This is a genomic window from Microbacterium sp. AC145 (assembly GCF_979258505.1).
Genome location: NZ_OZ409859.1, coordinates 620,092 through 846,634 on the forward strand (window position 1 = coordinate 620,092; position 226,543 = coordinate 846,634).

The window sequence follows — 226,543 nt, forward strand, 5'->3', positions numbered from 1 at the left end:
GGAGGCAGCCGGCATCCCCTCGCTCGTCGCGCTCGTCGCCGAGAACAGGGCGGACGTCAACGCGTGGCTCGACACGTTCCCGCTGATGCCGAGAAACATCCAGCACTCGGGCGAGCAGCACGAGCGCATCGTGACGGCGATCCTCGCCGGACGCCCCGACGTCGCCGAGGCCGCGATGCGCGATCACCTCGCAGGTTCCGAAGCGCTGCTGCGCGGATTCCTGATCTGACGAGCCATGTATTCTTGGCCGCAGCAACGGTCGTTGTGAGTCGCCGAAGGGAGCAGCTGATGACTACGTCTCGCCGTTCCCGACACACTCACTAGAGGCCACCTGTCGTGGCCTCCGCACCAAGGAGCCACCTTTGCGCACTCCAGAATCTCGATCCAGTCCGGTATGAATGGCGCGGATCGTTCCACAACCACGAAGTCAACACGCTGCACGCAGAGGCGTTCAAACATCGACTCGTCGATGACGACTGGAGCGACCGACTCGGCCGTCTGAGCCTCGGCTGGGTCACCGCCCGCGACGATGAGGGACTCGTCGGCTTCGTCAACATCGTCTGGGACGGTCTCGTACACGCATTCGTCGAAGACACCATCGTCGCGATTCGCGCACGGCGACACGGAGTTGGTGTCCGTCTGATCGACGTGGCGCGCGCATCCTCCGCAGCCGCAGGATGCGAGTGGCTGCACGTCGACTTCGAAGACCATCTCAAGAGCTTTTACTTCGACGCCTGTGGTTTTGCGCCAACGAATGCAGGGCTCATCAAGCTCCGCTGACGGATCGCGCTCGGCGGCTCGATGTGTCCCTAGCGAGGTCAGGCACCAGCTGCCTCGTCGGCGACGGCCAGGGCCTCGTCGAGCACGGTGAGACCGCGCACCAGGTCGTCTTCGCTGATCACGAGCGGCGGTGCGACGTGCATGCGGTTGAAGTGCGTGAACGGCCAGACGCCGGCCTTCTTCGCGGCGGCGGCGAAGGCGGCGACCGGCGCAGCATCCGCTCCGCTCGCGTTGAACGGCACGAGCGGCTCGCGTGTCTCTTTGTCGCGCACGAGCTCGACGGCCCAGAAGAGGCCGCGTCCGCGCACCTCGCCGACGCTCGGGTGCGTGTCGACCCAGCGGCGCAGGGTCGGCTCGACGATGCGCTCGCCGAGATCGCGCACACGCTCGAGGATGCCGTCGCGGCGGAACACCTCGAAGGTCGCGACACCCGCGGCGCACGCGAGCGGGTGGCCCGAGTACGTCAATCCGCCGGCGAAGGGCGTGGTGTCGAACGCCTTCGCGATGCGCTCGGAGATCACGACGCCGCCGAGCGGCACGTAGCCCGAGTTCACACCCTTGGCGAAGGTGATCAGGTCGGGGCGACCGTCGTACGCGTCGAAGCCGAACCACTCGCCGAGACGGCCGAAGCCGACCATGACCTCGTCGGCGATGTAGATGATGCCGTAGCGGTCGCACAGCTCGCGCACGCCCTGCAGGTAGCCGGGCGGCGGCACGAGCACGCCGTTCGTGCCGACCACGGTCTCGATGATGATCGCGGCGATGGTTTGCGGGCCCTCGAGCTGGATCGTCTGCTCGAGGTGGGCGAGTGCGCGCTCGGACTCCTGTTCGGGGGTCTCGGCGTGGAACGGCGAGCGGTAGAGGTACGGGCCGAAGAAGCGCACGGCTCCCGAGTCGGGAGTGCCGTTGGCCCAGCGCCGCGGGTCACCCGTCAGCGAGATCGCGGTCGAGGTCGACCCGTGATAGCTCCGGTACATCGAGAGCACCTTGTGCCGACCTGTCGACTGACGCGCCATGCGCACCGCGTACTCGTTGGCCTCGGCGCCGCCGTTCGTGAAGAAGACCTTCTCGAACCCCTCGGGCGCGACCTCGACGATGAGCCGGGCGAGCTCGCCCCGCACGTCGTTCGCCATCGCGGGCTGGATCGTCGAGAGGCGCCCGGCCTGCTGCTGGATCGCGGCGACCAGATCGGGATGCTGGTGCCCGAGGTTCAGGTTCACCAGCTGGCTCGAGAAGTCGAGGTAGGCGTTGCCGGCGTAGTCCCAGAACGTCGAGCCCTCGCCCGCGGCGACGGGGAGCGGATCGATCAGGCCCTGGGCGCTCCAGGAGTGGAAGACGTGGCCGCGGTCGTCCGCGCGCACCTGCGCCTCGGCCTCGGGGGCAGGCAGCGTGTGGGATGCGCCATGCCGGTCGGTGTAGTTCGTCATGTCTCGTGTCTCAGCTCTCGGAGTCTCAGTGGTTGCTCGGGAAGCCCAGGTCGATCTGCGAGGGCGTGTGGTCGGGCCAGCGAGTGGTGACCACCTTCGACCGAGTGTAGAAGTGCACCGACTCGGGGCCGTAGATGTGCGAGTCGCCGAACAGCGAGTCCTTCCAGCCGCCGAACGAGTAGGCGCCGATCGGCACGGGGATCGGCACGTTGACGCCGACCATGCCGACCTCGATGTCGAACTCGTACTGGCGGGCGGTGCCTCCGTCTCGCGTGAAGATCGCCGTGCCGTTGCCGTACGGGTTCGCGTTGACGAGCTCGACGGCCTCGGCATACGTCTCGACCCGCACGACCGAGAGCACCGGCCCGAAGATCTCGTCGTCGTACACCTTCATGCCGGGGGCGACCTGGTCGATCAGGCTGACTCCGATGAAGAAGCCCTCCGAGTCGAACTGCGTCGTCGTGCCGTCGACCACGACCGTCGCGCCCTCGGCGGCGGCGCCCGTCACGTACGACGCGACGCGGTCGCGGTGCTCGCGGGTGATGAGCGGACCCATCTCGCTCGCGGCATCCGTGCCCGCACCGATCGAGAGGCCGTCGATGCGCGAGGCGATGGCGGCCACCAGGTCGTCGGCGATGTCGCCCACGGCGACCAGAACCGACACAGCCATGCAGCGCTCGCCGGCCGAGCCGTAGGCGGCAGAGATCGCGGCATCGGCTGCGGCGTCGATGTCGGCATCCGGCATCACGACCATGTGGTTCTTGGCGCCGCCGAGCGCCTGGACGCGCTTGCCGGCGTTCGCCGCGCGCTGGTAGATCGAGCGGGCGATGGGGGTTGAGCCGACGAAGCTGATCGCGTTCACGCGCGGCGATTCGAGCAGAGCGTCGACGGCCTCCTTGTCGCCGTGCACGACGTTGAGCACGCCGTCGGGAAGACCTGCTTCCCGGAAGAGCTTCGCGATCCAGACGGCAGCCGAAGGGTCTTTCTCGCTCGGCTTGAGCACGACCGTGTTGCCGCAGGCGATCGCTGAGGCGACCATCCACAGGGGCACCATCACGGGGAAGTTGAACGGGGTGATCGCCGCGACGACGCCGACCGGCTGCTTGACCGAGTGCACGTCGACCCCGCGAGAGACCTGCTCGCTGCGCTCGCCCTTCAGCAGATGCACGAGACCGGCGGCGAATTCGACGTTCTCGATGCCGCGCGAGACCTCGCCCGCGGCATCCGAGAGCACCTTGCCATGCTCCGAGGTGACGATCGCGGCGAGTTCGGGCGTGCGCTCCTTGAGCAGCTGACGCAGACGGAAGAACACGTCGGCGCGCTTGATGAGGCTCGTCTCGCGCCAGGCGGGCAGAGCGGATGCCGCGGCGGCGATCGCCTGGTCGACCTCGGCGGTCGACGCGAAGGCGACCTGCCTCGTGACCTGACCCGTGGCAGGGTCGAAGACCTGACCCGTGCGTGCCGCGTCGGCGGTCTCTGCTCCATTGATGAGGTGACGGACGATGTCCACGGGGCTCCTTCGTGCTGTCGATGCTGCATCGAACACTCTGACCGGGGTTCGATACGCTGGCTTCCTCCCATGATCACAGAGCACAAGGAGTCGAGCGGGTGTCAGACCGTAGCGAGATCGGGGGCGATCGGACAGATCGTCCGACGGGCGCCGTCTTCCTGACGGTGGCTGATGTGCTCGCAGAGGCTGCGGTGCAGCAGGGCGAACCCGACGTGATCGTCGGCGGTGCCGCACTCGGGGCCGCCGTGCGCTGGGTGCACGTCTCCGACAGCGTCGGGGTCGCCCGACTTCTCGACGGCGGAGAGCTGCTGCTGACGACGGGGGCCGGGTGGCCCGATGGCGACGACGAACTGCGCTCCTTCGCGTCGAGCCTGCACAGGGCGGGCATCGCCGGCATCGTCTTCGAGGTCGGCACGGCTCGCGAGGCCGTTCCGCAGCCGGTCGTCGATGTCTGCGCCACCGTGGGGCTCGCTCTCATCGCCCTGACGCACGAGGTCAAGTTCGTCGCCGTCACCGAAGCGGTCCACCATGCGCTGATCGCGGCCCAGACCCAGGCGCTGCGCGAACGGCAGCACCTGCACGAGCTCTTCACCGCGCTGAGCCTGCAGGGTGCTCCGGCTGACGTCGTGGTCGCCGAGACCGCTCGTGCGCTTCGAGCCCCGGTCGTGCTCGAGAACCTCGCGCGCGAGGTGATCGCGACCGAAGGCCTCGAGATGTCGATCGCCGAGGTGCTCGAGAATCGCAGCGCTGCTGAGGCGATGCCCGTGCAGCCGCGCGGGGTGCGCTGGGGTACACTGCTCGCGCTACCGGGCCCTGCGCATCCCGCCGGTCGGGTCACGGTGCTCGAGCAGGGCGCGACGGCTCTCGCGTTCGGATGCATCGCCGACGGCGGTGACGCCGAATGGTCGCTGCTCGCTCAGCGCGGAGTGATCGACGACCTGCTCGGCGCGCGCTTCGCGAAAGCCGAGGACATCGATGCCCGTCTGCGCGCCGGAGGCTTCGCGCTCCGGGGCCGACACTGCCACGGGATCGTGGCGCGGGGCCGCGGCTCGATCAGCGAGCTCGCCTACCGCGCGCGACAGGCAGGATTCGCCGTGATGGCTGCCCGCGTCGACGGTGACGATGTGGCGCTGCTGTCGGTGCCCGCATCCGCCGGGCTGCCCGACGAGGTGCTGTTGCGCATCGCCGGCCCCGATCGGGCGGTCTTCGTGGGGCCTGCCGCTGACGACGTGATCGGTCTGCTCGGCTCACTGCGCGCGGCGCGGGATCTGGCCGACAGCGACCGCGCTGGGGCCGGCGCCCGAGTGCGCCGGGTCGACGACCGCCCCCTCGAGCGGCTCGTCGCCACGCTACGAGACGACCACCGACTGCACGAGCACAGCGAACGGATGCTGGCGCCGCTCATCCGCCACGATCAGGAGCGCCGCGGTGACCTGCTCGATGTGCTCGCGGCCCTCGTCGCGCACCCCGGCAACCGTTCGGCCGCAGCGGCGGCCAGCCACCTGTCGCGGTCGGTGTTCTACCAGCGCCTCACGCTGATCGGCGACCTGCTGGGCGTCGACCTCGACGACGGCGAGACGATCGCGGCGCTCCACCTAGCCCTGCTCGCGAGGCGGCGCACCGCGGCATCCGCCTGAGCCGTCGCCGGGCATCGCGACACTTCGGGGGCCGACACACCACGTGCAGGACGCGCGTGCGCGGCGCGTGCGACGTCTGGTGTGTCGGCCCCCGAAGCGGGGAGCGACTAGAGCACCGACTGGGCGTCGGTGAGGACGCTCCGCAGGATCTGCCCGATCTCGCGGAACTCGGCAGGGCCCACCGTGAGAGGCGGAGCGAGCTGGATCACGGGATCGCCGCGGTCGTCCGCCCGGCAGTAGAGCCCGGCCTCGAACAGCGCGGGAGAGAGGAAGCCCCGCAGCAGCCGCTCGGACTCGTCGTCGTCGAACGTCTCACGCGTCGCCTTGTCCTTCACGAGCTCGATGCCGAAGAAGTAGCCGTCGCCTCGCACGTCGCCGACGATGGGCAGGTCGAGCAGAGTCTCGAGCTCGGCACGGAACAGCGGCGAGTTCTCGCGCACGTGCTCGTTGAGTGCTTCCTCATCGAAGATGGCGAGGTTCTCGAGCGCGACCGCGGCCGACACCGGATGTCCGCCGAACGTGTAGCCGTGCGGGAACGACACGTCGCCCTTCGAGAAGGGCTCGTAGATCCGGTCGCTGATGATCGTGGCGCCGATCGGTGAGTAGCCGCTCGTCATGCCCTTGGCGCACGTGATCATGTCGGGCACGTAGCCGAGTCCTGTGCACGCGAACGTGTGACCCAGGCGGCCGAACGCGCAGATGACCTCGTCGGAGACGAGGAGCACGTCGTGGCGGTCGCAGATCTCACGCACGCGGGCGAAGTAGCCGGGAGGGGGAGGGAAGCATCCGCCCGAGTTCTGCACCGGCTCGAGGAAGACAGCGGCGACGGTGTCCGCACCCTCGAACAGGATCATCTCTTCGATGCGGTCGGCTGCCCAGCGTCCGAAGGCCTCGAGGTCGTCGCTCGGGCCGCCCATCTCGGCCGCGCGGTAGAAGTTGGTGTTCGGCACGCGGAAGCCGCCGGGGGTGACCGGCTCGAACATCGACTTCATCGCCGGGATGCCGGTGATCGCGAGCGCGCCCTGCGGGGTGCCGTGATAGGCGACCGAGCGTGAGATGACCTTGTGCTTGGTGGGCTTGCCCTGAAGCTTCCAGTAGTGCTTCGCGAGTTTGAACGCGGTCTCGACGGCCTCGCCGCCGCCGGTCGAGAAGAAGACGCGGTTGAGGTCTCCCGGTGCCTCGTCGGCCAGTCGGTCGGCGAGTTCGATCGCTGCGGGGTGCGCGTACGACCAGAGCGGGAAGAAGGAGAGCTCGGATGCCTGCTTCGCTGCGGCCTCGGCGAGACGACGGCGTCCGTGCCCGGCGTTGACGACGAACAGGCCCGAGAGGCCGTCGAAGTACTCCTTGCCCTTCGAGTCCCAGATGCGGTGGCCGTCACCCTTGACGATGATCGGCACGCCGCTCTTCTCCATCGTGGACTGCCGCGTGAAGTGCATCCACAGGTGATCCTTGGCCATCGACTGGAGTTCGGCCTCAGACGGTGTCGTGCGGTGCGTGCTCATCTGGTCCCCCAGTTGTAGAGCTGCTTCTGCAGCTTGGCGTAGATGAAGGTCTCGGTCGACAGCACCCCGTCGATCGGTCGGATGCTGTCGTTGATCAGCGCGAGGAGGTCTTCGTCGTCTTCGCAGACGACCTCGGCGAGGATGTCGAAGGATCCGACCGTGATCACGACGTAGTCGATCGCGGGGATCTCGGCGATGGCCTCGGCGACGACCCGGGTGTCACCGGAGACGCGGATGCCGATCATCGCCTGCCGGGGGAAACCCAACTGCATCGGGTCGGTGACCGCGACGATCTGCATCACACCGGATTCGGTGAGGCGCTGCACGCGCTGACGCACGGCGGCTTCGCTGAGACCGACCTCGCGTCCGATATCGGAGTACGAGCGTCGGCCGTCCTCCTGGAGCAGCTCGATGATCGTCTTGGCGACATCATCCAACGGGGGATGCTTCTTCGAGGACGGCATGATGCGATCCTCGCACCGGAACGGCCATCCTTCAACCGATTCCGCAGGAGCGGCGTGTCCTCAAGCCTGAAACCGCAGAATGCGGACCCTCAGGAGTCGAGCGGCCCGAGCCACGCGCTCGCCGCGGTGGCGTGCGCCGACTCGGGGTCGGAGGGGTGGAAAGCGCCCGCGAGCACATCGCGATAGAGACGGGAGAGCTCGTTCGACGAGAAGTACGACCCTCCGCCGGCCACGAGCATCGCCTGATCGACGACATGCTTCGACATCGTGATGGCGCGGTGCTTGACCCCTGAGAGCAGGGTGAACCAGCGGGCGCCGTTGTCGACCCTCTCGTCGACGTCCCGCGCGAGCGTGGCGATCTGCGGGGGCAGTGCGTCGTAGGCCAGTCCCATGTCGGCGATGCGCCAGCGGATGTCGGGGTCCTGGCTGTAGGCGGTGCCCGTCTTCTTCGAGCGGCGCTTCTGCGCGGTGAGCACCGCGAGGTCGAGCGCCCGCCGCGCGATGCCGGTGTAGACCGAGGCGAGTAGGATCTCGAAGACCGAGAAGATGCCGAAGACGATCGGGTCGGGGTTGGGGCCGGGATCGATGCGGCGCACCACGTGCGCGGCATCCGCGACAGCACCGTTCAGCCGCGTCGTGCGGCTCTGCGTGCCCCGCATGCCGAGGGTGTCCCAGTCGTCACCGGTCGTGACCGCGTCGGTGCGCTCGACGAAGGCGAAGACGAGCTTCGGGGCATCGTCGCTCGTGGTGTCGAGGCCGTGCAGCCCGAGCTTCGTCCATACCGGAGCGAGGGAGGTGAAGATCTTGGTGCCGGTGAAGGCGTAGCCGCCGTCGGCTGCGGGCACGGCATCCGTATCGCTGCCGAACAGGACGAGGTCGTTGCCGCCCTCGCTGATGCCGAATGCGAAGACCTCGCCGGCGACCGCGCCGTCCTGCACGAACTCGAGGCCCGTGACTCCGCGATCGGAGAAGACCTTGGCGACGCCCGTCCAGACGAGGTGCATGTTGATCGCGAGGGCCGTGGCCGGGGCAGCCGTGGCGAGGCGCTGCTGCAGGATCGCCGCTTCGGCGAGTCCGAGGCCCGCGCCCCCGCGCTCGGTCGGCACGAGGATCGAGAGGTATCCCGCATCGCGCAGCTCTGCGAGGTCCTGCTCGGGGAACGTGTTCTCGCGGTCGTGGATCGGCGCGCGTTCGCGGATGCGCTCGATCAGGTCGTCGGGAAGGTATGCGGTGGGGTCGAACGTGCTCACGCGAGTGCCTCCGTCAGCTGTCGTATCGTCTCTTCCGGCTTGTCGCGGTGCAGCGAATGTCCCGCGCCCTCGACGACCGACATCGTGATGAGGGGATTGGATGCGAGGACGTCGGCGGCGACGGTGCCGGTGAAGATGCTGTAGACCGCGGGGTCGGAGGCGATCACGTGTGTGGGGACGGTCAGTCGTGCGGCATCCGCAGTGACGTCCCACGGGGTGTTCTGCCGGCTCGTCTCCTCGACCGCCCAGGCGCTCGTGCGGTGCACAGCGTCGACCTTCAGCTCCCAGTCCTGCGGATGCCAGTGCGGATGCTCCTGTTGCACCAGCTCGACCCTGTTGTCGGCGAACGCGCGCTCCTGACTGCGGCGCACGATCGCGGCGTCGCGGCCTCCGACGAGGATCGCCGGGTCGAGCAGCACGAGACGACGGGTCCATTCGGGAGCGGATGCCGCGGCCGCTGTGCTGGCAGCGCCGCCGAGAGAGTGGCCGACGACGGCATCCCAGCGTCCGCCGCTGTCGGGCGCTGTCGCGACGAGGTCGGCCCCGTATGCGGCGACCGAGTAGTCGAGAGACCGTGGAGCGTCGCCGTGGCCGCGCAGGTCGATCGCGGTCGCGTGCCATCCGGCATCGGCCAGCGCGGCGCCGATACGCCACATGAGCGCGCCGGAGGAACCGAGTCCGTGCACGAGGAGGGCGCGGCGAGCCGATGCGGGATCGCCCCAGGAGATGCGAGGCAGCGTGAGCGGTGCAGGCATGCAGCAAGCCTACGACCGGTGCGCGCGGGTGGGGCCCTCGGGCTCAGGCCAGCGGCGGCATGTCGCCGTGCGTGGTCAGCACACGTGCTGCTGCGGCGTGGCCCGCGGTGAGTCGTGCCGCCAGCTCGTCGCCCTCGAGCGTCGCGGCGAGGAACCCGGCGGCGAAGGCATCGCCGGCCCCGACAGGCTCGACGACCTCGACCCGCGGAGCGGGCACGAAGACGGGCTCATGATCGCCAGGGAAGGCAGTGGCCCCGATGTCACCGTCCTTCACGACGAGGAGGGCACAGTGAGGGAGGTGCGCGCGGATCTCGGCGGGGGTCACGGTGCCCCAGATGCGCTCGGCTTCGTCGCGCCCTACGAAAGCGATGTCGGCGGCATCCGCCAGGCGGGTCAACGTCTCGGACGCATCCTGCATGGTCCAGAGCGCGCGGCGGTCGTTGACGTCGAACGAGACGAGGGCACCGGCAGCGCGCGCGTCGACGAACAGCTGGTCGACCATCGCGCGGCATGACGGTGAGAGCGCGGGGGTGATGCCGGTCGTGTGCACGATGCGGACGCCCGCGAGCTGCGCGGCGTCGAGGAATCCCGGTCCCATCAGCGAGGCGGCCGATCCGCGCCGGTAGTAGTAGACGGAGGAGGACTCGACGCCGGGGTCCTTGAACATGACGCCGGTCGGAGCGTCCGCATCGGTCGCCACCCACAGGTCGACGCCTCGTCGGGTGAGCTCGGTCGATATGCGTGCGCCGATCGGGTCGTCGCCCAGACGTGACGCCCAGGCGGCCCGGTGCCCTGCCGAGACGAGTCCGACGGCGACGTTGCCCTCTGCGCCGGCGAGCCCCAGGGCTGCCGTCTCGGTCTCGGCGAGCGAGGCCCCGAGTGCTGTGACGAGTCCCATGGACTCGCCGACGCAGACGACCTCGGGGGCGGTGGTCGCGTCGACGGATGCGGGGGAGAGGGCAGAGCTCATGAGGGGGTGACCGCCAGGGGTTCGGTGTCGGGGTGTGGGCTCGCGTCGCGATGCCGCAGGTCGGGGAAGGCGCGGACGAAGACGATGGAGACGACGAGTCCGGCGGCGGCGAAGAGTGTGGCGGCCAGATAGGCGCCGCGCGGATCGGTCGCGTCGACGAGGAACCCGGCGACCGCCGAGCCCGCGGCGGCGCCGATCAACTGGCCGGTGCCCGCCCAGCCGAACGCTTCTGCGGTCTCGCTGAACTTGACGCTCGCGGTCGTGATGGCGAACAGCACGGCGAGTGCCGGGGCGATGCCGATGCCGGCGACGATCAGCGTGCCGCCGAGCCAGAACTCGTTGAGGGAGAACATGGTGAGTGCGAGACCCACCGTGACGATGGTGAGGCGACGCGCCATCGCCCACGGGCCGATCGGGATGTGACCGAACGAGAGACCGCCGGCGAGGCTTCCGACCGCGAACACCGCGAGCACGAGACCGGCGGCGAGGCTGCCGTGCTCGAACGTCGCGACGACGCCGACCTCGACGGCCGAGCACGCGCCGATGAGCAGGAAACCGATGACGGTGGCGAGCAGCACCGGGGGCTTGAGCACGACCTTGCCGAGCGCGCTGCGACTGCGCGGGATGCGCACGCGGCCGACCTCGGGCGAGAGGATGAACCACGCGCCACCGCCGACGAGCACCACCGCCACGAGCAGCAGCCCCTCGGCCGTGCCGACCTGCGTCGACACGAGAGTGATCACGACGGGGGCGAGCACCCAGATGATCTCCTGCAGCGATGCGTCGAGTGAGAAGAGGGGCGTCAGCTGCTTCGAGTTGACGAGTTTCGGGTAGATGGTGCGCACAGCGGCCTGCACGGGCGGCGTCGAGAGACCGGCGATCATGCCCAGCACCATGTAGCCGGGCACGTTCAGGGGGAGGAGGGCGAGTCCGAGCACGGCGACGACGCAGACGCTCAGAGTGAGGGTGAGCACTCGACGCATGCCCCAGGCGCCCATCCAGCGGCTCGTGATCGGACCGGCGACGGCCTGGCCCACACTGGTCGCGGCGAGCACGAGGCCTGCCGACCCATAGGAGCCCGTCTGCTGCTCGACGTGCAGAAGGATCGCCAGCGAGGTCATCCCGTTGGGGAAGCGAGCCGTCAGCTGTGCAGCGATCATGCGCGCCACTCCGGGCGTGCGAAGAAGGTCACCGTATCCCGCCACGGGTCAACGCTACCGGGAGCCGCAGACACCCGTCGAAGCGTGGTCGGCACGACACGCCGCGACACGCCGTCGACGACTTTCCACAGGAATCCGAATGTCCGAGGCGGTGCATATGGTCGCCCCTGTGGATGGATTCTCGGCGGGCGTTCGAGAGGCGCGATTTCTCGCGGTTCGCGACCCCTCCGCAGGGGCTCCCACCTGTGGAAGAAACGGTGGAGAACCTGTGTTGTACCAGTGGAGAGCGGTGGAAAACTACACGGATGTAACTACTAGCCCTTGTGGTCACTCCGAATGTCCGTACCTATATGTAGTATTGAGATCCCGGCGAGGCTCTGCCGGACAAACCACAGATTTGAGGGGATCAGATGTCGATCACGGTCTACACGAAGCCGTCCTGCGTCCAGTGCAACGCGACCTACCGCGCGCTCGACGCGAAGGGTATCGAGTACGAGATCCACGACCTGTCGGAGGACCCGGCAGCGCTCGAGCAGGTCAAGGCGCTCGGCTACATGCAGGCGCCCGTCGTCGTGACCGACGGCGACCACTGGTCGGGCTTCCGTCCCGACAAGATCGACGAGCTCGCCTCGCGTCTGGCGTAGTTCGACAAGCTCACTGACCCAAGTAGTTCGACAAACTCACTAACCCAAGGAGAGATCTATGAGCGCCGTCGCGACCGCCGCGCCGCTCCTGGTCTACTTCTCGAGCGCCTCGGGTAACACCGCGCGCTTCGTCGAGAAGCTCGGGCTTCCGGCCCGACGCATCCCACTCCTCCGGCACGAAGAAGAACTCGTCGTCGACGAGCCCTTCGTGCTGGTCACCCCCACCTATGGCGGGGGTGAGGGGCGGGGCGTCGAAAAAGGTGCCGTGCCCAAGCAGGTGGTCCGGTTCCTCAACGACGAGCGAAACCGGCGCCACATCCGCGGAGTGATCTCGGCGGGCAACACCAACTTCGGCGAGTCCTTCTGTCTCGCCGGTGACATCATCAGCCGCAAGTGCCACGTGCCTCACTTGTATCGGCTCGAGATCTTCGGCACACAGGACGATGTTGATCGCGTGAGCGACGGATTGGAAAGACAGTGGGAACTGCAGTCGAAGAGCATGACGCCGTGACCGAGACGGTGGCGTTCAAGATGAACCCGAGCTACGAGGGTCTCGATTATCACGCCCTCAACGCGATGCTGAACCTCTACGACGCGAACGGGAAGATCCAGTTCGACGCGGACAAGCGGGCAGCACGCGAGTACTTCCTGCAGCACGTCAACCAGAACACCGTGTTCTTCCACTCGCTCAAGGAGCGTCTCGACTACCTCGTCGAGAAGGAGTACTACGAGCCGGCCGTCATCGAGCAGTACTCGCTCGAGTTCATCCAGGAGCTCAACGACCTCGCGTACGGAAAGAAGTTCCGCTTCGAGACCTTCCTCGGCGCCTTCAAGTACTACACGAGCTACACGCTGAAGACCTTCGACGGCAAGCGCTACCTCGAGCGCTTCGAAGACCGCGTCGTCATGACCGCCCTCGGCCTCGCCGGCGGCGACGAGAAGCTCGCTGTCGCGCTGGTCGAGGAGATCATCTCCGGACGCTTCCAGCCCGCCACCCCGACCTTCCTCAACTCGGGCAAGGCGCAGCGTGGCGAGCTCGTCAGCTGCTTCCTGCTGCGCATCGAAGACAACATGGAGTCGATCGCCCGCGGCATCAACTCCGCCCTGCAGCTCTCGAAGCGCGGCGGCGGCGTGGCCCTGCTGCTGTCGAACATCCGCGAGGCCGGCGCACCGATCAAGCAGATCGAGAACCAGTCGTCGGGCATCATCCCCGTGATGAAGCTCCTCGAAGACAGTTTCAGCTACGCCAACCAGCTCGGTGCGCGTCAGGGTGCGGGTGCGGTCTACCTCAACGCGCACCACCCCGACATCATGCGCTTCCTCGACACCAAGCGTGAGAACGCCGACGAGAAGATCCGCATCAAGACGCTGTCGCTCGGTGTCGTCGTTCCCGACATCACGTTCGAGCTCGCCAAGAACGGCGAGGACATGTACCTCTTCTCGCCCTACGACGTCGAGAAGGTCTACGGCGTTCCCTTCGGCGACATCTCGGTCACCGAGAAGTACCGCGAGATGGTCGACAACCCGCGCATCAAGAAGACCAAGATCAACGCGCGCGAGTTCTTCCAGACCATCGCCGAGATCCAGTTCGAGTCGGGCTACCCGTACATCATGTTCGAGGACACGGTGAACAAGGCCAACCCGATCAAGGGCCGCATCAACATGTCGAACCTCTGCAGCGAGATCCTGCAGGTGAACACGCCGACCACGTACAACGACGATCTGTCGTACGACCAGATCGGCAAGGACATCTCGTGCAACCTCGGCTCGATGAACATCGCGCTGTCGATGGATGCCGATGACCTCGGCCAGACCGTCGAGACCGCGATCCGTGCGCTGAGCGCGGTCAGCGACCAGAGCCACATCCGCTCGGTCCGTTCGATCGAAGACGGCAACGACCGCTCGCACGCCATCGGCCTCGGCCAGATGAACCTGCACGGCTTCCTCGCTCGCGAGCACGTGCACTACGGCTCCGAAGAGGGCATCGACTTCACGAACATCTACTTCTACACGGTGCTGTTCCACGCGCTGCGCGCCTCGAACAACATCGCGATCGAGCGCAAGCAGGCCTTCGACGGCTTCGAGGACTCGACGTACGCGTCGGGGGAGTTCTTCGACAAGTACATCGAGCGCGCCTGGGTGCCCGAGACCGAGAAGGTCACCGAGCTCTTCGCGGGCAAGCACATCCCGACGCAGGAGGACTGGGTGGCGCTGAAGGCGTCGATCCAGGAGCACGGCATCTACAACCAGAACCTGCAGGCGGTGCCGCCGACCGGCTCGATCTCGTACATCAACAACTCGACGTCGTCGATCCACCCGATCGCGTCGAAGATCGAGATCCGCAAGGAAGGCAAGCTCGGCCGCGTCTACTACCCGGCGCCGTTCATGACGAACGACAACCTGGAGTACTACCAGGACGCATACGAGATCGGCTACGAGAAGGTCATCGACACCTACGCCGCCGCCACCCAGCACGTCGACCAGGGCCTGTCGCTGACGCTGTTCTTCAAGGACACAGCCACCACGCGTGACATCAACAAGGCTCAGATCTACGCATGGCGCAAGGGCATCAAGACGATCTACTACATCCGTCTGCGTCAGCTGGCGCTCGAGGGCACCGACATGACCGAGTGCGTCTCGTGCATGCTCTGACACTTCGACAGGCTCAGTGACCCAGGTATCGAGAAACGACGAATCATGACTCCCCACCCCCCGATCAAGCTGGTCGACAGCGTTCAGGCGATCAACTGGAACCGCATCATCGACGACAAGGACCTCGAGGTCTGGAACCGTCTGGTGAACAACTTCTGGCTGCCCGAGAAGGTGCCGCTGTCGAACGACATCCAGTCGTGGAACACGCTGACGCCTGACGAGCAGCTGCTCACCATGCGCGTCTTCACCGGTCTGACGCTGCTCGACACGATCCAGGGCACCGTCGGCGCCGTGTCGCTGATCCCCGACGCGATCACCCCTCACGAAGAGGCCGTGTACACGAACATCGCGTTCATGGAGTCGGTGCACGCGAAGAGCTACTCCTCGATCTTCTCGACGCTCGCGTCGACGAAGGAGATCGACGAGGCGTTCCGCTGGTCGACCGAGAATCCGAACCTTCAGAAGAAGGCTCAGATCATCATGGATTACTACCAGGGTGACGATCCGCTCAAGCGCAAGGTCGCCTCGACGCTTCTCGAGTCGTTCCTGTTCTACTCGGGCTTCTACCTGCCGATCTACTGGTCGTCGAAGGCGAAGCTGACGAACACGGCCGACCTGATCCGCCTCATCATCCGTGACGAGGCCGTGCACGGGTACTACATCGGCTACAAGTTCCAGAAGGGTCTCGAGAACGAGACCGAAGAGCGTCGTCAGGAGCTGAAGGACTACACCTTCAACCTGCTGTTCGAGCTCTACGACAACGAGGTGCAGTACACGCAGGACCTCTACGACGGTGTCGGCCTGACCGAAGACGTCAAGAAGTTCCTGCACTACAACGCCAACAAGGCGCTGATGAACCTCGGCTACGAAGCGATGTTCCCCTCGACCGTCACGAACGTGAACCCGGCGATCCTGTCGGCGCTCTCACCGAACGCCGACGAGAACCACGACTTCTTCAGTGGTTCGGGTTCGTCCTACGTCATCGGCAAGGCCGAGGCCACGGAAGACGACGACTGGGACTTCTGAGAGCTTCTCTCTGGACTCACTGAAAGGGGTCCGAATCCGCGAATCTCGCAGGTTCGGGCCCCTTTCAGTGTGCTCTTCGCAGTGCCCCTGCTTGCTGCGATCCGTGCCGGTTCTCACGACTGCGCACCGCGGCCGATACCGCGGTGCGCAGAAGAGGCGGCCCCGCGACCGCGCGCCTAGGGAGCAGTCGAGCGCTCGGAAGAATCCGCGAAGTCCTCGACGGCTGTTCCCTCGTGCTGTGCCGGCCGGGATGCGATTCCGGGGGTCAGGACGGTCCCTGTATGCCGTGTGCGAATCGCGACCACGATGACGGCCCCGATGATGAGCGGAATCGGGATGAGCACGGTCAGGTCGATCGCACCGGCTGAGCGGTCGGCCGCGACAGTGGGATCCACGTCCAGTGCGGCGTCGATGACGAACTGCGTGGCATTGAACACGGCATGAAGCACCACGGCGATCTCGAGGCCGCCGGTGCGCCAGGTGATCCAGGCCGTTCCGACGGCGAACACGAGGTACCACACGTTGAGCAGTCCACTCGTGGACACGTGGACCAGCGCGAACAGAACGCTCGAGATGGCGATCGCGAGGATGAGTCCGAGACGGGCGTTGCGAGTCCAGCTGCCGACGACACGGAAGATGAGACCACGGAATCCGTACTCCTCACCCGCTGCCTGGAACGGCGTGATGGCCAGTGCAGTGGCCACGAGAAGGAGCCCGTCGTGCCACCCCCAGCTCGTCTGAGGCAAAGGGGTCCAGTAGTACACGATCTGGAACACCACGGTCACCGGGAGAAGGATCATCAGGGCGCGGCCGAACAGGTCGAAGCGGAAATGAGACAGCACCGACGACAGTGACCCTCCGCGCACGCCGTAGAGCCAGCGCTGGATGAGCATGCTCCATGGGATCAGCAGGGCGATGGAGAATGCGCCGGCGGCGTTGACGAGCGGCGTGTACCCCGCCCTGGTCTCGGTGCCGATCATCAGATCGACGACCGCCGCCGCTGCTGTGAAAGCGAAGGCGAAGGCCTGCATACCCGCGATGAGGAGGATGATCGCGAGGATGCCTCGACCGATTCGGCGTTTGTCGCTTGTCAGCCCGCGATGATACTCGACAGGCGTCTTCGGATGTTCCATGATGTTCTGCTTTCCACTCTGCGGTTCTGCTGCTTCGAGACGTCGGGTGTGTGCGGCGACTACCTGGCTCCGGTCGAGATGCCCGCAGCACGGAGCTCGATGAGATATTCGCTGTCAGCCGGGTGGAGGTAGAACGCTTCCGAGCGATCGTCCTCCGACGCATGCCTTCTGATCGGCGTTCCCCCTGCCCCGATCACGGCGTCCAGCGCCGCCGTCGTGAGAGCGGAACCGGGGTTGTGCAGAAGCCACTCCTGCGCGGCCTTTCCGCAACGCTGGAACCAGTGTGTGTCGTCGCTTGTCGTCATGAGACGACTCCACACCATGTGGCTGGCACATGGTCAACACGCGCTGTCGAGGGCAACGTCGACGGCCTCCGGGCCGGTCTCTCAGCGGGTTTCGGTGGGGGAGGGCACCCGGTCGATCGGGCGAAAGTCGGCGAGCAGTTCGCGTACGCGAGGAACCACCTCGCGGCCGTACAGCTCGATCGACCTGTTGCCGAGCTCCCACGCCAATGGGGCGAGGGCGTACTTGAAGTCGAATCTGCTCAGGTTCAGCGCGCGCACGCACTCAGCGATCTTCACTGCCACCGATTCGGGTGAGCCGATCATCAGAGCGCCGTCCTCCACCTCGCGCATGTATGACTCGCGGGTCGGAGCGCGGGTTCCCCGCTCGCCGGCGGCACGTGTCATCGTGGTCTGCCAGGCGGGCCAGAACTCCTCTGCGGCTTGGTCGTCCGTCGCCGCGATGTGTCCGATCGCGTGTTGTCCCACTGGGAGCTGAGCGCGTCCGAACTCGGTGAGAGCCCGGTAGTACAGGTCGACGAGCGGGGCGAAACGCTTCGGATCTCCGCCGATGATCGCGATCATCAACGGAAGACCGTGACGTGCAGCCCGGACGACGGAGTCCGGGCTGCCGCCGACGCCGACCCACGTAGGGAGGGAACCGCCCTCGACGCGAGGATAGAGAGTCTGCTCATTCAGATCGGTCCGAGTCGTTCCTGACCAGGTCACCGGCTGTTCGCGCATCAGTTTGACCCAGAGCTCGAGGTTCTGCTCGAACAGATTCTCGTAGTCCGTGAGGTCGAAGCCGAAGAGTGGGAACGAGTCGATGGTCGAGGCCCTGCCGACGACCAGTTCGACGCGTCCGCCTGACACGGCGTCGAGCGTGGAGTACTGGTGGAATATCCGCACAGGGTCCTGGGTCGACAAGACGGTGACGCTGGTCCCGAGCAGGATGCGCGACGTTCTGCTGGCGATCGCCGCCAGGATGACGGGAGGAGCGGAGTCGAGCATGTCCGACCGGTAGTGCTCACCCACGCTGAAGAAGTCGAGTTCGACCTGTTCCGCCAGGACACCCTGATCCACGGTGCGGCGCAGCGTCTCCGCATCGGAGAGCGTGCGCCCCGACAGATCTGTCATCGCATCCGCGAACGTGTCGACCCCGAACTGTACGGGCGCTGTCTGCATGCCGGTCTCCATCTCTCACTGCCGAGTGATTCTCGGGTCATGGTCAGCGCACACTATGTGGTCACGACCGGGTCAACCCTGGCGGCCGAACCGCGAAGAATCGCCTTCAGGTCGGCACGCGCGCGCTGCATGCGAGCGATGCTCAGGCCGAGCTCGGCATCGATCACGTGCAGAGCCGCCACGGAGGACTCGGGATTGCTGGCGTGCTCGATGCGGTCGAGCGGCACGCCGAGATCACGCAGGCGTCGGATCAGTATCAGCCGGGTGAGATGTCGGACCTCGTAGTGCTTGTAGCCGTTGCTCGCACGATCCGGCTCGTCGAGAAGTCCCACGCGGTGATAGTGACGCACGGTGTTCAGTGTTGTTCCGGCGAGTTCAGCCAGCTCTCTCGTGCTCCACGCCATCTCTCGTACCGTCCTTCCCGCGGTCGTTCCAGAGTGCGCGGCTCAGAGCAGGAGCTGCGTGAGGGGATAGACGAGGTAGCGCAGCGAATACGCTTCCCAGACGGCGCCGATGATGAGCAGCGCGAGTGCCGGGAGCGAGAGGAGACCCAGCTGACGCAGACCGCGCACATAGCCCTGGCGCCGATTCTTCGCCCGAGCGGTGCGAGGGAACAGCCAGTACTTGCCGACGAGGAAAGCGCCCAGCAGGAACAGCACATACGCCTGCAGCTCGATCAGGAAGGTCAGCGAGTGCGGGATGAGTGCGACCCAGCCCGTGCTCGAGGTCTGCACGAGAGTGATCCCGGTGGTCACCGCCCAGTATGCGAAGAACGCGAGCCCGGCGAACGGCACGACGAGTGACGGCAGCACGATGGTCAGTGCGCTGAGTCCGAAGAGATTGACCCCGAGGATCGCGAGTGCGAACAGGGGCGGGATGTTGACGAGCCAGCGCACGAGCCCCCCGGTGCCGTCTTCTTCGAGCCCGGCCGCCTCTGCGGCGACGAGATCCGGGAAGACGAGTCCGAGGGCGAAGCCCGCCAAGGCGAGTCCGTAGGCCGCCGCGTTGAGAATCAGATAGACGCGCATGTTCTCGCGCACGACCTGGAAGGGTCGCCGCCAGAATCGCACGCGCGTTGGACGAGGATCGGTGGAGGTGTGAGAATCTGTCATCCCTCCATCGCAGCCCATCCTCGAAGGCGGAGGTAGTGTCGCCATGTCACGAGAAGACGTGACACCGTGTCACATGCCCGGCGGCCCACCGGCTCGGCTGTGCCGTGCGCTTGACCGTGTCCTCAGCACAGGGTGTTCCATGTCGCACATGGGCCGATCGATCGAACGTTCTCTGTCTGACAAGCGCCGAGAAGGGCACAGCGGTCGCGAACGCCGTCACGCCGTGCGCCTGAGCGCGCTCGCGGCAGCACTCGTCGCCGTGCTCGCGGCCTGTTCGCCCTCGGGGGGCATCCGAGCCGACGATCCGGACAATCAGGAAGTCCTCGCGCTCGATGAGTACGAGAATCAGGAACTGCGATGGGGGGATTGCCAGGACTTCGCCATCACCGCGGTGGACGAGGAGTACTTCCCACTGGTTCCCGACGCCGAGTGCTCTCGGCTCACGGTGCCGCTGGACTACGCCGACCCGACCGGAGCGACCGCATCCGTTGCGGTGGTGCGGATCCCGGCGCGAGGCGAGTCGCTGGGGCCGCTGCTCTTCAACCCGGGCGGTCCGGGGGGAGCAGGGCTGATCGGCACGATGGGTGCGTCGGCCTTGATGGCGGACAGCGCCATTCCGGAGCGCTTCGACCTGGTGGGGTTCGACCCTCGAGGGGTGGGCGCGACCGAGCCTTCCGCCGATTGCGGGCTGAGCGACGGCTCGCCTGAGGCAGCGACACTCCTCGCCAAGATGGGCAGCGTTTTCACTCCGTTGACCGCAGAGGAGACCACCCAGCTGGCCACTCGCTGTGCCGACGGCTCGGGGGGAGTCGAGGCACTCGCGAACATGGGCACACGCACCACCGCGAAGGATATGGACATCCTGCGGGCGGCGCTCGGAGAGGATCAGCTCAACTTCCTCGGACAGAGCTACGGCACCAGGCTCGGAACCGTGTACGCCGAGGAGTTCCCCCAGAACGTGAGGGCCATGATCCTCGATGGCGCATTCGATCCGAGCCTCGGCTCGGAGGAACGGCTGCTCGCGTCGTATGTCGGATTCCAGAATGCCTTCGAATCGATGGCCGAGTTCTGCGCGACCGAGGCGGACTGCCCTCTCGGAGTGGATCCTGACGGGTGGACTGCGGCGCTGCAGGACCTCATCCAGCCGCTCGGCGAGCATCCTCTGCCCGCTGGCGATGCTGAACTGGACTTCGCTTCGGGTCTGGGTGGCGTGATGGCCGGGCTCTACGCCCCCGAACTGTGGCCGCTCGTGATCGCCGGTCTTCACGAGGTGAAGGAAGGACGCGGCGATCAGCTGCTCCAGCTGGCGAACGGCATCGGCGGAGTCTCGGAGGAGGGCGTGAGCTCGAACCAGGTGGATGCATCGATCGCGATCAACTGCGTCGACGAGACTCTCCTGCGGGCCGACGACCTGGTCGACCTCCGTGAGGACACGTATGCTCAGGCGCCCATGATGGACCCGGGTACGACATCGGACGAGGAGCTGCGAGACCGGTGCGCGGACTTTCCCGCGACCGGCGAGCTGGAGATACCGTATGGCCAAGACATCGACGGACTCCCTCCGACGCTGGTCGTGTCGATCACCGGTGATGCGACGACTCCGCACACCAACGCGATCGTGCTCGCCGAAACGCTCGGAAGCACGCTTCTGACCGTCGAGGGCGAGGGGCATACCGTGATCGCGAAGGGAGCGAGCGCCTGCGCCGACGCGATCGCCGCCGACTACCTCATCGACCTCGAGCTTCCCGACGAGGCACCGACCTGCCCGGCTGGGCAGTGACGCCCGATGTGCGGCTAGGAGCCCATGCCGTCGAGCAACCGGTTGTTCCGGTCGCGCGGGCCGAGGGTCGCCGGCGCACGGGGGCGCAGTGCCACGTTCGGCAACACGGGCGCGGGCAGGCGCGGAGCGATGTCGTCGATGTCTCCGAAACGGCGGTCTCCCGACTGCCAGTCCGCCCGGTAACGCTCGATCTCTTCGTGGCTGCGCCCGATGAAGTTCCACCACATCACGATCGGCTCGGTGAACGGCGCTCCACCGATGAGGATCGCGCGCGCTGCCGTCACGCCGACGGACTCTATCCGGGCTGACTCCCGTCCGACGGGCACGTAGGCGAGTGCATTGCGAGGCACAGACACACCGTCGATGAGGATCTCTCCGGCATCCACCAGCACTCCGTGCTCGAACGACGGGTCGAGCGGCACATCCGCCGCCTTTCCCGGGTGAAGGTCGAGCTGGGCGGCGACGAGCGGTGAATGCACGGCAGTGGGTATCGACACCCCGGCGAGCGCCCCCACGAACACGAGCGCTGTCGCATCGCCGATGACCACGCGCTCCGCCGAGTGGTGCTCGAACGTCGACGGCATGTCGCGGACCTCATCGGGCAGGGCCACCCACAGCTGTACGCCATGTATCCGTCGTGTGTTCGGAGTCGAGTACTCAGAGTGCTGGACGCCGGATCCTGCGGTCATCAGGTTGATCTCGCCGGGGCGAACCAGCCGGTGAGCGCCGGTGGAGTCGCGGTGCTCCACCTCGCCTTCGAACAGCCAGGAGACGGTCTGAAGACCGGTGTGAGGATGCGGCGGCATGTGCATGGCCCGGTCTTCGGTGAGTTCATCGGGTCCGAAATGGTCGAGGAAACACCAGGCCCCGATCAGACTTCGGCTCCGCTGGGGGAGGGTGCGGCGCACGTCCAATGCCCGCACTCCGCCGAGCGGCACCTCGCGGGGCTCGAGAATCTGCGGCGAGCCTTCGTGAACATCGAGCGCGCGGGTCATCATGAGCGATGCACCGCCCGACCTACGAGAGCGAGGTCGGCCGGTCGCGGTGCGCGGTAGTGCCCGCCGTCGGCGACGTACGCATCTCCATGCTTGCGAAGATGCGCCGCAAAGAGCGGACAGACAGGCACGACCATGACGTTCTCGGTGATCGCATCCTCGAGAGCAGAGCGCACCAACTGTCCAGCCAGACCTCTCCCGCTGAACTCGGGATCGACCTCGGTGTGGAAGAAGATGCGATCGCGCTCCGCGGCGGCGGAATCGAGGTAATCGGCGCGTCCCGCGTGCGCAGACCCTCCTTCGATGCGGATCGAGTACGAACGGATCGGGTCGCCATCGACCCGGTCGACGACGACGGTCTGCGCGGCAGCGCCAGTCGGCTCTTCACTCATGAGGTTCTCTCTCCCACTTAGTAATTGACATGTGAAGTATCGGCTTCGGCTGCACTGCTGTCAAGCAGCACGAGGCTGTGTCGTGACGACAGTCGACGACCGCTCGCGGGCGCGCGGCCGGGCGATGATCCGCGCAGAATGGCGCCGATCGCGGCTCGGGACAACTGCAGTCGCTCGATGTTCGTCTCGAGTTCCTCGTCGACCGCGCTCAGGACGGCGACCATCGATCGCTGCGCGGCGCCGGCCTGCGGGATCCGGTCGAGAGGGACGCCGAGATCACGGAGACGCCGGATGAACAGGAGTCGCACGAGGTGGCGCACTTCGTACTGCTTGTAGCCGTTGTGGGATCGTGACGGCTGGTCGAGGAGTCCACCGTGATGGTAGTGACGGACGGCATTCAGCGTGGTCCCTGCCAGCTCCGCGAGTTCTCGCGTGCTCCAAGTCATGCAGTGCCGCCCTTCGCGAGTGTGCGGGACGTCGAGGTCCGTGCGCGCGTGTCTGAGTCCACTGAAGACTGTGTTCCCAGCACGCAGTCAAGTTGTTCGGGGGCAGGTCTTGACTGTGTTCTTAGGCCACAGGTTTCACTGGCGACTGGACGATCGTTCGGAGGAGGGACGTGAGATGTCGCAGCGGCTATCTCGACGCGCTGCCGGTGGTCGGTGGGAGATCGAGGTGGGTGCGGAGAGACGCGGTCGTGTCGCCGATCATGGTGAGCTGCGCGTCGGTGAAGGCGTCGATGAAATGCGTCTTGATCGCCCTCAAGTGAGGCATCATGCTCTGGCGGAACGCGAGCGCGCCGTCACTCGTGAGGATCACGTGGGAGCCTCGGGCGTCGTCGGCACTCGGTTCCCGGCGGATGAGCCCTCGCCTCTCCATACGGCCCAGATGGCCGGACAGCCGGCTGCGCTCCCATTCCATGCGGTTCGCGAGCTCGGAGGAGCGAAGCGACCTCGCTTCCGCCTCACTGAGCTCGAGGAGCACCTTGTAGTCCCCTTCGGACAGCTGCGAGTCCGACTGCAGCTTGGCTTGGACTCGTGCGCGGAGGATCTCGACGGTCTGGATGTAAGACCTCCAGATCGCGAACTCCTCACTGGTGGGCAGGTCGTTGCCGCGCCGGGATGCGCTCATCGTTGCTCCTCTCGCTCGACAGAAAGTTGACATGTGAACCACTTCTGCCATCATCATGTTGAGATATCAATTAGACACCCGTTCGCGAGCCTGCAAGTGAGAAGAGAGACACCGTGAAGGATCCACAGCACATCGAGTTCGGGATCGACACCTTCGGCGATCTGCCCCGCGACGACCGAGGCACGATCATGTCGCATGCGCAAGCGATCAGAGCGGTGGTCGACGAAGCCGTTCTCGCCGATCACGTGGGTATCGACGCCATCACCGTCGGGGAGCATCACCGGGCGGAGTATGCGATCTCGAGTCCCGACACCGTGCTTGCCGGGATCGCGACTGCGACCACACGCATACGTCTGGGATCGGGTGTGACGGTGCTGTCGTCTGACGATCCTGTGCGAGTGTTCCAGCGCTTCGCGACCGTCGACGCGCTGTCCCGCGGTCGCGCGGAGGTGATCCTCGGTCGCGGCTCCTTCACCGAATCCTTCCCCCTGTTCGGCTATGACCTCAAGGACTACGAGCTGCTGTTCGAGGAGAAGATCGACCTGTTCCATCGCCTTCTCGATGAGAAGCCCGTCACGTGGGAAGGCACCACTCGCGCCGCACTCCATGATGCGGATGTGTACCCGAAGACGGAGTCGGGGCGGTTGACCACATGGGTGGGTGTCGGCGGCTCGCCGCAATCCGTGCTGCGCACAGCGCACTACGGATTCGGACTGATGCTCGCGATCATCGGCGGCACGCCCGATCGATTCGTGCCGTACGTCGACCTGTATCGCAAGGCGACGGAACAGCTCGGCACGACAGCCCTGCCGGTCGGGATGCACTCGCCGGGGTTCATCGCATCGACGGACGAGGAGGCGAAGGAGCTCTTCTATCCGGGATACCGAGAGATTCGTGACCGTATCGGTGTGCAGCGCGGGTGGCCGCCTCTCCGGAGGCACGAGTTCGATGCGGATGTCGAGAGTGGCTCGCTCTACGTCGGCTCCGTAGACACTGTCGCACGCAGGATCGCGAGAGCGATCAGCACACTCGATGTCGGGAGATTCGACATGATCTATTCGGCGGCCGGGACAGTCTCGGCTTCGGCACGACTTCGATCTGTGGAGCTCTTCGGGACCCAGGTGATACCCCGAGTGCGTGAGCTGCTTGCTGAGAGTCGAGTGGCCGAGGTGAAGCGATGATCGCGACCGTCGGGATCCTCGGCGCCGGCAAGGTCGGCACGACCGTAGCGCGGCTGGCGCTTCTCGCCGACTACCGCGTGCTCATCGCGGGCTCGGGCGATCCGGCGAAGATCGCGCTCTCCACCGAGGTGCTCACACCCGGGGCGATCGCCCTCACTGCGGCGGAGGTGGTCGAACGCTCGGACATCGTGATCCTCGCTCTTCCTCTCAGCAGATACTGGGCGCTGCCCGTGGGTGAGTTGGTGGGAAAGCTGGTCATCGATGCGATGAACCACTGGTGGGAGGTGGACGGTCCTCGAGACAACGTGCTGGAATCCGGGATCTCGTCGAGCGAAGCCGTGCAGCAGTTCCTCCTCGGGGCGAGGGTGGTGAAGGCTCTCAACCACATGGGCTATCACGACCTGGAGCGCGAGGCCCGCCCGCGCGGGGAACCGGGTCGCAAGGCCATCGCGATCGCCGGCGACAGGGGTGATGACGTCGTCGCCGTGTCGCATCTGATCGATCGTCTCGGATTCGATCCGCTGACCGTGGGCCCGCTCGGTGCGGGTGCTCGTCTCGAGCCCGGTACGCCGGCGTTCGGTGCGAACGTCGAGGTGCAGGAGCTGATCGCACTGACGGCGGATGCGAACGCGGACTCGGACAGCGTGCCCGCCGACACACGGATCGACGCGGATCGTCGGGAGATCGCATGATCGGTTCGGTCGTCTCGGACTATCTGGACGACGCGCTCCGACACGTCGAAGCCGACACATCGGGATCCCTCGCGGAGTACATTCCCGAGCTCGCGGATGCTGAACCTGAGCGCCTGGGCGCGGTGTTCGCCATGACTGACGGCACGATCTACGGCGCAGGCGACATCGACTCGCCCTTCACTATCCAGTCGATCTCGAAGCCGTTCGTGTATGCGCTCGCCCTGGCGGAGCGCGGCTTCGACGAGGTGCTCGCGAAGGTCGGCGTGGAACCCTCGGGGGAGGCATTCAACCAGATCTCCCTCGAGATCGGCACAGGCCGTCCGTTCAACCCGATGATCAACGCCGGGGCGTTGGCCTCGCATGCCCTGGTCGGACCGCGCGGCGGCGACCCGGAGGAACGCACCCGACGGGTGATCGACGGCCTGTCGGCCTTCGCCGGTCGGAAGCTGTCCATCGACGAGTCGGTGTGCTCTTCGGAGATGGAGAGTGCGCACAGGAACCTCGCGATCGCTCACATGCTTCGCAGTTACGACATCCTCGAAGAAGATCCGCGTGCTGTCGTCGACGGGTACATCCGGCAGTGCTCGGTTCTCGTCACGACCACAGATCTCGCCGTGATGGCTGCGACGCTGGCGAACCACGGACTCAATCCTCGCACCGGCGAGCGGGTCGTCGACGAAGCGGTGATCCGCCAGGTGCTCAGCGTCATGGCGACCTGCGGGATGTACGACGCGGCCGGGGACTGGGCGACACAGGTCGGTATCCCCGCGAAGAGCGGCGTGGCGGGCGGCCTCATCGGCGCCCTCCCCGGGCAGGTCGGCATCGCGACGCTCTCGCCGCGCCTCGACAGGCATGGCAACAGCGCGCGTGGAGTGAGGCTCTTCGAGCAGTTCTCGTCTGACATGGGGCTGCATGTGATGTCGGTGCCTCCTGCCTCCCGTGCCGTCGTGCGCTCGCACCGCATCATCGGTGACGGTGTGGACGTACTGCGAGTCGTGGAGCTGCAGGGCGGGATCAGATTCGCCGGGGCGGAGCGAATCGTGCGTGAGATCGTCGACGTGTCGCCGACGGAGCACACCGTGGCGATCGACGTGACGCACGTCTCCTCGATCGACGACGTGGCCCAACGGATGCTCATAGAACTCGCTCGCAGGTTGACCGTCGACGGGCATCACGTGATCCTGGTGGATCCCGAAAGCGTCGTCGCCGCTGCACGTCTGGCCGATGCGGGCACGATGTTCGTGGTTCCCACGCTGTCCGCGGCATGAATGCCCCGACGCAGAGCGGTCGCGGACCCTTCCTCGAGTTGACGGGGGCCGGGGTCGCGCTCATCGCCGTCAGCTACGGGCTGGCGCGCTTCGGATACGGGCTCTTCGTGCCGGCGTTCCGGGAGGAGTTCGCGCTCGATGCCACCATGGCGGGAACGGTCGCTGCCGGTTCGTACGTCTCATACTGTGTCGCCGTCGTCATCGCCACCCTGCTGACACCACGTCTCGGCGCGCGTGCGCTCGGCGTCGGAGCGGGCGTCGTCGCCACCAGCGGCGTTGCTCTGATCGCCACGGCTCCCACGGGCACCGTTTTGGCGGTCGGGGTCATTCTGGCGGGTGCGAGCGCAGGGGTGGCTTCTCCCGCTCTCGCGCACGCGGTCGCCGAGACGATTCCAGCCAGCCGACAGGACCGAACGCAGACCGTGATCAACGCCGGTACGGGAATCGGCGTCGCCGTCGCGGGGCCCATCGCACTGCTCACTCAGCATGAGTGGCGAGTCGCGTGGGGCGTTTTCGCGGGATGCTGTGCGGCGGCCACTCTGTGGGCGGCGCGAGCAATCCCTGCGCCTGGCAGGAATGAGCCGGATTCGACCGCGTCGACGCCCCTGGCTCGTCTGCTGCCGAGACCGCTGTTTCCTCCCGGTAGCGCACGGTTGATCACCGGGGCTGCGCTCGTCGGCGCCGCCAGCGCAGGAATATGGACGTTCGGACGGGATGTGCTGGTCACCGACGGGGGGCTGAGTCCGCAGATCTCGACGATCGCGTGGATCCTGCTCGGGGTGTTCGGGTCGCTCGGCGCCGTCGCGGGGGATGTCGTGCGGCGTGTGGGGATCCGCACAGGATGGAGCGTCACAGTCACCCTGATGGCGACGTCGATCATGCTCTTCGCGGCGTTCCCTGCACGCGCAGCTGTCGCGTCGCTCGCGGCTGCCGGGTTCGGTGCGACGTACATCGCGCTGTCCGGCCTCTTGCTCATCTGGGGGACCCGCGTGTATCCCGCTCAGGCCGCCGCGGGAGTCGGGCTCGCTTTTCTCGTGATCGCACTGGGGCAGGCAGCAGGTGCTCCCATCATCGGGATGCTGACGGGGTGGCTCGGAGCGCAGGGCGCTCTGGCCGCAGCGGCTGTCCTCGCTTTTGTCGCAGCGTTCATCCGTCCGACGAACCGGAACGCGGCAGATCGGCGCTGAGCCGAGACAGCCGTGCTGATACAGGGGGAATCATGTCGCATACCCAGTCGTTCTCACTCTCATGAGTGACTTCATCTCCGCAGCCGAGCATCTCGCGGCCGACACTGCCATGGGGGCAGTCACGTTACTCGTCCGCGATCTCGACGAGATGACCCGGTTCTATCGCGACGTCGTCACGTTGACGGTGATCGGTGCCGAGGGAGACACGGTCACCCTCGGACGCGCTGGACGCGCGATCGTGGTGCTCGTCCATTCGCCCGCGTTGCGTCACGCGCCGACAGGATCAGCCGGCCTCTTCCACACGGCCATCGTGTTCGAATCGCAAGCGGCGCTGGCCGCTGCCGTGTATTCGGTGGCGAGTCGGTCGCCTCAGGCTTTCGCCGGGAGTGCCGACCATCTCGTCAGCCAAGCCTTCTATTTCACCGACCCTGAAGGCAACGGTGTGGAGTTGTACTGGGACCGTCTGCGCACCGAGTGGTCGTGGACCCACGGTCGGATCGAGATGGATTCGCTGTTCCTCGATCCCACAGCGTTCCTCCAGGAACACCTCACCGAAGAGGTCGCTGCCGGGGCGACGCAGTACGAGGCCGCGTCCGTCGGGCACGTCCATCTCTCAGTAGGCGACCTCGATAGTGCTCGCGCGTTCTACGTCGACGCCTTGGGGTTCGACGAGACTGCCGACTACCGCGGATCGGCGCTCTTCGTCAGCGCCGGCGGGTATCACCATCACATGGCGATGAATGTCTGGCAATCGCGCGGTGCAGGACCGCGGACTCCGGCGCTCGGCCTGGGGCAGGTCACGCTCGTGCTCCCCGCGGCGGATGATCTGGGAGACCTGGGGGAGCGGCTCCGACACCACGGCGTCGCTGTGCGAGATGACGGACGAGGACTCGCTTTCGATGACCCATGGCGGAATGCCGTTCTCGCGACCGCTGATGAGGTGCAGTCGCTCGCTGCGCGTCGCTGATCATCCGCCCGTAGCGGTCTTCGCGCACACCATGTGGTCGTGAGCAGGGCACAGGAGCTTCTCGTCGCGGGTTCGTCAGAGCCAGCCGCGCTCGCGCGCGTTCCGCGCCGCGTCCTGACGCGAAGAGGTCGCTGTCTTCTGCATCGCGTTCGAGAGGTAGTTGCGCACCGTTCCGGGCGCCAGGTGGAGGCGCGCAGCGATCTGCTTGATCGAGTAGCCCTCCTGCGTCTCTCGAAGAGCGTCGAGTTCGCGCTCCGTGAGCGGGGAATCGTCGATCATCGAGGCCTGCAGGATGTCGTGGTCGATCCATCGACCTCCATCGTGCAACCGGTGGATGACCTCGCCGATGAGTTCGGGGTCTGCGGATTTGCTCATGAATCCGCGCACGCCCGCTTTGAGGGCTCGCCGCAGGACTCCCGGTCGCGCGTGTCGTGTGAGCATCAGAACGATCTGCTCCGGATCATCGCGCAAGATGTGCTCGACTGCACGGATACCGTCCATCTCGGGCATCTCCAGGTCGATGACGAGCAGGTCTGGACGGTGACTCACGACCGCTTTCACAGCATCCGCTCCGTCGGCTGCCTCGCCGACGATCGCGATCGCCCCGTCGAGCGAGAGCAGCGTGCCGAGCGCGGAACGGAGAAGATGTTCATCGTCCGCGAGCACCACTCGAATCGCCGAGCCGGCGGTCATCGTCGCCCCGGCAGCTGGTCGAGTCGAGGAGACGCCGAGGGGTGAATCCGGGCGCTCGTGGTGAACACGTCGCCATCTTGGCGGAAGACGAGATCTCCGCCGGCATCGGCTATGCGTGTTCTCAGCCGAGCGAGGCCGCGCGGGCGAAGCTCGACTCCGACGGGGGCGCCGTCGTTGGTCACCGCGACGCCGTCACGGTCCGCAGTGATCGAGACCCACGTCGGCTCCGCATGGCGGAGGAGATTGGTCGTCGCCTCGCGGAGGGTGTGGGCGAGGAGCGGGTGTGGCTCGACGGAGGGATCGAGGTCCTGTCGGACGTCGATCCGCATGCCGGTTGCTTCGCCGAGCGCCCTGGTGTTCTCGAGTTCAGCGGCGAGATCGATCCTGTACTGCGCGTAGGTGAGCTCGCGCGTCTCGGCGACGGTGTCATCGATGAGCTGACGGATCTCCACGAGCTCCGCGGCCGCGCGCGTCGGATCGTCGTGCAGGAGGCGATGGGCGAGCGCGGCTTTCAGCTTGATCACGTGAAGGGACTGGCCCTGGATGTCGTGCAGATCCCCGGCGAAGCGAGCTCGTTCCTCCGCCACGGCCAGCGCGGACTCGATCTCCTTCGCGCGTTCAGCGTCGCGTACGACCTTCCACGCCAATTCACCGGCGAAGACCACAGCGGCGATGTACGCGGTTCCCAGGGCCGGCACGACGATGAACCCGATCACCAGCCTGCTGGTGATCGGGTTCATCGCGAGCGCTGTGGCTCCCAGGGCGGCCACGCCCGCAGAGAAGAGCAGCACGGCGACCATCCGCCGTCTTCTCACCTGCATCAAGAGCAGCGAGCCGATGAGCGCCAAAGGCATGAAGCTGATGGGGCTGTTCGCCATGAACGCGCCGTAGACATAGCCTGCGCCGGTGAACAGCATCAGGAACACGACTCGGGGTGTGTAGCCGTCGAGGCGCCACTCCTTGAGCAGAGTCGTCGCGAAGACGAGCGTGAGGGCGATGAAGAGCGCCTCCCACCACGATGTCGAAGTGAGGACGACGCCTACCACCGACAGCGGGGCGATCGCCAGGATCGCCGACCCCATGACGACTCGATGCATGCGTGGAACGCTGCGCGTGCCGGGTGAACTGTACCTGACGATGACTACCCTTCCTTCGCTGGATCGTGCTTTCTGATGGCTCTTCGCACTGGCACCTTCGCGATCAACGCTCCGACGGTGAGCGCCAGCGCCACGTACTGCAACACCGGACGGTCGAGGAAGAATTCCGTGATCCACACGGGAAGCGTGGTGAACAGTCCGAAATCGTAGAGCAACCCCACGTAGGCGAGGAACACGGTCGCGAAGAAGATGATCGCAGCGTTGAGGAACATGTCTAGTGCTTTCACCGGCACAAGCATTCGCGAAGAGCGCGTGCCGCGGTAGTGACATCGTGTCACCAGCTTTCATGACGATCGAGCACTGACGTCGATTCCGGCGAGGTGCTTCGGTGGAATCACGCCTTGCTGAGCTGACGGTTTGACAGTGTTCCCGCAACATCGTGTCCACTGTGGCTGTCGCCTTCCGAGGCGTCCCGATGCAGAAGATGCCCGTCGAAGAGAAGGAAGTCCTGTGATTCACGCTCGTTCGCTGACCAAACGCTACGGAGACAAGATCGCGGTCGACGGTATCGACTTCTCGGTGGCGGCTGGGCGCGTGACCGGCTTCCTCGGCCCCAACGGGGCGGGTAAATCGACGACGATGCGCATGATCGTCGGATTGGATCGTCCGACCGAGGGAGCCGTGACGGTCAACGGGCGCTCATATGCGACCGCACACGCACCCATGCACGAGGTCGGGGTGTTGCTCGATGCGAAGTCCGTGCATCGCGGGCGCAGCGCTCGTAATCATCTTCGCGCAATGGCTGCGACCCACCGGATCGGTCTGGCTCGGGTCGATGAGGTCATCGGCCTCACAGGTCTGGACTCCGTCGCGGACAAGCGAGTGAACACGTTCTCCCTCGGCATGGGGCAGCGTCTCGGACTCGCGGCGGCGCTGCTCGGCGACCCGGCGACGCTCATTCTCGATGAGCCTGTCAACGGACTCGACCCCGATGGGGTCGCATGGGTGCGCCGACTCGCACGCAGCCTCGCTGCAGAAGGACGCACCGTGTTCCTGTCGTCGCACCTGATGAGCGAGATGGCACAGACGGCCGAGCACCTGATCGTCCTCGCCCGCGGACGGGTCGTGGCCGATGCGCCGGTGAGCCAGATCCTCGCCGAGGCTTCCGATGACTCGGTGCTCGTGCGCGTGAGCGAGGCTGATTTTCTCGCCCGTCTGGTCGCAGGTGAGGGCGGACGCGTCTCACACATCGATGCAGATCAGCTGTCGGTCCGCGGCGTCGCCTCGCCGCGCATCGCGGAGATCGCCGCCGGCGCGGGGCTCGTGGTCTATGAACTGACCCCGGTGTCGACCTCACTCGAGGAGGCATACATGCAACTCACCCGCGACGGCGTCGAGTACTCGGCCCGCCAGACTCGAACGGAGAGCTCCTGATGGGCACCAGCAGAACCTCTGTCTCCACGGCTACGCCCCGGGGCCTCAGCGCCGGCGGAGTCATGCACTCAGAATGGATCAAACTCCGTAGTATCCGATCGACCTGGTTGACCTATTGCGTGTTGCTCGTGGTCACCGTCGGTGTGGGTGCGCAGATGTCCTCGTCCACGAGCTTCGCGTGGCTCGACGGCGGGATCACACAGCTCGGCATGCAGGCCGCCGGCGTGAATGCGGTCATCATCAGCACTGACGTCAACGTGCTGGTCGTCAGCGTGCTGGGCGTGCTCGTGATCGCCGGCGAGTACAGCACCGGCATGATCCGGTCGACTTTCATCGCCGTCCCCCGCCGTGTTCCCGCTCTTCTCGCCAAGTCCTTCGTGTTCGCCGTCGTCACCCTTCTCGTCGCGACGCTGGCAGTGGCGATCACGATACCGATCTCCATCGCCCTACTCGCGGCCAACGACATCGACATCCGCCTGGACGACCCTCACTACTGGCGCGCGATGATCGGCAGCATCGGTTACATCGTGCTGATCGGACTGATCGCGTTCGGCATAGGCGCGATCCTCCGCAACATCGTCGGTGGCGTCGCGGTGGCGCTCGGTCTCGTGTTCGTCGCTCCGCTCGCGCTCGGCCTTGTCTCGGGCAGTTCGACGCCTCAGGTGTGGCTGCAGAACGTCACGGCGCTCCTGCCTTTCAACCTCGGCCGTGCCTTGAACACTCATCCGGGTTACGCCGACTTCGCCTCGCCGGGGGTGCCGTTGCAGCGTCCGGAGGGACTCTGGGTACTCGAGCCATGGCAGGGAGCACTCGGCCTCGTGGCATGGGCGATCGTGCTGTTGACCGCGGCGATCGTGCTCGTGAAGCGTCGCGATGCCTGACACCGCGTCCCAGGGCGCGATCACTTGACCGTGTTCCGGCCACATCGTTTCTACTGAGCGGTGGAGCAGGTCCGACTATCTCTGCGGGACCGCCTCACTCGAAGGAGAACCATGAAGCACCGCGCGATCTTGGGCGTTTTCGCGGTCTCCGCGCTCATTGCGGGCGCGGGAGTCATGACAGGTCCGCCGCGACCGACTGCGCTTCCGGTGTCTGAGGTGAAAGCGGCGCTCGCCGAGACGATGGAACTCGACGGTTGGCCTGCCGCTCTCGTCGCCGTCCGGGACGGGGCGAAGATCCGCGCCCTCGCCGCCGGAACCCTGGAGCTCGGCGAGGCGAAGAAAGCGCGTCCCGGCGACCAGATCCGCGTCGGCAGCAACACGAAGACGTTCACGGCTGTCCTGATCATGCAGCTGGTCGACGAAGGCTTCGTCGAGCTCGACCGATCCGTCGAGACGTACGTGCCTGGTGTCATCCGACATCCGGAGGTGTCGGGTGCAGACATCACGGTCCGCCAGCTGCTGCAGCACACGAGTGGACTTCCCGACATGTCCGGCGATGTCGGGCAGAACCTCATCCCGTGGCAGTACCGCTACATATCGCCGCGCGCGTCCCTTGATCTCGCCCTGACTCATCCGGTCACGAACGCTCCGGGAGCGGCGTTCCACTACAGCAACGCGAACTACATCGTGGCGGGGCTGCTGATCGAGGCTGTCACCGGTCGACCGTACGCTGAGGAACTGGAGCGTCGTCTTCTGGCGCCGCTCGGACTGGAAGACACCTACTTCCCGGATCATGGTGAGATCGTGATCCGCGAGAAGCACCCGCACAGTTACATCCCTCTGAGCGAAGGGGCGACCGACTACACCGATTTCGATCCGTCGTGGGGATTCTCCGCCGGATCGTTGGTGTCCACCACCGACGACATGACGTCTTTCTTCTCGTCGCTGGCAGCAGGGGAGATCCTTCCGCCGGCACTCCTCAGCGAGATGCAGAAGACCGTGCCGGCTGACTCCGTCTGGGCCGGTGCGGAGTACGGGCTCGGCCTCATCGCCTTCGACCTCAGTTGCGGCGTCACCGCATGGGGGCACGGCGGCGACGTGCCGGGAACCATGAGCCGTGTGGCCGCAACCGATGATGGCAGATCAGCTGCTGTCGTCGTCACCCAGAACGCCACCGCCGCGCCGGCCGAGCTGCGACTGCGCGAGCTCGTCGACACGGCGATCTGCGCGCTCTAGACCCCCACGCCCCGGTTCCGCGCGGGCGCACGACACAGAGAAGGGTTCCATCATGGGCATCGACAGACCGCGAGTCGCCATCGTCACCGGGGCGGGAAGCGCGCAGGGCATCGGGTTCGCAACAGCGCGACGTCTCGGAGCGGCCGGGTGTCACATTGTGATCGCATCCACGACCGACCGCATCTTCACGCGGGTGGCAGAGCTGAGGGCGGACGGCATACGAGCAGAGGGCGCGATCGCTGACCTCACGGATCAAGCCGGTGTGGATGCCGTCATGACGTGTGCGTCGGACTCCTTCGACAGCGTGGACATCCTCGTCAACAACGCCGGAATGACCGCCGTGTCCGATCGGTACGCCTCGGGTGCGGTGGACGGGCTGTCCGTCGATCACTGGCACGCTTCGCTCGAACGGAACCTCACCACCACCTTTCTGATGACACGTGCCGTAGCGGGGCATATGCAAGCGGCCGGCTACGGTCGCATCGTCAATGTCTCCTCGGTCTCCGGGCCCGTCGCAGCGTACGGGGGCGATGTCGCCTATCACGCGGCGAAGGCCGGCATCGTGGGATTGACGCGCTCGACGGCGATCGATCTGGCGGCGTCGGGAATCACCGTGAACGCGGTCGCGCCGGGGTGGATCGACACGGCCTCGGCCTCGGATCACGAGCGGAGGATGGGCGCGGCGACTCCCGTCGGGCGCTCCGGCACCGCAGACGAGGTGGCCTATGTGATCGCGTGTCTCGCCGGCGACGGTGCGGCATACATCTCGGGTCAGCTGATAACGATCGACGGAGCGAACTCGATCGCCGAGGAGCGCGGGCGGTGACTGCGGGGCGGCAGCTGTCGCGCCCGCGCTCGGAACTGAGCGGGGGATGCGCCGACCACGCGTCGGAAGGCGGTGCTGAAGGCGCTTTCGGAGAGATACCCCGTCTCTCGTGCGAGTTCGGAGATCGAGAGCGAGTCTCGTGCGAGCGCATCCTGCGCGAGGTTCATCCGCCACTTGATCACGTATTCGAGCGGAGGCACTCCCACGTGGCTCTTGAACGACTGCGCGAAGGCGGAGCGCGACATGTGGCTGATCGCGGCCAACTCCTCGAGTCTCCAGGAATGCGAGGCATCCGCGTGAATGGCTCGCAGGGCGGCCCCGATCGCGTCATCGTTCAGGGCGCCCAGCCAGCCGGTCGGCCGGTCGGTGCGACCGGCATGCGCTCGCAGCATATGGACGAGCAGGATCTGAGCGAGATGGTTCTCCACCAAGGCGCTCCCCTGAGCGGCGAGACCCACTTCGCTGGCGAGGAGATCGATCAGCTGCGCCAACCGCGCGCCGTGCGGGTCGTCTGCGCGAACGACGAGGAGCGGGGGGAGCAGATCGGTGAGGAGAGCCGCGTTCCTCTCGTCGAACGCGATGTGTCCGACGCAGAGGTACGCGTCCTCTTCGGATTCGAGGCCGATGCGCACGAGTCCGTGCTCAGCCTCGGCGAACACGGGAGCAGCCGGGCTGGCCATCGCCTCTGGGGAGCTGGCCAGCACATACGGCGGCGGGTTGCCCAGGAGAAAGGTGTCTCCGGCCTCGAGAAGCACGGGTTCGTGGCCCTCCAGGATGAGCCAGCATCTGCCGTCGATGACCCCGCCCGTACGCACGTGGGGGAACTGGTCGAACTGCAGCGCCCATTCTCCCGCCGCTCTCAGACTGGGCCCGACCACGGTGGTCGGGTGGAGAAGTCCGATCGCATCGGCTACGGGATCGTGAAATCCGAGCATGCCTCACCTCTTCCTGGACGATGTGTAAATGATTGCGGACCCCTGTTTATGGATCATACGTCCTTGCCGCAGCAGGATGGGTGATGAGCACAGTTCAAGACAAGTGACGAAGGAGCAGAGATGAATCAGTTCGCGGGTAAGACGGCGGTCATCACCGGAGGAAGCAGCGGCATCGGACTCGCAAGTGCCGTGCGGCTGGCAGATGAGGGGGCCTACGTCTTCATCACCGGCAGGCGTGAGGCCGAGCTGACGGCGGCCGTCGAGACCATCGGCGCTGACCGAAGCGCTGCGGTCGCGGGAGACATCTCAGAGCCTCGTGATCTGGACCGGCTGTATGACGCTGTCCGAGCGCGAGGGAAAGGACTGGACATCCTCGTGGCGAATGCTGCGGTCGGCTCGTTCGTCCCGTTGGACCAGACCACTGAGGAGCACATCGACCAGACCTTCGCGGTCAACGTCACGGGCACCTTGTTCACGGTGCAGAAGGCGCTGCCCCTGCTTCACGACGGGGCGTCGATCGTCCTGATCGGATCCACCGCTGCTGACCGGGGGATGGAGGCGTTCGGCGCGTACGCGGCGTCGAAGGCCGCCGTTCGTTCCTTCGCGCGCACGTGGTCCACGGAACTCAAGGGCAGGGGAATCCGAGTGAATGTGGTCTCGCCCGCGTGGATCGAGACCCCCGGAGGAACCGCAGCCTTCAGCGATGAGGAGACGGCCCGAGCGGTCACGCAGACGGTCGTCGCGACCGTGCCCAAGGGGAGAATGGGCCAGCCTGAGGAAGCCGCAGCTGTCGTCGCCTTCCTGGCGTCCGAGCAGAGCAGCTACGTGGTCGGCTCGAACATCTACGTCGACGGGGGCACGAACCAGGTGTAACCGGATCGTCGGCCGGTCGCCTCGGAGAGTGTGGATGCGGCAGCTGCCGCATCCACACCACCGCCAGCGATGGCGGAAAGATTCCCTTGACCATGTGGCGGCCACACGGAGTGTGCTGTTCGAAGAGGTCGGCCACCGGGTCTGCCTTCGTGTCGAAAGGGTCAGGAACATGGGCTACATCACCGTCGGTGACGAGAACAGCACGCCGATCGAGCTGTACTACGAGGATCAGGGCGCCGGGCAGCCGATCGTGCTCATCCACGGGTACCCATTGAGTGGTCATAGTTGGGAGAAGCAGACGCGCGAGCTTCTCGCGTCGGGATACCGGGTGATCGCTTATGACCGTCGTGGTTTCGGGCAGTCGTCGAAGGTCGGTGCGGGGTACGACTACGACACCTTCGCGGCCGATCTGAACGCGCTGCTGGAGACCTTGGATCTGCAGGACGTGGTCTTGATCGGGTTCTCGATGGGGACTGGAGAGCTGGCTCGGTACGTATCGCGCTACGGCCACGATCGTGTCGCGAAGCTCGCGTTCCTGGCGTCGCTGGAACCGTTCCTGCTGCAGCGCGAGGACAACCACGACGGATTGCCCCGGGCCGGGTTCGATGAGATTGCTGCCGCGGCGAAGGCTGACAGGTATGCGTGGTTCGCCCAGTTCTTCCAGAACTTCTACAACCTCGACGACAACCTCGGGTCCCGAATCAGCGAAGAGGCTGTCAGCGGAAGCTGGAGCGTCGCGATCGCCAGCGCCCCGGTCGCTGCCTACGCGGTCGTCCCCTCCTGGCTGGAGGACTTTCGGAGCGACGTCGCCGCGGTGCGTGCCGCCGGTAAGCCGACGCTGATCCTGCACGGCACGAAGGACAACATCCTGCCCATCGACGTCACCGCCCGCCGCTTTCGCCAGGCGATCCCGGAGGCTGATTACGTGGAGATCGACGACGCTCCCCACGGGCTGTTGTGGACACATGCCGACGAGGTCAACGGCGCCCTGAAGGACTTCCTCTCCCAGTGAGGAAGTCAGTCGTGAACGCCACGAGTGCGGACGTGACGCCACATCAGGAAAGAGGTGGTGCAGTCATCGCCGGACATGTCCCCGGCGGTGACCCCGAAGTGCTGCGGCGTGCGAGTGCACTGGCAGAGGCGACGGGCGTGCCGCTCATCATCGCCCACGTCGATACGACGCGCGCGATCGATGCGAGTGATCCTGACGGCTACGCTCCGACGCGAGCTGTGAGCGCGGCCCTGCGGCGTGGGACGAGGGACCTCGCCGTCGTTCGGGCCGAAGCGGGAGCGAGTCTGAGCGGCTCGACGGCCGCGTGGACGGTTGTTCAGGTGGTGGGTGACCCGGCGATCGCCCTGCACCACCTCGCAGAGCGAACAGCTGCGTCGATGTTCGTCGTCGGCACCCGGCGTGCTGAGATCGGCGAAGCGGTTCGAGAACTGCTCGACGGCTCCGTCGCCCATCGGCTCGTCCGCCATCAGCGCCGACCGGTCGTGATAGTGCCCACCGGCGTCGCGCATCCGTGGCGTTCCGCGATCCGTCGATGAGAGAGGGAGCGTCCTCAGCCGGCGGTGTCTGCGCCGTCGACGAGAACCGCTCGGTAGGTCGCGCCCTTCAGCCGATCCTGTCTCACTCGCTGGTACTCCTCGCTGAAGTACCAGTCTTTCGCTGCAGCCGCGTCGGGGAACTGCAAGACGACCACTCCCTCGATCGGGGGACCCTCGAGCACCTCATGACTGCCGTAGTCGACCAGCACCCGGACGTCGTGTCCGGAGAACGTGTCGTCGGCTTTCTCGGCATAGCGGTCGAGAGCGCTCTGATCGTCGGTCGTGTCGCGCTGGAAGAGAATGTAGGCGGTCAAGATCTGTCCTCCGGTTGCCTGGGCGGTAGCTCATCGGCAAGTCTCCCTCGTTCTCCCACGCTTTCCCAGTGGCGGCGTTGCCAGTATTCGCAAGGATTTCGCCACTCGGCGATTCCCTCGCGCCGCGATCACCCCGTCCCGGCCCTGCCTGCGAAGGTCGAGCGATATTCCGAAGGAGACACATCCAGGATTCTGCGGAAGTGCAGACGCAGGTTCGATCCGGTCCCCAGGCCCACTCGGTCTGCGATCTGGTCTACGGACAGCCGCGTACTCTCCAAGAGCTCCCTCGCGGCATCCACCCGGGCGCGCAGAATCCATTGCAGTGGCGTGCTGCCGGTCTCTTCGGCGAAGCGGCGCAGGAAAGTGCGCGGTGACATCCTTGCGTGCGAGGCCAGGTCTGCAACCGTGAGCGGCTGGCCCAACCGGGTCAGGGCCCACTCGCGGGTCGCGGCCAGCGCGCCACCGCGAGGCGCGGCATTGCTCTTGGGGAGGTATTGGGCCTGGCCTCCGTTGCGGTAGGGGGCTGTCACCAGCCCGCGGGCGATCTCATTCGCGGCGCTCACGCCGAGGTCGCAGCGCACGAGGTGCAGACACAGGTCGAGGCCGGCGGCGGCGCCGGCCGATGTGAGCACGGCACCCTCATCGATGAAGAGGACATTGGGCTCGACGGCGATCTTCGGGTGGCGTGCGGCAAGCAGATCCGCCGCGTCCCAATGCGTGGTCGCGCGCAGGCCATCGAGCAGCCCGGCATCTGCCAGCGCGAAGGCGCCGTAACAGATCGAGGCGATACGCACACCGCGGGATGCCGCTCTCTGCAGTGCGTCGTGCACCGCGGTCGCGATGGGTCGACCGGGTGGGGCGTATCCCGGAACGACGATCGTGTCTGCGGCTTCGAGGGCGGCCAACCCGTGCTGCACGGCAAAGCCGAAACCCTCGTGCGCCGGAACGATGCCGGCATCCACGCCGCAGAGCACCACCTCATACGGGAATCCCGTATCGGGGTGGAACACCTCAGCGGGTATGCCCACGTCGAGGGGGAGCGCTCCCTCCAGCACCAGAACCGCGACTCTGTGAGTTCGTTTCACCGTGCACCGCCTCTCTGTCAGTATTCTCGCGCATATTGGCAATCCCGCCACTGGTGCGCTCCTGCAGGCTGCCCCACACTGTGAGAAGACCAGTGCGGGCGCCTCGGCGTCGGAAAAGAGGGATCGTGATCGTTGCTGACACCATGAAGGCCGTCGTTCTCACGAAGTTCGGCGGCATCGATTCGTTCGAAGTGCAAGACGTCCCCGTGCCGACGGTGGGACCACGCCAGGTGCGGGTGCGAGTGCACGCGACAGCCGTGAATCCACTCGACTTCCAGATCCGCCGTGGTGACTACCCGGAGCATGTTCCGCTTCCCGCCATCACCGGACACGACGTTTCGGGCGTGATCGAAGAGATCGGGTCGCACGTGACCGAGTTCAGTGTCGGCGACGAGGTGTACTACACGCCGAAGATCTTCGAGGGCCACGGCTCCTACGCAGAGCAGCACGTCGCCGATGTCGACATCGTCGGGAGGAAGCCTGAGAACATCACCCACCTCGAAGCGGCGAGTCTGACGCTCGTCGGGGGGACGGTGTGGGAAGCCCTCGTGACCCGTGCTCAGCTCACGGTGGGGGAGACGATCCTCATCCACGGAGGTGCGGGCGGTGTCGGAACGATCGCCATCCAGGTCGCGAAGTCGATCGGGGCCCGAGTGATCACCACCGCGAGAGCCGCCGACCACGATTTCGTACGCTCTCTCGGTGCAGACGCCGCGATCGACTACGGGTCGGCCGACTACGTCGATGCCGTGGCAGAGATCACGCAGGGTCGAGGTGCGGATGTCGTCTTCGACACGATCGGGGGAGATGCGCTGACGAGAAGCCCGCTCGCGCTCGCCGACTACGGACGGGTCGTCAGCATCGTCGACATCGCGCAGCCACAAGAGCTCATCGAGGCCTGGGGTAAGAACGCCGCATATCACTTCGTGTTCACACGACAGAGCCGGGGCAAGCTCGATGCCCTCACCACTCTGGTCGAGCGGGGGCTCGTGAAACCTGTCATCGGTGCGGTCCTGCCCCTCGAACGAGCCGGCGAGGCGCATGCGATCCTGGAGAACCGGCAGGACTACGTGCTCCACGGAAAAGTGGCGATCGACGTGGTGGGCGACTCCGTCGAACTGCCCGCGCGCCGCGCGTAGGGGTGCTGTCTCAGGTCGGTGGGCGGGTCACCGAATGAGCTTCTCCTCTTTGTCTCGGGGACGAACGGGATGTTCGCTGAGGATCGAGAGCCGATTGAAGGCGTTGATGGTGATCGCCACCCATTCTGCCGCTACGAAGGTGCTCTCGCCCAAGACGGCGAGGGCGCCCGAGAGCTCGGCGGCCCTCTCCTCCGAGAGAGGGAGCTCGGTCGCGGCTTCGGTCACCGCGAGGACTGCTCGTTCGCGATCTTCGAACAGCGCGCTGTCACGCCACGCGGGCAACAGGTCGAGCTTCTGCTGAGTGATCCCCGCCTGTCGTGCCTCCCGCGAGTGCAAGTCCAGGCAGAACGCGCAGCCGTTGATCTGTGAGGCGCGAACCTTGATCAACTCCGATTCCTGGGGCAAGAGCCCCCGTTGTGCTGAGGCCTCGCGGATGGCGGATGAGAACGCGCGAGCCGCCTTCCATGCCTCTGGCGCGACCTTGTCCATGTACGGACGCATGCGGCTCCTCCTGCTCGCTTGTTCCTCGACGATCTTCGATGTTCATCACACCCCATGTGGCAGGCACCGGGTCAAGTCATCCGTGCGCCTAACCGGGGAGGAGTTCTTTCAGCTGACGGCGAGAGGTGATGCCGAGCTTGCGGAAGATGCTTCGAAGGTGCGCCTCGATCGTGCGCGTGCTGAGGAAGAGCGATGTGCCGACCTCGCGTGATGTCGCTCCTGTGGCCACCATGCGGGCTATCTGCAGCTCGTGCGCTGTCAGCGTGTCGGTCGGCTCGCCAGATCCTCTTCGGGGGCTCTCCCCGGTGGCGACCAACTCGCGAGCCGCACGTGCTGCGAAAGCCTCGGCGCCCATGCCGGCCAGCGAGTCGTGTGCGATCCGGAGCTGTTCGCGGGCTTCCTGGCGCCGTCCCCTGCGCCGCAGCCACTCCCCGTAGAGCAGGTGTGTTCGAAAGAGGTCGCCTTTCACACTGCAGGCGGACAGCAGATCGATCGACTCCCGGTAGAGTTCGTCGGCGCTGTCGTCTCTGGCGACCAGTGCTCGGGACCGCGCGGCGAGTCCGAGTGCCCAGGGCGTGCGGCTCGCCTCCGCGCGCGTGCAGAACTCAGCGAGAGCCGAGTCTGCGAGTTCCCGTTCGTCTGCGCGGACGGCTGCTTCCACAAGCTCGGGAAGAGCGATGCCGCTGTTCGAGAACTCGTGGGGCCGTGTGGCTCGCACGGCCGCCGCCACCGCCGCAGGGTAGTTCCCCCGGCCGTTGTGGAGGACCGCCAGCGCATAGTTGGCGGTCGCGGTCAGAGTTCCCCCTTTTCGCATCCGCGCTCTTCGGCCGGTGGCGGCGAAGAGCCGGGTGGTCTCCTGCTCCTCTCCGCGCCACGCGGCCACGATGAGGCGTGCGTACGGTTGGGCGACCGCGCCTGTCGCATGCGAGATCTCGGCACCCTCCTCAGCCAGTTCGGCCGCCTGTCGAAGGTCACCGCACAGTGCCAGGGTGGCAGACAGGGCCGCGAGTGCCCCGGGGAGCGTCGCCAAGTCGCCAGCCTCCCTCGCGAGGCGGACGTTGCGCTCGACGAGCACGCGTACGGTCTCGTCGTCGAAGAGCCCCGCCGCCGCTCGGGCCGCCGACCACATCCATCGACGACTCCCCATCTGACCGATCGCTTCGCCGTCGAAACCGTGCTCGCGAAAAGCCTCCAGGGCCCGACGAACCACCGGCACACCGACGGCATACCCCTCGGTGAACGCGACGACGAGCCCGTCGAGCAGCTCATCCGCCGGCGAGGGCGCACGGGGAGGCGGCGGTGCGGCGAGAGCTGCCGAGGCCACTTCCTTCACTCCTCGCTTCTCGCCGGACCCGCCGATGATCATCGCCGCATCCAATGCATGCAGGTACGTCTCACGGGCGAGCGAACCATTCAACGGCGCCAGCGTCAGAGCGGCGTCGAGCAGCATCCCCGGCGCATCGCTTCCCTCCCTCCGGTGGAAGGCAAGTCGTGCCTGGAGAAGTTCGAGCCGTGCACGTTGCAGAGCGTCCAGCGGTCCCACCGCGGCGATCGCCGCCAGATCGAGAGCCGCATCGAACGCCCCCGCGTCATGCTTGGCGTGCGCTGCGTCGAGGGCCCGGCCCGCGCGGGACGCGGCGTCGGGGGAGATCTCCGCCGAACGTTGCAAAAAAGCAGCCGCGGCCGCCGCGCCGCCCCTGGCGAGTGTGCGCGCGGCCGAGCGCTCGAGCTCGCTCGCCGCGTCTTCGTCGACGTCGGCCACGGCCTGCGCACGATGCCAGGCGTGCCGGTCGGGATCGACCTGCGCGTCGGTCGCGACCGCCAACGCAGCGTGCGCGCGGCGCCTTTCCGCGGGCGAGGCCGCCCGGTAGACGGCCGAACGCACGAGCGGGTGACGAAACCTCACCTGGGTGTCGATCTCCAGGAGTCCTGATGCTTCGGCGGCCTCGCTCGCCGCGTGATCGGCGCCGATCACGTCGAGCGCCCGCCAGAGAAGTCGCGCATCTCCGGTGGGATCGGCGGCCGCCGTCAACAGAAGCGTCTGCGCGTCGGCCGTCAGACCGGCCGACCTCTCTCGAAAAGTCTCTTCGACGCGTCGCGGCACGCTGGCCACCCCCGGCGACTCGAACCCTCCGGCCCATTCCTCGGCTTTCGTGCTGCGCGGGAGTTCGAGCAACGCCAGGGGGTTCCCCCGAGCCTCGGCGAGGATGCGATCGCGCACAGCGTCATCGAGAGGTGCGTGAACGCCCTCGGCCAGCAGCATCCGCGCGTCGCGCTCACCGAGGCTGTCGAGCCGCAACTCCGGCTCCAGATCGGTGAAGACGTCGATCTGGGCGTGGCCCACGTCGCGGAGCGCGAAGATGGCCCCGACACGTTCCTCCGCCAATCGTCGAGCCACGAATCCCAGGACGAGCACCGACGCCTGATCCAGCCATTGCGCGTCGTCGATGAGACAGAGAAGCGGATCGTCCTCCGCCACCTCCGTCAGCAGGTTCAGCGTTGCGAGTCCCACGAGGAAGTGATCCGGGGCGGCACCCTCGCGCAGACCCAGCGCGACGCCGAGAGCTTCCTGCTGGGGTGTGGGGAGTGTGCCGATGTGGTTGAGCATGGGGGAGCAGAGCTGATGCAGGCCGGCGAAAGCGAAGGGGGTTTCGGACTCGACTCCGACGCAGCTCTCCACACGGAAGCCCGACGACCGTGCCGACTCGCGAGCGTGGGCCAGCAACGCGCTCTTGCCGATCCCGGCTTCGCCGCGCAGCACGAGCGACCTGCTGCGTCCGCCTCTCGCTGACTCCAGCAGGTGCTCGATGGCCTCGCGCTCGGCGCGACGCCCCAGGAGTTCCCTCAGCTCTGCCTCCGCAGGACTCTCGTCGATGCATGTTCTGACCACAGAATACCGGCGCGCTCGCGCGCACATCACCTAGCCCGCCCAGGTCTGTCCCGACAGAACTAGGTAGTGACCACCGATGCGGGCCGGCGCCCAGCGGTGCGAATCTGGCACGAGGGGCACGGCATGGGGCCGGGCATCCGGAGAAGGTCAGGTGACACCGTGACGTGGAGCACACGCGAACTCGCAGACCTGGCAGGGACGACCCTCAACACGGTTCGGCACTATCACTCGCTGGGTCTTCTGGATCTGCCCGAGCGCAGGTACAACGGCTACAAGCAGTATCAGGTGAAGCACCTGGTCAGGCTCCTGCAGGTGCGGCGCATCGCCGAACTGGGTGTTCCGCTGGCGCAGGTCGAAACGGCCGGAAACGACAGCGACGCATTGCTGGAAGAGCTTCGGCAGGTCGATGCGAACGTCGCGGCTCAGATTCAGCGTCTCCATCGAGCGCGGTCGGATATCGCGGCCATATTGCGCGGCCACGCCCCCGTCGACACGCCGCGGGGCTTCGAGACGGTAGCGGCGGAACTGTCGGAGGCCGACCTCGCACTCATTCACATCTGCAGCCGGTTGTGCAGCACAGACGGATCATCCCGGCTGAAAGAGATGGTCGCCGAAGAGCCCGACACGCTGCGAAGAGAATTCGACGCCCTGGCCGTCGATGCAGACGAATTGACGCGGCTGCATGTCATCGGCCGCATCGCCGCCGAGACCTCCAATTGGCGATGGGCCGAGTCCCTCTCGTCATCGGATGAGCTGCCGCCCCCGGGATGCGCTCACGACCAGGCTCGGAAGACGGTCGTCGAAGCCGTCCGCGAGCTCTACAACGCCGCACAACTCGACGTCCTCCGCCGCGCTGCCCTGGCACTGCGCTACGGCGTCGTGGCCTGACTCGCGGCGTAGGAGGAGACGACAGCGACCGGCCGGTGTCACTCGTCCCTGGTCGAGTCGAACTGCGCCATCACGAGTGCAGCCGTGCTGGCGAATCCGGAACCGAGGATGAGAAGCAGCGAGGGTGTGAACGCGGCCGGTTCGGGCACCCAACCGCCGAGGGCCCAGGGCAGGATCATCGCCGCAAGCAGCGCCGCGCTTGTCATCCACTCGTTGACCCAGAGTGCGCGCGACACCCCGGATCTGGCGCCGACCAGAATCCGCCGCCCCGTCCCGACAGTCAGCAGAGTCAGCAGGATGCCGAGGGCGGCGAAGACGAGCGCGCCCCAGAACGGATCCATCGCAACCAGGACGAGAGGCACGAACAGAGGTATGGAGTATGCGGTGAAGACCCATCGCGTCGCGGAGCGAAGGTAGAGGTCGGTCGCTTCTGAGCCTGCCAATCGGCGATGCGCGGTGGAGTCGATGTAGAAGAACACTCCGACGATGAAGGTGCCCAGGAGCGTCGCCGACACCCCTGCAAGACCCAGCAGGATCTCCTGGCCGCTGCCGTTCATCCGGCTCTCACTCTCTCCCGACACTTTTCACGCCCATCCAAGAAGCTGTTCCCACCACACGGTCAAGAGGCTCATCGGGTGACGTGGCCCCCTGCGCACCCGATCGCGCCGACTGCTCCCCGTGAGCCCCAGAATGGGACACGAGAACAAAGCGGAAGGTGGCGCTCGTCATGGTGTGGAGTACGAGAGAGGTCGCTGACCTCGCCGGGACCACGGTGAACACCGTGCGGCACTACCACCGGGTCGGCTTGCTCGAGCAGCCGGAGCGATCATCCAACGGCTACAAGAGCTACGAGGTGCGACACCTCGTGGAGCTGCTCCGCATTCGTCGCCTGCGCGAGCTCGGGGTGCCCGTCGATCAGGTCGACCGCGTCGCGGCCGGCGACGAGCGTGCGATCGCGGCGCTCGACGATATCGACGGTCAGCTCGCCGTGACGATCGCGCGGCTGCAGGAGGCGAGAGCGCAGATCCGTACGATCACCGACGGCGCGACGACCGCCGACATGCCTCCGGGCTTCGAGAACATGGGTTCGCGGCTCACCGCCACCGATCGGTCCCTGATGCTCATCTACGCCCAGGTCTACGACGATGAGGCGATGCGCGACATCCGGGCGATGCTCGAATCCGATCCGGAGGACGTGCGTCTCGATTTCGATGCTCTTCCTCCTGATGCCGACGAGGAGGCGAGGAGCGCCCTGGCGGTGAGGTACGCGGTCGGACTGGCCCACGATCTGAAGGCCTACCCCTGGCTCCGGGACCCGCTCGCTCATCACAAGAGGCGACCGCAGATCACGTGGGAGATGGTCGCGGAATCGATCGCCGCGCTCTACAACCCGGCCCAGCTCGATGTGATCGCCCGAGGTACCGCGATCGCGATGGCGGCGATCGCGGCATCCGAGGGGTGAGCGTTTCCCCGCCTCACAGCCGGGGGAGCACCGTCGCTGCGATCACCGTGTTCATGATCACGGCGTTCATGGTGCGCGCCACCGCGGTCGAGGCGGCCGCGGCTTCCCACTCGCCGCTCTCGAGCTCCTTCGCCCTGGTATAGACATCGGTCCCCCAGGGGATCTCAGGGTGGAACTGGGGCAGCGTGCCGCTCGCCGAGAGCAGAGCGATGCTCGCAGCGGTCCGCGCGCTGGGCTCGTCGCCGTCGATGAGCGCGGCCCGCACATCGCGGATCAGGGCGGCACGGCGATCGCTCGCCAGTGCGATCTTCGTCGTCGGGAAGAGCCCGAGGACCTTGCCCTCCGTGCGGTGCAGATCGCCGCGAGCGACCACGCGGTCGAGAACCGGTCCCCGCAGGAGGGGGCCGACACCGGCGAGCACCGCTTGCACATCCTGAGGTGTGCGCGACAGCGACGTCAGTGCCGGCTCGAGGAGCGGGTCGGGGGCTTCTCCGGCGCCGACCGCACGCACCCTTGTGAATGCCCCCTGCTCCTCCGCCTCGACCCGACCCGCGAGCGCCAGGTCTGCCAGTACGGCTCCGCCGAGCACGTAGAAGAGGATGTTCTCTGCCGCGATGGTGCCGGAGTCGGGCTGGAAGAGCAGCAGCAACGTGTCTTCGACGATCAGCGGCTCTTCCGACATCACTTCATCTGTCATGGGTGCAGTGAAGACCCTGTTCCCAGGACCGGGTCAAGCAGGGTGCCCGTGCGGAGCACTTGACTCTGTTCCCGGAACAGGGTCTTGACTGCGTGCAGAGAGCGACCGGCGATCGTCCGGTCGCCGCATCCGACATGAGGAAAGAACGGCCCATGGACAACCCCTATCCCTGGCTTCAGGACTTCATCGACCAGGTTCCCGACCTGCTTCAGCCGGTCTTGGTCGCCCTCGCAGCGGCCATTCCCTATTTCGAAGGCGAGGGTGCGTCCGTGCTGGGCATCGTCGCCGGGATGAACCCTGTGGTCGCCGCCCTCGCCGCCATCGCGGGCAACTTCCTCTGCGTGCTGGTCGTGGTTCTGCTCGGAGCACGCATCCGCGGCCACGTCGTCGCACGTCGCGCGGCCGGTTCGGCCTCGTCCGCCTCCGTCCCGCCCGGGGCGACGACGACGACGGGCGCCGCCGGCACCGAGACGTCGTCGACCGTCACGGCGACCTCGACCGACGCTGACGACGAGGACGAGACGACGCGGCGAGGTAAGGGTCGCACGAAGCTCCGGCGCTGGTTGGTCCGGTTCGGTGTGCCGGGTGCCAGCCTGCTCGCGCCGCTCGCGCTGCCGACGATGCTGACCGCCGCGTTCTTCGTGGCCGCCGGGGTAGGCAAGGAGCGGGTCCTGTTCTGGCAGTTCATCGCCATCGTCCTGTGGACCGGGGCATCCGCACTCGCGGCATCCGGCGTGCTCGCTCTCTTGGGGTGGTGAGGCGCCCGCTCTCCGGCGCATGCACGGCGGACCCGCGCGGCCTCTGACGCACGCTCCCCGCCGTCGAGAAGCGCGTTCGTGCATCTACTTATGCGCTTAAGGTACGCTGTCGAGCATCCGACCAATCCGATCGAGGAGCTCTCATGCGCACGACGCTCGACCTGCAAGGACCATGGACCTGGACGATCGACGCCGACGGACCCACCGATCTTCCCGACGAGGCGCGGTCCCTCTTCGACGTGTCCGTTCCCGCGCGGGTGCCTGGCGCGGTGCACCCCGATCTTCAGGCGGCGGGGATCATCGCGGATCCGCTGGTCGACCGCAATGAACTCGGTGTCGCGTGGGTGTCGCGCACCGATTGGCGCCTCACGCGGCAATTCGGGCCGGTGCGCGCGGGCGAGCGTGTCGATCTCGTCCTGGACGGCGTGGACACCGTCGCCTCGGCCGTCCTCAACGGCTCCGAGGTGGGGGTGACGAGGAACATGCACCGTTCCTATCGGTTCGACATCACCTCCGCCGTTCGCGACGACAACACGCTCGATCTGCGCTTCACGTCTCCGTATACGGAGGCCGAGCGCTGGGAGCGCGAACTCGGTGCTCGTCCGAGCGCCTATCCCGAGCCCTTCGCCTTCATCCGCAAGATGGCCAGCAGCTTCGGGTGGGACTGGGGCCCCACCCTGCCATCGTGCGGGTTGTGGCGCGGCGTGCGTGTGGAGTCGTGGAGCACGGCGCGCATCGCCACCGTCCGCCCCCTCGTGGATGTGGTGGAAGGCACGGGCATACTCACGATCCACATCGAGCTCGAGCGTGCGGAGTCGGGACGGGATCGCGCGTTGCAGGTGGAGGTGACGATCGACGGTCAGGCCGTCCGTGCGGAGGTGCCGCACGGCGAGGATGCGGTGAGCGTCGTCGTCGCGGTCCCCGAGGTGCGCCGATGGCAGCCGCAGGGGTCTGGCGATGCCCACCTGTACGGAGTCGATGTCACGGTGTCAACCGGCGCGGAGATCATCGACGAGCACCGCACCCGGGTGGGGTTCCGTACCGTCGCCGTCGACCGCACCCCGGATGCCGAGGGGACTCCCTTCGTGCTGTCCGTGAACGGGCGACGTCGATTCGTCAAAGGTGTGAACTGGATCCCCGAGAGCGTCTTCCCCGGAACGATCCAGCCGGGACGCGTGCGGGAGCGCCTCGAGCAGGCCGTCGCCGCGAATGTCGACCTGATTCGCGTCTGGGGTGGCGGCGTGTACGAGAGCGAGGAGTTCTACGACGCCTGCGACGAGCTGGGTCTGCTCGTCTGGCAGGACTTCCTCTTCGCGTGCGCCGCATATCCCGAGGAGGAGCCGATCAGGGCGGAGGTGATCGCCGAAGCCCGCGAGAACGTCGTCCGCCTCAGCGCGCACCCGAGTCTCGCGCTCTGGAACGGGAACAACGAGAACCTCTGGATGCGTCTCGACAAGGACTGGGCGACGCAGCCCGGAGGAGAACTCTCCTGGGGGGAGCGGTACTACCTGGAGTGGCTGCCCGAAGTCGTTCGCGAGCTCGATCCGACTCGGCCCTATACGGAGGGGAGCCCGTGGTCCGGCAGTTGGGCGCACGACCCCAATGACGCCGATCATCAGACCTTCCATTCGTGGGACGCCTGGAACGAAGACGACTACGCCGTCTACCGCGACAGCTCGCCGCGCTTCGTCTCCGAGTTCGGCTGGCAGGGGGCCGCGGCGTGGCGGACGCTTCGCGACGCGGTCAGCGACCCTGAGCTTCGTGTCGAGTCCGAGAACGTCCGTCATCACCAGAAGGCCATCGACGGGCACGCGAAACTCGCACGCAATCTCGCCCGCCACCTCCCGGCGACGGAGGACTTCGATCGGTGGCACCTGCAGACGCAGTGGATGCAGGTCGAGGCGGTCCGCACCGGTGTGCTGCACTGGCGAGCGAGTTGGCCACGCACAGCGGGCACCATCCTGTGGCAGCTCAACGATCTCTGGCCCGTCACATCATGGTCGGCGATCGACAGTGCCGGCCGCTGCAAGCCCCTCTACTTCGCACTTCGGGACATGTATCAGCCACGAGTGCTCACCATCGAGCCGCGTGATGGTGCCCTGGAGCTGTGCGTCATCAACGACGAGGACCACGCGTGGGAAGGGCCGGTGCAGCTGGCGCGGCGCCGCGCAGACGGAGCGTCGACGGCGGAGCGGTCGTACGCGGTCTCGGTTCCGCCACGATCGGTCACCCGCACCACAGTGCCCTCGGTCATCGCCGATTCACCGGATCCGGCGGGCGAGTTCATCGTCGCGACGCTCGGTGACGAGCGCGCGCTCTGGCATCTCGCCTCGCCGCGAGACTCTCGGCCTCCCGCGACACCGCTGGAGATCACGGTCGCCGTCGTGAGCGGTGGACTCGACATCAGCGTGCGCTCACGGGATCTCGCCCGCGACGTGCTTGTCCAGCCCGACCGCATCCATCCTGACGCGACGGTCGATCGTGGCTTCACCACCGTGCTGCCGGGGGAGGAGGAGGTGTTCCGCGTCCGCGCTCCGGAGGCGCTCGACCCCGACTCGGCCTCGGTGCCGTTCGTCGTCGCGTCGCTGCGGGATATCATCGATCCCGACTGACGGGAGTCGCACCGGTGATGATGAGTGCTGCGCGGGCCCGGCGGGTCACCATCGCAGACGTCGCGCGAGAGGCACAGACGTCGACAGCGAGTGTCTCTTACGCGCTCAACGGCCGCCCCGGGATCTCCGAGGCCACGCGAGTGCGCGTTCTCGAGGTCGCGGGCCGGCTCGGCTGGTCGCCGGCGAACGCCGCACGAGCGCTGGCCGGCGCCGGAGCAGACACGATCGGCCTCGTGATCGCGAAGGATCCTCGCGATCTCTCCGTCGAGCCGTTCTACATGCAGTTCATCGCCGGCGTGGAGACCGTTCTCGCGGACCGCTCGATGGGACTCCTGCTCGAGGTCGTCTCGGATCCGGATGCCGAGGTCGAGGCGATCCGGCGTTGGCACGGCTCCGGCCGCGTGGACGGCGTGCTGCTCACCGACGTGATGGTCGATGACCAGCGGATCGCCGTCGTGTCGGAGACCGGCATCCCGGCGGTCGTCGTCGGCGATCCCAGCGTCGCGGCGGGAATGACGACCGTGTGGACCGACGACGCCGTCGGGATGCGTCAGGCCGTCGAGCATCTCGCAGCTCTCGGCCATCGGCGTGTCACCCGCGTCGCGGCGCCGCGACGCTACGCATACACGGCGATCCGGGACGAAGCCTTCGAGCGCTCCGCTCGCGCGGCGGGCATCGAGCACGCCATCGTTCACACCGACCTCTCGCAGGACTCCGGGGCGACGGCCGCGCACGCGGTGTTGTCATCGGCTCGAGCGCCGAGCGGCCTGATCTTCGACAACGACATCATGGCCGTCGCCGCTCTGACCGCCGCACACGGCCGGGGGCTCTCGGTCCCCGACGATGTCTCCATCGTGGCGTGGGACGACTCGCTTCTCTGCCGTCTGGTGGCTCCGGCGCTGACGGCACTCGGCCACGATGTCGTCGCCCTCGGGGCGCACGCTGCGCGTCGGCTCCTCGACGTCATCGACGGGGCGCAGCAGTCAGTCCATCAGGACGCGGTGCCGAGGCTGCAGGTCAGAGCCTCGACCGGTCGGGCGCCGACCGGGGTCTGACCTGCAGCCGGGGTCGTCTACCAGCGAAGAGCGGGATCCCACCGCAGCTGCACGCCGCCGCGTTCGAGATCGCGCTGGAAGTCATCGAGGTGCCGGGCGTTCGCCCGCACCGTCGACGGCTCGATGTCGTGGTCGAGGCAGTACGACGCGAGTGCCCCCACTGCCTCGCCGATCGACCATTCGACGGGCTGGAGGCGGTAGCTGCCGTTCGAGATATGCGTCGTGCCGATGTTCTTGGCTGCGGGGAGGAGGTTGCGCACCCGCTGAGGCAGGAGGGCTCCGAGGGGAATCTCGAACGGCTCCGGAAGGCCGCCGCCACCGGAGCTCCCGCCGGTCGTGGCGTGCCGGTCGATCCAGTAGTAGTGGCCGACCCCCACGGTGTCCGGGTAGCGCTCGGCGCCACGTCCGTCACGGAGGTCGCGGTCGAAGTCCTGCTCGAGGATCGTCCGCTCCGCCCGGATGCGGCGTGACTCGCGGAAGTACGGCATCATGGCGAACCCGTCGGCGGTGCCGGTGACCTGCGGCGCGACCCGGAGTCCCGGCCAGCCGGTGCCGCCGTCTGATCGAGGTGCCTCCGTCTGCAGCCAGTACAGCAGAGCGCGACTCAGCGCCTTCGAGCGACCCCAGTGCACGTCCGCGTCGTCGACGCCGAAGAGTGGGCCGCCGACGTAGTCGTTCATCGGCCAGTTCACGATGACGATATCGCTGTCATAGGCGCCGTCCTCGAACTGGCGCCGTGCGGCGATCCGTCGGTAGTTCCACAGTTCCGGGGCCTCGCCCATGTTGCGGTGGTCGACGTCGATGGCGAAGGGATCGTCGTCGTCGTTCACCCGCAGTGTGTAGTCGCGGGCGATGGAGCCGTCGTGGGCGGCCCGTCGGAAGCCGAGCATCTTCTCGCCGTCGAGCTGCGGTGGACGCCATTCGCGGAACTCGTCGTAGTCGTCAGGGCGATCGATGGTGTGATCCTGCCCCGCGAGGTGTTCGACCGCGAAGCACCAGGTCACGCTCTGCATGTCGAGCGGATCGCCGGATTCGGGCGCACCGGGCTCACCCGTCTCGCTCTGCGACTCGCGGCCGGTGACGTACTCCACCCCGCCGAGGTCGAGCAGGTCGCCGAGCTCGGTCGCATCCAGCACGAACGGCGCGGAGAGCTCACGTGAGTCGCCCTCGCGATCGCGCACCGTGACTGCCGTGATTCGATCGCCGTCGGCGTGGACCGCGACGGGCGTGGTCTCGAGCATCAGAGTGAGTCGTCCGGAGGCCTCGTGCGGCCGGAGCATGTCGTGGATCACGGAGACGATGACCTTCGGCTCGACGCTGAGCGGGCTCACCCAGGCCGCCCCAGGGTTGAGATGGCGGTCGGCCCTCGCGGCGGCGGTGAGCGGATAGTACGTCCGGTAGTGCTCTCGGACGAGGTCGCGGAACTGGGCGTAGCTGCGGTTGCGTCCCGTCGCCTCGATGCGTCGGTGCTCGTCGCTGGGTACGAGCTGGCTCGTCAGTTGGCCCCCGAGCCACGCGGTCTGCTCGGTCATGATGACCGATCTGCCGCGGCGTAGAGCGGCGAGGGCGGCGGAGACGCCGCCGACGCCTCCGCCGATGATGAGAAGGTCGGCCTGCTGTCGTGTCACGGAAGAACACCTTTCTTTCCCGAGAACTCTAGGTAATTTTCTCGAACATGTCCAAGTAAAATCTCAAGGGACGCCGTGTGCGCCATAGAATTCCAGAACGCTGACTGAGTGAAGGGGTGCCCATGCGCGCGAAGGAGCGTCGACCGTCGCTTGCCGAGGTGGCGGGCGAGGCGGGGGTCTCGATCTCCACCGTGTCGAAGGTCGTGAACGGGGCGCCTGACGTCGCTCCCGACACCCGTGTTCGGGTGGAGTCGGTGCTGCGCGACAAGCAGTACCTCTCGCCGAAGCAGCGCTCGCGGAGCGATCTGGCCACGGTGGTGGTCGTGCTCGCGAGTTCGAGCATGTCGTCACCGCTGACGGTCGAGATCCTGCGCGGCACCATGCGTGCAGCTCACGAGGCGGGGCTCGAGCTCGTGCTGCTCGATCTGCCGGACGGCGTGCCCGCCGCCGGCTGGATCGAGCGGACCAAGCGCAGTGGTCCGACTGCGGTCATCGCACTGAAATCGCGGCTGAGGACGCAGGAGCGGGCCAAGCTGGCAAAGAACGGCGTTCCCCTCGTCGAGGTCGACACGTACCAGCTCCCCGACAGCGACTCGTATTCGGTGGGCGCCACGAACTTCGCAGGCGGAATGGCTGCGACGCAGCATCTGCTCTCGCTCGGGCACCGTCGAATCGGGTTCCTCGGCGGGGTCTCCGACACGCAGGCGTCGATCGCCCGCAAGCACGGGCATCTGGCCGCTCTCGCCTCGGCCGGTATCGAGCCCGGAGGCGACATCATCGAAGAGGGTGACTTCACCTACGAATCCGGGCTGCAGGCCGCAGAGACCCTTCTGGGTCGAAAGGGCCGTGTCACAGCGATCTTCGCGGCGAGCGATGCGCAGGCCGCCGGGGTTCTGGAGGCTGCCCGACGCGCCCGCGTGTCCGTCCCGGATGAGCTGAGCGTCATCGGGTTCGACGACCAGCTCGTCGCGCGGATGACCGCTCCTCAGCTGACGACCATCCGACAGCCCTCTGAGGCGATGGGGTCCTACGCGGTGGAGGTCGCCCACAAACTGCTGCTCGGCTCGGCACCGCCGGCCTTCCACACCGATCTTGCGACGGAGCTCGTCGTCCGAGGGTCGACAGCCCCGGTGAGCGCTACCGAAAATATTGCTTGATATTCTCGATAGTTCTGGTACTTTTTCTTTCAGCGCGCTACGAGGCGCGTCAATGAGTCCGAAGGAGTACTTCATGCGAGCTACCCGATCCCGAGGGGCTGCCATCGCGCTCACCGGAGTTCTGGCGGTGTCCCTCAGCGCCTGCGCCGGTACCGAGAGCGGCGCGTCAGGGCCTGTCGACCTGACCATGGCACTCTGGTCCTCCAACGAAGGTCACCTGGCGCTGTTGCAGGAGATCGGGGACGCCTACGTCGAAGAGCACGGCGACGAGGTCTCGTCGATCACATTCGAACCCGTGACGAACCCGGACTACATCGCGGGGCTCACGACGCAGATCGCCGGAGGCGATGTTCCCGACCTCGCCTGGATCCCGGAGGCGAGCGGTCCCGAGTTCGTCGATTCCGGGATCCTGCACGACGTACGCGAGACGCTGGAGAGCGCCGACGGCTACGACCTCGACGACATCCTGCCTGCCGCGCTCGCACCGTGGCAGGACGACGACGGCGGTGTCTACGCGTATCCGTTCTCGAACTCCCCATTCGCGCTCTACGTCAACAACGACCTCGTCGCCTCGGCGGGTCAGTCGGATGTCGAGTCGCTCGTGGGCACCCCCGATTACACCTGGCAGACGGTCGCGGACATCGCCGCGGCGGTCAACAGCGAGACGGGAGCGACCGGACTGAACGTTCCCACCTTCAACCCGACGAACTGGAGCGCGGTGACCATGCTCGGAAACGCGTGGGGGGCAGCGCCGTGGTCCGACGACGGCGCGACCTGCGAGTTCGCCTCTCCCGAGATGATCGACTACCTCACGTGGTACCAGGAGCAGATGGGCAGGGGAGCGATTCCCGCCGTCTCCGGCAACGCGGCCCCCGCCGCGTTCGCGAGTGGTGACGTCGCCTTCAGCGTCGCTCAGCTCAGCCAGTCGGGGAGCCTCGACGACAGCTTCGAGTGGTCGTTCCTCCCGTTGCCCGCAGGGCCCGAGGGCTACCACCCGATCGTCGGACAGGCCGGGGTGAGCGTGCTCGAGCGCAGCGAGAACCAGGATCAGGCGGCAGGCTTCCTCGCTTACCTGACCAACCCGACGAATGCCGAGCTTCTCGCGCAGTTCTTCCCGCCGCCCCGCGAGTCGCTCCTCAACGTGGAGACGCTCTCCCAGGCAGCTCCGAAGCTCTCGCCCGAAGAGATCCAGTCCGCGATCATCGACGTGGTTCCCGATGCCACAGTGAAGCCGCAGCATCCGGTTCTCTCCCAGTTCTCCGACAAGGTCCGCGCGGGGCTCGACCCGGTGTGGTCGGGCGGCGACGTCGAGACCGCGGTCACCGGCATCTGCGAGCAGATCTCGCCGACGCTCGAGGGCTGACCCGCGTGCCCGCACGCACTGTCGCGGCGAGCGCACGAAGCGCCCTGCCGAGCCGGCGTCCCCGTCCTGACGGGGACCGCTGGCTCGGCGTGGCCTTCGTCGCGCCCCAGGTCCTCGGCGTCATCGTCCTCGGCGTCGTCCCGTTCCTCTTCGTCATCTGGTACAGCTTCAACGAATGGCGGCCGCTCACCGGCGGCATGGAGTTCATCGGCCTCGACAACTACTCACGTCTCATCGCGGACCCGACCTTCTCCGCCTCGGTCGTCGCGAGCCTGCTGTTCAGTGCCGGAGTCCTCGTACTGAACCTCGTGATCGCCATCAGCCTCGCTGTCCTCCTCAACCGACGGATGAAGGGCATCACGGGATTCCGCACGATCTTCTTCTCGCCGGTCGTGGTGTCGGTCGTCGCCTGGTCGGTCACCTGGGGTTTTCTTCTCGCTCCAGACGGAGGCATCAACGGAGCGCTGCGGATGCTCGGAATCGACGGTCCCAACTGGCTGGCAGACCCGTCGACGTCTCTGATCTCCCTCGTCGTGGTGCAGGTGTTCAAGGGGGTGGGCATGAACATGGTGCTCTTCCTCGCCGCCCTGCAGAGCGTGCCGGAGGAGATCCGCGAGGCCGCGCAGCTCGACGGCGCGACGCCGTGGCGGTCGTTCTGGGCGATCACCGTGCCGATGATCGCCCCCACGATCCTGCTCACCGGCATCCTCACCACGATCGGATCGCTCGAAGTGTTCGCTCCCGTGCAGCTGCTCACCGGAGGCGGTCCAGGGGACTCGACCAACGTCCTGCCGTTCCTCCTCTACCGCACCGCCTTCGTCAGCCAGCAGTTCGGCTACGCCAGCGCGATCGGCGTCGTCCTGTTCGGCATCATCCTGGCGCTGACGATGCTGCAGTGGACCACGCGACGCAAGTGGGTGCACGATGAGGTCTGAGGCATCGAAGGCGGCACGCAGCCGCGCCAGGATCAACACCGTCGTGCTCTACGTGCTGCTCGTCGTGGTGTCGGTGCCGTTCCTGTACCCGACGCTGTGGATGTTCTTCTCTTCGTTCAAACCGGCGAACGAGATCTTCCTCCAGCCGCCCACCCTGCTGCCCAGGGAATGGACCCTCGACGGCTTCGTCCAGGTGTTCACCGCGCAGCCGTTCCTGCAGCAGTACGGCAATTCGATGTACATCGCGGCGATCGTCACCGTGTCGTCGATCCTGCTCTCCGCGATGGCCGGCTACGCCTTCGCGCGCATCAGCTTCCCGCTGCGCAATGCGGCCTTCACCCTGCTGCTCGCCGCGATGATGGTGCCGACCGAGGTGACGATCATCCCGATCTTCACGGCGGTCAACGCGATGGGGCTCAACGACACCCACTGGCCTCTCATCATCCTGCCGATCTTCGGCCCCACTGCGGTCGTCTCGGTGTTCATCTTCCGCCAGCACTTCCTCAGCTTCCCCAAGGATTACGAAGAAGCGGCTCGGCTGGACGGCGTCACTCGGGCGGGGGTGTTCTTCCGGATCGCGCTCCCATTGGCGACGCCGGCGATCGCGGCGGTGGGGATCATGGCGTTCCTGCGCTCGTTCAACATGTACTTCGAGGCGCTCATCTTCCTGCGCACGCCGGAGAAGTTCACGCTCGGTCTCGCGATCACCCGCTACCAGGACTTCTACGGCGAGCAGATGTGGAACACGCAGCTCGGTGCCGCTTCTCTCACCGTCGTCCCGATCCTCGTGGTGTTCCTCATCGCGCAGAAGCAGTTCGTTCAGGGCCTCGCCCAGACAGGGCTCAAAGGATGAGTTGACCCCCCCCGAGCGACGACGCGGACCGGGCGTCGTCGCAGCCCCACCATGCCCGGTCAGAGACGAAGGAGTCGAGATATGCATGAGGATGAGACCCGCCTGCAGATGCTGCCGGCGCTCAGCCGAAGGAACTTCCTGGTCGGTGCCGGCGCTGCCGCGGCGCTGCTCGCGATCGGGAACGCGGGAGCATCGCCCGCGATGGCGACATCGGCCGGTACGGTGCTGCCGCTCGTCGCGCCGCTCCCTGCCGGGCAGCCGGTGCGCGCCCAGTTCGCCCCGAACGAGCAGGTTCTCGCGGCATACCTGATGATCGTGGCGCCGCTCGCCAACAGCGTCCGCGACGTCGCACCGAACTACGGGTGGATGGAGGACGGCTGGTGGCGCACACCGAACCAGCCGTACAACACCCGGATCATGGAGCATGTCGCGACGCTGTCGTGGTTCTATGCCAACGATCGGCCGTGGAACCCGTACTACCGCGACCCGGCACTGCTCGGGCGGCTCGACGCGGCGCTCGGTCACTACCTCTCGCTGCAGCATGCCGACGGGTCGTACCCGGAGTACTCGCCGACCGAGCATCACCTGTCGCCGACCGGATTCGGAACCGTCGCGCTCGCTGCGGTCCTCCGCGACCTTCGCGCCGCCGGCGAGCTCTACGACCGCCGCGTGCAGATCCGCGACGCCATCCGCAAGAGCTCGGCGTGGCTCGTCGACACCTCTCGTCCGCACTGGAATCGGCCGGTGCAGTTCGCCAACCAGGTCGTCGCAGGCCTCTCCGGCGTGGTCGAAGCCGCGCACGTCCTCGGGGAGCCGGCGGTGAGCGCCTCCGTTCCGAACCGGCTGCAGATCATTCTGAAGGACGGCCAGGCTCCGGCCGGGTTCTTCCACGAGCCGGTCGCTCCGGATGCCGGATACAACTTCGATGTGATGCTGCCCGATCTCGGTGCCCTCTACAAACGGCTGCCGGACCCGTCGATCATCCAGCTGGCGGAGCGGTTCGCGGCCTGGTGGGGGTACGTCGTCGTCCTGGAACCCGGGCGGAACGAGGGCTTCATCCTCTCGGGGACCAGCGCACGCAACATCGTCGCGACGTTCGTGCCCACCCCGGTGGACGACGTCGACCGCAGCGCCCTCGCGCGCACGTTGCTCCCGCATGTGCCGGCATTGCGGGCGTTCTTCGCGAGTTCGGAGGAGAAGACGCAGGCACGCACCGACTGGGCCGCGTCGACCGCGCCCGTGGCGCCGCGGCAGAAGCAGGACTCGTCGCCACGCCTGCACATGCACGTGCCGCAGGCCCCGATCGGAGTGTCGGCGGCACAGCGCGATGCCCAAGCCGCGGCGCTGCGCTACCGGCAGGAGAGCACGTTCACAGAGCTTCGCAGAGGCACTCTCGATCAGCAGTACGTCTTCGTCCGCCGACCCGGGTACTACACCGCCGCCCTCTACGGGGTGAGGCAGAATTCACTGCAGCGGGCGGGCACCAATGCCTTCTGGCATCCGGTCGCCGGGATGCTCGCTCTCACCGTGAACAGCACCGGACCCGATGACTGGACGACGATCAACGACACGGCCGGTACGGCGTCGTCGCGGGGGCCGGTGACCGCGACGCACCATGCGGGGGAGACGGCCGCCGGTGCCGCCATCTCCGCCGACGGCCTCACCGGCTACACCGGGGTGTTCACGACGCGCTACACCACCGCCGACGGATCTGTGCGCACCGATGTGACGCACCGCGCCGACGGCATACGGCGGATGCTCTCGACAGCGGGTCCGTCGCGCGAGCGTATCCCGCTGATCATCGGTCAGGACGACGTCGTCGCGTTCGCGAACGGCACGGCGGCGCCCTACGGCCAGGAGACGATCACGACGACCCGCGGCCTCACGGTCACTCGGGGCGCTCTGCGGTTCGTCATCGACTGGGGCGTCGACCGGGAGGCCAAGTACGCGCCGATGGATCGCGCTTATCTGGGAAACCGAACGCACAGGATCCTCACGATCAGCTTCGCGAACTCGCTCACCGTCGATCTGAAGGTCGTTCCCGCGGTCTAGCCAGGGTCGCGCTCATGCCCGCGGCGTCGCATGCTGCGCCGCGGGCATGTGGCGTCCGAACCGGCCGAGCGGTCGGGCCCCTCGCCGGACGGGAACGGCTCCGGACTCTACTTCCGGTTCGCCGCGTAGTACGCGAGCAGCGCCTTGGTCGACGCGTCCTGCCCCTCGATGGCCGACTCGTCTCCGCCGATGGCGGGCGCGATCTGCATCGCGAGCTGCTTGCCGAGTTCCACGCCCCACTGGTCGAAGGAGTTGATGCCCCAGATCGTGCCCTGGGTGAAGGTGATGTGCTCGTAGAGCGCGATCAGCTGGCCGAGCACCTGCGGGGTGAGTGCGGGCGCGAAGATCGACGTCGTCGGGCGGTTGCCCGCGAACGTGCGTGCGGCGACCAGCGCACCGGTCGTGCCTTCGGCCTCGACCTCTTCCGTCGTCTTGCCGAATGCGAGCGCCTTGGTCTGGGCGAGGAAGTTCGCGAGGAACAGCTCGTGCACGTCCTGCCCGCCGTCGGTCAGCGGGTACGCCGGGTTCACGAAGGCGATGAAGTCGGCCGGGATCAGCCGGGTGCCCTGGTGGATCAGCTGGTAGAAGGCGTGCTGTCCGTTGGTGCCCGGCTCGCCCCAGAACACCTCTCCGGTGTCGGTCGTGACGGGGGTGCCGTCCCAGCGCACCGACTTGCCGTTGGACTCCATGGTGAGTTGCTGCAGGTAGGCGGGGAACCGGCTGAGCTGCTGCGCATAGGGCAGCACGGCGTGCGACTGCGCACCGAAGAAGTTGACGTACCAGACATTCAGCAGGCCCATCAGCACGGGCACGTTGCGCTCGAGCGGGGTCGTGCGCACGTGCTCGTCGACGGCGTGGAAGCCCGCGAGCAGGTCGCGGAACGTGTCGGGCCCGAGAGCGATGGCGAGTGACAGTCCGATCGCGGAGTCGACCGAGTAGCGTCCGCCCACCCAGTCCCAGAAGCCGAACGCATTGGCGGGGTCGATGCCGAACGCGGCGACCTTGTCGAGCGCGGTCGACACGGCCACGAAGTGGTGTGCGACCGCGTCGGTGCGTGCATCGTCGGCATCCGCGATGGCCCCGGATGCCTCGAGGCCCGCCCACAGCCAGTCGCGTGCGAGGCGCGCGTTCGTGAGCGTCTCGAGCGTGGTGAAGGTCTTCGACGCGACGATGAAGAGCGTGGTCTCGGGGTCGAGGTCCGCGGTCTTCTGCGCGAGATCGGTGGGATCGATGTTCGACACGAAGCGGGCTTCGATGCCGGCATCCGCGTAGGGCTTCAGTGCCTCGTAGACCATGACGGGGCCGAGGTCGGAGCCGCCGATGCCGATGTTGACGACGTGGGTGACCTTCTTTCCGGTCACGCCCAGCCACTCACTCGCGCGCACACGCGACGCGAAGGCGCTCAGCGCGTCGAGAACGGCCTGCACATCGGTATCGACATCCTGTCCGTCGACGACGAGCGCGGGAGAGGCACCCGCCGGGCGACGCAGTGCAGTGTGCAGCACGGCTCGGTCTTCGGAGGTGTTGAGGTGCGTGCCCGCGAGCATCGCGGCGTAGCGATCGGCGACGCCGGTCTGCTCGGCCAGGCGCAGAAGAGCGGCGAGAACCTCGTCGGTGACGAGGTTCTTCGAGAGATCGACATGCAGGTCTGCCAGAGGGAACGACAGGGACTGAGCACGGTCGCCGTCTGCGGCGAACCAGCCGCGGAGATCGGGGGTGAACGCACCGTGCAGGGCGGTGAGCTCGGACCAGGCGGGCGTGGCTGTCGGATCAACGGGAGCGGTCATGATCCCACGGTACTGCGATTCAATAGGATGACGGAGATGACCGAGCTGAGCCCTCACGAGACCCGGGTGCGGTCGAGCATCTCACGTCTCCTGATCGTCACCCCGCTGCTGGTGGGGATGGCGCTGCTCGCCGGAGCCGTCGGCTGGACGCTGGCAAGCGATGACCTCGGCTTCTTCGGCTTCCTGCTGATGCTGATCGGCGGATGGGCCGTGGCCTTCGCGTTCGTGAATGCGACGCTCGAGATGCGGCCTCCCGCGCTCGGCGCAGTCGTGCACGGGGGCGTCGCCGCCGCGCTGACCGTGCTGATGTACTGGCTGATCGAGCACGGGAAGGAGCCCATCGGGGCGCTGCCCGAGACCGCGCGCGCGGTGGCTGTGGTGCTGCAGATCGCCGCGGGGCCCGCGATCGGCTGGATCTGGCTCGGTCTCCTCTCTCGGATCACGAGCGTCTTCCAACGCCGCGATTCCGCGCGAAGGCCCGCGCGGGTGGCGCCTGTCTGGGAGCGAGACGACAGTGGCGACGGCTCGGTCGTCGAGGTCGCAGCCGTCGAGGCGCGGCTGCGGGTGATCACGACGTGGATCGTCGCGACCGTGCTGGTCGGCGGCCTCGGCTGCGTCGTTCTCCTCATCGCCGTGGGCGATGTGGCACTGCAGGCAGGGCCCAAGATCGCCGTCATCGTCGTCGGGGCGGTGATCGCTCTCCCCGCGTACCTGCTGTTCCTCGCCGTGGTGCGTCGGCGCACCGTCTCGTGCTCCGTGGCGTTCGGCAACGACGAGCTGCGCATCCGCACGGACTCGGTCGTCCACACCATCCCCTTCCCGCAGATCGAACGACTCGTCTGGCGCACTGCGAGCGACTACGCGCGGATCGAGGTCGTCGGCGCGGGCGTCGACCTCTCGCTCATCGTCGGCCTTGCGAAGGCGGATGCCGGGCGCACTGCCGAGCTCCCCGCGCTTCCGCGACGGGTGTTCCGCCGATTCGAGCGCGAGGGGTTGATCGTCGAGCGGGGACGCCGCGACGATATCGTGACCTTCCGGCGACCATGACGACCGGCTGTCGAGTGCGCGTCAGGGCGCCGATCGGGGTACGGTTCACTCATGGGAAGACTGCGATACGACGGCACCTCGGAGCCGATCATCATCGAAGACGAGACGCTTGCACACCTCAAGGTGATCATCGGCACGAAGCTGCGCCGGCAGGAGAGCTTCATGATGACGTGGCACCCGACCGAGGGTGGGGATCCCGGCCGGGTCACGGTCTGGATCCATCCCGCGATCCCTCTGCAGTTCCTGTTCACCGCCGCCGAGCCGCAGCAGATCGAGAAGTCGCGCATCGAAGACATGATGCACGCGCTCAACGCGACCGGTGAACTCGTGATCGACGAGTTCGTGCAGCCCAAGGTGCTGACCGCCGGCGCACCTGCCGCTTGAACTCAGCACCTATTCGGCGGGGTAGCCACCTTCTCTGAGGCTGTGGGCGAGGTGCGCGGCATTGCGTGCCGCCGTCGCCGTGGCCTGTGCGACCTTCTCCGGGGTCTCGGGAAGGTCCTTGTAGTCGACGGTGTGCATCGCCTCGCCGTTCCAATACACGGATCCCTGGGCAGGCACGGTGAAGCCCACGTCGTTGAGGGACTGGAACAGGATCGCCGCGATGTGGTGCGCGCCATCCTCGTTGCCGACCACCGCGGCGATCGCCACCTTGTCGAACAGGATCGGCCGGCCCTGGTCGTCGGTCTCCGCCAGCTCGGCGTCGAGGCGCTCGAGAACACGCTGGGCGATGCTCGAATGCTGGCCCATCCAGGTCGGCGTCACGAAGACGAGGATGTCGGCGTCGAGGACTCGCTGTCGCAACGCGGGCCACTCGTCGTCCCCGCCCATGTCGGCTTCGACGCCGGGACTGATCACGTGATCGACCGCGCGCACCAGACTCCCGGTGACGCCGTGATCGGCGAGCGCCTCGAGGATCTGCGAGCCGAGCAGATCGGAACTCGACTCGGCGGGGGACGGCTTGAGGCTGCAGGTGATGGCGAGGGCGGTCAGCGTGGTTGTCATGCAGGGAAGGCAACCATGCCGTGCTCTTCGCGGGCAGGGGCTTTCGTGCGGGGGATCTCTGCGCTAAAGGTATCCTTGATGCTGGCCGGTTGTTCAGACAGGAGACCCCGTGATCCTCAGCTTCATCTTCTTCATGATCCTCTTCCTCGGAGGCATCTGGCTCATGGGGCTCGCGCAGTCGCTTGAAGACTTCCAGGCGATCGTCTTCATCGCCGGCATCCTCATCGTCAGCCTGTCGCTGGCGTTCATGATGCGTCAGCGCGGCTCGGCCACTCGCCGCAAGGACAACTGGTCGGGCAACGCGACCGAGTGACGCTCAGCGTCGCCTCGTGAGCCTCATCTCGAGGTTCGCCCGCACCGCGGGCCACTCGGGCTCGATGATCGAGAACTCCACGCTGTCGCGCAGTGCTCCGTTGCGGTAGCGGCTGATCGCCCGCATCACGCCGTCCTGCTTCGCGCCGAGGCGCTCGATCGCCGCGCGCGACTGGAAGTTCACCCACTGCGTCGTGAGGCCGACGCGGAACACTCCCAGTTCGTCGAACGCGTGGCGCAGCAGGAGCAGCTTCGACTCGGCGTTCGTCCCCGTGCCGTGCGCGGAGGGCCTGTTCCATGTGTACCCGATGTGCAGGCGCGGGACGTCTTCGACCATGTCGTAGTACGACGTCAGACCGAGAATGCGTCCGGACGCGTCGAACGCCGTGAACGGGATCATCCCGCCCGTCTCGACCAGGCCGATGCGTCGGTCGATCTCTGCGGCGAGCCCGTCGGGGGAGGGCACCGAGGTGTACCAGGCGTTCTTCCACAGGTCGCCCTCGAGAAGCGCGTCGAGGAGGCCGTCGTGATGCGACGTCTCGAGCGGGCGAAGCTCGACGAGGCGTCCGGTCAGGGTGGTCGGTGCCGGCGTGGTGCGGAAGCTCATGCTCTCATTCAACCAGCGCGACGGCACTGCGCCGGAGCAGACGTTGATAGGCGAGCACGATCTCGACGGTGACACCGAGCTCGAACGCGAGGCTGGCAGCATGAGGGCCCCTCAGTTGTTCGGCGTCGGCGTAGGAGCGAGGGCTGATGAGCAGGCGCGCGGCCCACTCGTCGGCTCGCTGCTCTTGGCGGCCACGCACCGACCGATCCGATGTGGGGACATGGCCCAGCACGGCGTGCCCCAGCTCATGGGCGAGAACGCTGCATGTCGCGCGGGTGCTCATGCCCGGCTCGATGCGGATCGTCGAGGTCGACGGTTCGAACCCGCCTCGCGAGGCTCCATGACGCTCGACGAGACGAAGGCCGTGCTGCTCGATCAGCAGGAGGAGCAGTTCCATGCGGACCCCCTCGGTCGATGACGGTCGGTCGCGACCCTCAGTCGTAGAGGTCGTCGGTGTCGCGGCCGTGCGGCAGATCGGAGTCGAACGCCACTTCGGCGTCATTCTCTCGTCGACCGCGGACATCGGTGCGGGGATGCAGGCGAGTGATGATGGCATCGGCGCCCGAACCGTCGGTGCGGAACCGATCCTCTGCCCGCTCGAGGATGACGTGCGGCTGCACGCCGACCACGGCGCTCACCTGATAGAGCACGGGGACGGGGATGTCGCGCTTGCCCGTCGTGTAGTTGTCGAGAGCGCTCCGCGAGACGCCGATGTCGCGCGCCATGCGCGCGATGCTGCTGCCGGCGGCGGCGATCTCGGCCTTGAGCTGCCGCCCGACGGCGCGGTTGTAATCCTCGGCCGGTGTCGTCACGTGAGTCACGATAGCACCGGGATGCATCCAGGATGCTGTCATGCTGGAGCGTCTGATCTTGTCGCTCTTCGGTGCTGGCGATAGTGTCGTCGAGTGACGACACATATGCGACGGGTGATCGCAGAATCAGTGCTTCGCGAGCTTGCCGACGCCGGCGAGACGGTGCCCTGGCTGGCGGAGAGATCGGGGATCGCGGTCGGCGCCCTGCAGGCGAAGCTGTCGTCGCGCCGCGACTTCACGATCACGGATCTCGCGTCCATCGCCGGGACCCTCGGCATCCCGGTCGCACGTCTCGTGCCGCCGTCCTCCGATCGGTGAACCCGGCGACGCCGGGCACCGGATCGGGGGAGAGGTGACGGCCGTGACTCCGGGGAGAGTCGCGCGCCGCGGGATGCGGTCGGAGGCGTCGTGGGGTCGTGCTCCGACCGCATCCGTGTGCGAGGGGCTAGCGTGGACGGCATGAAGAACGTGCCCTTCGGCTCCACATCGGCCCCCGCCCTCATCGCCGGAATGATGCGCATCGACGACAAGGACGATGCGCAGATCCGCGAGCTCTACGACGCCGCTCGGGACAGTGGCATCGACTTCTTCGACCACGCCGACATCTACGGCGGCAGCATGCACTTCTGCGAATCGCGATTCGCCGACGCGCTGCAGCTTTCCCCCGCGGATCGCGACGAGATCGTGCTGCAGACGAAGTGCGGCATCGACCCTGCTCAGCAGGCGTTCGACTTCTCGTACGACCACATCATGCGCCAGGTGGAAGGCTCGCTGCGCGCGCTTCGCACCGACCGCATCGACGTGCTGCTGCTGCACCGCCCCGATGCGCTCGTCGAGCCCGAAGAGGTCGCCCGAGCCTTCGACGAGCTCGAGGCCGCCGGAAAGGTGCGAGCGTTCGGTGTCTCGAACCACACGCCGAGGCAGATCGATCTGCTGCGCACCGCGGTGACCCAGCCGTTGGTCGCGAATCAGCTGCAGCTGTCGATCACGCACGCCCCGATCATCTCCCAGCCGATCGCCGCGAACATGCTCGCCGAGCAGCAGAGCATCGTCCGCGACGGGGGCGGCATCGTGGAGTACTGCCGTATCAACGGCATCACGATCCAGGCATGGTCGCCGTTCCAGGGCGGATTCTTCACCGGCGTCTTCCTCGGCAACCCCGAGTATGCAGAGCTCAATGCGGTGATCGATCGGCTCGCCGCGTCGTACCGCGTCGAACCGATCGCGATCGCGACGGCGTGGATCACCAGGCATCCTGCGCACATGCAGGTGGTGCTGGGAACAACGACGCCCGCGCGGGTGCGAGACGCCGCAGCCGGCGCGGACATCGAGCTCACACGAGCCGAATGGTACGAGCTCTTCCGCGCCGGTGGTCATCTGCTCCCGTAGACGCTCACGCGCGACGGCGGTGGGTCGTCTACCCTGAACACATGCCGTTCCTGTTCTCGATCCTCGTCATCGTGCTGATGGTCGGCGCGCTCGTCGACATCATCAAGCGCGAGGACTCGCAGGTGCGCTTTCTTCCGAAGATGGCGTGGATCGTCATCGTGATCCTGTTGCCGTTGATCGGCGGTCTGCTGTGGTTCGCGATCGGCCGCGAGTACTCGGAGGCGGGACTGCGGATCCCGCGCATGCGCCCAGCCGGCCGACCGAGCAAGCGGCCCGCTCCTCAGCCCGCGCCGCCGCCCTCGGCACCTGTCGACACCCGAACGACCGAGCAGCAGATCGCAGATCTCGATCGCGAGATCGAGGAGTGGCGTCTGCGCGCCGAGCTCGAGAAGCGGCGGCGAGAGACCGACGGCGACGGGTCCGCGACGCTCTAGGCGACCGCGGCAGCGTCGAAGGACTCGCGCACCGCCTCGTCGAGATCGGGGTAGGCGAACTCGAACCCCGCAGCGATGAGCTTCTCGGGGAGCACCCAGCGGCTCTTGAGGATCAGCTCGGTCTCGGTGCGGATGCCGATGGCGCCGAATTCGAGCATCCACCGCGGCATCGGCGGCCCTATGACGGCGCCGGCCTCGCGTCGGACCGTCGCCATGAACTCGCGGTTGTCGACCGGGTTCGGAGCCGCGGCGTTGACCGGACCTTGGAGTTCGGGGTGCCGCTCGACGAAGTCGATGATCCGGGCGACGTCCTCGACGTGCACCCAGCTGAATCGCTGTCGGCCGCCGCGCGCACCCGGATCATGCGCTGTTCCTGCAGCCCGGCGTGAGCGGCTGATCGGCCACCGTCCATCGAGCTGCGTGCCGCCGAGCCCCACCCGCGCGAGAGACCGGAGAGGGCCGAGCACACCGCCGTGGCCGAGCACGATCGCACTGCGCAGCGCGACGCGTCGCGTGTGCGGGAGCTCGTCGGCGAACAGCGCGCGTTCCCATGCCTTCGCGACCTCGACCGAGAAACCACGGCCGATCTCACCGGTCGACTCCGTCATGGGACGGTCCTCGGCGTGGCGGTAGATCGTCGCGGTCGACGAGTTGATCCACAGCGCGGGCGGAGCATCGGCTCGTGCGATCGCGGTGCTCAGCGATGCCGTGGTGTCGAGGCGGGAGCGGAAGATGGCCGCGCGGTTCTCGGGTGTGTACCGGCAGTTGACACTCTTGCCCGCGAGACCGATCACGAGGGATGCTCCGTCGACAGCACGATCGATGGCCGCCTGGTCGCCCCAGGAGATGTCGGCCCCCGTGCGCGAGATGGTCACGACCTCGCGGCCTGCGGCGTGCAGTCTCGGCTCCAGGTAGGTGCCCATGAAACCAGTCGATCCGCCGATGACGACCCTGCCGCCGGGCTCCGGGGTGGCGTCGCTCATGCGGGCTCGCTCTCGATCGAGTACTCGAAGAAGCCGGTGTACTCGTACACGCGTCCGAGCAGCGGGGCGTCGATGGTCATGTTCACGTGATGACGCTCGCGCTCGTCGTCCCACCGTTCGACCAGGGCGATCGTCGGTCGCAGGAACGCGGGGGCGGCGAGACGCAGTCGGCCGAGTCGTAGCCCGACCCGGCGGATCGACAGCACGACGGCGCCGTCGCGCACGTCGATGTCGAACGTCGTCACCACGGTGCGGCGGGGACCGATCTCATTGCGGAGGATGCCGGCGGGGGTCAGCTCGACCACATCGGGCATGATCCAGGTGCGCCCGGGCAGGTCGAAATGGCGAACGGCGAGCGCGCGCCCGTCGACGGTGCGGTTCTCGATGCGGAACGGGACGTCGGTCTCCCAGCCGGAGAAGGCGACGCCCAGCGCCTCAGCGATGCGGAAGACCGGCCACAGCCAGCGATGCCGCGATCCGGCGGTCGTGAAGGTGCCGCGTCCGATGCCGACGTGCCCGTCGGGAATGGTGCGGAAGTACCATCCGGTCTTCGGATGCAGTTCGGCGATGCGGTCGCCGAGCGCACGCTCGTAGGGGGACTCGTGAGGATTCTCCGCGGCAGTCACGGGGCAAGCCTAGGCGCTGTCCCCTGACGGCGGAGCGGGTGCAGCCAGGCGTCGGTCGATGCTGGTCGGCGAGAGCACGTCGCGAGCGACCATGATCGCGGCACCGAGCACTGCTGCTCGATCGCCCGCTTGGGACTGCACGATCGCGAGGTGCTGGGTGGCGAGAGGGATCGAGCGCCGGTAGACGACTTCGCGGACGCCTGCCAGCAGATGCTCGCCGGCTCGCGCGATGCTGCCGCCCAGCACGATGATCGACGGGTTGAGCAGGTTGACGACAGAGGCGAGGACTTCCCCCACATCGCGTCCGGCCTGGCGCGTGGCGGCGATGGCCGCCGTGTCGCCGGAGCGGACGAGGTCGATCACGTCGGCCGGCCCGTGCGCCTCGCGACCCTGTGCGCGAAGGGTGGCAGCGAGAGCGGACCCGCTCGCGAGGGCTTCGAGGTCTCGCTCGTCATCCGCATCGAGCGACGCCGCCGCACGGCCGGGCACCTGCACGTGGCCCATGTCGCCGGCGGAGCCCTGTGCGCCCCGCTGCAGTTGGCCGCCCGCGATGATGCCCGCGCCGATCCCGGTGGACACCTTGACGAAGACGAGGTCGTCGACGTGCGGCCAGATCGTGGCGTGTTCGCCGAGCGCGAGGATGTTGACGTCGTTGTCGACGAGCACGGGGACATCGAACGTGCGTTGCACGTAGCCGGGCACGTCGAAGCGATCCCACCCCGGCATGATCGGCGGATTCGTCGGACGCCCGCTGGAATGCTCGACGGGCCCGGGGACTCCGAGGCCGATACCCAGGAGCGGGGTCCCCGCGGCGGCGGGGGAGTCGAGCAGGGTTGCGCCGTCGTGCAGGATCAGGTCGAGCAGCTTCTCGGGTCCGTCGCCGATGTCGATCGTGCGGGTGTGCGAATCGAGGAAGACTCCGGCGAGATCTGTCAGAGCCACAGTCGCGTGCGTGGCGCCGAGGTCGACGGCGAGCACGAGTCCGGCGCGGGCGTTGAAGCCGACGCGCGCAGGGGGACGTCCTCCCGTCGACGCGGCTTCGCCTGCGGGGATGAGCAGCCCGGCGGCGAGGAGCGCGTCGACGCGGACCGACACGGTGGATCGCGCGAGTCCGGTGATCGCGGCGAGCTCGGCCTTGGTGCGCGCCGTTCCGTCACGCAGTATCTGGAAGATCTCTCCCGCGCCGGGACTGGGAGGCGCGGACGGCCGCGAAGCGTCAACCATTGCGTCAGTAAACCACAGCACTTCGATGCATCCGCGACGAACTTCCGATTCGTTACAAATGACTTTTGACGAATGTCTAGCAAAAGGCGGACCCTCATGTCAGACTCACCGGCATGACAACGGATGTCACTGGCACCGATCTCGGAACGATCCGGATCGGCATCCTCGGCGCAGGGTTCATGGCCCGCGTTCACCGCACTGCGGCCAGGGACGCCGGCGGCGAACTCCGTGCGGTCGCCACCCGTTCGGCATCGAGCGGTCGCCGGGCCGCAGACGACCTCGGTGCAGCGCGCGCGGAGACCGACGCCGCTGCGCTGCTCGCCGCAGACGACATCGATGTCGTGCACATCTGCACACCCAACGCCACGCATGCCGATCTGGCGCTGCGTGCGCTCGAGGGCGGCAAGCACGTGATCTGCGAGAAGCCGCTGGCCACGACCTCGGCAGACGCCCGTGAGCTCGTGCAGGCCGCAGCATCCCACGGCCGGGTGGCGGCGGTGCCGTTCGTCTACCGCTACCACCCGATGGTGCGCGAGGCTCGAGCCCGAGTCGCCCAGGGCGACACCGGTGAGCTGCTCACACTCGACTGCTCGTACCTGCAGGACTGGATGCTTCTCTCCACCGACGACGACTGGCGCGTGCGATCGATCTCGGGTGGGCGGTCCCGCGCATTCGCCGACATCGGCTCACATCTGTGCGACCTCATCGAGTTCGTGATCGGCCAGCGCATCCGCTCGCTGAGCGCTCGTACCCGCAGGGTCTTCGCAGAGCGTGCCGGACAGAGCGTCGACACCGAGGACATCGTCGCGATCCTCATCGAGACCGACTCCGGGGCACTGGGCACGCTGCTGATCTCGCAGATGGCGGCGGGGCGCAAGAACGCGCTGACGCTCGAGCTGCACGGCTCGCGTCAGACCCTCCGCTTCGAGCAGGAACGGCCGGAGGAGCTGTGGATCGGGATGCGCGACGAGTCCCGACTGCTGCTGCGGGACCCTGCCACTGCGGCGCCGGACTCGGCCCGACTGCAGCGGGTGCCGTCGGGACACGCCATGGGCTATCAGGACGCATTCAACGGATTCATCGCCGACGTGTACGCGGCGATCAGGGGCGAGAGGCCGGACGGACTGCCGACCTTCGAGGACGGGTTGCGTTCGACGGTGCTGACCGAGGCGGTTCTTGCCTCGGCTGCGGCGGACGGACGATGGACGGAGGTGGCGGCATGACCGCGACGATCACACAGCCGGTGCTCGAAGTCTCGGGCATCCGCAAGTCGTTCTTCGGCGTCGAGGTGCTCACGGGCATCGACTTCGACGTGCGCCCCGGCGAGGTGCACGGGCTCGTCGGCGAGAACGGTGCGGGCAAGTCCACTCTGATGAAGATCATCGCCGGTGTGCAGCCCGCAGACGAAGGGGTGGTGCGGTATCGGGGAGAAGAGGTGCGGCACGCGCACCCTCGGCAGGCGATGGACGACGGCATCGTCACCGTCTTCCAGGAGTTCACGCTGCTGCCCGAGCGCACCGTCGCCCAGAACGTCTACCTCGGTCGAGAGCCCCGCCGAGGCGGGTTCGTCGATCAGAGGGCCATGATCCGCCGCACGGCCGATCTGCTCGCCGACCTCGGCGTCTCGTTCATCGAGCCGCAGGCCCGCGTCGGCTCGCTGACGGTCGCCGAGCAGCAGATCGTCGAGATCGTGAAGGCGCTGTCGTTCGACGCGCAGGTCATCTCGATGGACGAGCCGACCGCGGCGCTCAGCGACCGCGAGGTCGAGCTGCTCTACGCGATCATCCGCCGACTCACCTCGCGCGGAGTCGCCGTGATCTACGTCTCGCACCGGTTGAAGGAGATCTTCGATCTCTGCGACCGCATCACGATCCTCAAGGACGGCGCTCTCGTGTCGACCGATGAGACGGGCGCGTTGACGACCGACGAGCTCGTGCGCCGCATGGTCGGCCGCTCGATCCAGTCGTACTACCCCGACGCCGTCGAGGGCACCGTGGTGGGGAAGCCGCGGCTCGAGCTCGACGGCTGCGGCAACGCGTTCGTCGACGGGGTCTCGCTCACCCTGCGTGCCGGAGAGATCGTCGGGATCGCCGGGCTCCAGGGCTCAGGTCGCACCGAGCTGGTCGAGGGCGTCTTCGGGATCGACCCGTTCGTGCGCGGCGCCATGCGGATCGACGGCTCGCCGACGCGCATCACCAGCGCCAGGGCCGCCGTGCGCGCAGGCCTCGCCCTCGTCTCGGAGGATCGCAAGGCGCAGGGACTCGCGCTGGGTCAGTCGGTGCTCGACAACACCCTGCTCGTCATCCGCAGCGTCTTCGCCGGTCGCACGGCTGCGTCCAGACGCGAGGTGCCGGGAGTGCTCAGCTCTCTCGAGATCAGCTCGCGCGGCCTCGACCAGGAGGTGCGCTTTCTCTCCGGCGGCAACCAGCAGAAGGTCGTGCTCGCGAAGTGGCTGCTCACCCAGCCGCAGATCGTGCTCTTCGACGAGCCGACCCGCGGCATCGACGTCGGCGCGAAGTACGCCGTGTACCAGCTGATGCGCGATCTTGCGGCTCAGGGCAAGGCGGTGCTCATGGTGTCGAGCGAACTCCCGGAGGTCATCGGCATGAGCGATCGGATCCTCGTGATGCACGACGGCGAGCTCGTCGCCGAGCTGCCGGCAGGATCCGCCGAGCATGAGATCCTCGGCGCGGCCACGGGCGCCATCGTCGACGGAGGTGCACGATGAAGCGGTTGCGGATCGACTCGACGGTCATCGTGCTCGGCATCCTGGTCCTGACGCTCATCGTCGGTGCCATCCTCGTCGGCACCGTGGGGCGGAACTTCTTCAGCCCCGGCAACATCCGCGACATCCTCACCGGCATGAGCGTGCTCGGACTCGTCGCGATCGGCCAGACCCTCGTGGTGCTCGGCGCGTCGCTCGACCTGTCGGTCACCTACGTCATCAGCCTGTCGAGTCTGCTCGCCGCGACCACCATGAACGGCGATCCTGCGAACATCCCCGCGGCGATCGCCGTGACGCTGGTCGTCTGCGCCGCCATCGGCCTGGTCAACGGACTGATCGTGACGGTGCTCAAGGTCAACGGATTCATCGCCACCCTGGGCGTGGGCCTGATCCTGCAGGGCATCCTCAACACGAACTTCGAGGGTTCCGCGGGCATGGTGCCGTGGGAGTTCCAGCTCATCGGCGCCACGGGCGTCGGGCCGGTGCCCGTCTCGACCATCATCATGATCGTGCTCGCCGTGGTCGTCTGGTTCCTGCTGAACCGCACACGCACCGGCGCCCACCTCTTCGCCGTCGGCGGGGACCCCGAGATCGCCCGCCTGTCGGGGGTCCGCACCCGCCCGCCGCTGATCGCGGCGCACGTGCTCTGCTCTGTCTTCGCCGGACTCGCCGGCCTGCTGCTCGCGAGCCGTCTCGGCGTCGGCAGCCCCACCGTCGGCCAGCAGGGCGGCTACGCGCTGCTCTCGATCGCCGCGGTCGTGCTCGGCGGCACGCTGCTGCTCGGCGGCCGAGGGTCGGTGTGGGGGGCGCTCGGCGGTGTCGCGATCCTCGCGGTGGTCGACAACGTGATGAGCGTCATGCAGGTGAACCCGTTCCTGAAGGACGTCGTCCGCGGTGTCGTGATCGTCGCCGCGGTCGCCGTCTACAGCCGCCGGGCGATCGTCCGTCGCCGACCGCGCTTCGGCGCCGGGGGCACGAGAACAGGCGGGGACGACGCCGCCAAGGCCGCCGAGGCAGAGATGGCAGCCGCGGCCTCGGAGCTCGCGGATACCACCGCCGCTGCGGAAGGAGGTCGCGCATGAACGCGCTGCGCACACTCGTCAGCCCGCGCGGGGCGGTGTTCCTGCTGCTCGTGATCCTGCTCGTGGCCGTCATGATCCTGAATCCGAGCTTCGCGGAGCCCGGTCAGTTCATGCGGTTCATCCAGCGGGTCGCCCCGATCGCGATCGTCGCGATCGGCCAGTACTTCGTCATCATCGCGGGGGAGTTCGACCTGTCGCAGGGATCGCTGATCACCGCGCAGGTGATCATCGCCGGCAACCTCGTCGGGCAGGACGACTCCCGCACGATCCCCGTGCTGCTGCTCATGATCGTCTTCGGGGCGGTGATCGGGCTCGTCAACGGCGTCATCACGACGCTCCTCAAGGTGCCGTCGTTCATCGTCACGCTCGGCATGATGCTCGCGCTTCTCGGCGGCGTCATGTGGTGGACGGGAGGAGCCGCCACCGGCAACCCCGCCGACAGCTTCCGAGAGATCGGCCGCGGCGGCATCCGCGACGTACCGCTCGTCGAGTTCATCCCCTGGGCCGTGTTCATCCTCATCGGCTGGCTCGCCCTCGGCATCTGGATCACCAAGCGGCCGCTGGGCAAGCTGCTCATCGCGGTGGGCGACAACGCCACGGCGGTCGACTTCGCCGGAGCCCGCAGCGCGTGGGTCACCACCCGTGCGTTCATGATCTCGTCGCTCTCCGCGACGCTCTCGGCAGTGCTGCTCGTGGGGTACGCCGGAGTGCACCCCTCGGTCGGCCGTGGCTACGAGTTCGTGGCGATCACCGCAGTCGTCCTCGGTGGCGTGGTGCTGGGCGGTGGCCGAGGCTGGATCGTCGCGGCGGCGGCAGGCGCGTTCGCCCTCGAGGCGCTGTTCATGCTGCTGAACATCGCCGGGGTCCCCTCGACGCTGCGTGACGCCGTGCAGGGTGTCATCATCATCGCCGCCGTCGCCTACTCGGCTGTCGCCTTCCGAGCGCGGCGCAAGCGGGGTCCCCAGACCTCTCCCGATCTCACGACCGCAGAACCTGCAGAACCCGTAATAACCAGCACCATCCACACAGAAACCAGAGGAGATTAGCAATGCGACGATCAATGAAGATCGCCACCGCAGGGGTGGCTCTCTTCGGACTCATCGCGCTCGCCGGGTGCACGACCGACCCGTCCGTGGCGCCCGCAGAGTCCGACAGCCCCGAGGAGTCGGCGGAGACGACCGAATGGTTCGACCAGGAGCTCTTCGACAAGCAGATGGAAGAGCGGGATGTCGAGCCCCAGGGCCCGGCAGATGAGCCGTATCTGCAGCACATCAACGCCGAGATGATCGATACGTCCGAGTTCGTGAGCGAGGGGGCCAAGAAGGCCTGCTTCGCGAACGCGTCGATCTCGAACCCGTGGCGCCAGACCGGCTGGATCACCATGAACGAGCAGCTCAAGTCGCTGCAGGAGGCCGGTGCCATCAGCGAGATGGAGACGCGTGATGCGCAGGACTCCGACGACACGCAGATCGCCGACATCGACTACTTCATCGCGGAGGGCGGCTGCGATGTCTTCCTCATCTCGCCGAACAGCACCGCGGCGATGACCCCGGCCGTCGAGCGGGCATGTGAGACCGGCAAGCCGGTGATCGTGTTCGACCGCGGCGTCGACACCGACTGCCCCGTCACGTTCATCCACCCGATCGGCGGATTCGCGTGGGGCATCGACACCGCCGAGTTCCTCATCGACAACCTCGAGGAGGGCGACAAGGTCGTGGCTCTGCGCATCCTCCCCGGCGTCGACGTGCTCGAGCACCGGTGGGCCGCCGCCGAGAAGCTCTTCGACGAGGCCGGCATCGAGGCCGTGGACTACTTCACCGGGGCCGACCCGGCGGAGATCAAGAGCATCATCAGCGACGAGCTCGCCAAGGGCGACGTGCAGGGCATCTGGATGGATGCCGGTGATGGAGCCGTCGCCGCCATCGAGGCGTTCGAAGACGCGGGCGCGGACTACCCGGTCATGACCGGCGAGGACGAGATGAGCTTCCTCCGCAAGTGGAAGGACACGGGTCTCACGGGTCTCGCCCCGGTGTACTCGAACTTCCAGTGGCGCACGCCGCTGCTCGCCGCGCAGATGATCTTCGCGGGCGAAGAGGTGCCGAAGGAGTGGGTGCTGCCGCAGAAGCCGATCACCGAGGGTGAGCTCGACGCCTACCTCGAGGCGAACGACGGCATGCCCGACGGACACTACGCGAAGTTCGGCGGAGAGAACCTCCCCGGCTACCCGACGGTGTGGCAGGAACGCCAGATCCCGTAAAGTCACGCGTGCGGGCGTTTCGTCTCGCTTCGCTCGCTCAACGACCAGAAACGGTCGTCGAGCGAGGAGCGAAGCGACGAGACGAAACGCCCGCAGTCATCCCCGAAGGAGCAGGATGCCTCGCACGATCGCCGTCAACACCTGGGTGTGGACCTCTCCGCTGACCGATGCGACTCTCGAGCCCCTCGCGCGGAAGGCCGCCGAGATGGGCTATCAGGCGCTGGAGCTGCCGCTCGAGAACGTCGGCGACTGGCATCCCGGGCGCACGCGCGAGGTTCTCGACGGACTCGGCCTCGGCGCGATCATCGTCGGAGCGATGGGTCCCGGCAGGTCGCTGCTCTCGAGAGCGGGCGACGTGGCCGCCACACGGGACTACCTGCGATCGTGTCTCGACGCGGCCGTCACGCTCGGGTCGAATGTCGTCGCAGGCCCCTTCTACGCTCCGACCGGCGTGACCTGGCGGATGACGGCGGAGGAGCGTGCGGAGATCGTGCGCGAGTTGCGCGAAAACCTCCGCCCCGTGGCTGAGGAGGCCGCATCTGCGGGCATCGCACTCGCGATCGAACCGCTCAATCGATACGAGACCAGCGTGCTGAACACCGTGGAGCAGAGCCTCGACGCCCTCGCGCCGCTGTGGGGCGCCGGCGTCGGACTCGCCCTCGACACCTACCACCTCAACATCGAGGAGAAGAAGCCGACCGAAGCGATCCGCGCCGCGGGAGCGGCGATCGCCCATGTGCAGGTGTGCGGCAGCGACCGGGGTGCGGTGGGCGACGATCACACGGACTGGCCCGAGATCCTGCTCGCCCTGGACGACGCCGGATACCGCGGGCCACTCGGACTCGAAAGCTTCACGGGTGAGAACGCCACGATCGCGGTGGCCGCGTCGGTGTGGCGTCCGCTGGCGTCGAGCCAGGACGAGCTCGCCTCGCGCAGCATCCAGGCGTTGCGAGCCTTCGGAGCCTGAGTCCTCACACGAGAAGAAGGAGCGCCCATGACCGCGCACCCGGTCACCCTGTTCACCGGCCAATGGGCCGACCTGCCGTTCGAGGAGGTGGCCCGGCTTGCGGCGGGGTGGGGCTATGACGGTCTCGAGGTCGCGGCCTCGGGCGATCACCTCGATCTGCGGCGAGCCGACGAAGACGACTCGTACGTCGCCTCGCGTCTCGAGATCCTCGACCGGTACGGTCTGAAGATCTTCGCGATCTCGAACCATCTCGCCGGTCAAGCGGTGTGCGATGCTCCGATCGACTTCCGCCACCAGGCGATCCTGCGGGACTACGTGTGGGGCGACGGACACGCCGAGGGCGTGCGGCAGCGGGCCGCCGATGACATGCGGCGTGCCGCTCGTGTGGCTCGCAAGCTCGGCGTCGACACGGTCGTCGGGTTCACGGGTTCGTCCATCTGGCCGTACCTGGCGATGTTCCCGCCGGTGCCGGCGTCGGTGATCGAGGCGGGATTCGAGGACTTCGCCACTCGGTGGAACCCGATCCTCGACGTGTTCGACGGCGAGGGTGTGCGCTTCGCGCACGAGGTGCATCCTGGCGAGATCGCCTACGACTACTGGTCGAGCGTGCGGGCGCTGGAGGCCATCGACCATCGGAGGAGTTTCGGGTTCAACTGGGACCCGTCGCACATGATGTGGCAGAACATCGATCCGGTCGGGTTCATCGTCGACTTCGCCGACCGCATCTATCACGTGGACTGCAAGGACACCCGGATGCGGCCTCGTAACGGTCGGGCCGGAGTGCTCGGTTCGCACCTGCCGTGGGGCGACCCTCGTCGCGGCTGGGACTTCGTCTCGACCGGTCACGGCGACGTCCCGTGGGAGGACGCGTTCCGGGCACTCGACGCGATCGGCTATGCAGGTCCGATCTCGATCGAGTGGGAGGATGCTGGAATGGATCGGCTGCACGGCGCGCCCGAGGCCCTCGGCTACGTACGCTCGTTGTTGTGGCCCGCACCCCACGCGTCGTTCGACGACGCTTTCACCACTCAGAGCACCGAAGAGGTTCCATGACCATCCAGCACACCGTCGTCTTCCGCCTCGTCCACGAGGCAGGTTCCGCCGAGGAGCGCGACTTCCTCGAGACGGGGAGATCAGCTCTCTCGTCGATCCCCGGGGTCGAGGACTTCACGGTGCGCCGTCAGGTGAGCCCGAAGAGCGACCTCGAGCATCAGTTCTCGATGGTGTTCGCCGACCGGGAGGCCTACACGGCCTACGATCAACATCCTTCGCACACCTCGTTCGTCGCCGACCGCTGGGTGCCCGAGGTCGCGGCCTTCCAGGAGTACGACTTCGAGGAGTGACGGCCGGTCAGGCCGCCTGCTCGCGCAACCGCACGAGTCGCTCGTGCCCGGTCTCCTCGAGTTCGGCGATGTTCTCGCGCGACTTCAGGAAGTCCGAGAAAGACCGGTAGCCGAGCGCCTTCTCGCTGAACGACGGGTCCATCCGGCGCATGTGCGTCTTCACGGCCGAGCTGTGCAGCCATTCGTCCGCCCCGGCCTTGTCGTGTCCCAGCCTCAGCGCCCGCTGGAGCAGCTCGGTCGCCTCGCCCTGCTCAGTGCCCTCGCCCTGCTCGTCGACCTTCGCCGGAGCGGATGCCGCTGTCGCTGCCTTCGCCTTGGCGGATTTGGTCTGGGCCCTCGTCCTGGTCTTGACGGCGGGCTCTGCGACCGGCTCGGCCACCTCGACCTCGACCACGGGGGTCTCGACCACCGGGGCGGGGGCTGCGGCCTTGCTCGGGCGCACCACACCGGGAAGCGAGTCGTAGGCCTCGAACTCGTCGCAGGCCGCCGCCAGGGATTTGGCGGTCGATCCCGCGACACCGACGCCGATGACGTAGCGGCCGAGGCGCTTGCAGCGCTGCGCGAGCGGCACGTAGTCGCTGTCGCCGGCGACGATCACGACGTGCGTGAGGTCGGGCAGGCGGAACATGTCTTCGACGGCATCGACGGCGAGACGGATGTCGGCGCCGTTCTTGGCGTAGGCCGCGGCCGGGAAGAGCTGCACGAGATCGACGGCCCGTGCGACGAGCTGCGATCGGTACACGGCGTTGACGGGCGACGACCAGTCGGCATAGGCACGGGTGAGCACCAGGGTGCCGAAGGATGCGGCGTAGTCGATGATCGCGCCGACCTCGATCATCGCGCGCGCGAGCCGCTCGGTGACCTCGGGGTCGGAGGGATTGTCGCTGATGCGCTGGCGATCCTTGCCGTACGCGTTGCGACCGTGCACGCGGTCGTACCAGGAGATGACGATGTTGTCGAAGTCCAGGTAGACGGCCACGCGGGCGTCGGGTGCATCAGCCATGGTTCACTCCCTCGTTCGGGTACCGGACACCGATCTGGGCGCGGATCTCGTCGAGCGTGCCCATGATCGCGACGGTCTCTGCGATCGGAAGGATGTCGCCCTCCACGACGCCGTCGCGCACGAGACGCTCGGCCGCCTGAGCCTGGTATTGCATGCCACGCCCGTCGACCTGGGAGACGTACTCCTCGATGACCGTCCCGTCGGGCTGCACCACGCGGAAGGTCGTCGGCGTGTACCAGACGCGATCGATGTCGATGCGGGCGTCGGTGCCGACGATGCTCGCGGCGTTCGGGCCTGCGGCGCGCGACGACGAGATCGTGGTCGAGATCGCCCCGCTCTCGTGCGTCATGATGGTGGCGACCTCGGCATCGGCGCCCGTCTCGATCAGGCGCGCGGTGGCCTGCACGGTGGCCGGGGCGCCGAGCACGTCCCAGACGAACGAGATCGGGTAGATGCCGAGGTCGAGCAGCGCGCCGCCGCCGAGTTCGAGGGCATTGAGCCTGTGCGTCGGGTCGGCGGAGATCTTCTGCGTGTGATCGGCCGTGACGACGCGGATCTCGCCGAGAGTGCCCGCAGCGAGGATCTCGCGGATGCGCACCATGTGCGGCAGATAGCGCGTCCACATCGCCTCCATCGCGAGAAGCCCGCGCTCGGCGGCGAGACGCTGCAGGTCTTCGGCCTGCGCGCGATCGACCGTGAACGCCTTCTCGACGAGCACGTGCTTGCCGGCCTCGAGAGCGAGGCGGGCGTTGGCATGGTGCATCGGGTGCGGCGTCGAGACGTAGATGATGTCGACATCGGGGTCGGCGACCAGCGCCTCGTACGAGGGGTGCGCGCGGGCGATGTCGAAGCGCGTCGCGAAGGCATCCGCCGACTCCTGTGAGCGCGAGCCGACCGCCACCAGGTCGAGTCCGGCGGTGCGCAGATCGGAAGCGAAGGCGCCGGCGATACCGCCGGTCGCGAGGATTCCCCATCGAAGACCAGTCATGGTCTCAGCGTACGGGGTCGCGCCGACGTGCGTCGCGTTCAGGCGATGGCCGCGAGGGTGCGCTGCGGCACGAGGGGGAAGACCTGCTCGGCGATCCGCTCGAGCTCTTCGTCGAGGGGCGACGACTGGATGAGCAGCAGAGTGATGCCGGCATCCGCGTACTCATGGATGCGCTCGGCGACCTGCTCGGGTGTGCCGACGAGGTTGGGGCGGAGGCCGCGTGTGCCGACCGAGTACTCGCGGCGTGTGAGCTCGAGCGAGAGCTTGGAGTTGCGCTGGAACTCCTCGAACGAGGCGTAGCCGGGGGAGTCGGGGTCGACGGTCGTGATGCGGTCAAGCTCGCGCTGCGCCTCGGCCTCGGTGTCTCGGACGATCACGTACGCCGGCATGCCGAACTCGGCGATCGGGCGGCCGTGCAGCCGCTCGGAGCGCGCGTTCATGTCGGTCACGTTGGCGCGCACCTCGTCGAGGGTGCCGCCGTGCATCACGTAGGCGTCGGCGAACCCGGCGATCGATTCGCGGCCGGCCTCGCTCTCGCCACCGGCGAAGATCACCGGATGACTCGATGGCTTCGGCTCGACGATCGTCCCGTCGAGGGCGTAGTGCGAGCCCTGGAACGAGTACGGCGTCTGCTCCCACAGGCCGTTCAGCACCGTCACGAACTCCTCGGCCTGCACATAGCGTTCGTCATGGGTCGTGAACTGCCCGCCGAACTGTCGGGCCTCCTCGGCCCACCACGCAGCCACGACATTGAGGGAGACCCGACCGGGGGCGATCTGATCCAGCGTCCCGACGGTCTTCGCGAGCACCGCAGGCAGGTGGAACCCGGGGCGCACGGCTGTCATGACGCGCAGGCGCTCGGTCACGGCGAGGATGGCGGCCGACAGCGACCACGCCTCGAGACTCGGTGCATCCGTGCCCTTGCGGTCGTTGAGGTAGAGCTCCGGCACCAGGGTGGTGTGGAAGCCGAGGCGGTCGGCCTTCACCGACACCTCGCGGATGTAGTCCCAGGTGGCCGCCATCCGGCCCTCGTCGGTGACGTTGCGCAGGAATCCGCCGTAGACGGGGGTCCAGTAGCCGAGGTCGATTGCCATGATGGTCCTTCCGTCAGACCAGTGAGAGTGCGTGGTCCAGGTCGACGATGAGGTCGGCCGGGTCTTCGAGTCCCGCCGAGAGACGGATCGTCGTGAGCGAGATGCCGGCGGCGGCCCGCTGGTCGGCGGTGAGGTGCGAATGCGTCATCGACGCCGGGTGGTTCACCAGACTGCGCGCATCGCCGATGTTCGCCACCAGACGGATGACCTGCAGCGAGTCGATCACGCGGGCGACGCTGCCGTGCGTCTCGGCGTCGAGCGGGACCGCGAGATCGAACGAGAAGACCGAGGGGCCTCCTCGCGGCAGGTAGCGCTGGGCGAGCGGTTGCCAGCGGTTGCCCTCGAGCCCGGGATGGTGCACGGTCGCGACCGCCGGATGCTCCTGCAGATGCCGCGCGAGCTGCAGGGCGGTGGCGGTCTGCCGCGCCACCCGCAGGTCGAGCGTCTCGACTCCCTGCAGGATCTGCCAGGCGTTGAACGGCGAGAGCGAGGGACCGAGATCGTGCACGTACTTCGATTTCACGAGCGCCGCGAAGGCCTGACCGCTGCCGAAGCGCTCCCACAGGGTGAAGTCACCCACGCGCGCGTATGGTTCGGTGAAGTGCGGCCAGCGCTGCGGCTCGCGGCCGAAGTCGAAGGTGCCCTGGTCGACGACCACACCGCCGAGAGATGTGCCGTGACCGCTGAGGAACTTGGTCGCCGAGTGCACGACGAAGTCGGCTCCGTGCTCGCCGGGGCGCACCAGGTACGGAGTGCCGACGGTGTTGTCGATCACGAGCGGGACCCTCGCCTCGTGCGCGATGTCGGCCACGGCGCGGATGTCGAGCACCTGCGCGATCGGATTCGCGATCGACTCGGCGAACAGCACCCGCGTCTCCGGGCGGATAGCGGCACGCCAGGCGTCGGGGTCGTCCTGGTCGACGAAGGTCACCGGGATGCCGAAGTCGTCGAAGGTCTCCTGCAGCAGATCGACCGTGCCGCCGTAGAGCTGGGTCGCGGCGACGATGTGTCCGCCTCGACCGACGAGGGCGAGCAGGGTCACGGCGACCGCCGCCTGCCCCGATGCCACGGCCACCGCCGAAACGCCGCCCTCGAGTGCGGCGATGCGCTCTTCGAGGACCTGCTGGGTCGGGCTCTGCATTGCGGCTGTAGAGGTTGCCGGCGGCGCGCAGCGCGAAGAGGTCTGCCGCGTCGGCGAGCGAGGCGAACTCGTAGGCTGCGGTCTGATAGATCGGCGGGACAGCACTGTTCTGTGGGATTCCGGGGACGTAGCCCGCCTGGATCTGACGCGTGGAGAACTCGGTCACGCGTGCGCCGCCGCCGTCTCGTGCTCGCGCACGATCTGATGAGAGCGCACGATCGGCGCGTGCACGTCGCCGCCGCGCAGACGCTCGAGCCACTGCACGAGCGAGGCCGCGACACTGCGATGCGACTGGTCGTTGAGCGCGTCGTGGAGCCCGTCGACGGTCTCGACGATCTCGAGGTCGGGAACGGTGCGGAGCGCGTCGACCACATCCGCGAGCGGAGACACGGCGTCGGCGCCGCCGTGGACGGCGAGCACGGGCACCTCGATCGCCGCGAGATCGGCGGGCGCCGGCAGCGGCTCGGCCGCAGCGCCCCCGTCGGTCGAGGCCTCGGTGGTCAGCACACCGAGGTGCAGCGGGCACGCCGTGCGCTCCGCGGCGGAAGGCAGCGCGAGCTCGGCATCCACCAGCGTCCCGGCGACGACCACCGCGTCGACGGTGGCGCCCTGGGCCGCGAGGCGCAGCACGGCGGATGCTCCGGCATCCGACCCGACGAGCACCCGCGGGGTGTCGGTGGCCTCCGAGAGCCAGGCGCTCGCGGCCTCGGCATCCTCATCGAAGACGGCGACGGTGTAGCCGTCGGAGCTCAGACGGCGGCCGAAGCGCTCGTACACGCCCGCGCGCTCGCCACGTCCGGCGACGACGGCGAGAGTGCCGCGAACACGCGCGGGCGGAGCCCAGAGTGCGGGGGAGGAGGTCGTGGTCATGCGTCCCATCCTGTTGTCCGTGTCGCACCCCCGAGTCTGATGTTTCGCAGTGTTGCACTCCGTGTCTCTTCGCTTCGCGGAGATTGTGCACGGCTGTGGCCCCTCATACTTTCGCTTGCATGACCCCCCGATCTCGTCTCCCCTTCTTCGCTGCCGCGACCGCTGCGTCCCTCGCGCTCGCCGGTTGCGCCGGCGCCTCTGCAGCCCCGTCCGAGTCCGCAGGCGCGACCTCGCTCACCTGGGGCTGGAACCTGCCGACCAGCTGGGATCCCGTGACCTCGACCGCCGGGTGGGACACACACGCACTCGCGCTCGTCTACGACGGGCTGACTCAGCTCGACACCGAGGGCGAGGTCGTGCCCGGGCTCGCCGAGAGCTGGGAGTACAACGCCGACGGCACCTCGATCACGTTCCACCTGCGGGAGGGAGCGGAGTTCACCGACGGAACCCCGGTCACGGCGGATGCGGTGAAGCAGAGCATCGAACGCGGTCGCGACCAGGAGAACTCGACGCTCGCAGGGCAGCTGCGGATCGTCGTCGGCGTCGATGCCGTCGACGAGCAGACCGTCACCGTGCACCTCGATCAGGCCGACTATCAGGTGCCGTACCTGTTCGCGGGAAAGACCGGGTTCGTCGTGAATCCCGCTGCCTTCGACGACGTCACGACCCTCGCCACCCAGCCCGAGGGGTCGGGTCCGTTCGCCCTCACCGAGTACGTGCCCAACGCGCACGCCGACCTCGAGAAGAACGAGGACTACTGGAACGCGGACCACATCTTCATCGATGACTTCTCGATCGTGCCGGTCACAGACCCCGCGACCGTCGTCGCCGGTGTGACGTCGGGACAGTGGGACGTGGCTCAGGTGCCGCCGGCTCAGGTCGATGCCGCGAAGGCCGCGAACCTCGAGGTCGAGACCATCAGGGCTCTCACCGTCCGCGCCCTCGACGTCAACAGCACCGTCGCGCCGTTCGACGATCAGCGCGTGCTCCAGGCCATCAGCCACGCCACCGACCGGCAGGCTCTGATCGATGCCGCATACTTCGGGCAGGGCACGCCGAACTGGCAGCCGTTCCCCGAGGGATACGTCGCACACAGCCCCGAGCTCGATGATCTGTACCCGCACGACGTCGATGCCGCGAAGGCGCTCCTCGCCGAAGCCGGTCACCCGGACGGGCTGGAGATCACCCTGTCGCTCACCGAAGACGACACCGCGCTCGCCGAGGTGCTGCAGGCGCAGTGGGCCGAGGCGGGGATCGACGTGACCCTGAACGTGCTGCCCGCGGCGGCCGTCGCGCAGAACTACGTGCAGCGGACGCTGCCGTTCGTGCTCGACAGCTACTCGGGGCGCCAGTCGCCCCTGCAGGGACTCGAGGTGCTGTACGGCACCGAGGGACTGATGAACCTCGGCCGTCAGACGCCGCCCGAGCTCACCGCGGCGATCGACGCGGCGAGGGCGACCCCCACCGATGCCGACGACTACGCCGAGAAGATCCAGGATGCGGTCGAGATCGGCGTCGAGCTGCAGCCGAACACGTTCCTGTTCAGCTGGCCGCGGATCCTCGTGCACCCCGAGAAGGTCACCGGCATCCAGCACTGGCTCGACGTGCAGCGCTGGGAAGACGTCAAGGTCGAGGGCTGAGCTCAGCATGACGACAGCGTTCGCTGAGGTGCGCCCTGCGCCCGAGCTCGACGACGCGCCGGTCGCGCGCAGCGCCTGGCCTGTGGTGAGGACGATCCTCGCGACCCTGATCACGGCGGTCACGGTCTTCGTCATCGCGACCTTCGCGACGTTCGCCCTCGGGGCGGCGAGCGGTTCGAACCCCGCGGCCGTCGCCCTCGGCGAGGTCGCCACCCAGGCCGACATCGACCGGCTCAATCACGAGTTCGGTCTCGACCGGCCCTTCCTCGTCCGTTACATCGATTGGATCGCCGGCGCAGTCACCGGCGACCTCGGCACCTCCTGGTTCACGACGATCCCTGTCGCCGACAGCATCGCCCAGGCGTTCCCCGTGAGCCTGTCGATCGCGGCGGGGGCGACGCTGTTCGCCCTCGTCTTCGGGTTCGCCGGCGGCGTTCTCGCCGCGGTGAACAGAGGAGGCGTGATCGACAGGGTGGTGACCGGCCTCAGCACGGTGGCCGCCACGGTTCCCGCGTTCGTCGCGGCCATCGGACTCATCCTGCTCTTCTCCTATGCGATCCCGATCTTCCCGGTCGCCGGGTACACCCCGCCGGAGAAGAGTGTGAGCGCCTGGCTCGTCTGCCTCGTGCTCCCATCGATCGCACTCAGCCTCGATGCGGGAGCCGACATCGCCAGACAGCTGCGCACCTCGCTCGTCGGCACCCTTCGGGAGAACTTCATCATCGGTGCGAGAGTGCACGGGCTCGGCCCCTCGCGCATCGTGTTCCGGCATGCGCTGCCCATCGCCGCAGGGCCGGCGCTGTCGACGCTGGGGGTGCACGCGCCGCGCCTGGTCGGCGGTGCCGTCATCACCGAGGTGATCTTCGGGATGCCGGGGCTCGGTCAGCTCGCCAACCGCGCGGCCCTCCAGGGAGACGTGCCGGTGGTGCAGGGAGTGCTCCTGGTGACGATCGCGATGATCGTGATCGTCGGGGCCGTGCTCAACGTCGTGATCTCCCGCACCGGGGGAACCGAGAGGAGCGCCGCATGAGCGTCACCCAGGCCCCGGCCGCCGTGAGGTTGTGGCGCTCGGGATGGAGCGTCAGGATCGCACTGCTCGTCCTGGTCGCCGTGGCGGTGCTCGCCATCGCGGGCCCGAGCCTCGCACCGCAGAATCCGCTCGCGCAGAACGCCTCCGCGACGCTGCAGGAGCCGAGCCTCGCGCACCTCCTCGGCACGGACTACCTCGGTCGCGACGTGCTCTCACGACTGTTCGCCGGAGCACCGGCCTCGCTGCTGAGCGCGATCTCGGCGGCGCTCATCGGCCTCGCCCTCGGGGCGATCCCCGGTGCACTCAGTGCGTTCGTGCCGCGGGTCGCGGAGTGGTTCTCACTGCGTGTCGTCGACGCCCTCCTCGCGCTGCCGTTCATCCTCTTCGCGATCGTCTTCGCGGCGCTGCTGGGCAACGGTCTCGTGCAGGCGACGCTCGCGATCGGCATCCTGGTCGCCCCCGGATTCTTCCGCATCGCCCGCGCCGCCACGCTGCGGGTGCGGGACTCGCAGTACATCGATGCGGCCGGCTACCTCGGAGCCTCGGCGTGGTGGATCCTGACGCGTCACGTGTGGCGGCAGGTCGCACCGAACCTGGTCGTCGCCTCCGTGTCGGCGCTCGGCGGCGCCCTGCTCGCGGTCGCGTCGCTCACGTTCCTCGGCATCGGGGTGCAGCCGCCGGCACCGACGTGGGGCGGGATGCTGTCGAGCGATCTCGGCTACCTCGGTCAGCGTCCTTGGGGCCCGCTCGCCCCGGCACTCGCGATCATCATCACCGTCGGTGCGCTCAACCTGGTCGCGGATGCGGCACGGGACGTGCTCGGCGCGGACACCCCGACGAAGCGAAAGGCGGCGGCACATGTCTGACACCCGCTCGATCATCGAGGCGCGCGGTACGCTGCCGCAGGCATCCGTCGTGGCGGGCACACCTCTGCTCCCCTCCTTCGACGAGGCCTCCCTCGCGCGCCCGGCCACGGCCGAGGTGACAGATCTCGTGATCGCCGCCTCCGACGGAACGGAGCTCGTGCGAGGCGTCTCGGCGTCCGTCCGCCCCGGGGAGGCCCTGGGCATCGTCGGCGAGTCGGGCAGCGGCAAGACGCTGACCTGCCGAGCGCTGCTGGGGATACTCCCGGCGGGTCTCGAGGTCACCGGGGGAAGCGTGCACGTCGACGGCATCGATCTCACCCATGCCGATGAGCGCGCGTGGCGTCGGGTGCGCGGCACCCACATCGGCGCGGTCTTCCAAGACCCCGCCTCGTATCTCAACCCCGCGATCCCCGTCGGTGCGCAGCTCGAGGAGACGCTGCGGGTCACCGCTTCGCTTCCGCGCCGGCAGGCCAGGGAGCGCGCCCGCGAACTGCTCGACGACCTCGGCATCCGCCGCGTCGACCTGGTGCTGCGTCAGCGGGTCGCGCAGCTCTCCGGAGGGATGCTGCAGCGCGTGCTCATCGCGATGGCGCTCGCCGCCGACCCCGCCGTGCTGATCGCCGACGAGGCGACGACGGCGCTCGACGTGACGGTGCAGGCGGAGCTGCTCGAGCTGCTCGGCCGTCTTCGCAAAGAGCGCGATCTCGCGCTGATCCTCGTCTCGCACGACCTCGCCGTGGTGGCGCAGGTCTGCGAGCGCGTGCAGGTGTTCCGCGACGGGCGTGTGGTCGAGGCGGGGGCGACATCGCGTGTGCTCCGCGCTCCCGCGCACCCCTACACGCGGGAACTGCTCAGTGCGCATGCCGCGTACGGACTCGAGAGGTTCCTCGCATGACGACGCCCATCCTCGAACTCGAGAACCTCTCGGTCGACTACGGCCGCGTGCGCGTGCTCGACGGCATCTCCCTGACCGTGCGGCCGGGTGAGGTCGTCGGCGTGGTCGGCGAATCGGGATCCGGCAAGACCACGCTCGCGAAGGCGGTGCTGCGTGCGGTCGACACCTCGGCGGGATCCCGGCTGCTCGTCGACGGACGCGACGTGACGCGCCTTCGCGGCGGTGCGCTGCGGTCCTGGCGTCGGGGCGGAGCCGTGCAGTACGTGTTCCAGGACCCGCTGCGCTCGCTCGACCCCGGTGTGCGCGTCTCCGATTCGATCGTGGAGGGGCTCCGCATCGCCGGCGTTCCCGCCGCCGATGCCGCGCGTCGTCGAGCTGAAGCGCTCACCGCGGTCGGCCTCGACGAAGAGCTCATCACGCGGCTTCCGGCCGGTCTCTCCGGAGGGCAGCGGCAGCGTGCGGCGATCGCTCGCGCCCTCGTCGTCGAGCCGCGCCTCCTGCTGCTCGACGAGCCGGTCAGCGCCCTCGACGCCGCGAGCCGCGATCGGGTCGTGCAGGCCCTCATCGCGCTGCGCGACGCCCGCGGTTCCGACCTCGCCATGCTGGTGATCTCGCACGACATCGGCTCGCTCGCCGCCATGAGCGATCGGCTGATCGTGCTCGACCGAGGCCGCGTCGTCGAGGACGGCCCCACTCGCCGCGTGATCTCGCAGCCCGAGCATCCGTACACCCGGCTGCTCATCGACTCGGTCCCCCTCATCCACACGCCCAGGGCGAATCGCCCGTCCCCCGTCCCTGTCAGGAGCTGACGCACATGCCCATCGAACTGCTCGGAATGATCGCCACGACCCCCGGATCGGAGTCGAAGGGGGTCGAGGGCCCCCCGATCGACGCAGGCTATGTACGCGAGTTCTCCCGCGCGCACGAGGAGGCGGGGTTCGACCGCGTCCTGATCGGCTACAGCGCCAGCTCACCCGATGGCTTCGCCGTCGCGGCCGCGGCGCTGCACTCGACGGAGCGGCTGAAGGTGCTCATCGCCCACCGGCCGGGATTCGTCGCCCCGACGGTCGTCGCCCGCAAGCTCGCGACCCTCGACCACCTGACCGGCGGGGGGCGCGTCGCGATCCACCACATCACCGGGGGCAGCGAGGCCGATCAGCGCAGAGACGGGGACTTCAGTGAGAAGTCCGACCGCTATCGCCGCACCGGCGAGTTCATCGACGTCCTCCGTCGAACCCTGACTTCCGACGAGCCCTTCGACTATCACGGTGACTTCTATCGGGTCGAGGGCGCGTTCTCGGCGGTGAAGCCCGCCACCGACGAGGGGATCCCGGTGTTCTTCGGCGGTCTGTCGGAGGGCGCCGTCGAGGTCGGCGCCAAGGCGGCCGACGTCTACATGCTGTTCGGCGAGCCACTGGCCGACGTCGCCGAGAACATCCGCACGATCCGTGCCGCGGCTGCGCGCGAGGGCCGGACCGTCGAGTTCAGCCTGTCGACCAGGCCGATCATCGCGGCGACCGAGGGTGAGGCGTGGGAGAAGGCTGACCGCATCTATGCCGAGACCGAGGCGGTGATCGCGCGGCGCGCTTCGGGCAATCCGCTCACCTTCGCCCGACCCGAGCGTCAGGAGCCGGTGCCCGTCTCGGCCGATCGCCTGCAGCAGGCCGCGCAGCGAGGAGACGTGCACGACGAGCGCCTCTGGCTCGGCATCACGAGGCTCACGGGTCCGGCAGGCAACTCGACGGCTCCGGTCGGCACGCCTGCGCAGGTGGCCGAGGCATTGCTCAAGTACTACGACCTGGGCGTGACGCGCTTCCTCATCCGAGGCTTCGATCCGCTGGGCGATGTGCGCGACTGGGGTGCGGAACTCGTTCCGGCGCTCCGAGAAGGTGCTCGGCTCCGTGACGAGGCCAGAGCCGCGGAGGATGCCGAGAAGGTCGCCTGACCGGCTCTCGCACGTCGCCTTCGGAGGTCGAGCGAGAGTATCTCCATCGCCACAGCATCCACGGCCGCCCGCGTCTGGTCCTGAAGCTCTACGGAACCAGCACGATCTTGCCCGACGCGGCACCGGACTCCACCAGCTCGTGAGCCTGTGCGGCCTCGGCGAGCGGCAGCTCCTGGCCGATCTCGATCGTGAAGTCCCCGGACGCGAGCAGCTCGACGGTCGCCGCGAGCGCCTCGGCCCGCCACGCGAGTTCCTGCGCGGTCAGCGGCTCAGGGGAGCCGCCAGAGAAGGCGCGGATGCCGAAGGATGCGGCGTCGGGGCCTCGAACGATCGTCGCGATGCGGTCGCGGTCGGCGACGAGTTCGAGCGACACCTCGATGGCCTCATCCGTCCCGGCGCAATCGAGCGCGACGGTCACAGCGTCAGGAACGGCCTCACGTACGCGCTCGAGCAGCCCCTCGCCGTACGCGACGGGAGTCGCACCGAGCTCGCGAAGCTGATCGTGCCGCGCGGGACTGGCGGTGGCGATCACGATGGCGCCCCAGGCGACGGCGAACTGCACGGCGGCCTGCCCGACCGATCCCGAGCCGCCGTGCACGAGCAGCACGTCGCCCTCGGTGACGCCGAGCGAGCGGAGCGCCTGATACGCGGTGCCGGCGGGGATGCCGATGCCGGCGCCCTCTGCCGCGGTCACCGCATCGGGGAGAGCCACCAGCTTCTCGACGGGAACGGCCAGCAGGCTCGCGTAGGTGCCGACGGTGTCTCGGATCGCCACCCGGTCGCCCACGGCGAAGCCGTCGACGTCATCGCCGAGCGATTCGATCACTCCGGCGCCGTCGAAGCCGACTCCGCGCGGTTCGGTGATCGGCGGAGACGGGCGTTTCGCGCTGCGCAGCTTCGCATCGATCGGATTGACCCCCGCGGCGTCGATCCGCACCACCGCCTCACCGCCGAGGGCGATCGGATCGGGGATCTCGACCTGGTGAAGCACGTCAGGGGAACCGAACTCTGTGTAGACGATCGCGCGAGCCATGCCCTCAGGCTACCCCCGTGCCGTCAGCACCTTCATGATGCGCTGTGGCGACACCGGCTGCGCGGTGCCGAGGCGCTGGGCGAACACGCTCACGCGATACTCCTCGAGCAGCCACCGCGTCTCGACGAGAGCCGCCGGCGCACCGGGGGCGAGCGGGATCGTGCCGCCGGCATCCTCGAAGACCTTGGCCATGCGCTCGAACTCGCTCATGCGGGTGCGGTCCTTGCCCGGTTCGCTGGCCAGGGTCTTCAGACGCTCGAGCATTCCGTCGAGGTAGCGGGGGAAGTGCGTGAGGCGGTCGACGCCGGCGGCCGAGACGAATCCCGGATGCAGGAGACCTGCGAGCTGGGTGCGGATGTCGTTCAGCGGCCCGAGCAGAGCGAGCGAGTTCTGCGACTTGATACCGCGTTCGACCGCTCGCGACGTGGTGAGGATGCGAGCCACGAGCGAGACGCACGCGAACAGGTCGTCGACGAGAGATGCCGAGACGGTGTCGCGCACCCGGGTGAACTCCGCCTCGGTGCGAACGATCCCGCCGGGTGCCGTGCGATCGATGACGCCCTGCACCACGGCGGCGCGGCAGTCCTCGATGAGGGCCGCCGCCGACTGGTACGGCGAGGCGGCGAGCGCGAGCTTCTCCTGGCTGGTGAGGTGCTGCTGCACGTACGACGACGGCGAGGGCACGCCGAGAAGCACGAGCCGCCGCACGCCGGAGCGAGTGGCCGCGGCCGCGGCATCCGCCGTCGACTCGACCCGCACCGAGACGGTCTTGCCCTGGTCGACGATCGCCGGGTAGCCGCGCACGACTCCGCCCGCGACGCGGGTGTCGAGCACCTCGGGCAGATCGCCGAAGGCCCAGGTCGTGAGGCCGTCCTGCTCGATCGAGGTGGTGACGGCCGCCGGCTGCGGCCCCTGCGAGGGCCCGGTGCGGCGGGGCGGTGCCGCGATCGACCTGGCCACGCTGCTGCGGGCGCGGTCGGTGAGCTCTGTCTGCAGCGCACTCAGATCGCGGTTCGACCCGGCGACGCGACCGCGTTCGTCGACGGCGCGGAAGTTCATGCGCAGATGTGCGGGCACCCGGTCGTCGTCGAAGTCGGCTGCCGAGACGAGCTGATTCGCGAGCGGCTGGATGAGGCGGGCCAGCGCTTCCTTGAGGGTGCGGTTCGGCAGGCCGCCGTGCGACTCGGGGCCTTGCCCTGTGAGCTCGACGCCGAACTTGTCGGCCCAGTCGGCGGCGGGCACGACGTGACGTCGGATCGCCTTGGGCAGTGCGCGCAGCAGACCGGTGACGAGCTCGGCCCTGAGCCCCGGCACCTGCCAGTCGAAGCCGCGGTCCTCGATCTGCGCGAGCAGGGGGAGCGGGATCACCACGCTCACGCCGTCGTCGGCTGCGCCCGGCTCGAAGCGGTAGGCGAGGCCGAGCACCTGATCGCCCTGCGTCCACCGGGTCGGGAACTCGTTCTGATCCGCGCGGCTCTCGTCGTCGAGAAGGTCGCCCTCGCGCATGACGAGAAGCTTCGGCGTGGCGGCGAGCTGCTCGCGCCACCACTTCTCGAACGAGCGCACGTCGAAGACGTCGGAGGGGATGCGCTCCTCGTAGAAGCGGAAGACGGCCTCGTCGCCGGCGAGGATGTCGCGGCGGCGCTCGCGCTCCTCGAGCTTCTCGAGGCGCTTGCGCAGCTCGGCGTTGCTGCGCCAGAAGGCGCTCGCGCGCTTGTCGATGCGCGTCGGGTCCCACTCGCCCTCGACGAGCGCGTGCCGCACGAACATCTCGCGTGACGCCGGGCGGTCGATCCGCGCGAACTGCACGCGCCGGCGGGGGATGATCTCGACGCCGAACAGCGTCACCTTCTCGTAGGCGACGGCAGCCCCGGCATCCTTCGACCAGTGCGGCTCGGTGACCTGACGTTTCGCGAGGTCGCCCGCGAGCGCCTCGGCCCAGGCGGGGTCGATCGCCGCGACCGTGCGCGCATACGTGCGTGACGTCTCGACGATCTCGGCGGCCATCACGGCCTGCGGGCTCTTCTTGCGCAGGGCAGAGCCGGGGAAGATCGAGAAGCGGATGCCGCGGGCGCCGCGGTACTCGGCCATGCGCTTCTTCTTGGGATCGACGCCCTTGCCCGTCTGGCGTTCGTCGAGGATGCCGATCTGCGACAGAAGGCCGGCGAGCAGGGCGCGGTGGATCGCATCGGGGTCGGCCGTGCCGGATCCGTCCTTCACCTTCACCAGCCCGCGGAGTTGACGGTGCACGTCGAACCACTCGCGCACTCGCACGTAATTGAGATGCTCGGATCGGCAGAGTCGGCGGAAGGCGCTGGACCCCAGCTCGCGCTGCTGCTCCCTGAGGTGGTTCCAGAGGTTCAGGATCGACAGGAAGTCGCTCGTGGGATCGGCGAAACGCGCATGCATGCGGTCCGCCTCATCGCGCACGCTCTGCGGTGCCTCCTGCGAGGGGCGTTCGCGCACGTCCTGGATCGACATGCCCGCCACGATCGCGAGCACGTCGCGCGTGACATCGGTGCCGCCGGAACTCCCCGCAGCGATCAGCATGCGTGCGAAACGCGGGTCGATCGGGATGCGGGAGATGTCCCGCCCGATGCGGGTGAGCGCGTGGGTCCCTGAGCCTGTCGAAGGGCGCACCGCCCCGAGCTCGGTGAGCAGATCGAACGCCGCCTTCACCCCGCGCGAATCGGGTGGGGTGAGGAAGGGGAAGGCAGTGATGTCGCCGAAACCGAGCGACAGCATCTGCAGGATCACCGAGGCGAGAGACGTGCGCAGGATCTCGGGTTCGGTGAACTCCGCCCTGCTGTCGAAGTCCTCTTCGCTGTACAGGCGGATGGCGATGCCGTCGCTCGTTCGGCCGGCACGGCCCGAGCGCTGATTCGCCGAGGCCTGCGAGATCGCCTCGATGGGCAGACGCTGTACCTTCGACCGGCTGCTGTAGCGCGAGATGCGCGCTGTGCCGGTGTCGATCACATAGCGGATGCCGGGCACGGTGAGACTGGTCTCGGCGACGTTCGTGGCGAGCACCACTCGTCTGCGGACGCCGGCGACGCGGCTCTTCTCGAACACACGGTGCTGTTCGGCTGCCGACAGTCGCCCGTAGAGGGGCAGCACCTCGGTGGGGGAGCGATCCTTCGAGTAGGCGCCGCGCACGGCATCCGCCGCGTCTCTGATCTCTGCCTCTCCCGGTAGGAACACCAGCACGTCGCCCGGGGCCTCGCGGTCGAGCTCGCGGAGCGCCGCGACGATCGCGGTGACCTCGTCGCCCTCTTCCTGCTCTTCCTCGTGGCCGCGATACCGGATCTCGACGGGATACGTGCGTCCCGACACCTCGATGATCGGGGCCGGCGTCCCGTCGGCCGCGGCGAAGTGCGCGGCGAAGCTCTCGGGATCGATCGTCGCCGACGTGATGATGACCTTGAGGTCGGGGCGCTCGGGCAGAAGCCTCGCCAGGTATCCGAGAAGGAAGTCGACGTTGAGAGAGCGCTCGTGAGCCTCGTCGATGATGATGGTGTCGTAGCGACGGAGCAGACGGTCGCGGTTGATCTCGTTGAGCAGGATGCCGTCGGTCATCAGCGCGATGCGCGTGTCGTCCGACACCTTGTCCGTGAAGCGCACCTTGTAGCCCACGAGCGTGCCGAGCTCGACCTGCAGCTCTTCGGCGACGCGCTCCGCGATCGTGCGCGCCGCGAGACGGCGGGGTTGCGTGTGCGCGATCCGGTCGCGCCCGAGCTCGAGGCAGATCTTCGGCAGCTGGGTCGTCTTGCCCGACCCCGTGGCGCCCGCGACGATGACGACCTGATGGTCGCGGATGGCGTCGGCGATCTCCTCCCGGGCGGCGCTGACGGGCAGCTCGGCGGGATATGAGATGACGGGGGAGGACATAGCCCTCCATCGTATGACGGGTTCGGCCTCTACGATCGTCGGATGACCGTCGTGCACAGCCCCAGCCAGTGGTTCCACGACTTCGGACGCGCGCCGCGCATCCTCGGACTCGACGTCGCACGGGGCCTCGCGATCCTCGGCATGGCCGGTGCGCACATCGGGGTGTCCGAGTCGTTCGACGCGTTCGAGCCGTCGACGTGGGCCGACCTCGTGAACGGGCGATCGTCGATCCTGTTCGCGCTGCTGGCCGGTGTCTCCATCGCCCTCATGACGGGGCGCAGCTCCGGTCCCGACCCGGCGCGGATCCCGAGCATCCGTCTGCAGCTGGTCGGGCGCGGTGCCGTGATCTTCCTGATCGGTCTGACTCTCGAGCTGTTGAACACCCCGATCGCGGTGATCCTCACGCTGTACGGCCTGCTCTACGTCGCGGTGATCCCCTTCCTGCGCTGGGCCCCGGCGAAGCTGCTGCTCGCCGCGAGCATCCTCACGCTCGCGGGGCCGGCGCTGCTCGCTCTGCTGGCGGTGCTCACGCTGCATCCGTCAGGTCCCGGCATCGACCTGGTGCTCTACGGCTCGTACCCGATCACCGTCTGGCTCGCGTTCGTCTTCGCCGGGATGGCGCTGGGCCGGCTCCACGTCGAGCGAGTCGAGACCGCTGCAGTGGCGCTCGTGGTCGGACTCGGACTCGTGGTCGTCGGTTACGGGCTCGGTCTCATCGGAGCGGTCGCCGGAATCGGCGGCGGGGCGAACACGGCGTCGACGACGATCAGCACGGGGTGGAGCACGTATCCGGATGCCGTCGCCGACGGCGACCCGATCGGTGCGGTTCTCGCGGGCATCTTCGGTGTCGAGGCGCATTCGGGAGGAACGGCCGAGATCCTGGGGTCCGGTGGGTTCGCGCTCGTCGTCATCGCGCTGTGCCTGCTGCTCAGCCGTCCGCTGCGCTGGATCCTGCTGCCGCTCGCAGCGCTGGGCTCGATGCCGCTGTCGGCGTACAGCGCGCATGTGCTGTCGACGGCGCTCATCGGCGGGCCCGGTGGCTTCTTCTCGAGCAACGAGTTCTGGGCCGGCACCGCGATCATGCTGCTGCTCGCGACGACGCTGTGGTCGATCCTCGTGGGTCGTGGCCCGCTCGAGCAGCTGGTGGGCAGGGCAGCGACAGCCATGGCGACCCCACCGGCCCCTACTGCTTCTAGGCTGGATGCATGACGATTCCTGCACTCGAACTGAACGACGGCAACTCCATCCCCCAGCTCGGCTACGGCGTCTTCAAGGTGCCGGCCGACGAGACCGAGCGTGCCGTGAGCGAAGCGCTCGCCATCGGATACCGCCACATCGACACCGCGGCGATCTACGGCAACGAGGAGGGCGTGGGCGCGGCGATCGCGGCATCCGGCATCGCGCGCGACGAACTCTTCATCACGACCAAGCTGTGGAACGACCGCCACCACGACGACGAGCCCCAGAAGGCCATCGCCGAGAGCCTCGAGAAGCTCGGCCTCGAGAGCGTCGACCTGTATCTGGTGCACTGGCCGACCCCCGCCAAGGACGATTACGTGCACGCGTTCGCGTCGCTCGTCGAGATCCGCGAGGCGGGCCTGACGCGCAGCATCGGCGTCTCGAACTTCCTCGTGCCGCACCTCGAGCGCGTCGTCGCCGAGACGGGCGTCACCCCCGCGGTCAACCAGATCGAGCTGCACCCGGCGTACCAGCAGCGCGACATCGTCGACTGGGCGACCGAGCGCGGCATCCGCATCGAGTCCTGGGGTCCTCTGGGTCAGGGCAAGTACGACCTGTTCGGCACCCCGGCGATCGCCGACGCCGCCGCCGCACACGGTGTGACCCCGGCCCAGGCGGTGCTGCGCTGGCACCTGCAGAAGGGGTTCATCGTCTTCCCGAAGTCGGTGCGCGCCGAGCGACTGCGCGAGAACCTCGATGTGTTCGGCTTCGAGCTGACCGATGCCGAGATCGCGGCGATCGACGCGCTCGACCCGCTCGACGGCTCGGGCCGCGTGGGTGCGCACCCGAACGACCTCAACTGAGGCGTTCCGTTTCGACAGATGACGCCCCGTGTCGCTTCTCGCGACACGGGGCGTCGTCGTGAGTAGCGTCGACCGCATGACAGCTCCCTACCGTGTCGTCGCCGTGTCCGGCTCCCTGCACGAACCCAGCAAGACCACGGCTCTGATCCGTGCGATCGCCGGTGCTGTCGCCGACCGCGCCGAGGTCGAGATCGAGGTCATCGAGCTGACGGACATCGGCCCCTCGCTCGCCGGGGCGCTGAGCCGTGATCAGCTGCCCGCACGCGTCGAGGAGAAGCTCGTGGCCATCGAGCAGGCCGACCTGCTGATCGTGGGCAGCCCCGTCTACCGGGCCTCGTTCACCGGACTCTTCAAGCATCTGTTCGACTTCGTCGGTCAGTACGAGCTCGTCGGCAAGCCGGTGCTGCTCGCCGCGACCGGCGGCGGCGAACGGCACGCGCTCATCATCGAGCACCAGCTGCGCCCGCTGTTCGCTTTCTTCCAGGCGCTGACACTGCCGGTGGGCGTGTACGCGAGCAACACCGACTTCGACGGCTACGTGATCTCCTCCGAGGTGCTGCAGGCGCGGATCGCGCTGGCCGCAGAGCGTGCGCTGCCTCTGGTCGGATACGCCGCCTCGCGTCCCGTCGAGCCACTGCTCGTCTCCTGACCGGCCCACACACGCCGCATCCGCGTAGCGTGAGGGTATGACGAACCGGCTCGCCGACACGCTCAGCCCCTACCTCCGCGCACACGCGGACAACCCTGTCGAGTGGTATCCGTGGGGGCCGGAGGCGTTCGCCGAGGCCGAGCGTCGCGAGGTGCCTCTGCTCATCTCGATCGGGTACTCGACCTGCCACTGGTGTCATGTCATGGCTCGTGAGTCCTTCGCCGATCCCGAGACGGCGGCTGCGATCAACGAGAACTTCGTGGCCGTCAAGGTCGACCGTGAAGAGCATCCCGACGTCGACGGTGCCTATATGGCGGCAGCTTCCGCCTTCACCCAGAACCTCGGCTGGCCACTCACGGTGTTCGCGACGCCACGGGGCCGCACCTTCTACGCGGGCACCTACTGGCCGCCGGTCGCACGGCAGCCGCTTCCGGCGTTCCGTGACGTGCTCGCAGCCGTGCACGAGGCATGGACGGTGCGACGGGCGCAGGCCGAGGAATCGGCCGATGCTGTGACGGCGGCGCTCGCGCAGGCAGCGGCCGTCACCCCGTCCGATCTGCCGAACGACGCCGCGATCGCGACAGCCGCGCGGGCGATCGCCGCGCGTGAGGATCGGGAGTTCGGCGGCTTCGGGGGTGCACCGAAGTTCCCGGTGGCCACCACCCTGGGCTTCCTGCAGAGTCCGCTGGTCCGTCGCGAGGCTCAGGATGCCGCGGCCGCCGCCGAGCGGGCGCTCGCCGCGATGACGGCATCCGCTCTGCGCGACGACGACGGTGGCTTCTTCCGTTACGCCACGCAGCGGGACTGGACGGTGCCGCATTACGAGCGCATGCTGACCGACAACGCGCAGCTGCTTCTCATCGCGCTGAACGCGGGCGATGTGCAGACCGTGCGCGGGATCGCGACGTTCATGCTCCGCACTCTGCGCCGCAGTGGCGGGGGATTCGGGGCCGCCCAGGATTCGGAGTCGTGGATCGACGGGGAGCGCAGCGAGGGCGGATACTATCTGCGCCCGGTCGTCGAGAGGGCAGATCTCGAGCCCCCCGCGGTCGACGGCAAGGTGATCACCGGCTGGAACGGCCTCGCGATCGCGGCGCTCGCGCGCGCCGGCGTGGCGCTGGCAGAACCCGCGTGGGTGCAGGCTGCGGTCGAGGCCGCCGATCATGTGCTCCGGGTCAATCGCGATGCCGCAGGCGCGCTGGTGCGGGCGTCGCTCGACGGCACCGCGTCGTCGGCGGTGGCGACGACGGCCGACGTCGCGCTGCTCGCCGACGGCCTGTTCGCGCTGGCCCTCGCCACCGGCGACGTGGCCTGGGCCGTCGAGGGGCGTGCGCTGCTCGACGATGCTCTCACCGGCCTCGCCGGCGACCCGCTGCTGGCCGAGAACGGCATCGCGACCGCGCCCGATCAGACCGACGGTGATCTTCCGTCGGAAGCCTCGGCCGTCGCCTCGGCATCCCTCACCGCGTGGCTGCTCGGTGCCGGCGACCGGTACCGCGACGCGGCAGCTCAGAGGGTGCGCGAGCACGCCGCCCCGGCCGTGGGTCAGCCGTTCGCGCACGGCAGTCTGCTGCGCGTCGCCGCAGGGCTCGTCGATGCTCCGCGGCAGCTCGTGGTCGTCACGGAGCTGCCGGACGGTGCGTTGGCCTCCGCTGCGCGCGGTGCCGATGCGGATGTCGTCGCGATCGTCTCGCCGGCACAGGCGCGTGCCTTCGCCGATGCCGGGTTCGAGCTCTTCGAAGGCAAAGCAGGCGCCGGTGAGCAGGCGTTCGACTGCCGGTCGTTCGTGTGCCGGCTGCCGGTGAGCGATCCCGCCGAGCTGGCACTCGCGCGCTGATGGGGTTCAGCGTGCGTGTCGCGGATGCTGTCGCGCGGTGCGCTCGTTGCCACGTCGGTAGTTGCCGGTGACCCGCGCCATCAGCATCTGCGGGTCGCCCTGCTCGGCCTGAGTGAGGAACTCGCTCGCCCTCGTGCCTCTCAGCACCGTCGCTGTCGCGCCGTGGTGTCTGATGACGACCTCGTCGCCGCGCACGACGAACTCGAAGCCGGATGGAGCGCCCATGAGGAGATCGTAGGCTGAGACCGCACCGCAGGAGGTACACGCATGACCGAGGTTCCCACCACCACGACCACGACCAGGGGTCTGCATCGGGGTCTCACCCGTCGCCAGATCTCGATGATGGGGCTCGGCGGAGCGATCGGCGCCGGGCTGTTCGTGGGGTCGGGCCAGGCGATCGGCATGGCCGGTCCGGCGGTGCTCATCTCATATCTCGTCGCCGGCGGCATCGTGGTGCTGGTCATGGCGATGCTGGCCGAGATGGTCGCCGCCCGCCCGAGCTCCGGCGCCTTCAGCTCGTACGCGCAGAGGGCGATGGGACGAAGCGCGGGCAGTGCGGTCGGATGGCTCTACTGGATCCAGCTCGTCGTGGTCATCGCGGCCGAGGCCACCGGTGCCGCCGGCATCGTCGCCGCCCGGATGCCGGGCATCCCCGCCTGGGTCTGGGTGCTCGTGTTCGTCGTGGTGCTGACCGCGGTGAATCTCTTCGGGGTGCGCAACTACGGCCGGTTCGAGTTCTGGTTCGCGGCGATCAAGGTCGCCGCGATCATCGCCTTCCTCGTGGTCGGCGTGTGCGCGATCGTCGGTCTCTTCCCCGGCGTGCCGGCGACCGGCATCGGCAATCTCGTCGACAACGGCGGGTTCGCCCCGAACGGCATCGCCGGTGTCGCGGCAGCCCTCCTGGTCGTGATGTTCGCGTTCGGCGGCACCGAGGTCGTCGCGATCGCCGCTGCCGAATCCGACGACCCCGCGCGCAACATCCGCCGCATCGTCCGTGAAGTGCTGGTGCGCATCCTCATCTTCTACGTCGGCTCGATCTTCGTGATCGTGGCGGTGCTGCCGTGGAACGATCCGGCTGTCGCGGACGGCCCCTTCTCGGCGGTGCTCGAGACGCTGCACGTGCCCGGTGTCGGTCTGGTGATGGACCTCATCGTCGTGATCGCGCTGCTCTCGGCGATGAACGCGAACATCTACGGTGCGTCGCGCATGGCGTACTCCCTCGGCGAGCGGGGCCTCGCGCCGACGGCGGCGACGCGCACCACTGCGAGGGGTGTGCCGATGGTGGCGGTGCTCGCCTCGGTCTCGTTCGGGTTCATCACCGTGGGACTCAACTGGGGGTTCCCCGATGTGGTCCTCCCGGTGCTCCTGAACATCGTGGGGTCGACCGTGCTCATCATCTGGTCGGCCACGGCGGTGTCGCAGATCATCCTCCGCCGTCGCGCCGATCGCTCAGGCGAGGAGATGCCGATGCGCATGTGGGGCTTCCCCTGGCTGTCGTGGCTGTGCCCGGTGCTGCTCGCGGGGGTCATCGCGCTCTCGATGACCGACGAGGCGGCCCGGGTGCAGCTGCTGCTGACCATCGGTCTGACGGCGGCGCTGTTGATCGTCGCGCGCCTGACGCGCAGGACAGGCTGACACGCGCCTCCCGGTGATGCGGGTCAGACCCAGCCGGGCAGCCAGTTGTGCACGAGCCAGAAGTCGTACGGCACGCTCATGCCTGTCCACACGGGGTAGTAGAACGCCGAGACCAGCACGACGACCACGAGGAAGACCATCACGGTGCGCTCCCCGGCCTGCCGTCGATGAAGCGGGTCTTCACGTCGGCCTGCGATCATCCGCAGCACGACGGCCAACCCGATCACGAGGAAGGGCGCCATCGCCACCGTGTAGAACTGGAAGATCGTGCGCTCGGGGAACAGCAGCCAGGGAATGTATGTCGCGGCGAGTCCCACCAGCGGGAAGGTCAGCGCGGGAGTGATCGGTCGGCGCGTGATCCAGGCGCGCACGAGACGGTAGACCAGGTACCCGGCGGCCACGATGCTCGCGTACCAGATCAGTGGATTCGGAATCGTCGAGATCACGGCGATGCAGTGGTCGACCCCGCAGGGTGCGGGATCAGTGCCCACCCACACGGCCGTCGGGCGCAGCAGCAGCGGCCACTCCCACGCCGCACTCGCGTAGGGGTGTCCGCTGTTCAGTCCGACATGGAAGTTGAGGATCGACTGGTGATAGTTCCACAGCGCGATGAGCGGATTCGGGTCGCTGTCACGGGCATACCCGCCGTCGGTCACGAGCCATCCGGTCCAGCTCACGAGGTACGTGGCGAATGCGGGGAACACCAGCAGCACGAACGACACGGGGCCCTGGCGGAAGGCCGCTGAGCTCGGCCAGAGCACGACCCCGGCGCGGCGGCGGGCGAGTGCATCGGTCACGACGAGATAGAGGCCGAAGGCTGCGAGCGCGTAGAGGCCAGACCATTTGACGGCGCAGGCGGCGCCGAGCGCCACACCGGCGGCGATCACCCACGGTCGCCGCCAGAGCACCGGTCCCCAGAGCCGCTCGGGGGTGTCTTCATCGGGCCTCTCGAGCGCGGAGATCGTGCGATCGCGGTCGATCAGGATGAACAGGGCGCCGAGCATGATGAAGAACGTGAGCGGTCCGTCGAGCAGCGCGGTGCGGCTCATCACGATGCTCAGACCGTCGATCGCCAACAGCGAGGCGGCGACGGTGGCGACGACGATCGAGCCGGTCAGGCGGCGCGCGACCAGGTAGACGAGCAGCACGGTGGCGGTGCCGAGCAGCGCGGTCGCCAGTCTCCAGCCCACGGTGTTGTCGGGCCCGCCGATCGACATGCCGAGGGCGATCAGCCACTTGCCCAGCGGCGGGTGCACGACGAACGAGCCGTTGTCGGCGAGCGGCAGCTGCTGCAGGGTGATGAACGCCTCGTTCGCGTTCTCACCCCAGGAGCCCTCGTAGCCCAGGGTCCACAGCGACCACGCGTCCTTGACGTAGTACGTCTCGTCGAAGGCGAGCTGATGCGGGTGACCCAGATTGATGAGACGCAGCACCGCGGCCACGACCGTGACGATGAAGGGCGCGAACCAGCGCAGCATCCGTCCCCAGTCGGGGTGCTGCAGGAGCCGGTCGCGCAGCTGCCCGTAGCGCGTCAGCCTCTGCTCGGGCGGGGGCATCAGGGGCAGGGGCGCGGTCACCGCTCCAGCCTAGACAACGGGCGGTCGGACGCCCGCCTAAGCTGGGCGGGTGATCATCCTCGCCGCCACCCCGATCGGAAACCTCGGGGATGCGTCCCGCCGCCTCATCGAGGTTCTCGAGAACGCCGAGGTCGTGGTCGCCGAAGACACCCGCACCACCGGGCGCCTGCTCCAGGCGCTGCAGATCACGAATCGACCGCGGCTGATCGCGCTGCACGATCACAACGAGAAGCAGAAGTCGGCCGAGCTCGCGGCGCTCGCCGTGGAGCAGGACATCGTGGTCGTCAGCGATGCCGGGATGCCCGCGATCAGCGACCCGGGGTACGCGCTCGTCGCCGAAGCGGTCGCGCAGGGCGTGACCGTCACGGCGATCCCCGGCCCGAGTGCCGTGATCATGGCGCTCGCGATCTCGGGGCTGCCCACCGACCGCTTCACGTTCGAGGGCTTCCTGCCGCGCAAGCCGGGGGAGAGGCGATCGACGCTTCGCGCTCTCGCCACCGAACCCCGCACGATGGTCTTCTTCGAATCGCCCGCCCGCCTGGCATCGGCGCTCGCCGATGTCGGCACGGTCTTCGGCGAGGACCGACGCATCGCGGTGTGCCGCGAGCTCACCAAGTTCTACGAAGAGGTGCGTCGCGGCACCGCGGCTGAGCTCGTCGAGTGGGCGTCAGCGGGGGTCAAGGGCGAGATCGTGCTCGTCGTCGAGGGCGCCGCGCCTCGGGCGTCCTCGGCGGAGGATGCTCTCGTGCAGGTGCAGCGGCTCGTCGCCTCCGGCGTCCGCCTGAAGGAGGCATGTGCTGAGGTCGCCGCGGCGACTGGACTCTCCTCCCGCGATCTGTACCAGGCAGCGCTCGCCGCCCGCTGATGCGCGACGCCTCGGATGCCGCGATCGCGGCGGCCTACGACGCTCGTGCTGAGGAGTACGTCGCGCTGGCCGGCGCGGTCGAGCAGATGGATGCTCGCGATGCGGCGGCGATCGCCCGGTGGCGCGACGACACGCAGGGTCTGCTGCTGGATGCCGGGTGCGGGCCGGGGCACTGGACCGGGTTCCTCGCCGAGGATGGCCGCGAGGTGCGTGGCGTCGACCTGTCGGCGGAGTTCATCGAGACGGCGCGGCGTCGGCATCCCGACATCGCATTCGATCTCGGCTCGTTCCGTGATCTGCAGATCGAGAGCGGGTCGGTCGGCGGCATCCTCGCCTGGTACTCGCTCATCCACACCGCAGCCGAAGACCTTCCCGGGATCCTGGGCGAGTTCGCTCGCGTGCTCGCCCCCGGCGGCAGCCTCCTGCTCGGGTTCTTCGACGGCGAGCCGCGCGAGCCCTTCGCGCATGCGGTCGCCCCGGCTTACTTCTGGTCTGCCGAGGTGCTGGGTGAACTCCTCGCCGACGCCGGCTTGGAGGTTGGGACGACCGAGACCCGCGGCCGCGAACCCGGCGAGATCAGCGTCCGCCCTCACGGCTCCCTCATCGCCCGCATGTCCGCAGGTACCCTGGTGCACAGCCATTCCGAGGAGGACCCAGCGTGAGCAAGAAGGCGACCGTCTACGACGTCGCGGAGCGCGCCGGAGTGTCGATCGCCACGGTCTCGCGTGTGCTGCGGCAGCCGGATGCTGTGCGTCCGGCGACACGTGAGCGTGTGCTCGATGCGGTCACCGAGCTGGGCTACGTGCCCAGCAGCAGCGCCCGTGGGCTGGCCGAGAGACGCACAGGGGTGATCGGGCTCTACTTCCCCGGTTTCGACGCGTCGGACGACGCCCCGCTGCTCGACGTTCTCGCGGATTCGCCATCGGCGCCGCCGCCCTTCACGGTCGAGCGTGAGGCTGCGGAGTCCGGCGCGCCGCAGCCGACCATGCTCTTCCTCGACGAGGTGCTGCGCGGCGCCGAGCTCGAGGCGTGGAAGCAGGGCTTCGTCCTCATGATCGGCGTCGGCCGTGATGACCCCACCCGTGAGACCGTGCGCGACATCGCCGGCCGGGTCGACGGACTCATGGTGCTCGCGCAGAGTGTTCCCGACGACGTGCTCGCCCGCCTCGCACGACGCATCCCCGTGGTGGTCCTCTCCGGCCCTGCGCGCGGCGATGACTACGACCACGTGACGGTGAGCAACGCCGAGGCCATGGCCGAACTCACTCGCCTCGTGCTCGCGGAGTCCGACCCCGGAGGTCTCGCGTTCCTGGGCGGCCCCGAGGATTCCCCTGACGGTGCGCAGCGGTGGGAGGGCTTCGCCACCGCCGTCGCCGAGGCGGGGCTCGCGATCGACGACGTGACCGTGGTGCGCGGCGACTTCACCCGCGCGGCGGGTCATGCCGCCGCTGAGCAGCTCATCGCCCGGGGTGCACCGTCCGTGCTGGTCGCGGCCAACGATCAGATGGCTCTCGGCGCGATCGATGCGTTCAGCTCGGCGGGCATCCGCGTGCCCGACGATGTGAGGGTCACCGGCTTCGACGGGCTCGAGGCCGCCGCGCTGTCACGGCCGGCGCTCACGACCGTTCGCCAGCCGATGATCGACCTCGGTCGCGCCGCCGTGCAGCTGCTCGCGCGGCGCCTCGAACAGCCCGACGCCGAGCCGATGACCGTGCGCCTGCCCCTGCAGATCCTCGTCCGCGAGAGCTCCCAACGCCCGGGGCGAAGAGGGTGACCGCAACCGTTCAGGCGCGGTCGTGCAGCGTGATGCGGTATCCGTCGGGGTCGGCGAACGTGAAGGTGCGACCGAACGGACCGTCGATCGGGGCTGCGACGATCGTGTGGCCGTTGGCGGAGAGAGCGTCGTGGATGCTCTGCACGTCGGTCGCGTGCAACCAGATCGCCGCACCGATCCCGGGCTGATCGACCCGGTCGAGGTCGGTGCCGGGCGCGATGTCTCGCAGTGCGAAGGCGATGGGTGTCGTCTCGAACACGACGGCGTGCGGCGGGCCCGCGGGTGAGCGCACGAGTCCGAGGTACCGCTCGTAGAACGCCTGGGACGCCGCGAGGTCGCGGGTCTGGAGTGAGATGAAGTCGGGGCCGGTGACGGGCATGGTGGTCTCTTTCCATCGGTGTCAGTTATCTGACATTCGAGAGGGTGACCATCACGCACTACTCCTGCCTGGAGTTGCTCGCGCAGCGACCGGGGATGTCGAACTCCGAGCTCGCGCGAGGGGCGTTCGTGACACGCCAATCCATGAACGTCCTGCTGCAGTCGCTCGAGAAGGACGGTTTCGTCGTCCGTCCGGCCGTGGCGCCTGCGGGGAGGACTTTGCCGACGACGCTCACTCCGCGGGGGAGGAGCAGCCTCGCGAAGGCGACCGCCGCGGTGCGGTCGGTCGAGATCCGAATGCTGTCGGGAATGACGGATGCCGAGCAGGTTGCTGCCCTGCGCGCCTTGCGGAGCATGGTGAACTCCCTCCGCGAGGCGCCCCACGGCCGCTGATCTGGCACCGCTCCCATGCCGCGGCTCCGCGCATCGACGGCGCAGGGTGCGTTGTCAAGGGCTTGCATCTCCGAAATGTATGCGCTTACAATCAGTGATGCGGCTTCGGCCGCGGGGTGCCCCGACCCGTGGGACCCCCTTCATGACACAGACGACATGAGGTGGCAGTGTGGCGAAGACGCACATGCTCCGACGCTGGCGGAGAGCCGCGATCGTGGGACTGGCGGCAGCAGCCGTCGTGCTCAGCGGTTGCAGCATCCAGATCAGTTCGCAGCCCGATCCATCGATCGGCGACGACACGATGCTCATCAACGCGGACAAGGGGAATCCCTTCTTCACGCGGAACTTCAACCCGTATCTCACCAACACGCGAACGGCGTCGCGGTGGATCTACGAGCCGCTGATCCTGGTGAACCCGCTCGACGGAGCGCTCAACCCGTGGCTGGCGACCGAGTGGTCGCAGCCCGACGCGCGCACGGTCGTGATGACGATCCGCGACGGCGTCGAGTGGAGCGACGGCGAGCCGATGACGCCCGATGACGTGGCGTTCACGTTCCAGCTGCTGAAGGACAACCCCTCACTCGACATCAAGGGCGCGTGGCAGCACCTCGAGACGGTCGAGGTCGAGGGCGACGACGTCATCATGCACCTGCAGACGGATGACGCACCGTCGCTGCCGATCCTCGGTCAGACCATGATCGTCCCGGAGCACCTCTGGTCCGATGTGAAGGACCCGGGCACCTACCGCAACGAGGAGCCGGTCGGTACCGGTCCGTTCGTGCTCGGAAACTACAACGACCAGCAGTACTCGGTGGACAAGAACCCCGACTACTGGCAGGCCGACAAGATCGAGATCGAGCACATCATCCTGCCGTCGACGAACTCGCAGCTCGACACCGTCACGCGCGGCTACGACTGGGCCTACTCGTTCATCTCCGATGTCGAGGGCACCTGGGGTGCGGCCAGCGAGCACAACGCCTGGTGGTTCCCGCCGGGAGGAGTGATCGCGCTGATGCCGAACCTCGAGGTCGCACCGTTCGACGACGTCAACGTGCGCCGCGGCATCGCGCTCGCCCTCGATCGTGAGGAGATCGCCGAGACGGCCTCGGAGGGCTACATGCAGCCCGCCGGCCAGACCGGACTCATCCTGCCCAACCAGGAGGAGTATCTCGACCCGAGCATCCCCGACGCCGGCATGATCACCCAGGACACGGATGCCGCGCTCGCGGCATTCGCCGAGGCGGGATACACGCTGCAGGGCGATCGTCTGGTGGGCGCCGACGGCGAGCAGCTCGAGTTCGCGCTGACCACCGCCAACGGCTACTCCGACTGGACCCGCGCCGCGCAGACCGTGCAGCGTCAGCTCGCCGAGGTCGGTGTCAAGGTGTCGCTCAAGCTCCCGCAGCCGGCCGGCTACCAGAACGCCATCAGCAACGGCGACTTCGAGATGGCCGTCGGCGGCATGGGCAACGGCGACGTCTACCAGGCGTACAACAACCTGCTCTCGAGCGAGTTCTACGTGCCGTCCGGGTCCGGCGAACCCACCGCCAACAACTTCCAGCGCTATCGCTCGGATGAGGCGGATGCTCTGCTCGCCGAGTATCGCGAGACGGTCGATCCCGCCCGCCAGACCGAGATCGTGAACGAGCTGCAGGGCATCGTCTACGACGAGCTGCCCGTGATCGGGCTGTACTACGGCGGCATCTGGGGTCTGTTCAACGACTCCAAGTTCACCGGCTGGCCCACAGAGGACGACCCCTACATGATTCCGCAGAACTACGACTCTGCTCCGCTGGGCATCTTCACCCGGCTCGAGCGCGTGAAGGGGGCTGACGACTGATGAAGTACGTCTTCCAGAAGCTCGGCCTCTTCGTGCTCACCCTGTGGGCGGCGGTCACGCTGAACTTCTTCCTCCCGCGGCTCATGCCGGGTTCGCCCGCCGATGCCGCCATCGCGAAGCTGGCGCAGAACGGCCCCGTGTCCGATGCGACCCGCGCCGCGATCGAGGCCCAGCTGGGTGTGCCGACCGGTTCGATCTGGGACCAGTATGTGACCTACCTCGGCCAGGTCGCCAGACTCGACTTCGGCGTCTCGTACACGTTCTATCCGCAGACCGTGTCGAGCATGGTCTCGACCGCTCTTCCCTACACACTCGGTCTGGTCGGCATCGTCACGATCCTCGCGTTCGTGATCGGCACGCTGATCGGTGTCGCCGCGGCCTGGCGTCGGGGCACCTGGCTCGACAGCCTGCCGACGCTCACCGGATCTTTCCTCAGCACCTTCCCGTACTTCTGGACAGCGCTGCTGCTGCTGTTCTTCTTCGGATACGTGCTGCACTGGTTCCCGACCACCGGCGCCTACGCGGCGACCACCACACCGGCGTTCACCTGGGACTTCATCGTCGACCTCGTGCAGCACGCGGTGCTTCCGGCCGTGACGATCCTGCTGACATCGCTCGGCGGATGGATCATCGGCATGCGCAACGCGATGATCAACACCCTCGGCGAGGACTACGTGACGTTCGCCGAGGCCAACGGCCTGCGTGGTCGGACGATCGCCGTCCGCTACGCCGCACGAAACGCGATCCTGCCGAACCTCACCGGATTCGGGCTCACGCTCGGTGGCGTGGTCGGCGGATCCATCCTCGTGGAGCAGGTGTTCGGGTATCCGGGCATCGGTTACCTGCTCTTCAACGCCGTGATCGGGCAGGACTACCCGCTCATGCAGGCGCTCTTCCTGATGATCACCGTCAGCGTGCTCATCGCCAACTTCCTCGTCGACATCCTGTACGGCGTGCTGGATCCAAGGACCCGCCGATGACCTCCACCATGAATGTCAAGGTTCCCTCCGACCGGATCGCGGCTCCCAGCCCGTGGCGCTCGTTCGCCCGGATGGTGGGCACCCTCTGGTCCAACGGCAAGGCCCGGCTGGGCCTCATCATCCTCGGTCTGTTCGTCGTGGTCGCGGTGTTCGCGCCGCTGCTGGCGCCCTGACGGCCCCAAGGAGAACTCGTTCGAGCGCAACGCCGACGCATCGGCGGCGCACTGGCTCGGCACCACGGCCGCGGGAGAAGACGTCCTCAGCCAGCTGATCTACGGCTCGCAGATCAGCCTGCTGGTCGGCATGGCAGCAGGCATCCTGTCGACGATCGTCGCCGTGCTGATCGGACTCAGCTGGGGCTACATGCGTGGATTCCTGGGAGAGGTGGTCGGCTTCATCGTCAACCTCTTCCTCGTGATCCCCGGGCTGCCGCTCATGATCGTGATCGCCGCCTACCTGCAGAACGGCGGCATCCTGATGATCATCGCGGTCATCGTCGTCACCGGATGGGCGTGGGGTGCGCGCGTGCTGCGCAGCCAGACCCAGTCGCTCCGCGGCAACGACTTCGTCACGTCGGCGCAGTTCTCGGGCGACAGTCGGGCGCGCATCGTGTTCCGCGAGATCCTGCCGAACATGACCTCGATCATCGCGGGCACGCTCTTCGGAGCGGCGACCGCGGCGATCCTCGCAGAGGCGGGTCTCGAGTTCCTCGGACTCGGCGACTCGAGCATCGTCAGCTGGGGCACCATGCTCTACTGGGCGCAGAACTCCAACTCGCTGCTCACCGGACAGTGGCTGCTGCTGTTCGCTCCCGGTCTCTGCATTGCGCTGCTCGCGCTGAGCCTGACACTGATCAACTTCGGCGTGGACGGCATCTCCAATCCGCGCCTGCGTGAAGGGAAGGGCCGATGAGCGCCATGGAAGCGAACACCCCCGTACCGAACGACGTACTTCTCGATGTCCAGGGCCTGTCCGTCGAGTATGCCTCGCCGGGAACGACGCCGGTGACGGCCGTCGAGAGCGTCTCGTTCACGCTGCGTCGCGGCGAGTTCGTCGGTCTCGTCGGCGAGTCCGGATCGGGCAAGTCGACGCTCGGCTTCGCGCTGACGCGGCTGCAGAAGCCGCCGGCACGGATCAGCGGCGGACGCATCCTCTTCGACGGCCGCGACATCCGCGAGCTGAACGCCGAGGAGCTGCGCCGTCAGCGCCAGGGCGGGTTCGCGATGGTGCTGCAGTCCGGCATGAACGCGCTGAACCCCGTCCGCACGATCGGCAATCACTTCCGCGACATCTTCGCGGCGCACGGTCACGTCGCTCGCGACGACCGCGATGCCCGGGCACGGGAGCTGATCGGCAAGGTCGGCCTCGATCCCGCGGTGCTCGCCCGGTACCCGAGTGAGCTCTCGGGCGGCATGCGCCAGCGCACCTCGATCGCGCTGGCCCTGTCTCTCGAACCGCAGCTGATGGTGTTCGACGAGCCCACCACAGCGCTCGACGTGCTCGTGCAGCACGCGGTGATGGACACGATCAAGGACCTGCAGCGCTCCGAGCACTTCACCGCGATCCTCATCAGCCATGACCTGGGCATCGTGCTGGAGGCGACGGATCGCGTGATGGTGATGCACGAGGGACGGATCGTCGAAGACGCGCCGAGCCTCGACATCCTGCACCGTCCGCAGGACGAGTACACGCGGATGCTGCTGAGCCACTACGCCGACCCTCGGGCCGAGTCGATCTCGATCCCCGGGTTCGTCGACCTCGGCACCCGGCGTCGAGAGGGGCGCTCGCGCACCGATCTGACCGAGACCCTCCCCACGGTGTCGCAGCGCGACACCCGCCGGGCCGATGCCGCGATCGTGGTCGAGGGCGTGTCGAAGCGCTACCCGGCTCCGCGCCGCGGCGAAGAGCCGGTGGTCGCGGTCGACGACGTGTCGTTCCGTCTCGAGCCCGGCGAGGCACTCGCTCTCGTGGGCGCCTCGGGTTCCGGCAAGTCGACCCTCGCGAAGCTCATCACCGGAGTCGAGAAGCCGACCGAGGGCACCGTGCGCTTCGGCGATGTCGACGTGGCGTCGCTGCGCCGCACGGGACTGCGCGACCTCCGCAAGGACGTGCAGATGGTGTTCCAGGACCCGTACGCGGCGCTGAATCCGCTGCACACGGTGGAGTACGCCCTCAGCCGCCCGATCCGCAACTACACGAAGCTCCGCGGTGACGAGGCGAGGGCACGCGTGCTCGAACTCCTCGAGACGGTGGGTCTGACCCCGGTCGAGCAGTTCGCGGCCAAGCTGCCGCATCAGCTCTCGGGCGGTCAGCGCCAGCGTGTGGTCATCGCCCGGGCACTCGCGAGCGACCCGCAGGTGCTGATCGCCGACGAACCGGTGTCGATGCTCGACGTGTCGCTTCGGGCGGGCGTTCTGGCGCTGCTCGAGGACCTGCGGGAGAGGTGGGGCATCAGCATGCTCTACATCACCCACGATCTGCTGAGCGCGCGTCTGGTCACCGAGAACATCCTGGTGCTCAACAGCGGTCGTGTCGTCGAACGCGGCGAGACCTCGCAGGTGCTGCAGCATCCCGAAGATCCGTACACCGTGCAGCTGCTCGACGCCGTGCCGAACCCGGCACGGGCCGAGCGCTGATCGAACCACAGCAAGACGAAAGGAGCACTCGTGCTCACATTCCCTGACGGCTTTCTCTGGGGCGCTGCGACCGCAGCCCATCAGGTGGAGGGGAACAACACGACCAGCAACTGGTGGACGATGGAGCATGCTCCGGGCTCGCCGATGGTCGAGCCCTCGGGCGACGCCGCCGACCACTTCCACCGGTACCCGGAGGACATGCGTCTGCTGGCGGATGCCGGTCTGAACTCGTACCGCTTCTCGATGGAGTGGGCCCGCATCGAGCCCGAGCGCGGCTTCGTGTCGCGCGCCATGCTCGACCACTACCGCCGCATGATCGACACGGCTCGCGAGAACGGGCTCGATCCGACGGTGACACTGATGCACTTCACCGTGCCGCAGTGGTTCCAGAAGGACGGCTTCTGGCGGGCATCCGACGCCGTCGACCTCTTCTCCCGCTACGTCGAGACGGTGCTGCCGATCCTCGAGGGCGTGAAATACGTCTGCACGATCAACGAGCCGAACATCGCGGCGATGCTGGCCGGGGAGAGGACGCGGCGAACCTCGTCGCCTACGGTCTGCCGAATCCCGACCTCGCGGTCGCCGACACGCTGCTCGACGCGCACCACCGCGCCTCCGAGATCCTGCATTCGGTCTCGGGCGTGCAAGCGGGCTGGACGATCGCGACCCAGGCGTTCCACTCCACCGGAGAGCCGGGGGCCGACGAGATGGTCGCCACCTACGGCGACCCCCGCGACCACTGGTACCTCGACCAGTCGGCCGGCGATGACTTCGTCGGCGTGCAGGCATACACGCGCACCTTCATCGGACCGGAGGGCCCTAGGCCCGTGGCGGATGACGTCGAGACCACCCTCACCGGGTGGGAGTTCTTCCCTGAAGCGCTCGAGATGGGTGTGCGCAGCGCCTGGGAGCGCAGCGGCGGGGTGCCGGTGCTCGTCACCGAGAACGGCATCGCGACGTCCGACGACACTCGGCGCATCGCCTACACGCAGGGTGCACTCGAGGGGCTGCACCGAGCGATCTCCGACGGCATCGAGGTCAAGGCGTACCAGCACTGGAGCGCGCTCGACAACTACGAGTGGGCCAGCGGATTCCGCCCGACCTTCGGTCTGATCGGCTTCGACCACGAGACCTTCGAGCGCTCGCCGAAGCCGTCGTTGGCCTGGCTGGGCGAGGTCGCACGTCGCAACGGGCTCTGAGCCGGACGACCCCGGGGCTCTGCCCCGGGGTTACCCTCGGATCATGAGCCATGCAACCCGTACGACACGCGGTGACAGGCTCCGATCGGCGGCCGCCGGGCTCAGCTCGGCGGTCGTCGCCGTCGGCGTCGCGGAACTCGTCGCCGCCATCGTCGAGCCGAGCGCGAGTCCGTTCGCCGTGATCGGCGGTGGCCTCATCGACCTCGCACCCAGTTGGGCGAAGGACGCCGCCATCGCGCTGTTCGGCACCGGCGACAAGGTGGCGCTCATCACCGGCATCGCGGTGGTGCTCGCAGGGGTGGCCGCGCTCGCCGGCATCCTCGAGTCGAGGCGGGCCGGCGTGGGTCCGTGATCCTCGGTGCCCTCGGCGTGCTCGCCCTGGTGGCGGCGATGATCAGGCCCGGTGCCGGGCCCTTCGCCTGGCTGCCGGGACTCGTCGCGGGCATCGTCGCAGTGGTCTCGCTTCGGCTGTTGATGCGCACCGTGCATCCGGTTCCCTACCTCCGCGCCGAGAGTGAGGAGCGCAGGCGGTTCCTGCTCTGGACGGTCGGGGTGGCCGCCACGGGTGTCGCGGCCCTCGTCATCGGCAGCGCCGCACGCGGGGTGACCCGATCGATCGAGGCCGTGCGCGACGCGCTGCGACTGCCGCCGCCTGACCGCTCCGCTCCTGCGGTGGCGGCCGGTGCCGAGCTCGACATCCCCGGTCTCGCCCCCGTCGTCACGCAGAACGCGCAGTTCTATCGCATCGACACCGCACTGATCGTGCCGCGGATCGACCCTGCCGACTGGTCACTGCGCATTCACGGGATGGTGGAGCGAGAGGTCGTCATCTCGTGGGACGAACTGCTGACCCTGCCCATGACGGAGGCGCACGTCACCCTCGCCTGCGTGTCGAACGAGGTGGGCGGCGACCTGATCGGCAACGCTCTCTGGCTGGGACATCCGGTGCGTGAGCTGCTCGCGCGCGCGAGAGTCGATCCCGATGCCGACATGGTGCTGTCGCGGTCTTCCGACGGGTTCACCGCCTCCACGCCGATCGAGGCGCTCACCGACGACCGCGACGCCCTGCTCGCCGTCGGGATGAACGGCGACCCGCTGCCCATCGAGCACGGTTTCCCGGTGCGCATGGTGGTGCCGGGGCTCTACGGCTACGTGTCGGCGACCAAGTGGGTGACCGATCTCGAGGTCACTCGGTTCGACCGTGCCACCGCCTACTGGACCGATCGCGGATGGTCGGAGAAGGGGCCGATCAAGCTGCAGTCGCGCATCGACGTGCCCCGCCGCGGTGCTCGGATCGAGCCGGGCGATGCCGTCGTGGCAGGCATGGCGTGGCAGCAGCACGTGGGCGTCGAGGGCGTCGAGGTGCGGATCGACGAGGGGCCGTGGCGCCGTGCCGAGCTCGCCACCGCGATCTCCGACGACACCTGGGTGCAGTGGCGCCTGCCGTGGGCCGCCGAGAGCGGCGCGCACACGATCGAGTGCCGCGCGCTGAGCTCCGACGGCGAGACCCAGACCTCGGATCCGGCCGACGTCGTGCCCGACGGCGCCCAGGGATGGCATCGCGTCGAGGTGTCGGTCGCCTGAGCGTAACCGTGCCCGGCATCCCACCTAGAATTGACCCCATGCCCGCTGGCGAATCGTTTTACATCACCACGCCCATCTACTACCCCTCCGATGTTCCGCACATCGGTCACGGGTACACCTCGGTGGCGGTCGACGCGCTCGCGCGCTGGCACCGCCAGGGCGGCGATGACACGTGGATGCTCACGGGCACCGACGAGCACGGCCAGAAGATGCTCCGCGCCGCAGCGGCGAACAGCGTCACCCCGCAGGAATGGGTCGACAAGCTGGTCACCGAGGCGTGGTTCCCGCTGCTCAAGACCCTCGACGTGGCGAATGACGACTTCATCCGCACCACGCAGGAGCGGCATGAGGAGCGCGTGAAGAAGTTCGTGCAGGCGATCTACGACCGCGGCTACATCTACGCCGGCGAGTACGAGGCGCTCTACTGTGTGGGCTGCGAGGAGTTCAAGCCCGAGGCCGAGATCCTCGACGGTACCGGTCCGTTCGAGGGCCTGAAGGTCTGTGCGATCCACTCGAAGCCCCTCGAACTGCTGCAGGAGAAGAACTACTTCTTCAAGCTCAGCGAGTTCCAGGACCGGCTGCTCGACCTGTACAAGACGCAGCCCGACTTCATCCGCCCCGAGTCGGCGCGCAACGAGGTCGTCTCGTTCGTGCGTCAGGGGCTGAAGGACCTGTCGATCTCGCGGTCGGCTTTCGACTGGGGCATCGAGGTGCCGTGGGACCCCTCCCACGTCATCTACGTCTGGGTCGACGCACTGCTCAACTATGCGACCGCCGTCGGCTACGGCGACGACCCCGAGACGTTCGACCGCCGCTGGCCCGCCTACCACGTGGTCGGCAAAGACATCCTGCGTTTCCACGCGGTGATCTGGCCGGCGATGCTGATGGCTGCCGGTGTCGACGTGCCCAAGGGTGTGTTCGCACACGGCTGGCTGCTGGTGGGCGGCGAGAAGATGTCGAAGTCGAAGCTCACCGGCATCGCACCGACCGAGATCACCGACGTCTTCGGCTCCGACGCCTACCGCTTCTACTTCCTCTCGGCGATCGCGTTCGGGCAGGACGGATCCTTCTCGTGGGAGGACCTGGCGGCCCGCTACCAGGCCGAGCTCGCGAACGGCTTCGGCAACCTCGCCTCACGCACCACGGCGATGATCGAGAAGTACTTCGAGGGCATCGTGCCGCCTCCCGCCGAGTACCTCGAGCAGGATCTGGTGATCCAGCGGCTCGTCGCGCGAGCGACGACCGATGCGGATGCCGCGGTCGAGCAGTTCCGCATCGACGAGGCCATCCGGGCGATCTGGACCATCGTCGATGCGCTCAACGGATACATCACCGAGAACGAGCCGTGGGCGCTCGCCCGCGACGACGAGCAGCGTGAACGCCTCGGCACCGTGCTGTACACGTGCGCCGAGGGTCTCCGTGCGCTCGCCGTGCTGCTCTCGCCGGTGATGCCGCAGTCGACTGAGAAGCTCTGGGTCGCGCTCGGCGCCGCCGAGAGCCTCGGGCGTCTGCTGGACCAGCCGATCCGCGAGGCCGGCGCGTGGGGGGCCCTGCGCCCGGGAACGAGCGTCAACGGTCTCACCCCGCTGTTCCCGCGTGTGGAGTCGACCGCCTGAGTCATGCCTGAGACGTACGTGCAGCGACGCGACGGCGACGGGCGCAAGGATCTGCGATACCCCGCGGCTCCCGAGCCCCTCGCCGTGCCGGTCTACGACAACCATGCCCACCTCGAGATCCTCGACGGCGATGAGCCGCTGTCGCTGACCGAGCAGCTCGACCGGGCTGGGGCCGTGGGCATCGCGGGAGTCGTGCAGGCCTCCGGCGACATCGAGTCGTCGCGCTGGGCCGTCGAGGCGGCGGCATCCGATCCCCGTGTGCTCGCGGCGGTCGCGATTCACCCGAACGACGCACCCGCGTATGCCGAGGAGGGACGCCTCGATGAGGCGATCGCGGTGATCGACGAGCTCGCCGCCCATCCCCGTGCACGGGCGATCGGCGAGACCGGACTCGACTTCTTCCGCACCGAGCCCGAGCGCCGCGCGCCGCAGTTCGAGTCGTTCGAGGCGCACATCGCCCTCGCGAAGAAGCACGGCATCGCCATGCAGATCCACGACCGCGACGCGCACGACGCGGTGCTCGAGACCCTGACGCGCGTGGGGGCTCCCGAGAAGACCGTGTTCCACTGCTTCTCGGGTGACGACGAGATGGCGCGGATCTGCGCGGATGCCGGGTATCACCTGTCCTTCGCGGGCAACGTGACGTTCAAGAACGCGCAGAACCTGCGTGACGCGCTCCAGGTGACTCCGCTCGAGCGCATCCTGGTCGAGACCGACGCGCCGTTCCTCACGCCGACACCGCTGCGCGGTCGGCCCAACGCCCCGTACCTCGTGCCGATCACGGTGCGATTCATGGCAGCGGAGCTGGGCATCGACGTCGACGATCTCTCGGCGCAGATCGCCGCGAACACCCTGCGGGTCTACGGCTCGTTCGACTGAGGCTCGTTCGACTGAGTCTCGGTCGCCTGCGTGTCGGAGACGGGCTTCGCCGACACGATCTGCGAGATCGGCTTCCACACGAACAGCAGCGTGAGGGCTGCACCCACGAAGGCGAACCACCAGGGCGCAGTCAGCCCCCAGATCTGAGCGATCACGCCGCCCAGGGCCTGTCCGATCACCATGCCGCCAAACACGCCGACCATGTTGACCGATGCGACGCGACCCTGCAGCTCGGTGGGGACCAGACGCTGGCGCACCGTGGTCGAGATCGTGCCCCAGACGAACGCGTAAGCGCCGAAGAAGAACATGATGACGAGCGCGACCCATCCTGTGCTCGTGAGCGCGAAGGCCAGGTGCATCAGCACCTCGAGTGTCAGCACCACACGCATGAGAGTCGCGAACGACACATGACCCTCGAGCCACCCGAAGCTCAGGGTGGCGAGCAGCCCTCCGACGGCGGATGCGGTCGTCAGAGCGCCGTAGCCGACGGCGCCCATGTTCAGGTGCTCGGTCGCGTAGAGCACGAGCACGCCCCAGGGAGCCGCCCACGTGACGTTGAACACCAGGATGATCAGGACCAGCATCCGCACCGGGGGATTGCGCCAGAGCCAGCGGAGTCCCTCGGCGATGTCGGTGTGCACATGCGTCTTCTCATGGGTCCCTGAGCCTGCCTGCTCATGGGTCCCTGAGCCTGTCGAAGGGCGCGGAGGCACGGGGGTCCGGGCCATGCGCGAGATCAGCACGACCGCGAGGAGGACACAGAGGATCTCGAGCAGGAACGGCCACGCGTGTCCCGCGGCGAACAGGAAGGCGCCGAGCGGGGGACCTGCGAACTGATTGGCCACTAGATAGCCGGCCTGGAGACGGGCGTTGCCGATGCCCAGATCGACCGGCTTGACCAGCATGGGGAGCAGAGTGCTGCCGGCTGTGTCGACGAACACCTCGGCCGTGCCGTAGAGGAACGCGACCGCGAGCACGATCCAGATGTTCGCGGTGCCGGTCAGCAGGAACACGCAGAGGGCGGCGAGCACGACGGCCCGCGCCCCGTTCGCGAACATCACCAGGCGGCGCCGGTCGAAACGGTCGGCGATCGCGCCGGCGTGCAGGCCGAAGAGGAGCCAGGGCAGGAACTGCAGGATCGCGCCGGCGGCGACGAGGATCGGCGACGACGTCATCGACGCGATGAGCAGGGGAGCGGCCGCCAGAGCGACACCGTCTCCGATGTTGCTCGTCCACGATGACGCGAGCAGCCAGCGGAAATCCCTGCCCATGCGCCGTGGTGCGATCAGTTCACCGAGGGAGGGCATTCCTGAACAGTAGCGGCGGTGGGGGACAATGGAGCAATGACAGTCACCCTGCTCGGCGCCACCGAGATCCGCCGCCTCGCCGCTGAGCTCGATGTCACTCCGACCAAGAAGCTCGGACAGAACTTCGTCGTCGACGCGAACACCGTGCGCAAGATCGTTCACGCCGCCCGCGTCCAGCCGGGCGAACGGGTCGTCGAGGTGGGACCGGGTCTCGGCTCGCTCACCCTCGCGATCCTCGAGGCAGGAGCATCCGTCACCGCCGTCGAGATCGATCACCGGCTCGCGGCCCGCCTGTCGCAGACGGTCGTCGAGCACGGTGTGCCCGCCGAGATGCTCACGGTCGTCGATGCCGACGCGCTGCGCATCACCGAGCTTCCGGGCGAGCCCACCGTGCTCGTCGCGAACCTGCCGTACAACGTCTCGGTTCCGGTGCTGCTGCACTTCCTCGAGAACTTCGCCTACCTGCAGCGCGGTGTGGTGATGGTGCAGGCCGAGGTCGCCGAGCGCATCGCCGCGAAGCCAGGATCGAAGATCTACGGCTCGCCGAGTGTCAAAGCGGCCTGGTACGGCGAGTGGAAGCTCTCCGGCACCGTGTCTCGACAGGTCTTCTGGCCGGTGCCCAACGTCGACAGCCTGCTCGTGGGATTCGACCGCTCAGAGGGCGAGCGGGGCTCGGAGGACGAGCGTCGCCGCACGTTCCAGATCGTGGATGCCGCCTTCAACCAGCGGCGCAAGATGCTGCGACAGGCGCTGTCGGGCCTTTTCGGGAGCTCTGCTGCGGCATCCGAGATCCTGCTCGCGGCCGGGGTCGCGCCGACAGCACGCGGTGAAGACCTGACCGTCGAGGACTACCACCGCATTGCGCAGCACGTCGCCCGGATCGAAGACGCCGTCGTCACCGACTAATCTGGCACCGTGACCGAATCCCCGCGCTTCCGGCCGAACATCCCCGAGCTGCACCGACCGTACACGGCTGCCGAGAATCGCTATCAGCAGTTCGCGTACCGCCAGGTCGGCACCTCGGGTCTCTACCTTCCGCCGATCTCTCTCGGTCTGTGGTGGAACTTCGGCGACAACATCCCGCTCGACAATCAGCGTGAGCTGCTTCGCCACGCATTCGACCGGGGCATCACCCACTTCGACCTGGCGAACAACTACGGTCCGCCCTACGGCTCGGCCGAGAAGAACTTCGGTCGCCTGTTCGCCGAGGACTTCCGCCCCTATCGCGACGAGCTGATCATCTCGTCGAAGGCCGGGTGGGACATGTGGCCGGGCCCTTACGGCGACTACGCGAGCCGCAAGTACATCCTGGCCAGTGCCGAACAGTCGCTGACCCGCATGGGACTCGACCACGTCGACATCTTCTACTCGCACCGAGCCGACCCTGTGACACCGATCGCCGAGACAGTGGCCGCGCTCGACACCCTCGTGCGCCAGGGAAAAGCCCTCTATGTCGGCATCTCGTCATACAGCGCCGAGCGCACGGCCGAGGCCGTCGCCGTGGCGACGGAGCTCGGCACGCCGCTCGTCATCCATCAGCCGGCGTACTCGATCCTCAACCGCTGGGTCGAAGACGGTCTCACCGACACTCTCGAGCAGTCGGGCTTGGGGGCGATCGCCTTCACCCCGCTCGCGCAGGGACTCCTGACCGACAAGTATCTGGGCGACGGCACCGCCGACCGGGCGCAGAAGCGCGGCTCGCTGCCGGATGCTCCGCTGTCTGCGGATGCCGTGCAGACGCTCCGCGCATTGAACGACATCGCTCAGGGGAGGGGCCAGTCGCTCGCGCAGCTGGCGCTGCAGTGGACGCTGCGGAACCCGGTGGTCGCGTCCGCCCTGGTCGGCGCCTCACGGCCGGCGCAGCTCGACGAGAACATCGCGGCGCTGAACGGTCCGGCCTTCACCGACGACGAGCTCGCGCGCATCGACGACCTCTCGGGGTCGATCGACGTCGATCTCTGGGCGTCATCCACGGAGCTCTGACGGGAACCGCATCATGAGCTTCGCCGCCTCGCCACCCGCCGTGCACGTGCGTGCACCGGGCAAGATCAACCTCTACCTCGGTGTGGGTGGGCGGCACGACGACGGATATCACGCGCTGGCGACGGTCTTCCAGGCGGTCTCGCTCTACGAAGACGTGATCGCCAGGCACGCCGACGACTTCACGATCACGGTCTCGGGGGTCGACGATCCCGACACCGTGCCGCTCGATGATCGCAACCTCGCGATGCGGGCGGCCAAGCTGCTCGCATCCGCCGCGGACTACCGGGGCGGTGTCGCGCTCGAGATCCGCAAGAGCGTCCCGGTCGCGGGAGGCATGGGCGGCGGCTCGGCCGACGCCGCTGCGGCGCTCGTCGCCTGCGATGCCCTCTGGGGCACCGGGTTCTCGACGGCGCGCCTGCACGAACTCGCGGCTCGTCTCGGTGCCGATGTGCCGTTCGCGCTGCACGGCGGCACGGCGGTCGGTACCGGCCGGGGCGATCAGCTGAACCCTGCGCTCGCGCGCGGGCGCTTCGACTGGGTGCTCGTCACGAGCGATCAGGGACTCTCGACGCCGGTCGTCTACGGCAGGCTCGATGCCCTCCGAGAGCAGCACGGGGCACTCGCCGACGACCCGCCGCTCTCGCTCGATGTGCCGATCCCGGTGCTCCAGGCCCTGCGCTCAGGTGACCCCGAACTGCTGTCGGAGAGCATCTACAACGACCTCCAGGAGGCTGCGCTGCACGAGCGTCCCGACCTGGAGACGACGATCCTTCGCGGCATCCACGCCGGCGCGCTGCAGGGGATCGTGTCGGGGTCCGGCCCCACGGTGGCCCTGCTGTGCGGGAGTCCCGAGAGTGCGCAGCACGTGCAGAACGAGCTCCGCGATCACGGGTTCGAGTCGCTGCATGTGCACGGCCCGGTGCCCGGCGCGCGCATTCTCGGCTGATCCCCGACGGCACCCGACGTGCGATCGGCGTGCGCGGCAGACATAATGTAGAGACGATGTGACCGTGCACATGCAAGGAGGCGATGCAATGTCCACCGCCTCCGAGCGTGCCCGCATGCCGAGCATCCGCGATGTCGCCCGACTTGCGGGAGTCTCGCACCAGACCGTCTCCCGCGTGCTGAACGATCATCCGAGCATTCGTCCAGAGACGAAGGCGAAGGTGCTCGACGCGATCTCGGTGCTCGACTATCGGCCGAATCTCGCGGCCAGGGCGCTGGTGACGAGCAAGTCGAACATGCTCGGCATCCTGGCGGCCACTGTCGGCGAGTTCGGCCCCACCTCCTCCATCGTCGGCATCGAGGATGCGGCGCGTGAGGAGGGGTACTCGGTCTCGACGCTGAACCTCTCGGCCACGACTCCCGAGGCGATCGGCAGCGCCCTGCGTCAACTGGCCCGGGAGCAGGTCGACGGCATCGTGGTGCTGGCGCCGCAGGTGCGCGCGTTCCACGTGCTGCGGGGGATGGCGGTCGAGATGCCGTTCGTGTCGCTGCAGACCGCGTCGGGGTCCGACGGGGTGAGCCTGTCGGCCGATCAGGTCGCCGGTGCGCGCACGGCCACCGAGCATCTGATCGGGCTCGGGCACACCGACATCATCCACATCGCCGGCCCGCAGGACTGGATCGAGGCGGAGTCGCGAATGCGCGGGTACCTGGATGCGCTGCGCGAGGCCGACCTGCCGACCTTCCCGCCCATCCGCGGTGACTGGACGGCGGACTTCGGCTATTTCGCGGGGCAGGAGCTGTCGCGTCGTCGCGACTTCACCGCGGTCTTCGTGGCGAACGATCAGATGGCGATCGGCCTGCTGCACGGTTTCCGCGACGCCGGCATCCGCGTGCCGGAGGACGTGAGTGTCGTCGGTTTTGACGACATCCCGGTGGCGGCTCATGTCGCGCCGACTCTGAGCACCGTGCATCAGGACTTCCCCGAGCTCGGTCGCCGGGCCGTGCGCCTGCTGCTGGCTCAGATCCGCGGCGAGGAGGCCCCGCAGTTCGGGCCGCTGCAGACGACTCTGCGCATCCGAGAATCCTCGGCCGCTCGATAAGGCCACAATTTCGCTCGTGGTCTTGACACCGCCTGAGCGAGCGTAGACTATGTAATCCAATGTGAACGGTCACATCGAGTGTGGCCGCCCGTCGCGAGGAAGATCTTGTGAGCACCACAGCAACGTTGCCGGTCGTGTCAGGCCCCATCCTGGAGATGCGTAGCATCACCAAGGAGTTCCCGGGAGTCAAGGCGCTGTCCGATGTGTCCATCACCGTCCGCGCAGGAGAGATCCATGCGATCTGCGGGGAGAACGGCGCCGGGAAGTCGACCCTGATGAAGGTCCTCTCCGGCGTGTACCCCTACGGCACGTACGACGGGGAGATCCTGCTCTACGGCGAGGAGCAGCGCTACCGCGACATCGCGGCGAGCGAGCAGGCCGGCATCGCGATCATCCACCAGGAGCTCGCACTCATCCCCGAGCTCTCGATCACCGAGAACATCTTCCTCGGCAACGAGATCCGCCACTTCGGCAAGATCGACTGGCAGGCGCAGCGTCAGCGCACGGTCGAGCTGCTGGCTCGTGTCGGTCTGCGCGAGGATCCCGACGTGGCGATCAAGACCCTCGGCGTCGGCAAGCAGCAGCTGATCGAGATCGCCAAGGCGCTCAACAAGGACGTCAAGCTGCTCATCCTCGACGAGCCGACCGCGGCGCTCAACGAGAACGACTCGCAGCACCTGCTCGACCTGATCCTCGGCCTCAAGGCCAAGGGGATCGCGTCGATCATGATCAGCCACAAGCTCAACGAGATCGAGCAGATCGCCGACGAGATCACGATCATCCGCGACGGACGCACGGTCGAGACCCTCGACATCTCGCGCGGCGAGATCAACGAGGACCGCATCATCCGCGGCATGGTCGGCCGCTCGCTCGAGAGCCGCTACCCCGACCGCACCCCCGAGATCGGCGAGGTGTTCTTCGAGGTCAAGGACTGGTGGGTGCAGCACCCGACGGTCTCCGAGCGCATGGTCGTCAAGGGATCGAACCTCAACGTGCGCCGGGGTGAGGTCGTCGGCATCGCGGGCCTCATGGGCGCCGGGCGCACCGAGTTCATGATGAGCCTGTTCGGGCGCTCGTACGGCACGTTCCTCGGAGGCCAGGTCATCAAGGACGGCCAGGAGATCTCGATGCCCGACGTCTCCTCCGCGATCAAGCACGGGCTCGCCTACGTCAGCGAGGACCGCAAGGTTCTGGGGCTCAACCTGCTCGACACGATCAAGCGGTCGGTCGTGGCGGCGAAGCTGTCGAAGATCTCCAAGCGAGGCGTCGTCGACGAGCGTCAGGAGTTCTCGATCGCCGAGCAGTACCGCAAGGCGCTGCGCATCAAGGCGCCCTCCGTCGAAGAGGGCGTCGGAAAGCTCTCCGGTGGCAACCAGCAGAAGGTCGTGCTCGCGCGGTGGATGTTCACCGACCCCGACCTGCTGATCCTCGACGAGCCCACGCGCGGCATCGACGTCGGCGCCAAGTACGAGATCTACGCGATCATCAACGAACTCGCCTCCCAGGGCAAGGGCGTCATCGTCATCTCGAGCGAGCTGCCCGAGCTTCTCGGAATCTCCGACCGCATCTACACCGTCTTCGAAGGTCGGGTCACCGACTGCATCCCGGCCGACCAGGCGACACCCGAGGCCCTCATGCGCAGCATGACCTCCGCGAACCAGAAAGCATCCGCATGACCACCGACATCACGACAACGAAGCGTGGCTTCCACTTCGGCGACATCCGCAAGATGTTCGGCAGCAGCGGCACGTCGTCCCTGCGCCAGTTCGGCATCCTGGGCAGCCTCATCGTCATCATTGCGCTGTTCGAGATCCTGACGCTACTGCGCAACGGTCCGAACGGCGCGACGCTGACCTCGGGCAACCTGATCAACGTCATCAACCAGTACTCGTTCATCCTGATCCTGGCGATCGGCATGGTGATGGTGATCATCATGGGCCACATCGACCTGTCAGTCGGGTCTGTCGCCGCGTTCACCGGCATCATCGTGGCCAAGTCGATGGCGGAGTGGAACCTCCCCTGGCCACTCGCGATCGTGCTCGGTCTCGCGGTCGGCGCGCTCGTCGGCGCCTGGCAGGGATTCTGGGTGGCATACGTCGGAGTCCCCGCGTTCATCGTGACCCTCGCCGGTATGCTCCTCTTCCGCGGCGCCCAGCAGTGGATCGGTGACGCGCAGACCATCCCGGTCCCCAAGGGCTTCCAGATCATCGGCACGGGCTACCTGCCCGAGGTCGGACTCCCGCTGCCGTTCAACGTGCCCACCATGCTGCTTGCGCTGGTGGCCGTCGCCTGGCTGATCTTCTGGGAGATCCGCACGCGTCGCATCCAGCACAAGATGGGCTCGGACAGTGCGCCGCTGTGGGTCAGCGTGGTCAAGGTCGTGCTGCTGTCGGTGGTCGTCCTCGTCGCCGCGTGGATGTTCGCGACCGGTCGTCCCGGTACGAGCTTCCCGGTACCGGGTCTCATCCTGCTGGCTCTCGTGATCATCTACTCGTTCGTCACGCGGAACACGGTGTTCGGTCGCCACATCTACGCGGTCGGCGGCAACCGTCAGGCCGCGCGCCTCTCGGGCGTCAAGGACCGCTGGGTCGACTTCTTCGTCATGATGAACATGTCGGTCATGGCTGCCCTCGCCGGCATGATCTTCGTCGCTCGTTCGCAGGCGTCCGGTCCGAACGACGGCACCGGCTGGGAGCTCGACGCGATCGCCTCGGTCTTCATCGGCGGTGCCGCCGTCGCCGGCGGTATCGGCACCGTTATCGGGTCGATCATCGGTGGCCTCGTCATGGCGTTCCTCAACAACGGCCTCGCCCTGCTCGGCCAGGGTGCCGACGTCGTCTCGATGATCAAGGGCATCGTGCTCCTGTTCGCGGTCGGCATCGACGTCTGGAACAAGCAGCAGGGCCGCCCCTCGATCATCGGGTTCATGACGCGTCGCTCCGGCCGCAACACCGACCCGGAGGCCTCTCCGGTCTTCGAGCCCAACAAGACTTACCAGGCTCCGCCCGTCGACAAGACGCGGAGCGAGTAAGCGGAATCTGCGCGCAGTGCTCGCGCGCGGTATCCGTCAACATCACACAGAAAGAGATCACATGAAGAAGATCATCGTCACAGCGACAGCGCTCGTCGCGACGGCTGCCTTCGCACTCACCGGCTGCTCGGCCGAGCGAGGCGGGGACACCGGTTCGGGATCGGGCGAAGAAGCCGCGGGCTTCGCGGCAGACTCCTCGATCGGCGTCGCGCTTCCGGACAAGACCAGTGAGAACTGGGTCCTCGCCGGCAAGCTCTTCACCGACGGCCTGGAAGAGGCCGGTTTCAAGGCCGACGTCCAGTACGCCCCGGCCAGCAACACGGTCGCCGAGCAGCAGAACCAGATCCAGGCCATGGTCACCAACGGTGCCAAGGTCATCATCATCGGCGCGAAGGACGGCAAGCAGCTGGCCACGCAGGTGCAGGCGGCGAAGGATGCCGGCGCATACGTGATCGCGTACGACCGTCTCATCGAGAACACCGAGGCTGTCGACTACTACGTCGCCTTCGATAACTTCAAGGTCGGTGAGCTGCAGGGTCAGGCGCTGCTCGACGGTCTCGAGGCTCGTGCGGGCCACGAGGCTCCGTACAACATCGAGCTGTTCTCGGGCTCGCCCGATGACGCCAACTCCAAGGTCTTCTTCGACGGCGCGATGAGCGTGCTGCAGGACAAGATCGATGACGGAACGCTGAACGTCGTGTCGGGTCAGACCGAGATCGCGCAGACCGCGACCGAGGGATGGCTTCCGGAGAACGCGCAGAACCGCATGGACACCCTGCTGACCTCGTCGTACAGCGGTGACACCGTCGTCGACGGTGTTCTGTCGCCGAACGACACCCTGGCTCGCGCCATCATCACCTCGGTGCAGCAGGCCGGCAAGCCGGTTCCGGTCGTCACCGGTCAGGACTCCGAGGTCGAGTCGGTCAAGTCGATCATGGAGGGCATCCAGTACTCCACGATCAACAAGGACACCACGCTGCTCGTGGAGCAGTCGATCAAGATGGTCGGCCAGCTGCAGGCGGGCGAGACCGTCGACGTGAACGACGAGGAGTCCTACGACAACGGATCGAAGATCGTTCCGGCATACCTGCTCGACCCGGTCATCGTGACCAAGGAGAACGCGGCCGAGGCGTACGCCAACGTGCCGAGCCTCCTCGAGATCGTCGAGTCGTACCAGTAAGCGGTACCCGCTTCGCAGCGGATCAGCTCAGCAACGAACGAGCCGTCCGGGTCATGCGACCCGGGCGGCTCTTTGCCATGTTGGGTCGACTTCTCACACCGCGCGCGGGGCGAGCCGCTGGCGGGAAGCGGACGTCCTGTCGGAGGACGTCCGCACACGGTGCGCTAGCCCCAGAGGGGGTCGTCGGGATCAGGAGAGTCTGTGCCGTCGGCATCTGTCATGATGCGCGCTTCAGCGATCCACGACGTCAGAGGGCCATCGCGGAGGAGATGAGGTCGCGGTGTGTCGAGCAAAGCGGCGGCGGTCACCTTGTCGAGCGGCTCATCGCTCGCGAAAATGACGACGTTGCCGAGTGGCCCTTCCTCATCTTCCGGCTCTGCGTCGAGCACGAGAGCGACGTGATCGAACACGGTGCTCAGGGTCGCGGCCTGTCGTCGTGAGTATTCGAACGGATGCCCGTCGAGCAGGTTCACGGCGACCACGCCCGCTGCTGCGGAGCGCGCGGCGACCCGGCGATAGAACTCCTGGCTGGCCACACGGTGCCGGATGACGGCGGCATCCCAGAGATCGACGACGGTGAAGCACGCCTCCACCCAATCGGTGTCGATTGCGGTGCGATGACTCGCTGCGTCGTCAAGTCCGGGGGACGGAGATGACTGCACCGGTGATGTCTTCTCATTCGGAAGAGCGGCGTCCGCGACCGTCCGAGCGTCACCGAAGATGACCCGTATGTCAGACCCGGGAGGCAATGGCAGCGCGTCGATGACGGCGGCGTAGAGCGCGGGTTCGAACTCCACCACCAGCTGAGGTGATCCGGCGCGCGTCGCCTGGACGTAGCGTGCCAGCGTGAGTGCTCCGGCCCCCAGATGCACGGTGAACAGCGGCGCATCAGGCTCGACGGCGGCATCCATTGCGCGTGCGATGTGTTGGGTGTAGCTGTACTCGAGGGCGGTGGGTTCGGTGATCGAGACGACGGACTGCGCAATTCCATCCACGCTGAGCTCGAAGTGACCGGGTCGCCTTCTCGACTGCACCAGCTTTGCCTTGCGGTTGGCTAGTGATAGCGAGAACACCCGGCGACTCCATGGCACCTGTCTAGTTTAAGCCGGAGAGGATCGGTCGACGGCTGCCTCTCGAGGAGCAGAGCACCGTAGGCGAATTTGCTCTAAGAAGGCCGAGCCTCTTCGAGATCGTCGAGTCGTACGAGAAAGCGATCAGCCATCTGGCAGAACAGGACCGCGCGGACCCGCCCTTCGGGGTCGGGGTTCTTTCTTGTTGGCGTGCTGCTGTGGTGCGCTCTTCAGCAGCCGACGCCGGCCGGGTTCTCGTCGCAGGTGTGGGCGACGAGCGCGGTGCGGGCCTCGAGGATGCGGATCTCCTGGGGCGTGCCCGTCGTGGTGATCCGTCCTGCCAAGGGGATCCATCCGGTTCCGAGGTCGACCTCTGCTGTGTAGGCCACGTCGACGCGGGCGAGATAGTTCCCCCGCTCCGGGTACACGTGGGTGGTGGGCGTGGGAGTGAACTGCGCCTGACCGAGTTCCTGCCATGTGCGTCCTGGCACCGACGTGGTCGACGTGCTGCGGTCGCCGTAGTCGTAGAGGTAGGTGGTGGGGGAGAACCGGACGGTCAGCGGGATGCCGAACAGCTCACCGGTCTGGGTGTGCACGTCTGCCGCTGCGATGAAGTTCGTGGGGAGGTCGGCGATGCCGACGTTCCCGGGATCTACGCTCGCTGTGAGGGGCGGCGGTGCGAACTGCGCCAGGTCTGTGATGGTGATCGTCGGTGTCTCGGGTGCTGCGCGGTCTGCCTCGGCTGCGACAGGGGTCGGCTCGCCCGGACCGATCAGGGTCGAGCACCGGACCGTGCCGGAGTCATCCATGCAGTCCGCCAGCCGGATCGCACGTTCGCTGGGCCCCGCGGGTTCGGCAGGGGCCTGAGGCATGCCGGTGTTGGTGTTGTCGTTGTCGTTGTCGTTGTCGTTGTTGTTGTTGTTGTCGCTGTCGCGAGTGCTGCGGGTGTTCGGGGTGGTCGGGACCCCTGGGGTACCGGACTGCTGCTGGGTTCCGGAGATGGTCAGAGTTGAGCCGTCCGTGCCATAGAGGAAATCACTGCCGCCGTCAGAGGAGCCTGCAGACATCACTAGGACGAGGAGAACAGCAAGATTTCCTACGGTGCTTCGCATGATTGCTCCTCACTGCGCTTCGCAACGTCGATAGTGAGCTCGGATTCATGCAGTGCGAAAGTCACGTCGAGCGTGTACACGCTCGGGCGACTCGGATCGATGACCGAATTCCCACTCGCGTCTGTGATGTGGACCGCGCTGACATCGAGGCAAACTCGAGCCACGACTTCGCGAAAATGGGCGGCCGTGGAAGAGCCCGTGAACGACAGGATGACCGCGTCTCCGTCGATCGTGTGTCCTTCCGCGTGCATGATCGAGAGGTTCTTGCGATCTGCTTTCTCGAAAGCCCCGGTCGAGAGCTCGAAGAGCGGCTCAAAAGTTGCGGGGGCGGACGGGTCCACTGCATTCAACGCATCGTTGTACGCCCGATATACCTCCTCCGCGGCGGCGAAAGCTTCCGCCTCCGAGGCGAAGGCCGGCGTGGGTGTGGGACTGGGGGTCGGTTGCGGAGCACACCCCGCGAGGGCCAAGAGCATCATGCCCGCGCAGATCGTCACTGACGCCAGGATCCTTGCTCTCATCGTGGGGCTATGCACGGGTCACCCCTCGTACACATCGATGTCGACGATCGCTTCGCATTCGTCGACGGGGATCGCGAAGGTGGGGCCGATCACCAGTCGATCACCGACTGTGACGAACTCCATACTCTCGTGCTCGTATCTCGGAGACCTCGTCTGAGGCGAGACCACCTCTCCCTGCTCGTCGATCAGCTCGTACTCCGTGTAGTCGGTGCACGCGACAGCCTTGATCAGTCGAGGTCCTTCGACCTGCGTTGCGAAGAACTCCAGGACCTTCGGCCGTCCTCGGATGGTGACGCCGTCGCCTCCCAAGCGCTCGAAGTTTGCGCTCAGCTGCGAGTAGTTGTCCGGCGTCATGAGTTCCGCAAGACTCTCGATCTCGGCGGGGTCGGTGAGGTCGATCATGCCCAGGGTGTCGATGTAATCGCGATAGATCGCCTCGGCTCGTGCGATCACGTGCTCTGCCATCGGTGTCGACTCTCGGGGGACGTCCCGCGGAGCACTCGGCGCGCAACCCAAAAGTGACACTGTCAGCAGCATGAGGACGAGCGCGTTGGAGATCGTGCGATTCGGCGAGGTCATCGCGCCACCGTAATGAAAACAGGGCAGCCGTAGTCGGAGTTATCCACAGCCCCGCGCGACACCCCCGCGCGACACCCCCGCGCGATGCCCCCGCGCCACAGCCGGTCGCGACAGTCCCGCGCCTCAGCCCGTCGCGACAGTCCCGCGCCACAGTGCCGACCGCGGCACCTGCGCGTCTGACACGTCTCAGAACGGCGCTTGAACGGCGTCAGTGCTGGTGCTGGTGCTGGCGCTGGTGTCTGCGAATGTGACGGTGTTCGGCGCTGGTGGAGTGTCGGTGTAGGAGCGTCCGGTCGGGCTGGTCCAGATCAGTACTCCGTTCGGGCCTTGCTCGACGTGCCAAGGGGTGTGGTGTTTGAGAACGTGGTGTCGACGGCAGAGGGTGGCGAGGTTGGTGTCGGCGGTATCGCCACCTGTGGCCGCGGCGTGGGTGTGGTCGAGGTCGCTTTTGCGTGCGGGGATTCCGCAGCCGGGAAAGCGACATCGTTGGTCGCGAGCTCGGAGGTGTCGCCGGAGGTGCTTGCTGGGCCTGTATCGATCAACGGCGAGGGGGCTTCCCGTGATGGGGTGGGTGAGAACTCGATCCCATCCCGTGGCCTGTCCGGCGAGTCGCCTGGCGGTTTCGGTGTCTATCGGAATGACGCCGTCTAGTTCAGCCGGCGGCGGGGCGGTGCGCGACCGGGAGCGGTCTGGGCGGGAGGTCTGTGGCTGACCCGCGGGCGGTGTCGAGCGTGTCGGCGTGCGCGGAGGTTCGCGGTGGTTGTCGTCAGTGCCAGGTTGTGCACTGCGCTCCGCGTCGGCATGCGCGCCCGAGGCACCAGCGTCGGTTTCGTCCTGGGGCTCGGCCTCGGCCCGGCTCTCAGTCCCGGCGCCGGCTCCGGTGTCGTCGGTGTCACTGGGCTTGTCGGGCTCGCTGGGCTTGTCGGGCTCACTGGGCTTGTCGGGCTCACTGGGATTGTCGGTGTGGATGAGGGTGGTGACGGGGACCGTGATGGTGATGTGGGCGCGGATCTCGGCGAGGAGCGCGTCGGTGCCGTCGTGTCCCGTGGGGACGCCGGTGAGGACGAGATCGGCGAGAAGGTCGGCGCGGATCTCATCGACGGTGCGGTCGTCGGCGTCGTGATCGCGGCCCTCGCGGCGCGCATCGCGGGCGGCGCGGAGATTGTGGGTGCGGATCAGGTGCGCCATCTGTGAAAGACGGTCGAACATGCCGTGGACGAGTGCCGCGGGGGCATGGGTGTGCAGCGCGGCCATGCCGTCTTCCCCATCCGTCACCCACACTCGGCGTTGAGATCGCGCCTTCCGATGGCGTTCGCTCACCGTCGTCGGCGCGAAGCGTTCCGCGATGCGCCGGGCAAGCGGCCGCAATCGACTCGGGGACTCCACCTCAGCAAGAGGCAACACGATCGCCGCATACGCCGTTCGATGCGCGTCGGGCAGATGGGAGCCTGCGTCGATGATCACCCGCGAGTGCGCGGAGCTGATGCGTCCGTGGCCCTGTGCCGCCCAGACGGTCGGAAACAGGTCGACGAGCTCGGTCGCCGCGGCCATCCGCCTCTCGACGGTGCGGTCGCTTGCGCGTTGCACCGCAGCGATCTCGGCCGCCACGGTGCGGATGGAATGATCGCCCCGGTCGGGGTGGTCTCCGCGTTTCGCGATGTCGATGGCGAGCCGAGCAGCCAACGCGAGTAACCCGTCGCGCGCGGCCTGCATGCTGCTCAGCGTCGCTTCCGCGACCTGAAGTGACTCGACCAGACCGGCGAGATTCGCCATCTGGGAGTCGGTCGCATCGAGCAGTGCTGTCATGGAACAAGTACATCACTCAACAGCGACCTTCGAAAGAAGTTTCGAAAGTATTCCGGAATTCGCATAAAACCCGAACTCCTCATGGTTGACTCGCCTCATGCCGGTCGGATGCGTGTACTCGACCGGCCCGTCTGGGATCTCTCACTCCTGGACGGCCCGCACAGCCCGCGCGACTAACCTGGAGAGCGATATGGCACATCTTCTCGGGGCTGAAGCCCTTCATCTCGAATATCCGACGAGGGTCGTCTTCGACTCCGTGACCCTCGGCATCGAAGAAGGCGACCGCATCGGCATCGTCGGCCGCAACGGCGACGGCAAATCGAGCCTCCTCGGCATGCTGGCTGGTCTGAAAGAACCGAGTTCCGGCCGGGTGACCGTGCGCGGCGGTACGACGATCGGCGTCCTCTCCCAGGCCGACACCCTCAGCGACGACTTGACCATCAGCGCCGCGGTCGTCGGCGACACGCCTGAGTACGAGTGGGCTGGCGACCCCCGAATCCGTGACGTGATCGAGGGGCTGCTGAAGGATCTGCCGTGGGATGCCGAGATCGGCTCTCTCAGCGGTGGCCAGCGGCGGCGCGTCTCCCTCGCCAAGCTCCTCACGGGCGACTGGGACGTCATCGCGCTCGACGAGCCCACCAACCACCTCGACGTCGAAGCCATCACCTGGCTGGCCGGCCATCTCAAGAAGCGGTGGAGCCCGAACTCCGGCGCTCTCATGGTCGTCACCCACGACCGCTGGTTCCTCGACGAGATCTGCACCGAGACCTGGGAAGTGCACGACCGCATAGTCGAGCCCTTCGAAGGTGGCTATGCCGCCTACATCCTGCAGCGCGTCGAACGCGATCGCATGGCGGCCGCCACCGAAGCCAAGCGCCAGAACCTCGCCAAGAAGGAGCTCGCCTGGCTGCGTCGGGGTGCGCCGGCGCGAACAGCGAAGCCCAAGTTCCGTATCGACGCCGCCAATGAGCTGATCGCCGACGTCCCCGAGATCCGAGACAAGGTCTCGCTGCAGTCGCTCGCCGTATCGCGCCTCGGTAAAGACGTCGTCGACCTGCTCGACGTCGGAGTGACCTATCCGACCGCCGACGGCGGCACTCGCGAGGTGCTGCGCGACGTCGAGTGGCGCATCGCACCGGGGGAGCGCACCGGAATCCTCGGCGTCAACGGCGCAGGCAAGTCCACACTGCTCGGACTCATCTCAGGCACCGTCGAGCCGACCGTCGGTCGGGTGAAGCGCGGCACGACCGTGAAGGTCAAGACGCTCACCCAGCGCCTCGACGAACTCGAGGATGTGCGGCGGGAGCCGGTGCGCGTCGTGATCTCCCGACTGCGCACCTCATACACGATGGGTGCGGGCTCGAAGGCGCAGGAGCTCACGCCAGGGCAGCTGCTCGAACGCCTCGGCTTCGATTCCGCGCAGCTCTCCACCCCGGTGAAAGATCTCTCGGGAGGTCAGCAACGTCGACTCCAGCTGTTGCTCGTGCTGCTCGACCAGCCGAACGTGCTGATCCTCGACGAGCCCACCAACGATCTCGACACCGACATGCTCGCGGCGATCGAAGACCTGCTCGACTCGTGGTCGGGAACTCTGCTCGTCGTCAGCCACGACCGGTACTTCCTCGAGCGGGTGACCGATCAGCAGTTCGCGATCCTCGACGGGCACCTGCGGCACCTTCCCGGAGGTGTCGACGAGTACCTGCGACTGCGTCAGCTGCAGACCTCGGCCCCCGGCAAGTCGCAGACGGCCGTCAACACCGAGAAGAAGGCCTCCAGCCTCGACGGTGCTGCCCTGCGCGCTGCGCAGAAGGAGGTCTCGTCGTTGGAGCGACGCATTCAGAAGCTCACTCAGCAGGTGGACAGAGCGAAGACCGCGCTCGCGGATCACGATCAGTCGGACTTCGCCGGGCTGGGTGACAAGATGAAGGCGATCAGCGATCAGCAGGCCGAGATCGAGGAGCTCGAACTGCGCTGGTTCGAGCTGACCGAAGAGCTCGACTGACGACGACTCTCGCGATCCGGCCGCCAGGGGAATACGGTGGCCCTGCGCGGCGCTGTGCTCTGGGCGGGGTTCGATACCGACAGGCATCGCACAGCTTGATCCTGCGGTACCCGGGAGGTTCAGATGGAAGGACTCGAGGTCACCGTCCTGATCGGACTCACGATCCTGGTCGGTGCGATGCTCGCGCCCCGCGTGCGGCTGGCGCTGCCTCTCGTACTCGTGATCTTCGGGCTCCTGCTCGGCTTCGTGCCGCAGCTGCGTGAGATCCAGCTGCCGCCGGAGACCGTGCTTCTGCTGTTCCTCCCCGTGATGCTCTTCTGGGAGAGTCTCACCACCTCACTGCGTTCCATCCGTCGAGACTTCCGTTACATCCTGCCGATGAGCACGCTGCTCGTCGTGGCATCCGCCTTCGCCGTCGCGGGCGTCGGGCTGCTGTTCGGTATGCCATGGGAGACAGCGCTCATACTCGGGGCCGCCGTCGCGCCACCGGACGCCACGGCCGTCGCCGCGCTCGGGCGTCTGCTCCCGCAGCGACTGTTCATGAAGCTCAAGGCAGAGAGTCTCACCAACGACGGCACAGCGCTCGTGCTGTACGCCATCGCGGTCTCACTCGCGCTCGGCGGTCAGATCACACCGTGGTCCGTGACGATGTCGGTGCTCGTCTCCTATGTCGGGGGCATCGCGGCCGGTGCCGTGATCGCAGGACTCGGCTACCTGCTGCTGCGCCGCGTCTCATCGACGATCGTGATCAACGTCGCCCTGCTGCTGATCCCGTTCTCGGCCTTCCTGGTCGCGGAGATCGCGCACGCCTCGGGTGTGCTCGCCGTGGTCGTCGCGGGGCTCATCGTCGCCTATGTCTCGCCGCGGGTCACGACCGCGTCGTCGAGACGACAGGCCGACGCCGCCTGGCCCTTCGGCGTCTTCCTGCTCAACGGCGCACTCTTCGTGCTGATCGGGCTCGAGGTGCAGTTCGTCGCGCATGAGATCTCGGGGGCGGCGATCGGGCGACTCGTCCTGATCACGCTCGGAGTCTGGATGACGCTGCTGGTCGTGCGCTATCTGTTCCAGGTGATGAACATGCCGTTCCAACGCAGAACGAGCACGCGCCCGTCGGCCAGAGCGAGAGCGCGCTCGATGGCCGTGTCGACCGTGGCAGGCATGAGAGGTGCCGTATCCCTCGCGATCGCGCTGTCGGTCCCTGCGGCAAGCGCCACGGAGGGCGAGATCGCCGGACGCGACGAGATCGTCTTCGTGACCGCCGGGGTGATCCTGCTCAGCCTGCTCGTGCAGGGACCGCTGCTCCCGGCGATCGTCCGGTGGGCCCGGTTCCCTGCCGATCATGCGGCTGCCGAAGAGTACGAGCTCGCCGAGCGAGCCATCTCCGGAGCCGCACTCGCAGCCCTCGACGACCTCGCGACCGAGCACGGTGTCGGACAGGAGATTCGTGACAAGGTGCGCGCAGAGGGCTACCAGATGCTCGAGTTCTCGAACGCCCGCGCACTCGCGCGCGAGCAGGCGATCGTGGATGCCGAAGCGCGTGCGCTCGACGAGCTGCTCGACGAACCCGATCCGCTCGGCGCCGCAGGCCCCGGGATGAGCCCGGCGACGACAGGCATCGGAGAAGACGCCGGCGCGCAAGCGGAAGCCCAGAACACCGATGCCGCGAACGCCGTGTCCGCGGCGTCGGACGGTCGCGAGGTCGAGGTCAGGACGCTTCAGATGATCGCGACGTCGGACGATGTCGACATCATGCAGCGGTCGCCTCTGCTGCGCCATGAGGAGCACACACGGCTCAAGCTCGCGCTGCTCGATCGCAAGCGCGAGGTGCTTCTCGGGCTGCGTCGCAGCGGCACGGTCGACGACCTCGTGGTGCGCCGGATCTCGGCACGACTCGACCTCGAGCAGGTGCGCCTGCAGGGCATCGAGGAGTACGACTGACAGCTGTGACGCTCTGTGACGTCTCGATTCTCCGAGAACGTAGATGAATGCCTAACGTGTTCGAGTCCCCCAAGAGAGGAACCCGACAACTCATGTCCTTCACAGCATCCCGCCGGACCACATCCGCCATCGCCGCGCTCGCCGCGGTCCCGCTCTTCGTCGCCCTCGCGGGCTGCGCGACGGCATCCTCCGACGCCGGATCCGGCGACTCCGGACCCGCCGAGGGCGAGACCGTCAAGGTCGGCGTCGTCGGCAAGGGCGACGCCCAGTGGGCGCCGTTCGTCGAGGCAGCGGCCGACGAGGGCATCACGGTCGAGCTCGTCGACTTCGGCTCCTACGAGCAGCCGAACCCGGCGCTGACCGAGGGCGAGATCGACCTCAACCAGTTCCAGCACATCGTGTACCTGGCGGACTACAACGTGAACTCCGGATCGGATCTCACGCCGGTCGGTTCGACCGCGATCTATCCGCTCGGTCTCTACTCGAAGAAGTACGACGACGTCGACAGCATCCCCGAGGGCGAGACCGTCGCGGTTCCGGATGACGCGTCGAACCAGGCACGTGCACTCCTCGTGCTCCAGTCCGCTGGCCTGATCGAGCTGAAGAGCGGCGGCACGATCTTCTCCGACGTCGCCGATGTCGACACCGACAAGTCCAAGGTGAAGGTCACGGCACTCGAGGCCGCACTCATCCCGACCTCGCTGCCCGACGTGGCCGCCGCGATCATCAACAACGACTTCGTGCAGGACGCCGGTCTGACGTTCGACGACGCGATCGCCCAGGACGACCCCGAGGACCCGAACGCTCTGCCGTACGTCAACATCTTCGCGGCGCGCGCCGATGAGGCCGACAACGAGACATACCTCAAGCTGGTGGAGATCTTCCAGACGAACGAAGACGTCCAGGCCGGCCTGCTCGAGTCGTCGGGCGACACCGCCGTGCCGCTGCAGACCCCCGTCGAAGACCTCGTGTCTTCGCTCGAGAAGGTCCAGAAGGACACCGAAGCGCAGAAGTAGAAGCGAGCAGGCGGGAGGAATCATCTCGCCTGATGCGAGAGAATCGGGTGGCGCTGCGTGCGTCACCCGATTCTTCGTTCCCGAAGCAGACCGGAGCACCACCCATGCCCATCGTGAGCCTGACCAACGTGTCCAAGGCATACCCTGCCCGTACCCCGGGCGACGGCGAGGTCGTCGCCGTCGACGGCGTCACCCTCGACATCGAGAAGGGCGACGTCTTCGGCATCATCGGATACTCCGGCGCGGGCAAGTCGACGCTCGTGCGTCTGATCAACGCGCTCGAACCGGCGACAGCCGGGACCATCCTCGTCGACGGCGTCGATGTCACCGCCCTGCGCGAGAGCGAGCTGCGCAAGGTCCGCGGCGGCATCGGCATGATCTTCCAGCAGTTCAATCTGTTCGCCTCCCGCAGCGTCAAGGCGAACATCGCATACCCGCTCAAGCTCGCAGGCTGGTCGAAGCCCGACATCGAGAAGCGGGTCACCGAACTCCTGAGTTTCGTCGGCCTGTCGGACAAGGCCAAGGCCTACCCGGAGCAGCTGTCCGGTGGTCAGAAGCAGCGCGTCGGCATCGCCCGCGCCCTCGCCACCGACCCGGCGATCCTGCTCGCAGACGAGGCGACGAGCGCTCTCGACCCGCAAACCACTCACGAGGTGCTCGACCTGCTCAAGCGCGTCAATCAGGAACAGGGCGTGACGATCGTGGTCATCACGCACGAGATGGACGTCATCCAAACGATCGCGACCAAGGTCGCCGTCATGGAGAACGGTCGCGTGATCGAGCAGGGCGATGTCTTCGACGTCTTCTCCGCCCCGCAGAACCCCGCGTCGCAGCGCTTCGTCGGCACGGTCGTGAAGGGCATCCCCTCGCCGTCCGAGCTCGGCGTGCTGCGCGATCGGCACCAGGGACGTCTCGTCACCTTCTCGTTCCGCGACGGCGACTCGTCGCAGGCGCAGGTGTTCCTCGACCTCGCCGGCGCCGGGCTCGACTTCGAGCTCGTATATGGCGGCATCAACGACATCCGCGGTCGTGCCTTCGGGCACCTCACGCTCGCGATCCGAGGCGAGGGCGGCGTGATCGATCGCACACTCGCCGCCATCGCGGAACGGGTCGAAGTCACCGAGATCGCCGGAGAGGAGGCGCGCTGATGGATCGTCTGAACGAACTGTGGCCCGAATTCTGGAAGGCCGCGCTCGAGACCCTCTACATGACGTCGTTCGCGCTCGTGCTCGGTGGCATCCTCGGCCTCGCGATCGGTGTCATCCTCTACGTCACCCGTCCCGGCGGACTCGCGCAGAACAAGCCGGTGTCGATCGTCGCGAACCTCGCGGTGAACTTCTTCCGCCCGATCCCGTTCGTGATCTTCATGGCCGTGGCACAGCCGTTCGCCCGTGTGGTCGTCGGTACGGGCATCGGCACCACCGCGGGCGCCTTCATCATCGGCCTCGCCGCCGCCTTCGCGATCGGCCGGATCGTCGAGCAGCACCTCGTGTCGGTCTCGCCCGGAGTCATCGAGGCCGCCCGCGCGATGGGGGCCGGCCCCTGGCGCATCCTTTTCACGGTGGCGATCCCCGAGTCTCTCGGACCGCTCATCCTGGGCTACACGTTCATCGTCGTGGCGCTCATCGACATGACAGCCATGGCCGGCCTGATCGGTGGCGGCGGGCTCGGTGCCTTCGCGCAGATCTACGGCTTCCGCCAGTTCGAACCGCTGGTCATGTGGGCGGCGATCATCCTGATCGTGGTCTTCGTGCACCTCGTTCAGATGCTCGGCACGCGCCTGGCGCGCAAGATCATGCGCCGCTGACGGGCGCGTCCTGCAGCGTGCGCGTCGTGGAGAAGACCCGCGCCTCGCCGCTCAGTGGGTCGACGAAGTGCAGCTCGCGGGCGAGCAGCTGCATCGGACGGTCGAAGTCATCCGGCATCTCGCCGCGCAGCTCGGGGTAGAACGGGTCGTTCAGGATGCCGAGGCCGAGAGCTGCGAGGTGCACCCGAAGCTGATGCATCTTGCCGCTATGCGGGCGCAGCAGCGTGTGCACGACGTGCTCATCGACATCGCGGACCTCGATCAGCGTCTCGGCATTCGGCTCCCGTTCGTCGTCGACCTGGACCTTCAGCTCGTTGCGCAGCTTCACGATGTGGTTGCGGTAGACGAGGGGGAACCGCGAAGCATCCCAATTGGCCGGGCGGGCCGAGACCGCCTCGTACACCTTCTGCACCTGACGGGTCTCGAACAGCAGCTGGTACGGGCCCCTGGTCGCCGGACGCGCCGAGAACATGAGCACTCCGGCGGTCGCCCGATCCAGACGGTGGATCGGTGCGAGCTCGTCGTTGCCGAGAAGGTTGCGCAGACGGATCAGCGCGGAGTTCTGCAGGAACTTCCCGCCCGGGATGGTCGGCAGGAAGTGCGGCTTGTCGATGACCACCAGGTCGTCGTCCTGATGGATGACCTCGATCTCGACGGGGAGGCGGGTCTCGACAGGGGGATCGCGGTAGTACCAGATGAACTCCTCGACACCCAGGGGCGTGTCCCGAGCCAGGGGAGTGCCGTCGCGCGCGACGATCTCGCCACGATCGAAGCGGCTGAGCAGGCCTTCGGGATCGAGGTGGAAGAAGCGCTCGATCATGTAGGCGCCCACCGTCGGCCACTCGCCGCTCAGGGGAACGTGCAGGCGGGTCGCCCCGACTCCGTCGCGCACCGGAAGAGGTGAAGCCATAGCCATGTCGTCAGTCCCTCACGCGTCGAAGCTGAGGCTGAGCTTGCGCAGCAGTCCCGCCAGCCGGTCCCGATCACCGCGCGACAGCCCCTTGAGCAGCTCCGCCTCGACATCGACGAGACGCGTGATCGCGGCGTCCACTCGCATCCGCCCGTCGTCCGTCAGCGTGACGAGCACGCTGCGGCCGTCAGCCGGATCGCCCTCACGACGCACGAAGCGCCGCCCGACCAGGCGATCGATGCGGTTGGTCATGGTGCCGCTCGAGACCAGCGTCTGCTGCAGCAGCTGCTTGGGGGAGAGCTGGAAGGGGGAGCCTGCTCGGCGCAGCGCCGAGAGCACATCCCATTCCCATGCCTCCAGATCACTGCGGCGAAAGACATCGCGCCGCGCGCGGTCGAGCAGACGGGTCAGCCGATCCATCCTCGACAGCACCTCGAGGGGCGAGAAGTCGAGGTCGGGGCGCTGGGTGTTCCAGGCGCCGACGATCCGATCAACCTCATCAGCCTCAGTCATCCGTCCATTATCGCCGGTAGCACGCAGGCGGACGTGGCAGACTTGACCCGCGGCTCCTTCGGGTGCCGTGGTCCGCCGTGGTGTAATGGCAGCACGACAGCCTTTGGAGCTGTTAGGTCTAGGTTCGAGTCCTGGCGGCGGAGCATGACTGGGAACAAGCTCGCCATCATCGTCCTCGCCGCAGGGCAGGGCACGCGCATGCGTTCGCGCCTGCCGAAGGTGCTGCATCCGATCGGGGGGCGCCCGCTCGTCGGCCACGTTCTGACCACCGCGACACGACTCGGCGCCGACCACATCGAGGTGGTCGTGCGGCACGAGCGCGACCAGGTGGTCGCAGCCCTCACCGAGGACTACCCGGACGCGATCTTCGTCGACCAGGACGAGATCCCCGGCACCGGACGGGCCGTGCAGGTCGCTGTCGACCGGCTCCCGGCCGAGTTCGACGGCGACGTGCTCGTGCTCTCGGGCGACTGCCCGCTGGCCGATGTCGACACCCTCTCGGCCTTCGTGTCGGAGCACCGTGGATCCGGGGCGCCCGCGACGCTCATGACGGCCCTCGTCGATGACCCCACCGGGTACGGCCGGGTCATCCGCGATGCCGACGGCGGTGTCGATCGCATCGTCGAGCAGAAGGACGCGGATGCCGACGAGGCCGCGGTCCGTGAGATCAACGCCGGCATGTACGTCTTCCGGGCGTCCACCCTGCGCACCTACCTGCCCGAGATCGGCGTCGACAACGCACAGGGTGAGATGTACCTGACCGATGTGCCCGGCCTTCTCCGTCGCGACGGCGACCGTGTCGGGGCATCCGTCGTCTCCGACGTCACCGTCACCTACGGCGTCAACGATCGTGCCCAGCTCGCAGTGGTCGGGCGCCTCCTCAACGACCGGATCGTGCGCCGCTGGCAGCTCGAGGGAGTCACGATCATCGACCCGGCGACCACCTGGATCGACGACGACGCCACGCTCGCCCCCGATGTCACGATCCTTCCGAACACGCACATCCTGAAGGCGACGGTCATCGCCGAGGGCGCGATCATCGGCCCCGACACGACTCTCGTCGACTGCGAAGTGGGGGAGGATGCGATCGTCCGCCGCACCGATGCCACGCTCGCCGTGATCGGCGCCGAGGCCACGGTCGGCCCCTTCTCGTTCCTCCGGCCCGGCACGGTGCTCGGCGCCCGCGGCAAGATCGGCGCCTACGTCGAGACGAAGAACGCGGAGATCGGCGAGGGCAGCAAAGTCCCCCACCTGTCGTACGTGGGCGACGCGACCATCGGCCGCGGCGTCAACCTCGGTGCCAGCACCATCACCGCGAACTACGACGATGTGAACAAGCACCGCACCGTCGTCGAGGACGAGGTGCACACCGGGTCGCACACGACCCTCGTCGCGCCCGTTAGGCTGGGAGCTGGCGCCAAGACAGGTGCCGGCTCCACGGTCCGCAAGGACGTGCCCGCCGGTTCCCTTGCCATGAGCGTCGCCCCTCAGCGCAACATCGAGGGTTGGGTCGAGAAGAACAGGGCAGGCACGGGCGCGGCAGACGCCGCCGCCCGATCCCGAGTGGCGGAGTAGGCAAAAACGATGGCGCGCAAGAAGAAGACCGTCGATCTGGACCGGGACAACGGCATCGCCCCCGGACTGGTCGCCAAGACGAAGAAGCGACTGATCGTCGCAGGCGGTCGCTCGCACCCTGAGCTCACCTCTGCCGTCGCTGCTGCACTCGGCACCGAGGTCGTTCCGACCGAACACCGCACGTTCGCCTCGGGTGAGATCTACTCCCGGTTCGACGTCTCGATCCGCGGCTGCGACCTCTTCCTGATCCAGACCTTCGGCGAGCCGGTGAACGAGTGGCTCATGGAAGCGCTGATCATGATCGATGCAGCCAAGCGCGCCTCTGCCAAGCGCATCACGGTCGTCGCGCCGTACTATCCGTATTCGCGTCAGGACAAGAAGGGCCGCGGTCGGGAGCCGATCAGCGCCCGTCTCGTCGCCGACCTGCTCAAGACCGCCGGCGCAGACCGGGTCATGAGCGTCGACCTGCATGCCGCGCAGATCCAGGGATTCTTCGACGGTCCGGTCGACCACCTCTTCGCCAAGCCGGTGCTGCTCGACTACTTCGAGCGCACGCTCAGCCCCGCGGACCGCGAGATCCTCACGGTCGTCTCGCCCGACATGGGTCGTGTCCGTGTGGCCGACACCTGGTCGGACAGCCTCGGCGCCCCGCTCGCCATCATCCACAAGCGCCGCGACCCGAAGGTCGCCAACCAGGTCTCGGTGCACGAGATCGTGGGAGCGGTCGACGGTCGCACCTGCCTCCTCGTCGACGACATGATCGACACCGGTGGCACCATCGTGAAGGCCGCCCAGGCGCTCAAGGCCAACGGCGCGCATCGCGTGATCGTCGCCGCGACGCACGCGATCTTCAGCGACCCGGCATCCGAGCGCCTGCAGGACGCGTCGATCGATGAGGTCGTCATCACCGACACGATTCCGCTCACGCAGTCGCGCCGTTGGGACAAGCTGACCGTGCTCCCGATCGCGCCGCTGCTCGCCCGCGCGATCCACGAGGTCTTCGAAGACGGATCGGTCACCAGCATGTTCGGCGGAGACGCGTAGGCGACCCATATATCGGACACAGCGTGCACATAGATGCTGTCCCTACGGTCGAATCAACACACCGATCTAGGCCGGGAGGACCATCATGATCCGCACGACTGTACCGACTTCTGTTCGCAAGGGCGCAGCCATCGCCGGCGTCGCAGGGCTGCTCGTGCTCGCCGGATGCTCAGGGACGGCTGACGCCGAAGACGCCTCGACTGATGGTTCGTCCAGCACCGACACGAGCACCAGCACCGACACGAGCACCGGTTCGTCGACGCCGGGGGAGTACGCCGACGGCACCTACACGGCCGACGGCTCGTACCAGACGCCGGAGACGGTGGAGGAGATCTCGGTGACCCTGACGGTCGCCGACGGACTCGTGACCGAGGTCGAGGTCACGGGCGACCCCCAGGCCCGCGAGAGCGAGCAGTACCAGGGGCAGTTCATCGACGGTATCTCCGATGAGGTCGTGGGCAAGTCTCTCGACGAGATCGAGGTCAGCCGTGTCGCGGGTTCCTCTCTGACGAGCGGTGGATTCAACGAGGCCGTCGAGTCGATCAAGGAGCAGGCAGCCGCCTAGGCGCCTGATTCCCGACCATGGCGATCTGGCGTTTCGACGCGATCGGCACGCAGTGGGAGATCGAGACGACGCACGACCTCGGTGAGTCGGAGCGACGGCTCGTGTCGGCGGAGATCGAGCGGTTCGACCGAGAGTGGTCGCGGTTCCGCGACGATTCGGCCGTGAGCGCCGTCGGACGTGATGGCGGGACGATCGTCTCGAGTGATGCCGCCCCGATGCTCGATGCCTACCGTGACCTCGCAGACGCGACCGCAGGAGCGGTCAACCCGCTGATCGGCGACAGCCTCGGCGCGCTCGGCTACGACGCGGCATACAGCCTCGTCGCGGGTGCGCCGCTGGCAGCTCCGCACGACTGGACCGATCGCATCCGATGGTCGGCAGACGGGGTGACCGCATCCACACCGTCGCTCCTCGATGTGGGAGCGCTCGGCAAGGGACGACTCGTCGATCTCGTCACCGACGTGCTCGAGACCGTGCCCGGAGACCTCACCGTCGATGCCGGAGGCGACATGCGATCGCGGGGATCGGCCGTGCGTGTGGGCCTGGAGCATCCGTACGACCGCACGAAGGCGATCGGGGTCGTGGAGCTCCGCGATGCCGCACTGTGCGCCTCGGCTGTCAACCGCCGCGCCTGGGGAGAGGGACTTCATCACGTGCTCGACGCGCGCACCGGGGTGCCGGTGCGCACCTGGGCGGCGACATGGGCGCTCGCGCCCGACGCGATGCGGGCGGATGCCGTGGCCACCGCGCTGTTCTTCGACGGCGGTCCGCAACTCGCCGCCTCGTGGGATGTGCACTGGGTGCGGATGACGACGGACGGGCGCGTCGAGCGCTCGCCAGGGTGCCCTGCCGAACTGTTCACCCGCCGCTGAGGCCCTGAAGTACGGAAGAGTGGAATCGTGAACACCTCCATCACCGCCATCCGGCAGCGAGTTCTTGCGCTCCTCGGCGGCATCTCGATGTATCGCCTGGTCCTGTTCGCGCTGCTCGCCCTGGCAGCCATAGCCATCGTGCTCGCGGCGCTCGGAGTGATCGTCTCGCCGACGCCCCTCGAGATCGTCGTCTCGTTCGCGGTGCTCGCCGTGGTGATCTCCGCCGTCGACGCGGCCTCGCAACGTGTGCTGCGCCTGCCCTGGCGCGTGGAGTCCTCGCTCGTCACCGCCCTCATCCTGCTGTTCGTGCTGCGTCCGGGTGTCGAGCCCCTCGCCCTGCTCGGACTCGCGATCGCCGGCGCTGTGGCGAGCCTGTCGAAGTACCTGATCGCGTGGCGTGGAAGACACATCCTCAACCCGGCCGCCTTCGGGGCCGCCGTCGTCTCGATCCTCGGATCCTTCGGGGCATTCGAATGGTTGGGTACGTCATCCTCATGGTGGGTGGGCGCCCCGTCGCTCTTCATCCCCGTGCTGATCCTCGGCCTCGCGGTGCTGTGGCGCACCGAGAAGGTGCGCGTGGTCGCCGTGTTCGTCCTCGTCGCGGTGGCCGTCTCGGTCGTTCGACAGGCCGTCCAGGCGCAGGAGTTCGACATCGGCTTCGACATCGCATCCGCTCTCTCCTTCGCACTGCTGCAGTCGCCCTTCCTGTTCCTCGGAGCCTTCATGCTCTCCGAGCCTCTGACGCTCCCTCCGCGGCGCTGGCAGCAGTTCTCGGTGGCGGCTCTCGTCGGCGTCCTCGCCGGGTGGCCGATCGCGATCGGGGGACTCTTCACCCTCGGTCAGGAGCGCGCCCTACTGATCGGCAATCTCCTGGCCTTCGCTTTCGCCGTGCGGGGTTCGGTGCGCCTCGTGCTCGAGAAGCGCCAGTTCATCACCCCCACGGCGCAGGAGCTGACGTTCCGGGCGAAGGGAAAGGTCCGATTCCTCCCCGGCCAGTATCTGGAATTGGACGTTCCGCATCATCGGCCGGATGCGAGGGGCACCCGTCGAGAGTTCAGCATCGTCTCGGCGCCTGCCGATCTTCCGACGCTCCGCATCGCCTACAAGGACGGCGACCAGAAGCATCCGTCGAGCTACAAGCGCGCGCTGGCCGCCGCAGAACCCTGTGCGACGCTCGCGGTGACGGGAACCTGGGGAGACTTCGTGCTGCCGGGCGCCGAGACTCCGGTGCTCATGGTGGCGGCGGGCATCGGTGTGACGCCGTTCGTGTCACAGCTGCGTCAGCTGCAGCTGACGGGGCAGCAGCGCGACGTCGTGCTCATCTACGTGGCATCCGACAGCTCGGAACTGGCCTTCCGCGACGAACTCGCCGCGACCGGTGCGCGGGTCGTGGTCTTCACTCGCGATGAGCCGAAGGACCTTCCCGCGCAGTGGACGTGGGCGCAGGGCACTCGGCTCGATGCCGCGGGACTGGAGCAGTACGTTCCCGACCTCGGCTATCGGCACTCGTTCATCTCCGGACCGCCGCGTCTGATCGCCGACCTCGCCCCGGCCCTTCAGAAGGCCCGGTCCCTCACGACCGACGCCTTCGCCGGTTACTGAGTCGGGGCTCGGGCCGTTCGCAGGAACCCGGCACGTTCTGCACGACGAAACCTCTGGTTTCGTCCTGCATTCGTGCCGCGGTCCTGCATTCGGTACGTCAGACACGCGCGCGAACGGCCGCCGAGAGCATCCGCCTGCTGAGCCCGAATCGGTGAAGTGTCGTACCTCTGGCGACATCGCCGATGCGAGAGAGGACGTGTGCGGCTGTCGGCATCTGACCGATCCTGCCGGTTCTGAGACGGGGGACGGGTCGGAACCTAGGGTCGGAGAGGGTTTCCGCTGACAGCCCGACCTGTGCAGAAGAGAAACCGATGGCTCGTGCAATCGTCTCCCGCACCGTCTGCAGGACGAAAGCACGGATGCAGGGCTGAAGTCATCCGTTCGTCCTGCAGACGTGCCCCGGTCCTGCAGACGGCGCGACGGACCGGGGTCGACCTCAGTCTGCCCCGGCCGCCGGATTCACGGGGATGCGCACGGCGAAGGTCGTGTCTCCCGGTTCGCTGGCGACGGTGATGTGCCCGCCGTGGCCTTCGACGATCGCCTTCGCGATGGCCAATCCGAGGCCGGTGCCGCCGGTCTGGCGGGCGCGTGAGCTGTCGCCGCGCGCGAAGCGGGCGAAGAGCTCGTCGCGCACACCGGGGTCGATCCCCGGACCGTCGTCGTGCACGCTGATGATCGCATCCTCGCCCTCGCGACCGACCCGCAGAGTGATCGTCGTGCCGGCCGGCGTGTGTGTCCGGGCGTTAGCGAGCAGATTCGCGACCACCTGATGCATCCGACCGGCATCGCCCATGATGACGATGGGCTCGTCGGGCACCTCGATGTTCCAGTGATGATCGGCAGCGGTGGGGCGCGCGTCGGTGAGACCCTCGACCGCCAGCTGGGTGAGATCGACGGTGCCGTAGACCAGCTCTCGCCCCTCGTCGAGTCGGGCGAGCAGCAGCAGATCCTCGACCAGACGGGTCATGCGCAGCGACTGCGCCTGGATGCGCTCGAGCGAGGTCGTCGTGCCCTCGATCGCCGCCTCTCCGCCCTGCTGCTTCAGTGCACGCAGCGAAAGCTCGGAGTATCCGCGGATCGATGACAGCGGCGTGCGCAGCTCGTGGCTCGCGTCGGCGACGAAACGCCGCATCCGCTCCTCGTTCTTCTGTCGCGCCGCCAATGACGTGTTCACGTGGTCGAGCAGGGTGTTCAGAGAGGCGCCGACGAGCCCCGTCTCGGTGCGCGAGTCGGCTTCAGCCGCTGGTACCCGTTCTGTGATCTGCACCTCGCCGCGATCGAGCGGCTGGTTGGCGACGCGTGTGGCGGTCGCGGCGACGGCGCGCAGGGGCCTCAGCCCGACCCTGATGGTGATGGCGGTGGTGAGTGCCAGCAGAATGAGCCCGCCGAGCGTCGCGAGCACTATGACGGTGAGGAGCGTGGTCAGCTGATTCTGGATGTCGGTGCGGGGGAGCCCCGTGACGACGTTCACCCCGTTGGGTGCCTGCTGGACGACCACGAGGTAGGAGCCGAAGTCATCGAGGGTCACCGTTCCGACGCGACGTCCGTTGAGTGCTGTGTCGATCCGCTCGAGATCGGCGCTCGTGAGTGTCTGCGACACGCCACTCAGCTCGCCTTTGGTGTCGGGGAACACGATTCCGCTCGTGCCGCCCGCGGTGCTCGACACGGCCATCAGGATGCCGGGAGGAACACGCGAGCCCTGGCCCTCGAAGATCGAGTCGACGTCGGCGTACTTCGCCGGCACGCTGCCGACAGCCTGGGCGACCTGACCGGAGTAGTTGGTCACCTTGTCTTGGAGTTGCTGTTCGAGCGTGCCGCCGAGCAGCGCGCTGGTGATGACGGCGACGATCACGAGGATGAGCGAGACGAAGCCGATCACGGCTGTCATCAGCCGCGTCTGCAGGCTCATCGGCCGCCGAGCCATCCTCGTCGAGCTCACTGGGGCGCCTTGATCATGTAGCCGACACCTCGCACGGTGTGCAGCAGCGGTGTGCGTCCGGCGTCGATCTTCTTGCGGAGGTACGAGATGTACAGCTCGACGACGGATGACTTGCCGCCGAAGTCATAACTCCACACACGGTCGAGGATCTGGGCCTTCGACAGCACACGACGCTCGTTGCGCATCAGATAGCGGAGCAGCTCGAACTCGGTCGCGGTCAGCTCGATCTCGGTGCCGTCGCGCATGACCTCGTGGCTGTCCTCGTTGAGAGTGAGGTCGGCCACGCGCAGGATCGACTGGCCGTCATCGGCTGTCGCGTGCCCGGTGCGGCGGATGATGGCGCGCAGTCGCGCGATGACCTCTTCGAGGCTGAAGGGCTTGGTGACGTAATCGTCTCCTCCCGCGGTGAGACCGGCGACGCGGTCGCCGACCGCGTCCTTCGCGGTGAGGAACAGCACCGGCACGAGGCTGCCGGACTCGCGGAGTCGGCGCAGCACGGCCATGCCGTCGAGGTCAGGCATCATGATGTCGAGCACCAGCGCATCCGGCTCGAACTCGCGCGCGACCTGCAGCGCCTCGAGGCCGGACGACGCGGTGCGCACCTCCCAGCCCTCCATGCGCAGAGCCATCGCGAGCAGATCGGTGAGCATCTGCTCGTCATCGACGGCGAGGATGCGCAGGGGCGAGCCGTCGGGGCGGCGCAGTTCGGGAAGATCGGTGCTCATGAGTACATTCTGCGGAATCACCTATGGGGTTTCTATGGAGCGCGCTATGCGTCTCCTGTGAGATGTGCGCTCGATAGGTTTCTCATCACTCCTCCCTCGATCTCGCAAAACTGCGCTCTTTAGCGTCGTGATCGGCCCGCGAACGGCGCGGCGTAAGGAGACACATGCACGGGACATATCTGCGGCGAGAGTTGGCGGGCCGCAAGAAGCAGACGTGGATCGTCGCGATCGGACTCGCGATCGCGATCGCTCTGGTGATCATCGTCAACGCCCTCACGGCAGGAGTGCGCGATGCGCAGGTACAAGCCCTGGAGTCGGTGTACGGAGTCGGCACCGACCTCACGGTGACCGGAGCCGCGGCGGAACCGGGGGAGGGAGGCGGGCAGCGCTTCGACTTCGGATCCGAAGACGGAGCCACCGAAGGAGACACGACCACTCTCAGCCAGTCGACGCTGATGACGGACTTCATGCGCGGAACGCTCGACGCGTCCGTGCTCGACACGGTGACTTCGACGGATGGCGTGACCGCGGCGTCCGGGGCACTGAGCCTCACCAACTCGACGTTCTCGGGCGAGCTTCCGAGCGGTGGCTTCGGCGCGCAGGACGGCACGACCGAGGGAACCGCGCCGACCGAGGGTCAGGCTCCGCCGGAGGGCGGCACAGGCGGCGCGGGTGGCGGCTCGTTCGGCGTCGATTCGTTCACCGTGCTCGGCATCGACCCCGCCGTGACGTCGGTGGGTCCGCTCGCCTCGGTCGAGGTCAGTGACGGCCGGGCTCTCGACACGGATGACGCCGGGGCGCTCGTCGCGCTCGTCGACGCGACCTACGCGACCACGAACGAGGTCGCCGTCGGCGACATCATCGACGTCGCCGGTTCCGATGTCGAGGTCGTCGGTGTCGTGGCATCCACCTCCGACTCCGCCGACACCGCCGCGAACGTCTACCTGCCGCTCGACACGGCGCAGGAGCTCTCCGGAGCCGGAGACGTCATCTCGACCGTGTACGTCCAGGCGGAGTCCGCATCGTCGATCGACGCGGTGCAGGCTTCCCTCTCGGAAGAGCTGCCGGACGCGACGATCACCTCGCAGTCCGAGCTCGCCTCCACGGTCTCCGGGTCCCTGTCGAGCGCGACGTCGCTGATCACGAACCTCGGCACCTGGCTGTCGATCATCGTGCTCGCCGTGGCCGTGCTGCTCTCGGTGCTGCTCACCCTGTCCGGCGTCTCCCGCCGCACCCGCGAGTTCGGCACGCTCAAGGCGATCGGTTGGTCGAACGGGCGCGTCGTGCGCCAGGTCGCCGGCGAATCGATGGTCCAAGGACTGATCGGTGGCGCAGTGGGACTCGCGCTCGGGATCGCCGGCATCGTCGTCATCAATCTCGTGAAGCCGACCGTCGCCGCCGCTGCCGCGGGCAACTCGGAAGGCGGCCCCGGAGGCATGGGCGGCGGTCCGACGGGAGGAGGCGGCATGTTCCAGACCCAGCAGGCGGCCGACATCGTGCTGCAGGCTCCGTTCACCCCGTGGGTGCTGGTCGCCGCGGTCGGTCTCGCGGTGCTCGGCGGCCTCGTGGCCGGAGCGTTCGGAGGCTGGCGCGCGGCGCGTCTCAGCCCGGCCGAGGCCCTGCGATCCGTCGCCTGACGGACGCTCGATCACCCATCGCACGACAAGGAGACACGACATGACCATCGCAGACATCGCTCCGGCCACGAACGGCACGGATGCCACGGCGCCGCTGTACCGCGCACGGGGTGTGACACGCACCTACACGCAGAAGGGGCGCACGGTGAAGGCGCTCACGGGCGTCGACCTCACGATCCACTCCGGTGAGTTCGTCACCATCCAGGGGCCGACGGGCGGGGGCAAGTCGACTCTGCTGCAGATGCTCGGCGCACTCGACAAGCCCTCGTCCGGATCGCTGAAGCTCGGTGAGATCGAGCTGGCGTCGGCATCCGCACGCGAGCTCAGCCGCATCCGCGCCGAGGAGATCGGCTTCGTCTTCCAGGGGTTCAACCTGATTCCCACTCTGACGGCGGCCGAGAACGTGAACATGGCCCTCGAGCCGACCGACCTGAGCCGCACCGAGCGCGCGACGCGGGTCGCCGAGGCTCTCGCTCACGTCGGCCTCGCCGACCGCGGCGATCACCTGCCCACCGAGCTGTCGGGCGGTCAGCAGCAGCGTGTGGCGATCGCGCGGGCGATCGTGAAGCGTCCTCGCGTGCTGCTCGCCGACGAGCCCACGGGCAACCTCGACGAGAGCATGCGTGATGAGATCCTCGCGCTGCTCGAGGGGCTGTGCGCGGAGGGGATCACCATGATCGTCGTCACGCACGACTCGGCGGTCGCCCGTCGGGCCACCAGGCGCCTGCGGCTGGCGAAGGGGACGGTGCAGGACATCACCCGGTGAGACATGACGAAGGCCCCGGCGGAATCGCCGGGGCCTTCGTCATGTGCGGGACTCGCTCAGTGCGTGTCTTCGGCTTCGATCTCGGTGCGGTCGCCCGACCACTGCGTGTGGAACGTGCCCGGCTTGTCGATGCGCTTGTAGGTGTGCGCACCGAAGAAGTCGCGCTGTCCCTGGACGAGGGCGGCGGGCAGGCGGTCGGCACGGATGCCGTCGTAGTACGACAGCGACGACGAGAACGCCGGAGCCGGGATGCCGGCCTGTGCCGCCGCGACCACGACGCGACGCCACGGCGCCTGAGCGCGCGTGATCGCCTCGGTGAAGTACGGAGCGGTCAGCAGCACGGGCAGGCCGGGCTCTGCCTCGTAGGCGTCGGCGATGCGGTTGAGGAACTGCGCGCGGATGATGCAGCCTCCGCGCCAGATCTTGCTGATCGCGCCGAGGTCGATGTTCCAGCCGTACTCGGCTGCACCCGCGCGGATCTCGTCGAAGCCCTGCGAGTACGCGACGATCTTCGAGGCGTAGAGCGCGAGACGGACGTCTTCGATGAAAGCGGCCTCGTCGGCGACGACGAACTCCTCGTCGGGGCCGGGGAGCGAACCTGCGACCTCGCGCTGCTCGGGGTGCGACGACAGCGAGCGGGCGAACGTGGCCTCGGCGATGCCCGAGACGGGGACGCCCAGCGACAGTGCGGTCTGCACGGTCCACGCGCCGGTGCCCTTGGCGCCGGCCTGGTCGAGGATGACGTCGACGAGGGGCTTGCCGGTCTCGGCATCCACCTGGCGGAGCACCTCTGCGGTGATCTCGATCAGGTAGGACTCGAGCTCGCCCTTGTTCCACTCGGCGAAGATCTCGGCGATCTCGGCGGGGGACTTGCCCGTGCCGCGGCGGATGAGGTCGTAAGCCTCGGCGATCAGCTGCATGTCGGCGTACTCGATGCCGTTGTGCACCATCTTGACGAAGTGTCCGGCGCCGTCGTGGCCGACGTGCGTGACGCACGGCTCGCCCTCAGCGACGGCGGCGATCGACTTGAGGATCGGCCCGAGGGTGACCCAGGACTCGTCCGAGCCGCCGGGCATGATCGAGGGGCCGGTGAGCGCGCCCTCTTCGCCACCGGAGATGCCGGCGCCGACGAAGTTGATGCCCGTCTCGCGGACGGCCTTCTCGCGACGGATCGTGTCGGGGAAGTAGGCGTTGCCGCCGTCGACGATGATGTCGCCCGGCTCGAAGACCTCGACCAGCGAGTCGATCACTGCGTCGGTCGGGCCGCCGGCCTTGACCATGATGATCGCGGTGCGCGGCTTCTGCAGCGAGTCGGCGAACTCCCGGTAGGTCTTGGCGGCGACGAAGCCGGCCTCAGGGTGGTCGGAGACGAGGGTCTCGGTCTTCTCGTAGCTGCGGTTGAAGATCGCCACCGTGTTGCCCTCGCGGCTGGCGAGGTTGCGGGCGAGGTTCGAACCCATGACGGCGAGTCCGACGACTCCGATGTTCGCTGATGCTTCGGGCACAGATGGCTCCTAGATCGAGAAGAAGGGGATGCTTCCAGGATATCGCGGGTGCTCGGGCGCGGTCGCGGTGTGACGACCGATGACGACCGGCGCGCGGAGGCGCGGTGCCCGAGACGTCGCGATCAGTCCTTGCGGTAGCCCGAGCGCCCGAGGGAGAAGAGTGCGCCGAATGTGGCGACGGCGGCGCAGAGCGACATCGCTCCGATGACCCAGGCGATCGCGTGCGAGAAGAAGACGCCGTCGAGCATGAGGAACTCCATGTTCTGCGAGAGGGAACGGTGTCCTCAGCCTATCGGGTGATCGGGTACCATGAAGGGAGTACCTCGGCGAGGGATCAGTGCGCGTGCGCACGGATCCGTTATCGACGCGGCGAAGCAAGCCCGGTGGCTTCTTTCACGCGTCAGCGTTCGAGAGCTGTTCCATAGACCACCGCGCGGCTGCTCGCTGCGTGCCCCGAAGGAGAACCCCATGTCTGAAGACACCAAGGTCCAGGCCGAGATTCGCGAGAACTTCGGCAAGGGCTTCGCTCGCCGCCTCCGCGCCGCCGGCAAGATCCCCGCCGTTCTGTACGGCCACGGCACCGACCCGGTGCACGTCGCACTGCCGGGCCACCAGGTCTCGCTCATCATCCGCCGTGCGAACGCGCTGCTCGAGCTCGACATCGAGGGCAAGGGACACCTCGCCCTGGTCAAGGACGTCCAGAAGGACCCCGTGCACCAGATCATCGAGCACATCGACCTGCTGGTCGTGAAGAAGGGCGAGAAGGTCGCGATCGACGTTCCCGTCATCGTCACCGGCGAGTCCGCTCCCGGCACGATCGTCAACCAGGACGCGAACACCCTGTCGATCGAGGCCGAGGCCACGCACCTCCCGCAGAACGTCGAGGTCTCGGTCGAGGGTCTCGAAGACGGCGCGCACATCACCGCCGCCGACGTCACGCTCCCCAAGGGCTCGACGCTGCTGACCGACCCCGAGGTTCTCGTCGTCGCCATCTCGATCCCGGCGGAGGAGTCCCTCGACGAGGACGAGGCCGGAGCCGACGAGGCTCCCGCCGAGGAGGCGCCCGCAGCGGAGTGATCTCCGCCGGCGCAGCACTCAGCTGACTGCATCACAGAGGGGGCGCGAGCAGATCGCGCCCCCTCTGTCGTATCCTGACCCGGGCCGCACGGACCCGAACCCGAGAGGACGACGGCATGGCATCCACCTGGCTGGTGGTGGGGCTCGGCAATCCCGGCCCGCGATACGAGGCGACGAGGCACAACATCGGTCAGATGGTGATCGATGAGCTGGCCTCGCGCCGCAACGAGACATTCCGTGAGCACAAGGGCGGCGCGCGCGTCGTCGAGACATGGCTCCGCCCCGGGGGCGACAAGATCGTGCTCGCCAAGCCCAACACGTTCATGAACGTCTCGGGAACCCCGGTTGCTGCACTCGCTCGGTTCTACTCGGTGGCCCCCGAGCGGATCGTGGTCGTGCACGATGAACTCGACATCCCGTTCGACACCGTCAAGCTCAAGATCGGTGGCGGACACGGGGGTCACAACGGAGTGCGCGACATCGCGAGAGCCATCACGACCCCGGAGTTCCCCCGAGTGCGTGTCGGCATCGGTCGGCCGGTGGGGCGTCAGGATCCGGCCGACTGGGTGCTGTCACCCTTCGGCAAGGACGAACGGGCGAATCTGCCCATCCTCGTCTCCGATGCCGCCGACGCCGTCGAGATGCTCGTCGGTGAAGGGCTGCTGGCTGCCCAGCAGAAGCATCACGCGCCGCGCTGAGGATCGGCCCACCGGTTGCGTCGCACCAGGCCGTCGATGCCCGGTTCCGACGATCAGGGCATGAAGCCCGAAGCGGTGCCCGCCGACAGCGCGATGACGATCCCGACCCAGAAGATGATCGGGCCTGCGACCGCGACGACGATGGCAGCGATGCCGGCACCGCGACCCTGCTTCCTGCGTATCGCGATGATGCCGGCGACGATCGCAGCGATGCCGAGGACCGTTCCGGTCCAGAAGGAGATCTCGGCCCAGAGCACCTGGTCGCGCGCCGGGGAGAGGATCGCCAGGACGTCTGAATCGCTCGTGTCCAGTCCTCCCGGAAGGCGGGTGCCGATCTCGAATCCGACGATGCCCCCGATGATCGGGATGACGATCGCGGCCGCGACGGCGAAGACCAGCGCGAGGATGCCGAGCAGGGATGACCGCTTCTCAGGCGGCGGCGCCACATCGTAGGTACCGGATGCTGCAGCGTACCCGCCCACGGGCACCTGATATGCGCCGGGAGGTGCGGCCTGGTAACCGGAGGCCTGCGCGCCGGGATACGGGGGAGCAGCGGGGTACTCGGGAGCGCTCGGATATGCCGGAGCGCTCGGATATGCGGGGGCGCTCGGGTAGGCCGGAGGCTGTGCCGCGGGAGGCTGTGCCGCGGGAGGCTGCTCCGCGTAGTAGGGCGGGGGAGCGATCGGGGGCTGACCGTCCGCGGGCTGATGTGCGGCGGGAACGGCTCCGGGCGGGGGCAGCTGTGGATCAGTCACGCCACCATCCTAGGGCGGGCAGATCAGACCCGCCGCAGCAGACCCACGCGGTCGTACACGGCGGTGAGGGTCGCATCGGCGACGGCATCTGCGCGACCGGCGTTCGCCGCGAGGATGCGATCGAGTTCTGCGGGGTCGTCGAGAAGATCCAGCGCGCGGGAGCGCACCGGCTCGAACTCGGAGACCACGACCTCGGCGAGGCCCTTCTTGAAGTCCCCGTAGCCGCGGCCCGCGTACTCGTCTTCGATCGCGCCGACCTGGCGGCCGGTGAGCGCCGCGTAGATAGTCAGAAGGTTCGAGACGCCGGGCTTGTTCTCACGGTCGAAGCGCACCGAACCTTCGTTGTCGGTCACCGCTCGCATGATCTTCTTCGCGGACTTGGCCGGGTCGTCGAGCATCCACAGCACTCCGGCGTCGCTCTCCGCGGACTTCGACATCTTCGAGGTCGGATTCTGCAGGTCGTAGATGCGCGCGGTGTCCTTCTGGATCACCGGGCGCGGCACCACGAAAGTCTCGCCGAAGCGGGAGTTGAAGCGCTCCGCCAGGTCGCGGGTGAGTTCGACGTGCTGCTTCTGGTCATCGCCCACCGGCACGACGTCGGTCTGGTAGAGCAGGATGTCGGCCGCCATGAGCACCGGATACGTGAACAGGCCCACGCTCGTGGCATCGGCGCCGTAGCGGGCCGACTTGTCCTTGAACTGGGTCATGCGACCAGCCTCACCGAATCCGGTGATGGTCGACAGGATCCAGGCGAGCTCGGCATGCGCACGCACGTGGGACTGCACGTACAGCGTCGACTGCGAGGGCTCGATGCCGGCCGCGATGTACTGGGCGGCCGTGCGGCGGGTCTTCTCGCGGAGCTCTGCAGGGTCCTGGGCGACGGTCAGCGCGTGCAGGTCGACGACCGAGAAATACGCGTCGTACGAGCTCTGCAGCTCACGCCACTGCAGGAGCGCGCCGATGTAGTTGCCGATCTGCAGAGAGTCGGCGGAGGGCTGCATTCCTGAGTAGAGGCGTGGTTTCGTCACGGTATCAATCCTATGGGGGCTGCGGCGGTGCACGATCCCGCCGGTCGCAGGCGGTCAGTACGTGTAGTCGACGACGACGGGGGCGTGGTCGCTCCACCGCTGGTCGTATGCCGCGGCGCGTGCCACGTGGTACGCGGTCGCCCGCTCGGCGAGCGCCGGAGTCGCGAGGTGGTAATCGATGCGCCATCCGGAGTCGTTGTCGAACGCCTGGCCGCGCATCGACCACCACGTGTAGGGGCCGTCGACCTCGCCGTGGAACGCGCGTCCGACGTCGACCCATCCGAGTCCCGGTCCGGTCGAGCCGTCGACGCCGTCGACCTGCTCACCGTGTGCACCGAGGAAGCGATCGAAATAGGCCCGCTCACGGGGCAGGAAGCCGGCTTTCTTGCGGTTGCCCCGCCAGTTCTTGATGTCGAGTTCGCGGTGTCCGACGTTGAGGTCGCCGGTGATCAGGGCGAGCGACGCATCGTCGCCGCCGAGCTCGGCGAGTCGGCTCTCGAACGCGTCGAGGAACTTCCACTTCTCTTCCTGCTTGGGGGTGTCTGCCTCGCCGCTGTGGACGTATGCGCTGACCACTGTGAGCGGCCGATCGCCGATCAGGAAATCGGCCTCGATCCAGCGCCCCTTCGAATCGAAGTCCGCGGGACCGAGATCGACGCGTGTGGCGAGAGCCGCAGTGCGGCTGGCGATCGCGACGCCGGCACGTCCCTTGGCGGTCGCCTCGTCGTGCACGAAGGTCCATCCGGGAAGCGCTGCCTCGAGGTGCTCGTCCTGACCTCGGACCTCCTGCAGCGTCAGGATGTCGACGTCAGCGGCATCGAGCCAGGTGCTGATTCCGTTGCGAGCGGCCGCTCGGATTCCGTTGACATTGACCGAGGCGATACGCAGATGAGGCATGCACACAAGCCTAACGAGCGCCGCCGACATCCCGAGACGGGCGCTGCAGGTCGGAGAGGAGGCGCTGAGCCAGTGGCATCGCGGCGTCGGCAGGTGGGGGAGCGGACGCCTCGAGTTCCGCGATCTCCTTCTCGGCCGCGCGCACCGCCCGCTCGGCAGACCACGTTCGGTACCAGGGAGCTGAGTCGCGATCGGCATGTGCGTCGCGCAGCCGGATGCGCGCTGCCTGTACGAGCGTCTCGTGCTCGGCCACGCGACGCTCCGCCTCCGTCTGTGACTGGAGCGGAAGGTCGCGGTCCTGCGCGGCCACGGCGATCCACGAAGACGCCACCAGCATCACGACACCGTTGACGCGGAACCACAGCAGCAGGCCGATGAAGATGGCGAAGGTCGCGAGGAGCGGGTTCGAGGGCGTGTAGCTCAGCAGGAAACCGGCACCGAACTGCAGGATCGTCATGGCGCCGCCGCCGAGGATCGCGCCGGGCCAGATCGTTCCCCAGTGGAGCGACGTTCCGGTGAGGAAACGGACCATCGCCGCCAGTGCGGCCGACAGCAGCGCGAAGGACACCAGCACGGTGCCGATGCGGATGCTGGTCAGACCGTCGAGCGCCGAGTCCCATCCCAGCAGGCTGAGAATCCAGCTGAGCGCGACCGCGCTCGCCGAGCTGAGCAGCGAGCCCGCGAGCAGGGAGACTCCGAAGATCAGCGCGGCCAGAAGGTCTCTCGCCTTCAGGATGACGTAGCTGCGGCGGTCGGGCGGCAGCCCGAAGATGTCCCGCGTGGCGCGTCGAGAGAACGTCACCCACCCGATGGCGGTCCAGATGACCGTGCCGAGCGCGATCAGACCGGTGATGCTCAGGAGCCCCGTGGTGCTGGCTGCGATCTCCTGCACCTGGTCGGGGGTGAAGACCCCGCCCTGTTCCAGGATCAGATTCGGAATGTAGCTGTTGATGATGTCGATCAGGCCGTCGACCGCTGCGGTGCTGCCGCCGAGCCAGAGACCCGCGATGGCGAAGGCGAGATAGACCGCGGCGAAGATCGCGAAGAGGGCCTGATAGCTCACGCCCGCGGCGAGGAGGAAGCCGTTGTGCTGCAGGAAGTGTCGCCACACTCGCACGGGGAAGAGACCCAGTGTGCGCTGCGTCAGTGCGGTGGCCCGTTCGACGGCCGCGTCGAGGCGGCGGGGGTCGCTCACAGCGCCATCGGGATCAGACACACCCTCACCCTATCCAAGCGACGAGAACGGGCGGGCTCCGTGAAGGAACCCGCCCGGCGTCGTCAGCGTTCGCTCGTCAGGGACGACCGCGCAGCACGGCCTGCTTGACCTCGGCGATGGCCTTGGTGACCTCGATGCCACGGGGGCACGCCTCGGAGCAGTTGAAGGTGGTGCGGCAGCGCCACACGCCCTCTTTGTCGTTGAGGATGTCGAGGCGCACGTCGGCGTTGTCGTCGCGCGAGTCGAAGATGAAGCGGTGCGCGTTCACGATCGCGGCGGGCCCGAAGTACTGGCCGTCGGTCCAGAACACGGGGCACGACGAGGTGCACGCGGCGCACAGGATGCACTTGGTGGTGTCGTCGAAGATCTCGCGATCGGCGATCGACTGCACGCGCTCCTTGCCCTTCTCGGGAACGGAGCCTGCCACGAGGAACGGCTGCACCTCGCGATACGAGGCGAAGAAGGGCTCCATGTCGACGACGAGGTCCTTCTCGAGGGGCAGTCCCTTGATCGCCTCGACGTAGATCGGCTTCGAGATGTCGAGGTCCTTGATCAGCGTCTTGCAGGCGAGGCGGTTGCGGCCGTTGATGCGCATGGCGTCGGAACCGCAGATGCCGTGGGCGCACGAGCGACGGAAGGTCAGCGAGCCGTCGACCTCCCACTTGATCTTGTGCAGCGCGTCGAGCACGCGGTCGGTGGAGTACAGCTCCACGTCGTAGTCGACCCAGTGCGGCTCGGCGTCGACCTCGGGGTCGAACCGGCGGATGTTGAACGTGACGATGAAGGACTGGATCGCAGCCTCTTCGGTCGTGTCGGCGGGGGCCTCGGCGATGGCGCTCGACATGCTCAGTACTTCCTCTCCATCGGCGGGTAGTTCAGTTCGCCCTGCTCGTTCTTCGTGAACACGACGGGCTTCCAGTCGAGCTTGATGTGATCGCTCGGCGTGGAGGAGTGCGGGTCACCGGTGAGGTAGGCCATCGTGTGCTTCATGTACTTCTCGTCGTCGCGCGTGGGGAAGTCGTCGCGCATGTGGCCGCCACGGCTCTCCTGGCGGTTCTGCGCGGCGTAGACGACGACCTCGGCGATGTCGAGCAGGAAGCCCAGCTCGACGGCTTCGAGCAGATCGGTGTTGAACCGCTTGCCCTTGTCGTCGACGTGCACGTTCCTGTACCGGTCGCGCAGCCCCTTGATGACGCCGAGCACGTGCTCGAGCGACTCGTGCGTGCGGAAGACCTGCGCGCCCTTGTCCATCTCGTCCTGCAGCTCCTTGCGGAGCACGGCGATGCGCTCGGTGCCCTGGTTGTTGCGCAGGCCCTCGAGCATGTCCGAGACGAAGGCGGCCGGGTTCTCGGGAAGCGGCACGAACTCGGCCGTCTTGACGTACTCGACCGCGTTGCGACCCGAGCGCTTGCCGAACACGTTGATGTCGAGCAGCGAGTTGGTGCCGAGACGGTTGGCGCCGTGCACAGAGACGCACGCGCACTCGCCCGCGGCGTACAGGCCGGGGACCACGGTGTCGTTGTCGGCGAGGACCTCGCCGTTGTTGTTGGTCGGGATGCCACCCATCGCGTAGTGCGCGGTGGGCATCACGGGTACGGGCTCGACGACCGGGTCGACGCCCAGGTAGGTGCGGGCGAACTCGGTGATGTCGGGGAGCTTCGTCTCGAGCACCTCGGCGCCCAGGTGCGTGCAGTCGAGCAGCACGTAATCCTTGTGCGGACCCGCTCCGCGGCCCTCCGCGACCTCCTGCACCATGCAGCGCGCGACGATGTCACGCGGAGCCAGGTCCTTGATGGTCGGGGCGTAGCGCTCCATGAAGCGCTCACCCGAGGCGTTGCGCAGGATCGCGCCCTCGCCTCGTGCGCCCTCGGTGAGGAGGATGCCGAGACCCGCGAGGCCGGTCGGGTGGAACTGGAAGAACTCGAGGTCCTCGAGGGGGAGGCCCTTGCGCCAGACGATGCCGACGCCGTCACCGGTGAGGGTGTGGGCGTTGGAGGTCGTCTTGAAGATCTTGCCGAAGCCACCGGTCGCGAAGATCACTGCCTTGGCCTGGAAGACGTGCAGCTCGCCCGTCGACAGGTCGTAGGCGACGACGCCCGAGACCTGCGTCTTGCCGTCGGCGTCCTTGACCGTGAGCAGGTCGAGCACGTAGAACTCGTTGAAGAAGTTGATGCCGAGCCGGACGCAGTTCTGGAACAGCGTCTGCAGGATCATGTGGCCCGTGCGGTCGGCTGCGTAGCAGGCGCGGCGCACCGGGGTCTTGCCGTGCTCGGCGGTGTGACCGCCGAACCGACGCTGGTCGATCTTTCCCTCGGGGGTGCGGTTGAAGGGCAGACCCATGTTCTCGAGGTCGATGACCGCGTCGATCGCCTCCTTGGCGAGGATCTCCGCGGCATCCTGGTCGACCAGGTAGTCGCCACCCTTGACCGTGTCGAAGGTGTGCCACTCCCAGCTGTCCTCCTCGACGTTCGCGAGGGCCGCCGCCATACCGCCCTGCGCGGCACCGGTGTGCGAGCGGGTCGGGTACAGCTTGGAGATCACCGCGGTCTTGGCACCGGGGCCGGCCTCGATGGCCGCGCGCATGCCTGCGCCTCCGGCGCCGACGATGACGATGTCGAACTGGTGGTAGTGCACGCCGTCGCGGACGACGGAATCCTGGGTCTCGGTAGTCACTTCTTGTTTGCCTTCTCTTCTACTGGCCCAGCGCCTGGCAGGAATCCCACAGCGTGCTCGACTCGGTCACACCGAGGCACGGGTCGAACGTGAAGACGACCAGGGTGCCGAGGAGGATGAGCAGACCCGCGGCGAGACCGAGCGCCCAGATGAGCGCCTTGCGCGCGGTGTCGTTCGTGACGTAGTCGTTCACGATCGTGCGCATGCCGTTGGCTCCATGGATGAGAGCGAGCCACAGCATGATGACGTCCCACCACTGCCAGAACGGCGTGGCGAACTTGCCGGCGATGAACGCGAAGTCCAGGGCGTGGATGCCCTCGCCGACCATCAGGTTGATGAACAGGTGTCCGAAGATCAGCACCACGAGCACGACGCCGGAGGCGCGCATGAACAGCCAGCCCCACTTCTCGAGGTTGACTCCGCGACGGGTGCGCGCGGGGGCGGAGACGGTCTGAGCGGTCATCAGTGTCCTCCTCCGAATCCGGCGAACGCGAGCATCAGGTGGCGGGGCACGAAGCCGGCCATGATGATTCCCCACACCAGGAGCACGCCCCAGAAGAGCTGTCGCTGGTACTTGGCACCCTTCGACCAGAAGTCGACCGCGATGATCCGCAGGCCGTTCATCGCGTGGAACACGATGCCGGCCACGAGGACGACCTCGCCGACCGCCATGATCGGGTTCTTGTAGGTGCCGATGACCGCGTTGTAGGCCTCGGGCGACACCCTGATGAGTGCAGTGTCGAGCACATGCACCAACAGGAAGAAGAAGATGGCGACTCCGGTGATGCGGTGAAGCACCCACGACCACATGCCTTCGCGACCCCGGTAGAGGGTGCCGCGCGGGGTCTTGGAAGTGGTTTCCGAAATCGACGGTGTCAAGCGAGCGCTTGTGGACACGGTCGTCCTCCCTGGATCGATGTGACTCGGTCGCGTGCGTCGCGTCATCCAAGCGTGAACCCGTTGAACGTCAGGCACGGCCGATCGCTGTCCATCCTATTCCCGGGAACAGGCCGAGGCGACGAAGGGGACCCTAAGTGTCTCGATGTCGAGAGGTTCGATGCAGATACCCTGGCAGTGTGAACCAACCGATCCAGGACTTCTACGCAGTGATCCCCGCCGGCGGAATCGGCAGCAGGCTGTGGCCCCTCTCGCGTGCGGATGCGCCCAAGTTCCTGCACGATCTGACCGGGTCGGGGCATTCCCTGCTCCGCGACACCTGGGACCGGCTCGAGCCGCTAGCCGGCTCCGATCGCATCGCGGTGGTGACAGGTCGCGCCCACCGTGCGGCCGTCGAGGCCGAGCTCCCTGGAATACCGGATCTCAATGTGTTCCTCGAGTCGGAGCCCCGCGAATCGGCGGCGGCCATCGGTCTCGCCGCGGCGATCCTGCACCGCCGAGACCCCGACGTCATCATCGGTTCGTTCAGCGCCGACCACGTCATCCGCAGCACGAGGGTGTTCGAGTTCGCGGTGCGCGATGCGGTCGAAGTCGCACGCGAGGGATACATCTGCACGATCGGCATCTCCCCGACGGAGCCCGCGGTCGGGTTCGGCTACATCAAGAAGGGCCCCGAGCTCGTCGTCGACGGCGCTCGTGAGGCCGCCCTCGTGGAGAGCTTCGTCGAGAAGCCCGACCTCGAGACCGCCACCGCCTACCTCGCGAGCCGCGACTACCTCTGGAACGCGGGGATGTTCATCGCGAAGGCCAGCGTGCTGCTCGACGAGCTTGCGGCGAACGAACCCGCGCTGCACGCGGGGCTCATCGAACTCGCCGAGGCGTGGGACGACCGTGAGCGCCGTGGCCCTGCCGTCGATCGCATCTGGCCGGGACTGAAGAAGATCGCGATCGACTACGCGGTGGCGGAGCCTGCGGCGCGGCGCGGCCGGCTCGCAGTGGTTCCGGGGCACTTCGACTGGGACGACGTGGGCGACTTCGCCTCGCTGACCAAACTCATCAACAACGGGCGCAAGAACGATCTGGCCGTCCTGGGCCCGAAGGCCCGCGTGCTCAGCGACGCAGCCAGCGGCATCCTCGTGAGTCAGACGTCGCGCGTGATCAGCCTCGTGGGTGTGAAGGACATCGTCGTGGTCGACACCCCCGATGCCCTGCTCGTCACGACGGTGGAGCATGCGCAGCGTGTGAAGGGCGTCGTGGAGTCGCTCAAGCTCACCGGTCGGGGCGACGTGCTCTGATGAGCAGCGTGCGGTGCTCATCGGCGGGTTGGATTTCAGCTTTGTAACCATTGCGTGGCGTGTGGCGTCGTTGCGTGCGCACAAGACGAAATACTGGGTAACTTTGATCGATCCGCGAGGGCCGCGGGTTCGTTGAGGAGGCATGAGTTGACCATCTCCACCACCAAGAAGCTGCTCGGCGCGACCATCGCCGCCGGCGTCGTCTTCGCGCTCGCCGGCTGCGGCCAGGCCCCGACCGAGTCCGGCGGCACTGACGGCGGCGACGCCGCCTCCGACTTCGTCCCCTGCCTCGTCTCCGACGCGGGCGGCTGGAACGACAAGTCGTTCAACCAGTCGGCCAAGGAGGGCATGGATCGCGCCGCGGACACCCTGGGCGTCAAGCCGATCGAGTTCGAGTCGGCGAACGACAACGACTACGCGCCGAACCTCGAGACCGCGGTCTCCGAGGGCTGCTCGCTCATCGTCTCCGTCGGATTCAAGCTCTCGGCCGCCACGGTCGAGTCGGCGCTCGCGAACCCCGACATCGACTACGCGATCATCGACGACTACGCCGACAACGACTTCGACGGCACCACCGATGCCCCGAACATCAAGCCCCTCGTCTTCGACACGGCTCAGGCCGCCTACCTCGGCGGATACGCGTCGGCGGCATGGTCGGCGCAGAGCGGTGTCAACAAGGTCGGCACCTTCGGCGGAATGCAGATCCCGTCTGTCGCCGTGTTCATGGACGGCTTCCAGTTCGGCGTCGAGAAGTACAACGAGGACAAGTCCGCAGCCGTCGAGGTCTTCGGCTGGGACGCAGCGACGCAGAAGGGCTCCTTCACCGGAGGCTTCGACGCGAACGACACCGCCAAGCAGACCGCGCAGGGTGTGCTCGACCAGGGCGTCGACGTCATCCTCCCCGTCGGCGGACCGGTGTACCAGAGCGCTGCGGCCGCCATCGCGGACAGCGGCAAGGACACGCTCCTCGTCGGCGTCGACAGCGACCTGGCAGTGGCCGACGAGAGCGTGGCCGACGTCACCCTCTTCTCGATCATGAAGGCCATCGACGTGGCCGTCGAGGATGCGACCATCGCCGCATCGGAGGGCGACTTCGACCCGGCCCCGTACATCGGCACGCTCGAGAACGAGGGCGTCAAGCTCTCGGGCTTCGGTGCGTTCGAGGGCGACCTGCCCGAGGGACTGACCGATGAGCTCGCGACTCTGCAGGAGCAGATCATCTCGGGCGACATCACGGTGGAGTCGGAGAACTCCCCGTAAGCGATCTCCATCCATGGACGGGGCGAGTGGTGCAAGCGGCCACTCGCCCCGTGCCGTGGAAGGACACTCCCACCGTTACCCGCGGACTCGGCATCATCGGCGATGCCTGATGCCCGCCCTCCCTCGGACTCCTCTGGATAGGGTGCAGATATGAAGCTCGAACTCCGCGGCATCACCAAGCGCTTCGGCAGCCTCGTGGCCAACGATCACATCGACCTCGTCGTCGAACCGGGACAGATCCATGCGCTGCTCGGTGAGAACGGCGCAGGCAAGTCCACTCTCATGAACGTGCTGTACGGCCTCTATCAGGCCGATGAAGGCGACATCCTGCTGGACGACGTCGTCCAGCGGTTCCGGGGCCCCGGCGACGCCATGGCGGCCGGCATCGGCATGGTGCACCAGCACTTCATGCTCGTTCCGGTGTTCACCGTCGCCGAGAACGTCATGCTCGGCCACGAGCAGACCAAGGGGCCCGGGACCCTCGACATCACCAAGGCGCGCGAGCACGTGCGATCGGTCGCCGCCCGTTTCGGTTTCGACATCGACCCGGATGCGGTCGTCGGCGACCTGCCCGTCGGTGTGCAGCAGCGCGTCGAGATCATCAAGGCGCTCTCCCGTGATGCGAAGGTGCTCGTGTTCGACGAACCCACCGCTGTGCTCACCCCGCAGGAGACCGATGAGCTCATGGGGATCATGCGCCAGCTCCGTGACGAGGGAACGGCCATCGTCTTCATCACCCACAAGCTCCGCGAGGTCCGCGAGGTCGCGGACACGATCACGATCGTCCGCCTCGGCAAGATCGTGGGCGAGGCGTCGCCCACTGCCAGCAATGCGGAGCTCGCCTCGCTCATGGTGGGGCGCGCGGTCGAGCTCACCGTGCACAAAGAGGCTCCGCGCCTCGGCGAGGGCGGGCTGCAGGTCGAGGGACTCCGTGTTCTCACCCCGAGCGGCGCGATCGTGGTCGACGGCGTCGACTTCGTGGTCCGTCCCGGCGAGGTGCTCGCGATCGCGGGCGTGCAGGGCAACGGCCAGACCGAGCTCGTCGAGGCGATCGTCGGACTCGCCTCCCGCGTTGAGGGATCGATCATCCTCGACGGCACCGACCTCGTCGGCAAGAGTGTGCGCACGATCCTCGATGCGGGGGTCGGATTCGTCCCCGAGGACCGCAACGAGGACGGCCTGGTCGGCGCGTTCTCCGTCGCGGAGAACCTCATCCTCGACCGATCGACCGACCCTGCCTTCAGTCGTGTCGGAACGATCCGGCGCTCCGAGCTCGAGGACTTCGCGAAGGCGCGCATCGCCGAGTACGACATCCGCACGCAGGGCTCGCACACGCCGGCGGGCACGCTCTCGGGCGGAAACCAGCAGAAGGTCGTGATCGCGCGCGAGATGAGCCGCGAACTGCGACTGCTCGTCGCGGCACAGCCGACGCGCGGCGTCGATGTCGGCTCGATCGAGTTCATCCACAAGCGGATCATCGAGACGCGCGATGCGGGCATCCCGGTCATCGTCGTCTCCACCGAGCTCGACGAGGTCGCGGCTCTGGCCGATCGCATCGCGGTCATGTATCGAGGAACCATCGTCGGGATCGTTCCCGGCGACACCCCGCGCGAGACGCTGGGACTGATGATGGCGGGCGCCGCCGAGGGAGAGGTGGCCGCATGAGCGGGACGACGCCGGGAGCGGATGACGTGACCAAGGGTCTTCCGCCCGAGCAGCTGCCCCGGGCCACGGGCCCTCTGATGGCCGATGTGCCTCCGCCTCCCCGCGGCAACACGATCCTCAAGGAGATGCTGCGCGGCAGCGCGGTCACCACGATCCTCGCGATCTTCCTCGCCCTGGTCGTCGGCGGCATCCTCATCGCCTTCACCAACGAAGACGTGCTCGAGGCATCCGGCTACTTCTTCCAGCGGCCGAGCGACACCTTCGCAGCCATCTGGAACGCGGTCTACAACGGCTACGAGGCGCTGTTCCGCGGCGCGATCTTCAACGCGCGCGGGGCGGACTTCGCCGCGCAGATCCGTCCGCTGACGAACACACTCGGGTTCGCCGCTCCGCTGATCGCCGCAGGACTCGGCGTCGCGCTGGCCTTCCGCGTCGGTCTGTTCAACATCGGCGCGCGCGGGCAGATGCTCATCGCCGTCGGTGTCGCGGGTCTTCTCACCTTCGGTCTCGACCTGCCGATCTGGCTGCACATCCCCGTCACGCTGATCGCCGGTATCGCCGGCGGAGCGCTCTGGGGTGCGATCGCCGGGCTGCTCAAAGCACGCACCGGAGCGCATGAGGTGATCCTCACGATCATGCTGAACTACGTGGCCTACTACCTGCTGCTCTGGATGATCCGCACCCCGGGTCTGCTGCAGAAGGAGGGCACGAACCAGGCCCTCGGCTCGGCCACGCCCGAGAGCGCGCAGTTCCCCGAACTGTTCGGTCCCAAGTTCCCGCTTCTCGATCTCGGCTTCGTGATCGTGATCGTCGCGACGCTCTTCGTCTGGTGGCTCATCGAGCGCTCCTCGCTCGGGCTCCGCATGCGCGCCGTCGGCGAGAACCCGCACGCGGCGCGCGCCGCCGGCATCAGCGTGCAGCGCGTCTACGTGTACGCGATGCTGTTCGCGGGTGGCCTCGCGGGCCTCGCTGGCATGAACCAGGTGCAGGGAGCGGTCACCACCGGCATCACCGAGACGATCGACGCCGGCATCGGCTTCGACGCCATCACGGTGGCGCTGCTCGGACGAAGCCGCGCGTGGGGCACGTTCGCCGCCGGCATCCTGTTCGGTGCGCTGAAGGCCGGATCGTTCTCGATGCAGGCGCAGGACATCCCCGTCGACATCGTGCTCGTGGTGCAGTCGCTCGTCGTGCTGTTCATCGCCGCACCACCGCTGCTGCGTGCCGTGTTCTTCCTTCCCAAGTCCGACGCGGAGAAGGCAGCCAAGGCGAGAGCCAAGGCCGCGAAGAAGGCGGTGACCGCATGATGTCTCTCGTGCAGAAGCAGGCGGCCGACGGCACCGTGCAGCTCTCGACGGTCAGGGAGCGGCATCTCAAGGCGCCCATCGTCCTCGCGGCCGTGACGGTGCTGCTGTCGCTGCTCGTGCTGCTGGTGCCGCGGACCGGCACGAGCACCTTCCGCCTCGGCGACTCCTCGCAGTCGTTCGAGCTTCCCGATGTCGCGCTGCCGACCGCCTCGACGATCTGGGTCGTCATCGGCATCCTCGTGGTGCTCGTCGTCGCCGCCTTCCTGCGGGCGTGGAGCTATCGCACCGCGTCTCTGTGGCTCGTTCTCGCGTTCGGCATCCTGGCGATCTTCGCCTTCCTCGTCTGGGCCGGTGCCGGCGGTCTCGTGCCCGTCACGAGTCTGCTCTTCGGCGCGGTCTCGCTCTCGGTGCCGCTCGTGTTCGGTGCCCTCGGCGGTGTGATCGGTGAGCGTGCGGGTGTCGTGAACGTCGCGATCGAGGGGCAGCTGCTCCTCGGTGCATTCTCGGCCGCGCTGCTCTCGAGCATCACGGGAAACCCGTTCGTGGGGCTCATCGGCGCGATGATCGGCGGTGTGCTGGTCGCCAGCGTCCTGGCCGCCTTCGCGATCAAGTACCTGGTGGAGCAGGTCATCGTGGGTGTCGTGCTGAACGTGCTCGTCACCGGCCTCACCGGCTTCCTCTACGGCGCTCTTCTCGCCCCGAACGAGCAGGCGCTGAACACCCCCGAGCGTTTCAGCCGCATCGAGATCCCCCTCCTGAGCGACATCCCGATCATCGGCCCGGTGCTGTTCAACCAGACGTTCATCGTCTACCTCATGTTCATCACGGTCGCCGTGGTCGCCTGGGGTCTCTACCGCACCCGCTGGGGGCTTCGCCTGCGCGCAGTCGGCGAGCACCCGCAGGCGGCCGACACCGTGGGCATCAAGGTCAACGCGACGCGCTTCTGGAACGTGCTGCTGGCCGGCGCGATCGCCGGGATCGGTGGTGCGTACTTCACGCTCGTGTCGGTGCCGCAGTTCGGCAAGGACATGACGGCGGGGCTCGGCTTCATCGCCCTCGCCGCCGTGATCTTCGGCCGGTGGGATCCGATCCGCGCGACCCTCGCCGCACTGCTCTTCGGCTTCGCGACGAACCTGCAGAACCTGCTGTCGATCCTCAAGACCCCGGTGCCGAGTGAGTTCATGCTGATGCTGCCGTACGTGGTCACACTGATCGCGGTCGCCGGATTCGCGGGCCAGATCCGCGGTCCGGCCGCAAGCGGCAAGCCCTACATCAAGTCCTAGGAGAGACATGACCGACATCGACTGGGACGAGCTGCGTCAGGTCGCGACCGACGCGATGACCAAGGCTTACGCCCCCTACTCGCGGTACCGGGTGGGCGCCGCGGCGCTCGTGGGGGACGGCCGCATCGTCGCCGGCTGCAACGTCGAGAACGCGTCGTACGGCGTGACGCTGTGCGCCGAATGCGCCCTCGTGGGCGACCTGCACATGTCGGGTGGCGGCCAGCTCGTCGCCTTCGTGTGCGTGAACAACGACGGTCAGACGATCATGCCCTGCGGCCGCTGCCGTCAACTGCTCTACGAACACGCGATGCCCGGGATGCTGCTGGAGACCGTCTCCGGCATCCGGACCATCGATGAAGTACTGCCGGATGCGTTCGGCCCCCGAGATCTGGAGGACGCCCGATGAGCGTTGAGCCCTTCGACGCCGTCGATGTCATCCGTGCCAAGCGCGACGGTGGTGTGGTGCCCGAGAAGGCGCTGCGCTGGATGGTCGACGCGTATACCCGCGGCTATGTGTCTGACGCGCAGATGGCGTCGTTCGCGATGGCCGTGTTCCAGCGGGGCATGGAGCGTGACGAGATCCGCGTGCTCACCGATGCGATGATCGCGTCGGGGGAGCGGATGAGCTTCGCGAGCCTGGGCAAGAAGACCGTCGACAAGCACTCCACGGGTGGCGTGGGCGACAAGATCACCCTGCCGCTCGCGCCACTGGTCGCCGTGTTCGGCGTGGCCGTGCCGCAGCTCTCGGGCCGTGGCCTCGGTCACACCGGCGGCACGCTCGACAAGCTCGAGTCGATTCCCGGCTGGCGCGCAGCCCTCAGCAACGAGGAGATGTTCGCCCAGATGCAGGGCGACGTCGGTGCGGTGATCTGCGCCGCAGGCTCGGGCCTCGCCCCCGCCGACAAGAAGCTCTATGCACTCCGTGACGTCACCGGCACGGTCGAGGCGATCCCGCTGATCGCCTCGAGCATCATGTCGAAGAAGATCGCCGAGGGCACCGACGCCCTGGTGCTCGACGTGAAGTTCGGCTCCGGTGCCTTCATGCAGGACATCGACCGTGCCCGCGACCTCGCGCGCACGATGGTCGCGCTCGGCACCGACTCGGGTGTCGCCACGACCGCGCTGCTCACCGACATGAATGTGCCGCTGGGCTTCGCCATCGGCAATGCCAACGAGGTGCGCGAGTCCGTCGAGGTCCTCGCCGGCGGCGGCCCCTCGGATGTCCGCGAGCTGACGGTCGCCCTGGCGCGCGAGATGCTCGCTCTGGCCGGGCAGCCGGATGCCGATGTCGAGGCCGCCCTCGACGACGGTCGCGCGATGGACAGCTGGAAGGCCATGATCCGCGCGCAGGACGGCGACCCAGACGCACCGCTGCCGACGGCGCGGGAGACCCACGTGGTCACGGCTCCGGTCGACGGTGTCGTGTCGCAGATGGATGCGCTGCCGTTCGGCATCGCCGCCTGGCGTCTGGGCGCAGGACGCGCACGTGCCGAGGACCCGGTGATCTTCGAGGCCGGCATCGACCTGCATGCGAAGCCGGGCGACCGCGTCGTCGCGGGGCAGCCGCTGTTCACGCTCTCCGCCGCCGACGAGGCGCGCTTCCCGCGGGCGCTCGAGGCACTGGAGGGATCCTGGGCGATCGGCGACGAGGCTCCGGCCGCCGGGCCGATCGTGCGCGAGCGCATCACGGCGTGACGCGCCGACCGCTAGCCTGAACTGAGCGAATCCGCGACCGAGAGGAACGTCCATGTCGATCGACGCGAATGGCGACGTCACCATCCAGGGCGCGTCCCTGCGCAGCCTGCCCAAGGTGTCTCTGCACGACCACCTGGACGGCGCGGTGCGCCCGTCGACGATCATCGAGCTGGCGGATGCGATCGGCCTCGAACTGCCGGAGTCGAAGCCGGGCGCTCTCGGAAAGTGGTTCGCGACGAAGAGCGACTCCGGCTCCCTCATGGAGTACCTGAAGACGTTCGACCTCACCACCGCCGTCATGCAGACGAAGGAGGGACTCACCCGCGTCGCGCGCGAGTTCGTTCAGGATCTCGCGAAGGACGGCGTGATCTACGGAGAGGTGCGCTGGGCGCCCGAACAGCACCTGACCCGCGGGCTCACCCTCGAGCAGACCGTCGAGGCGGTTCAGCAGGGTATCGAGGAGGGCGAGGACGCCGCCGATCGCGCCGGCCTCAGCATCCGTGTGGGTCAGCTTCTCTCGGCCATGCGCCACACCGATCGCTCGCGCGAGATCGCGGAGCTCGCGGTCGACTTCCGGGGGCGCGGTGTCGTCGGATTCGACATCGCAGGGCCGGAAGACGGGTTCCCCGCATCGAACCACCGGGACGCATTCGACCATCTCGCCGAGAACTTCTTCCCCGTCACAGTGCACGCGGGCGAGGCCGCGGGTATCGCATCCATCCGCTCGGCGCTGCTCGACGGACGAGCCCTTCGCCTCGGACACGGCGTGCGCATCGCCGAGGACCTGCAGGTCATCACCCAGGAGGGCGACGAGGTGCAGGTGCAGTTCGGCGACATGGCCCGCTGGGTGCGCGACCGTGAGATCCCGCTCGAGCTCTCGCCGTCGTCGAACCTGCAGACCGGCGCGATCGCGGCCTGGGGAAACACGATCGCCGACCACCCGTTCGACCTGCTGTACCAGCTCGGCTTCGCCGTGACCGTGAACGTCGACAACCGCACCATGAGTGCGACCTCGCTCACCCGGGAGCTCTCGCTGCTCGTCGAGACCTTCGAGTACGACCTCGACGACCTCGAGACCTTCCAGTTCAACGCAGCCGCAGCCGCCTTCCTCCCCGTCGAGGAGCGGGAAGAACTCGTCGAGATCATCGCCGAGGGCTTCGACGTCTGACGATGGCATCCGGGGGGAAGCGACGTCGTACGGGCCTCGTGATCGGGGTCATCGGGACGCTCGTCGTCGCGGGGGGAGTGACGGCCGCAGCCGTGTGGACGACCCGCCCGGCCGAGGAACCGATGCCGAGGGCCGACTCAGGCGTCATCGAACGGCCGCTGACTCCGGTGCAGCAGCTGATCGCGGATGCCGATGATCCGCTCGCCTGCGCGGTGACGTTCGTCGGTGAGGGTGCGCCGGCAGACCCGGTGCTGCAGCGCCAGGATGCGCTGTATGCGGCCCTTCCGATCCCGGCGCAGGACGGCCGGGTGTTCGCCGGGTGGTACTCGTCGGAGGCGGATGCCGCGGCATTCACCGTTGCGAACCGTGTCAACGGCGCCGATCCGGTCGTCTGCGTCGACCAGCAGATCGAGCTCTTCGCGGCGTGGAAGACGCCGGAGGAGAACCTCGCGGAGAACGCCGAGATCCCCATCCTCATGTATCACCAGTTCACGTCGAACCCCGAGGGGGAGTCCGGCTGGCTGCGAGGCAACTACGCGTACATCGGTGACTTCGAGGCGCAGATGGAGCACATCGCGACGACGGGCTTCTATCTGCCCACCTGGGATGAGCTCAGCGCCTTCATCGACGGACGCCTGTTCCTGCCCGCGCACTCGGTGATCATCACCGACGACGACGCCGATCAGACCTGGTTCGACCTCGCGGTGCCGGTGATCGACCGCCTGGGTCTGCTGTCGACGTCGTTCATGATCACCTCGGCCCGACAGGACCCGGCTCCGTCGGAGTACGTTCTGCGGCGCTCGCACACGCATGACATGCACCAGGCGGGGGAGAACGGCAAGGGGCGGATGGTGAACTGGACGGCCGATGAGATCGCCGCCGATCTGAACACGTCCGCGGACATCCTCGGGGTGCGCGAGGTCATCGCCTATCCGTACGGACACCACAACGACACGGCCAAGCAGGGCGTCGCCCAGGCCGGGTTCGAGATGGCGCGCACGATCGAGCCGGGCACGGTGTCGATCGGCACCGACAAGCTCGCGCTTCCCGTGGTCCGCATCGACTACGGCATGGGGCTCGACGCGCTCATCAAGCGCATCGGCTGAGTGGCGCCCGACGGCAGGATCGTGCATATGACCGCATCCGTCTTCATCGCGGGCCCGGCGTCGTGGAACACCCTGGTCGTGCTCGAGAGACTTCCCGAACCCGTGCCGCACATGCAGTTCGCCGAGGACAGCTGGGAGACCGTCGGCGGCACGAGCGCCGGCAAGGCGCTCAGCCTCACCGGGCTGGGGCGACAGACGCGTCTCTACGCGCTGAGCGCTGGCGACGAGCCGGGGAACCGGGTGCTGGACGCCCTGTCCGCGGCGGGTGTCGACACGCTCTGGGGAGTCGCCGATGCCACCGAGCGTCATCTGAATCTGATGACCCGTGCGGGCGACCGCGTCTCGCTGTATCTGGCGTCACCGGCGAGTACGGACGGAGCCGACGATCACGAGGTGGTCCGGGCGATGACCGGAGCCGAGGCCCTCGTGCTCGACCTCGCAGCGGAATCGCTGCGCCTGCTGCCGCTGGCGCGGACTGCGGGCAGGCCCATCTGGACCGACGTGCACGACTACGACGGCCACGCCGAGTTCCACCGTCCCTTTCTCGACGCGGCGGACGCGGTCTTCTGCAACGCCGATCGGCTGCCCGACCCCGTCGCCTTCCTCCACTCGCGCATCGCCGCGGGGGCGACGCTCGCGGTGTGCACTCTGGGGGCTGAGGGAGCCGTCGCCGTCGACGGCGACCACGTCGAGCACCGGGTGTCGGCGGTGCCGGTCGACGTCGTCGACACCAACGGAGCAGGTGACGCGTTCTTCGCCGGCGTGCTGGATGCCCGGCTCGGCGGCGCCGAGATCGATGCCGCGCTCCGTGCCGGCGCGCGGACGGCATCCTCAGTGCTCGGCAGCAGACACCTGCACCCGCTGCTCGATCCGGTGCTGGGCTGACGGCGGGTCAGCTGCTCGGCAGCTCCGCGAAGAACGACGCGAGCAGCTGAGCCACCTCGGCGTGCATCTCGTCGTCGGAGATGGTCGGCGTGCCGTCGCCCGCCTGCGGGCCGTAGTCGCCGAACGACGCGTGCGAGGCTCCGTCGATCTCGACCATCTCGGCATCCGCCGGCAGCAGGTCGCGTGCGGCATCGATCTTGGCAGGTGTCGACAGGCCGTCTTCGCTGCCCGAGATGCTGAGCACCGACAGGTCGGAGTCCGACACGTCGTTCGAGCAGTAGGAGCCGAACAGCACGAGGGCTTCGGCGTCTGCGGCGAGTTGGCAGGCGCGCACGCCGCCGAGCGAGTGGCCGCCGACTCCCCAGTCGTCGATCTCGGGGGCGGCTGAGGTGAACGCGTCGAGTCCGCGCAGGTCGAAGAACGCGAGGTTCAGCCACGGACGGGTGATGACGACGGTCACGCCCTCTTCGGCGAGACTCTGCAGGATCGGCGCGTAGGCCCAGGGATCGACCTTCGCACCGGGCACGAAGACCAGTCCCTGGTCGGACTCGCCGTCGGCGGGAGTCATGACGATGCCCTGCTCGGCATCCTCGACCTGGATCGCGCTGTTCGACTTCACGTCGGCCAGGGGGCCGGGCTCGGCCTGCATGACGCCGATCTGACTCCAGGCGACGATGCCGCCGATTCCGAGCACGAGGACCGCGACGAGCCCCCATACGATGAACTTCAGGACTCTGCGGCCACGCTTCTTCTGCACGAGTACAGGGTACGGCGCGAGAGTGTGAGCGGCTCTCAGTCGCCAGCGTGCGCGGGTGCGGCGAGCTCGCGCTGTGCCCGATGCACCGCGCGCCGGTACGCATCCTTGTTGACGTAGTGCGCCATGCGGTCCAGCGCCAGGTAGCGGTAGCCGCCGGTCAGGTCGGGCCACGGCTCGCCGGTCACACGTCGACGGAACCGCTCTGCGCGCGGCGGATCGTTCTCGACCGCCCCGAGGTAGGCAGCCAGCAGCTCCGCCTGTTCGTAGCGACCCTGCCATCCGATGCCGGATGCTTCGACCATGCCCATCACGAAGAGGCCGTTGAAAGACGAGGGGAAGACGTTGAGGAACAGTCTCGGGGCGGCGCCCCGCCAGTGCAGGTGCTCGCTGTCGACGAACGGGTAGTCGAGCGTGTAACCGGTGGCGAGCAGCACCAGGTCGTAGTCGTCGGCCGTCCCGTCGCGGAAGCGCACTGTGTGTCCGTCGAAGCGGTCGACGTCGGGGCGGATGTGCAGGTCGCCCTGCCCGAGGTGATGCAGGATCAGGGTGTTCACGATCGGATGCGACTCGTAGATCCGGTGGTCGGGCCTCGGGAAGCCGAAGCGCACGGGATCGCCGGTGAACGCCCGGAGCACGCGGCTGTCGATCGCCTGCTTGATACGCGCCGGCAGCGGGCGCCCCTGGTTGAGGGTGTCGCTCGGCCGCCCGAACAGATATCGCGGCACGAAGTGATAGCCGCGGCGCACGCTCATGTCGACCGACGCGGCGCGGTGCACGGCATCCACCGCGATGTCGCACCCCGAGTTGCCTGATCCGATGATCAGCACCCGCCGGCCCTCGAGCTGTGCAGGGGAGGAGTATGCGCTCGTGTGCAGCAGCTCGCCGGCGAACTCGCCCTCGAACGAGGGGATTCGTGGCTCTGCGAGTGTTCCGTTGGCGAGCACGACCCCCGCGTAGTGTCGGGTCTGAGTCCCCTCCCGTCCCGTGCTGGTGAGGTCCCAGCCGCCGTCGCGCGGCTGCAGTCGGGTGACCGTGGTGTCGAAGCGGAAGAGCGACGCGAGGCCGAAGTGATCGGCATACTCGCGGAAGTAGTCGAGCAACGCCCGGTGCCCCGGGTAGTCGACCGAGGAGCGCATCGGGTACTCGGCGAATTCGGTGGTGGTGCGCGACGAGATCAGGTGCGCCGACTCGTACATCGTGCTGCGGGGGTTCGTGATGTCCCAGAGCCCGCCCACGCCGTGTGACGCCTCATAGCCGTCTATCGCGATGCCGCGCGTGGTGAGGGCCCGCGCTGCGGCGAGACCGGACGGCCCGGCGCCGATGACCGCGTACCTGTTCATGCCGCTCCCACACCTCGTCGCACCGTGAAACGCCCCCTGCCGATCGTATCGGCAGGGGGCGTGGAGTCGAGGGTTCGGGCCCCCGACTCGGGTCAGGACGCTGCGAGTGCGGTCTGACGGGAGGCGACCGCATCGCGGATCGCCGGGAACAGCGGGTGCTCGGGGTCAAGGCCCGTCGCACTCGTCGTGAACGTCAACGCGTCGTCCGCGCGCAGCTGCTGCTGCAGCTCGACGGACTGTTCGTCGTCGGGCTCGTCGAACTCGAGTGCTGCGGCGACCGCGGCGACCAGAGCGGTCGTCGGGAGGCCGCGTTCGGCGGCCATCGCCGCCGGCCCGATGAATCGCTCGTGACGTGAGATCTTGCGCAGGGGCTGGCGTCCGACCCGCTGCACGGTGTCGACGAGCGCGGGGTTGCGGAACCGCTCGAGGATCGTCGCCCGGTACTCGGCCAGCTCGGCCGGGTCGAGGCCGTGTTCTGCCGTGAGGACCGCAGAGGTCTCCTCGAGCGCCGCCGAGACGCGTGCCGCGATGTCGGCATCGGCCAGTGCATCGGAGATGCGCTCGATACCGGCGCGCGCGCCGAAGTATGCGGTGGCCGCGTGGCCCGTGTTCACGGTGAACAGCTTGCGCTCGATGTACGGAGCCAGGTTGTCGACGAAATGCGCCCCGGGGATGCGCGGCAGGTTCCCGCCGAATGCTCCCGACTCGATCGCCCACTCGAAGTACGGCTCGACAGTGACGTCGACGCCGCCGTCTGCGGGCTGCCCCGGCACGATGCGGTCGACCGCGGTGTTCGCGAACACCGCGCGGGAGAGCAGCTCCTCAGCATCCGCTCCCGCGGCCTTCTCGACCTCTGCCCGCAGGGTGTCGGTCGCGCCGATCGCGTTCTCGCAGGCCATGACCTGCAACGGAGCGGTCCCGGGGGAGCGGCGTCGCAGGCCCTCGACGATCGTGGGGGCGACGAACCGCAGCACGGTGGGTCCGACGGCGGTCGTGGCGACATCTGCGGACGCGATCTCGTCGGCCACGGCATCGGGATCCGACTTGCTGTTCACCGCGCGGAATCCGGTGACGACATGGTCGGTGCCGCCGGGGCCCGCCTCGTGCACGGTGTACGAGTCGACGCCGTTGATCGCGTCGACCAGGGCGTCGGCGACGTCGGAGAAGACGACCTCGTAGCCTCCCTCGTGCAGCAGCAGTCCGACGAACCCGCGACCGATGTTGCCGGCGCCGAAGTGGACCGCCTTCATCAGTCGTTCACCGCCGAGAGCAGGGCATAGAGCTCGTCAGGGGTCTGGGCGGCGTTCAGCTTCGCGACGTCGTCCTCGTCGGAGAAGAGGATCGCGATCTGCGAGAGGATCTCCAGGTGCTCGTCGCCCCGCCCGGCGATGCCGACCACGAAGGTCACGGGCTCGCCGTCCCAGTCGACGCCGCCGTCATAGCGCACGACCGACAGCGCCGATCCGAGGATCGCATCCTTCGCGTCGTTCGTGCCGTGCGGAATCGCCAGACCGTTGCCCATGTAGGTCGACACCGTCTGCTCGCGCTGACGCATCGCGTCGACATAGGCGGGGGTCACGGCACCGGCGGCGACGAGGATGTCGGTCGCCTCCTGAAGGGCAGCCTCCTGGGTGCTGGACCCTGCGTGGATGCGGACCTGGTCGAGGGTGAGAACGCTCATGGTGATTCCTTCTTTCTGAGAATGTGGGGGTGGGGCGGATGCCGTGGCACCCGCCCCACCCGGTCTGTCACGCGTCGGTGCCGCGCTGCTCGCGCACCATCTCGACGACCTCTTCGTACTTCGGAGAGTTCATGAAGTTGTCGACGGACACGTGGACGGAGTTCGGCGACTGTGCCTTGGCGCGATCCGTCAGCTGCTGCTGCGTGATCACGAGGTCGGCGCTGCCGTCGAGGTTCGCGATGGCCTGGTTCGTGACGGTGACGCCGTCGACCCCTGCCTTCTTGAACTTGTTGCGCAGCACGCTCGCTCCCATCGCCGAGGAGCCCATGCCTGCGTCGCACGCGAACACGATGTTCTCGATGCGTCGGTCGGTGGCGACTCCCGCACCCGCGGCGGCCGCACCGGCCGCACCGGCGCCGGAAGACGCACGGAGCGCATCCATCGCGGCGGAGGACTTGCCCTTGTTCGCCTCGGTCTGTGCGATCGCGTCGCCGAAGCTGTCGCCCTCGGCCTCGAGGTCACGCTTGCGCGAGGCCCGCAGGATGACGCCGGTGATGAGGAACGTCACGACGGCGGCGATCACGACCGACAGGTACACGACCAGGAGGTTGCCGACGCCACCGCCGACGGCTGCGGCCGTGACGGCGATGATGCTGCCCGGTGCTGCGGGGAAGGCCAGACCGCCACCGAGCACCATGTTGGTGGTGACACCGGCCGCGCCACCCGCGATCAGCGCGAGGATGGTGGTCGGCTTGCTCAGTGCGTACGGGAAGTAGATCTCGTGGATGCCACCGAAGAACTGGATGATCGCCGCACCCGGGGCCGAGGCCTTCGCGGCGCCGACACCGAAGAACGTGAACGCGAGCAGCAGGCCGAGACCCGGACCGGGGTTCGCCTCGATGAGGAACAGGATCGACTTGCCGGTCTCCGCAGCCTGCTCGATGCCGAGCGGGGTGAACACACCGTGGTTGATGGCGTTGTTGAGGAACAGCACCTTCGCGGGCTCGACGATGATCGAGACCAGAGGCAGCAGGTTCAGCGCGACGAGCCAGTCGACGGCACTGCCGAGCACAGCGCTGATGCCGAGCATCACAGGGCCGAAGGCGAAGAAGCCGAGGATCGCGAGGACCATGCCGAGGATGCCGGCGGAGAAGTTGTTCACCAGCATCTCGAAGCCGGGGCGGATCTTTCCGTCCCACAGCCTGTCCATCCGCTTGGTGAGCCAGGCCGCGATCGGTCCCATGATCATCGCGCCGAGGAACATCGGGATGTTCGTGCCGACGATGACACCCATCGTCGCGATCGTCGCCACGACACCGCCGCGCTCGCCGTAGACCATGCGGCCCGCGGTGTTGGCGATGAGGAGCGGGAGCAGGTAGGTGACCATCGGGCCGACCAGTCCCACATAGGCGAAGATGTTGCCGTCGGCGCCCTCGGCGACCGTGGTCATCGCACCCTGCCACCCCAGGACGGCCGAGTCTCCGCCGCCGCCGACGATCTCGGCGACACCGGCCCAGTGCCAGCCGAAGGGGCTCTCCGCGCCGAAGAAGCCCTTCGGGATGAACAGCATGGTGATGAATCCCCACGCGATGAACGCGGCGATGTTGGGCATGATCATGCCCGAGAGGAACGTGCCGAAGCGCTGCACGCCTGTTCGGAGGCCGCCTGCCTTCGTGGCGGCCGGTGACGTCGTCGTCATGATGTCGTCTCTTTCTGGTGAGGGGGAAGGGTTGCTGTGGCGTCGGCCACAGCGAGGCGAGCACCGGCGGCGTCATCAGCCGCGAGTGCGAGTTCGGCGAAGTTGCGGGCTTCGTCGAGAGTGTGCTGCGACAGGGTGTGCCGCACGTCTGCGAGCGCGGACGGTGCCATCGACAGGCTCGTCGCGCCGAGACCGACGAGCACGACAGCGAGCATCGGATCGGCGGCAGCCTCACCGCAGATGCCGACGGGCTTGCCGAGGCGTGCTCCGGCGGCCCCCACCTCGCGCACGAGGCGCAGCACTGCGGGATGCCAGGGGTCCTGGAACCCCGCGACCGAGCCGAGCATCCGATCGGCGGCCATCGTGTACTGCGTGAGGTCGTTGGTGCCGATCGATGCGAAATCCGCATGCGCGAGGATCCGATCGGCGAGCAGCGCGCTCGACGGTATCTCGACCATGACGCCGGCGGTCTTCAGCCCGTATTCGCGGGCGAGCGTGGTGAAGTACTGCGTCTCCTCGACGGTCGCGACCATCGGCGCCATGACCCACAGGTCGGCCTCGGTGGCGGCATCCGCTTCGGCCAGCGCCGTCAGCTGCTCGCGAAGGATGTCCTCGCTGGCGCGCAGGGCCCGCAGGCCGCGCAGTCCCAACGCGGGGTTCTCCTCGTGCGCGTCGTTGAGGAACGCGAGCGGCTTGTCGGCGCCGGCGTCCAGCATGCGCACCACGACCTTCTTGCCGGGGAACGCCGCGAGCAGCTCACGATACGACTCGCGCTGCTGCTCGACCGTCGGCGCCTGGGCCGACGAGAGGAACAGGAACTCGGTGCGGAACAGCCCGACGCCCTCGGCCCCACGATCGACGGCATCGGATGCGTCTGCAGGTTTCCCCAGGTTCGCCAGCAGCGGGATCAGCGTGCCGTCGGCGAGGGCGCCGGGAGTCAGCGGAGCGGAGTCGGCAGAGCGACGGGCGGCGGCGCGCTGCTCGGCGCGCTGCTTGTCGTCATCCGTCGGGTCCACGGTCACGATGCCGGCCGCCGCGTCGACGATCACGGATCGTCCGGTGGCCAGCTCCGATGCTGCAGCGGCACCGACGATCGCGACGATGCCCTTCTCGCGGGCGAGGATGGCCGTGTGCGAGGTGGGGCCGCCGTCGAACGTGACGAGTGCGAGCACCTGGTCGAGCTTGAGCAACGCCGTGTCGGCGGGAGCGAGGTCACGGGCGACCAGTACGAACGGATGCCCGGGGTCGGGCACACCGGGCGCCTCGACACCGCGCAGACGGGCGAGCACTCGCTGGGCGATGTCGTCGAGGTCTGCGGCTCGCTCGCCGAGGTAGCCGCCGACGGCCTCGAGAGTGGCACGGAAACCGGCGAATGCGTCGTGCACCGCCCATTCGGCGGTGGCGCCGTCATCGATGCGCGTGTCGACCTCGTCCTGGAGCGTCGGATCCTCGGCGATCATGGCCTGGGCCTCGAGCACCTCCTGCGCCTGGCCGCCGGCGGTCTCGCCGCGGGCGTTCAGCTCATTGGCGACGGCGGCGATGGCCTCACGCACCCGGGCGCGCTCTGCGTCGACGCCCTGAGCGCTGGGCGTGTTCTCCGGCGCCGGCAGTGGCTCGGCCATCCGCACGACGACACCCTGGGCGACGCCCAGCCCGATGCCGACACCGCGCACGTCGCTCATGCGCCCTCCTGGTCGTGATCCGTCGTCAGCAGCTCGGTGAGCGTGTCGAGCACGCCCTCGGCTCCGTCGCCGTCAGCGGTCAGCGTCACGTAGTCGCCGTACTCGATGGCGAGGGCGATCACGCCGAGGATGCTGGCCGCGTTGACCGCCTTGCCCGAGTCCTTGGCGATCGTGACAGGGATGCCGGAGTCTTTCGCCGCCTGCGCGAACAGCTTCGCAGGACGAGCGTGGAGGCCGTGGGACGAGCCGATGCGGACGGTGCGGGAGACGGTCATGATGTTCCTTCCGGGGTGGTCGTGACGTCGACGAGGATCGAGCGCGCAAGGGCGAGGGTGCGCGAACCGTCGCGGTCGGAGAACACGTCCTCGGGGAGGACGGTCACGGGGACTCGCGCGGCCTGGCGGATGGCATCGAGGCGGTCGGCCAGATGAGGGCCGACGAGGACGAGGTCGTGCGCGCCGTCGGAGACGGAATGCTCCATGCCGGCGGAGGCGTCCCAGTCGAGACCGGCGTCTGCTGCCGCCCGGCGGAGTCGTTGCGCGACGAACGTGCTCGACGCGCCCGCGCCGCACACCACGAGGATCCTCATTGATGCCACCTTTCCTGAGTACAGTCTGGGAAGTCGGGTGGATGCGCGCCAACACGTTCCTTTCCGCCCCTCCGGAACGTCGGTTTCACGACGGGGGACCTCGGTAGCTGACATCATGGAGATACGCCAGGACAGTGCGGTCGGCACCGAGCAGGGGAGGATCATGTCGCGTCAGCGCCAGGACCAGCTCCTCGCGATCCTGCTCCGACAGGGCACCTGGGCGACCGCTGCCAGCCTCGCCGATCAGCTCGGCGTCACGCCGCGCAGCATCCGCTCCTACGTCGCGGCGGTCAACGCACGCACAGGCGGTTCGGATGCTGTCGAGTCCGGCCCCGCGGGGTACCGGGTGGGGACGGGAGCCCGCGACGCGCTGCGAACACGCCAGGCGGGGGAGTCGGCGCCGCGCGACAGGCTGCACGCGCTCGTGCGCACGCTGCTCGACGTACCGGAGGGCATCGACGTCTTCGAGATGGCCGATCGCCTGCATGTCAGCGAAGCCACGGTCGAGTCGGATCTCTCGCGAGTCCGGGGGCTGCTCGACGGCACCGAGCTCACTCTCGGTCGCGACCGAGAGGTCGTGCGACTGCGTGGCACCGAGGCTGCGCAACGCCGACTGCTCTCGCGTCTCGCGCACGACGAGATGGATGCGGCATCCTTCCACCCCGAGACCTTCCGGCGCGCGCTCGCCGCCACCGCCGTCGGCGTGGACTCCGTCGCCCCGTTCAAATCAGATCTGGTCCGCGAACTCGGCGTGCTCGGCTACTACGTCAACGAGCTCGCGATCTCCGATGTGCTGCTCCACATCGCGATCGCCGCCGAGCGGGTCGCCGCCGGACATGCGCTCGACGCCGCACCCTCCAGCGCCCGGGAGGAGATCCCGCAGGTGGGCGCCGTGATCGCGCGACTCGCGCAGGAGCATTTCGCGGTCGCGCTGGGCGACGGCGACAGCGGCCATCTCGCCTCGCTCGTGCTGACGCGTATCGTCGCCCCGGGGCAGGACGCGACCCGCGAGGTCGCCCGCAGCGGCGTGGCGCCCGGAGTCGAAGAGGCCGTACGCGCCGAGCTCGCGCGCGCCGCACACGACTTCGAGGTCGATCTCGTCGACGAGACCTTCGTGCTGCGTCTCGCGCTGCACGTGCAGAACCTGCTTCGTCGTGCAGAGGAGAGTGCGCTCACCCGCAACCCGCTGACGCGATCGCTCAAGTCGTCGTACCCGATGATCTTCGAGGTCGCGGTGTCGATCGCGAGCGGTCTGCACGATCGTCTCGGCACACCAATCCACGACGACGAGATCGCCTACATCGCCATGCACGTGGGTGGACGGCTGGAACGCAGTCGCAAGGCCGAGTCGATCCTGACCGCGACGATCGTCTGCCCGGGATACCACGAGCTGCACGAACTGCTGCGATCCAGCGTCGACCGCTCGCTCGGCACCGCGATCGAAGTGACCAGCGTCGTCACCGAAGTCGACCCCGACTGGACGGGCTTCGACACCGATCTCGTTCTGAGCACGATCGAACCGGGAGCCGCGGGCGACCGATTCGTGCGCATCCAGCCTTTCCTCACGGATGCCGACGTCGACCGTATCCAGCAGGCCGCCGGCCGCGTCCGGCGCAGCCGCAGACTGACCCGGTTGCGGGCCGAGCTCGCCCGGTACTTCGTGCCCGAGGCGTTCATCCATCCGCTGCCCGACGTCGGCGAAGAGGCGATCATCCGCCGCCTGGGCGGTCTGCTCGTGGATGCAGGGCTGATCGGCGACGACTACGTCGAGAACACGATCGTGCGGGAGCGGATGTCGTCGACCGCCTTCACCGACGCGCTCGCGGTTCCCCACGCCCTGCAGATGACCGCGACGAGGACGGCGATCGCGATCGGCGTGGCCGACGGGTCTGCGGCCTGGGGCGAGGGGCGGGTGCAGGTTGTCGCGCTCGCCGCGTTCAGCGAGAGCGACCGGGCGGCGTTCCAGACGGTGTTCGAGCAGCTGGTCGAAGTGTTCAGCGAACGCGAGAGCGTGCAGCGCATCGTCCGCCGCGGCACCACCTTCGAGGCGTTCCTCGACGAGCTCGTGGCCGTCATCGACGGCTGACCCGTCGTGCGCCCGGGCACGTCGACGGGCGGAAACCTCCTGGGTCCCTGAGCCTGTCGAAGGGCGGGAGAGTCAGCGCACGGGGTCCAGCACCCCTTCGAGGGTGTCGAGCACCCTCTCCGCGCCGGTCGAATCTGCGGTCTCGAGCACGACGACATCGCCGGGGGCGAGTCCGAGGTCCATGAGTGCGAGAACGCTGTTCAGATCCACGACCACCCCCGTCGACGTCTGCAGGGTCACCGGATGCGGGTGCTCCTGCACCACCCGCACGAGCTCGGCGACGGGGCGCGCGTGAACCCCGTTGTGAGCGCTGATGACCACCTGTCGTCTCGGCATGCGCTACGAGCGCTCTTCCAGCAGAGTGCGCACTGCGGTCTCGAGCTCGCGCACGATCTCGGCGGCGCGGGCCGCCGAGTCGGCCTTCGCATCGATGTAGACCTTCAGCTTCGGCTCGGTGCCGCTCGGACGCACGATGATGCGAGAGCCATCGGTCAGCCGGTACCGCAGCACGTCGCCCGACGGCGTGCCATCGGCGGCCTGCAGGAGGTCTTCCGTCGACGCGACCGAGTGGGCGTCGAATCGTGTCGGCGGCAGGGTGCGCAGCGACAGCATCACGCGCCCGATGACCGAGAGGTCGTCGACGCGGATCGACACCTGACCGCTCGCGAAGTGGCCGTAGGTCTCACCGAGCTCCGAGATCAGGTCTGCGAGCGAGGCTCCGCGCTCGTGGGCTTCGGCGGCGAGTCCGAGCACTGCCACGGCGGCGGAGATCCCGTCCTTGTCGCGCACGGTCTCCGGGTTCACGAGATAGCCGAGGGCCTCCTCGAATCCGTAGACGATGCCGGGGGCGCGGGAGATCCACTTGAAGCCCGTCAGCGTCTCGTGGAAGTCGAGTCCGTGGTGAGCGGCGATGGCGCCGAGCCCCGGAGACGACACGAGCGAACAGGCCAGCGCCGCACCGTCCGTGCCCTCTGCCGCTCTCGCCGCTCGCGCACCGAGCAGCAACCCGATCTCGTTGCCGGTGAGCCGGCGCCATCTGCTCTCCGACGCAGCATCGGGAATGGCCACGGCGAGACGATCGGCGTCAGGGTCATTGGCGAGGATGAAGTCCGCCTGCACGCGGCGGCCGCGTGCGAACGCGAGGTCCATGGCGCCCGGTTCCTCGGGGTTCGGGAACGACACGGTGCGGAAGGTGGCATCGGGCTTCAGCTGCTCGCCGACGACCATCGGCTGCGGATATCCGGCGGCGGCGACGATCTTCGAGAGTGTCTCCCAACCCACGCCGTGCATCGCCGTGTAGACCCAGCGGAGTTCGGACGCCGACCTCGGGGCGGGGGCGACGGCAGAAGTGGCGGCGATGTAGGCGTCGACCACGTCCTCACCCGCCGTCTCGTACGCGGTCGACCGGGCGAGTGCCGAGATGTCACCCGTGTCGGCCACCTTCTGGATGTGGCCGGCGATCTCGGCATCCGCCGGTGCGACGATCTGTGCGCCCTGATCGTCGCCGCCCAGGTACACCTTGTAGCCGTTGTCATTCGGGGGGTTGTGCGAGGCGGTCACCATGACGCCCGCATCCGCCCCGAGATGACGCACCGCGAACGCGAGCACCGGCGTGGGCAGCAGCCGCGGCAGCAGGATCGCACGCAGCCCCGCGCCGGCGAAGAGCTCGGCCGAGTCGGTGGCGAACACACGGGAGTTGCGGCGACCGTCGTAGCCGATCACCACGGTCGGGGTGTCGCCGTGCGCCCGCTCACGCAGGTATGCCGCGAAGCCGGCGGCCGCCTGGGCGACGAGCACCCGGTTCATCCGGTTGCTTCCCGCGCCGAGCGCTCCGCGGAGACCGGCGGTGCCGAACGCGAGCCGCGTGTCGAAGCGGTCGTCGAGATCGGCTGCGGCCGACTCGTCGCCTCCGGCGGCGCGGGTGATGACCGCCGCGAGCTCGTCGCGCGTCTCGTGATCGGGGTCCTGCCTCATCCACGCGCGTGCCTGCGCGAGGCGCTCGTCGTTCACAGCGCCTCGACCACTCGGGCCAGCAGAGCCGAGATCACGGGTTCCGCCTCTCGGCCCGCCTCGATGACCTCGGCATGGCTGAGCGGGGTCTTTTGGATGCCTGCGGCCAGGTTCGTGATGAGTGAGAACCCGAGGATCTCCATGCCCGCCTCGCGGGCGGCGATCGCCTCGAGAGCGGTCGACATACCGACGATGTGACCGCCGATGTGCTTCGCCATCTGCACCTCTGCCGGCGTCTCGTAGTGCGGACCGCGGAACTGCGTGTACACGCCCTCGTCGAGCGTCGGGTCGACGGTGCGCGCGACGTCGCGCAGGCGCTGCGAGTAGAGATCGGTGAGGTCGATGAAGGTCGCGCCTTCGAGCGGAGAATCCGCCGTGAGGTTGATGTGGTCGCTGATCAGCACCGGCTGGCCGGGGGTCCAGGTCTCGCGCACCCCTCCTGCGCCGTTGGTGAGGACCATGATGGTGGCGCCCGTGGCCGCGGCGGTGCGCACCGAGTGCACGACGCGGCGCACGCCGTGGTTCTCGTAGTAGTGGGTGCGGGCTCCGATGACGAGCACGTTCTTGCCGTCGGGGGTGCGGATGCTGCGGAGAGTCCCGACATGGCCCTCGAGGGCGGGCTTGGAGAAGCCGGTGACCTCGGTGGCGGGGATGGTCGCGGTGGTCTCGCCGATGATGTCGGCGGCCTTGCCCCAGCCGCTGCCGAGGGTGAGGGCGATGTCGTGCTTCTCGACTCCGGTCAGCCGCGCGATGTCTGCGGCGGCTGCGGCGGCGACCTCGAACGGGTTCGCGGTGGGATCGTCGAGGGGGTTGGTGTGTGTTTCGGACATGGATCCACTCTAGGAAGGTGCAGGCTCCGGGGCCAGGATTGCGAGAGAATGGGAACCATGTCTTCCACCCCTTTTGAGCGCACTCAGCGCGTCGCCGTGCTCGGCGGCGGTCCCGGCGGCTACGAGGCGGCACTCGCCGCCGCCCAGCTCGGAGCCGAGGTGACCCTGGTCGAGCGTGTGGGTGTCGGCGGTGCCGCGGTCCTCACCGACGTCGTGCCGTCGAAGAGCCTGATCGCGACGGCCGATGCGGCCATCGCGATCTCGGAGGCCTCTGACCTCGGTGTGCAGTTCTACGCGAAGGGCGAGCACGGCAAGCCGTTGAAGCCTGAGATCGCGATCAACCTCGCTGCGGTCAACAAGCGACTCATCGCCCTCGCCGGACAGCAGTCCGAGGACATGAGATCCGCGCTGCTCGAGGCGGGCGTGCGCATCCTCTCCGGCCACGGCCGGCTCGAGGGACCGACCTCGATCATCGTCTCGACAGGTCAGGGCGGCACGGACTTCGACCGGGTCGAGGCAGACACCATCGTGGTCGCCGTCGGCGCCTCACCGCGCGAGCTGGACTCGGCGAAGCCTGACGGCAAGCGCATCCTCACCTGGACGCAGCTGTACGACATGAAGGCGCTGCCCGAGCACCTGATCGTGGTCGGCTCGGGTGTCACCGGCGCGGAGTTCGCCTCCGCCTACATGAACCTCGGTGCCAAGGTCACTCTGGTGTCCAGCCGCGACCAGGTGCTTCCCGGTGAGGACCAGGATGCCGCGCGCGTGCTCGAGAAGGTCTTCAAGCGCGGCGGCATGACGGTGCTCTCCAAGGCCCGCGCCGAGAAGGTCGAGGTCACGAAGGACGGCGTGACGGCGACGCTGTCGGACGGACGCACGGTCGACGGCAGCCACTGCCTCATGGCCGTCGGGTCCATCCCGAACACCGCAGGCATCGGCCTCGAGGATGCCGGGGTCGAGCTCGACGAGTCGGGGCACGTGCGCGTGAACCGTGTGGCACGCACCTCTGTCCCCAACGTCTATGCGGTCGGTGACTGCACGAACTTCTTCCCGCTGGCATCCGTCGCGTCCATGCAGGGGCGCACAGCGGTGTTCCACGCTCTCGGAGACATCGTCATCCCGCTCGAGCTGATCAAGATCACCTCGAACATCTTCACGGCTCCGGAGATCGCGACGGTCGGATACTCCGAGAAGGACGTCGAAGACGGCGTGGCAGACGGCCTCGTCTACAAGCTCCCTCTCGCCGCGAACCCCCGCGCGAAGATGATGGGCATCAAGGACGGCTTCGTGAAACTGATCGCGCGCAAGGGATCGGGAACAGTCATCGGCGGCGTGATCGTCGGCCCGAAGGCATCCGAGCTGATCTACCCGATCGCCGTCGCTGTCGAACGCCGCCTCACCGTCGATCAGGTCTCTCGGGTGTTCGCGGCCTACCCGTCGCTGTCGAGCAGCATCACCGACGCGAGTCGGGCGATGCACCTCGTCAACGCGAAGATCTCGTAGCGTCGGTGGCACTGCCGTCTGCTGGTCCCGTCCTGCTGCTCATCGTCGCAGGGCGGGATCGGTGACGGATCCGAGCGCGTCAGCACCGTCGCAGGAGTGGCCGGCGGAGTGGGGTGAGCGTCGACCGCGACGGCACGCCGGTATGTTCTGGCTCGGCGTGGTCCTCTTCGCGGCCGCGGCCGCCATGATCGGATTCTCGGGTGGTGCCGCCGGCCCGCTGTGGTCGGGTGCGTTCGTCGCGCTGTTTGGTCTCACGGCGCTGGCGGTCGCTGCCCGCACACCGTTCGTCGACGGGCGCGCGCGTCTGGTCGACGCGGCGTCGCTGACACGGGGGCGGGTAGAGGTCCCCGATGCGCGCATGCATTTCGTGCCGGAGCGGCGGCCGGGCATCGTCACGCTGACGCTGTGCGTCGTCTGGGCCATCGTGCTCACGGCCGCGACGATCGTGGCGATCGGGATCGGGCTGACCGGCCGGCCAGAGGCCTTCCTCGGAGTCGCGGTGCTTGCGGCGACCGCGGCGCTGTTCATCTCCACGGCCGTGCGCGCAGCCATCACGCAGTACCGCTCCGATTCCTTCGGCCGTCGACCGATGGGGCTGGGCATGGGCCAGGACGGGGTGCTTCTGATGCGTGTCTCCGAGGCCCTGTATGTTCCGTGGAGCGCGATCCGCCGCGTGGAGCCGGATGTGACCGAACCGCGTCGCGGGATGGACGAGCGTCCGCTGATCCGGCTGCGCGTGGATCCGACCCGCGTGACCACGTCCGACGGGATGCGTGCTCCCGCCACGGTCACCGTGGCCCCGGCGATGCTGAAGACGCACCCGCAGGTCGTCTGGTCGGCGTTGCGCGGGTTCCACGATTCGTCGGCGGCCCGCGCCGTCCTCGGCGCTCCGACGGGGCAGCGGATGTTCGACGAGTGGTACACGTCGGCGCGCACAGACTGACGGGACGACGAAGGCCCCCACCGTGAGATGGGGGCCTTCGTCGTGATGTCTGTGTCAGCTGATGGTCAGCAGCTGGTGACCGGCCGAGACGGTGGCGCCGGCGCTCGCGTTGATGTTGCCGATGACGCCGTCTTTGTGGGCCTGCAGAGGCTGTTCCATCTTCATTGCCTCGAGCACGACGACGAGGTCGCCCTTGACGACCTGCTGTCCCTCTTCGACGGCGACCTTGACGACGGTCGCCTGCATCGGCGACTTCACGGCGTCGCCGGATGCTCCGGCGCTGACCGACGTCGCATGGCTGCGGCGAGACGGCGGCACGGCCGCGGGGCGGCCCACGGTGCCGGCGGCGACTGCCACGCGGTCGGGCAGGCTGACCTCGAGGCGCTTGCCGGCGACCTCGACGACGACGGTGTGGCGGTTCTCGGCGGCGGACGGTGACTCGAGCTCGCCATCCCACGCGGGGATGTCGTTCTCGAACTCGGTCTCGATCCAGCGCGTGAAGACACCGAACTCGCCGTTCTCGGCGGTGAAGGCGGGGTCGTTCACGACCTTGCGGTGGAACGGCAGCACTGTCGGGAGGCCCGCGACCTCGAACTCGTCGAGGGCACGGCGCGAGCGCTCGAGCGCCTCGGCGCGATCCTTGCCCGTGACGATGATCTTCGCGAGCAGCGAGTCGAACGCGCCCGAGACCGAGTCGCCGGCGGTGACGCCGGAGTCGAGACGGATGCCGGGGCCGCCGAACGTCTTGAAGACGTGGATGGGACCGGGCTGCGGCAGGAACCCGCGACCGGGGTCTTCTCCGTTGATGCGGAACTCGATCGAGTGTCCGGTCGGCTTCGGGTCGTCGTAGTCGATGGTGCCGCCCGCGGCGATGCGGAACTGCTCGCGCACCAGGTCGATGCCGGTGACCTCTTCGGAGACGGGGTGCTCGACCTGAAGGCGGGTGTTGACCTCGAGGAACGAGACGGTGCCGTCGGCGCCGATCAGGAACTCGCAGGTTCCCGCACCGACGTAGCCGACCTCCTTGAGGATGGCCTTCGACGCCGAGTAGAGCAGACCGTTCTGCTCGTCCGTGAGGAACGGCGCGGGGGCCTCCTCGACGAGCTTCTGGTGGCGACGCTGCAGCGAGCAGTCGCGCGTGGAGATCACGACGACGTTGCCCTCGGCATCCGCCAGGCACTGGGTCTCGACGTGGCGGGGCTTGTCGAGGTACTTCTCGACGAAGCACTCGCCTCGACCGAAGGCCGCGACGGCCTCGCGGGTGGCGGATTCGAACAGCTCGGCCACCTCGCCGAGTTCACGCGCCACCTTGAGGCCGCGTCCGCCGCCACCGTAGGCGGCCTTGATCGCGATCGGCAGACCGAACTCCTTCGCGAAGGCGACGACCTCGTCGGCGCCTGCGACGGGGCCGGGGGTTCCGGGGGCGAGCGGGGCGCCCACCTTCTCGGCGACGTGGCGAGCCGTGACCTTGTCTCCGAGAGCCTCGATGGCCTCGGGCGACGGGCCGATCCAGGTCATGCCTGCGCCGATGACGGCACGGGCGAACTCGGCGTTCTCGGCGAGGAAACCGTAGCCGGGGTGCACGGCATCCGCGCCGGCACGACGGGCGATCGAGAGGATCTTCTCGATCTGCAGGTAGGTCTCGGCGCTCGTCGCGCCACCGAGGGCGAAGGCCTCGTCGGCGAGGCGGGTGTGCAGAGCGTCGCGATCCTGGTCGGCGTACACGGCGACCGAGGCGATCCCCGAGTCACGAGCGGCACGGATGATGCGAACGGCGATCTCGCCGCGGTTGGCGATGAGCACCTTGGCGATATCAGGCATGGTTGCCAGCCTAGCGAGAAGGCACTCGATCTCTTTGACGACTCTCCACAAGAAAGAGGGAGAAACGTCGACGAGACCCTACGACCAGAGGTCGGTCCATGCGACGCCGAGTTCCGTGGCCAGACGACGCACGGTCGACAACGACATCCCCACGACGGTCGACGGGTCGCCGTCGACACGCGTGATGAAGGCTCCGCCGAGGCTGTCGACCGTGAACGCGCCCGCGACGTGCAGGGGCTCGCCCGAGGCGACGTACGCGGCGATCTCGGCATCCGTGATGTCGTCGGCGAACGTCACCGCCGCTTCGGCGGTCGCGGTGGCCTCGACGGGGACGGTGCCGGGGGAGACCCGGAACACCGAATGGCCGGAGTGCAGGATGCCGGTGGCGCCGCGCATCTCGCGCCAGCGCCGCGTCGCCTCCTCCTCGGTGTAGGGCTTGCCGTACACGCGGCCTCCGAGCTCGAACATCGAGTCGCCGCCGATCACAATGCCGTCGAACGTCCCCTCCTCCGCGAGCCTGTTCGCGACGTCGGCGGCCTTCGCGCGAGCGAGCAGCAGCACGAGTTCGGCCGGCGGGAGGTCGGCGCCGCGCTCCGCCGCCGCAGCTGCGGCCACGGCATCCTCGTCCACATCCGGAGACTGGGTCAGGGGCTCGATTCCGGCCTGGCGAAGGAGCATCAGGCGGGCGGGAGAGGTGGAGGCGAGGCAGACGCGCATGTTCACCACCGTATCCTCGAAGGATGACCTCCTCCCCAGCCCTGCTCGATCTGGACATCACCGGCATCGCGCACGGCGGTACGTTCATCGCCCGCCACGAGGGACGCGTCGTGTTCGTCTCCGACGCGATACCCGGAGAGCGGGTGCGTGCGCGGCTGACCGAGGACTCGACGGATGAGTCCAAGAGCTTCTGGCGCGCGGAGACGGTCGAGGTGCTCGAGGCTTCTCCGCACCGGCGCCCGCACATCTGGGACGAAGCCGACGTGTCGCGCGCACCGGAGCAGCGCCCGGGCGGCGCCGACCTCGGGCACATCGATCTCGTGCACCAGCGGGCTCTGAAGCGCCAGGTGCTGACCGAGGCTCTCGACCGGTTCGCGGGCGGGGGTCTCGAGGCGCCGGAGATCGAGGCGGTCGACTCGACCGACGGCACCGGATGGCGTACCAGGGTCACCCTGCACGTCGACGACGACGGCCAGGTCGGCCCGTATGCCGCGCGCAGCCACCGCGTCATTCCCGTCGGTTCGCACCCGCTGGCACGTCCGGCGATCGCCCGGGCCGCGCTCGCGCTCGTCGGCGGCGAACCGGGCAGCGTCGACCTGGTCGAACCCGGCGACGGCAGGGTGCGAGTCATCCGGCGCGAGCGGCTCGAGGCGCGCCCGGCGCGAGGACAGCACCGACGTCCCGCACCCGAGGTCGTCTACGAGCAGGTGGGCGATCGGCGGTTCCAGGTCGATGCCGGCGGCTTCTGGCAGGTGCACCCGCGCGCCGCATCGGTGCTCGACGGTGCCGTGTACGGCATCCTCGACGGCCATGTCGACCCCGAGAAGAAGCACTTCGATCTCTACGGAGGCGTGGGCCTCTTCGCCGCATCGCTCGCCGACCTCGGCGGCACCGACATCGTCACGGTCGAGTCCAGCAGGCGCGCGACGGCTCATGCGCAGCAGAACCTCGCGCAGCTCGGCGTCAGCGCGGTCACGGCGCGTGTCGACCGCTACATCGCAGGAGCGCCCGCGGGAACGAAGGCGGGTGCCGTGGTCCTGGATCCGCCGAGAGCCGGTGCCGGACGCGCGGTGGTCGATGCGCTCGACACGCTCGCGCCCGACGCGATCGCCTACGTCGCGTGCGATCCCGTCGCTCTGGCGCGCGATCTCGGCACCTTCCGTGAGCGCGGGTGGAACGTGGGGACCCTGCGAGGCTTCGATCTGTTCCCGCATTCCCACCACTTCGAGGTCGTCGCACTGCTCACACGCTGACACGTGTGGGCGAGTATCGCCCCCACGATCAGTAGGCTGGACCGATGAGCAGGGTCGCACTGATCGACGATCACGAATCCGTTCGCCTCGGTCTGGAGGCGGCATGCGCTCGCGACGGCGAGCAGACGGTGGTGTTCTCCGGCAGCACCGTCGTGTCGTACCTCGAGTGGCGACTCGCGACGTCTTCGGCATCGGCCGACGTGGTCGTCCTCGACCTCACTCTCGGAGACGGCACCACGGTGACCGAGAACGTGACGTCCCTCGTCTCGGACGGGGCGAGCGTCGTGATCCACAGCGTCGCCGACCGCCCTGCGGCTGTGCGCGAAGCGCTCGCGGCCGGCGCTGCGGGTGTGGTGAGCAAGTCGTCGGCACTCGACGACGTGCTCGACGCGATCCGCACCGTCGCGCAGGGAGAGGCGCTCAACAACGTCGAATGGGCGAGCGCCGTCGACGGCGACCGCGACTTCGCGGACGCACAGCTCTCGTCCCGTGAGCGCGACGTACTGCGGCTCTACGCGACGGGCCTCCCGCTGAAGGCCGTGGCAGAGCGCTTGGGAGTCGCATACTCGACGGCCAAGGAGAACATCACCCGGATCCGAGTGAAGTACGTCGACGTGGGGCGGCCTGCGCCGACCAAGGTCGATCTGCTTCGACGCGCGATGGAGGACGGCATCGTCGCCGCAGACGGGGCACCGAGTGCCCGCTGACGCACTCAGCATCCGCGACGCCTGGAGCAAGATCCCCTCTCCGGGCAGCGTGGAGACCGAGTTCGAGCGCTTCACCGGCAAGCGGATGGAGCGCATCCTCGCGACCGTCGTGGCGGTCGGATCGGCTGTGCTGGGTGTGCAGGCATTCATCGCGGCGGTCACGGCGATGTCCTGGGATGAGTCCCCGCGCATCGCGATGCTCCTCGCCGTCTCCGTTCCTCTGGTGGTCATGCTCATCGCGTGCGTGGTCGGGCGCGGGGTGCGGACGGCATCCGGGATCTTCGCCGTCGCCTATGTGCTGGCGCTCGGCGCCTGGCCGACCATCGTGGGCGCGGGCGAAGGCGCCGCGTCCGCGCAGCCGTGGATCTTCTTCCTCGTCAACGTCGGCGTGGTCGCCGCGATGCTCGCTTTCCCTCTCTGGCTGCAGTTCGCGTGGGCCGTGGGCCTGCCTTTCGTCTACGGGTACGTGAGACTCGTCGAAGGGGGCTTCTCTCCGGAGTTCTGGGTGACGACGGCGTTCGATGTCTCGTTCACGCTGATCCTCGGCATCGTCATCATCTCGCTGGGGTGGATGTTCCGATCCGTCGCCGCGGGTGTCGACGAGGCCCGTGCGCAGGCGGTGTCGTCATACGCGGCCGCCGCGGCGACGGCCGCCGCGGAAGAGGAGCGGGTCGCCATGTCGGCGCTCATGCACGACAGCGTCCTGGCGGCGCTCATCGCAGCGGAGCGCGCTGAAGGCGAGCGAGCGAGAGAGCTCGCGGTCGGCATGGCGCGTGAGGCGCTCACGCGACTCGCGAACACCGAGGCAGCTGTCGCGCAGGAGGGAAGCGATGAGCCCGTCGATGCCGGGCAGATCGTGGTCGAGCTGCGCCGGGCTCTGTCGGAACTCGGTGCGGATGCCATCGCCGAGGAGCGGGGCGAGGCAGGACTCATCCCCGGTCGGGTGGCCAGGGCGCTGGTTCTCGCCGCACGGCAGGCGCTCGGCAACGCGGTGACGCACGCACACGGCCGCGGGCTGCACATCGTCGTCGAAGGGCACGGCGACGAGGGGATCAGCGTCATGATCTCCGATGCGGGCCCCGGCTTCGATCTCGCTGCGATCGGTCCGGATCGCCTCGGCATCCGCGCGTCGATCCTCGCCCGCATGGCAGGGGTCGCAGGTACGGCGGAGATCCGATCGAGCGGCTCCGGGACCATCGTGTCGCTCGGGTGGGTGCGCGCATGAACAGAACGGTGCGCAGCGTCGCCACCTCGCTCGCCGTGGGGTTCGCGATGTACTTCGCCGCTCGCGGGATCTGGTGGATAGAACAGCCCACGGGGCCGCTGCTCATGGTCGCCGCGATCGGCCTCTATCTCGTCGTGGTGAACGTGGCGATCCTGTGGGACTCGGCCATCGTCGTGCGGATGCCGATGTGGGCGGCCGTCGTCGCGCTGGTCTCCGCTGCGATCATCCCGGTGCTCGTCACGCTGTCGCTCGACCCGTTGACGCTGCGAGACCCCTTCGCCACCTGGTACATCGGTGGGCTCGGCGTGCTGGCGGTCGTGTGCATCGTGCGGCGGCGTTTCGTCGTCGGCTGGGCGACCGTCATCGTGCTCATCGTCGAGTCGTCGGTGTATCTCGGCTTCGGCGACGCTCTGTCACTCGGTCTCGTCGGGTCGGTGATGTGGGCCGCGGTCGCGCATCTCCTCGTCATGTTCTGGGATCGCGCCGTCCGCGACACCGAGCGGCTCGCAGGCATCCAGCAGGCCGTCTCCGCCTGGCATGCCACGCAGCAGGTGCGTCAGCGGGAGCGGCGGTTGCGGACCCAGTTCGCGCTCGCGGTGGCCGGGCCGGTGCTGAGCCGCGCGGTCGCCACCGGCGGTGCGCTCGACGCTGAGGAACGGCTCGAGGCGCGCCTGGCTGAGGGCCGCCTGCGTGACGAGCTCCGAGGCGCCGACCTTCTGAACGACTCGGTGCGCGATGCCATCGCCGATGCCCGGCGGCGTGGGGCGGTCGTGACGGTCTTCGACGAGGGTGGGCTGGGCGACGTCGACGGCCCCCGACGCGAGGAGATCAGAGACGAGCTCGCCGCGGTGCTGCGCGGAGCGGAGGCGGAGCGCTGGATCATCCGCGCGGCGAGCGATCCGCAGACTGCCGTCACCGTCGTGGGGCGTGCACGGTCGGGCGGGACGAGCGATGACGATGCGGTGGACGTCTGGCACGAGATCCCTCGCCGGCGAAGCACCCCCTGAGAACAGCAATACTCTGTCCTCGGCTCCGACCGGGGGAGGGGATCGGAGTCGAGGTCAGTCAGAATGGGCGAGGGGCGGCAATAACGCCAGCCCCTCGCCATGCGGAACAGTTACCCGAAAACCGTCCGCCTGTGGCCGATCTGCGTCTGTCTACCCTGGGACCGAGAGACCAGCCGAACGCGAAGCGTCCCCATCAGTCTCCGCGATCGTCAACACGTTGTCTGTAGGTATTTTGGGGGACAAGGCCACACCGCTATACGAGATGATGAGGCATGGGAATGCGTCGCGGAACCAATCTTCCCCGGATGGGTGATTTCAACCAGTCGGTGATCCTCGAGGCGATCCGGCGGACTGTCGAGGGACTCAGCCGGATCGAGCTCGTCGAGTCGACGGGCCTCTCCGCGCAGACCGTCACGAACATCACCCGACGGCTCCTGGACGACGGTGTGATCGCCGAAGCGGGTCGCACGATCAACGGCCCCGGTAAGCCGCGAGTCACCCTCAAGCTCGTCGCGGAGAGTCGTTTCTCGGTCGGTGTGCACCTCGACCCGGCCGTCATCACGGTCGTCCTTCTCGACATGGCGGGGACGGTGCTGCGCCGTCGCGCGGTGCGCACCGCAGACCGGGATCCACGCGCGATGGTCGACACCATGGCAGGCACGATCGACGACCTCATCGCCGCCGCAGGAGTCGACCGCTCACGAGTGGCGGGGATCGGCGTCGCGGCACCCGGACCTCTCGACGCGGCGCTGGGCACGGTGATCGATCCGCCCAAGCTCCAGGGCTGGCACCGCGTGCCGCTTCGGGCGGTCCTGGCCGAGGCGACGGGGCTTCCCGTGGTGGTGGAGAAGGACACGACCGCGGCGGCAGTGGGAGAGTCGTGGACCGGCAGCGGGGCCGTGGACCGGTCGTTCGTGTTCCTGTACCTCGGAACGGGGATCGGAGCGGCGTTGGTACGCGACGGCGATGCCGTTCGGGGAGCTCTCACAACTTCGGCGAGGTCGGGCATATCGTGGTCGATCCCGACGGTCCGCCGTGCGAGTGCGGCTCGCGTGGGTGCGTCGAAGTCGTGTGCACCCCGCAGGCGATCGTCGAGCACGCCGAGCGGATGGGCGTCTTCGACGATGATCGCCGGCGTGATGATGTCCGGGCCGTCGAGAAGCGCTTCACGCTGCTCTGCGAGCGCGCCGCCGCGGGTGATTCGTCGGCACTGGCGGTCGTCGCGCGTTCCGCGGAGGCACTCGCCGTGCTGATCTCGGTGCTCACCAACGTCCTCGACGTCGATCGGGTCGTGCTCGGCGGGCCGTTCTGGAACCCCGTCTCCGACATCTATCTCCGCGAGATCCCCGGGCAGCTGCACCGTCGCAGCGCCACTCGTGCGGTGCGAGAGATCCCGGTCTCCGGAACGATCGTCGGCGACGACGTGGGTGCGGTGGGAGCGGCATGCGTGGTCCTGGACCTCGTCCTGACTCCACGCGCATCCGACCTCTTCCTCCGGGACGGGGCAGCCACTCCCTGACCCGCACTTCCGAAATATCGGACATGCGGGCAGGGAGTAATTCCATTCGATGTACTATCGACGGGGATGCGCCGACTGGGGGATGCGAGCACGTCTCTCTCGCATCCACGGCGAAGACGTCTGCGGGACCCGAGAGCTGGGGGGTTCACGGGTCCTGCAGACTTTCCTCTTCGGCTTCTGGCCCTGCGTCAGCCGGAGAAACGGCCCCAGGGGATGTCGCGGCGCAGCGGAGTGCGCATCGGTCGCTGCGTCCGCGTCCACGCCGACACCACGGGCTCATCGGCCACGGCATCCGCGCTCTCCTGCGCATACGCGTGGCTGACCACGGCGATGAGCGCAGCGAGTTCTTCTTCCGTGGCGCTGCCACGCGTGATCTCGATCGGCGGCGGCTGCTCCGCCGACGAACTCCGGTCCGGCTGTCCGGTCACAGCGGGATGTTCCCGTGCTTCTTGGCCGGCAGCTCGGCACGCTTGCCGCGCAGCGCGCGAAGAGCCTTCGCGATCGAGACGCGCGTGTTGGCAGGCTCGATGATGCCGTCGATCTCTCCGCGCTCGGCGGCGAGGAAGGGGGATGTGACGCTGTAGGTGTACTCGTTCGCAAGGCGGGTACGCACGGCTGCGACGTCTTCGCCAGCCTCCTCGGCCTTCTTGATCTCGTTGCGGTACAGGATGTTGACGGCGCCCTGGCCGCCCATCACCGCGATCTCGGCCGTCGGCCATGCGAGGTTCACATCGGCTCCCAGCTGCTTCGAGCCCATCACGATGTACGCCCCGCCATATGCCTTGCGCAGGATCACCGTGACCATCGGAACCGTGGCCTCCGCATAGGCGTAGATGAGCTTCGCACCACGGCGGATGACGCCGGTCCACTCCTGGTCGGTCCCGGGAAGGTAACCGGGCACGTCGACGAGCGTGACGATCGGGATCGAGAACGCGTCGCAGAAGCGCACGAAGCGGCTGGCCTTCTCCCCGGCCTCGATGTTGAGGGTGCCCGCCATCTGCGAAGGCTGGTTCGCGATGATGCCGACCGAACGCCCCTCGACGCGGCCGAACCCGATGACGATGTTCGGGGCGAACAGGGGCTGGACCTCGATGAAGTCGCCGGCGTCCACGACGTGTTCGATCACGGTGTGGATGTCGTAGGGCTGGTTCGCGGAGTCGGGGATGATCGTGTTCAATGAGCGGTCGGCATCGGTGGTCTCCCACTCGAACCCGCTCTCGTACCCCGGGATCTCGGCCATGTTGTTGTCCGGAAGGAAGCTGAGGAGCGTGCGGGCGTAGTCGAGCGCGTCGTCTTCGTCTTCGGCGAGATAGTGCGCGACACCCGAACGCGTGTTGTGGGTCAGCGCGCCGCCGAGCTCTTCCATGCCGACGTCCTCGCCGGTGACCGTCTTGATCACGTCGGGGCCGGTCACGAACATCTGGCTCGTCTTGTCGACCATGATGACGAAGTCCGTGAGCGCAGGCCCGTACACGGCGCCGCCGGCAGCCGGGCCCATGATGATCGAGATCTGCGGGATCACTCCGGAGGAGCGGGTGTTCAGACGGAAGATCTCGCCGTACTTGCTGAGAGCGAGCACGCCCTCCTGGATACGGGCTCCGCCCGAGTCGAGGATGCCGATGATCGGCATCCCGTTGGTGAGGGCGAATTCCATGATCTTGATGATCTTGTCGCCCGAGACCTCGCCGAGTGAGCCCCCGAACGTGGTGAAGTCCTGCGAGTAGACGGCGACGGTACGCCCGTTGATCGTGCCGACGCCGGTGACGACGGAATCCCCGTACGGGCGATTGCGGTCCATGCCGAAAGCGGTGGTGCGGTGGCGCACGTACTCGTCGAACTCGACGAAGCTTCCGGGATCCACGAGCAGCTCGATGCGCTCCCGGGCGGTCATCTTGCCCTTCGCGTGCTGCTTGTCCTTCGCGATCTTCTCGGCGTCGACAACTGCTTCGTTGTATCGAGCGCGGAGGTCTGCGATTCTGCCGGCGGTGGTCGAGAGTTCGGGCTGTTCCGTCACGGATTCCACCCTATCGTCGGGTCGGCCCGTGCCGTTGGATGCTCGCGACAACGGGTCGCGGATTCCTTTGGCGAGTGTCGTAGGCCAAGGGGTGCACCGATGCCGAGCTCGTTTCGATCCGGCGGTCGCCAAGGAGTGGGTTTCAGGACCCGAGCTCTCCCGGGAGATCGTGCGTGCCGGAGTCTTCGATCTCCGGCGCGTCCTTCTTGCGCCCGCGACCGACCGATGCGATCCTCCTGCCCGCCCAGCCCACTCCGCGCACGGCGGTTCCCGCCGCGCCGGCGACGGCACCACCGACGTACTGTGCTCCGTGCAGCATGCGCAGCTCCAGCTTCTCGGAGCCGTCCACGGGCTCAAGCTCGATCGGCAGATCGATGGGCGCGGCGCCGAAGGCGTGATGCGAGGTCGTCAGCACGCGTCTGCCGAGGATGTGGTTGCCGGCGCCGCCGACCGCCGCGCCGACTCCGAACGGCAGCGCCTTGCCGATGAACGACGCGCCTCCCTTGGCGGCGAACTGCTTGACGAACATGCTCTTGAGCTGGTCCACCAGGGGACCGACTGCGGCTCGAGGCAGCGACTTCGTCACCATCTCGCCCCAGTACGACGACCGGGATGCGCCGCGCCCGGTGGCTTGACCGGCGAGCTGTCCGACGAGGGCCACGCCCTCTTTGCCGAGCATCAGCGTCATGACCAGCGCCCGGGCTCGATCAGGGTTCGCGACGGCGATGCCGTGCACCTCGGCCACCGACTGGGCGAAGAGCGCGGTCGATTCGACGAATCCGACGGTCTCGACGCCCGACAGCGCGAGGGTGATCCCGGTGCCGATGCCCGGGACGACGGCTGTGGCGCCCACTGCGGCACCGCCCGTCGTGACCGCGGCGAGGTAGCGCCGTTCGAGGATCCTGATGATCTCCGCGGGGGACGCCTGAGGGTGGCGCAGGCGGATGCTGCGGATGTGCGCGAGCACGAGAGGGCGTTGGATCGCGAGTACGCGATCGAGGCCTCGCACCATGAGCGGATGCTCCGTCGAGCCCACCGGCGGCACGCCCCTGTCCCACGGGGAGTCGTCGGGGAGGGAGTGGATCTTGTGCACCTTGGGGGCCATGGATCGATCCTAGGAACACAGGCCGCGAAAACGCCGAAAGCCCGGCACCCTTGACGGGGCCGGGCTTTCGTGAAAGACGATCAGACGAACAGGTTCGCCCGCTCGAGGTCTTCGGCGAAGTCGACCTCGACGGCGTACAGGTCGGACACGTCCATCGGCTCGAGCAGAAGGCCGTCTTCGGCGATCGCGAGCTCGAGACCGCGCTCGAAGTAATCCTGGTCCTCCACGCGCTGCAGCTGGCGCATGAACGCCTTCTTGTTCGCGGAGGAGATGTAGTTGATTCCGACAGCCTCACCGAGGCCGCCCTTGACGGTCTTCGAGAGCTCGTTGATGAACCCTTCGGCGGTCACGGTGTACTTGACCTCTTCATCGCTGACCTTCGAGGTGTTGACCGTCACGAACGACTGATCGCGCTCGATGTATGCCGCGGCCCGGCCGAGGATCATCGGGTCGAAGACGACGTCGCCGTTCATCCAGAGCACGCCGCCCCTGCCGGTGGCACCGAGAGCGCGGAGGAGGCTCTTGGAGGTGTTCGTCTCGTCGTAGCGCTCGTTGTGCACGTAGTTGACAGAGGGGAACGCCTCGATGATGGTCTCGGCGCGGTAACCGACGACTGCGGTGATGCGGGCATCCGACCCGAAGGCCGCGCGGATGTTGTCGTGCTGCTGGCGCATGATGGTGCGCCCGTCGCTCAGCTCGGTCAGCGGCTTCGGCAGCGCACGGCCCAGGCGCGAGCCCATACCTGCGGCGAGGATGACGGTCTGAAGAGTCACGAGAGCTCCTAAAGGAAGTTGTGTTCACGATCGGTTCACCGATCAGACACTTCGTCGTGCCGAGAATCATGCTAGCGACAGACCCTGGGAAGAGGTGGGCGCAGGCGTCGACGTTGCCGTTTCGTGATCCAGTACACACCGAACGCTCAGATTCGTCCAGGTGCCGTGACCAATATGCCGAGATGCCCATCGACCTACGGCCAATTGTTTCGGGGAACCGAAGAAAGTCGGCCCCCGTTGATACCGTAGGACGGTGACTGCCTCCCCCGAAGACCGCCCCGACGAGGTGGCCGACCCAGCGTCGAAGCCCGCCAAGAAGACGACGGCCCGGAAGGCGCCTGCGAAGAAGGCTGTGAGTACGCGGATTCCGCCTCGCTCGGCAGCAGACAGGGCCGCCGCCACCGGCGAGGTGGTCATCGAGCCGATGCTGCGCGCGACCGACGCGTCGGCGAGCACACCCACCGTCAGCGCCGCCCGTGCCGCGGCTGCGAAGAATTCCGCACGGACGACGGCCGCACGCGGGTCGAAGACGGCATCAGCGACGGGGCGTACCGCATCGGCGCGCACTCCGGGTGCGAAGACCACGCCCGCGAAGACCACGGCGGCGGCGAAGACGACGGCGGCGGCGAAGACAGCAGCGGGCAAGACGAACACCACCGCGGCGAAGAACAGCGCCGCGGCCAGGACTGCGGCCGCGAAGGCAGCCACCGAACGCAACGCTGCGGCGAAGTCGACCGCTGCGAAGAGCACCGCGCGGACGGCATCGGCGCGGAGCGCGGCGGCGAAGACAGCTGCGGCGAAGGCTGCGGCCGCGAGGGCGGCCAAAGCCCAGGCCGAGAAGGAAGCGAAGGAAGCTGCAGCTGCGGACCCCGTGGCGCTCGATCCCGTGGTGACCGACACCGCGGTGTCGGAGTCGGCCGACTCCTTCGAACCGGCCGCCGAGCCCATCGTCGAGGCCCCCGCAGATGTCGATGTCTCGGCCGCCGACGACGCGGCCGCGACGGAGGTGCGCGTCGAGGAGGAATCACCGCTCGCTGCGCCCACCGATCCGGCACCCGTGACGAAGGAGCCCGACCAGACTGCTCGCACGACCGAGCCGGCTGAGGCGTCAGGATCTTCCGAGCCGCTCGAGGCTCCCGTCGAGGAGGCTCCCGTCGAGGAGGCTCCCGTCGAGGAGGCTCCCGCCACTGAGCCGGTAGCTGCGGAGGACATCGAGGCGCAATCGGCGGAGGGGGAGGCGGACGGCGCGACTCTGTCGCCCGCTGACGAGACCGCTGATCCCGATGCGTCGGCGAACGCCGGTGCCGCAGGGGTGGAAGGCTCCGCGTCGGCAGCTGCGACCGAAGCGATCAGGATCCGCGGCCTCGTGAAGTCCTTCGGCGATCACACAGCCGTCAACGGGATCGATCTCACCGTTCCCGCCGGCTCGTTCTATGGCATCGTCGGGCCGAACGGCGCCGGAAAGACGACGACTCTCTCGATCGTCGCAGGGCTGCTGCGGGCCGACAGAGGGGATGTCGTGATCTGCGGCGTCGACCAGCGGGCCAAGCCGCTCGCCGCGAAGCGGATGATGGGGGTGCTTCCCGATCGCCTGCGCACCTTCGACCGTCTGACCGGCCGTCAGCTTCTCCACTACTACGGGCTTCTGCGGGGCCTGGCTTCCGGGGTCATCGAGAAGCGTGTGGGCGACCTCGCGCGTGCGTTCGATCTCGGCGATGCGCTCAACCGCGTGGTGTCCGACTATTCCGCCGGCATGACGAAGAAGATCATGCTCGCCGGAGCGATGATCCACTCGCCGCGGGTCCTGGTGCTCGACGAGCCCTTCGAGGCGGTCGACCCCGTGTCGTCTGCGGTGATCCTCGACATCCTGCGCGCTTATGTCGCGCACGGGGGCACTGTCATCCTGTCGAGTCACGGGATGGATCTCGTCGAGCGGGTGTGCTCGCGCGTCGCGATCATCGTCGGGGGAGACGTTCTCGCCGAGGGGACCATCGACGAGGTGCGCGCGGGGCAGACCCTCGAGGCACGTTTCGTCGAACTCTCCGGCGGTGCAGGAGAGGTGGAGGGGCTCGAGTGGCTGCACACGTTCTCCGACTGAGGGCTGCACTACTGATCGGTGCGCTCCGCGGCGAACGGCGGGTCCGTGCGCTGGTCATGCTCGTCATCGTCGCCCTGATCACCGCGGTCGTGTGCGCCGCGGTACTCAGCCTCGACGACGCGCCGGTGGCCGTCGCGCGCACCGTCATCGTGCTCGGGAGTGCCGCGCTGCTGCTCGGATTCCTCGTCGGCCCCGTGCTGGTCGGTGCCACCGACCAGCTCGACCCGCGTCGTTTCGCGGTGTTCGGGGTCGATGAGCGGCAGATGCCGTGGATCCTCGTCCTCGCGTCCTTCGTCAGTGTGCCCAGCGCTGCCGTGATCGCGGTGTACGTCAGCGTCTGCATCGTCGCCGTCCGTCTCGGTACCCCGTGGCAGATCGCCGTGCTGATGTCCGTGCTGGGGGTGCTGTCGACGCTGCTCGCGGCGCGCATCAGCATGGCGCTGAACGCGCTGCTGCTGCCCGAGCGCCGTTCCCGCGAGCTCACCGCGATCTTCGCGCTCGCCGTGATCGTCATCGCCTTCCCGGTCGCCGTGTTCCTCGCCTCGTTGAAGTGGGACGGCGAGGTTCCGGCGGCGGTCGCCGCGTTGACCTCGACCATCGGACTCACTCCACTCGCAGCTCCCTCCTGGTTCCTGTTCGCCGTCGCGACCGACGGAGCCGGCGCCTGGATCGGCGGAGTCATCGCCGTCGCGACGGTCGTCCTGTTCTTGGCGCTCTGGACATGGCTCGTGCGACGTCTGCTGACGACCACCGAGCGGCCTCTGGCGTCGCGTGAACGCTCGGGGCTCGGCTGGTTCGGTCTGCTGCCGTCCAACGCCTTCGGCGCGATCGCGGCTCGAAGCCTCGTCTACTGGCTGCGCGACCGTCGCTACATCATGAACCTCATCGTCGTCCCGGTCGCCGGCGCGCTCACCGTGCTCCCGCTGCTGGTCGCCGGTGTGCCGCTCGAGATAGCGGCGCTGGTGCCGGTGCCCGTGATGGCGCTGTTCTTCGGCTGGCTTCCTCACAACGATGTCGCCTACGACTCGACGGCGCTCTGGACCCACGTGGCGAGCGGCGTCCGCGGCGTCCCCGACAGGCTCGGCCGGCTCGTGCCGGTCGTCCTGGTCTCGGTGCCGGTGCTCGCGATCGCGGTGCCGCTCACGCTGCTGTGGATCGACGACTGGCGCCTGTTGCTGCCGCTCACGGGTCTCGCCGCAAGCCTCCTGCTGTCGGCGCTCGGGTTCTCCAGCGTGGTCTCCGCGCTCGCGCCGTACGCGGTGTCGCGTCCGGGCGACAGCCCGTTCCAGCAGCCGCAGCGTCCGACGTCACGTGGTGTCTACGGTCCCGCAGCGGCCTTCCTCGGTGCGCTCCTGGTCAGCATCCCCACCGGATGGCTGCTGGGTCTGACCATGGCGGAAGGCTCCGAATACGCGTCCGCGACGTTCTGGGCGGGGCTTGCGACAGGGCTCGGCGTCGCGGCGATCGGCGTCGCGGTCGGAGGGCGCATCTTCGAGCGCGGAGGCGAGAGGCTGATGGAGTTCGTCGAGACCGCCTGACCACCGCCCCGTCCTGCCGTTACGCGGCTAGACTCTCGGCATGAGTACTCCGCTGGACAGCCCCGATCAGGGCGGCGTGACAACGCTTGATCGCGAACTGGAAGAGCTTCTCCGGGAGGAGAACCTCGAGCCGGGCGACCACGAGCGTTTCTCTCACTACGTGAAGAAGGACAAGATCCTCGAATCGGCGATCACCGGCAAGCCGGTGCGTGCGCTGTGCGGCAAGAAATGGACGCCGGGTCGCGACCCGGAGAAGTTCCCGATCTGCCCCACGTGCAAGGAGATCTACGAGTCGATGGGGGGCTGACGCCTCGATCCCACAGTCGCGAGTCTTGCGCCTCGACACTCGGGGCCTGAGCGGCGACCGCGGTCGATCCCGGGTGTCAGCGAGCGTCGACGAAGACGGTCGGGATGGCCGGGTCGGACTTGCTGAGGGCCAGAGCCCGCACGGGAAGCTCCTCCCGGACTCTCCCGTGATGCTTCCGGGCGGCAGCGGTGCCCTGCGCGCCTTCGTACGCGGTGTCGATCTCGCCTGCGTCGACGAAGGTCGTCTGCAGCGGTCGGCCGTCGGGATGCTCCGCCGGGGTGTCGAGTTCTTCGAAGCCATCGGACACGACCACCGTCTCAGCGGCTGCGACGCCGTCGACCAGCGTCCGGAAAGCGGCTTTGCGTCCGCCCTGCGAGGCCTTGTCGGCAGAGGCCTTGGCGACGCCGACCCAAGCCCCGGCGGGGTCCTGCCTGGCCACGAGCTTGTAGACCATGCTCGCGGTGGGGTAGCCCGAGCCCGTCACGACTGATGTGCCCACGCCGTAGGCATCCACCGGCGACGCGGCGAGGGCCGCGATCGCATACTCGTCGAGATCGCTCGTCACCGTGATGCGCGTCGTGGTCGCCCCGAGCTCGTCGAGCTGTGCGCGCACCTCTGCCGCGACGATCGGCAGGTCGCCCGAGTCGATGCGTACGCCGCCGAGACCGGTGCCGGCGACCCGTATCGCGGTCTCGACGCCGGTGCGGATGTCGTAGGTGTCGACCAGCAGGGTCGTGTCGGTGCCGAGGCTGGCGATCTGCGAGCGGAACGCCTCCTCCTCGGTCTCGTGCAGCAGAGTCCACGAGTGCGCGGCGGTGCCCATCGTGGGAATGCCCCAGCGTCGCCCGGCCTCGAGATTGCTGGTCGCGCCGAATCCGGCGATGTACGCGGCTCGAGCCGCAGCGACCGCTGAGTGCTCTGCGGCACGGCGGGATCCCATCTCGGCGAGTGGCCGCTCGCCCGCGGCGATGCTCATGCGCGAGGCGGCGGTGGCGACCGCGGAGTCGTGGTTTAAAACGCTGAGTGCCAGGGTCTCGAGAACCACGGCATCTGCGAAGCTGCCCTCGACGGTCAGGATGGGGGAGCCCGGGAAGTACAGCTCGCCCTCGCGGTAGCCACGGATCGAGCCCGTGAAGCGGTAGTTCTCGAGATAGACCAGCGAGTCAGCGTCGACGACCTGGTTGTCGCGCAGGAACCGCAGCTCGTCGTCGCCGAATCTGAACTCGCGGAGCAACGAAAGCAGCCGGCCGGTGCCCGCGACGACGCCGAAACGGCGGCCGCCGGACAGGCGCCGGGAGAAGAGTTCGAAGACGCTCGGTCTCGACGCTGATCCGTCGCGCAGTGCGGCGGCGAGCATGGTGAGTTCGTAACGATCGGTCAGAAGCGCCGTGGACGTCGTCATGCGCTCAGCTTAGTGACGACATCCGCTCGGGTTGCTGAGCGTGACAGGGGATGCGCGCGGGTAGGCTGGTGAGTCATGAACGACGCCCCGATCGGAATCTTCGACTCCGGTGTCGGCGGACTCACGGTGGCCAGAGCCATCCGAGCCCAGCTGCCCCGGGAATCGTTCGTCTACATCGGTGACACGGCGCACTCGCCGTACGGTCCGAAGCCGATCGCCGATGTGCGTCGATACAGTCTCGAGGTTCTCGACACCCTCGTCGATCAGGGCGTCAAGATGCTCGTGATCGCCTGCAACACCGCATCCGCCGCGATGCTGCGCGACGCTCGGGAACGCTATGACGTGCCCGTGGTCGAGGTCATCGGTCCGGCCGTGCGTCGGGCGGTGTCGACGACCCGCAACGGCCGCGTCGGCGTGATAGGCACAGTCGGGACCATCGGCTCCCGCGCCTATCAGGACATGCTCGAGGTGAACGAGCGGCTCGAGGTCTTCACCGCGGCGTGCCCGCGTTTCGTCGAGTTCGTCGAGGGCGGCATCACCGGGACCCCCGAGGTGCTCGCCACCGCCGAGGAGTATCTGGCGCCGCTGCGCGATGCGGGCGTCGACACGCTGGTTCTCGGATGCACGCATTACCCGTTCCTCCGCGGGGCGATCAGCTACGTCATGGGCGAGGGCGTCACGCTCGTCTCCAGTGACGACGAGACAGCGGGGGACGTCTACCGTCAGCTCGTGCGCGGTGACCTGATCGCATCGCCCGATGCCACTGCGTCGTATGTCTATGAGGCGACGGGCGACTCGACCACCGAGTTCACAGCCCTCGCCAACCGCCTCATGGGACGCGAGGTGCGCGACGTGCAGCTCGTGCAGACCGGTGTCATCACCCTTCCCCAACCACCCATCGGCGTCGTACGCCCCGCGGCATCCGCGCTCCACCCCTCACATGAAGGAACCCCATGACCAGCATCGTCCGCGCCGACGGCCGCAGTACCGACCAGCTCCGCGAGATCACGATCGAGCGCGGCTGGAGCAGCCATGCCGAGGGATCCGCGCTGATCAGCTTCGGCGGCACGAAGGTGCTCTGCACCGCCTCTTTCACCAACGGCGTTCCGCGCTGGCTCACGGGCAAGGGCAAGGGATGGGTGACTGCCGAGTACTCGATGCTTCCCCGTGCGACGAACAGCCGCAACGACCGCGAGAGTGTGAAGGGTCGCATCGGCGGGCGTACGCATGAGATCTCGCGGCTGATCGGCCGCGCACTGCGCGCAGTGGTCGACACCAAGGCACTGGGCGAGAACACGATCGTGATCGACTGCGACGTGCTCCAGGCCGACGGAGGCACGCGTACCGCCGCGATCACCGGCGCCTACGTGGCACTGGCCGACGCGATCGAATGGGGCCGCGAGAAGAAGTTCATCGGCAAGAACTCGACCCCGCTGCTCGACTCCGTCGCTGCGGTCTCCGTGGGAATCATCGACGGCGAACCCATGCTCGATCTCGCATATGTCGAGGACGTCCGCGCCGAGACAGATATGAACATCGTCGTGACCGGTCGGGGACTGTTCGTCGAGGTGCAGGGCACCGCCGAGGGAGCGCCGTTCGACAAGCGCGAGCTCGACGCGCTGCTCGACCTGGGCGTCGCGGGCTGCGCCGACCTCAAGGACCAGCAGCTGAAGGCTCTCGCGGGCTGATGAAGGTCGTCCTCGCCACTCACAATCCGCACAAGGTGTCGGAGTTCCAGCAGATCGTGCAGGCGACACGACCCGACCTCGAGGTCGTCGGCTACGACGGCCCGGAGCCGGTCGAAGACGGCATCACTTTCGCGGAGAACGCCCTCCTCAAGGCTCGTGCGGCCTCGGCCCACACAGGTCTCGCCGCGCTCGCCGACGACTCTGGCATCTGCGTCGACGTGCTCGGCGGATCGCCAGGCGTCTTCTCGGCATACTGGGCAGGTCAGCAGAAGGACTCCGCGGCGAATCTCGCGCTGCTGCTCGATCAGTTGCGTGACATCGCCGATCCCCACCGCACTGCGCACTTCACCTCCACCATCGCGCTCGTCACACCCTCGGGCGAGGAGCATGTCGTGGAGGGCAACTGGCCAGGTCGGCTCGCGTTCGAGGCATCGGGGGGCGGTGGATTCGGCTACGACCCGATCTTCATCCCGGACGATCAGCCGGTGGACGCCGAGCGCACGGTCGGCGATTTCACCGCTGACGAGAAGCAGTCGCAGTCACACCGCGCCCGTGCGTTCGCAGAACTGGTGCCGCTGCTCGCGCGTCTCTGACAACTGAGAATCATCACCATTCCCGACTGCGCGCAGACCGGCCTGACGACCTGGTGGCCGGTCTAGCCTGGAGGCATGCACGATCACGCGCCCGCTGCCGGCGGCATCCGCTCAGCGAGCCACCGCCGTCTTCTGGCGATCTCGCTGAGCCTGACCGCGACCATCATGGTCGTCCAGGTCGTGGGCGCGATCCTCACCGGCTCGCTCGCTCTCCTGGCGGATGCCGCACACATGTTCACCGATGCGTCGGCGCTCGTAATCGCTCTGATCGCGGCCGCGGTCGCCGCACGACCGGCCGACGATCGTCGCACCTTCGGATATCAGCGCGCGGAAGTGTTCGGTGCACTGGTCAATGCGATCATCCTGATCCTGCTCGCCGGCTGGGTCGGGATCGAGGCCGTCGGTCGGCTGATCGACCCTGGCGAGACCGAGGTCGCCGGAGGTCTGATGCTCATCGTCGCGGTCGTGGGCCTCGTGGCCAACGCGATCTCGATGTGGCTGCTGAGCCGGGCGCAGCGCACCAGCATCAACATCCGCGGTGCGTACCTCGAAGTGATGGGCGATCTGATCGGCTCGGCGATGGTGATCATCGCCGCGATCGTGATCGTGACGACCGGATGGATGCCGGCAGACGCGCTCGCGTCGATCATGATCGCCGTGCTGATCATCCCGCGCGCGATCGCTCTGCTGCGCGAAGTGTTCTCGGTGCTCTCCGAATCGGCTCCGGCGGGCACGGCGGTCAGCGACATCCGCCAGCACCTGCTCGACTACGACGGGGTCGTCGGAGTGCACGATGTGCACGTGTGGCAGCTGACCCGCGGTGCTCCGGTGTTCAGTGCGCACGTCAGCGTCGAACCGGCGCTCCTCGCCGACGGGCGATCCGCGAAGCTCCTCAATGACCTTCAATCGTGTCTCGCGCACCACTTCGACGTGGAGCATTCGACCTTCCAGATCGAGCCCGCCGAGCAGTCGGACTGCGAGCCTCACCACGCGTGACGGTTCAACTCTCGACGACGACCTCATCCGGAGACTTGTCGGGCCGGAGGCCTCGCCAGCGGGAGTGACGGAGGATGCCGTCGGGGGTCCAGTTCGCGAACTCGACCTCGCCGACCAGATCCGGCTCCACCCAGAGTGCATCCGAGGCGTCGAGAGCGGGAACTCCGCCCAACGGGGCGGATTCGACGCGCAACGGTGCGAGGCGCGCGAGCAGATCGCGCAGCATCCGGTCGGTGAAGCCGGTGCCGACGCGTCCCACGTACCGCAGCTTGCCGGATTCCGGCACTGCGAGCAGCAGGGATCCGAACGTGCCCTCGCGGTCGCCTTTGCCTGGACGGATGCCGACGATCACGACCTCCTGCGTCCTCGTGTGCTTGAGCTTGAGCCAGGCAGGGGAGCGCTGCCCCGCCCGATAGGCGGACGACGGGTCTTTCACGACCACGCCCTCGAGTCCGAATTCATCGCTCGCAGCCAGCGCGGCATCCACGTCGTCGAACACGGGAGGCACCTGCATCGGTGCGTCCAGATCCGAGACCACATCTTCGAGCAGGGTGCGCCGCTGCGACAGCGGCATCGTGCTGAGGTCGTGTCCGTCGAGGCGCAGCAGGTCGAAGACCATGTAGACGATCGGGGTACGCACGACCTCGCGTTCGATCTCGCGGGGCCGCGTGAGGTGCATCCGGTTCTGCAGCAGCGAGAAGCTCGGCCTGCTGTGCGAGTCGAAAGCGACGATCTCGCCGTCGAGGATCGCGTCGCCGACCGGGAGGAATGGAGCACCGTCGGCGGTGAGCTCGGGGTAGCGGGCGGTGATGTCCGTGCCGCTGCGGGCATGCAGCAGCATGCGTCCGTCCGCCCAGGTGCCGATCGCCCGGATTCCGTCCCATTTCACCTCGACCCAGGAGGGCGAGCTGAGCCCGCGGGCGATCGCCGGTGTGCCGTTCTCCGCGAGCATCGGTGAGACGGATGCCGGGGAGGCGGATGCCGGTGCGCTCGCCGCACCGGAGATCCGCCGTCGGTGCGCGCGCGATTCGGCGCGGCGCGCGGGGTGCGCCTCATCGGATGCCGCAGGCCGCGTGGTCTGCACCGGCGAGGGGCGTTCTGTGCGCAGCGATGCGAGGGGGTCGATCCCCGATTCCGCGCGCTCCAGCACGGTCGCGAAGTCGAGCTGCGCCAGGTCGGGGTCGTCGAGCTCGTCCCAGGAGCGGGGTGCGGCCACCCAGGGCTGTGCCCGGCCACGCATCGAGTACGGCGAGATGGTCGTCTTCTTGCCGTTGTTCTGGCTCCAGTCGAGAAAGACCTTGCCGCCCCGGGCAGCCTTCGACATGGTGCTGGTGGCGAGATCGGGATGCTCGGTCTCGATCAGGCGGGCGACCTCCTTCACCACCGCCGAGATCTCGTCACTGGTCTGCTGGCCGGGGAGAGCCGCGTACAGGTGGATGCCCTTGCTGCCGCTCGTAACCGGTACCGGATCGAGTCCGATGCCCGCGAGCAGGCTACGGGCGATGCGCGCGACCTCAGCGCACTGGGGGAGACGGACGCCCGGGCCGGGGTCCAGATCGAGCACGAGCCGGTCCGGGTTCCCGGGTAGGCCGTCGGGTGCGAAGCGCCACTGCGGCACGTGCAGCTCGATCGCGGCGACCTGGGCGAGCCACACGAGGGTCGGCACGTCGTCGACGAGCGGGTACTCCTTCGGGCCGTCGGAGTGCCGGATCTCGTGGCGCGGAATCCAGCTCGGCGCGCCGGGCTCGAGCTGCTTGGTGAAGAAGGAGTCGGCGGGATGCTCAGCGGTTCCGACCCCCTCGACCCAGCGCTTGCGTGTGACCGGGCGGCCGTCGAGGAGGGGGAGGATGCGGGGCGCGATCGCCGTGTAGTAGGCGATGATCTCGCCCTTGGTCGTGCCGGTCTCGGGGTAGACGACCTTGTCGAGGTTGGTGATGCGCAGGCGGCGGCCGTCGATCTGCACGTTCTGCGCCTCGGCCACCATGACGCCCAGCGTAGTCAAGGTACTGGCCGCGACCGGGGCGCCTGGTGTTCACTGGGGGCATGAGAACGATCTGGAAGGGCGCGCTGACCTTCGGCCTCGTGAACGTGCCGGTCAAGGTGTATTCCGCGACCGAGGACCACGACGTGCCACTGCATCAGGTGCACGAGAAGGACGGCGGTCGCATCCGGTATCAGCGCACCTGCGAGGTGTGCGGAGAGACCGTGGCGTACGCCGACATCGATCGCGCCTATGTCGAGGAGGGCCAGACGGTGGTGCTCACCAAGGACGACCTGGCGGCGCTGCCGGCGGAGAAGAGTCGCGAGATCGACGTCGTCGAGTTCGTGCCGTCGGATCAGGTCGATCTGCTCACTCTCGACAAGCCGTACTACCTCGAGCCCGATTCGAAATCGCCCAAGGCCTACGTGCTGCTGCGCAAGACGCTCGAGCAGACCGATCGCACGGCGATCGTGCGGTTCACCCTGCGTCAGAAGACCCGTCTCGCCGCGCTCAGAGTGCGGGGCAAGGTGCTGGTGCTGCAGACGCTGCTGTGGGCCGATGAGGTGCGCGAGGCCGCGTTCCCCGCTCTGGATGAGGACGTGCGGATCTCGAAGAAGGAGCTCGAGCTCTCGGCGTCCCTCGTCGACAGCTACTCGGCCGACTTCGATCCGGAATCGTTCGTCGACGAGTACCAGAAGGAGCTGCGCACCCTGATCGACGCCAAGATCGAGGCGGGTGACACATTCGACGTCTCGGAGACGTTCGGTGAGACGGAGGACGATGCCAAGAGCGGCGAGGTCATCGATCTGATGGAGGCGCTGCGAGCCAGCGTCGCTCGCACCAAGGCCGCGCGTTCGGAGTCTTCAGACAGCAAGGCGAGCACGAAGAAGAGCCCGAGCAAGAAGAAAGCGGGCTGAGAACTCAGCCCGCCCTTCTCACTCGTTCGAGGTCAGTGCTTGCCGTCACCGTCGAGATCAGGAGCGCGGTCGAACACCTCGGGGTCGAGAGCGAGCGCCTCCGCTTCGGCGGCATCCGTCTCGCCCTCGCCCGCCGCGGCCTCCTTCTTCGCCTTGTGGCGCTCGGAGAGGTAGTGCCAGAGGGTGACGAGGGCCGTGCCGCCGACGGCGGCGAGCAGGATCAGGTCGATGTAGCTCTCGACGAAATGCGCCACCGGCGGGATGAACCCGATCGCGTAGCCGAACATCGTGAGGCCGAAGCCCCAGAGGATGGCGCCGATCAGGTTGTAGAGCGTGTAGCGGCGCCACGGCATGTGGCCGACTCCGGCGGCGACCGGGGCGAAAGTGCGGACGATCGGCACGAAGCGGGCGAGGATGACGGTGATGCCGCCGAAACGCTCGAAGAACGCGTTGGTGCGCTCGACGTTCTTCTTGCTGAAGAGGCCCGATTCTTTGCGTTCGAAGACTGCCGGCCCACCCTTGTGGCCGATCAGATAACCGACTTCACCGCCGACGAAGGCGGACAACCCGATGAGTAGGGCGACGATCCACACGTTGATGCCGAAGACGCCGTGCTCGGAACCGGCGATCGGGTGCGAGAGGAGCCCGGAGATCACGAGCAGCGTGTCGCCGGGGAGCAGGAACCCGACCAGCAGGCCGGTCTCGGCGAAGACGATGAAGCACACCACGAGCAGCGCCCAGGGGCCGGCCGAGCCGATGATCGTGGCGGGGTCGAGCCAGGGGATGAGCGCGGCGTGGTGCATGGGATTCCCGTCGTAGTGAGCTGTGCGGCGGTACAGACATCGGTCGCGGATATGCGACTGATCGGTGCGGAAGGTGGGACTTGAACCCACACGCCCTGGGGCACAGGAACCTAAATCCTGCGTGTCTGCCAATTCCACCACTCCCGCGCGGTGAAATCAGTCTACTGACCGGGCGATCGCGCGTTGCTGGGGATCCGCCCGCAGAGGCGATCGTGGTCTGTGGATAACTCCGGCGACCGGTCGACGATTGTTGCGAGGATGCTCGGGTGATCCTCCCCGCCGTACTCGTCTCCGAACGCGTGCGGCAGCGTCTGCGCAGCGAGGGCACGGATCCGACGCTCGACACCGAGGCCGCGAGGGGGCTCGCGCTCGCCGAGGTGCGGCGGTTCAACGACGTGGCGCTCGCGCGCGGCGAGGCGATGATCGATGACGAGGCCGCGTGCGTTCGCGATGTGCTCGCGGCCGTCAGCGGATTCGGCGCCCTGCAGCCGTTGCTGGATGACCCCGAGATCGAGGAGATCTGGCTCAACGGCCCCGAGAGCATCCACATCGCACGCGAAGGGATCGCCAGTCGACTGGATCTACGGCTCACCGATGCGATGCTTCGAGACCTCGTGGAAAGGATGCTCCAGTCGACGGGGCGCCGGGTGGACATCAGCCAGCCGTTCGTCGATGCTTCGCTGCCGGACGGCTCGCGACTACACGTGGCTATCGCCGACGTGGTGCGGGGCTCGTGGGCGGTCAACATCCGCAAGTTCTTGCCACGATTCCGGTCCCTCGACGCGCTGATCCGAGCCGGGATGCTGCCGCTCACCGTCGCCGAGATGCTGCGCAGCGCGATGCGCGACGGGCGGAGCGTGATCGTGTCCGGCGCGACCCACGCGGGCAAGACCACGTTTCTCGGGGCGCTGCTCGCCTCATGCTCGGACGTCCAGCGCATCATCAGTGTCGAAGAGACCCTCGAACTCGCCATCGATGGTCCCGACGTCGTCTCGTTGCAGGGCCGCCAGGCGAGTCTCGAGGGCACGGGCGAGATCACGCTCCGCAGGCTCGTGAAGGAGGCGCTTCGCATGAGGCCGGATCGGCTGGTCGTGGGGGAGGTCCGCGATGCCGAGGCGCTCGATCTCGTGCTGGCTCTCAATACGGGCGTGCCGGGAGCAGCGACGGTACACGCGAACTCGGCCGATGAGGCACTCGACAAGCTCACACTGCTGCCGTTGCTGGCAGGTCGCAACATCGACCGGTCGTTCGTCGCGCCGGCGTTGGCAGGGGCGGTCGATCTGGTCGTGCACTGCGTGCGCGGCTCCGATGGCGTGCGGAGAGTCGCCGAGGTGATCGCGCCGACCGGTGCTGTCGTTGACGGGCGCATCGTCACGCGGTCGATCTACGTGCACGAGGGGCACTCCGAAGGGCACGGGTCCGATTGGCGGCGGGACGGTGCTCGCGCATGACCGTGCTGTTGGGAGCGATGCTCGCCGCCGGGTTGCTGCTCTCCGTCTCACCGTGGCTGTGGCCACCGCGCTCGGCGTCGCCCCCAGAGCCTCGGCGAGGTCTTCTCTCGCGCACACTCGAAGAGGCAGGGCTCGGCGCGACACGTCCCCGATCGCTCGTCATCGTGATGCTCGCAGCGGCCCTGTGCTCGGGGGCTGCGGTGTGGCTGCTGACATCGATCCCCGCGCTCGCCGTGCTCGCGACGATCGCCGCGGGGAGTGCGCCGGTGCCCCTGCTCCGCGCACGTCGGCTGCGTCTGCGCAAGACGCGTCGTCAAGTCTGGCCTGATGTGTGCGACCTTCTGATCGCCTCGATCCGCGTCGGGCTGTCGCTGCCCGATGCGGTGGCGAGCCTGTCTGAATCGGCTCCGGCGATGATGCGTCCGGCCTTCATCGCATTCGCCCGGGACCTTCGGGCCACAGGGCGATTCGAGTCGAGCCTCGATCGCCTGAAGAGCGCCTTGGCAGACCCGATCGCCGATCGGATCATCGAGACGCTGCGGATGGCAAGACAGGTCGGAGGCACCGAGCTCAGCGGCGTTCTGCGCGCGCTCTCGGCCTCGGTGCGCGCCGATGCGGCGCTTCGAGGGGAGGTCGAAGCCCGACAGTCGTGGATCCGCGGCGCTGCAGTGCTCGGTGCGATCGCCCCCTGGGCGATCCTGGGCCTGCTCGTGATGAGGCCCGAAGGCGCCGACGCCTATGGCACGCCGGAAGGCATGGTCGTCATCTGCGTCGGGGCCTTCGTGTCGGTCGTCGCCTATCGCATCATGATCCGCATCGGGCGCCTGCCCGAACCCGGGCGGTGGTTCGGATGAGCGGATTCTCGTTGTTCTCCTTCTCGGTGCTCATCGGCGGAGTCCTGGCCGGGGGAATGCTCTGCATGGTCACTGCGCTTCCGCGCTGGGCCGCGGCGCCACTCGTTCAGCGGATCGGTCCGTACGTGCGCGACGTCGTCTCCGACGACGACCTGCCACAGAGCGCCTTGCCCGTGCTGCGCATGCTCCCCGCGGGAGGGAGATCGCCATGGAACCGGCTCCGGACGGTCTTCGAACGAGCACTCGGCGGCCGAGACGCCCTGCAGCGCAGGCTCGCGCAGGCGGGTATCGACATGAGCGCCGCGACCTTCCGCGGCCGCCAGTTGGGCTGGATGGTGCTCGGCATCGGAGCAGGGGCGGTCGCCGTCATCGTCCTGGTGCTCCTCGGTCGGATGACAGCTCTCGTCTCACTGCTTCCGCTGGTGGTGGGTGCGGGGTGCGCGGTCGCCTACGAGATGCAGCTCGGCGTGCGCGTGGGCGTGCATCGGGCGCGGCTCACGGACGAGTTGCCCACGACACTCGAGTTCCTCGCGCTCTGCCTGTCGGCGGGCGAAGGATTCCTCGACTCGCTCCGACGCGTCGCCCTGGTCGGATCCGGCGCGCTCACCATCGAGCTGCGCACGGTCGTCGTGGCCGTGGGAACCGGGTCATCGGTCGCCGATGCCCTCGCCGAGCTTGCCGCGCGACTGCAGCTGCCCGGCCTCACGCGAGCTGTCGACCAGGTGATCGCCGCACTCGAACACGGTGCGCCCCTCGCCGCGGTCCTGCATGCACAGGCCGGTGACGCCCGTGAAGATGCGAAGCGGGTGCTGATCGAGCAGGCCGGTCGCAAGGAGATCCTGATGCTTCTGCCCCTCGTGTTCCTCATCCTCCCGCTCTCGGTTCTCTTCGCCATCTATCCCGGGCTGTTCATCCTGCGACTCGGCATCGGCTGAGCGCTCAACGAAAGGACGACGACAATGACCCTTCCCCGACCCCGGAACCCGTGGCGACACCGGAACCCGCTGCGACGTCGCTGGGGTGCCGCGACCGCCTGGGTGCGCGAACTCGCTGATGATGACGCCGGCGACGTGCCGGGCTGGGTGCTGGTCACACTCATGACCGCGGGCCTCGTGGTGCTGATCTGGGCGGTCGCCGGGCCGGCGCTGAGCCAACTCTTCGAGCAGGCCATCGCGCGCGTGTCAGGGATCTGATCCGTGACCGGCGTGGCACGCGGTGCAGAGACCGGCCGATGTGCGCGATGGGGCATCACTGACGACCGGGGTTCCAGCCCGGTCGAGTTCGTGCTGGTGGGTACGCTCCTCACCGTGCTGACGCTCGCCGTGATGCAGCTCGCGCTCGCGATCTACGTCCGCAACGTCGTGCACGATGCTGCAGTCGAGGGCGCCCACTTCGCAGCTCTTGCGGACACGACCCTCGCCGAGGGAGCAGACCGCGCTCGTGAGGTGATCACGCGGGCGGTCGGCGCGGGCTACGCGGATGACATCACGATCGAGCAGAACTCGGTTCTCGGGCAGCCGACGGTGAAGGTCGTCGTCACCGCCACTCTCCCTGTGATCGGACTGCTGGGTGTGCCTCGTGCGCTGACGACCGAGGCGGCCGCACCGGAGGAGACGTTCGGTGATGGATGACGAGGGTTCGGCCGCGCTCGAGTTCATCGCAGTGGGGGTGATCCTGCTCGTGCCGCTGGTCTACCTGATCATCGCACTCGGCGCCATCCAGGAGCAGACGCTCGGTGTCGAGGCAGCCGCTCGTCATACGGTGCGTGCGATCACCCTCGCACCGGATGCAGCGACAGCCGCTGCTCGCGGCGAGCAGGTGCTGGCGAGTGTGGTCGAACAGTACGGGATCGACGACGAGACTCTCGAGGTGTCGATGGTGTGTCCCGGGGTGGAGGGAGAGTGCCCCCGGGCGGGAGCGACGGTTTCGCTCACGATCACCGCGCGCGTGTCGCTGCCGCTGATCCCCGCGGTGTTCGGTCTGCAGGACGCCGCAACGATCACCGTTCACGGGGCGACTGCGCAGAAGGTCTCGCGCACTTGGGGCACCGGGTGAACGACAGCATGCGACGAGATGACGAAGGCAGTGTGCTGCTGCTCACGCTCGGCTACGCGATGCTCGCGCTCGCGCTCATCTTCGTCTGCGTATGCGCCACGGACCTCTACATCGCGCAGAAACGCCTCGATTCGCTCGCTGATGCGGCGGCGCTCGCCGGAGCGCACGGATTCACTCTCACCGTCGAAGGCGGCGAGACGCTCGCCGAGCTCACGGACGTGCAGGTCCAGGAGCAGGCGGCGGAGATGATCGCGCTCACCTCCGAGACGGTGCGGATCGTGTCCGCCACCGCGCCGGAGGGGGTGTCCGCGCGGGTGACGATCGCAGCACCGTGGCATCCGCCGCTGCTCTCGCTGTTCCTTCCCGACGGAGTCGAGCTCGAGGCGACGGGTACCAGCCGCACAGCGGTGCGTTGACGGCACTCCGGGTCGATGGCCCGCACCGTGATCTGCCGAGAATCAGGCGATCATGCGCAGGAGGAGGGAACGAACGCGCACCTCGAAACCCTCGGGGACGTCGGGAGGGAGCGCGTCGACGGGCCACCACCTCACGTCTGCCGACTCGATGCTCACGGTGAGTGGCGAGTGCGCCGGCACGATCAGGGCGACGCCGACATCGAGGTGCGAGACACAGCGCCCGAATGCCGCAGACAGCGCGTGATGGTCGAGGTCGTACACGAGCGATGGGCCCGGATGCTCCGCCTCGAGTCCGGTCTCCTCCTCGAGTTCACGCAGAGCTGCGTCGACGATCGACGTGTCATCTTCGAGGTGGCCCCCCGGCTGCACCCAGAACATCCCCTTGCCGTGGAACACCAGCGCGATCTGCGTCAGGGACGGATCGAAGACGAACGCCGACGCCGTGGCGTGGATGGGGCCGTCGCTGCGGCTTGTGGGACCCGAATCGTCCGAGAAATGTCGGGAGAAGTCCGACAGCATCGCGTTCTCTCGGGGGGAGCGCGGCGTGTAGTCCACCACCAGGCTCCGGATGTCAGCGCCGAGTACCGTCACTCCGTTCCCTCCTTCGTCCGTGGGACGAACCGGGGGATCCATCGCAGGAACCCACCGGCTCCGACGAGACCGATCACGCCCATCGCGGCCGCTGCGAGCGGCAGCGACGCGATGGCGATGATCCCCGACACCAGCAGAGGCGCGATCGCGCCCCCGGCATCCGTGAGCGTTCGCCACGAGCCGAGGAACGCGGCCGGATCTTTCTTCGGGGCCACGTCTGCACCGAGGGTCAACAGGATGCCGCTCGACAGGCCGTTGCCCACCCCCAACAGCGCCGCGAACATGCCGAACCAGAGCACGGCGGAATCGAGATCGTGGGTGAAGGAGAGCGCGAGGAACCCCGAGCCCATGAGCAGCATGGCCGGCATCGCCGCCCACAGCCTGCCGAACCGGTCCATCACCTGACCGCTCGCGTAGAACAGCGCGAAGTCGATGGCCCCCGAGACACCGACCACGAGGGCGATCGTCGCGGAGTCGAGACCGAGTGAGAGACCCCACAGCGGCAGGACGACCTGGCGCGCTGAGCGCACCGCCGAGAGGGACGCCGCGGCGAGCCCCAGCCGTCCGAGAACGCCTCGCTGCAACCACATCGTGCGGAAGACCCCGATCCGCCCCGTCACCGGGATCGATCCGGTGACGACCTCGCCCGAGTCCTCCGACAGCTGAGCGGTGCGAATCGGAGTCGCTCTCGGAACGGTCTTCTCGGGGTCCGGGCCGAACAGCACCAGCAGCACCATCGCGACGAGACAGCCGAGGAAGAACCAGATAGCGGCGATCTCCGACCCGAACAACTGCAGGAGCCCTGCAGCGACGAACGGGCCGATGAAGACTCCGAGCCGGAAACTCCCGCCCAGCAGCGAGAGCGCACGGGCGCGGAAGGCGAGAGGAACCCTCGTGGTCATGAACGCATGGCGGGCGAGCCCGAAGGCCGCCGCGCAGAAGCCCAGGAGGAAGACGGATGCCGCGAGAATCGCGAGCGACGGAGCGAACACCATGCCGATGCCGGCCCCGATCGCGATGGTGCCGGCGATGACCATGGTGAAGCGTTCGCCGATGCGCGAGACCGCCCACCCGGCAGGGACGTTGCCGCACAGCTGACCGACCACGAGGGCTGAGGCCACGAGCGCTGCGAAGGCGACGTCGGCGCCCATCTCGGACGCGATCACGGGGATCAGCGGGATGACCGCGCCCTCGCCGAGCGAGAAGAGGACGGTGGGGAGGTACACCATCGGCCCGAATCGTCTCAGGACCGTGGATGCACTGCTCACCGTTTCACGCTACTCCCGTTCGAACCCGTCCCCGCCCGCACAGGCGGCACGTTAGGCTGGACGCGACATGCTCGAACTCGATCTCTCCGCCGACATCCAGGCCCTGCGACTCACCTACGGTGACATCCGCGAGGTCATCGATGTCGAGACCCTCCGCTCCGACATCGCGCGCCTCAGTGAGGAAGCCGGCGTGCCGGACCTCTGGGACGACCCCGAACGCGCTCAGAAGGTGACCAGTGCGCTGAGCCACCGCCAGTCCGCGCTCGCCAGGGTCGAAGGCATCGGCCGACGGCTCGATGACCTCGAGGTCCTCATCGAGTTGGCGAACGAGATGGGCGACGAGGACTCCGCCGTCGAGGCGCGTGCCGAGCTCAACTCTCTCACCGAGATCATCAACCAGCTCGAGGTTCAGACGCTGATGGACGGCGAGTACGACGAGCGCTCCGCCATCATCACGATCCGCTCGGGAGCCGGTGGCGACGACGCCACCGACTTCGCCGAGATGCTCATGCGCATGTACCTGCGGTGGGCCGAGCGTCACAAGTATCCGGTCAAGGTTCTCGACACCTCGTACGCCGAGGGCGCCGGCATCAAGTCGGCCACGTTCGAGATCGACGCGCCCTACGCCTTCGGGACGGTGTCGGTCGAGGCCGGAACCCACCGTCTGGCCCGCATCAGCCCGTTCGGTTCTGCCGACAAGCGGCAGACGTCGTTCGCGGCGGTCGAGGTGATCCCTCTCATGGAAGAGGCGACCGAGGTCGACATCCCCGAGAACGACATCCGCGTCGACGTGTTCCGCTCGTCGGGACCCGGTGGCCAGTCGGTCAACACGACAGACTCCGCCGTGCGCCTCACGCACCTTCCGACCGGCATCGTCGTCTCTATGCAGAACGAGAAGTCGCAGATCCAGAACCGCGCTGCGGCGATGCGCGTGCTGCAGACCCGCCTCCTCCTGCTCCAGAAGGAAGAAGAGGCTGCGAAGAAGAAGGAGCTCGCCGGCAACATCACGGCGAGCTGGGGCGACCAGATGCGCTCGTACTTCCTCTACGGTCAGCAGCTCGTCAAGGACCTGCGCACCGGACACGAGTCTGGTAACCCCGCAGCGGTCTTCGACGGCGATCTCGACGGCTTCATCTCCGCGGGCATCCGCTGGCGCAAGCGCAAGGAAGAGGACTGAGCCTCGCCGCTCTCAGCGCGCGGAGCCTCGGAATGACTCCGTGACGTCTTCGTCGGTGTAGACGATGCACTGGATCGTGCGGTCTTTCAAGCGATTCCACGACATCTCGGTCGGCACGAACCAGTAGTTGGCGAGAACAGAGTCCTTGTAGGGGATGCCCACGTAGTCAGCGAACGCGGCATCGCACCGTTCGGTCGCGAGAGACTGCAGAGCGTCGTCGCCGGGGAAATCCCCGTCTTCGGCGTCGAAGATGTAATAGACCTCGTCGGTGTGGGGTTGGTCGCACGGCACGATCGGGAGCTCGAACACCTCGTCACCCCACTCCACGTATGGGATGCACTGCCCGACCTCGAGTTCGTCGAAGGTGACGGTCTCCGTGCCCGGGGGCGGCGTCGCGACGGCGGAAGGTGAAGGCTCGCGCGTGGGCTCGTCGGAGGGTGCCTCCTCGGATGCCGACGGCGTCTCGGTCGTGACGGGGGCAGGGTCATCGACGGGCTCGGAGGCGGTCGCGCCCGATGTCAACAGTGATACCGCGAGGGCGAGGACTGCCCCGAGGGCGCCGAGCGCCATACCGGTGATCCCCGGCCACTTCGCGCCAGGGAAGAAGATGGACACGAGGGAGGCCACGACTCCGACGCCGAGAAGGATCCAGCCGACGACGGCGATCGCCGGGATGCACGACAGGACGACACCCACCGCCGTCACCGCGAGCCCGATGATGCCGAGGACGGAGAGCCCGGGCTTCGCTGCGGCGGGTGCGGGCGCGGTGGCGTATGTGCCGAACGGCGTCGCCGGATTCATCTGCGCCTGCACGTGGGGGGAGAACGGCGCTGTCACGGGAACGGGGGCGGCCGTCGGTCGTGACGTGTCTTGGTGCGCCGTGGGTGCGTTTCCCCTCCACGAGGCCTGGTCCGCTGCGACGTACGGCGGCTCGAACGGCGGATCGGTGGGATCCGGCAGCGTACTCGATGCGTCCGGAGATGGAGATGGAGACGTCGGTGTCGGTGTCGGTGTCGGCGTCTGCATCGTGTGCTCGGTCCAGCTCGTGCCGTCCCACCACCGGAGCAGGCCTGAGCCGTCGTCGTACCACCCTGCGGGTGTCGTCATCATCGACTCCGTTCCCTGATGGTCACTCGATCCTCCGGTTCAACCGGCGGTCGGGGTGACCGAGATCCGTGCGATCTCGCGCGCGGCCTCGTCGGTGACCACGAACACGTACGACTCGCTCTGCTCCACGTCGAACGTGATGGGACCGCTCGCGGTCTGCCCCGGTTCGAGCAACTCGTTGGGAGAGCCCGCGGCGAAGAGATCGAGCTCCCCTTCGGTGCCGTCCGCAGTTTCGAGGGAGGTGAAGAACGGGTTCGCGGGAGTCGTGCCCTCGATTCCGGTCCACGTCGTGTCGACGGTCAGGAATCCACCGTTGGTGGACGGTACGCCAGATCCGTCGTCGGCCGCCCACGTCGCTCCGGTGACGGTCACCTCGCCGCTTCCGCCGAGCAGTCGCAGCGTCACGGTGTCGCCGATCGTCCCCTCCTCGACCTGGACGTCGGTGGTGTCATCCTCGGGTTCGGTGGTCGGAGACGGGACGGACTCGCTGGAGGGAGGTGCGGTCGGAAGATCGCGGATCTCCTCCGAGACTGTGGCGATCGTCGCGAAGATGCCCACGATGACGGTGAGCACCGCGGCGATGATGGCTCCGACGATCGAGACGATCAATCCCGTGATGCCCGGCCATTTCCTCCCGGCGAGGAAGAGTGAGATCACTGACGTGACGAACCCGCCGATCAGCATGAGCCACCCGATCAGAGCGATCCAGCTGAGTGGGATGCAGGCGATCAGCGTTCCGACCACAGCGAGGCCGAGGCCGATCAGCCCGAGCACTGAGGGGCGGGCGGGAGCGGCAGGGGCGGCGGCCGGATACCCACCGGGCGCACCGTATCCGGGCGCCGCGTCGGGATAGGGCGACCCGGGGTATGCCGAGTTCTGCGCGCTTCCCGGATAGGCGGCGGTTGCGCCCGGGTACGACGGTGCCACACCGGGATAGCCGGGTGCGACGGGAGCGGGGGCGGCGTTCGCGTACGGCGGCACGTCGCCGAGCGGGGCCGGCGTATCTGATCCGGTGCCGTACGACGCGTCTGCGGGGCCGACGCCAGCGGGAGACGGTTCTGTTGATCCGGCAGCGGCAGCGCGGTCGGGGGATGACTGCTCGGATGACGCGGCCGGCTCGGACGACGGGGGAGTCCCCATCGCAGCGGCAGCATCCGTTGATCCGGCAGGGTCCGTTGATCCGGCAGGGTCCGTTGATCCGGCAGCGCCCGCCGATCCGGCTGTGTCCGTCGCCTTGGGCGCATCCCACGTCGCTCCAGCCTCGACGGCGGCGACGGACTGGATCGAGTCCCGAGTCTCGGCCGCGGCCGCCGAATGGGCGGACTCCGCCTCTGCGGCGCCTCGCGCGTCCGACGAATCGCTCTGCGTCGACTCCGTCGTTCCTGCGTCGTGGGGAGCCTCGAGATCCGGGGCGAAGTGCTCCGTCCACTGCTCGCCATCCCACCAGCGCTGCCGGCCGGAGCCATCGTCGTACCAACCTGCAGGCGTGGTCATCGCATCCCCCTCGGAGTCGTCGTCCACGCTGGGGCGTGGATCCGCACCTCCATGTATAGCAGTGGGGTGCGACACGGAAGCGGCCGGCGGGGGTGTCGCTCGCGACCAGACGATTCCGCGCGCTTAGGCTCGTAAAGCCATGATCCGGTTCGAGAACGTCACGAAACGCTATCGCGGGACCTCCAGGCCCGCACTGTCCGGCGTCGATTTCGAGGTCCAGCGGGGCGAGTTCGTCTTCCTCGTCGGGGCATCGGGCTCGGGGAAGTCGTCGTGTCTGCGGCTCATCCTCCGCGAGGATGTGCCGACCACCGGACGTGTCGCCGTACTCGGCCGCGACCTCCGGTCGTTGGCGAACCGCAAGGTGCCCTATTTCCGGCGCCACATCGGCTCGGTGTTCCAGGACTTCCGGCTGCTGCCGTCGAAGACGGTCTACCAGAACGTCGCCTTCACACTTCAGGTCACCGGCTCGTCCCGGGGCTTCATCCAGCAGGCCGTGCCCGAGGCGCTCGCGCTCGTCGGCCTCGACGGCAAGCAGAAGCGGATGCCGCACGAGCTCTCCGGTGGTGAGCAGCAGCGAGTGGCGATCGCGCGCGCTCTGGTCAACCGCCCACAGGTGCTCCTCGCCGACGAGCCGACGGGAAACCTCGATCCCGCCACCTCCGTCGACATCATGCAGCTGCTCGCCCGGATCAACGCCGGAGGCACCACCGTGCTCATGGCCACCCACGAAGCGGGCTTCGTGGACCAGATGCAGCGTCGCGTGATCGAGCTGCGTGACGGCGAGATGGTCCGCGACGAGGTGCACGGCGGTTACGGCGACACCTCGAACATCCCACGCCTTGTTCCTGAAGAGGTGCGAGGCGCCGCGGCCGCTGCCGCGCTGACGGCCGTGCAGGAGGTGCAGCGCCAGACCGCCGACCTCTCGGTGGTGCGAGCCGCCCTGGCCGAAGAGCTCGACACGCAGCGCCGAGCGGAGTCGATCGCTGCCGATGCCGTTCCTTCGGCGTCGGAGACGCCTGAGGCCCAGGCCGTTCCGATCGAGCCGCAGGTCGACGATCCTCAGGTCGGGTCGACCGGGCAGGTGGGCTCTCGAACGCATCCGATCCTCCTCCCGGAGGTCGACGTCGCAGAGCTGGGAGTGGCCGATCGGCTCGGCCTCTCGGACGACGGTGCCGAGGAAGTGGGGCCGACATCATGAGAATCGGCCTGATCCTCACCGAGGCCCTCGGGGGGCTTCGACGCAACATCTCGATGGTCATCTCCGTCGTGCTCGTCACCTTCGTGTCGCTGACGTTCGTCGGCGCCGCGATCCTCATGCAGGCGCAGATCGGCACCATGCGCGGGTACTGGACCGAGCGTGCGCAGGTCGCGGTCTACATGTGCTCCGACATCTCGGAGTCCCCGACGTGCATCGACGGGGGAGCGTCCGAAGACCAGGTGAACGCCGTCCGCAGCCAGCTCGAGGGAGAGGCGCTCGCGCCGCTCATCAGCGAGGTCACCTTCGACTCGAAGGAAGACACCTACGCGAAGCTCGTCGACCAGCTCGGCGAGGACCAGGCGAATCTCATCAGCGCCGAGCAGGCGTTCGAGGTCTTCTTCGTCACGATGAAGGATCCCGGGCAGTCTCAGGTGATCTCCGAAGCCTTCAACGGCGTCACGGGTGTCGAGCAGGTTCAGGACCAACTGCAGTACCTCGAGCCGCTCTTCTCCGCCTTGACGGTCGCGACCTACATCGCCGTCGGGATCGCCGTGCTCATGCTCATCGCAGCGATCCTCCTGATCGGGACGACCATCAGGCTCTCGGCGTACGCACGGCGCAAGGAGATCGGGATCATGCGCCTGGTGGGGGCATCGAACCGCTTCATCCAGACGCCGTTCGTGCTCGAGGGCGTGTTCGCGGCCCTCCTCGGATCGGTGCTGGCCAGCGCGGCTGTCGTCGCCGGTGTGCATTTCGGGGTCGAGGGGTATCTGCGGGGACGTGTGCCCTTCATCACCACCTGGATATCCATGGGAGACGCCGCGCTCGTGGTGCCGGTCCTGATCGGAATCGGAGTGGTGCTCGCCGCGCTCTCCGCCGGCTTCGCGATCCGCCGATGGCTGCGCACCTGACCACGTCGCGGGTATAGACTGACAGGCTGCTCGCGACTCATCTGTCGCGGAGCTCGTCTACGCACAGGAGAGAATCATGCCCAGGGAACGCGGGGAGAAGGTCATCGCGACCAATCGTCGCGCACGTCACGACTACAACATCGAGAAGTCGTACGAGGCGGGGATGGTGCTCACCGGCACCGAGGTGAAGTCGTTGCGTCAGGGACGTGCGAATCTCAGCGACGGGTATGCGTTCGTCAAAGGCAACGAGGTGTTCCTCGATTCCGTGCACATCCCGGAGTACTCGCAGGGGCACTGGACGAACCACTCGGCCAAACGCATCCGCAAGCTGTTGCTGCACCGCGAGGAGATCGCCAAGCTGCAGCATGCCGTGTCCGCAGGCGGCTACACGCTGATCCCTCTCAAGCTGTACTTCTCCGACGGTCGCGCCAAGGTCGAGATCGCCCTCGCGAAGGGCAAGCGCGAGTTCGACAAGCGTCAGACTCTGCGCGAGCGGCAGGACACGCGCGAGGCAGAACGCGCCATGCGTCTGCGTAACCGCGTCGGGGAGTGATCAGTCTGCGGGAGTGAAGCCGAACACCCGCCCCAGAAAGGCGAGTTCGCGCTCGAGCGCGTCGATCATCGTCTCCGCCGAGCGGAACCCGTGCCCCTCCTCGGGGTACAGCACATACTCGTGATCGATGCCGCGGGCTGCGAGAGCATCGCGGATCGATTCCGACTGCGCGGCAGGCACGACCCGGTCGGTCCCGCCCTGCATCAGAAGCACCGGCACATCGATGCGATCGGCATGCGTGAGCGGTGACCGCTCGACGTACAGCGCCTCGGCCTCCGGCAGCGGACCCACGAGACCGTCGATGTACGAGGCCTCGAAGTCGTGGGTCTGCTCGACGAGCATCCGCAGGTCCGCGACACCGTATCGGCTGATGCCCGCGGTGAAGGTGCCGCCGCGCACGAGAGCGGACAGCACGGTCCAGCCGCCTGCGGAACCGCCGCGGATCGCGATGCGAGAAGGATCGGCGAGGCCGGCATCTGCGAGGCCTCGGGCGGCCGCGATCACATCGTCGACGTCGACCACGCCCCATTCGCCGTCGAGTCGTTCGCGGTATGCGCGTCCGTATCCCGTCGAGCCGCCGTAGTTCACATCGAGCACGCCGATCCCACGGCTCGTGAAGAACGCGATGGCGGTCGACGCTGCTCCGCTCACGTGCGCCGTGGGGCCCCCGTGCACGAACACGATGTAGGGGGAAGCTCGTGATCGGCGGGGGTCTCGTCGGGATTCGCAGGCGCGTACACGAACGCGTGGACCGGACCGTGCGAGCCCTCCACGACGATTGTCGACGCGGGTGGCATCCACGCGGGGTCGGAGGGGGCGCCCCCGGTCACTGCGGTGGTCGAGTGCGTGTCGACGTCGACGCACCACACGCCGGGCGCACCCGTCGAGCTGTTGCCCGATACCAGCACCCGCGTGCCGACGACGTCGTCGATGCTCACGTGCCCGTCTGCCGGGATCGCAAGGGTGCGTGCGTCGCGGTCGCCGTCGATCAGCACGACGCGGTCACGGCCTTCGGTGCGGACCGCGACGATCCTGCCGTCGGCGAGCGGACGATACCAG

General features: G+C 67.7%; 218 protein-coding genes, 2 tRNA genes and 3 pseudogenes (2 of these 223 running past the window's edge). 130 read left to right on the top strand and 93 right to left on the bottom strand.

The features are described from left to right. Positions 1-229 carry the end of a FadR/GntR family transcriptional regulator gene (locus ACZZZN_RS03010; protein ID WP_463503746.1) on the top strand. It extends 500 nt beyond the left edge of the window, so only the last 229 of its 729 coding nucleotides appear in the window; its start codon lies beyond the left edge, outside the window; the stop codon is at positions 227-229. Between the two features lie 107 nt (positions 230-336). Further along, positions 337-780, top strand: coding sequence for a GNAT family N-acetyltransferase (locus ACZZZN_RS03015; protein WP_463503747.1), 444 nt, complete (start codon positions 337-339; stop codon positions 778-780). A 38-nt stretch (positions 781-818) separates the two neighbouring features. Here the strand turns inward: ACZZZN_RS03015 and ACZZZN_RS03020 are convergent, their stop codons facing one another. Both ACZZZN_RS03020 and ACZZZN_RS03025 read right to left on the bottom strand, forming a co-directional pair. Continuing rightward, on the bottom strand, positions 819-2,207 hold the full coding sequence (locus ACZZZN_RS03020) for an aminotransferase class III-fold pyridoxal phosphate-dependent enzyme (RefSeq protein WP_463503748.1): 1,389 nt from the start codon (positions 2,205-2,207) through the stop codon (positions 819-821). 25 nt (positions 2,208-2,232) lie between these two features. Continuing rightward, positions 2,233-3,717, bottom strand: coding sequence for a CoA-acylating methylmalonate-semialdehyde dehydrogenase (locus ACZZZN_RS03025; protein WP_463503749.1), 1,485 nt, complete (start codon positions 3,715-3,717; stop codon positions 2,233-2,235). Positions 3,718-3,815: 98 nt separating this feature from the next. Here ACZZZN_RS03025 and ACZZZN_RS03030 point away from each other — a divergent pair, with 98 nt between their 5' ends. After that, positions 3,816-5,354, top strand: a complete 1,539-nt coding sequence (locus ACZZZN_RS03030) for a PucR family transcriptional regulator (RefSeq protein WP_463503750.1) — start codon at positions 3,816-3,818, stop codon at positions 5,352-5,354. A gap of 107 nt (positions 5,355-5,461) precedes the next feature. Here ACZZZN_RS03030 and ACZZZN_RS03035 read toward each other — a convergent pair whose 3' ends face one another. The 6 genes from ACZZZN_RS03035 to ACZZZN_RS03060 form a co-directional block, all read right to left on the bottom strand. Next, positions 5,462-6,856: an aspartate aminotransferase family protein gene (locus ACZZZN_RS03035; RefSeq protein ID WP_463503751.1), complete on the bottom strand. Its 1,395-nt coding sequence runs from the start codon at positions 6,854-6,856 to the stop codon at positions 5,462-5,464. Further along, positions 6,853-7,320, bottom strand: coding sequence for an Lrp/AsnC family transcriptional regulator (locus tag ACZZZN_RS03040; RefSeq protein ID WP_215171845.1), 468 nt, complete (start codon positions 7,318-7,320; stop codon positions 6,853-6,855). Before ACZZZN_RS03040 ends, ACZZZN_RS03035 begins: the two co-directional genes overlap by 4 nt. A gap of 89 nt (positions 7,321-7,409) precedes the next feature. Continuing rightward, the gene (locus ACZZZN_RS03045) at positions 7,410-8,570 is read right to left on the bottom strand and encodes an acyl-CoA dehydrogenase family protein (protein ID WP_463503752.1); all 1,161 of its coding nucleotides are present in this window, start codon (positions 8,568-8,570) and stop codon (positions 7,410-7,412) included. Further along, entirely contained in the window at positions 8,567-9,325 is a 759-nt protein-coding gene (locus tag ACZZZN_RS03050) for an alpha/beta fold hydrolase (protein WP_463503753.1), read from the bottom strand. Before ACZZZN_RS03050 ends, ACZZZN_RS03045 begins: the two co-directional genes overlap by 4 nt. 43 nt (positions 9,326-9,368) lie before the next feature. Then, positions 9,369-10,295 carry a sugar kinase gene (locus ACZZZN_RS03055; RefSeq protein ID WP_463503754.1) on the bottom strand — a complete coding sequence of 309 codons (927 nt, stop codon included), beginning with the start codon at positions 10,293-10,295 and terminating at the stop codon, positions 9,369-9,371. Further along, a complete protein-coding gene (locus ACZZZN_RS03060) occupies positions 10,292-11,500 on the bottom strand; it encodes an MFS transporter (protein WP_463503755.1) in 1,209 nt (402 codons plus the stop codon). The genes ACZZZN_RS03055 and ACZZZN_RS03060 overlap by 4 nt, the downstream gene beginning before the upstream one ends. A gap of 365 nt (positions 11,501-11,865) precedes the next feature. Between ACZZZN_RS03060 and nrdH the strand changes: the two genes are divergently transcribed. From nrdH to nrdF, 4 genes are read left to right on the top strand one after another with little or no spacing between them, the layout of a single operon-like run. Then, positions 11,866-12,099, top strand: a complete 234-nt coding sequence (gene nrdH / locus ACZZZN_RS03065; protein ID WP_201470361.1) for a glutaredoxin-like protein NrdH — start codon at positions 11,866-11,868, stop codon at positions 12,097-12,099. 58 nt (positions 12,100-12,157) lie between these two features. Beyond that, positions 12,158-12,610, top strand: coding sequence for a class Ib ribonucleoside-diphosphate reductase assembly flavoprotein NrdI (gene nrdI, locus ACZZZN_RS03070; protein WP_463503756.1), 453 nt, complete (start codon positions 12,158-12,160; stop codon positions 12,608-12,610). Positions 12,611-12,630: 20 nt separating this feature from the next. Next, a complete protein-coding gene (gene nrdE / locus ACZZZN_RS03075; RefSeq protein ID WP_463506537.1) occupies positions 12,631-14,751 on the top strand; it encodes a class 1b ribonucleoside-diphosphate reductase subunit alpha in 2,121 nt (706 codons plus the stop codon). 45 nt (positions 14,752-14,796) lie between these two features. Next, entirely contained in the window at positions 14,797-15,777 is a 981-nt protein-coding gene (gene nrdF, locus ACZZZN_RS03080) for a class 1b ribonucleoside-diphosphate reductase subunit beta (RefSeq protein WP_463503757.1), read from the top strand. A gap of 176 nt (positions 15,778-15,953) precedes the next feature. On the opposite strand, the gene ACZZZN_RS03085 is transcribed toward nrdF, so the two are convergent. From ACZZZN_RS03085 to ACZZZN_RS03105, 5 genes are all read right to left on the bottom strand, one after another. Then, positions 15,954-16,910, bottom strand: coding sequence for a lysostaphin resistance A-like protein (locus ACZZZN_RS03085; RefSeq protein ID WP_463503758.1), 957 nt, complete (start codon positions 16,908-16,910; stop codon positions 15,954-15,956). A gap of 59 nt (positions 16,911-16,969) precedes the next feature. Continuing rightward, entirely contained in the window at positions 16,970-17,215 is a 246-nt protein-coding gene (locus tag ACZZZN_RS03090; protein WP_463503759.1) for a hypothetical protein, read from the bottom strand. Positions 17,216-17,296: 81 nt separating this feature from the next. Further along, a complete protein-coding gene (locus ACZZZN_RS03095) occupies positions 17,297-18,376 on the bottom strand; it encodes an LLM class flavin-dependent oxidoreductase (protein ID WP_463503760.1) in 1,080 nt (359 codons plus the stop codon). 53 nt (positions 18,377-18,429) lie between these two features. After that, on the bottom strand, positions 18,430-18,780 hold the full coding sequence (locus ACZZZN_RS03100) for a MerR family transcriptional regulator (protein WP_463503761.1): 351 nt from the start codon (positions 18,778-18,780) through the stop codon (positions 18,430-18,432). A gap of 42 nt (positions 18,781-18,822) precedes the next feature. Continuing rightward, the gene (locus tag ACZZZN_RS03105; RefSeq protein ID WP_463503762.1) at positions 18,823-19,488 is read right to left on the bottom strand and encodes a hypothetical protein; all 666 of its coding nucleotides are present in this window, start codon (positions 19,486-19,488) and stop codon (positions 18,823-18,825) included. A gap of 139 nt (positions 19,489-19,627) precedes the next feature. On the opposite strand from ACZZZN_RS03105, the gene ACZZZN_RS03110 reads away from it, so the two are divergent. After that, a complete protein-coding gene (locus ACZZZN_RS03110) occupies positions 19,628-21,268 on the top strand; it encodes an alpha/beta fold hydrolase (RefSeq protein WP_463503763.1) in 1,641 nt (546 codons plus the stop codon). 14 nt (positions 21,269-21,282) lie between these two features. Here ACZZZN_RS03110 and ACZZZN_RS03115 read toward each other — a convergent pair whose 3' ends face one another. The 4 genes from ACZZZN_RS03115 to ACZZZN_RS03130 all read right to left on the bottom strand — a co-directional run bounded on the left by ACZZZN_RS03115 (position 21,283) and on the right by ACZZZN_RS03130 (position 23,783). Continuing rightward, a complete protein-coding gene (locus ACZZZN_RS03115; protein WP_463503764.1) occupies positions 21,283-22,266 on the bottom strand; it encodes a pirin family protein in 984 nt (327 codons plus the stop codon). Then, a complete protein-coding gene (locus ACZZZN_RS03120) occupies positions 22,263-22,655 on the bottom strand; it encodes a GNAT family N-acetyltransferase (RefSeq protein ID WP_463503765.1) in 393 nt (130 codons plus the stop codon). Before ACZZZN_RS03120 ends, ACZZZN_RS03115 begins: the two co-directional genes overlap by 4 nt. 17 nt (positions 22,656-22,672) lie before the next feature. Continuing rightward, positions 22,673-23,101 carry a helix-turn-helix domain-containing protein gene (locus tag ACZZZN_RS03125; protein ID WP_463503766.1) on the bottom strand — a complete coding sequence of 143 codons (429 nt, stop codon included), beginning with the start codon at positions 23,099-23,101 and terminating at the stop codon, positions 22,673-22,675. A gap of 187 nt (positions 23,102-23,288) precedes the next feature. Next, complete coding sequence (locus tag ACZZZN_RS03130; protein WP_463503767.1) at positions 23,289-23,783, bottom strand: MarR family winged helix-turn-helix transcriptional regulator; 495 nt, start codon at positions 23,781-23,783, stop codon at positions 23,289-23,291. Between the two features lie 113 nt (positions 23,784-23,896). Between ACZZZN_RS03130 and ACZZZN_RS03135 the strand changes: the two genes are divergently transcribed. From ACZZZN_RS03135 to ACZZZN_RS03155, 5 genes are all read left to right on the top strand, one after another. Beyond that, on the top strand, positions 23,897-24,964 hold the full coding sequence (locus tag ACZZZN_RS03135; protein ID WP_463503768.1) for an LLM class flavin-dependent oxidoreductase: 1,068 nt from the start codon (positions 23,897-23,899) through the stop codon (positions 24,962-24,964). Beyond that, on the top strand, positions 24,961-25,656 hold the full coding sequence (locus ACZZZN_RS03140; protein ID WP_463503769.1) for an NADPH-dependent F420 reductase: 696 nt from the start codon (positions 24,961-24,963) through the stop codon (positions 25,654-25,656). The genes ACZZZN_RS03135 and ACZZZN_RS03140 overlap by 4 nt, the downstream gene beginning before the upstream one ends. Next, positions 25,653-26,924: a glutaminase gene (locus tag ACZZZN_RS03145; RefSeq protein WP_463503770.1), complete on the top strand. Its 1,272-nt coding sequence runs from the start codon at positions 25,653-25,655 to the stop codon at positions 26,922-26,924. The genes ACZZZN_RS03140 and ACZZZN_RS03145 overlap by 4 nt, the downstream gene beginning before the upstream one ends. Continuing rightward, the gene (locus tag ACZZZN_RS03150) at positions 26,921-28,111 is read left to right on the top strand and encodes an MFS transporter (RefSeq protein WP_463503771.1); all 1,191 of its coding nucleotides are present in this window, start codon (positions 26,921-26,923) and stop codon (positions 28,109-28,111) included. The genes ACZZZN_RS03145 and ACZZZN_RS03150 overlap by 4 nt, the downstream gene beginning before the upstream one ends. A 61-nt stretch (positions 28,112-28,172) precedes the next feature. Beyond that, entirely contained in the window at positions 28,173-29,078 is a 906-nt protein-coding gene (locus ACZZZN_RS03155; protein WP_463503772.1) for a VOC family protein, read from the top strand. A gap of 75 nt (positions 29,079-29,153) precedes the next feature. Here ACZZZN_RS03155 and ACZZZN_RS03160 read toward each other — a convergent pair whose 3' ends face one another. Genes ACZZZN_RS03160 through ACZZZN_RS03170 form a run of 3 tightly spaced genes read right to left on the bottom strand, consistent with a single transcriptional unit; the run spans position 29,154 to position 31,140 of the window. After that, positions 29,154-29,771, bottom strand: a complete 618-nt coding sequence (locus tag ACZZZN_RS03160; RefSeq protein WP_463503773.1) for a response regulator transcription factor — start codon at positions 29,769-29,771, stop codon at positions 29,154-29,156. Further along, on the bottom strand, positions 29,768-30,868 hold the full coding sequence (locus tag ACZZZN_RS03165) for a sensor histidine kinase (protein WP_463503774.1): 1,101 nt from the start codon (positions 30,866-30,868) through the stop codon (positions 29,768-29,770). Before ACZZZN_RS03165 ends, ACZZZN_RS03160 begins: the two co-directional genes overlap by 4 nt. 44 nt (positions 30,869-30,912) lie before the next feature. Then, the gene (locus ACZZZN_RS03170) at positions 30,913-31,140 is read right to left on the bottom strand and encodes a hypothetical protein (protein ID WP_463503775.1); all 228 of its coding nucleotides are present in this window, start codon (positions 31,138-31,140) and stop codon (positions 30,913-30,915) included. Between the two features lie 238 nt (positions 31,141-31,378). Between ACZZZN_RS03170 and ACZZZN_RS03175 the strand changes: the two genes are divergently transcribed. The 4 genes from ACZZZN_RS03175 to ACZZZN_RS03190 all read left to right on the top strand — a co-directional run bounded on the left by ACZZZN_RS03175 (position 31,379) and on the right by ACZZZN_RS03190 (position 35,245). After that, entirely contained in the window at positions 31,379-32,302 is a 924-nt protein-coding gene (locus ACZZZN_RS03175; protein WP_463503776.1) for an ABC transporter ATP-binding protein, read from the top strand. 62 nt (positions 32,303-32,364) lie between these two features. Continuing rightward, positions 32,365-33,183 (top strand): ABC transporter permease subunit, encoded by an 819-nt coding sequence (locus ACZZZN_RS03180; RefSeq protein WP_463503777.1) that lies wholly within the window; start codon positions 32,365-32,367, stop codon positions 33,181-33,183. Positions 33,184-33,390: 207 nt separating this feature from the next. Continuing rightward, positions 33,391-34,419, top strand: coding sequence for a serine hydrolase domain-containing protein (locus tag ACZZZN_RS03185; RefSeq protein WP_463503778.1), 1,029 nt, complete (start codon positions 33,391-33,393; stop codon positions 34,417-34,419). 52 nt (positions 34,420-34,471) lie between these two features. Beyond that, positions 34,472-35,245, top strand: coding sequence for an SDR family NAD(P)-dependent oxidoreductase (locus ACZZZN_RS03190; RefSeq protein WP_463503779.1), 774 nt, complete (start codon positions 34,472-34,474; stop codon positions 35,243-35,245). Here the strand turns inward: ACZZZN_RS03190 and ACZZZN_RS03195 are convergent. Next, entirely contained in the window at positions 35,191-36,180 is a 990-nt protein-coding gene (locus ACZZZN_RS03195) for an AraC family transcriptional regulator (protein ID WP_463503780.1), read from the bottom strand. The genes ACZZZN_RS03190 and ACZZZN_RS03195 overlap by 55 nt on opposite strands. A 120-nt stretch (positions 36,181-36,300) precedes the next feature. On the opposite strand from ACZZZN_RS03195, the gene ACZZZN_RS03200 reads away from it, so the two are divergent. The 3 genes from ACZZZN_RS03200 to ACZZZN_RS03210 all read left to right on the top strand — a co-directional run bounded on the left by ACZZZN_RS03200 (position 36,301) and on the right by ACZZZN_RS03210 (position 38,601). Continuing rightward, positions 36,301-37,053: an SDR family NAD(P)-dependent oxidoreductase gene (locus ACZZZN_RS03200; RefSeq protein WP_463503781.1), complete on the top strand. Its 753-nt coding sequence runs from the start codon at positions 36,301-36,303 to the stop codon at positions 37,051-37,053. 169 nt (positions 37,054-37,222) lie between these two features. Further along, entirely contained in the window at positions 37,223-38,065 is an 843-nt protein-coding gene (locus ACZZZN_RS03205; protein ID WP_463503782.1) for an alpha/beta fold hydrolase, read from the top strand. A gap of 11 nt (positions 38,066-38,076) precedes the next feature. Then, on the top strand, positions 38,077-38,601 hold the full coding sequence (locus tag ACZZZN_RS03210) for a universal stress protein (RefSeq protein WP_463503783.1): 525 nt from the start codon (positions 38,077-38,079) through the stop codon (positions 38,599-38,601). A gap of 14 nt (positions 38,602-38,615) precedes the next feature. On the opposite strand, the gene ACZZZN_RS03215 is transcribed toward ACZZZN_RS03210, so the two are convergent. Together ACZZZN_RS03215 and ACZZZN_RS03220 are read right to left on the bottom strand one after the other, a co-directional pair. Continuing rightward, positions 38,616-38,915 (bottom strand): DUF1330 domain-containing protein, encoded by a 300-nt coding sequence (locus ACZZZN_RS03215; protein WP_463503784.1) that lies wholly within the window; start codon positions 38,913-38,915, stop codon positions 38,616-38,618. Positions 38,916-39,043: 128 nt separating this feature from the next. Then, a complete protein-coding gene (locus ACZZZN_RS03220; protein WP_463503785.1) occupies positions 39,044-40,000 on the bottom strand; it encodes a GlxA family transcriptional regulator in 957 nt (318 codons plus the stop codon). Positions 40,001-40,125: 125 nt separating this feature from the next. On the opposite strand from ACZZZN_RS03220, the gene ACZZZN_RS03225 reads away from it, so the two are divergent. Then, on the top strand, positions 40,126-41,139 hold the full coding sequence (locus ACZZZN_RS03225) for a zinc-dependent alcohol dehydrogenase family protein (protein ID WP_463503786.1): 1,014 nt from the start codon (positions 40,126-40,128) through the stop codon (positions 41,137-41,139). A gap of 27 nt (positions 41,140-41,166) precedes the next feature. Here the strand turns inward: ACZZZN_RS03225 and ACZZZN_RS03230 are convergent, their stop codons facing one another. Together ACZZZN_RS03230 and ACZZZN_RS03235 are read right to left on the bottom strand one after the other, a co-directional pair. Next, positions 41,167-41,640 (bottom strand): carboxymuconolactone decarboxylase family protein, encoded by a 474-nt coding sequence (locus tag ACZZZN_RS03230; protein ID WP_463503787.1) that lies wholly within the window; start codon positions 41,638-41,640, stop codon positions 41,167-41,169. Positions 41,641-41,728: 88 nt separating this feature from the next. Then, positions 41,729-44,530 (bottom strand): helix-turn-helix transcriptional regulator, encoded by a 2,802-nt coding sequence (locus ACZZZN_RS03235; protein WP_463503788.1) that lies wholly within the window; start codon positions 44,528-44,530, stop codon positions 41,729-41,731. A gap of 66 nt (positions 44,531-44,596) precedes the next feature. Between ACZZZN_RS03235 and ACZZZN_RS03240 the strand changes: the two genes are divergently transcribed. Then, positions 44,597-45,418 (top strand): helix-turn-helix domain-containing protein, encoded by an 822-nt coding sequence (locus tag ACZZZN_RS03240; RefSeq protein ID WP_463503789.1) that lies wholly within the window; start codon positions 44,597-44,599, stop codon positions 45,416-45,418. Between the two features lie 38 nt (positions 45,419-45,456). Here ACZZZN_RS03240 and ACZZZN_RS03245 read toward each other — a convergent pair whose 3' ends face one another. Continuing rightward, positions 45,457-45,975 (bottom strand): hypothetical protein, encoded by a 519-nt coding sequence (locus tag ACZZZN_RS03245; protein WP_463503790.1) that lies wholly within the window; start codon positions 45,973-45,975, stop codon positions 45,457-45,459. A gap of 170 nt (positions 45,976-46,145) precedes the next feature. Here ACZZZN_RS03245 and ACZZZN_RS03250 point away from each other — a divergent pair, with 170 nt between their 5' ends. Next, on the top strand, positions 46,146-46,880 hold the full coding sequence (locus ACZZZN_RS03250) for a helix-turn-helix domain-containing protein (protein ID WP_463503791.1): 735 nt from the start codon (positions 46,146-46,148) through the stop codon (positions 46,878-46,880). A 13-nt stretch (positions 46,881-46,893) separates the two neighbouring features. On the opposite strand, the gene ACZZZN_RS03255 is transcribed toward ACZZZN_RS03250, so the two are convergent. Beyond that, positions 46,894-47,577, bottom strand: a complete 684-nt coding sequence (locus ACZZZN_RS03255; protein ID WP_463503792.1) for a GOLPH3/VPS74 family protein — start codon at positions 47,575-47,577, stop codon at positions 46,894-46,896. A gap of 152 nt (positions 47,578-47,729) precedes the next feature. Here ACZZZN_RS03255 and ACZZZN_RS03260 point away from each other — a divergent pair, with 152 nt between their 5' ends. From ACZZZN_RS03260 to ACZZZN_RS03270, 3 genes are all read left to right on the top strand, one after another. Continuing rightward, on the top strand, positions 47,730-48,335 hold the full coding sequence (locus ACZZZN_RS03260; RefSeq protein ID WP_463503793.1) for a small multidrug efflux protein: 606 nt from the start codon (positions 47,730-47,732) through the stop codon (positions 48,333-48,335). Positions 48,336-48,478: 143 nt separating this feature from the next. Beyond that, complete coding sequence (locus tag ACZZZN_RS03265) at positions 48,479-50,947, top strand: glycoside hydrolase family 2 protein (RefSeq protein WP_463503794.1); 2,469 nt, start codon at positions 48,479-48,481, stop codon at positions 50,945-50,947. A 17-nt stretch (positions 50,948-50,964) separates the two neighbouring features. After that, the gene (locus tag ACZZZN_RS03270; RefSeq protein ID WP_463506538.1) at positions 50,965-52,002 is read left to right on the top strand and encodes a LacI family DNA-binding transcriptional regulator; all 1,038 of its coding nucleotides are present in this window, start codon (positions 50,965-50,967) and stop codon (positions 52,000-52,002) included. Between the two features lie 17 nt (positions 52,003-52,019). On the opposite strand, the gene ACZZZN_RS03275 is transcribed toward ACZZZN_RS03270, so the two are convergent. Further along, entirely contained in the window at positions 52,020-53,630 is a 1,611-nt protein-coding gene (locus ACZZZN_RS03275; protein ID WP_463503795.1) for an FAD-dependent oxidoreductase, read from the bottom strand. A 122-nt stretch (positions 53,631-53,752) separates the two neighbouring features. On the opposite strand from ACZZZN_RS03275, the gene ACZZZN_RS03280 reads away from it, so the two are divergent. The 5 genes from ACZZZN_RS03280 (at position 53,753) to ACZZZN_RS03300 (ending at position 59,990) form a co-directional block, all read left to right on the top strand. Next, positions 53,753-54,787, top strand: a complete 1,035-nt coding sequence (locus ACZZZN_RS03280) for a LacI family DNA-binding transcriptional regulator (protein ID WP_463503796.1) — start codon at positions 53,753-53,755, stop codon at positions 54,785-54,787. Between the two features lie 73 nt (positions 54,788-54,860). Then, positions 54,861-56,150, top strand: a complete 1,290-nt coding sequence (locus ACZZZN_RS03285) for an ABC transporter substrate-binding protein (RefSeq protein WP_194763638.1) — start codon at positions 54,861-54,863, stop codon at positions 56,148-56,150. Between the two features lie 5 nt (positions 56,151-56,155). Then, positions 56,156-57,085, top strand: a complete 930-nt coding sequence (locus ACZZZN_RS03290) for a carbohydrate ABC transporter permease (RefSeq protein ID WP_463503797.1) — start codon at positions 56,156-56,158, stop codon at positions 57,083-57,085. Further along, on the top strand, positions 57,075-57,938 hold the full coding sequence (locus ACZZZN_RS03295; RefSeq protein ID WP_194763637.1) for a carbohydrate ABC transporter permease: 864 nt from the start codon (positions 57,075-57,077) through the stop codon (positions 57,936-57,938). Before ACZZZN_RS03290 ends, ACZZZN_RS03295 begins: the two co-directional genes overlap by 11 nt. Positions 57,939-58,019: 81 nt before the next feature. After that, positions 58,020-59,990: a twin-arginine translocation signal domain-containing protein gene (locus ACZZZN_RS03300; protein WP_463503798.1), complete on the top strand. Its 1,971-nt coding sequence runs from the start codon at positions 58,020-58,022 to the stop codon at positions 59,988-59,990. Between the two features lie 107 nt (positions 59,991-60,097). On the opposite strand, the gene pgi is transcribed toward ACZZZN_RS03300, so the two are convergent. Continuing rightward, complete coding sequence (gene pgi, locus ACZZZN_RS03305; protein ID WP_463503799.1) at positions 60,098-61,777, bottom strand: glucose-6-phosphate isomerase; 1,680 nt, start codon at positions 61,775-61,777, stop codon at positions 60,098-60,100. A gap of 36 nt (positions 61,778-61,813) precedes the next feature. Between pgi and ACZZZN_RS03310 the strand changes: the two genes are divergently transcribed. Further along, complete coding sequence (locus ACZZZN_RS03310; RefSeq protein ID WP_463503800.1) at positions 61,814-62,824, top strand: hypothetical protein; 1,011 nt, start codon at positions 61,814-61,816, stop codon at positions 62,822-62,824. 51 nt (positions 62,825-62,875) lie between these two features. After that, entirely contained in the window at positions 62,876-63,208 is a 333-nt protein-coding gene (locus tag ACZZZN_RS03315) for a DUF7882 family protein (RefSeq protein WP_463503801.1), read from the top strand. Positions 63,209-63,217: 9 nt separating this feature from the next. On the opposite strand, the gene ACZZZN_RS03320 is transcribed toward ACZZZN_RS03315, so the two are convergent. After that, positions 63,218-63,829, bottom strand: a complete 612-nt coding sequence (locus tag ACZZZN_RS03320) for a flavodoxin family protein (protein WP_463503802.1) — start codon at positions 63,827-63,829, stop codon at positions 63,218-63,220. Positions 63,830-63,938: 109 nt separating this feature from the next. On the opposite strand from ACZZZN_RS03320, the gene ACZZZN_RS03325 reads away from it, so the two are divergent. Next, a complete protein-coding gene (locus ACZZZN_RS03325) occupies positions 63,939-64,142 on the top strand; it encodes a hypothetical protein (RefSeq protein WP_194763630.1) in 204 nt (67 codons plus the stop codon). 3 nt (positions 64,143-64,145) lie between these two features. On the opposite strand, the gene ACZZZN_RS03330 is transcribed toward ACZZZN_RS03325, so the two are convergent. Genes ACZZZN_RS03330 through ACZZZN_RS03340 form a run of 3 tightly spaced genes read right to left on the bottom strand, consistent with a single transcriptional unit; the run spans position 64,146 to position 65,560 of the window. Beyond that, complete coding sequence (locus tag ACZZZN_RS03330) at positions 64,146-64,748, bottom strand: GNAT family N-acetyltransferase (RefSeq protein ID WP_463503803.1); 603 nt, start codon at positions 64,746-64,748, stop codon at positions 64,146-64,148. Between the two features lie 4 nt (positions 64,749-64,752). Next, positions 64,753-65,145 carry an ImmA/IrrE family metallo-endopeptidase gene (locus ACZZZN_RS03335; RefSeq protein WP_463503804.1) on the bottom strand — a complete coding sequence of 131 codons (393 nt, stop codon included), beginning with the start codon at positions 65,143-65,145 and terminating at the stop codon, positions 64,753-64,755. A gap of 37 nt (positions 65,146-65,182) precedes the next feature. Further along, positions 65,183-65,560 carry a helix-turn-helix domain-containing protein gene (locus ACZZZN_RS03340; protein ID WP_463503805.1) on the bottom strand — a complete coding sequence of 126 codons (378 nt, stop codon included), beginning with the start codon at positions 65,558-65,560 and terminating at the stop codon, positions 65,183-65,185. Between the two features lie 93 nt (positions 65,561-65,653). Between ACZZZN_RS03340 and ACZZZN_RS03345 the strand changes: the two genes are divergently transcribed. The 3 genes from ACZZZN_RS03345 (at position 65,654) to ACZZZN_RS03355 (ending at position 67,383) form a co-directional block, all read left to right on the top strand. Further along, the gene (locus ACZZZN_RS03345) at positions 65,654-65,878 is read left to right on the top strand and encodes a helix-turn-helix domain-containing protein (protein ID WP_463503806.1); all 225 of its coding nucleotides are present in this window, start codon (positions 65,654-65,656) and stop codon (positions 65,876-65,878) included. A 141-nt stretch (positions 65,879-66,019) separates the two neighbouring features. Next, positions 66,020-66,949, top strand: coding sequence for an aldo/keto reductase (locus ACZZZN_RS03350; RefSeq protein ID WP_463503807.1), 930 nt, complete (start codon positions 66,020-66,022; stop codon positions 66,947-66,949). 41 nt (positions 66,950-66,990) lie between these two features. Continuing rightward, on the top strand, positions 66,991-67,383 hold the full coding sequence (locus ACZZZN_RS03355) for a PLDc N-terminal domain-containing protein (protein ID WP_463503808.1): 393 nt from the start codon (positions 66,991-66,993) through the stop codon (positions 67,381-67,383). On the opposite strand, the gene ACZZZN_RS03360 is transcribed toward ACZZZN_RS03355, so the two are convergent. The 3 genes from ACZZZN_RS03360 to ACZZZN_RS03370 are packed head-to-tail and all read right to left on the bottom strand — an operon-like array spanning position 67,380 to position 70,216. Further along, the gene (locus ACZZZN_RS03360) at positions 67,380-68,366 is read right to left on the bottom strand and encodes an epimerase (RefSeq protein ID WP_463503809.1); all 987 of its coding nucleotides are present in this window, start codon (positions 68,364-68,366) and stop codon (positions 67,380-67,382) included. The genes ACZZZN_RS03355 and ACZZZN_RS03360 overlap by 4 nt on opposite strands. Next, positions 68,363-68,992 (bottom strand): DUF4166 domain-containing protein, encoded by a 630-nt coding sequence (locus tag ACZZZN_RS03365; RefSeq protein WP_463503810.1) that lies wholly within the window; start codon positions 68,990-68,992, stop codon positions 68,363-68,365. The genes ACZZZN_RS03360 and ACZZZN_RS03365 overlap by 4 nt, the downstream gene beginning before the upstream one ends. A gap of 9 nt (positions 68,993-69,001) precedes the next feature. Beyond that, positions 69,002-70,216: an ROK family transcriptional regulator gene (locus ACZZZN_RS03370; protein ID WP_463503811.1), complete on the bottom strand. Its 1,215-nt coding sequence runs from the start codon at positions 70,214-70,216 to the stop codon at positions 69,002-69,004. Positions 70,217-70,329: 113 nt separating this feature from the next. Between ACZZZN_RS03370 and ACZZZN_RS03375 the strand changes: the two genes are divergently transcribed. From ACZZZN_RS03375 to ACZZZN_RS03410, 8 genes are all read left to right on the top strand, one after another. Further along, on the top strand, positions 70,330-71,439 hold the full coding sequence (locus tag ACZZZN_RS03375; RefSeq protein ID WP_463503812.1) for a Gfo/Idh/MocA family protein: 1,110 nt from the start codon (positions 70,330-70,332) through the stop codon (positions 71,437-71,439). Next, positions 71,436-72,944: a sugar ABC transporter ATP-binding protein gene (locus ACZZZN_RS03380; RefSeq protein WP_463503813.1), complete on the top strand. Its 1,509-nt coding sequence runs from the start codon at positions 71,436-71,438 to the stop codon at positions 72,942-72,944. Before ACZZZN_RS03375 ends, ACZZZN_RS03380 begins: the two co-directional genes overlap by 4 nt. Continuing rightward, positions 72,941-74,023: an ABC transporter permease gene (locus ACZZZN_RS03385; protein ID WP_463503814.1), complete on the top strand. Its 1,083-nt coding sequence runs from the start codon at positions 72,941-72,943 to the stop codon at positions 74,021-74,023. The genes ACZZZN_RS03380 and ACZZZN_RS03385 overlap by 4 nt, the downstream gene beginning before the upstream one ends. Further along, positions 74,020-75,069 carry an ABC transporter permease gene (locus ACZZZN_RS03390; protein ID WP_463503815.1) on the top strand — a complete coding sequence of 350 codons (1,050 nt, stop codon included), beginning with the start codon at positions 74,020-74,022 and terminating at the stop codon, positions 75,067-75,069. The genes ACZZZN_RS03385 and ACZZZN_RS03390 overlap by 4 nt, the downstream gene beginning before the upstream one ends. Positions 75,070-75,071: 2 nt before the next feature. After that, positions 75,072-76,280 (top strand): substrate-binding domain-containing protein, encoded by a 1,209-nt coding sequence (locus tag ACZZZN_RS03395; protein WP_463503816.1) that lies wholly within the window; start codon positions 75,072-75,074, stop codon positions 76,278-76,280. Between the two features lie 115 nt (positions 76,281-76,395). Then, positions 76,396-77,247, top strand: coding sequence for a sugar phosphate isomerase/epimerase family protein (locus ACZZZN_RS03400; RefSeq protein ID WP_463503817.1), 852 nt, complete (start codon positions 76,396-76,398; stop codon positions 77,245-77,247). 27 nt (positions 77,248-77,274) lie between these two features. Beyond that, positions 77,275-78,300, top strand: a complete 1,026-nt coding sequence (locus ACZZZN_RS03405; protein WP_463503818.1) for a sugar phosphate isomerase/epimerase family protein — start codon at positions 77,275-77,277, stop codon at positions 78,298-78,300. After that, complete coding sequence (locus ACZZZN_RS03410) at positions 78,297-78,590, top strand: Dabb family protein (RefSeq protein WP_463503819.1); 294 nt, start codon at positions 78,297-78,299, stop codon at positions 78,588-78,590. The genes ACZZZN_RS03405 and ACZZZN_RS03410 overlap by 4 nt, the downstream gene beginning before the upstream one ends. Positions 78,591-78,597: 7 nt before the next feature. Here ACZZZN_RS03410 and ACZZZN_RS03415 read toward each other — a convergent pair whose 3' ends face one another. From ACZZZN_RS03415 to ACZZZN_RS03435, 5 genes are all read right to left on the bottom strand, one after another. Beyond that, the gene (locus ACZZZN_RS03415; RefSeq protein WP_463503820.1) at positions 78,598-79,593 is read right to left on the bottom strand and encodes an NYN domain-containing protein; all 996 of its coding nucleotides are present in this window, start codon (positions 79,591-79,593) and stop codon (positions 78,598-78,600) included. Further along, positions 79,586-80,581: a Gfo/Idh/MocA family protein gene (locus ACZZZN_RS03420; protein WP_463503821.1), complete on the bottom strand. Its 996-nt coding sequence runs from the start codon at positions 80,579-80,581 to the stop codon at positions 79,586-79,588. The genes ACZZZN_RS03415 and ACZZZN_RS03420 overlap by 8 nt, the downstream gene beginning before the upstream one ends. A gap of 38 nt (positions 80,582-80,619) precedes the next feature. Then, a complete protein-coding gene (locus ACZZZN_RS03425) occupies positions 80,620-81,675 on the bottom strand; it encodes an LLM class flavin-dependent oxidoreductase (RefSeq protein ID WP_463503822.1) in 1,056 nt (351 codons plus the stop codon). 13 nt (positions 81,676-81,688) lie between these two features. Then, positions 81,689-82,816, bottom strand: coding sequence for an O-acetylhomoserine aminocarboxypropyltransferase/cysteine synthase family protein (locus ACZZZN_RS03430; RefSeq protein WP_463503823.1), 1,128 nt, complete (start codon positions 82,814-82,816; stop codon positions 81,689-81,691). Positions 82,817-82,978: 162 nt separating this feature from the next. Next, positions 82,979-83,686, bottom strand: coding sequence for an alpha/beta hydrolase (locus ACZZZN_RS03435; protein ID WP_463503824.1), 708 nt, complete (start codon positions 83,684-83,686; stop codon positions 82,979-82,981). Positions 83,687-83,805: 119 nt separating this feature from the next. Here ACZZZN_RS03435 and ACZZZN_RS03440 point away from each other — a divergent pair, with 119 nt between their 5' ends. From ACZZZN_RS03440 to ACZZZN_RS03465, 6 genes are read left to right on the top strand one after another with little or no spacing between them, the layout of a single operon-like run. After that, complete coding sequence (locus ACZZZN_RS03440) at positions 83,806-85,326, top strand: ABC transporter substrate-binding protein (RefSeq protein WP_463503825.1); 1,521 nt, start codon at positions 83,806-83,808, stop codon at positions 85,324-85,326. A gap of 7 nt (positions 85,327-85,333) precedes the next feature. After that, positions 85,334-86,356, top strand: coding sequence for an ABC transporter permease (locus ACZZZN_RS03445; protein WP_463503826.1), 1,023 nt, complete (start codon positions 85,334-85,336; stop codon positions 86,354-86,356). Beyond that, a complete protein-coding gene (locus ACZZZN_RS03450) occupies positions 86,353-87,222 on the top strand; it encodes an ABC transporter permease (RefSeq protein WP_463503827.1) in 870 nt (289 codons plus the stop codon). Before ACZZZN_RS03445 ends, ACZZZN_RS03450 begins: the two co-directional genes overlap by 4 nt. Further along, positions 87,215-88,117 (top strand): ABC transporter ATP-binding protein, encoded by a 903-nt coding sequence (locus tag ACZZZN_RS03455; protein WP_463503828.1) that lies wholly within the window; start codon positions 87,215-87,217, stop codon positions 88,115-88,117. Before ACZZZN_RS03450 ends, ACZZZN_RS03455 begins: the two co-directional genes overlap by 8 nt. Beyond that, complete coding sequence (locus ACZZZN_RS03460; RefSeq protein WP_463503829.1) at positions 88,114-88,926, top strand: ABC transporter ATP-binding protein; 813 nt, start codon at positions 88,114-88,116, stop codon at positions 88,924-88,926. The genes ACZZZN_RS03455 and ACZZZN_RS03460 overlap by 4 nt, the downstream gene beginning before the upstream one ends. A gap of 5 nt (positions 88,927-88,931) precedes the next feature. Continuing rightward, positions 88,932-90,062 carry an LLM class flavin-dependent oxidoreductase gene (locus ACZZZN_RS03465; protein ID WP_463503830.1) on the top strand — a complete coding sequence of 377 codons (1,131 nt, stop codon included), beginning with the start codon at positions 88,932-88,934 and terminating at the stop codon, positions 90,060-90,062. A gap of 88 nt (positions 90,063-90,150) precedes the next feature. Here ACZZZN_RS03465 and ACZZZN_RS03470 read toward each other — a convergent pair whose 3' ends face one another. Both ACZZZN_RS03470 and hrpA read right to left on the bottom strand, forming a co-directional pair. Further along, positions 90,151-91,095, bottom strand: coding sequence for a quinone oxidoreductase family protein (locus ACZZZN_RS03470; protein ID WP_463503831.1), 945 nt, complete (start codon positions 91,093-91,095; stop codon positions 90,151-90,153). Positions 91,096-91,104: 9 nt separating this feature from the next. Continuing rightward, positions 91,105-94,983, bottom strand: coding sequence for an ATP-dependent RNA helicase HrpA (gene hrpA, locus ACZZZN_RS03475; protein ID WP_463503832.1), 3,879 nt, complete (start codon positions 94,981-94,983; stop codon positions 91,105-91,107). A gap of 42 nt (positions 94,984-95,025) precedes the next feature. Here hrpA and ACZZZN_RS03480 point away from each other — a divergent pair, with 42 nt between their 5' ends. The 4 genes from ACZZZN_RS03480 (at position 95,026) to ACZZZN_RS03495 (ending at position 99,511) form a co-directional block, all read left to right on the top strand. Further along, the gene (locus tag ACZZZN_RS03480; RefSeq protein WP_463503833.1) at positions 95,026-96,192 is read left to right on the top strand and encodes a heparan-alpha-glucosaminide N-acetyltransferase domain-containing protein; all 1,167 of its coding nucleotides are present in this window, start codon (positions 95,026-95,028) and stop codon (positions 96,190-96,192) included. After that, complete coding sequence (locus ACZZZN_RS03485; protein WP_463503834.1) at positions 96,189-97,025, top strand: aldo/keto reductase; 837 nt, start codon at positions 96,189-96,191, stop codon at positions 97,023-97,025. Before ACZZZN_RS03480 ends, ACZZZN_RS03485 begins: the two co-directional genes overlap by 4 nt. Before the next feature lie 76 nt (positions 97,026-97,101). Next, complete coding sequence (gene msuE, locus ACZZZN_RS03490) at positions 97,102-97,674, top strand: FMN reductase (protein WP_463503835.1); 573 nt, start codon at positions 97,102-97,104, stop codon at positions 97,672-97,674. 37 nt (positions 97,675-97,711) lie between these two features. Continuing rightward, positions 97,712-99,511, top strand: coding sequence for a thioredoxin domain-containing protein (locus ACZZZN_RS03495; protein ID WP_463503836.1), 1,800 nt, complete (start codon positions 97,712-97,714; stop codon positions 99,509-99,511). A gap of 6 nt (positions 99,512-99,517) precedes the next feature. Here ACZZZN_RS03495 and ACZZZN_RS03500 read toward each other — a convergent pair whose 3' ends face one another. Then, the gene (locus ACZZZN_RS03500; RefSeq protein ID WP_463503837.1) at positions 99,518-99,736 is read right to left on the bottom strand and encodes a hypothetical protein; all 219 of its coding nucleotides are present in this window, start codon (positions 99,734-99,736) and stop codon (positions 99,518-99,520) included. Between the two features lie 42 nt (positions 99,737-99,778). On the opposite strand from ACZZZN_RS03500, the gene ACZZZN_RS03505 reads away from it, so the two are divergent. Next, positions 99,779-101,146: an amino acid permease gene (locus tag ACZZZN_RS03505; RefSeq protein WP_463503838.1), complete on the top strand. Its 1,368-nt coding sequence runs from the start codon at positions 99,779-99,781 to the stop codon at positions 101,144-101,146. A 23-nt stretch (positions 101,147-101,169) separates the two neighbouring features. Here the strand turns inward: ACZZZN_RS03505 and ACZZZN_RS03510 are convergent, their stop codons facing one another. After that, positions 101,170-102,723 (bottom strand): dolichyl-phosphate-mannose--protein mannosyltransferase, encoded by a 1,554-nt coding sequence (locus tag ACZZZN_RS03510; RefSeq protein WP_463503839.1) that lies wholly within the window; start codon positions 102,721-102,723, stop codon positions 101,170-101,172. 49 nt (positions 102,724-102,772) lie between these two features. Here ACZZZN_RS03510 and rsmI point away from each other — a divergent pair, with 49 nt between their 5' ends. Genes rsmI through ACZZZN_RS03525 form a run of 3 tightly spaced genes read left to right on the top strand, consistent with a single transcriptional unit; the run spans position 102,773 to position 105,362 of the window. Beyond that, positions 102,773-103,588: a 16S rRNA (cytidine(1402)-2'-O)-methyltransferase gene (gene rsmI, locus ACZZZN_RS03515; protein ID WP_463503840.1), complete on the top strand. Its 816-nt coding sequence runs from the start codon at positions 102,773-102,775 to the stop codon at positions 103,586-103,588. Beyond that, the gene (locus ACZZZN_RS03520; protein ID WP_463503841.1) at positions 103,588-104,250 is read left to right on the top strand and encodes a class I SAM-dependent methyltransferase; all 663 of its coding nucleotides are present in this window, start codon (positions 103,588-103,590) and stop codon (positions 104,248-104,250) included. Before rsmI ends, ACZZZN_RS03520 begins: the two co-directional genes overlap by 1 nt. Then, positions 104,247-105,362 carry a LacI family DNA-binding transcriptional regulator gene (locus tag ACZZZN_RS03525; RefSeq protein WP_463503842.1) on the top strand — a complete coding sequence of 372 codons (1,116 nt, stop codon included), beginning with the start codon at positions 104,247-104,249 and terminating at the stop codon, positions 105,360-105,362. Before ACZZZN_RS03520 ends, ACZZZN_RS03525 begins: the two co-directional genes overlap by 4 nt. A 10-nt stretch (positions 105,363-105,372) precedes the next feature. Here ACZZZN_RS03525 and ACZZZN_RS03530 read toward each other — a convergent pair whose 3' ends face one another. Next, positions 105,373-105,741, bottom strand: coding sequence for a VOC family protein (locus ACZZZN_RS03530; RefSeq protein WP_463503843.1), 369 nt, complete (start codon positions 105,739-105,741; stop codon positions 105,373-105,375). Positions 105,742-105,785: 44 nt separating this feature from the next. Here ACZZZN_RS03530 and ACZZZN_RS03535 point away from each other — a divergent pair. The 12 genes and pseudogenes from ACZZZN_RS03535 to ACZZZN_RS03590 all read left to right on the top strand — a co-directional run. Further along, a pseudogene (locus ACZZZN_RS03535) lies at positions 105,786-106,133 on the top strand (MarR family transcriptional regulator); the annotation flags it as partial. Positions 106,134-106,302: 169 nt separating this feature from the next. Next, a complete protein-coding gene (locus ACZZZN_RS03540; RefSeq protein WP_463503844.1) occupies positions 106,303-107,973 on the top strand; it encodes an ABC transporter substrate-binding protein in 1,671 nt (556 codons plus the stop codon). Further along, entirely contained in the window at positions 107,973-108,953 is a 981-nt protein-coding gene (locus ACZZZN_RS03545) for an ABC transporter permease (RefSeq protein ID WP_463503845.1), read from the top strand. Before ACZZZN_RS03540 ends, ACZZZN_RS03545 begins: the two co-directional genes overlap by 1 nt. Beyond that, on the top strand, positions 108,950-109,126 hold the full coding sequence (locus ACZZZN_RS03550; RefSeq protein ID WP_463503846.1) for a hypothetical protein: 177 nt from the start codon (positions 108,950-108,952) through the stop codon (positions 109,124-109,126). Before ACZZZN_RS03545 ends, ACZZZN_RS03550 begins: the two co-directional genes overlap by 4 nt. A gap of 130 nt (positions 109,127-109,256) precedes the next feature. Beyond that, positions 109,257-109,865 carry an ABC transporter permease gene (locus ACZZZN_RS03555; RefSeq protein ID WP_463503847.1) on the top strand — a complete coding sequence of 203 codons (609 nt, stop codon included), beginning with the start codon at positions 109,257-109,259 and terminating at the stop codon, positions 109,863-109,865. Then, positions 109,862-111,589, top strand: a complete 1,728-nt coding sequence (locus ACZZZN_RS03560; RefSeq protein ID WP_463503848.1) for an ABC transporter ATP-binding protein — start codon at positions 109,862-109,864, stop codon at positions 111,587-111,589. The genes ACZZZN_RS03555 and ACZZZN_RS03560 overlap by 4 nt, the downstream gene beginning before the upstream one ends. Before the next feature lie 84 nt (positions 111,590-111,673). Then, positions 111,674-112,048: pseudogene (locus tag ACZZZN_RS03565) on the top strand (family 1 glycosylhydrolase); the annotation flags it as partial. Between the two features lie 428 nt (positions 112,049-112,476). Then, positions 112,477-112,788, top strand: coding sequence for a family 1 glycosylhydrolase (locus ACZZZN_RS03570; protein WP_463506539.1), 312 nt, complete (start codon positions 112,477-112,479; stop codon positions 112,786-112,788). 43 nt (positions 112,789-112,831) lie between these two features. Continuing rightward, the gene (locus ACZZZN_RS03575; protein ID WP_463503849.1) at positions 112,832-113,140 is read left to right on the top strand and encodes a hypothetical protein; all 309 of its coding nucleotides are present in this window, start codon (positions 112,832-112,834) and stop codon (positions 113,138-113,140) included. Continuing rightward, on the top strand, positions 113,137-114,372 hold the full coding sequence (locus ACZZZN_RS03580; RefSeq protein ID WP_463503850.1) for a molybdopterin-dependent oxidoreductase: 1,236 nt from the start codon (positions 113,137-113,139) through the stop codon (positions 114,370-114,372). The genes ACZZZN_RS03575 and ACZZZN_RS03580 overlap by 4 nt, the downstream gene beginning before the upstream one ends. A 38-nt stretch (positions 114,373-114,410) precedes the next feature. Beyond that, the gene (gene metG / locus ACZZZN_RS03585; protein WP_463503851.1) at positions 114,411-115,988 is read left to right on the top strand and encodes a methionine--tRNA ligase; all 1,578 of its coding nucleotides are present in this window, start codon (positions 114,411-114,413) and stop codon (positions 115,986-115,988) included. Between the two features lie 3 nt (positions 115,989-115,991). Continuing rightward, the gene (locus tag ACZZZN_RS03590) at positions 115,992-116,867 is read left to right on the top strand and encodes a TatD family hydrolase (RefSeq protein ID WP_463503852.1); all 876 of its coding nucleotides are present in this window, start codon (positions 115,992-115,994) and stop codon (positions 116,865-116,867) included. On the opposite strand, the gene ACZZZN_RS03595 is transcribed toward ACZZZN_RS03590, so the two are convergent. After that, positions 116,849-118,174: an MFS transporter gene (locus ACZZZN_RS03595; protein ID WP_463503853.1), complete on the bottom strand. Its 1,326-nt coding sequence runs from the start codon at positions 118,172-118,174 to the stop codon at positions 116,849-116,851. The two genes, ACZZZN_RS03590 and ACZZZN_RS03595, sit on opposite strands and share 19 nt — an antisense overlap. A gap of 36 nt (positions 118,175-118,210) precedes the next feature. Between ACZZZN_RS03595 and rsmA the strand changes: the two genes are divergently transcribed. From rsmA to ACZZZN_RS03630, 7 genes are all read left to right on the top strand, one after another. Next, positions 118,211-119,080, top strand: coding sequence for a 16S rRNA (adenine(1518)-N(6)/adenine(1519)-N(6))-dimethyltransferase RsmA (gene rsmA / locus ACZZZN_RS03600; protein WP_463503854.1), 870 nt, complete (start codon positions 118,211-118,213; stop codon positions 119,078-119,080). Positions 119,081-119,089: 9 nt separating this feature from the next. Continuing rightward, a complete protein-coding gene (locus tag ACZZZN_RS03605; protein ID WP_463503855.1) occupies positions 119,090-120,157 on the top strand; it encodes an aldo/keto reductase in 1,068 nt (355 codons plus the stop codon). A 13-nt stretch (positions 120,158-120,170) separates the two neighbouring features. Then, complete coding sequence (locus ACZZZN_RS03610) at positions 120,171-121,103, top strand: 4-(cytidine 5'-diphospho)-2-C-methyl-D-erythritol kinase (protein ID WP_463503856.1); 933 nt, start codon at positions 120,171-120,173, stop codon at positions 121,101-121,103. An 88-nt stretch (positions 121,104-121,191) separates the two neighbouring features. Then, positions 121,192-122,205 (top strand): LacI family DNA-binding transcriptional regulator, encoded by a 1,014-nt coding sequence (locus ACZZZN_RS03615; protein ID WP_463503857.1) that lies wholly within the window; start codon positions 121,192-121,194, stop codon positions 122,203-122,205. A 155-nt stretch (positions 122,206-122,360) separates the two neighbouring features. Next, positions 122,361-123,881 (top strand): multiple monosaccharide ABC transporter ATP-binding protein, encoded by a 1,521-nt coding sequence (gene mmsA / locus ACZZZN_RS03620; protein WP_463506540.1) that lies wholly within the window; start codon positions 122,361-122,363, stop codon positions 123,879-123,881. Next, positions 123,878-125,236, top strand: coding sequence for a multiple monosaccharide ABC transporter permease (gene mmsB / locus ACZZZN_RS03625; RefSeq protein WP_463503858.1), 1,359 nt, complete (start codon positions 123,878-123,880; stop codon positions 125,234-125,236). The genes mmsA and mmsB overlap by 4 nt, the downstream gene beginning before the upstream one ends. Before the next feature lie 61 nt (positions 125,237-125,297). Beyond that, a complete protein-coding gene (locus ACZZZN_RS03630) occupies positions 125,298-126,416 on the top strand; it encodes a substrate-binding domain-containing protein (protein ID WP_463503859.1) in 1,119 nt (372 codons plus the stop codon). Between the two features lie 164 nt (positions 126,417-126,580). Here the strand turns inward: ACZZZN_RS03630 and ACZZZN_RS03635 are convergent, their stop codons facing one another. The 5 genes from ACZZZN_RS03635 to ACZZZN_RS03655 all read right to left on the bottom strand — a co-directional run bounded on the left by ACZZZN_RS03635 (position 126,581) and on the right by ACZZZN_RS03655 (position 131,504). After that, positions 126,581-127,411 carry a polyamine aminopropyltransferase gene (locus ACZZZN_RS03635; RefSeq protein ID WP_463503860.1) on the bottom strand — a complete coding sequence of 277 codons (831 nt, stop codon included), beginning with the start codon at positions 127,409-127,411 and terminating at the stop codon, positions 126,581-126,583. Positions 127,412-127,716: 305 nt separating this feature from the next. Next, positions 127,717-128,598 carry a hypothetical protein gene (locus tag ACZZZN_RS03640; RefSeq protein ID WP_463503861.1) on the bottom strand — a complete coding sequence of 294 codons (882 nt, stop codon included), beginning with the start codon at positions 128,596-128,598 and terminating at the stop codon, positions 127,717-127,719. Further along, complete coding sequence (locus ACZZZN_RS03645) at positions 128,583-129,095, bottom strand: hypothetical protein (RefSeq protein ID WP_463503862.1); 513 nt, start codon at positions 129,093-129,095, stop codon at positions 128,583-128,585. Before ACZZZN_RS03645 ends, ACZZZN_RS03640 begins: the two co-directional genes overlap by 16 nt. Before the next feature lie 42 nt (positions 129,096-129,137). Continuing rightward, a complete protein-coding gene (locus ACZZZN_RS03650; RefSeq protein ID WP_463503863.1) occupies positions 129,138-129,584 on the bottom strand; it encodes a hypothetical protein in 447 nt (148 codons plus the stop codon). Positions 129,585-129,884: 300 nt separating this feature from the next. After that, positions 129,885-131,504, bottom strand: coding sequence for an HNH endonuclease signature motif containing protein (locus tag ACZZZN_RS03655; protein WP_463503864.1), 1,620 nt, complete (start codon positions 131,502-131,504; stop codon positions 129,885-129,887). 190 nt (positions 131,505-131,694) lie between these two features. On the opposite strand from ACZZZN_RS03655, the gene ACZZZN_RS03660 reads away from it, so the two are divergent. The 5 genes from ACZZZN_RS03660 to ACZZZN_RS03680 all read left to right on the top strand — a co-directional run bounded on the left by ACZZZN_RS03660 (position 131,695) and on the right by ACZZZN_RS03680 (position 138,267). Beyond that, the gene (locus ACZZZN_RS03660; protein ID WP_463503865.1) at positions 131,695-133,506 is read left to right on the top strand and encodes an ABC-F family ATP-binding cassette domain-containing protein; all 1,812 of its coding nucleotides are present in this window, start codon (positions 131,695-131,697) and stop codon (positions 133,504-133,506) included. Between the two features lie 123 nt (positions 133,507-133,629). After that, positions 133,630-135,444 (top strand): Na+/H+ antiporter, encoded by a 1,815-nt coding sequence (locus ACZZZN_RS03665; RefSeq protein WP_463503866.1) that lies wholly within the window; start codon positions 133,630-133,632, stop codon positions 135,442-135,444. 92 nt (positions 135,445-135,536) lie between these two features. Continuing rightward, on the top strand, positions 135,537-136,460 hold the full coding sequence (locus tag ACZZZN_RS03670; protein WP_463503867.1) for a MetQ/NlpA family ABC transporter substrate-binding protein: 924 nt from the start codon (positions 135,537-135,539) through the stop codon (positions 136,458-136,460). Positions 136,461-136,564: 104 nt separating this feature from the next. Next, entirely contained in the window at positions 136,565-137,608 is a 1,044-nt protein-coding gene (locus ACZZZN_RS03675) for a methionine ABC transporter ATP-binding protein (RefSeq protein ID WP_463503868.1), read from the top strand. Next, positions 137,608-138,267: a methionine ABC transporter permease gene (locus ACZZZN_RS03680; RefSeq protein ID WP_463503869.1), complete on the top strand. Its 660-nt coding sequence runs from the start codon at positions 137,608-137,610 to the stop codon at positions 138,265-138,267. Before ACZZZN_RS03675 ends, ACZZZN_RS03680 begins: the two co-directional genes overlap by 1 nt. On the opposite strand, the gene ACZZZN_RS03685 is transcribed toward ACZZZN_RS03680, so the two are convergent. Both ACZZZN_RS03685 and ACZZZN_RS03690 read right to left on the bottom strand, forming a co-directional pair. Continuing rightward, complete coding sequence (locus ACZZZN_RS03685) at positions 138,254-139,177, bottom strand: pseudouridine synthase (RefSeq protein ID WP_463503870.1); 924 nt, start codon at positions 139,175-139,177, stop codon at positions 138,254-138,256. The genes ACZZZN_RS03680 and ACZZZN_RS03685 overlap by 14 nt on opposite strands. Before the next feature lie 18 nt (positions 139,178-139,195). Continuing rightward, a complete protein-coding gene (locus ACZZZN_RS03690; protein ID WP_463503871.1) occupies positions 139,196-139,690 on the bottom strand; it encodes a MarR family winged helix-turn-helix transcriptional regulator in 495 nt (164 codons plus the stop codon). A gap of 71 nt (positions 139,691-139,761) precedes the next feature. On the opposite strand from ACZZZN_RS03690, the gene ACZZZN_RS03695 reads away from it, so the two are divergent. The 6 genes from ACZZZN_RS03695 (at position 139,762) to ACZZZN_RS03720 (ending at position 145,348) form a co-directional block, all read left to right on the top strand. Beyond that, a tRNA-Gln gene (locus ACZZZN_RS03695) sits at positions 139,762-139,833 on the top strand. A gap of 1 nt (position 139,834) precedes the next feature. Beyond that, on the top strand, positions 139,835-141,265 hold the full coding sequence (gene glmU / locus ACZZZN_RS03700) for a bifunctional UDP-N-acetylglucosamine diphosphorylase/glucosamine-1-phosphate N-acetyltransferase GlmU (protein WP_463503872.1): 1,431 nt from the start codon (positions 139,835-139,837) through the stop codon (positions 141,263-141,265). A gap of 9 nt (positions 141,266-141,274) precedes the next feature. Further along, entirely contained in the window at positions 141,275-142,309 is a 1,035-nt protein-coding gene (locus ACZZZN_RS03705) for a ribose-phosphate diphosphokinase (RefSeq protein ID WP_463503873.1), read from the top strand. 85 nt (positions 142,310-142,394) lie between these two features. Next, positions 142,395-142,874, top strand: coding sequence for an FMN-binding protein (locus tag ACZZZN_RS03710; RefSeq protein ID WP_463503874.1), 480 nt, complete (start codon positions 142,395-142,397; stop codon positions 142,872-142,874). A 17-nt stretch (positions 142,875-142,891) separates the two neighbouring features. Beyond that, the gene (locus ACZZZN_RS03715; RefSeq protein WP_463503875.1) at positions 142,892-143,746 is read left to right on the top strand and encodes an FAD:protein FMN transferase; all 855 of its coding nucleotides are present in this window, start codon (positions 142,892-142,894) and stop codon (positions 143,744-143,746) included. A 27-nt stretch (positions 143,747-143,773) separates the two neighbouring features. Then, entirely contained in the window at positions 143,774-145,348 is a 1,575-nt protein-coding gene (locus ACZZZN_RS03720) for an FAD-dependent oxidoreductase (protein WP_463503876.1), read from the top strand. A gap of 436 nt (positions 145,349-145,784) precedes the next feature. Here the strand turns inward: ACZZZN_RS03720 and ACZZZN_RS03725 are convergent, their stop codons facing one another. Beyond that, the gene (locus tag ACZZZN_RS03725) at positions 145,785-147,257 is read right to left on the bottom strand and encodes a sensor histidine kinase (protein WP_463503877.1); all 1,473 of its coding nucleotides are present in this window, start codon (positions 147,255-147,257) and stop codon (positions 145,785-145,787) included. A 26-nt stretch (positions 147,258-147,283) separates the two neighbouring features. Next, entirely contained in the window at positions 147,284-148,012 is a 729-nt protein-coding gene (locus ACZZZN_RS03730) for a response regulator transcription factor (RefSeq protein WP_056280043.1), read from the bottom strand. Between the two features lie 164 nt (positions 148,013-148,176). Here ACZZZN_RS03730 and ACZZZN_RS03735 point away from each other — a divergent pair, with 164 nt between their 5' ends. Next, positions 148,177-149,649: an ABC transporter permease gene (locus ACZZZN_RS03735; RefSeq protein ID WP_463503878.1), complete on the top strand. Its 1,473-nt coding sequence runs from the start codon at positions 148,177-148,179 to the stop codon at positions 149,647-149,649. Between the two features lie 40 nt (positions 149,650-149,689). Then, complete coding sequence (locus ACZZZN_RS03740; protein ID WP_463503879.1) at positions 149,690-150,415, top strand: ABC transporter ATP-binding protein; 726 nt, start codon at positions 149,690-149,692, stop codon at positions 150,413-150,415. A 56-nt stretch (positions 150,416-150,471) separates the two neighbouring features. On the opposite strand, the gene gndA is transcribed toward ACZZZN_RS03740, so the two are convergent. Continuing rightward, positions 150,472-151,920, bottom strand: coding sequence for an NADP-dependent phosphogluconate dehydrogenase (gene gndA / locus ACZZZN_RS03745; protein ID WP_463503880.1), 1,449 nt, complete (start codon positions 151,918-151,920; stop codon positions 150,472-150,474). A gap of 122 nt (positions 151,921-152,042) precedes the next feature. Further along, positions 152,043-152,168, bottom strand: coding sequence for a hypothetical protein (locus ACZZZN_RS03750; protein WP_267238687.1), 126 nt, complete (start codon positions 152,166-152,168; stop codon positions 152,043-152,045). A gap of 220 nt (positions 152,169-152,388) precedes the next feature. Here ACZZZN_RS03750 and ACZZZN_RS03755 point away from each other — a divergent pair, with 220 nt between their 5' ends. Then, on the top strand, positions 152,389-152,997 hold the full coding sequence (locus tag ACZZZN_RS03755; protein WP_463503881.1) for a 50S ribosomal protein L25/general stress protein Ctc: 609 nt from the start codon (positions 152,389-152,391) through the stop codon (positions 152,995-152,997). Positions 152,998-153,113: 116 nt separating this feature from the next. After that, entirely contained in the window at positions 153,114-153,695 is a 582-nt protein-coding gene (gene pth / locus ACZZZN_RS03760; RefSeq protein WP_463503882.1) for an aminoacyl-tRNA hydrolase, read from the top strand. Between the two features lie 53 nt (positions 153,696-153,748). Here pth and ACZZZN_RS03765 read toward each other — a convergent pair whose 3' ends face one another. From ACZZZN_RS03765 to sdhC, 8 genes are all read right to left on the bottom strand, one after another. After that, the gene (locus tag ACZZZN_RS03765; protein ID WP_463503883.1) at positions 153,749-154,450 is read right to left on the bottom strand and encodes a hypothetical protein; all 702 of its coding nucleotides are present in this window, start codon (positions 154,448-154,450) and stop codon (positions 153,749-153,751) included. Positions 154,451-154,473: 23 nt separating this feature from the next. Then, positions 154,474-155,478, bottom strand: coding sequence for a tryptophan--tRNA ligase (gene trpS / locus ACZZZN_RS03770; RefSeq protein WP_463503884.1), 1,005 nt, complete (start codon positions 155,476-155,478; stop codon positions 154,474-154,476). Between the two features lie 54 nt (positions 155,479-155,532). Beyond that, complete coding sequence (locus ACZZZN_RS03775; RefSeq protein WP_463503885.1) at positions 155,533-156,375, bottom strand: exodeoxyribonuclease III; 843 nt, start codon at positions 156,373-156,375, stop codon at positions 155,533-155,535. A gap of 10 nt (positions 156,376-156,385) precedes the next feature. Then, on the bottom strand, positions 156,386-157,591 hold the full coding sequence (locus ACZZZN_RS03780; protein WP_463503886.1) for a YihY/virulence factor BrkB family protein: 1,206 nt from the start codon (positions 157,589-157,591) through the stop codon (positions 156,386-156,388). A 76-nt stretch (positions 157,592-157,667) separates the two neighbouring features. Continuing rightward, positions 157,668-158,435 (bottom strand): succinate dehydrogenase iron-sulfur subunit, encoded by a 768-nt coding sequence (locus ACZZZN_RS03785; RefSeq protein WP_463503887.1) that lies wholly within the window; start codon positions 158,433-158,435, stop codon positions 157,668-157,670. Positions 158,436-158,437: 2 nt separating this feature from the next. Beyond that, positions 158,438-160,264 (bottom strand): succinate dehydrogenase flavoprotein subunit, encoded by a 1,827-nt coding sequence (gene sdhA / locus ACZZZN_RS03790; RefSeq protein WP_463503888.1) that lies wholly within the window; start codon positions 160,262-160,264, stop codon positions 158,438-158,440. A gap of 19 nt (positions 160,265-160,283) precedes the next feature. Next, positions 160,284-160,727 (bottom strand): succinate dehydrogenase hydrophobic membrane anchor subunit, encoded by a 444-nt coding sequence (locus tag ACZZZN_RS03795; protein WP_463503889.1) that lies wholly within the window; start codon positions 160,725-160,727, stop codon positions 160,284-160,286. Continuing rightward, positions 160,727-161,161: a succinate dehydrogenase, cytochrome b556 subunit gene (gene sdhC / locus ACZZZN_RS03800; RefSeq protein ID WP_463503890.1), complete on the bottom strand. Its 435-nt coding sequence runs from the start codon at positions 161,159-161,161 to the stop codon at positions 160,727-160,729. The genes ACZZZN_RS03795 and sdhC overlap by 1 nt, the downstream gene beginning before the upstream one ends. Before the next feature lie 179 nt (positions 161,162-161,340). On the opposite strand from sdhC, the gene ACZZZN_RS03805 reads away from it, so the two are divergent. The 10 genes from ACZZZN_RS03805 (at position 161,341) to ACZZZN_RS03850 (ending at position 172,825) form a co-directional block, all read left to right on the top strand. Further along, positions 161,341-162,456, top strand: a complete 1,116-nt coding sequence (locus ACZZZN_RS03805; protein ID WP_463503891.1) for a mannose-1-phosphate guanylyltransferase — start codon at positions 161,341-161,343, stop codon at positions 162,454-162,456. Positions 162,457-162,603: 147 nt separating this feature from the next. Further along, positions 162,604-163,716, top strand: a complete 1,113-nt coding sequence (locus ACZZZN_RS03810; RefSeq protein ID WP_463503892.1) for a BMP family lipoprotein — start codon at positions 162,604-162,606, stop codon at positions 163,714-163,716. Between the two features lie 150 nt (positions 163,717-163,866). Next, positions 163,867-165,381: an ABC transporter ATP-binding protein gene (locus ACZZZN_RS03815; protein ID WP_463503893.1), complete on the top strand. Its 1,515-nt coding sequence runs from the start codon at positions 163,867-163,869 to the stop codon at positions 165,379-165,381. Further along, positions 165,378-166,688 carry an ABC transporter permease gene (locus ACZZZN_RS03820; RefSeq protein ID WP_463503894.1) on the top strand — a complete coding sequence of 437 codons (1,311 nt, stop codon included), beginning with the start codon at positions 165,378-165,380 and terminating at the stop codon, positions 166,686-166,688. Before ACZZZN_RS03815 ends, ACZZZN_RS03820 begins: the two co-directional genes overlap by 4 nt. After that, the gene (locus ACZZZN_RS03825) at positions 166,688-167,971 is read left to right on the top strand and encodes an ABC transporter permease (protein ID WP_463506541.1); all 1,284 of its coding nucleotides are present in this window, start codon (positions 166,688-166,690) and stop codon (positions 167,969-167,971) included. The genes ACZZZN_RS03820 and ACZZZN_RS03825 overlap by 1 nt, the downstream gene beginning before the upstream one ends. A gap of 7 nt (positions 167,972-167,978) precedes the next feature. Then, complete coding sequence (locus ACZZZN_RS03830; RefSeq protein ID WP_042536471.1) at positions 167,979-168,377, top strand: cytidine deaminase; 399 nt, start codon at positions 167,979-167,981, stop codon at positions 168,375-168,377. Beyond that, positions 168,374-169,666 (top strand): thymidine phosphorylase, encoded by a 1,293-nt coding sequence (locus ACZZZN_RS03835; RefSeq protein WP_463503895.1) that lies wholly within the window; start codon positions 168,374-168,376, stop codon positions 169,664-169,666. The genes ACZZZN_RS03830 and ACZZZN_RS03835 overlap by 4 nt, the downstream gene beginning before the upstream one ends. A 52-nt stretch (positions 169,667-169,718) precedes the next feature. After that, entirely contained in the window at positions 169,719-170,834 is a 1,116-nt protein-coding gene (locus ACZZZN_RS03840; RefSeq protein ID WP_463503896.1) for an adenosine deaminase, read from the top strand. Between the two features lie 2 nt (positions 170,835-170,836). Continuing rightward, the gene (locus ACZZZN_RS03845) at positions 170,837-171,940 is read left to right on the top strand and encodes a polysaccharide deacetylase family protein (RefSeq protein WP_463503897.1); all 1,104 of its coding nucleotides are present in this window, start codon (positions 170,837-170,839) and stop codon (positions 171,938-171,940) included. Between the two features lie 27 nt (positions 171,941-171,967). Then, complete coding sequence (locus tag ACZZZN_RS03850) at positions 171,968-172,825, top strand: carbohydrate kinase family protein (RefSeq protein ID WP_463503898.1); 858 nt, start codon at positions 171,968-171,970, stop codon at positions 172,823-172,825. A 7-nt stretch (positions 172,826-172,832) separates the two neighbouring features. Here ACZZZN_RS03850 and ACZZZN_RS03855 read toward each other — a convergent pair whose 3' ends face one another. From ACZZZN_RS03855 to ACZZZN_RS03890, 8 genes are all read right to left on the bottom strand, one after another. Beyond that, positions 172,833-173,582: an alpha/beta hydrolase gene (locus ACZZZN_RS03855; protein ID WP_463503899.1), complete on the bottom strand. Its 750-nt coding sequence runs from the start codon at positions 173,580-173,582 to the stop codon at positions 172,833-172,835. A 35-nt stretch (positions 173,583-173,617) separates the two neighbouring features. Then, entirely contained in the window at positions 173,618-174,922 is a 1,305-nt protein-coding gene (locus ACZZZN_RS03860) for a flavin-containing monooxygenase (protein ID WP_463503900.1), read from the bottom strand. Positions 174,923-175,014: 92 nt separating this feature from the next. Next, positions 175,015-176,172 carry a mannitol-1-phosphate 5-dehydrogenase gene (locus ACZZZN_RS03865; RefSeq protein ID WP_463503901.1) on the bottom strand — a complete coding sequence of 386 codons (1,158 nt, stop codon included), beginning with the start codon at positions 176,170-176,172 and terminating at the stop codon, positions 175,015-175,017. Continuing rightward, positions 176,172-176,603 (bottom strand): PTS sugar transporter subunit IIA, encoded by a 432-nt coding sequence (locus ACZZZN_RS03870; protein ID WP_463503902.1) that lies wholly within the window; start codon positions 176,601-176,603, stop codon positions 176,172-176,174. Before ACZZZN_RS03870 ends, ACZZZN_RS03865 begins: the two co-directional genes overlap by 1 nt. Positions 176,604-176,670: 67 nt before the next feature. Next, positions 176,671-178,302 carry a PTS mannitol transporter subunit IICB gene (locus tag ACZZZN_RS03875; protein WP_463503903.1) on the bottom strand — a complete coding sequence of 544 codons (1,632 nt, stop codon included), beginning with the start codon at positions 178,300-178,302 and terminating at the stop codon, positions 176,671-176,673. Continuing rightward, positions 178,299-179,984 carry a phosphoenolpyruvate--protein phosphotransferase gene (gene ptsP, locus ACZZZN_RS03880; protein WP_463503904.1) on the bottom strand — a complete coding sequence of 562 codons (1,686 nt, stop codon included), beginning with the start codon at positions 179,982-179,984 and terminating at the stop codon, positions 178,299-178,301. Before ptsP ends, ACZZZN_RS03875 begins: the two co-directional genes overlap by 4 nt. Next, positions 179,981-180,259 carry an HPr family phosphocarrier protein gene (locus ACZZZN_RS03885; RefSeq protein ID WP_463503905.1) on the bottom strand — a complete coding sequence of 93 codons (279 nt, stop codon included), beginning with the start codon at positions 180,257-180,259 and terminating at the stop codon, positions 179,981-179,983. Before ACZZZN_RS03885 ends, ptsP begins: the two co-directional genes overlap by 4 nt. Beyond that, a complete protein-coding gene (locus ACZZZN_RS03890) occupies positions 180,256-180,573 on the bottom strand; it encodes a PTS sugar transporter subunit IIB (RefSeq protein WP_463503906.1) in 318 nt (105 codons plus the stop codon). The genes ACZZZN_RS03885 and ACZZZN_RS03890 overlap by 4 nt, the downstream gene beginning before the upstream one ends. Positions 180,574-180,736: 163 nt before the next feature. Between ACZZZN_RS03890 and ACZZZN_RS03895 the strand changes: the two genes are divergently transcribed. Then, positions 180,737-182,659 (top strand): BglG family transcription antiterminator, encoded by a 1,923-nt coding sequence (locus ACZZZN_RS03895; RefSeq protein ID WP_463503907.1) that lies wholly within the window; start codon positions 180,737-180,739, stop codon positions 182,657-182,659. 72 nt (positions 182,660-182,731) lie between these two features. Here ACZZZN_RS03895 and ACZZZN_RS03900 read toward each other — a convergent pair whose 3' ends face one another. The 3 genes from ACZZZN_RS03900 to ACZZZN_RS03910 are packed head-to-tail and all read right to left on the bottom strand — an operon-like array spanning position 182,732 to position 185,499. Continuing rightward, positions 182,732-182,995 (bottom strand): HPr family phosphocarrier protein, encoded by a 264-nt coding sequence (locus ACZZZN_RS03900; protein WP_463503908.1) that lies wholly within the window; start codon positions 182,993-182,995, stop codon positions 182,732-182,734. Between the two features lie 3 nt (positions 182,996-182,998). After that, a complete protein-coding gene (locus ACZZZN_RS03905; RefSeq protein ID WP_463503909.1) occupies positions 182,999-184,669 on the bottom strand; it encodes a phospho-sugar mutase in 1,671 nt (556 codons plus the stop codon). Beyond that, positions 184,666-185,499: a purine-nucleoside phosphorylase gene (locus ACZZZN_RS03910; RefSeq protein WP_463503910.1), complete on the bottom strand. Its 834-nt coding sequence runs from the start codon at positions 185,497-185,499 to the stop codon at positions 184,666-184,668. The genes ACZZZN_RS03905 and ACZZZN_RS03910 overlap by 4 nt, the downstream gene beginning before the upstream one ends. Before the next feature lie 48 nt (positions 185,500-185,547). Here ACZZZN_RS03910 and ACZZZN_RS03915 point away from each other — a divergent pair, with 48 nt between their 5' ends. Both ACZZZN_RS03915 and ACZZZN_RS03920 read left to right on the top strand, forming a co-directional pair. Beyond that, positions 185,548-187,002: an NAD(P)H-quinone dehydrogenase gene (locus ACZZZN_RS03915; protein WP_463503911.1), complete on the top strand. Its 1,455-nt coding sequence runs from the start codon at positions 185,548-185,550 to the stop codon at positions 187,000-187,002. Positions 187,003-187,063: 61 nt separating this feature from the next. Beyond that, complete coding sequence (locus ACZZZN_RS03920) at positions 187,064-187,945, top strand: hypothetical protein (protein WP_463503912.1); 882 nt, start codon at positions 187,064-187,066, stop codon at positions 187,943-187,945. Between the two features lie 54 nt (positions 187,946-187,999). Here the strand turns inward: ACZZZN_RS03920 and ACZZZN_RS03925 are convergent, their stop codons facing one another. Beyond that, positions 188,000-189,766: an acetyl/propionyl/methylcrotonyl-CoA carboxylase subunit alpha gene (locus ACZZZN_RS03925; RefSeq protein WP_463503913.1), complete on the bottom strand. Its 1,767-nt coding sequence runs from the start codon at positions 189,764-189,766 to the stop codon at positions 188,000-188,002. 78 nt (positions 189,767-189,844) lie between these two features. Next, entirely contained in the window at positions 189,845-190,483 is a 639-nt protein-coding gene (locus ACZZZN_RS03930; protein WP_463506542.1) for a Maf family protein, read from the bottom strand. Between the two features lie 23 nt (positions 190,484-190,506). On the opposite strand from ACZZZN_RS03930, the gene ACZZZN_RS03935 reads away from it, so the two are divergent. The 5 genes and pseudogenes from ACZZZN_RS03935 (at position 190,507) to ACZZZN_RS03955 (ending at position 196,194) form a co-directional block, all read left to right on the top strand. Beyond that, the gene (locus tag ACZZZN_RS03935) at positions 190,507-191,736 is read left to right on the top strand and encodes a class I SAM-dependent RNA methyltransferase (protein ID WP_463503914.1); all 1,230 of its coding nucleotides are present in this window, start codon (positions 190,507-190,509) and stop codon (positions 191,734-191,736) included. A 44-nt stretch (positions 191,737-191,780) separates the two neighbouring features. Continuing rightward, positions 191,781-192,443 carry a response regulator gene (locus ACZZZN_RS03940; RefSeq protein ID WP_463503915.1) on the top strand — a complete coding sequence of 221 codons (663 nt, stop codon included), beginning with the start codon at positions 191,781-191,783 and terminating at the stop codon, positions 192,441-192,443. Next, positions 192,433-193,668 (top strand): sensor histidine kinase, encoded by a 1,236-nt coding sequence (locus ACZZZN_RS03945; RefSeq protein ID WP_463503916.1) that lies wholly within the window; start codon positions 192,433-192,435, stop codon positions 193,666-193,668. The genes ACZZZN_RS03940 and ACZZZN_RS03945 overlap by 11 nt, the downstream gene beginning before the upstream one ends. Beyond that, positions 193,665-194,675, top strand: a complete 1,011-nt coding sequence (locus ACZZZN_RS03950) for a hypothetical protein (RefSeq protein WP_463503917.1) — start codon at positions 193,665-193,667, stop codon at positions 194,673-194,675. The genes ACZZZN_RS03945 and ACZZZN_RS03950 overlap by 4 nt, the downstream gene beginning before the upstream one ends. 305 nt (positions 194,676-194,980) lie before the next feature. After that, a pseudogene (locus tag ACZZZN_RS03955) lies at positions 194,981-196,194 on the top strand (ROK family transcriptional regulator). Positions 196,195-196,382: 188 nt separating this feature from the next. Here the strand turns inward: ACZZZN_RS03955 and ACZZZN_RS03960 are convergent. From ACZZZN_RS03960 to ACZZZN_RS03975, 4 genes are all read right to left on the bottom strand, one after another. Beyond that, complete coding sequence (locus ACZZZN_RS03960; protein ID WP_463503918.1) at positions 196,383-196,622, bottom strand: acyl-CoA carboxylase subunit epsilon; 240 nt, start codon at positions 196,620-196,622, stop codon at positions 196,383-196,385. Next, positions 196,619-198,208, bottom strand: coding sequence for an acyl-CoA carboxylase subunit beta (locus tag ACZZZN_RS03965; RefSeq protein ID WP_463503919.1), 1,590 nt, complete (start codon positions 198,206-198,208; stop codon positions 196,619-196,621). Before ACZZZN_RS03965 ends, ACZZZN_RS03960 begins: the two co-directional genes overlap by 4 nt. Positions 198,209-198,350: 142 nt before the next feature. Continuing rightward, the gene (locus ACZZZN_RS03970; RefSeq protein ID WP_463503920.1) at positions 198,351-199,313 is read right to left on the bottom strand and encodes a hypothetical protein; all 963 of its coding nucleotides are present in this window, start codon (positions 199,311-199,313) and stop codon (positions 198,351-198,353) included. An 80-nt stretch (positions 199,314-199,393) separates the two neighbouring features. Next, positions 199,394-200,086 carry a phosphocholine cytidylyltransferase family protein gene (locus ACZZZN_RS03975; protein ID WP_463503921.1) on the bottom strand — a complete coding sequence of 231 codons (693 nt, stop codon included), beginning with the start codon at positions 200,084-200,086 and terminating at the stop codon, positions 199,394-199,396. A 253-nt stretch (positions 200,087-200,339) separates the two neighbouring features. Between ACZZZN_RS03975 and ACZZZN_RS03980 the strand changes: the two genes are divergently transcribed. Genes ACZZZN_RS03980 through ACZZZN_RS03990 form a run of 3 tightly spaced genes read left to right on the top strand, consistent with a single transcriptional unit; the run spans position 200,340 to position 204,029 of the window. Next, positions 200,340-202,184: an ABC transporter ATP-binding protein gene (locus tag ACZZZN_RS03980; protein ID WP_463503922.1), complete on the top strand. Its 1,845-nt coding sequence runs from the start codon at positions 200,340-200,342 to the stop codon at positions 202,182-202,184. Continuing rightward, on the top strand, positions 202,160-203,722 hold the full coding sequence (locus ACZZZN_RS03985) for a hypothetical protein (RefSeq protein ID WP_463503923.1): 1,563 nt from the start codon (positions 202,160-202,162) through the stop codon (positions 203,720-203,722). The genes ACZZZN_RS03980 and ACZZZN_RS03985 overlap by 25 nt, the downstream gene beginning before the upstream one ends. A gap of 40 nt (positions 203,723-203,762) precedes the next feature. Beyond that, positions 203,763-204,029, top strand: coding sequence for a DUF3039 domain-containing protein (locus tag ACZZZN_RS03990; protein WP_463503924.1), 267 nt, complete (start codon positions 203,763-203,765; stop codon positions 204,027-204,029). Positions 204,030-204,105: 76 nt separating this feature from the next. On the opposite strand, the gene ACZZZN_RS03995 is transcribed toward ACZZZN_RS03990, so the two are convergent. Then, positions 204,106-205,431 (bottom strand): nicotinate phosphoribosyltransferase, encoded by a 1,326-nt coding sequence (locus tag ACZZZN_RS03995; protein WP_463503925.1) that lies wholly within the window; start codon positions 205,429-205,431, stop codon positions 204,106-204,108. A gap of 75 nt (positions 205,432-205,506) precedes the next feature. Here ACZZZN_RS03995 and murI point away from each other — a divergent pair, with 75 nt between their 5' ends. The 4 genes from murI (at position 205,507) to ACZZZN_RS04015 (ending at position 208,708) form a co-directional block, all read left to right on the top strand. Then, the gene (gene murI, locus ACZZZN_RS04000) at positions 205,507-206,388 is read left to right on the top strand and encodes a glutamate racemase (RefSeq protein WP_463503926.1); all 882 of its coding nucleotides are present in this window, start codon (positions 205,507-205,509) and stop codon (positions 206,386-206,388) included. Further along, entirely contained in the window at positions 206,385-207,119 is a 735-nt protein-coding gene (rph, locus tag ACZZZN_RS04005) for a ribonuclease PH (RefSeq protein ID WP_463503927.1), read from the top strand. The genes murI and rph overlap by 4 nt, the downstream gene beginning before the upstream one ends. Beyond that, entirely contained in the window at positions 207,119-207,712 is a 594-nt protein-coding gene (gene rdgB / locus ACZZZN_RS04010; protein WP_463503928.1) for an RdgB/HAM1 family non-canonical purine NTP pyrophosphatase, read from the top strand. Before rph ends, rdgB begins: the two co-directional genes overlap by 1 nt. A 75-nt stretch (positions 207,713-207,787) precedes the next feature. Continuing rightward, positions 207,788-208,708, top strand: a complete 921-nt coding sequence (locus tag ACZZZN_RS04015; RefSeq protein WP_463503929.1) for a cation diffusion facilitator family transporter — start codon at positions 207,788-207,790, stop codon at positions 208,706-208,708. A gap of 4 nt (positions 208,709-208,712) precedes the next feature. On the opposite strand, the gene ligD is transcribed toward ACZZZN_RS04015, so the two are convergent. After that, positions 208,713-210,692, bottom strand: coding sequence for a non-homologous end-joining DNA ligase (gene ligD / locus ACZZZN_RS04020; RefSeq protein WP_463503930.1), 1,980 nt, complete (start codon positions 210,690-210,692; stop codon positions 208,713-208,715). Positions 210,693-210,751: 59 nt separating this feature from the next. Between ligD and ku the strand changes: the two genes are divergently transcribed. Continuing rightward, positions 210,752-211,606: a non-homologous end joining protein Ku gene (ku, locus tag ACZZZN_RS04025; RefSeq protein ID WP_463503931.1), complete on the top strand. Its 855-nt coding sequence runs from the start codon at positions 210,752-210,754 to the stop codon at positions 211,604-211,606. Positions 211,607-211,638: 32 nt separating this feature from the next. On the opposite strand, the gene ACZZZN_RS04030 is transcribed toward ku, so the two are convergent. Further along, complete coding sequence (locus ACZZZN_RS04030) at positions 211,639-212,409, bottom strand: DedA family protein (protein WP_463503932.1); 771 nt, start codon at positions 212,407-212,409, stop codon at positions 211,639-211,641. 65 nt (positions 212,410-212,474) lie between these two features. Further along, positions 212,475-212,556 (bottom strand) — tRNA-Leu (locus ACZZZN_RS04035). A gap of 119 nt (positions 212,557-212,675) precedes the next feature. Here ACZZZN_RS04035 and ACZZZN_RS04040 point away from each other — a divergent pair. From ACZZZN_RS04040 to ACZZZN_RS04070, 7 genes are read left to right on the top strand one after another with little or no spacing between them, the layout of a single operon-like run. After that, the gene (locus tag ACZZZN_RS04040) at positions 212,676-213,860 is read left to right on the top strand and encodes a CpaF family protein (protein WP_463503933.1); all 1,185 of its coding nucleotides are present in this window, start codon (positions 212,676-212,678) and stop codon (positions 213,858-213,860) included. Next, positions 213,857-214,714 carry a type II secretion system F family protein gene (locus ACZZZN_RS04045; RefSeq protein WP_463503934.1) on the top strand — a complete coding sequence of 286 codons (858 nt, stop codon included), beginning with the start codon at positions 213,857-213,859 and terminating at the stop codon, positions 214,712-214,714. Before ACZZZN_RS04040 ends, ACZZZN_RS04045 begins: the two co-directional genes overlap by 4 nt. After that, positions 214,711-215,649, top strand: coding sequence for a type II secretion system F family protein (locus tag ACZZZN_RS04050; RefSeq protein WP_463503935.1), 939 nt, complete (start codon positions 214,711-214,713; stop codon positions 215,647-215,649). The genes ACZZZN_RS04045 and ACZZZN_RS04050 overlap by 4 nt, the downstream gene beginning before the upstream one ends. Before the next feature lie 24 nt (positions 215,650-215,673). Continuing rightward, positions 215,674-215,907, top strand: coding sequence for a hypothetical protein (locus ACZZZN_RS04055; protein ID WP_463503936.1), 234 nt, complete (start codon positions 215,674-215,676; stop codon positions 215,905-215,907). 3 nt (positions 215,908-215,910) lie between these two features. After that, positions 215,911-216,345, top strand: a complete 435-nt coding sequence (locus tag ACZZZN_RS04060) for a TadE family protein (protein WP_463503937.1) — start codon at positions 215,911-215,913, stop codon at positions 216,343-216,345. Beyond that, complete coding sequence (locus ACZZZN_RS04065; RefSeq protein ID WP_463503938.1) at positions 216,338-216,769, top strand: TadE family protein; 432 nt, start codon at positions 216,338-216,340, stop codon at positions 216,767-216,769. The genes ACZZZN_RS04060 and ACZZZN_RS04065 overlap by 8 nt, the downstream gene beginning before the upstream one ends. A gap of 8 nt (positions 216,770-216,777) precedes the next feature. After that, positions 216,778-217,185 (top strand): hypothetical protein, encoded by a 408-nt coding sequence (locus tag ACZZZN_RS04070; RefSeq protein ID WP_463503939.1) that lies wholly within the window; start codon positions 216,778-216,780, stop codon positions 217,183-217,185. A 42-nt stretch (positions 217,186-217,227) separates the two neighbouring features. Here the strand turns inward: ACZZZN_RS04070 and ACZZZN_RS04075 are convergent, their stop codons facing one another. Together ACZZZN_RS04075 and ACZZZN_RS04080 are read right to left on the bottom strand one after the other, a co-directional pair. Continuing rightward, a complete protein-coding gene (locus ACZZZN_RS04075; protein ID WP_463503940.1) occupies positions 217,228-217,776 on the bottom strand; it encodes an NUDIX hydrolase in 549 nt (182 codons plus the stop codon). After that, positions 217,773-219,005, bottom strand: a complete 1,233-nt coding sequence (locus tag ACZZZN_RS04080; RefSeq protein WP_463506543.1) for an MFS transporter — start codon at positions 219,003-219,005, stop codon at positions 217,773-217,775. Before ACZZZN_RS04080 ends, ACZZZN_RS04075 begins: the two co-directional genes overlap by 4 nt. A gap of 106 nt (positions 219,006-219,111) precedes the next feature. Here ACZZZN_RS04080 and prfB point away from each other — a divergent pair, with 106 nt between their 5' ends. After that, complete coding sequence (prfB, locus tag ACZZZN_RS04085) at positions 219,112-220,221, top strand: peptide chain release factor 2 (protein WP_463503941.1); 1,110 nt, start codon at positions 219,112-219,114, stop codon at positions 220,219-220,221. A gap of 12 nt (positions 220,222-220,233) precedes the next feature. On the opposite strand, the gene ACZZZN_RS04090 is transcribed toward prfB, so the two are convergent. Both ACZZZN_RS04090 and ACZZZN_RS04095 read right to left on the bottom strand, forming a co-directional pair. After that, positions 220,234-221,328, bottom strand: coding sequence for a DUF2510 domain-containing protein (locus ACZZZN_RS04090; RefSeq protein ID WP_463503942.1), 1,095 nt, complete (start codon positions 221,326-221,328; stop codon positions 220,234-220,236). A 39-nt stretch (positions 221,329-221,367) separates the two neighbouring features. Continuing rightward, entirely contained in the window at positions 221,368-222,822 is a 1,455-nt protein-coding gene (locus ACZZZN_RS04095; RefSeq protein ID WP_463503943.1) for a DUF2510 domain-containing protein, read from the bottom strand. Positions 222,823-222,961: 139 nt separating this feature from the next. Here ACZZZN_RS04095 and ftsE point away from each other — a divergent pair, with 139 nt between their 5' ends. The 3 genes from ftsE (at position 222,962) to smpB (ending at position 225,484) form a co-directional block, all read left to right on the top strand. Next, a complete protein-coding gene (ftsE, locus tag ACZZZN_RS04100; protein ID WP_463503944.1) occupies positions 222,962-224,020 on the top strand; it encodes a cell division ATP-binding protein FtsE in 1,059 nt (352 codons plus the stop codon). Continuing rightward, complete coding sequence (gene ftsX, locus ACZZZN_RS04105) at positions 224,017-224,931, top strand: permease-like cell division protein FtsX (protein ID WP_463503945.1); 915 nt, start codon at positions 224,017-224,019, stop codon at positions 224,929-224,931. Before ftsE ends, ftsX begins: the two co-directional genes overlap by 4 nt. Before the next feature lie 76 nt (positions 224,932-225,007). Further along, positions 225,008-225,484 (top strand): SsrA-binding protein SmpB, encoded by a 477-nt coding sequence (gene smpB / locus ACZZZN_RS04110; RefSeq protein ID WP_201470220.1) that lies wholly within the window; start codon positions 225,008-225,010, stop codon positions 225,482-225,484. Here the strand turns inward: smpB and ACZZZN_RS04115 are convergent, their stop codons facing one another. Together ACZZZN_RS04115 and ACZZZN_RS04120 are read right to left on the bottom strand one after the other, a co-directional pair. Then, positions 225,485-226,135 (bottom strand): S9 family peptidase, encoded by a 651-nt coding sequence (locus tag ACZZZN_RS04115; RefSeq protein ID WP_463503946.1) that lies wholly within the window; start codon positions 226,133-226,135, stop codon positions 225,485-225,487. After that, positions 226,132-226,543, bottom strand: partial view of a hypothetical protein gene (locus ACZZZN_RS04120; RefSeq protein ID WP_463503947.1) — the 3' portion only. The gene runs 806 nt beyond the window's last position; only the last 412 of its 1,218 coding nucleotides appear in the window; its start codon lies beyond the right edge, outside the window; it ends in the stop codon at positions 226,132-226,134. Before ACZZZN_RS04120 ends, ACZZZN_RS04115 begins: the two co-directional genes overlap by 4 nt.

Coding starts and splice junctions, on each gene's coding strand:
- glmU (WP_463503872.1), top strand. CDS start 139,835: ATGACTGGGAACAAGCTCGCCATCATCGTCCTCGCCGCAGGGCAGGGC.
- smpB (WP_201470220.1), top strand. CDS start 225,008: ATGCCCAGGGAACGCGGGGAGAAGGTCATCGCGACCAATCGTCGCGCA.
- pgi (WP_463503799.1), bottom strand. CDS start 61,777: ATGACCGCTCCCGTTGATCCGACAGCCACGCCCGCCTGGTCCGAGCTC.
- ACZZZN_RS03870 (WP_463503902.1), bottom strand. CDS start 176,603: ATGAGCGTTCTCACCCTCGACCAGGTCCGCATCCACGCAGGGTCCAGC.
- ACZZZN_RS03195 (WP_463503780.1), bottom strand. CDS start 36,180: ATGCTCGGATTTCACGATCCCGTAGCCGATGCGATCGGACTTCTCCAC.
- ACZZZN_RS03055 (WP_463503754.1), bottom strand. CDS start 10,295: ATGAGCTCTGCCCTCTCCCCCGCATCCGTCGACGCGACCACCGCCCCC.
- ACZZZN_RS03335 (WP_463503804.1), bottom strand. CDS start 65,145: ATGGAACTGCTCCTCCTGCTGATCGAGCAGCACGGCCTTCGTCTCGTC.
- ACZZZN_RS03680 (WP_463503869.1), top strand. CDS start 137,608: ATGGATCGTCTGAACGAACTGTGGCCCGAATTCTGGAAGGCCGCGCTC.
- ACZZZN_RS03245 (WP_463503790.1), bottom strand. CDS start 45,975: ATGAACGGCAGCGGCCAGGAGATCCTGCTGGGTCTTGCAGGGGTGTCG.
- ACZZZN_RS03465 (WP_463503830.1), top strand. CDS start 88,932: ATGCCCATCGAACTGCTCGGAATGATCGCCACGACCCCCGGATCGGAG.
- ACZZZN_RS03350 (WP_463503807.1), top strand. CDS start 66,020: ATGAAGAACGTGCCCTTCGGCTCCACATCGGCCCCCGCCCTCATCGCC.
- ACZZZN_RS03450 (WP_463503827.1), top strand. CDS start 86,353: ATGAGCGTCACCCAGGCCCCGGCCGCCGTGAGGTTGTGGCGCTCGGGA.
- ACZZZN_RS03925 (WP_463503913.1), bottom strand. CDS start 189,766: ATGCCTGATATCGCCAAGGTGCTCATCGCCAACCGCGGCGAGATCGCC.
- ACZZZN_RS03860 (WP_463503900.1), bottom strand. CDS start 174,922: ATGAACAGGTACGCGGTCATCGGCGCCGGGCCGTCCGGTCTCGCCGCA.
- ACZZZN_RS03740 (WP_463503879.1), top strand. CDS start 149,690: ATGACCATCGCAGACATCGCTCCGGCCACGAACGGCACGGATGCCACG.
- ACZZZN_RS03020 (WP_463503748.1), bottom strand. CDS start 2,207: ATGACGAACTACACCGACCGGCATGGCGCATCCCACACGCTGCCTGCC.
- ACZZZN_RS03665 (WP_463503866.1), top strand. CDS start 133,630: ATGGAAGGACTCGAGGTCACCGTCCTGATCGGACTCACGATCCTGGTC.
- ACZZZN_RS03320 (WP_463503802.1), bottom strand. CDS start 63,829: ATGACAACCACGCTGACCGCCCTCGCCATCACCTGCAGCCTCAAGCCG.
- ACZZZN_RS03950 (WP_463503917.1), top strand. CDS start 193,665: ATGAACAGAACGGTGCGCAGCGTCGCCACCTCGCTCGCCGTGGGGTTC.
- ACZZZN_RS03660 (WP_463503865.1), top strand. CDS start 131,695: ATGGCACATCTTCTCGGGGCTGAAGCCCTTCATCTCGAATATCCGACG.
- ACZZZN_RS03655 (WP_463503864.1), bottom strand. CDS start 131,504: ATGACAGCACTGCTCGATGCGACCGACTCCCAGATGGCGAATCTCGCC.
- ACZZZN_RS03230 (WP_463503787.1), bottom strand. CDS start 41,640: ATGCGTCCGTACATGGACAAGGTCGCGCCAGAGGCATGGAAGGCGGCT.
- msuE (WP_463503835.1), top strand. CDS start 97,102: ATGACAGCTCCCTACCGTGTCGTCGCCGTGTCCGGCTCCCTGCACGAA.
- ACZZZN_RS03160 (WP_463503773.1), bottom strand. CDS start 29,771: ATGACCGCCGGCTCGGCGATTCGAGTGGTGCTCGCGGACGATGAACAT.
- ACZZZN_RS03410 (WP_463503819.1), top strand. CDS start 78,297: ATGACCATCCAGCACACCGTCGTCTTCCGCCTCGTCCACGAGGCAGGT.
- ACZZZN_RS03710 (WP_463503874.1), top strand. CDS start 142,395: ATGATCCGCACGACTGTACCGACTTCTGTTCGCAAGGGCGCAGCCATC.
- ACZZZN_RS03085 (WP_463503758.1), bottom strand. CDS start 16,910: ATGGAACATCCGAAGACGCCTGTCGAGTATCATCGCGGGCTGACAAGC.
- mmsB (WP_463503858.1), top strand. CDS start 123,878: ATGACCACCGACATCACGACAACGAAGCGTGGCTTCCACTTCGGCGAC.
- ACZZZN_RS03120 (WP_463503765.1), bottom strand. CDS start 22,655: ATGAGTGAAGAGCCGACTGGCGCTGCCGCGCAGACCGTCGTCGTCGAC.
- ACZZZN_RS03390 (WP_463503815.1), top strand. CDS start 74,020: ATGAACGCGCTGCGCACACTCGTCAGCCCGCGCGGGGCGGTGTTCCTG.
- ACZZZN_RS03840 (WP_463503896.1), top strand. CDS start 169,719: ATGTCGATCGACGCGAATGGCGACGTCACCATCCAGGGCGCGTCCCTG.
- ACZZZN_RS03755 (WP_463503881.1), top strand. CDS start 152,389: ATGTCTGAAGACACCAAGGTCCAGGCCGAGATTCGCGAGAACTTCGGC.
- ACZZZN_RS03470 (WP_463503831.1), bottom strand. CDS start 91,095: ATGGCTCGCGCGATCGTCTACACAGAGTTCGGTTCCCCTGACGTGCTT.
- ACZZZN_RS03285 (WP_194763638.1), top strand. CDS start 54,861: ATGCGAGCTACCCGATCCCGAGGGGCTGCCATCGCGCTCACCGGAGTT.
- ACZZZN_RS03395 (WP_463503816.1), top strand. CDS start 75,072: ATGCGACGATCAATGAAGATCGCCACCGCAGGGGTGGCTCTCTTCGGA.
- ACZZZN_RS03495 (WP_463503836.1), top strand. CDS start 97,712: ATGACGAACCGGCTCGCCGACACGCTCAGCCCCTACCTCCGCGCACAC.
- ku (WP_463503931.1), top strand. CDS start 210,752: ATGAGAACGATCTGGAAGGGCGCGCTGACCTTCGGCCTCGTGAACGTG.
- ACZZZN_RS03370 (WP_463503811.1), bottom strand. CDS start 70,216: ATGGTTGACGCTTCGCGGCCGTCCGCGCCTCCCAGTCCCGGCGCGGGA.
- ACZZZN_RS03050 (WP_463503753.1), bottom strand. CDS start 9,325: ATGCCTGCACCGCTCACGCTGCCTCGCATCTCCTGGGGCGATCCCGCA.
- ACZZZN_RS03570 (WP_463506539.1), top strand. CDS start 112,477: ATGGGTGTGCGCAGCGCCTGGGAGCGCAGCGGCGGGGTGCCGGTGCTC.
- ACZZZN_RS04055 (WP_463503936.1), top strand. CDS start 215,674: ATGACCCTTCCCCGACCCCGGAACCCGTGGCGACACCGGAACCCGCTG.
- ACZZZN_RS03530 (WP_463503843.1), bottom strand. CDS start 105,741: ATGCCCGTCACCGGCCCCGACTTCATCTCACTCCAGACCCGCGACCTC.
- ACZZZN_RS03205 (WP_463503782.1), top strand. CDS start 37,223: ATGGGCTACATCACCGTCGGTGACGAGAACAGCACGCCGATCGAGCTG.
- ACZZZN_RS03165 (WP_463503774.1), bottom strand. CDS start 30,868: ATGCATCGAGTCGTCATGGGGTCGGCGATCCTGGCGATCGCCCCGCTG.
- ACZZZN_RS03255 (WP_463503792.1), bottom strand. CDS start 47,577: ATGACAGATGAAGTGATGTCGGAAGAGCCGCTGATCGTCGAAGACACG.
- ACZZZN_RS03890 (WP_463503906.1), bottom strand. CDS start 180,573: ATGAGGATCCTCGTGGTGTGCGGCGCGGGCGCGTCGAGCACGTTCGTC.
- ACZZZN_RS03460 (WP_463503829.1), top strand. CDS start 88,114: ATGACGACGCCCATCCTCGAACTCGAGAACCTCTCGGTCGACTACGGC.
- rph (WP_463503927.1), top strand. CDS start 206,385: ATGACCAGCATCGTCCGCGCCGACGGCCGCAGTACCGACCAGCTCCGC.
- ftsX (WP_463503945.1), top strand. CDS start 224,017: ATGAGAATCGGCCTGATCCTCACCGAGGCCCTCGGGGGGCTTCGACGC.
- ACZZZN_RS03310 (WP_463503800.1), top strand. CDS start 61,814: ATGACCGAGCTGAGCCCTCACGAGACCCGGGTGCGGTCGAGCATCTCA.
- ACZZZN_RS03865 (WP_463503901.1), bottom strand. CDS start 176,172: ATGAAGGCGGTCCACTTCGGCGCCGGCAACATCGGTCGCGGGTTCGTC.
- ACZZZN_RS04080 (WP_463506543.1), bottom strand. CDS start 219,005: ATGGTGTACCTCCCCACCGTCCTCTTCTCGCTCGGCGAGGGCGCGGTC.
- ACZZZN_RS03685 (WP_463503870.1), bottom strand. CDS start 139,177: ATGGCTTCACCTCTTCCGGTGCGCGACGGAGTCGGGGCGACCCGCCTG.
- ACZZZN_RS04090 (WP_463503942.1), bottom strand. CDS start 221,328: ATGACGACACCCGCAGGGTGGTACGACGACGGCTCAGGCCTGCTCCGG.
- ACZZZN_RS03900 (WP_463503908.1), bottom strand. CDS start 182,995: ATGCCGAGACGACAGGTGGTCATCAGCGCTCACAACGGGGTTCACGCG.
- ACZZZN_RS03590 (WP_463503852.1), top strand. CDS start 115,992: ATGCCTGAGACGTACGTGCAGCGACGCGACGGCGACGGGCGCAAGGAT.
- ACZZZN_RS03730 (WP_056280043.1), bottom strand. CDS start 148,012: ATGAGCACCGATCTTCCCGAACTGCGCCGCCCCGACGGCTCGCCCCTG.
- ACZZZN_RS03155 (WP_463503772.1), top strand. CDS start 28,173: ATGAGTGACTTCATCTCCGCAGCCGAGCATCTCGCGGCCGACACTGCC.
- ACZZZN_RS03820 (WP_463503894.1), top strand. CDS start 165,378: ATGAGCGGGACGACGCCGGGAGCGGATGACGTGACCAAGGGTCTTCCG.
- ACZZZN_RS03035 (WP_463503751.1), bottom strand. CDS start 6,856: ATGAGCACGCACCGCACGACACCGTCTGAGGCCGAACTCCAGTCGATG.
- ACZZZN_RS03970 (WP_463503920.1), bottom strand. CDS start 199,313: ATGGCCCCCAAGGTGCACAAGATCCACTCCCTCCCCGACGACTCCCCG.
- ACZZZN_RS03105 (WP_463503762.1), bottom strand. CDS start 19,488: ATGACAGATTCTCACACCTCCACCGATCCTCGTCCAACGCGCGTGCGA.
- ACZZZN_RS03145 (WP_463503770.1), top strand. CDS start 25,653: ATGATCGGTTCGGTCGTCTCGGACTATCTGGACGACGCGCTCCGACAC.
- ACZZZN_RS04065 (WP_463503938.1), top strand. CDS start 216,338: ATGGATGACGAGGGTTCGGCCGCGCTCGAGTTCATCGCAGTGGGGGTG.
- ftsE (WP_463503944.1), top strand. CDS start 222,962: ATGATCCGGTTCGAGAACGTCACGAAACGCTATCGCGGGACCTCCAGG.
- ACZZZN_RS03090 (WP_463503759.1), bottom strand. CDS start 17,215: ATGACGACAAGCGACGACACACACTGGTTCCAGCGTTGCGGAAAGGCC.
- ACZZZN_RS03650 (WP_463503863.1), bottom strand. CDS start 129,584: ATGGCAGAGCACGTGATCGCACGAGCCGAGGCGATCTATCGCGATTAC.
- ptsP (WP_463503904.1), bottom strand. CDS start 179,984: ATGAGCGACGTGCGCGGTGTCGGCATCGGGCTGGGCGTCGCCCAGGGT.
- ACZZZN_RS03895 (WP_463503907.1), top strand. CDS start 180,737: ATGTCGCGTCAGCGCCAGGACCAGCTCCTCGCGATCCTGCTCCGACAG.
- ACZZZN_RS04030 (WP_463503932.1), bottom strand. CDS start 212,409: ATGCACCACGCCGCGCTCATCCCCTGGCTCGACCCCGCCACGATCATC.
- ACZZZN_RS03995 (WP_463503925.1), bottom strand. CDS start 205,431: ATGACGACGTCCACGGCGCTTCTGACCGATCGTTACGAACTCACCATG.
- ACZZZN_RS03825 (WP_463506541.1), top strand. CDS start 166,688: ATGTCTCTCGTGCAGAAGCAGGCGGCCGACGGCACCGTGCAGCTCTCG.
- ACZZZN_RS03270 (WP_463506538.1), top strand. CDS start 50,965: ATGATGAGTGCTGCGCGGGCCCGGCGGGTCACCATCGCAGACGTCGCG.
- murI (WP_463503926.1), top strand. CDS start 205,507: ATGAACGACGCCCCGATCGGAATCTTCGACTCCGGTGTCGGCGGACTC.
- mmsA (WP_463506540.1), top strand. CDS start 122,361: ATGCGTAGCATCACCAAGGAGTTCCCGGGAGTCAAGGCGCTGTCCGAT.
- ACZZZN_RS03125 (WP_463503766.1), bottom strand. CDS start 23,101: ATGACTTGGAGCACGCGAGAACTCGCGGAGCTGGCAGGGACCACGCTG.
- ACZZZN_RS03260 (WP_463503793.1), top strand. CDS start 47,730: ATGGACAACCCCTATCCCTGGCTTCAGGACTTCATCGACCAGGTTCCC.
- rsmA (WP_463503854.1), top strand. CDS start 118,211: ATGACAGTCACCCTGCTCGGCGCCACCGAGATCCGCCGCCTCGCCGCT.
- nrdH (WP_201470361.1), top strand. CDS start 11,866: ATGTCGATCACGGTCTACACGAAGCCGTCCTGCGTCCAGTGCAACGCG.
- ACZZZN_RS03560 (WP_463503848.1), top strand. CDS start 109,862: ATGAGCGCCATGGAAGCGAACACCCCCGTACCGAACGACGTACTTCTC.
- ACZZZN_RS03910 (WP_463503910.1), bottom strand. CDS start 185,499: ATGTCCGAAACACACACCAACCCCCTCGACGATCCCACCGCGAACCCG.
- ACZZZN_RS03675 (WP_463503868.1), top strand. CDS start 136,565: ATGCCCATCGTGAGCCTGACCAACGTGTCCAAGGCATACCCTGCCCGT.
- ACZZZN_RS03440 (WP_463503825.1), top strand. CDS start 83,806: ATGACCCCCCGATCTCGTCTCCCCTTCTTCGCTGCCGCGACCGCTGCG.
- ACZZZN_RS03555 (WP_463503847.1), top strand. CDS start 109,257: ATGGCAGCAGGCATCCTGTCGACGATCGTCGCCGTGCTGATCGGACTC.
- ACZZZN_RS03280 (WP_463503796.1), top strand. CDS start 53,753: ATGCGCGCGAAGGAGCGTCGACCGTCGCTTGCCGAGGTGGCGGGCGAG.
- ACZZZN_RS03385 (WP_463503814.1), top strand. CDS start 72,941: ATGAAGCGGTTGCGGATCGACTCGACGGTCATCGTGCTCGGCATCCTG.
- ACZZZN_RS03200 (WP_463503781.1), top strand. CDS start 36,301: ATGAATCAGTTCGCGGGTAAGACGGCGGTCATCACCGGAGGAAGCAGC.
- ACZZZN_RS03420 (WP_463503821.1), bottom strand. CDS start 80,581: ATGACTGGTCTTCGATGGGGAATCCTCGCGACCGGCGGTATCGCCGGC.
- ACZZZN_RS04050 (WP_463503935.1), top strand. CDS start 214,711: ATGAGCGGATTCTCGTTGTTCTCCTTCTCGGTGCTCATCGGCGGAGTC.
- ACZZZN_RS03935 (WP_463503914.1), top strand. CDS start 190,507: ATGACCTCCTCCCCAGCCCTGCTCGATCTGGACATCACCGGCATCGCG.
- ACZZZN_RS03940 (WP_463503915.1), top strand. CDS start 191,781: ATGAGCAGGGTCGCACTGATCGACGATCACGAATCCGTTCGCCTCGGT.
- ACZZZN_RS03815 (WP_463503893.1), top strand. CDS start 163,867: ATGAAGCTCGAACTCCGCGGCATCACCAAGCGCTTCGGCAGCCTCGTG.
- ACZZZN_RS03360 (WP_463503809.1), bottom strand. CDS start 68,366: ATGAGCGACGCCACCCCGGAGCCCGGCGGCAGGGTCGTCATCGGCGGA.
- ACZZZN_RS03785 (WP_463503887.1), bottom strand. CDS start 158,435: ATGTCGAGCGCCATCGCCGAGGCCCCCGCCGACACGACCGAAGAGGCT.
- ACZZZN_RS03930 (WP_463506542.1), bottom strand. CDS start 190,483: ATGCGCGTCTGCCTCGCCTCCACCTCTCCCGCCCGCCTGATGCTCCTT.
- ACZZZN_RS03640 (WP_463503861.1), bottom strand. CDS start 128,598: ATGCGAAGCACCGTAGGAAATCTTGCTGTTCTCCTCGTCCTAGTGATG.
- ACZZZN_RS03885 (WP_463503905.1), bottom strand. CDS start 180,259: ATGACCGTCTCCCGCACCGTCCGCATCGGCTCGTCCCACGGCCTCCAC.
- ACZZZN_RS03595 (WP_463503853.1), bottom strand. CDS start 118,174: ATGCCCTCCCTCGGTGAACTGATCGCACCACGGCGCATGGGCAGGGAT.
- nrdF (WP_463503757.1), top strand. CDS start 14,797: ATGACTCCCCACCCCCCGATCAAGCTGGTCGACAGCGTTCAGGCGATC.
- ACZZZN_RS03115 (WP_463503764.1), bottom strand. CDS start 22,266: ATGATGACCCGCGCGCTCGATGTTCACGAAGGCTCGCCGCAGATTCTC.
- ACZZZN_RS03100 (WP_463503761.1), bottom strand. CDS start 18,780: ATGGCGTGGAGCACGAGAGAGCTGGCTGAACTCGCCGGAACAACACTG.
- ACZZZN_RS03150 (WP_463503771.1), top strand. CDS start 26,921: ATGAATGCCCCGACGCAGAGCGGTCGCGGACCCTTCCTCGAGTTGACG.
- ACZZZN_RS03040 (WP_215171845.1), bottom strand. CDS start 7,320: ATGCCGTCCTCGAAGAAGCATCCCCCGTTGGATGATGTCGCCAAGACG.
- ACZZZN_RS03795 (WP_463503889.1), bottom strand. CDS start 160,727: ATGACCGCTCAGACCGTCTCCGCCCCCGCGCGCACCCGTCGCGGAGTC.
- ACZZZN_RS03775 (WP_463503885.1), bottom strand. CDS start 156,375: ATGCCTCATCTGCGTATCGCCTCGGTCAATGTCAACGGAATCCGAGCG.
- nrdE (WP_463506537.1), top strand. CDS start 12,631: ATGAACCCGAGCTACGAGGGTCTCGATTATCACGCCCTCAACGCGATG.
- ACZZZN_RS04095 (WP_463503943.1), bottom strand. CDS start 222,822: ATGACCACGCCTGCAGGTTGGTACGACGATGGCTCCGGCCGGCAGCGC.
- ACZZZN_RS03425 (WP_463503822.1), bottom strand. CDS start 81,675: ATGGCAATCGACCTCGGCTACTGGACCCCCGTCTACGGCGGATTCCTG.
- ACZZZN_RS03750 (WP_267238687.1), bottom strand. CDS start 152,168: ATGCTCGACGGCGTCTTCTTCTCGCACGCGATCGCCTGGGTCATCGGA.
- ACZZZN_RS03875 (WP_463503903.1), bottom strand. CDS start 178,302: ATGACGACGACGTCACCGGCCGCCACGAAGGCAGGCGGCCTCCGAACA.
- ACZZZN_RS03520 (WP_463503841.1), top strand. CDS start 103,588: ATGCGCGACGCCTCGGATGCCGCGATCGCGGCGGCCTACGACGCTCGT.
- ACZZZN_RS03630 (WP_463503859.1), top strand. CDS start 125,298: ATGAAGAAGATCATCGTCACAGCGACAGCGCTCGTCGCGACGGCTGCC.
- ACZZZN_RS03455 (WP_463503828.1), top strand. CDS start 87,215: ATGTCTGACACCCGCTCGATCATCGAGGCGCGCGGTACGCTGCCGCAG.
- pth (WP_463503882.1), top strand. CDS start 153,114: ATGGCATCCACCTGGCTGGTGGTGGGGCTCGGCAATCCCGGCCCGCGA.
- ACZZZN_RS04015 (WP_463503929.1), top strand. CDS start 207,788: ATGCACGATCACGCGCCCGCTGCCGGCGGCATCCGCTCAGCGAGCCAC.
- rdgB (WP_463503928.1), top strand. CDS start 207,119: ATGAAGGTCGTCCTCGCCACTCACAATCCGCACAAGGTGTCGGAGTTC.
- ACZZZN_RS03400 (WP_463503817.1), top strand. CDS start 76,396: ATGCCTCGCACGATCGCCGTCAACACCTGGGTGTGGACCTCTCCGCTG.
- ACZZZN_RS03550 (WP_463503846.1), top strand. CDS start 108,950: ATGACCTCCACCATGAATGTCAAGGTTCCCTCCGACCGGATCGCGGCT.
- ACZZZN_RS03670 (WP_463503867.1), top strand. CDS start 135,537: ATGTCCTTCACAGCATCCCGCCGGACCACATCCGCCATCGCCGCGCTC.
- ACZZZN_RS03915 (WP_463503911.1), top strand. CDS start 185,548: ATGGGAACCATGTCTTCCACCCCTTTTGAGCGCACTCAGCGCGTCGCC.
- ACZZZN_RS03990 (WP_463503924.1), top strand. CDS start 203,763: ATGAGTACTCCGCTGGACAGCCCCGATCAGGGCGGCGTGACAACGCTT.
- ACZZZN_RS03610 (WP_463503856.1), top strand. CDS start 120,171: ATGAGCTTCGCCGCCTCGCCACCCGCCGTGCACGTGCGTGCACCGGGC.
- ACZZZN_RS03130 (WP_463503767.1), bottom strand. CDS start 23,783: ATGAGCGCATCCCGGCGCGGCAACGACCTGCCCACCAGTGAGGAGTTC.
- ACZZZN_RS03845 (WP_463503897.1), top strand. CDS start 170,837: ATGGCATCCGGGGGGAAGCGACGTCGTACGGGCCTCGTGATCGGGGTC.
- ACZZZN_RS03315 (WP_463503801.1), top strand. CDS start 62,876: ATGGGAAGACTGCGATACGACGGCACCTCGGAGCCGATCATCATCGAA.
- ACZZZN_RS03575 (WP_463503849.1), top strand. CDS start 112,832: ATGAGCCATGCAACCCGTACGACACGCGGTGACAGGCTCCGATCGGCG.
- ACZZZN_RS03715 (WP_463503875.1), top strand. CDS start 142,892: ATGGCGATCTGGCGTTTCGACGCGATCGGCACGCAGTGGGAGATCGAG.
- ACZZZN_RS03735 (WP_463503878.1), top strand. CDS start 148,177: ATGCACGGGACATATCTGCGGCGAGAGTTGGCGGGCCGCAAGAAGCAG.
- ACZZZN_RS03835 (WP_463503895.1), top strand. CDS start 168,374: ATGAGCGTTGAGCCCTTCGACGCCGTCGATGTCATCCGTGCCAAGCGC.
- ACZZZN_RS03330 (WP_463503803.1), bottom strand. CDS start 64,748: ATGAGCTTCCGCACCACGCCGGCACCGACCACCCTGACCGGACGCCTC.
- ACZZZN_RS03505 (WP_463503838.1), top strand. CDS start 99,779: ATGACCGAGGTTCCCACCACCACGACCACGACCAGGGGTCTGCATCGG.
- ACZZZN_RS03250 (WP_463503791.1), top strand. CDS start 46,146: ATGGTGTGGAGTACGAGAGAGGTCGCTGACCTCGCCGGGACCACGGTG.
- ACZZZN_RS03850 (WP_463503898.1), top strand. CDS start 171,968: ATGACCGCATCCGTCTTCATCGCGGGCCCGGCGTCGTGGAACACCCTG.
- ACZZZN_RS03725 (WP_463503877.1), bottom strand. CDS start 147,257: ATGAGCCTGCAGACGCGGCTGATGACAGCCGTGATCGGCTTCGTCTCG.
- ACZZZN_RS03190 (WP_463503779.1), top strand. CDS start 34,472: ATGGGCATCGACAGACCGCGAGTCGCCATCGTCACCGGGGCGGGAAGC.
- ACZZZN_RS04045 (WP_463503934.1), top strand. CDS start 213,857: ATGACCGTGCTGTTGGGAGCGATGCTCGCCGCCGGGTTGCTGCTCTCC.
- ACZZZN_RS03355 (WP_463503808.1), top strand. CDS start 66,991: ATGCCGTTCCTGTTCTCGATCCTCGTCATCGTGCTGATGGTCGGCGCG.
- hrpA (WP_463503832.1), bottom strand. CDS start 94,983: ATGTCCTCCCCCGTCATCTCATATCCCGCCGAGCTGCCCGTCAGCGCC.
- ACZZZN_RS03830 (WP_042536471.1), top strand. CDS start 167,979: ATGACCGACATCGACTGGGACGAGCTGCGTCAGGTCGCGACCGACGCG.
- prfB (WP_463503941.1), top strand. CDS start 219,112: ATGCTCGAACTCGATCTCTCCGCCGACATCCAGGCCCTGCGACTCACC.
- ACZZZN_RS03415 (WP_463503820.1), bottom strand. CDS start 79,593: ATGGCTGATGCACCCGACGCCCGCGTGGCCGTCTACCTGGACTTCGAC.
- ACZZZN_RS03380 (WP_463503813.1), top strand. CDS start 71,436: ATGACCGCGACGATCACACAGCCGGTGCTCGAAGTCTCGGGCATCCGC.
- metG (WP_463503851.1), top strand. CDS start 114,411: ATGCCCGCTGGCGAATCGTTTTACATCACCACGCCCATCTACTACCCC.
- ACZZZN_RS03690 (WP_463503871.1), bottom strand. CDS start 139,690: ATGACTGAGGCTGATGAGGTTGATCGGATCGTCGGCGCCTGGAACACC.
- ACZZZN_RS03500 (WP_463503837.1), bottom strand. CDS start 99,736: ATGGGCGCTCCATCCGGCTTCGAGTTCGTCGTGCGCGGCGACGAGGTC.
- ACZZZN_RS04070 (WP_463503939.1), top strand. CDS start 216,778: ATGCGACGAGATGACGAAGGCAGTGTGCTGCTGCTCACGCTCGGCTAC.
- ACZZZN_RS03615 (WP_463503857.1), top strand. CDS start 121,192: ATGTCCACCGCCTCCGAGCGTGCCCGCATGCCGAGCATCCGCGATGTC.
- ACZZZN_RS03110 (WP_463503763.1), top strand. CDS start 19,628: ATGTCGCACATGGGCCGATCGATCGAACGTTCTCTGTCTGACAAGCGC.
- ACZZZN_RS03405 (WP_463503818.1), top strand. CDS start 77,275: ATGACCGCGCACCCGGTCACCCTGTTCACCGGCCAATGGGCCGACCTG.
- ACZZZN_RS03140 (WP_463503769.1), top strand. CDS start 24,961: ATGATCGCGACCGTCGGGATCCTCGGCGCCGGCAAGGTCGGCACGACC.
- ACZZZN_RS03300 (WP_463503798.1), top strand. CDS start 58,020: ATGCATGAGGATGAGACCCGCCTGCAGATGCTGCCGGCGCTCAGCCGA.
- ACZZZN_RS03705 (WP_463503873.1), top strand. CDS start 141,275: ATGGCGCGCAAGAAGAAGACCGTCGATCTGGACCGGGACAACGGCATC.
- ACZZZN_RS03265 (WP_463503794.1), top strand. CDS start 48,479: ATGCGCACGACGCTCGACCTGCAAGGACCATGGACCTGGACGATCGAC.
- ACZZZN_RS03480 (WP_463503833.1), top strand. CDS start 95,026: ATGACCGTCGTGCACAGCCCCAGCCAGTGGTTCCACGACTTCGGACGC.
- ACZZZN_RS03095 (WP_463503760.1), bottom strand. CDS start 18,376: ATGCAGACAGCGCCCGTACAGTTCGGGGTCGACACGTTCGCGGATGCG.
- ACZZZN_RS03430 (WP_463503823.1), bottom strand. CDS start 82,816: ATGCAGAGCCCGACCCAGCAGGTCCTCGAAGAGCGCATCGCCGCACTC.
- ACZZZN_RS03295 (WP_194763637.1), top strand. CDS start 57,075: ATGAGGTCTGAGGCATCGAAGGCGGCACGCAGCCGCGCCAGGATCAAC.
- ligD (WP_463503930.1), bottom strand. CDS start 210,692: ATGGTGGCCGAGGCGCAGAACGTGCAGATCGACGGCCGCCGCCTGCGC.
- ACZZZN_RS03375 (WP_463503812.1), top strand. CDS start 70,330: ATGACAACGGATGTCACTGGCACCGATCTCGGAACGATCCGGATCGGC.
- ACZZZN_RS03170 (WP_463503775.1), bottom strand. CDS start 31,140: ATGTTCCTCAACGCTGCGATCATCTTCTTCGCGACCGTGTTCCTCGCC.
- ACZZZN_RS03545 (WP_463503845.1), top strand. CDS start 107,973: ATGAAGTACGTCTTCCAGAAGCTCGGCCTCTTCGTGCTCACCCTGTGG.
- ACZZZN_RS03180 (WP_463503777.1), top strand. CDS start 32,365: ATGCACTCAGAATGGATCAAACTCCGTAGTATCCGATCGACCTGGTTG.
- ACZZZN_RS03485 (WP_463503834.1), top strand. CDS start 96,189: ATGACGATTCCTGCACTCGAACTGAACGACGGCAACTCCATCCCCCAG.
- nrdI (WP_463503756.1), top strand. CDS start 12,158: ATGAGCGCCGTCGCGACCGCCGCGCCGCTCCTGGTCTACTTCTCGAGC.
- ACZZZN_RS03445 (WP_463503826.1), top strand. CDS start 85,334: ATGACGACAGCGTTCGCTGAGGTGCGCCCTGCGCCCGAGCTCGACGAC.
- ACZZZN_RS03435 (WP_463503824.1), bottom strand. CDS start 83,686: ATGACCACGACCTCCTCCCCCGCACTCTGGGCTCCGCCCGCGCGTGTT.